Source organism: Martinezella dioscoreae (assembly GCF_009176305.1).
In the GTDB taxonomy this organism is placed as follows: domain Bacteria; phylum Pseudomonadota; class Alphaproteobacteria; order Rhizobiales; family Rhizobiaceae; genus Rhizobium; species Rhizobium dioscoreae.
Genome location: NZ_BLAJ01000003.1, coordinates 789,821 through 1,012,636 on the forward strand (window position 1 = coordinate 789,821; position 222,816 = coordinate 1,012,636).

The 222,816-nt window shown below is 60.6% G+C and carries 231 protein-coding genes, 3 tRNA genes and 1 riboswitch (2 of these 235 only partly in view); of the genes, 113 read left to right on the forward strand and 121 right to left on the reverse strand.

The features are described 5' to 3' along the window. Window positions 1–1,658, reverse strand: partial view of a ligase-associated DNA damage response DEXH box helicase gene (locus tag GDN47_RS15665; protein ID WP_145633400.1) — the 5' portion only. The gene continues 853 nt to the left of window position 1, outside the view; the window shows 1,658 of its 2,511 coding nt (coding positions 1–1,658); the start codon lies at window positions 1,656–1,658; the stop codon falls past the left edge of the window. Between the two features lie 227 nt (window positions 1,659–1,885). Here GDN47_RS15665 and GDN47_RS15670 point away from each other — a divergent pair, with 227 nt between their 5' ends. Continuing rightward, complete coding sequence (locus tag GDN47_RS15670; RefSeq protein ID WP_113332039.1) at window positions 1,886–2,389, forward strand: RrF2 family transcriptional regulator; 504 nt, start codon at window positions 1,886–1,888, stop codon at window positions 2,387–2,389. 29 nt (window positions 2,390–2,418) lie between these two features. Then, a complete protein-coding gene (locus GDN47_RS15675; RefSeq protein ID WP_145633403.1) occupies window positions 2,419–2,880 on the forward strand; it encodes a carboxymuconolactone decarboxylase family protein in 462 nt (153 codons plus the stop codon). 87 nt (window positions 2,881–2,967) lie between these two features. Here the strand turns inward: GDN47_RS15675 and GDN47_RS15680 are convergent, their stop codons facing one another. Further along, the gene (locus GDN47_RS15680) at window positions 2,968–4,008 is read right to left on the reverse strand and encodes a glutamine synthetase beta-grasp domain-containing protein (protein WP_145633407.1); all 1,041 of its coding nucleotides are present in this window, start codon (window positions 4,006–4,008) and stop codon (window positions 2,968–2,970) included. 445 nt (window positions 4,009–4,453) lie between these two features. Here GDN47_RS15680 and GDN47_RS15685 point away from each other — a divergent pair, with 445 nt between their 5' ends. Next, window positions 4,454–4,645: a DUF2735 domain-containing protein gene (locus GDN47_RS15685; RefSeq protein WP_015338743.1), complete on the forward strand. Its 192-nt coding sequence runs from the start codon at window positions 4,454–4,456 to the stop codon at window positions 4,643–4,645. Between the two features lie 9 nt (window positions 4,646–4,654). Here the strand turns inward: GDN47_RS15685 and GDN47_RS15690 are convergent, their stop codons facing one another. Beyond that, window positions 4,655–5,290 carry a YitT family protein gene (locus tag GDN47_RS15690; protein WP_113332037.1) on the reverse strand — a complete coding sequence of 212 codons (636 nt, stop codon included), beginning with the start codon at window positions 5,288–5,290 and terminating at the stop codon, window positions 4,655–4,657. Between the two features lie 107 nt (window positions 5,291–5,397). After that, a complete protein-coding gene (locus GDN47_RS15695) occupies window positions 5,398–6,342 on the reverse strand; it encodes a class I SAM-dependent methyltransferase (RefSeq protein WP_113332036.1) in 945 nt (314 codons plus the stop codon). 165 nt (window positions 6,343–6,507) lie between these two features. Between GDN47_RS15695 and GDN47_RS15700 the strand changes: the two genes are divergently transcribed. From GDN47_RS15700 to GDN47_RS15710, 3 genes are read left to right on the forward strand one after another with little or no spacing between them, the layout of a single operon-like run. Continuing rightward, window positions 6,508–6,774, forward strand: coding sequence for a DUF6460 domain-containing protein (locus GDN47_RS15700; protein ID WP_145633413.1), 267 nt, complete (start codon window positions 6,508–6,510; stop codon window positions 6,772–6,774). 1 nt (window position 6,775) lies between these two features. Further along, complete coding sequence (locus tag GDN47_RS15705; protein ID WP_113332034.1) at window positions 6,776–7,279, forward strand: CAP domain-containing protein; 504 nt, start codon at window positions 6,776–6,778, stop codon at window positions 7,277–7,279. Between the two features lie 16 nt (window positions 7,280–7,295). After that, the gene (locus GDN47_RS15710; RefSeq protein ID WP_145633416.1) at window positions 7,296–8,645 is read left to right on the forward strand and encodes an MATE family efflux transporter; all 1,350 of its coding nucleotides are present in this window, start codon (window positions 7,296–7,298) and stop codon (window positions 8,643–8,645) included. Here GDN47_RS15710 and GDN47_RS15715 read toward each other — a convergent pair. Both GDN47_RS15715 and GDN47_RS15720 read right to left on the reverse strand, forming a co-directional pair. After that, window positions 8,621–9,709, reverse strand: a complete 1,089-nt coding sequence (locus tag GDN47_RS15715) for a quinone-dependent dihydroorotate dehydrogenase (protein ID WP_145633419.1) — start codon at window positions 9,707–9,709, stop codon at window positions 8,621–8,623. The two genes, GDN47_RS15710 and GDN47_RS15715, sit on opposite strands and share 25 nt — an antisense overlap. Further along, window positions 9,706–10,062 carry a DUF952 domain-containing protein gene (locus GDN47_RS15720; protein ID WP_113332031.1) on the reverse strand — a complete coding sequence of 119 codons (357 nt, stop codon included), beginning with the start codon at window positions 10,060–10,062 and terminating at the stop codon, window positions 9,706–9,708. The genes GDN47_RS15715 and GDN47_RS15720 overlap by 4 nt, the downstream gene beginning before the upstream one ends. A gap of 104 nt (window positions 10,063–10,166) precedes the next feature. On the opposite strand from GDN47_RS15720, the gene GDN47_RS15725 reads away from it, so the two are divergent. The 4 genes from GDN47_RS15725 to GDN47_RS15740 all read left to right on the forward strand — a co-directional run bounded on the left by GDN47_RS15725 (window position 10,167) and on the right by GDN47_RS15740 (window position 13,286). After that, window positions 10,167–10,595 carry a hypothetical protein gene (locus tag GDN47_RS15725; protein ID WP_113332092.1) on the forward strand — a complete coding sequence of 143 codons (429 nt, stop codon included), beginning with the start codon at window positions 10,167–10,169 and terminating at the stop codon, window positions 10,593–10,595. Between the two features lie 137 nt (window positions 10,596–10,732). After that, window positions 10,733–11,401 (forward strand): S24 family peptidase, encoded by a 669-nt coding sequence (locus GDN47_RS15730; protein WP_113332030.1) that lies wholly within the window; start codon window positions 10,733–10,735, stop codon window positions 11,399–11,401. Window positions 11,402–11,416: 15 nt separating this feature from the next. Then, complete coding sequence (locus GDN47_RS15735) at window positions 11,417–12,694, forward strand: hypothetical protein (protein ID WP_113332029.1); 1,278 nt, start codon at window positions 11,417–11,419, stop codon at window positions 12,692–12,694. Window positions 12,695–12,872: 178 nt separating this feature from the next. Further along, window positions 12,873–13,286: a tellurite resistance TerB family protein gene (locus GDN47_RS15740; RefSeq protein WP_015338732.1), complete on the forward strand. Its 414-nt coding sequence runs from the start codon at window positions 12,873–12,875 to the stop codon at window positions 13,284–13,286. 24 nt (window positions 13,287–13,310) lie between these two features. Here GDN47_RS15740 and GDN47_RS15745 read toward each other — a convergent pair whose 3' ends face one another. From GDN47_RS15745 to GDN47_RS15755, 3 genes are all read right to left on the reverse strand, one after another. Then, entirely contained in the window at window positions 13,311–14,120 is an 810-nt protein-coding gene (locus GDN47_RS15745; RefSeq protein ID WP_233788613.1) for a transporter substrate-binding domain-containing protein, read from the reverse strand. Between the two features lie 202 nt (window positions 14,121–14,322). Further along, the gene (locus tag GDN47_RS15750) at window positions 14,323–14,898 is read right to left on the reverse strand and encodes an acyltransferase (RefSeq protein WP_113332027.1); all 576 of its coding nucleotides are present in this window, start codon (window positions 14,896–14,898) and stop codon (window positions 14,323–14,325) included. Window positions 14,899–15,010: 112 nt separating this feature from the next. After that, window positions 15,011–16,237, reverse strand: a complete 1,227-nt coding sequence (locus GDN47_RS15755) for an MFS transporter (protein ID WP_152093731.1) — start codon at window positions 16,235–16,237, stop codon at window positions 15,011–15,013. A 99-nt stretch (window positions 16,238–16,336) separates the two neighbouring features. Here GDN47_RS15755 and GDN47_RS15760 point away from each other — a divergent pair, with 99 nt between their 5' ends. After that, window positions 16,337–17,245, forward strand: a complete 909-nt coding sequence (locus GDN47_RS15760) for a LysR family transcriptional regulator (RefSeq protein ID WP_152093732.1) — start codon at window positions 16,337–16,339, stop codon at window positions 17,243–17,245. A gap of 6 nt (window positions 17,246–17,251) precedes the next feature. Here the strand turns inward: GDN47_RS15760 and GDN47_RS15765 are convergent. Together GDN47_RS15765 and GDN47_RS15770 are read right to left on the reverse strand one after the other, a co-directional pair. After that, a tRNA-Gly gene (locus GDN47_RS15765) sits at window positions 17,252–17,325 on the reverse strand. A 58-nt stretch (window positions 17,326–17,383) separates the two neighbouring features. Further along, complete coding sequence (locus tag GDN47_RS15770; RefSeq protein ID WP_069611245.1) at window positions 17,384–18,478, reverse strand: 2'-deoxycytidine 5'-triphosphate deaminase; 1,095 nt, start codon at window positions 18,476–18,478, stop codon at window positions 17,384–17,386. A gap of 72 nt (window positions 18,479–18,550) precedes the next feature. After that, window positions 18,551–18,629: riboswitch (SAM riboswitch) on the forward strand. A 43-nt stretch (window positions 18,630–18,672) separates the two neighbouring features. On the opposite strand from GDN47_RS15770, the gene GDN47_RS15775 reads away from it, so the two are divergent. Then, complete coding sequence (locus tag GDN47_RS15775; protein ID WP_152093733.1) at window positions 18,673–19,860, forward strand: O-succinylhomoserine sulfhydrylase; 1,188 nt, start codon at window positions 18,673–18,675, stop codon at window positions 19,858–19,860. 80 nt (window positions 19,861–19,940) lie between these two features. On the opposite strand, the gene GDN47_RS15780 is transcribed toward GDN47_RS15775, so the two are convergent. Then, window positions 19,941–20,654, reverse strand: coding sequence for a DNA helicase (locus GDN47_RS15780; protein WP_152093734.1), 714 nt, complete (start codon window positions 20,652–20,654; stop codon window positions 19,941–19,943). A 611-nt stretch (window positions 20,655–21,265) separates the two neighbouring features. On the opposite strand from GDN47_RS15780, the gene apaG reads away from it, so the two are divergent. Continuing rightward, window positions 21,266–21,658 (forward strand): Co2+/Mg2+ efflux facilitator ApaG/CorD, encoded by a 393-nt coding sequence (apaG, locus tag GDN47_RS15785; RefSeq protein ID WP_113332090.1) that lies wholly within the window; start codon window positions 21,266–21,268, stop codon window positions 21,656–21,658. Between the two features lie 19 nt (window positions 21,659–21,677). Here the strand turns inward: apaG and GDN47_RS15790 are convergent, their stop codons facing one another. The 3 genes from GDN47_RS15790 to GDN47_RS15800 form a co-directional block, all read right to left on the reverse strand. Beyond that, on the reverse strand, window positions 21,678–22,667 hold the full coding sequence (locus tag GDN47_RS15790) for an Hsp33 family molecular chaperone (RefSeq protein ID WP_113390039.1): 990 nt from the start codon (window positions 22,665–22,667) through the stop codon (window positions 21,678–21,680). Between the two features lie 48 nt (window positions 22,668–22,715). Beyond that, on the reverse strand, window positions 22,716–23,633 hold the full coding sequence (gene argF / locus GDN47_RS15795) for an ornithine carbamoyltransferase (protein WP_069611241.1): 918 nt from the start codon (window positions 23,631–23,633) through the stop codon (window positions 22,716–22,718). A gap of 73 nt (window positions 23,634–23,706) precedes the next feature. Further along, window positions 23,707–24,906 (reverse strand): aspartate aminotransferase family protein, encoded by a 1,200-nt coding sequence (locus tag GDN47_RS15800; protein WP_152093735.1) that lies wholly within the window; start codon window positions 24,904–24,906, stop codon window positions 23,707–23,709. A 424-nt stretch (window positions 24,907–25,330) separates the two neighbouring features. Here GDN47_RS15800 and GDN47_RS15810 point away from each other — a divergent pair, with 424 nt between their 5' ends. Then, window positions 25,331–25,858, forward strand: coding sequence for a GcrA family cell cycle regulator (locus GDN47_RS15810; RefSeq protein WP_113332019.1), 528 nt, complete (start codon window positions 25,331–25,333; stop codon window positions 25,856–25,858). A gap of 89 nt (window positions 25,859–25,947) precedes the next feature. Here the strand turns inward: GDN47_RS15810 and phoB are convergent, their stop codons facing one another. The 7 genes from phoB to phoR all read right to left on the reverse strand — a co-directional run bounded on the left by phoB (window position 25,948) and on the right by phoR (window position 33,608). After that, window positions 25,948–26,631 carry a phosphate regulon transcriptional regulator PhoB gene (phoB, locus tag GDN47_RS15815; protein ID WP_004128368.1) on the reverse strand — a complete coding sequence of 228 codons (684 nt, stop codon included), beginning with the start codon at window positions 26,629–26,631 and terminating at the stop codon, window positions 25,948–25,950. 31 nt (window positions 26,632–26,662) lie between these two features. Beyond that, window positions 26,663–27,376 carry a phosphate signaling complex protein PhoU gene (gene phoU / locus GDN47_RS15820; RefSeq protein WP_015338719.1) on the reverse strand — a complete coding sequence of 238 codons (714 nt, stop codon included), beginning with the start codon at window positions 27,374–27,376 and terminating at the stop codon, window positions 26,663–26,665. A gap of 50 nt (window positions 27,377–27,426) precedes the next feature. Then, a complete protein-coding gene (gene pstB / locus GDN47_RS15825) occupies window positions 27,427–28,242 on the reverse strand; it encodes a phosphate ABC transporter ATP-binding protein PstB (protein WP_113332018.1) in 816 nt (271 codons plus the stop codon). 15 nt (window positions 28,243–28,257) lie between these two features. Next, entirely contained in the window at window positions 28,258–29,592 is a 1,335-nt protein-coding gene (gene pstA, locus GDN47_RS15830) for a phosphate ABC transporter permease PstA (protein ID WP_371865507.1), read from the reverse strand. After that, window positions 29,589–31,070, reverse strand: coding sequence for a phosphate ABC transporter permease subunit PstC (gene pstC, locus GDN47_RS15835; protein ID WP_152093736.1), 1,482 nt, complete (start codon window positions 31,068–31,070; stop codon window positions 29,589–29,591). The genes pstA and pstC overlap by 4 nt, the downstream gene beginning before the upstream one ends. A gap of 62 nt (window positions 31,071–31,132) precedes the next feature. Next, window positions 31,133–32,167, reverse strand: a complete 1,035-nt coding sequence (locus GDN47_RS15840) for a substrate-binding domain-containing protein (protein ID WP_113390036.1) — start codon at window positions 32,165–32,167, stop codon at window positions 31,133–31,135. Between the two features lie 184 nt (window positions 32,168–32,351). After that, window positions 32,352–33,608, reverse strand: a complete 1,257-nt coding sequence (gene phoR, locus GDN47_RS15845) for a phosphate regulon sensor histidine kinase PhoR (protein WP_113351262.1) — start codon at window positions 33,606–33,608, stop codon at window positions 32,352–32,354. 242 nt (window positions 33,609–33,850) lie between these two features. Between phoR and ppk2 the strand changes: the two genes are divergently transcribed. Continuing rightward, the gene (gene ppk2, locus GDN47_RS15850; protein ID WP_152093737.1) at window positions 33,851–34,732 is read left to right on the forward strand and encodes a polyphosphate kinase 2; all 882 of its coding nucleotides are present in this window, start codon (window positions 33,851–33,853) and stop codon (window positions 34,730–34,732) included. A gap of 24 nt (window positions 34,733–34,756) precedes the next feature. On the opposite strand, the gene GDN47_RS15855 is transcribed toward ppk2, so the two are convergent. Next, window positions 34,757–36,004, reverse strand: coding sequence for a hypothetical protein (locus GDN47_RS15855; RefSeq protein ID WP_152093738.1), 1,248 nt, complete (start codon window positions 36,002–36,004; stop codon window positions 34,757–34,759). A gap of 352 nt (window positions 36,005–36,356) precedes the next feature. Between GDN47_RS15855 and GDN47_RS15860 the strand changes: the two genes are divergently transcribed. The 4 genes from GDN47_RS15860 to GDN47_RS15875 all read left to right on the forward strand — a co-directional run bounded on the left by GDN47_RS15860 (window position 36,357) and on the right by GDN47_RS15875 (window position 38,379). Further along, on the forward strand, window positions 36,357–37,316 hold the full coding sequence (locus GDN47_RS15860) for an NAD(P)H-dependent flavin oxidoreductase (protein WP_145633441.1): 960 nt from the start codon (window positions 36,357–36,359) through the stop codon (window positions 37,314–37,316). Between the two features lie 137 nt (window positions 37,317–37,453). Then, window positions 37,454–37,529 (forward strand) — tRNA-Thr (locus GDN47_RS15865). A 276-nt stretch (window positions 37,530–37,805) separates the two neighbouring features. Beyond that, window positions 37,806–38,054, forward strand: a complete 249-nt coding sequence (locus tag GDN47_RS15870; protein ID WP_113351266.1) for a DUF982 domain-containing protein — start codon at window positions 37,806–37,808, stop codon at window positions 38,052–38,054. A 73-nt stretch (window positions 38,055–38,127) separates the two neighbouring features. Continuing rightward, a complete protein-coding gene (locus GDN47_RS15875) occupies window positions 38,128–38,379 on the forward strand; it encodes a DUF982 domain-containing protein (protein WP_069611230.1) in 252 nt (83 codons plus the stop codon). A gap of 264 nt (window positions 38,380–38,643) precedes the next feature. Here the strand turns inward: GDN47_RS15875 and GDN47_RS15880 are convergent, their stop codons facing one another. Then, window positions 38,644–39,249 carry a class I SAM-dependent methyltransferase gene (locus GDN47_RS15880; protein WP_069611385.1) on the reverse strand — a complete coding sequence of 202 codons (606 nt, stop codon included), beginning with the start codon at window positions 39,247–39,249 and terminating at the stop codon, window positions 38,644–38,646. A 302-nt stretch (window positions 39,250–39,551) separates the two neighbouring features. Between GDN47_RS15880 and GDN47_RS15885 the strand changes: the two genes are divergently transcribed. Together GDN47_RS15885 and GDN47_RS15890 are read left to right on the forward strand one after the other, a co-directional pair. Then, window positions 39,552–40,430 (forward strand): glycosyltransferase family 2 protein, encoded by an 879-nt coding sequence (locus tag GDN47_RS15885; protein WP_152093739.1) that lies wholly within the window; start codon window positions 39,552–39,554, stop codon window positions 40,428–40,430. Between the two features lie 152 nt (window positions 40,431–40,582). Next, on the forward strand, window positions 40,583–40,882 hold the full coding sequence (locus tag GDN47_RS15890; RefSeq protein ID WP_113332009.1) for a putative quinol monooxygenase: 300 nt from the start codon (window positions 40,583–40,585) through the stop codon (window positions 40,880–40,882). Window positions 40,883–40,960: 78 nt separating this feature from the next. On the opposite strand, the gene GDN47_RS15895 is transcribed toward GDN47_RS15890, so the two are convergent. The 3 genes from GDN47_RS15895 to GDN47_RS15905 form a co-directional block, all read right to left on the reverse strand. After that, entirely contained in the window at window positions 40,961–41,359 is a 399-nt protein-coding gene (locus GDN47_RS15895) for a hypothetical protein (protein ID WP_210252932.1), read from the reverse strand. A gap of 256 nt (window positions 41,360–41,615) precedes the next feature. Then, window positions 41,616–41,777 carry a hypothetical protein gene (locus tag GDN47_RS15900; protein WP_162746364.1) on the reverse strand — a complete coding sequence of 54 codons (162 nt, stop codon included), beginning with the start codon at window positions 41,775–41,777 and terminating at the stop codon, window positions 41,616–41,618. Window positions 41,778–41,942: 165 nt separating this feature from the next. Continuing rightward, the gene (locus GDN47_RS15905; RefSeq protein ID WP_233789958.1) at window positions 41,943–43,139 is read right to left on the reverse strand and encodes a LysR family transcriptional regulator; all 1,197 of its coding nucleotides are present in this window, start codon (window positions 43,137–43,139) and stop codon (window positions 41,943–41,945) included. On the opposite strand from GDN47_RS15905, the gene GDN47_RS32335 reads away from it, so the two are divergent. The 5 genes from GDN47_RS32335 (at window position 43,036) to GDN47_RS15925 (ending at window position 47,612) form a co-directional block, all read left to right on the forward strand. After that, a complete protein-coding gene (locus GDN47_RS32335) occupies window positions 43,036–43,326 on the forward strand; it encodes a hypothetical protein (RefSeq protein ID WP_233789963.1) in 291 nt (96 codons plus the stop codon). The genes GDN47_RS15905 and GDN47_RS32335 overlap by 104 nt on opposite strands. A 287-nt stretch (window positions 43,327–43,613) precedes the next feature. Beyond that, the gene (gene osmF, locus GDN47_RS15910) at window positions 43,614–44,522 is read left to right on the forward strand and encodes a glycine betaine ABC transporter substrate-binding protein OsmF (RefSeq protein WP_145633451.1); all 909 of its coding nucleotides are present in this window, start codon (window positions 43,614–43,616) and stop codon (window positions 44,520–44,522) included. Window positions 44,523–44,755: 233 nt separating this feature from the next. Then, window positions 44,756–45,922 (forward strand): ABC transporter permease, encoded by a 1,167-nt coding sequence (locus GDN47_RS15915; RefSeq protein WP_113332006.1) that lies wholly within the window; start codon window positions 44,756–44,758, stop codon window positions 45,920–45,922. Further along, window positions 45,919–46,866: an ABC transporter ATP-binding protein gene (locus GDN47_RS15920; protein ID WP_152093741.1), complete on the forward strand. Its 948-nt coding sequence runs from the start codon at window positions 45,919–45,921 to the stop codon at window positions 46,864–46,866. The genes GDN47_RS15915 and GDN47_RS15920 overlap by 4 nt, the downstream gene beginning before the upstream one ends. Next, a complete protein-coding gene (locus GDN47_RS15925; protein ID WP_113332004.1) occupies window positions 46,863–47,612 on the forward strand; it encodes an ABC transporter permease in 750 nt (249 codons plus the stop codon). Before GDN47_RS15920 ends, GDN47_RS15925 begins: the two co-directional genes overlap by 4 nt. 12 nt (window positions 47,613–47,624) lie before the next feature. Here GDN47_RS15925 and GDN47_RS15930 read toward each other — a convergent pair whose 3' ends face one another. Beyond that, the gene (locus GDN47_RS15930) at window positions 47,625–48,020 is read right to left on the reverse strand and encodes a YciI family protein (RefSeq protein ID WP_145633454.1); all 396 of its coding nucleotides are present in this window, start codon (window positions 48,018–48,020) and stop codon (window positions 47,625–47,627) included. Window positions 48,021–48,198: 178 nt separating this feature from the next. Here GDN47_RS15930 and GDN47_RS15935 point away from each other — a divergent pair, with 178 nt between their 5' ends. Beyond that, window positions 48,199–48,594, forward strand: coding sequence for a VOC family protein (locus GDN47_RS15935; protein ID WP_145633456.1), 396 nt, complete (start codon window positions 48,199–48,201; stop codon window positions 48,592–48,594). A 57-nt stretch (window positions 48,595–48,651) separates the two neighbouring features. On the opposite strand, the gene GDN47_RS15940 is transcribed toward GDN47_RS15935, so the two are convergent. Next, complete coding sequence (locus tag GDN47_RS15940) at window positions 48,652–49,044, reverse strand: PRC-barrel domain-containing protein (protein ID WP_095433862.1); 393 nt, start codon at window positions 49,042–49,044, stop codon at window positions 48,652–48,654. 348 nt (window positions 49,045–49,392) lie between these two features. Here GDN47_RS15940 and GDN47_RS15945 point away from each other — a divergent pair, with 348 nt between their 5' ends. Together GDN47_RS15945 and pgi are read left to right on the forward strand one after the other, a co-directional pair. Then, window positions 49,393–51,090 carry a long-chain fatty acid--CoA ligase gene (locus GDN47_RS15945; RefSeq protein WP_113351277.1) on the forward strand — a complete coding sequence of 566 codons (1,698 nt, stop codon included), beginning with the start codon at window positions 49,393–49,395 and terminating at the stop codon, window positions 51,088–51,090. Window positions 51,091–51,264: 174 nt separating this feature from the next. Further along, the gene (gene pgi / locus GDN47_RS15950; protein WP_095433860.1) at window positions 51,265–52,890 is read left to right on the forward strand and encodes a glucose-6-phosphate isomerase; all 1,626 of its coding nucleotides are present in this window, start codon (window positions 51,265–51,267) and stop codon (window positions 52,888–52,890) included. 397 nt (window positions 52,891–53,287) lie between these two features. Here the strand turns inward: pgi and GDN47_RS15955 are convergent, their stop codons facing one another. The 3 genes from GDN47_RS15955 to GDN47_RS15965 all read right to left on the reverse strand — a co-directional run bounded on the left by GDN47_RS15955 (window position 53,288) and on the right by GDN47_RS15965 (window position 55,766). Beyond that, window positions 53,288–54,214, reverse strand: a complete 927-nt coding sequence (locus tag GDN47_RS15955; protein WP_113332000.1) for a carbohydrate kinase family protein — start codon at window positions 54,212–54,214, stop codon at window positions 53,288–53,290. A gap of 77 nt (window positions 54,215–54,291) precedes the next feature. After that, complete coding sequence (locus tag GDN47_RS15960) at window positions 54,292–54,990, reverse strand: orotate phosphoribosyltransferase (protein ID WP_113331999.1); 699 nt, start codon at window positions 54,988–54,990, stop codon at window positions 54,292–54,294. A 125-nt stretch (window positions 54,991–55,115) separates the two neighbouring features. Next, window positions 55,116–55,766 carry a TetR/AcrR family transcriptional regulator gene (locus GDN47_RS15965; protein WP_152093742.1) on the reverse strand — a complete coding sequence of 217 codons (651 nt, stop codon included), beginning with the start codon at window positions 55,764–55,766 and terminating at the stop codon, window positions 55,116–55,118. Window positions 55,767–55,865: 99 nt separating this feature from the next. On the opposite strand from GDN47_RS15965, the gene GDN47_RS15970 reads away from it, so the two are divergent. Next, window positions 55,866–56,696, forward strand: coding sequence for an NmrA family NAD(P)-binding protein (locus tag GDN47_RS15970; RefSeq protein WP_152093743.1), 831 nt, complete (start codon window positions 55,866–55,868; stop codon window positions 56,694–56,696). Then, window positions 56,693–57,172, forward strand: coding sequence for an anthrone oxygenase family protein (locus GDN47_RS15975; protein ID WP_371865508.1), 480 nt, complete (start codon window positions 56,693–56,695; stop codon window positions 57,170–57,172). Before GDN47_RS15970 ends, GDN47_RS15975 begins: the two co-directional genes overlap by 4 nt. A gap of 38 nt (window positions 57,173–57,210) precedes the next feature. On the opposite strand, the gene GDN47_RS15980 is transcribed toward GDN47_RS15975, so the two are convergent. The 6 genes from GDN47_RS15980 to GDN47_RS16005 form a co-directional block, all read right to left on the reverse strand. Continuing rightward, entirely contained in the window at window positions 57,211–58,362 is a 1,152-nt protein-coding gene (locus tag GDN47_RS15980; RefSeq protein WP_113332086.1) for a GGDEF domain-containing protein, read from the reverse strand. A 197-nt stretch (window positions 58,363–58,559) separates the two neighbouring features. Next, the gene (gene pyrC, locus GDN47_RS15985; RefSeq protein WP_152093744.1) at window positions 58,560–59,600 is read right to left on the reverse strand and encodes a dihydroorotase; all 1,041 of its coding nucleotides are present in this window, start codon (window positions 59,598–59,600) and stop codon (window positions 58,560–58,562) included. A gap of 142 nt (window positions 59,601–59,742) precedes the next feature. After that, window positions 59,743–60,375: a nucleoside triphosphate hydrolase gene (locus GDN47_RS15990; protein WP_152093745.1), complete on the reverse strand. Its 633-nt coding sequence runs from the start codon at window positions 60,373–60,375 to the stop codon at window positions 59,743–59,745. Further along, a complete protein-coding gene (locus GDN47_RS15995) occupies window positions 60,372–61,181 on the reverse strand; it encodes an ATP-binding cassette domain-containing protein (RefSeq protein WP_173002500.1) in 810 nt (269 codons plus the stop codon). The genes GDN47_RS15990 and GDN47_RS15995 overlap by 4 nt, the downstream gene beginning before the upstream one ends. Then, entirely contained in the window at window positions 61,157–62,221 is a 1,065-nt protein-coding gene (locus GDN47_RS16000; protein WP_113351281.1) for an ABC transporter permease, read from the reverse strand. Before GDN47_RS16000 ends, GDN47_RS15995 begins: the two co-directional genes overlap by 25 nt. Window positions 62,222–62,392: 171 nt before the next feature. Next, window positions 62,393–63,418, reverse strand: coding sequence for a sugar ABC transporter substrate-binding protein (locus tag GDN47_RS16005; RefSeq protein ID WP_113331992.1), 1,026 nt, complete (start codon window positions 63,416–63,418; stop codon window positions 62,393–62,395). 245 nt (window positions 63,419–63,663) lie between these two features. Between GDN47_RS16005 and GDN47_RS16010 the strand changes: the two genes are divergently transcribed. Together GDN47_RS16010 and GDN47_RS16015 are read left to right on the forward strand one after the other, a co-directional pair. After that, window positions 63,664–64,911, forward strand: a complete 1,248-nt coding sequence (locus GDN47_RS16010) for an ROK family transcriptional regulator (RefSeq protein WP_113390025.1) — start codon at window positions 63,664–63,666, stop codon at window positions 64,909–64,911. Beyond that, window positions 64,895–65,329 (forward strand): RbsD/FucU family protein, encoded by a 435-nt coding sequence (locus GDN47_RS16015; RefSeq protein ID WP_113331990.1) that lies wholly within the window; start codon window positions 64,895–64,897, stop codon window positions 65,327–65,329. Before GDN47_RS16010 ends, GDN47_RS16015 begins: the two co-directional genes overlap by 17 nt. Before the next feature lie 198 nt (window positions 65,330–65,527). Here the strand turns inward: GDN47_RS16015 and GDN47_RS16020 are convergent, their stop codons facing one another. From GDN47_RS16020 to GDN47_RS16040, 5 genes are all read right to left on the reverse strand, one after another. Beyond that, complete coding sequence (locus GDN47_RS16020) at window positions 65,528–66,565, reverse strand: 4-hydroxyproline epimerase (protein ID WP_145322336.1); 1,038 nt, start codon at window positions 66,563–66,565, stop codon at window positions 65,528–65,530. Between the two features lie 170 nt (window positions 66,566–66,735). After that, on the reverse strand, window positions 66,736–68,028 hold the full coding sequence (locus GDN47_RS16025) for an alpha/beta hydrolase (protein ID WP_371865516.1): 1,293 nt from the start codon (window positions 68,026–68,028) through the stop codon (window positions 66,736–66,738). 562 nt (window positions 68,029–68,590) lie between these two features. Next, complete coding sequence (locus GDN47_RS16030; protein WP_152093746.1) at window positions 68,591–69,472, reverse strand: aldo/keto reductase; 882 nt, start codon at window positions 69,470–69,472, stop codon at window positions 68,591–68,593. A 212-nt stretch (window positions 69,473–69,684) separates the two neighbouring features. Further along, window positions 69,685–70,329 (reverse strand): TetR family transcriptional regulator, encoded by a 645-nt coding sequence (locus tag GDN47_RS16035; RefSeq protein WP_152093747.1) that lies wholly within the window; start codon window positions 70,327–70,329, stop codon window positions 69,685–69,687. A 59-nt stretch (window positions 70,330–70,388) separates the two neighbouring features. Then, window positions 70,389–71,036, reverse strand: coding sequence for a class I SAM-dependent methyltransferase (locus GDN47_RS16040; RefSeq protein ID WP_152093748.1), 648 nt, complete (start codon window positions 71,034–71,036; stop codon window positions 70,389–70,391). A 217-nt stretch (window positions 71,037–71,253) separates the two neighbouring features. On the opposite strand from GDN47_RS16040, the gene GDN47_RS16045 reads away from it, so the two are divergent. After that, the gene (locus GDN47_RS16045) at window positions 71,254–72,174 is read left to right on the forward strand and encodes an oxidoreductase (protein WP_152093749.1); all 921 of its coding nucleotides are present in this window, start codon (window positions 71,254–71,256) and stop codon (window positions 72,172–72,174) included. 74 nt (window positions 72,175–72,248) lie between these two features. Here GDN47_RS16045 and GDN47_RS16050 read toward each other — a convergent pair whose 3' ends face one another. Then, complete coding sequence (locus tag GDN47_RS16050; RefSeq protein WP_113330028.1) at window positions 72,249–72,722, reverse strand: BA14K family protein; 474 nt, start codon at window positions 72,720–72,722, stop codon at window positions 72,249–72,251. 149 nt (window positions 72,723–72,871) lie between these two features. Between GDN47_RS16050 and GDN47_RS16055 the strand changes: the two genes are divergently transcribed. The 3 genes from GDN47_RS16055 (at window position 72,872) to GDN47_RS16065 (ending at window position 76,117) form a co-directional block, all read left to right on the forward strand. Beyond that, window positions 72,872–73,321 (forward strand): MarR family winged helix-turn-helix transcriptional regulator, encoded by a 450-nt coding sequence (locus tag GDN47_RS16055; protein WP_113330027.1) that lies wholly within the window; start codon window positions 72,872–72,874, stop codon window positions 73,319–73,321. After that, the gene (locus GDN47_RS16060; protein WP_152093750.1) at window positions 73,318–74,874 is read left to right on the forward strand and encodes an MDR family MFS transporter; all 1,557 of its coding nucleotides are present in this window, start codon (window positions 73,318–73,320) and stop codon (window positions 74,872–74,874) included. The genes GDN47_RS16055 and GDN47_RS16060 overlap by 4 nt, the downstream gene beginning before the upstream one ends. A gap of 340 nt (window positions 74,875–75,214) precedes the next feature. Continuing rightward, window positions 75,215–76,117, forward strand: a complete 903-nt coding sequence (locus GDN47_RS16065) for a GNAT family N-acetyltransferase (RefSeq protein ID WP_152093751.1) — start codon at window positions 75,215–75,217, stop codon at window positions 76,115–76,117. A gap of 56 nt (window positions 76,118–76,173) precedes the next feature. Here the strand turns inward: GDN47_RS16065 and GDN47_RS16070 are convergent. The 3 genes from GDN47_RS16070 to GDN47_RS16080 all read right to left on the reverse strand — a co-directional run bounded on the left by GDN47_RS16070 (window position 76,174) and on the right by GDN47_RS16080 (window position 80,076). Beyond that, a tRNA-Arg gene (locus GDN47_RS16070) sits at window positions 76,174–76,250 on the reverse strand. A gap of 125 nt (window positions 76,251–76,375) precedes the next feature. Continuing rightward, window positions 76,376–77,896: a sensor histidine kinase gene (locus tag GDN47_RS16075; protein ID WP_113351516.1), complete on the reverse strand. Its 1,521-nt coding sequence runs from the start codon at window positions 77,894–77,896 to the stop codon at window positions 76,376–76,378. Window positions 77,897–78,069: 173 nt separating this feature from the next. Further along, on the reverse strand, window positions 78,070–80,076 hold the full coding sequence (locus tag GDN47_RS16080; RefSeq protein ID WP_113330023.1) for a HAMP domain-containing methyl-accepting chemotaxis protein: 2,007 nt from the start codon (window positions 80,074–80,076) through the stop codon (window positions 78,070–78,072). Window positions 80,077–80,495: 419 nt separating this feature from the next. On the opposite strand from GDN47_RS16080, the gene rpmH reads away from it, so the two are divergent. The 3 genes from rpmH to yidC are packed head-to-tail and all read left to right on the forward strand — an operon-like array spanning window position 80,496 to window position 82,859. Continuing rightward, complete coding sequence (rpmH, locus tag GDN47_RS16085; RefSeq protein ID WP_041677194.1) at window positions 80,496–80,630, forward strand: 50S ribosomal protein L34; 135 nt, start codon at window positions 80,496–80,498, stop codon at window positions 80,628–80,630. Between the two features lie 25 nt (window positions 80,631–80,655). Then, window positions 80,656–81,057 (forward strand): ribonuclease P protein component, encoded by a 402-nt coding sequence (rnpA, locus tag GDN47_RS16090; protein WP_015338668.1) that lies wholly within the window; start codon window positions 80,656–80,658, stop codon window positions 81,055–81,057. Then, on the forward strand, window positions 81,057–82,859 hold the full coding sequence (gene yidC, locus GDN47_RS16095; RefSeq protein WP_152093752.1) for a membrane protein insertase YidC: 1,803 nt from the start codon (window positions 81,057–81,059) through the stop codon (window positions 82,857–82,859). The genes rnpA and yidC overlap by 1 nt, the downstream gene beginning before the upstream one ends. Window positions 82,860–82,950: 91 nt before the next feature. Here the strand turns inward: yidC and arsK are convergent, their stop codons facing one another. Genes arsK through GDN47_RS16115 form a run of 4 tightly spaced genes read right to left on the reverse strand, consistent with a single transcriptional unit; the run spans window position 82,951 to window position 85,624 of the window. After that, complete coding sequence (gene arsK / locus GDN47_RS16100; RefSeq protein WP_152093753.1) at window positions 82,951–84,144, reverse strand: arsenite efflux MFS transporter ArsK; 1,194 nt, start codon at window positions 84,142–84,144, stop codon at window positions 82,951–82,953. Next, the gene (gene arsC / locus GDN47_RS16105) at window positions 84,119–84,547 is read right to left on the reverse strand and encodes an arsenate reductase (glutaredoxin) (RefSeq protein ID WP_113330021.1); all 429 of its coding nucleotides are present in this window, start codon (window positions 84,545–84,547) and stop codon (window positions 84,119–84,121) included. Before arsC (GDN47_RS16105) ends, arsK begins: the two co-directional genes overlap by 26 nt. Further along, on the reverse strand, window positions 84,544–85,245 hold the full coding sequence (locus GDN47_RS16110; protein WP_152093754.1) for an aquaporin: 702 nt from the start codon (window positions 85,243–85,245) through the stop codon (window positions 84,544–84,546). Before GDN47_RS16110 ends, arsC (GDN47_RS16105) begins: the two co-directional genes overlap by 4 nt. A 25-nt stretch (window positions 85,246–85,270) precedes the next feature. Beyond that, a complete protein-coding gene (locus GDN47_RS16115) occupies window positions 85,271–85,624 on the reverse strand; it encodes an ArsR/SmtB family transcription factor (RefSeq protein WP_152093755.1) in 354 nt (117 codons plus the stop codon). 42 nt (window positions 85,625–85,666) lie between these two features. Here GDN47_RS16115 and GDN47_RS16120 point away from each other — a divergent pair, with 42 nt between their 5' ends. Continuing rightward, window positions 85,667–86,179 (forward strand): DUF6428 family protein, encoded by a 513-nt coding sequence (locus GDN47_RS16120; RefSeq protein ID WP_152093756.1) that lies wholly within the window; start codon window positions 85,667–85,669, stop codon window positions 86,177–86,179. Between the two features lie 124 nt (window positions 86,180–86,303). Further along, complete coding sequence (gene yihA / locus GDN47_RS16125) at window positions 86,304–86,963, forward strand: ribosome biogenesis GTP-binding protein YihA/YsxC (protein ID WP_113231905.1); 660 nt, start codon at window positions 86,304–86,306, stop codon at window positions 86,961–86,963. A 73-nt stretch (window positions 86,964–87,036) separates the two neighbouring features. Here the strand turns inward: yihA and GDN47_RS16130 are convergent, their stop codons facing one another. From GDN47_RS16130 to GDN47_RS16140, 3 genes are all read right to left on the reverse strand, one after another. Then, window positions 87,037–87,594, reverse strand: a complete 558-nt coding sequence (locus GDN47_RS16130; protein WP_113330017.1) for a fasciclin domain-containing protein — start codon at window positions 87,592–87,594, stop codon at window positions 87,037–87,039. 108 nt (window positions 87,595–87,702) lie between these two features. Further along, window positions 87,703–88,416 (reverse strand): anti-sigma factor, encoded by a 714-nt coding sequence (locus GDN47_RS16135; RefSeq protein WP_152093757.1) that lies wholly within the window; start codon window positions 88,414–88,416, stop codon window positions 87,703–87,705. Beyond that, window positions 88,413–88,952, reverse strand: a complete 540-nt coding sequence (locus GDN47_RS16140; protein WP_145322308.1) for a sigma-70 family RNA polymerase sigma factor — start codon at window positions 88,950–88,952, stop codon at window positions 88,413–88,415. Before GDN47_RS16140 ends, GDN47_RS16135 begins: the two co-directional genes overlap by 4 nt. 285 nt (window positions 88,953–89,237) lie before the next feature. Between GDN47_RS16140 and argB the strand changes: the two genes are divergently transcribed. Then, window positions 89,238–90,125, forward strand: a complete 888-nt coding sequence (gene argB / locus GDN47_RS16145; protein ID WP_015338657.1) for an acetylglutamate kinase — start codon at window positions 89,238–89,240, stop codon at window positions 90,123–90,125. A 66-nt stretch (window positions 90,126–90,191) separates the two neighbouring features. Here argB and GDN47_RS16150 read toward each other — a convergent pair whose 3' ends face one another. Continuing rightward, complete coding sequence (locus GDN47_RS16150; RefSeq protein WP_095433830.1) at window positions 90,192–90,962, reverse strand: isocitrate lyase/PEP mutase family protein; 771 nt, start codon at window positions 90,960–90,962, stop codon at window positions 90,192–90,194. Window positions 90,963–91,179: 217 nt separating this feature from the next. On the opposite strand from GDN47_RS16150, the gene GDN47_RS16155 reads away from it, so the two are divergent. Both GDN47_RS16155 and GDN47_RS16160 read left to right on the forward strand, forming a co-directional pair. Further along, window positions 91,180–91,884 carry a pyrimidine 5'-nucleotidase gene (locus GDN47_RS16155; RefSeq protein ID WP_152093758.1) on the forward strand — a complete coding sequence of 235 codons (705 nt, stop codon included), beginning with the start codon at window positions 91,180–91,182 and terminating at the stop codon, window positions 91,882–91,884. 113 nt (window positions 91,885–91,997) lie between these two features. Next, window positions 91,998–92,696, forward strand: coding sequence for an EF-hand domain-containing protein (locus GDN47_RS16160; protein WP_113330013.1), 699 nt, complete (start codon window positions 91,998–92,000; stop codon window positions 92,694–92,696). Between the two features lie 71 nt (window positions 92,697–92,767). On the opposite strand, the gene GDN47_RS16165 is transcribed toward GDN47_RS16160, so the two are convergent. Next, window positions 92,768–93,655, reverse strand: a complete 888-nt coding sequence (locus GDN47_RS16165) for an LOG family protein (RefSeq protein WP_152093759.1) — start codon at window positions 93,653–93,655, stop codon at window positions 92,768–92,770. Between the two features lie 215 nt (window positions 93,656–93,870). On the opposite strand from GDN47_RS16165, the gene dapD reads away from it, so the two are divergent. The 3 genes from dapD (at window position 93,871) to GDN47_RS16180 (ending at window position 96,667) form a co-directional block, all read left to right on the forward strand. After that, complete coding sequence (gene dapD / locus GDN47_RS16170) at window positions 93,871–94,728, forward strand: 2,3,4,5-tetrahydropyridine-2,6-dicarboxylate N-succinyltransferase (protein ID WP_069611177.1); 858 nt, start codon at window positions 93,871–93,873, stop codon at window positions 94,726–94,728. Window positions 94,729–94,887: 159 nt separating this feature from the next. Next, complete coding sequence (gene dapE / locus GDN47_RS16175) at window positions 94,888–96,081, forward strand: succinyl-diaminopimelate desuccinylase (protein ID WP_152093760.1); 1,194 nt, start codon at window positions 94,888–94,890, stop codon at window positions 96,079–96,081. Beyond that, window positions 96,068–96,667 (forward strand): hypothetical protein, encoded by a 600-nt coding sequence (locus GDN47_RS16180; RefSeq protein ID WP_069611175.1) that lies wholly within the window; start codon window positions 96,068–96,070, stop codon window positions 96,665–96,667. Before dapE ends, GDN47_RS16180 begins: the two co-directional genes overlap by 14 nt. 12 nt (window positions 96,668–96,679) lie before the next feature. Here the strand turns inward: GDN47_RS16180 and arsC (GDN47_RS16185) are convergent, their stop codons facing one another. From arsC (GDN47_RS16185) to def, 6 genes are all read right to left on the reverse strand, one after another. Continuing rightward, window positions 96,680–97,081 (reverse strand): arsenate reductase (glutaredoxin), encoded by a 402-nt coding sequence (arsC, locus tag GDN47_RS16185; protein WP_152093761.1) that lies wholly within the window; start codon window positions 97,079–97,081, stop codon window positions 96,680–96,682. Beyond that, on the reverse strand, window positions 97,059–97,865 hold the full coding sequence (gene truA, locus GDN47_RS16190; protein WP_152093762.1) for a tRNA pseudouridine(38-40) synthase TruA: 807 nt from the start codon (window positions 97,863–97,865) through the stop codon (window positions 97,059–97,061). The genes arsC (GDN47_RS16185) and truA overlap by 23 nt, the downstream gene beginning before the upstream one ends. Further along, window positions 97,865–98,812 (reverse strand): methionyl-tRNA formyltransferase, encoded by a 948-nt coding sequence (fmt, locus tag GDN47_RS16195; protein WP_152093763.1) that lies wholly within the window; start codon window positions 98,810–98,812, stop codon window positions 97,865–97,867. The genes truA and fmt overlap by 1 nt, the downstream gene beginning before the upstream one ends. A gap of 72 nt (window positions 98,813–98,884) precedes the next feature. Then, window positions 98,885–99,304: a type II toxin-antitoxin system VapC family toxin gene (locus tag GDN47_RS16200; RefSeq protein ID WP_113330006.1), complete on the reverse strand. Its 420-nt coding sequence runs from the start codon at window positions 99,302–99,304 to the stop codon at window positions 98,885–98,887. Between the two features lie 15 nt (window positions 99,305–99,319). Further along, on the reverse strand, window positions 99,320–99,580 hold the full coding sequence (locus GDN47_RS16205) for a FitA-like ribbon-helix-helix domain-containing protein (protein ID WP_113330005.1): 261 nt from the start codon (window positions 99,578–99,580) through the stop codon (window positions 99,320–99,322). Between the two features lie 65 nt (window positions 99,581–99,645). Beyond that, window positions 99,646–100,161, reverse strand: a complete 516-nt coding sequence (gene def, locus GDN47_RS16210; RefSeq protein WP_095433821.1) for a peptide deformylase — start codon at window positions 100,159–100,161, stop codon at window positions 99,646–99,648. A 186-nt stretch (window positions 100,162–100,347) separates the two neighbouring features. Between def and GDN47_RS16215 the strand changes: the two genes are divergently transcribed. The 3 genes from GDN47_RS16215 to GDN47_RS16225 all read left to right on the forward strand — a co-directional run bounded on the left by GDN47_RS16215 (window position 100,348) and on the right by GDN47_RS16225 (window position 105,067). Further along, window positions 100,348–101,526, forward strand: a complete 1,179-nt coding sequence (locus GDN47_RS16215) for a DNA recombination protein RmuC (RefSeq protein ID WP_152093764.1) — start codon at window positions 100,348–100,350, stop codon at window positions 101,524–101,526. A 101-nt stretch (window positions 101,527–101,627) separates the two neighbouring features. Continuing rightward, window positions 101,628–102,527, forward strand: a complete 900-nt coding sequence (locus GDN47_RS16220) for a ribokinase (RefSeq protein WP_152093765.1) — start codon at window positions 101,628–101,630, stop codon at window positions 102,525–102,527. 194 nt (window positions 102,528–102,721) lie between these two features. Then, window positions 102,722–105,067: a methyl-accepting chemotaxis protein gene (locus GDN47_RS16225; RefSeq protein WP_152093766.1), complete on the forward strand. Its 2,346-nt coding sequence runs from the start codon at window positions 102,722–102,724 to the stop codon at window positions 105,065–105,067. Between the two features lie 66 nt (window positions 105,068–105,133). Here the strand turns inward: GDN47_RS16225 and GDN47_RS16230 are convergent, their stop codons facing one another. Beyond that, window positions 105,134–106,078: a nucleoside hydrolase gene (locus tag GDN47_RS16230; protein ID WP_152093767.1), complete on the reverse strand. Its 945-nt coding sequence runs from the start codon at window positions 106,076–106,078 to the stop codon at window positions 105,134–105,136. Window positions 106,079–106,309: 231 nt separating this feature from the next. On the opposite strand from GDN47_RS16230, the gene GDN47_RS16235 reads away from it, so the two are divergent. Both GDN47_RS16235 and GDN47_RS16240 read left to right on the forward strand, forming a co-directional pair. Then, complete coding sequence (locus GDN47_RS16235; protein ID WP_113351307.1) at window positions 106,310–106,741, forward strand: Hsp20 family protein; 432 nt, start codon at window positions 106,310–106,312, stop codon at window positions 106,739–106,741. Window positions 106,742–106,898: 157 nt separating this feature from the next. Then, window positions 106,899–107,156, forward strand: coding sequence for a BQ00720 family protein (locus GDN47_RS16240; protein WP_069611167.1), 258 nt, complete (start codon window positions 106,899–106,901; stop codon window positions 107,154–107,156). Between the two features lie 160 nt (window positions 107,157–107,316). On the opposite strand, the gene trmB is transcribed toward GDN47_RS16240, so the two are convergent. The 20 genes from trmB to mutS form a co-directional block, all read right to left on the reverse strand. After that, window positions 107,317–108,018: a tRNA (guanine(46)-N(7))-methyltransferase TrmB gene (gene trmB / locus GDN47_RS16245; protein ID WP_113330001.1), complete on the reverse strand. Its 702-nt coding sequence runs from the start codon at window positions 108,016–108,018 to the stop codon at window positions 107,317–107,319. Beyond that, entirely contained in the window at window positions 108,015–109,268 is a 1,254-nt protein-coding gene (gene metK, locus GDN47_RS16250; RefSeq protein WP_095433815.1) for a methionine adenosyltransferase, read from the reverse strand. The genes trmB and metK overlap by 4 nt, the downstream gene beginning before the upstream one ends. Window positions 109,269–109,455: 187 nt before the next feature. After that, the gene (locus tag GDN47_RS16255; RefSeq protein ID WP_041677790.1) at window positions 109,456–109,875 is read right to left on the reverse strand and encodes a helix-turn-helix domain-containing protein; all 420 of its coding nucleotides are present in this window, start codon (window positions 109,873–109,875) and stop codon (window positions 109,456–109,458) included. A 151-nt stretch (window positions 109,876–110,026) separates the two neighbouring features. Beyond that, window positions 110,027–111,628, reverse strand: a complete 1,602-nt coding sequence (lnt, locus tag GDN47_RS16260) for an apolipoprotein N-acyltransferase (protein ID WP_113330000.1) — start codon at window positions 111,626–111,628, stop codon at window positions 110,027–110,029. 78 nt (window positions 111,629–111,706) lie between these two features. Beyond that, window positions 111,707–112,879, reverse strand: a complete 1,173-nt coding sequence (locus tag GDN47_RS16265; RefSeq protein ID WP_113329999.1) for a hemolysin family protein — start codon at window positions 112,877–112,879, stop codon at window positions 111,707–111,709. Window positions 112,880–112,904: 25 nt separating this feature from the next. Beyond that, window positions 112,905–113,411 carry an rRNA maturation RNase YbeY gene (gene ybeY, locus GDN47_RS16270; protein ID WP_113329998.1) on the reverse strand — a complete coding sequence of 169 codons (507 nt, stop codon included), beginning with the start codon at window positions 113,409–113,411 and terminating at the stop codon, window positions 112,905–112,907. Window positions 113,412–113,430: 19 nt separating this feature from the next. Further along, window positions 113,431–114,483, reverse strand: coding sequence for a PhoH family protein (locus tag GDN47_RS16275; protein WP_069611161.1), 1,053 nt, complete (start codon window positions 114,481–114,483; stop codon window positions 113,431–113,433). A gap of 30 nt (window positions 114,484–114,513) precedes the next feature. Next, window positions 114,514–115,926: a tRNA (N6-isopentenyl adenosine(37)-C2)-methylthiotransferase MiaB gene (gene miaB, locus GDN47_RS16280; RefSeq protein ID WP_113329997.1), complete on the reverse strand. Its 1,413-nt coding sequence runs from the start codon at window positions 115,924–115,926 to the stop codon at window positions 114,514–114,516. 61 nt (window positions 115,927–115,987) lie between these two features. Then, on the reverse strand, window positions 115,988–116,785 hold the full coding sequence (gene olsA, locus GDN47_RS16285) for a lyso-ornithine lipid O-acyltransferase (RefSeq protein ID WP_152093768.1): 798 nt from the start codon (window positions 116,783–116,785) through the stop codon (window positions 115,988–115,990). Between the two features lie 30 nt (window positions 116,786–116,815). Continuing rightward, window positions 116,816–117,244: a Fur family transcriptional regulator gene (locus GDN47_RS16290; protein ID WP_095433808.1), complete on the reverse strand. Its 429-nt coding sequence runs from the start codon at window positions 117,242–117,244 to the stop codon at window positions 116,816–116,818. Between the two features lie 39 nt (window positions 117,245–117,283). Continuing rightward, window positions 117,284–117,778 carry a GNAT family N-acetyltransferase gene (locus GDN47_RS16295; RefSeq protein WP_113329994.1) on the reverse strand — a complete coding sequence of 165 codons (495 nt, stop codon included), beginning with the start codon at window positions 117,776–117,778 and terminating at the stop codon, window positions 117,284–117,286. A gap of 2 nt (window positions 117,779–117,780) precedes the next feature. Further along, entirely contained in the window at window positions 117,781–118,437 is a 657-nt protein-coding gene (gene tsaB / locus GDN47_RS16300; RefSeq protein WP_145633512.1) for a tRNA (adenosine(37)-N6)-threonylcarbamoyltransferase complex dimerization subunit type 1 TsaB, read from the reverse strand. A gap of 24 nt (window positions 118,438–118,461) precedes the next feature. Further along, window positions 118,462–119,028, reverse strand: a complete 567-nt coding sequence (locus GDN47_RS16305; protein ID WP_113249832.1) for a NifU family protein — start codon at window positions 119,026–119,028, stop codon at window positions 118,462–118,464. Window positions 119,029–119,144: 116 nt separating this feature from the next. Further along, on the reverse strand, window positions 119,145–119,636 hold the full coding sequence (locus tag GDN47_RS16310) for a universal stress protein (RefSeq protein WP_095433804.1): 492 nt from the start codon (window positions 119,634–119,636) through the stop codon (window positions 119,145–119,147). Between the two features lie 75 nt (window positions 119,637–119,711). Beyond that, entirely contained in the window at window positions 119,712–120,776 is a 1,065-nt protein-coding gene (trpS, locus tag GDN47_RS16315) for a tryptophan--tRNA ligase (protein WP_112722011.1), read from the reverse strand. A gap of 110 nt (window positions 120,777–120,886) precedes the next feature. After that, window positions 120,887–121,279, reverse strand: coding sequence for a VOC family protein (locus tag GDN47_RS16320; RefSeq protein ID WP_113351315.1), 393 nt, complete (start codon window positions 121,277–121,279; stop codon window positions 120,887–120,889). 114 nt (window positions 121,280–121,393) lie between these two features. Beyond that, window positions 121,394–122,995, reverse strand: coding sequence for a murein biosynthesis integral membrane protein MurJ (gene murJ, locus GDN47_RS16325; RefSeq protein WP_113329991.1), 1,602 nt, complete (start codon window positions 122,993–122,995; stop codon window positions 121,394–121,396). After that, window positions 122,992–125,907 (reverse strand): [protein-PII] uridylyltransferase, encoded by a 2,916-nt coding sequence (locus GDN47_RS16330; protein WP_152093769.1) that lies wholly within the window; start codon window positions 125,905–125,907, stop codon window positions 122,992–122,994. Before GDN47_RS16330 ends, murJ begins: the two co-directional genes overlap by 4 nt. Before the next feature lie 158 nt (window positions 125,908–126,065). Next, entirely contained in the window at window positions 126,066–126,359 is a 294-nt protein-coding gene (locus tag GDN47_RS16335) for a hypothetical protein (RefSeq protein WP_152093770.1), read from the reverse strand. A 28-nt stretch (window positions 126,360–126,387) separates the two neighbouring features. After that, window positions 126,388–129,045, reverse strand: coding sequence for a DNA mismatch repair protein MutS (gene mutS / locus GDN47_RS16340; protein WP_371865517.1), 2,658 nt, complete (start codon window positions 129,043–129,045; stop codon window positions 126,388–126,390). A gap of 197 nt (window positions 129,046–129,242) precedes the next feature. Between mutS and GDN47_RS16345 the strand changes: the two genes are divergently transcribed. Then, window positions 129,243–131,531, forward strand: coding sequence for an NADP-dependent malic enzyme (locus tag GDN47_RS16345; protein WP_152093772.1), 2,289 nt, complete (start codon window positions 129,243–129,245; stop codon window positions 131,529–131,531). Between the two features lie 77 nt (window positions 131,532–131,608). Next, on the forward strand, window positions 131,609–133,018 hold the full coding sequence (locus tag GDN47_RS16350) for an adenylate/guanylate cyclase domain-containing protein (RefSeq protein WP_152093773.1): 1,410 nt from the start codon (window positions 131,609–131,611) through the stop codon (window positions 133,016–133,018). A 6-nt stretch (window positions 133,019–133,024) separates the two neighbouring features. Here the strand turns inward: GDN47_RS16350 and olsB are convergent, their stop codons facing one another. From olsB to GDN47_RS16375, 5 genes are all read right to left on the reverse strand, one after another. Then, window positions 133,025–133,903, reverse strand: a complete 879-nt coding sequence (gene olsB, locus GDN47_RS16355; RefSeq protein WP_113390004.1) for a l-ornithine N(alpha)-acyltransferase — start codon at window positions 133,901–133,903, stop codon at window positions 133,025–133,027. Between the two features lie 231 nt (window positions 133,904–134,134). Next, a complete protein-coding gene (locus tag GDN47_RS16360) occupies window positions 134,135–136,420 on the reverse strand; it encodes a hybrid sensor histidine kinase/response regulator (RefSeq protein WP_152093774.1) in 2,286 nt (761 codons plus the stop codon). A gap of 55 nt (window positions 136,421–136,475) precedes the next feature. After that, a complete protein-coding gene (lspA, locus tag GDN47_RS16365) occupies window positions 136,476–136,994 on the reverse strand; it encodes a signal peptidase II (protein ID WP_069611144.1) in 519 nt (172 codons plus the stop codon). Beyond that, complete coding sequence (locus tag GDN47_RS16370) at window positions 136,991–137,851, reverse strand: TrmH family RNA methyltransferase (protein ID WP_152093775.1); 861 nt, start codon at window positions 137,849–137,851, stop codon at window positions 136,991–136,993. The genes lspA and GDN47_RS16370 overlap by 4 nt, the downstream gene beginning before the upstream one ends. Then, a complete protein-coding gene (locus tag GDN47_RS16375) occupies window positions 137,848–138,993 on the reverse strand; it encodes a class I SAM-dependent methyltransferase (RefSeq protein WP_371865518.1) in 1,146 nt (381 codons plus the stop codon). The genes GDN47_RS16370 and GDN47_RS16375 overlap by 4 nt, the downstream gene beginning before the upstream one ends. 115 nt (window positions 138,994–139,108) lie before the next feature. Here GDN47_RS16375 and GDN47_RS16380 point away from each other — a divergent pair, with 115 nt between their 5' ends. Next, a complete protein-coding gene (locus GDN47_RS16380) occupies window positions 139,109–139,561 on the forward strand; it encodes an SRPBCC family protein (protein ID WP_113329981.1) in 453 nt (150 codons plus the stop codon). A 36-nt stretch (window positions 139,562–139,597) separates the two neighbouring features. Continuing rightward, a complete protein-coding gene (locus GDN47_RS16385) occupies window positions 139,598–140,056 on the forward strand; it encodes a GNAT family N-acetyltransferase (RefSeq protein ID WP_152093777.1) in 459 nt (152 codons plus the stop codon). Here the strand turns inward: GDN47_RS16385 and GDN47_RS16390 are convergent. The 3 genes from GDN47_RS16390 to sppA all read right to left on the reverse strand — a co-directional run bounded on the left by GDN47_RS16390 (window position 140,048) and on the right by sppA (window position 141,839). After that, entirely contained in the window at window positions 140,048–140,380 is a 333-nt protein-coding gene (locus GDN47_RS16390) for a LapA family protein (RefSeq protein ID WP_069611376.1), read from the reverse strand. The two genes, GDN47_RS16385 and GDN47_RS16390, sit on opposite strands and share 9 nt — an antisense overlap. Window positions 140,381–140,547: 167 nt before the next feature. Further along, entirely contained in the window at window positions 140,548–140,856 is a 309-nt protein-coding gene (locus GDN47_RS16395; RefSeq protein WP_015338608.1) for an integration host factor subunit beta, read from the reverse strand. A 26-nt stretch (window positions 140,857–140,882) separates the two neighbouring features. Continuing rightward, entirely contained in the window at window positions 140,883–141,839 is a 957-nt protein-coding gene (gene sppA, locus GDN47_RS16400) for a signal peptide peptidase SppA (protein WP_113351324.1), read from the reverse strand. 324 nt (window positions 141,840–142,163) lie between these two features. Here sppA and lptC point away from each other — a divergent pair, with 324 nt between their 5' ends. From lptC to ptsN, 6 genes are all read left to right on the forward strand, one after another. Further along, entirely contained in the window at window positions 142,164–142,850 is a 687-nt protein-coding gene (lptC, locus tag GDN47_RS16405) for an LPS export ABC transporter periplasmic protein LptC (RefSeq protein WP_113329978.1), read from the forward strand. Beyond that, the gene (locus GDN47_RS16410; RefSeq protein ID WP_152093778.1) at window positions 142,847–143,500 is read left to right on the forward strand and encodes an LptA/OstA family protein; all 654 of its coding nucleotides are present in this window, start codon (window positions 142,847–142,849) and stop codon (window positions 143,498–143,500) included. Before lptC ends, GDN47_RS16410 begins: the two co-directional genes overlap by 4 nt. Window positions 143,501–143,537: 37 nt before the next feature. After that, window positions 143,538–144,326, forward strand: a complete 789-nt coding sequence (lptB, locus tag GDN47_RS16415; RefSeq protein ID WP_208409503.1) for an LPS export ABC transporter ATP-binding protein — start codon at window positions 143,538–143,540, stop codon at window positions 144,324–144,326. A gap of 195 nt (window positions 144,327–144,521) precedes the next feature. Beyond that, window positions 144,522–146,081, forward strand: coding sequence for an RNA polymerase factor sigma-54 (gene rpoN, locus GDN47_RS16420; RefSeq protein ID WP_113351326.1), 1,560 nt, complete (start codon window positions 144,522–144,524; stop codon window positions 146,079–146,081). A gap of 250 nt (window positions 146,082–146,331) precedes the next feature. Further along, entirely contained in the window at window positions 146,332–146,907 is a 576-nt protein-coding gene (gene hpf, locus GDN47_RS16425) for a ribosome hibernation-promoting factor, HPF/YfiA family (protein WP_095433787.1), read from the forward strand. Window positions 146,908–146,995: 88 nt separating this feature from the next. Further along, entirely contained in the window at window positions 146,996–147,460 is a 465-nt protein-coding gene (gene ptsN / locus GDN47_RS16430) for a PTS IIA-like nitrogen regulatory protein PtsN (RefSeq protein WP_113329975.1), read from the forward strand. 92 nt (window positions 147,461–147,552) lie between these two features. Here ptsN and grpE read toward each other — a convergent pair whose 3' ends face one another. Further along, window positions 147,553–148,194, reverse strand: coding sequence for a nucleotide exchange factor GrpE (gene grpE / locus GDN47_RS16435; protein ID WP_112722001.1), 642 nt, complete (start codon window positions 148,192–148,194; stop codon window positions 147,553–147,555). Between the two features lie 214 nt (window positions 148,195–148,408). On the opposite strand from grpE, the gene GDN47_RS16440 reads away from it, so the two are divergent. Next, window positions 148,409–148,843, forward strand: a complete 435-nt coding sequence (locus tag GDN47_RS16440; RefSeq protein ID WP_152093779.1) for a GFA family protein — start codon at window positions 148,409–148,411, stop codon at window positions 148,841–148,843. Window positions 148,844–148,865: 22 nt separating this feature from the next. Here the strand turns inward: GDN47_RS16440 and hrcA are convergent, their stop codons facing one another. Continuing rightward, window positions 148,866–149,954: a heat-inducible transcriptional repressor HrcA gene (hrcA, locus tag GDN47_RS16445; RefSeq protein ID WP_152093780.1), complete on the reverse strand. Its 1,089-nt coding sequence runs from the start codon at window positions 149,952–149,954 to the stop codon at window positions 148,866–148,868. Window positions 149,955–150,126: 172 nt separating this feature from the next. Between hrcA and rph the strand changes: the two genes are divergently transcribed. The 4 genes from rph (at window position 150,127) to hemW (ending at window position 153,334) form a co-directional block, all read left to right on the forward strand. Next, window positions 150,127–150,843, forward strand: coding sequence for a ribonuclease PH (gene rph, locus GDN47_RS16450; RefSeq protein ID WP_015338597.1), 717 nt, complete (start codon window positions 150,127–150,129; stop codon window positions 150,841–150,843). A 206-nt stretch (window positions 150,844–151,049) separates the two neighbouring features. Beyond that, complete coding sequence (locus GDN47_RS16455; protein ID WP_113351328.1) at window positions 151,050–151,466, forward strand: VOC family protein; 417 nt, start codon at window positions 151,050–151,052, stop codon at window positions 151,464–151,466. 11 nt (window positions 151,467–151,477) lie between these two features. Next, window positions 151,478–152,122, forward strand: coding sequence for an RdgB/HAM1 family non-canonical purine NTP pyrophosphatase (gene rdgB / locus GDN47_RS16460; protein WP_152093781.1), 645 nt, complete (start codon window positions 151,478–151,480; stop codon window positions 152,120–152,122). Window positions 152,123–152,158: 36 nt separating this feature from the next. Continuing rightward, the gene (gene hemW, locus GDN47_RS16465; protein WP_152093883.1) at window positions 152,159–153,334 is read left to right on the forward strand and encodes a radical SAM family heme chaperone HemW; all 1,176 of its coding nucleotides are present in this window, start codon (window positions 152,159–152,161) and stop codon (window positions 153,332–153,334) included. Window positions 153,335–153,628: 294 nt separating this feature from the next. Here the strand turns inward: hemW and GDN47_RS16470 are convergent, their stop codons facing one another. Then, window positions 153,629–154,558, reverse strand: coding sequence for a DMT family transporter (locus GDN47_RS16470; RefSeq protein WP_152093782.1), 930 nt, complete (start codon window positions 154,556–154,558; stop codon window positions 153,629–153,631). Between the two features lie 151 nt (window positions 154,559–154,709). On the opposite strand from GDN47_RS16470, the gene gcvA reads away from it, so the two are divergent. Next, on the forward strand, window positions 154,710–155,606 hold the full coding sequence (gene gcvA / locus GDN47_RS16475) for a transcriptional regulator GcvA (RefSeq protein WP_173002501.1): 897 nt from the start codon (window positions 154,710–154,712) through the stop codon (window positions 155,604–155,606). Between the two features lie 78 nt (window positions 155,607–155,684). On the opposite strand, the gene dnaA is transcribed toward gcvA, so the two are convergent. The 4 genes from dnaA to mutM form a co-directional block, all read right to left on the reverse strand. Next, the gene (gene dnaA, locus GDN47_RS16480) at window positions 155,685–157,235 is read right to left on the reverse strand and encodes a chromosomal replication initiator protein DnaA (protein ID WP_069611125.1); all 1,551 of its coding nucleotides are present in this window, start codon (window positions 157,233–157,235) and stop codon (window positions 155,685–155,687) included. Between the two features lie 871 nt (window positions 157,236–158,106). After that, window positions 158,107–158,382, reverse strand: coding sequence for a 30S ribosomal protein S20 (gene rpsT, locus GDN47_RS16485; RefSeq protein WP_152093784.1), 276 nt, complete (start codon window positions 158,380–158,382; stop codon window positions 158,107–158,109). A gap of 193 nt (window positions 158,383–158,575) precedes the next feature. Further along, the gene (locus GDN47_RS16490; RefSeq protein ID WP_113329969.1) at window positions 158,576–159,349 is read right to left on the reverse strand and encodes an enoyl-CoA hydratase; all 774 of its coding nucleotides are present in this window, start codon (window positions 159,347–159,349) and stop codon (window positions 158,576–158,578) included. 34 nt (window positions 159,350–159,383) lie between these two features. Next, window positions 159,384–160,274, reverse strand: coding sequence for a bifunctional DNA-formamidopyrimidine glycosylase/DNA-(apurinic or apyrimidinic site) lyase (mutM, locus tag GDN47_RS16495; RefSeq protein WP_152093785.1), 891 nt, complete (start codon window positions 160,272–160,274; stop codon window positions 159,384–159,386). Between the two features lie 246 nt (window positions 160,275–160,520). Between mutM and ubiE the strand changes: the two genes are divergently transcribed. The 11 genes from ubiE (at window position 160,521) to GDN47_RS16550 (ending at window position 172,229) form a co-directional block, all read left to right on the forward strand. Next, window positions 160,521–161,297, forward strand: a complete 777-nt coding sequence (gene ubiE, locus GDN47_RS16500; RefSeq protein WP_152093786.1) for a bifunctional demethylmenaquinone methyltransferase/2-methoxy-6-polyprenyl-1,4-benzoquinol methylase UbiE — start codon at window positions 160,521–160,523, stop codon at window positions 161,295–161,297. A gap of 62 nt (window positions 161,298–161,359) precedes the next feature. Next, on the forward strand, window positions 161,360–162,934 hold the full coding sequence (ubiB, locus tag GDN47_RS16505; protein ID WP_113351336.1) for a 2-polyprenylphenol 6-hydroxylase: 1,575 nt from the start codon (window positions 161,360–161,362) through the stop codon (window positions 162,932–162,934). A 209-nt stretch (window positions 162,935–163,143) separates the two neighbouring features. Continuing rightward, window positions 163,144–164,727 carry an aromatic amino acid lyase gene (locus GDN47_RS16510; RefSeq protein ID WP_152093787.1) on the forward strand — a complete coding sequence of 528 codons (1,584 nt, stop codon included), beginning with the start codon at window positions 163,144–163,146 and terminating at the stop codon, window positions 164,725–164,727. A gap of 26 nt (window positions 164,728–164,753) precedes the next feature. Beyond that, the gene (ertD, locus tag GDN47_RS16515) at window positions 164,754–166,136 is read left to right on the forward strand and encodes a hydantoin-5-propionate amidohydrolase (RefSeq protein ID WP_152093788.1); all 1,383 of its coding nucleotides are present in this window, start codon (window positions 164,754–164,756) and stop codon (window positions 166,134–166,136) included. Then, window positions 166,136–167,410, forward strand: coding sequence for a Zn-dependent hydrolase (locus GDN47_RS16520; RefSeq protein ID WP_152093789.1), 1,275 nt, complete (start codon window positions 166,136–166,138; stop codon window positions 167,408–167,410). Before ertD ends, GDN47_RS16520 begins: the two co-directional genes overlap by 1 nt. Window positions 167,411–167,413: 3 nt before the next feature. After that, the gene (gene ertC, locus GDN47_RS16525; protein ID WP_152093790.1) at window positions 167,414–168,514 is read left to right on the forward strand and encodes a thiohydantoin desulfurase; all 1,101 of its coding nucleotides are present in this window, start codon (window positions 167,414–167,416) and stop codon (window positions 168,512–168,514) included. Window positions 168,515–168,544: 30 nt separating this feature from the next. Then, on the forward strand, window positions 168,545–168,874 hold the full coding sequence (locus GDN47_RS16530; protein ID WP_113330045.1) for a TfoX/Sxy family protein: 330 nt from the start codon (window positions 168,545–168,547) through the stop codon (window positions 168,872–168,874). 240 nt (window positions 168,875–169,114) lie between these two features. After that, window positions 169,115–170,776 carry a thiourocanate hydratase gene (gene ertB / locus GDN47_RS16535; RefSeq protein ID WP_152093791.1) on the forward strand — a complete coding sequence of 554 codons (1,662 nt, stop codon included), beginning with the start codon at window positions 169,115–169,117 and terminating at the stop codon, window positions 170,774–170,776. Window positions 170,777–170,845: 69 nt separating this feature from the next. Continuing rightward, window positions 170,846–171,520, forward strand: a complete 675-nt coding sequence (locus GDN47_RS16540; protein WP_113351341.1) for a spermidine synthase — start codon at window positions 170,846–170,848, stop codon at window positions 171,518–171,520. Window positions 171,521–171,585: 65 nt separating this feature from the next. Then, window positions 171,586–171,828, forward strand: coding sequence for a type II toxin-antitoxin system antitoxin VapB (gene vapB, locus GDN47_RS16545; RefSeq protein WP_113351342.1), 243 nt, complete (start codon window positions 171,586–171,588; stop codon window positions 171,826–171,828). Then, a complete protein-coding gene (locus GDN47_RS16550; protein ID WP_145322219.1) occupies window positions 171,825–172,229 on the forward strand; it encodes a type II toxin-antitoxin system VapC family toxin in 405 nt (134 codons plus the stop codon). The genes vapB and GDN47_RS16550 overlap by 4 nt, the downstream gene beginning before the upstream one ends. On the opposite strand, the gene GDN47_RS16555 is transcribed toward GDN47_RS16550, so the two are convergent. From GDN47_RS16555 to GDN47_RS16575, 5 genes are all read right to left on the reverse strand, one after another. Continuing rightward, window positions 172,226–172,630 carry a GFA family protein gene (locus GDN47_RS16555; protein ID WP_145322217.1) on the reverse strand — a complete coding sequence of 135 codons (405 nt, stop codon included), beginning with the start codon at window positions 172,628–172,630 and terminating at the stop codon, window positions 172,226–172,228. The two genes, GDN47_RS16550 and GDN47_RS16555, sit on opposite strands and share 4 nt — an antisense overlap. Before the next feature lie 5 nt (window positions 172,631–172,635). Continuing rightward, a complete protein-coding gene (locus GDN47_RS16560) occupies window positions 172,636–173,118 on the reverse strand; it encodes an SRPBCC family protein (RefSeq protein WP_152093792.1) in 483 nt (160 codons plus the stop codon). After that, window positions 173,102–173,443 carry an ArsR/SmtB family transcription factor gene (locus GDN47_RS16565; RefSeq protein ID WP_152093793.1) on the reverse strand — a complete coding sequence of 114 codons (342 nt, stop codon included), beginning with the start codon at window positions 173,441–173,443 and terminating at the stop codon, window positions 173,102–173,104. The genes GDN47_RS16560 and GDN47_RS16565 overlap by 17 nt, the downstream gene beginning before the upstream one ends. Window positions 173,444–173,534: 91 nt before the next feature. Next, window positions 173,535–173,921: a VOC family protein gene (locus tag GDN47_RS16570; RefSeq protein WP_152093794.1), complete on the reverse strand. Its 387-nt coding sequence runs from the start codon at window positions 173,919–173,921 to the stop codon at window positions 173,535–173,537. Window positions 173,922–173,935: 14 nt separating this feature from the next. Next, complete coding sequence (locus tag GDN47_RS16575) at window positions 173,936–175,219, reverse strand: MFS transporter (protein WP_152093795.1); 1,284 nt, start codon at window positions 175,217–175,219, stop codon at window positions 173,936–173,938. Window positions 175,220–175,315: 96 nt separating this feature from the next. On the opposite strand from GDN47_RS16575, the gene GDN47_RS16580 reads away from it, so the two are divergent. Then, entirely contained in the window at window positions 175,316–176,191 is an 876-nt protein-coding gene (locus tag GDN47_RS16580; RefSeq protein WP_152093796.1) for a LysR family transcriptional regulator, read from the forward strand. Here GDN47_RS16580 and GDN47_RS16585 read toward each other — a convergent pair whose 3' ends face one another. Continuing rightward, entirely contained in the window at window positions 176,192–177,097 is a 906-nt protein-coding gene (locus GDN47_RS16585) for a LysR family transcriptional regulator (RefSeq protein WP_152093797.1), read from the reverse strand. It lies immediately after the preceding gene. Window positions 177,098–177,215: 118 nt separating this feature from the next. Here GDN47_RS16585 and GDN47_RS16590 point away from each other — a divergent pair, with 118 nt between their 5' ends. Next, entirely contained in the window at window positions 177,216–177,980 is a 765-nt protein-coding gene (locus GDN47_RS16590; protein ID WP_152093798.1) for an SDR family oxidoreductase, read from the forward strand. A 141-nt stretch (window positions 177,981–178,121) separates the two neighbouring features. Here GDN47_RS16590 and GDN47_RS16595 read toward each other — a convergent pair whose 3' ends face one another. Next, window positions 178,122–178,568: a nuclear transport factor 2 family protein gene (locus GDN47_RS16595; protein ID WP_173002510.1), complete on the reverse strand. Its 447-nt coding sequence runs from the start codon at window positions 178,566–178,568 to the stop codon at window positions 178,122–178,124. A gap of 236 nt (window positions 178,569–178,804) precedes the next feature. On the opposite strand from GDN47_RS16595, the gene coaBC reads away from it, so the two are divergent. Then, the gene (gene coaBC, locus GDN47_RS16600) at window positions 178,805–180,016 is read left to right on the forward strand and encodes a bifunctional phosphopantothenoylcysteine decarboxylase/phosphopantothenate--cysteine ligase CoaBC (RefSeq protein WP_113329948.1); all 1,212 of its coding nucleotides are present in this window, start codon (window positions 178,805–178,807) and stop codon (window positions 180,014–180,016) included. On the opposite strand, the gene GDN47_RS16605 is transcribed toward coaBC, so the two are convergent. Further along, a complete protein-coding gene (locus tag GDN47_RS16605; protein ID WP_152093800.1) occupies window positions 180,003–180,818 on the reverse strand; it encodes a class II glutamine amidotransferase in 816 nt (271 codons plus the stop codon). The genes coaBC and GDN47_RS16605 overlap by 14 nt on opposite strands. A gap of 660 nt (window positions 180,819–181,478) precedes the next feature. On the opposite strand from GDN47_RS16605, the gene otsB reads away from it, so the two are divergent. Together otsB and otsA are read left to right on the forward strand one after the other, a co-directional pair. Continuing rightward, window positions 181,479–182,273 carry a trehalose-phosphatase gene (gene otsB / locus GDN47_RS16610; protein ID WP_113329946.1) on the forward strand — a complete coding sequence of 265 codons (795 nt, stop codon included), beginning with the start codon at window positions 181,479–181,481 and terminating at the stop codon, window positions 182,271–182,273. Window positions 182,274–182,324: 51 nt separating this feature from the next. Beyond that, window positions 182,325–183,701 carry an alpha,alpha-trehalose-phosphate synthase (UDP-forming) gene (otsA, locus tag GDN47_RS16615; RefSeq protein ID WP_113329945.1) on the forward strand — a complete coding sequence of 459 codons (1,377 nt, stop codon included), beginning with the start codon at window positions 182,325–182,327 and terminating at the stop codon, window positions 183,699–183,701. A 10-nt stretch (window positions 183,702–183,711) separates the two neighbouring features. Here otsA and GDN47_RS16620 read toward each other — a convergent pair whose 3' ends face one another. Continuing rightward, window positions 183,712–184,614, reverse strand: coding sequence for a choline sulfate utilization transcriptional regulator (locus GDN47_RS16620; RefSeq protein ID WP_113351355.1), 903 nt, complete (start codon window positions 184,612–184,614; stop codon window positions 183,712–183,714). Between the two features lie 99 nt (window positions 184,615–184,713). Here GDN47_RS16620 and choX point away from each other — a divergent pair, with 99 nt between their 5' ends. From choX to GDN47_RS16635, 3 genes are all read left to right on the forward strand, one after another. Further along, window positions 184,714–185,661 (forward strand): choline ABC transporter substrate-binding protein, encoded by a 948-nt coding sequence (choX, locus tag GDN47_RS16625; protein ID WP_233789945.1) that lies wholly within the window; start codon window positions 184,714–184,716, stop codon window positions 185,659–185,661. Window positions 185,662–185,681: 20 nt separating this feature from the next. Continuing rightward, window positions 185,682–187,196 (forward strand): choline-sulfatase, encoded by a 1,515-nt coding sequence (gene betC, locus GDN47_RS16630; protein WP_152093801.1) that lies wholly within the window; start codon window positions 185,682–185,684, stop codon window positions 187,194–187,196. A 64-nt stretch (window positions 187,197–187,260) separates the two neighbouring features. After that, on the forward strand, window positions 187,261–187,470 hold the full coding sequence (locus GDN47_RS16635; protein WP_152093802.1) for a TOBE domain-containing protein: 210 nt from the start codon (window positions 187,261–187,263) through the stop codon (window positions 187,468–187,470). Between the two features lie 54 nt (window positions 187,471–187,524). Here GDN47_RS16635 and tsaA read toward each other — a convergent pair whose 3' ends face one another. Both tsaA and GDN47_RS16645 read right to left on the reverse strand, forming a co-directional pair. After that, complete coding sequence (gene tsaA, locus GDN47_RS16640) at window positions 187,525–188,055, reverse strand: tRNA (N6-threonylcarbamoyladenosine(37)-N6)-methyltransferase TrmO (RefSeq protein WP_152093803.1); 531 nt, start codon at window positions 188,053–188,055, stop codon at window positions 187,525–187,527. 23 nt (window positions 188,056–188,078) lie between these two features. Beyond that, window positions 188,079–189,104 carry an iron ABC transporter substrate-binding protein gene (locus GDN47_RS16645; protein WP_152093804.1) on the reverse strand — a complete coding sequence of 342 codons (1,026 nt, stop codon included), beginning with the start codon at window positions 189,102–189,104 and terminating at the stop codon, window positions 188,079–188,081. 302 nt (window positions 189,105–189,406) lie between these two features. Between GDN47_RS16645 and GDN47_RS16650 the strand changes: the two genes are divergently transcribed. Further along, window positions 189,407–189,799 carry a nuclear transport factor 2 family protein gene (locus tag GDN47_RS16650; protein WP_152093805.1) on the forward strand — a complete coding sequence of 131 codons (393 nt, stop codon included), beginning with the start codon at window positions 189,407–189,409 and terminating at the stop codon, window positions 189,797–189,799. A 69-nt stretch (window positions 189,800–189,868) separates the two neighbouring features. Next, a complete protein-coding gene (locus GDN47_RS16655) occupies window positions 189,869–190,696 on the forward strand; it encodes a helix-turn-helix domain-containing protein (RefSeq protein ID WP_152093806.1) in 828 nt (275 codons plus the stop codon). 39 nt (window positions 190,697–190,735) lie between these two features. Here GDN47_RS16655 and GDN47_RS16660 read toward each other — a convergent pair whose 3' ends face one another. Beyond that, complete coding sequence (locus tag GDN47_RS16660) at window positions 190,736–192,319, reverse strand: peptide chain release factor 3 (protein ID WP_113329936.1); 1,584 nt, start codon at window positions 192,317–192,319, stop codon at window positions 190,736–190,738. A 91-nt stretch (window positions 192,320–192,410) separates the two neighbouring features. On the opposite strand from GDN47_RS16660, the gene dut reads away from it, so the two are divergent. Continuing rightward, entirely contained in the window at window positions 192,411–192,881 is a 471-nt protein-coding gene (dut, locus tag GDN47_RS16665) for a dUTP diphosphatase (protein WP_152093807.1), read from the forward strand. Next, window positions 192,881–193,774 carry a GNAT family N-acetyltransferase gene (locus GDN47_RS16670; RefSeq protein WP_152093808.1) on the forward strand — a complete coding sequence of 298 codons (894 nt, stop codon included), beginning with the start codon at window positions 192,881–192,883 and terminating at the stop codon, window positions 193,772–193,774. Before dut ends, GDN47_RS16670 begins: the two co-directional genes overlap by 1 nt. Before the next feature lie 77 nt (window positions 193,775–193,851). On the opposite strand, the gene GDN47_RS16675 is transcribed toward GDN47_RS16670, so the two are convergent. Continuing rightward, a complete protein-coding gene (locus tag GDN47_RS16675) occupies window positions 193,852–194,316 on the reverse strand; it encodes an Lrp/AsnC family transcriptional regulator (protein WP_152093885.1) in 465 nt (154 codons plus the stop codon). Between the two features lie 108 nt (window positions 194,317–194,424). On the opposite strand from GDN47_RS16675, the gene GDN47_RS16680 reads away from it, so the two are divergent. Next, window positions 194,425–195,339: a DMT family transporter gene (locus GDN47_RS16680; protein WP_152093809.1), complete on the forward strand. Its 915-nt coding sequence runs from the start codon at window positions 194,425–194,427 to the stop codon at window positions 195,337–195,339. Further along, window positions 195,336–195,638 carry an NIPSNAP family protein gene (locus GDN47_RS16685; RefSeq protein ID WP_113329931.1) on the forward strand — a complete coding sequence of 101 codons (303 nt, stop codon included), beginning with the start codon at window positions 195,336–195,338 and terminating at the stop codon, window positions 195,636–195,638. The genes GDN47_RS16680 and GDN47_RS16685 overlap by 4 nt, the downstream gene beginning before the upstream one ends. Window positions 195,639–195,640: 2 nt before the next feature. Here GDN47_RS16685 and GDN47_RS16690 read toward each other — a convergent pair whose 3' ends face one another. Genes GDN47_RS16690 through GDN47_RS16700 form a run of 3 tightly spaced genes read right to left on the reverse strand, consistent with a single transcriptional unit; the run spans window position 195,641 to window position 197,479 of the window. Then, entirely contained in the window at window positions 195,641–196,267 is a 627-nt protein-coding gene (locus GDN47_RS16690) for a hypothetical protein (protein WP_152093810.1), read from the reverse strand. Beyond that, entirely contained in the window at window positions 196,267–196,899 is a 633-nt protein-coding gene (locus GDN47_RS16695) for a LysE family translocator (protein WP_113329929.1), read from the reverse strand. Before GDN47_RS16695 ends, GDN47_RS16690 begins: the two co-directional genes overlap by 1 nt. A gap of 22 nt (window positions 196,900–196,921) precedes the next feature. Further along, window positions 196,922–197,479: a cysteine hydrolase family protein gene (locus tag GDN47_RS16700; RefSeq protein WP_145322182.1), complete on the reverse strand. Its 558-nt coding sequence runs from the start codon at window positions 197,477–197,479 to the stop codon at window positions 196,922–196,924. Window positions 197,480–197,608: 129 nt separating this feature from the next. Between GDN47_RS16700 and GDN47_RS16705 the strand changes: the two genes are divergently transcribed. Both GDN47_RS16705 and cysK read left to right on the forward strand, forming a co-directional pair. Next, entirely contained in the window at window positions 197,609–198,226 is a 618-nt protein-coding gene (locus GDN47_RS16705) for a LysE family translocator (protein WP_152093811.1), read from the forward strand. Between the two features lie 136 nt (window positions 198,227–198,362). Beyond that, on the forward strand, window positions 198,363–199,331 hold the full coding sequence (cysK, locus tag GDN47_RS16710; protein WP_145322177.1) for a cysteine synthase A: 969 nt from the start codon (window positions 198,363–198,365) through the stop codon (window positions 199,329–199,331). Between the two features lie 102 nt (window positions 199,332–199,433). Here the strand turns inward: cysK and GDN47_RS16715 are convergent, their stop codons facing one another. The 6 genes from GDN47_RS16715 to rsmI all read right to left on the reverse strand — a co-directional run bounded on the left by GDN47_RS16715 (window position 199,434) and on the right by rsmI (window position 205,175). Further along, entirely contained in the window at window positions 199,434–200,966 is a 1,533-nt protein-coding gene (locus GDN47_RS16715) for a YifB family Mg chelatase-like AAA ATPase (RefSeq protein WP_113329926.1), read from the reverse strand. Window positions 200,967–201,157: 191 nt separating this feature from the next. Further along, window positions 201,158–202,105, reverse strand: a complete 948-nt coding sequence (gshB, locus tag GDN47_RS16720) for a glutathione synthase (RefSeq protein WP_152093812.1) — start codon at window positions 202,103–202,105, stop codon at window positions 201,158–201,160. 90 nt (window positions 202,106–202,195) lie between these two features. After that, a complete protein-coding gene (locus GDN47_RS16725) occupies window positions 202,196–202,699 on the reverse strand; it encodes a cupin domain-containing protein (RefSeq protein ID WP_113329924.1) in 504 nt (167 codons plus the stop codon). Between the two features lie 98 nt (window positions 202,700–202,797). Then, on the reverse strand, window positions 202,798–203,793 hold the full coding sequence (locus GDN47_RS16730) for an exonuclease/endonuclease/phosphatase family protein (RefSeq protein WP_152093813.1): 996 nt from the start codon (window positions 203,791–203,793) through the stop codon (window positions 202,798–202,800). A gap of 100 nt (window positions 203,794–203,893) precedes the next feature. Further along, entirely contained in the window at window positions 203,894–204,274 is a 381-nt protein-coding gene (locus tag GDN47_RS16735) for a YraN family protein (protein ID WP_113329922.1), read from the reverse strand. Next, window positions 204,267–205,175: a 16S rRNA (cytidine(1402)-2'-O)-methyltransferase gene (gene rsmI / locus GDN47_RS16740; protein ID WP_152093814.1), complete on the reverse strand. Its 909-nt coding sequence runs from the start codon at window positions 205,173–205,175 to the stop codon at window positions 204,267–204,269. The genes GDN47_RS16735 and rsmI overlap by 8 nt, the downstream gene beginning before the upstream one ends. Window positions 205,176–205,427: 252 nt before the next feature. On the opposite strand from rsmI, the gene dnaN reads away from it, so the two are divergent. From dnaN to GDN47_RS32030, 7 genes are all read left to right on the forward strand, one after another. Next, entirely contained in the window at window positions 205,428–206,546 is a 1,119-nt protein-coding gene (gene dnaN, locus GDN47_RS16745) for a DNA polymerase III subunit beta (RefSeq protein ID WP_113329920.1), read from the forward strand. A 160-nt stretch (window positions 206,547–206,706) separates the two neighbouring features. Then, window positions 206,707–207,300 (forward strand): phospholipid N-methyltransferase PmtA, encoded by a 594-nt coding sequence (gene pmtA, locus GDN47_RS16750; RefSeq protein ID WP_152093815.1) that lies wholly within the window; start codon window positions 206,707–206,709, stop codon window positions 207,298–207,300. 19 nt (window positions 207,301–207,319) lie between these two features. Beyond that, the gene (locus tag GDN47_RS16755; protein ID WP_152093816.1) at window positions 207,320–207,907 is read left to right on the forward strand and encodes a histidine phosphatase family protein; all 588 of its coding nucleotides are present in this window, start codon (window positions 207,320–207,322) and stop codon (window positions 207,905–207,907) included. Window position 207,908: 1 nt separating this feature from the next. After that, window positions 207,909–208,601, forward strand: a complete 693-nt coding sequence (gene pyrF / locus GDN47_RS16760; protein ID WP_095433732.1) for an orotidine-5'-phosphate decarboxylase — start codon at window positions 207,909–207,911, stop codon at window positions 208,599–208,601. A gap of 27 nt (window positions 208,602–208,628) precedes the next feature. Continuing rightward, on the forward strand, window positions 208,629–208,916 hold the full coding sequence (locus GDN47_RS16765; RefSeq protein WP_015338538.1) for a DUF1330 domain-containing protein: 288 nt from the start codon (window positions 208,629–208,631) through the stop codon (window positions 208,914–208,916). Window positions 208,917–209,028: 112 nt separating this feature from the next. Further along, window positions 209,029–210,009: a complex I NDUFA9 subunit family protein gene (locus GDN47_RS16770; protein ID WP_152093817.1), complete on the forward strand. Its 981-nt coding sequence runs from the start codon at window positions 209,029–209,031 to the stop codon at window positions 210,007–210,009. A 287-nt stretch (window positions 210,010–210,296) separates the two neighbouring features. Continuing rightward, entirely contained in the window at window positions 210,297–210,461 is a 165-nt protein-coding gene (locus GDN47_RS32030) for a hypothetical protein (protein ID WP_047628464.1), read from the forward strand. A 69-nt stretch (window positions 210,462–210,530) separates the two neighbouring features. Here GDN47_RS32030 and GDN47_RS16775 read toward each other — a convergent pair whose 3' ends face one another. Continuing rightward, complete coding sequence (locus tag GDN47_RS16775; protein WP_145633623.1) at window positions 210,531–211,328, reverse strand: undecaprenyl-diphosphate phosphatase; 798 nt, start codon at window positions 211,326–211,328, stop codon at window positions 210,531–210,533. A 151-nt stretch (window positions 211,329–211,479) separates the two neighbouring features. On the opposite strand from GDN47_RS16775, the gene GDN47_RS16780 reads away from it, so the two are divergent. From GDN47_RS16780 to GDN47_RS16830, 10 genes are all read left to right on the forward strand, one after another. Next, the gene (locus GDN47_RS16780) at window positions 211,480–212,172 is read left to right on the forward strand and encodes a glutathione S-transferase family protein (RefSeq protein ID WP_015338534.1); all 693 of its coding nucleotides are present in this window, start codon (window positions 211,480–211,482) and stop codon (window positions 212,170–212,172) included. Between the two features lie 75 nt (window positions 212,173–212,247). Beyond that, window positions 212,248–213,405: a tRNA epoxyqueuosine(34) reductase QueG gene (queG, locus tag GDN47_RS16785; RefSeq protein WP_152093818.1), complete on the forward strand. Its 1,158-nt coding sequence runs from the start codon at window positions 212,248–212,250 to the stop codon at window positions 213,403–213,405. After that, complete coding sequence (locus tag GDN47_RS16790; protein ID WP_152093886.1) at window positions 213,405–214,277, forward strand: SDR family oxidoreductase; 873 nt, start codon at window positions 213,405–213,407, stop codon at window positions 214,275–214,277. The genes queG and GDN47_RS16790 overlap by 1 nt, the downstream gene beginning before the upstream one ends. A gap of 398 nt (window positions 214,278–214,675) precedes the next feature. Further along, on the forward strand, window positions 214,676–215,044 hold the full coding sequence (locus GDN47_RS16795) for a septal ring lytic transglycosylase RlpA family protein (protein WP_069611070.1): 369 nt from the start codon (window positions 214,676–214,678) through the stop codon (window positions 215,042–215,044). 207 nt (window positions 215,045–215,251) lie between these two features. Continuing rightward, window positions 215,252–216,541, forward strand: coding sequence for an RsmB/NOP family class I SAM-dependent RNA methyltransferase (locus GDN47_RS16800; RefSeq protein WP_152093819.1), 1,290 nt, complete (start codon window positions 215,252–215,254; stop codon window positions 216,539–216,541). A 220-nt stretch (window positions 216,542–216,761) separates the two neighbouring features. After that, window positions 216,762–218,051, forward strand: a complete 1,290-nt coding sequence (locus GDN47_RS16805; protein ID WP_152093820.1) for an imelysin family protein — start codon at window positions 216,762–216,764, stop codon at window positions 218,049–218,051. A gap of 45 nt (window positions 218,052–218,096) precedes the next feature. Beyond that, window positions 218,097–219,656 carry a di-heme oxidoreductase family protein gene (locus GDN47_RS16810; protein WP_152093887.1) on the forward strand — a complete coding sequence of 520 codons (1,560 nt, stop codon included), beginning with the start codon at window positions 218,097–218,099 and terminating at the stop codon, window positions 219,654–219,656. Further along, window positions 219,656–220,765, forward strand: coding sequence for an imelysin family protein (locus GDN47_RS16815; protein ID WP_152093821.1), 1,110 nt, complete (start codon window positions 219,656–219,658; stop codon window positions 220,763–220,765). Before GDN47_RS16810 ends, GDN47_RS16815 begins: the two co-directional genes overlap by 1 nt. A gap of 114 nt (window positions 220,766–220,879) precedes the next feature. After that, complete coding sequence (locus tag GDN47_RS16820; protein WP_152093822.1) at window positions 220,880–221,965, forward strand: DUF1513 domain-containing protein; 1,086 nt, start codon at window positions 220,880–220,882, stop codon at window positions 221,963–221,965. A 531-nt stretch (window positions 221,966–222,496) separates the two neighbouring features. Continuing rightward, a protein-coding gene (locus GDN47_RS16830; protein WP_152093823.1) for an alpha/beta fold hydrolase crosses the window boundary here: on the forward strand, window positions 222,497–222,816 show its 5' portion. The gene runs 484 nt beyond the window's last position; the window shows 320 of its 804 coding nt (coding positions 1–320); the start codon lies at window positions 222,497–222,499; its stop codon lies off the right edge, out of view.

Below are 222,816 nucleotides of genomic sequence, written 5' to 3' on the forward strand. Positions count from 1 at the left end.
CATTCGCTCTCGCGGATGCCTTCGAAGCGCAGAACCTTGCCGGAAAAGAGGAAGGTATCGCCGGGTGACAACTGCTCGACGAAATATTCCTCGACCTTGCCGAGCGGCGCGCCGCCTCTTCCGAGTGAGCCCAGCGCGTTGCGCTTTACCAGGCGGATGTTGAGCATCGCCTCTTCGACGATCGTGCCGAGGTTCAGCCGGTATTGCTGGGCGACCTGCGGATTGGAGACGCGCCAGCGCCCATCCGCCGTCTTGCGGATACGGGCATAGCGCTCGTAAGTTCGGAGCGCATAGCCGCCGGTGGCGACGAAATCGATGATGCGCTCGAAGGTCTCCCAGGAAAGCTCGGCATACGGTGCTGCACTCTGCACCTCGTCATAAAGTTCGAGCATGTCAAAGGGCTCGGCGCAGGCCATGCCGAGCACATGCTGGGCGAGAACGTCGAGCGCTCCGGCGCCAATGGGTGGTGTGTCCTGCGCGCCGGTATAGTTGGCATCAAGCGCTCCCTGGCATTCCATGACTTCGAAGCGGTTGGCCGGCACAAGAATTGCTTTCGAGGGTTCATCCATGCGGTGATTGGCACGGCCGATGCGCTGGGCAAGGCGGCTTGCGCCTTTCGGCGCGCCGACATGAATGACAAGATCGACGTCGCCCCAATCTATACCGAGATCGAGCGTGGAGGTGGCGACGACGGCGCGCAGCCGGTTCTCCGCCATAGCCGCCTCCACCTTTCGGCGCTGGCCGACATCGAGCGAGCCGTGGTGCAGGGCGATCGGCAGATTGTCGTCATTGGCCGACCATAGCTCCTGGAACAGCATTTCGGCCTGCGAGCGCGTGTTGACGAAGAGCAGCGTCGTGCGATGGGCCTTCAGCTCGCGATAGATATCGGGGATCGCATATTTGGCCGAGTGGCCGGACCAGGGGATGCGCTCTTCCGTCGCAAGGATCGAGATATCGGGCTTGGCGCCACCTTCGACGATGACGAGGCCCGCATGGCGCTCCTCCCCCGGCCGCTGCGCTACCAGCCATTTCTGCAGATCTATGGGGTCGGCAACCGTCGCTGAAAGACCGATGGTCTGCACGCGCGGCGCCAGCTTGCGGATGCGGGCAAGGCCAAGGGACAGCATATGACCGCGCTTGGAGGTGACGAGCGAATGCAGTTCATCGAAGACGATGTATTTCAAATCCTTGAAGAAGCGCTCGGCCTCACGATTGGCGAGCAGCAGCGCCACCTGCTCCGGCGTCGTCAGCAGGATATCGGGCGGGTTGAGCTTCTGCCGCTGCCGCTTGCCGCTCGGCGTATCGCCGGTGCGGTTTTCGACCGTGACAGGCAGGCCCATCTCCGAAACGGGCTTCATCAGGTTGCGCTCGATATCGACCGCCAGCGCCTTCAGCGGCGAGATGTAGAGCGTATGGATGCCGGTGAAGGCCGAACCTGGTGGGATCTTGCCGCGCCGAGTGAGATCCGTCAGCGACGGCAGGAAGCCGGCGAGCGTCTTGCCGGCGCCAGTGGGCGCAATCAGCAGCGTGCTTTCGCCGGCTTCGGCGCGGGCCAGCAGCTCCAGCTGATGCGCACGCGGCTGCCAGCCCTTTTCCGCAAACCAGCGGAGAAAAGGGGCAGGTAAGACAAAGGGGTACTGCGCGTCGATCTGGTCCACGGGCTTCAATGTAATGGATATGCGGCGGATGAGAAGCGGGGAGACTTCGTGTCCTTTCGTTTCAGCGTTTGCGGAGAACGCAATACCCCCCTCTGTCACTGTTGTGACAGAGGGGGGTGTCAGACGTCCGACATATTCAAATGCAGCTTACATGCCGCTCATTTCAAGGGCCTTGACTCCCACCATAATCGTGGATAAAAATTATCTACAATTAGAAAGGCACCAAGATGAAGCTCGGAGACGGCGTCGAACAATCCATCCATTGCGTTGCCATGCTGTCGGGTTTGTCCGATGGCGGCGTGCTCTCGGCTGCGGCGCTTGCGGAATTTCACGGCGTTTCGGTCAGTTATCTTCTGAAGCACCTGCAGGCGCTTTCTGGCGCCGGCATTCTCGATACCGTGCCGGGGCCGAAGGGCGGATATCGGCTGGCGCGCAAGCCGGAGGAGATCACGCTTCTCGATATCGTACTGGCGGCTGAAGGCCCAGCACCCGCCTTCCGCTGCGCGGAAATCCGCCAGCGCGGCCCGAACCCGCTGGAAGGGCGCTACTTCGCCAAGCCCTGCGGCATCAATGCCGCCATGCTGGCAGCAGAACGCGTCTATCGGGCCGAATTGGCAAAGACAACGATCGCCGACGTGCTGACCGACCTCCGGCAGACGGACACGGACGGTGGCATAGCCGCGAGAGGCTGCGCCTTTCTCGAGCTGCATGAACGCAAGACCAGAAACTGAACCTCAATTTAAAACCCAAGGAGAAGACCATGCATCCGCGTTTCAATTTCGCCAAAGCCTCCCCGGACTCCTACAAGGCCGTCGTCGCGCTGGAAAACTTCGTTCAGAGCAGCGGCCTTGAGCGCCGCTTCATTCACCTGATCAAGCTCCGCGCCTCGCAGATCAACGGCTGCGCCTATTGCGTCGACATGCATGTGAAGGAAGCCCGCCACGATGGCTTGAGCGAACAGTGGATCAACCTGATGTGCGTCTGGTGGGAATCGCCAGTTTATGACGACCGCGAGCGTGCCCTGCTTCGGTGGGTCGATTCCGTCACCAAGATCGCCCAGACCGGCATTCCGGATGCCGATTTCGAACCGCTGAAACAGCATTTCAGCGAAGAAGAGATCGTCAAGATCACGGTCGCAATCGGCACGATCAACATCTGGAACCGTCTTGCCGTCGGCTTCCGCTCGCAGCATCCGTTGGATGCGGCAAGCAAGGCTGCCTAGAACCGTTATCATCAAAGCAAAAAGCGCGGGACCGGAATCCCGCGCTTTTCGTTTATCTCCGCCTCGGAAAACCGAGATCGAAATACGTCAGGCAGCAACCGAGCCGAAGCCAGCGGTCGGAACTTCCGAGATGGTCTTCAGAACCTGGGAAGCGATCTGGTAGGGGTCGCCTTGCGAGTTCGGGCGACGATCTTCGAGGTAGCCCTTGTAGTCGTTCTTGATGAACGAGTGCGGAACGCGGATCGAGGCGCCGCGGTCGGCAACGCCGTAGCTGAACTTGTTCCACGGAGCCGTTTCATGCTTGCCGGTCAGGCGCATGTGGTTGTCCGGACCGTAAACAGCGATGTGGGCTTCGAGGTTCTTGTCGAACTGAGCCATGAGTGCTTCGAAATAGGCCTTGCCGCCGACTTCGCGCATGAACTTGGTCGAGAAGTTGCAGTGCATGCCCGAGCCGTTCCAGTCGGTGTCGCCAAGCGGCTTGCAGTGGAACTCGATGTCGATGCCGTACTTTTCGCACAGACGCAGCAGCAGGTAGCGTGCCATCCAGATCTGGTCGGCGGCTTTCTTGGAGCCTTTGCCGAAAATCTGGAATTCCCACTGACCCTTGGCCACTTCGGCGTTGATGCCTTCGTGGTTGATGCCGGCTTCGAGGCAGAGGTCGAGGTGCTCTTCAACGATTTCGCGAGCGACATCGCCGACGTTCTTGTAGCCGACGCCAGTGTAGTACGGGCCCTGCGGAGCCGGATAGCCGGATTCCGGGAAGCCGAGCGGACGGCCGTCCTTGTAGAAGAAGTATTCCTGCTCGAAACCGAACCATGCGTCTTCATCGTCAAGGATGGTCGCGCGGCTGTTGGATTCGTGCGGGGTAACGCCATCAGGCATCATGACTTCGCACATGACGAGAGCGCCGTTGGTGCGGGCCGGGTCCGGATAGATAGCGACGGGCTTCAGCACGCAGTCGGAGCTGCGGCCTTCGGCCTGCATCGTCGACGAACCGTCGAAGCCCCAAAGCGGAAGCTGCTCGAGCGTCGGAAATGCGTCGAATTCCTTGATCTGCGTTTTACCGCGCAGGTTCGGTACCGGGGTGTACCCGTCGAGCCAGATGTACTCGAGCTTAAACTTCGTCATTACGCACCTCATAACAGTTAATCAGGCGAAGTAGGAAAAACTTGGCCGGCGCGCCCGCCGGAAAATTCCTCACTACGAACGGCTGCCAAGAGAGATGCATGTGCCGTGCCAGATCGCATCGACACCTAGCCCGCCAGGCGAGATTTTTATGATTGAGGCGTGTTCGGGCAAGATTTCCCAGTGCCAAGCATCAGATTCTTTTCAAATCGCCGCCATGGCTCCAATCGAGCTGCCAAAGTGTCGCAGGCTCGACCGGGCCCTAAAACGGATTGGAAAATCGGCAGACCAAAGAAACGGCATCGGCGACACCATCGTCGATTTGCCTATAATTTCATCATTTAGCATTTTTTTTAAGCGAAATGGTGATATTCGCCTTCGGCTTTGCTATATATGAGTTGTCTCTTGAAGCGCGCCCGCTTGAACACCAAAAAGGGAGAGACAAAGAATGGCAATCGGTACTCGGCACGAAACCGCAAAGATCTATCAGTTTCCCGTTACGGCTCGCCCCACGGCGCTCAGCCAGCGTCCGAAGGTGAACCTCACCCCGGATATCGGCCCGTCCATTGCGACGGCCGCATTCGATAGCTGGTATCACGAAGCCGCGATCGTCGAATCTGACGAGACCCGCAAGCAGTAGGCTTTAGCTTTACAGCGCTATATAGCGATCCGAGCGATGATTGATCGCGACGAAGAGATTGAGTGCGATTGCACCGATCACCGAGCAGATGACCACAGCAGGCGTGGTCACCGCAAAAGCGACCGCGAGCACGCATAGGTCGATTGCAAGCTGCACCAACCCTGCCCTCATGCCGAAACGCTCCTGCAGGTAAATCCCCAGAATGCCGACGCCGCCGAGGCTTGCCCGATGGCGATAGAGCGCGAGCAGCCCGAAGCCGAGCAGAATGCCGCCGAGCACCGCCGACCAGAGCGCGTTGATATGCGCGACATCGAAGAGCAGCGGCTGCAGGTTGGTCAGCAGCGAGGTGAGCGCAATGGCGATGAAGGTCTTGATGGTGAAGACCGGGCCGAGCTGTTTCAGAGACAGATAGAAGAACGGCAGATTGACCACGAAAAAGGCGAGGCCGAAATTCACGCCGGTCGCGTAATGCAGCAGGAAGGCGATGCCGGCAGTGCTGCCGGTCAGAAGGCCGGCGCTTGAAAGGCAAAATAGCCCAAGCGAGGAAATCAGACTGCCGGAGACGATGCCCTGAATATCCTCGATCCACGAATGCCGGGTCGCGGACGTATTCCAGATACCAAATGCGCTCTTTGCGTTTGCCATGTGATTTCCCCTGGGTTTCAAGGCTTTTTGCTGAAAGCTCAGGCGATAATCAAGCGAAAATACGTAAGCAATGCTGACCTATTTCAAATTCGCAAGATTCGAAATCATCAAGCCGATTTCCGGGTAAGGAACAGAATGCCGTGGACCGGTTTTCCGCCATCCATGCGAATGGTGCTGCGGGTGACATTCAGCACCGCAAAACCATGAGCGGCCAAAATCCGCCTGACATAGGCTTCCGAATGGGCGAACCGCAGGGAATCGCGCAGCACATAGCCGTCCGGCTGCTCCGCATCTTCAACCGAAAAGGCAAAGACGGCGCCATCGGCCGAAAGTTTCTGCACGATCGCCGTCACGCCATGCAAATCGCCGAGATACATCAGCACGTCGGCCGCAGTGATCAGATCTGCGCGGCCGGCCTCAAGCTCACCACCGAAAATGCCTGACAATTCCGGCTCAAGCGCGAGATCGGCCTGGCCGAGGTGATCGTAGACATTCTTTTCGGCCGCCTTGGCGAGCATGCCCTTCGACAGGTCGTAGCCTTCCAGCCGATCGACCCGGGCGCGGATTTCCGGCCCGAGCAGGCCCGTGCCGCAGCCAAGATCGATCGCGAGGCGGAAATGTTTCGGGATACCAGCCGTTTCGACAATTAGGCCGGCAAGCTTGCCGGGCACGCTGTAGCCGAGCTTCTCGACCAGCGAGGTTTCGAAGCGGTCGGCATAGTCGTCGAACAACCGCTCGACATAGAGGCTCGGTGGCCGGTCCGGCACATCGGCACCGCCGAGAACGGCAAGCTTGAGGCGGGCGCCGAAGACATCGCCTTGATCGAGCATCAGCACTTCGTTCAGCGCCGCGATTGCGCCGGATGCATCGCCGGCCTTCTCGCGATAGGTCGCAAGCGTGAACCAGCCCGCCGCCCAGCGTGGTACCAGCTCCAGCGCCTGCTCCATCAGCTCGGCCGCACTCGCGGGTTCTCCGCTCTCGGCAAGCATCTTCGCATAATCGGCGCGGCGGTCGGCGATGACATCGCCGGAGGAAAGCTGGCTTGGCAGCATGTGTTTCATCCTGTTTGATGCTCGCCTTTGAACGCGGCCATAAAAAAACTCAAGTCCTATTTCAGGCAGGCGCTGGTTTAGGGTGTAAGCTGGGCGAAAGTGCTTGCGAGTCGCAGGTGCCGGCCCTATCTCAGCACCGACCGACTGCCATATGGAGACGTCAGCATGTCCGATCAGGTGAACAGATTCCTTGGCGACTCGCCAGGCAGAACGCTGGTGAAGCTCGTCATCGTGTCGCTCGTGGTCGGCTTCGTGATGAAGTTCTTCGGCTGGCGGCCGCTCGATTTCCTCTATGGCGTCCGTCGCTTCCTGCTCGATCTCTGGCACAGCGGCTTCGCTGCGCTTGGCGAGTTCGGCGATTATGTGCTGCTCGGCGCCTCCATCGTCATTCCCGTCTTCATCATACTTCGTTTGTTCCACTACCGCCGCTGACATGACCTCCCAGACACTGACCTGCACGCGCCGCGATGCGCTGCGCCTCGCCGCTCTTGCGCTCACCGCATCCGTCGCAAGCTGCGCCACGCCGCCTGCCCGGATTTCCAGCATCCCTGCCAGCGACCAGACCGCCTCTGCTCTGCCGCTCGTCAATGCACTGCGCGCCAAGAACGGCTTGCCACCATTGAAGATCGATACCGCTGCCAGCACCGCCGCCGTCTATCAGGCGAGGCGGATGGCGGATGCCGGCAAGATGGAGCACCTGATCGGCCTCGGCGACGATTTCGGCAAGCGGGTCAAGGCAAGCGGCGTCAAGCTGCCGGCAGCGGAGAACATTGCCGAGGGCCAGCGCGACGTGAATGCGGCGGTGACGGCCTGGATCAATTCGCCGAAGCATTTGCACAACATGCTCGGCAAATATGATGGCCTTGGCGTCGCTCTTGCCTATGCCCCCTCTTCCGGCGACAGGCCTTATTGGTCCATGGTGCTTTCCTCGAACTGAGGAGGCGTAACGTCAAATGGATGTCCAGCAAGGGAGCCGGCGGATTCTGCCCTTCGACGTGACGCATCGGCTCGTGCTGTCGATCGCGATTCCGATGACGCTCGGCTTCATGACGACACCGCTGCTCGGCCTTGTCGATACGGCCGTCGTCGGGCATCTCGGCCAGCCGGACGCGCTGGCGGGGCTTGCGATCGGCGCCGTGTTGTTTGATCTCCTTTTCTCAAGCTTCAACTTCCTGCGCGCCTCGACGACAGGGCTCACCGCGCAAGCCTACGGCCGTCATGACCGGCACGAACAGCAGGCCGTCTTCTGGCGCGCGCTGATATCGGCGCTCACATCAGGCATCCTGATCGTGCTCTTGTCGCCTCTTCTCCTTTGGCTCGGCCTCAAGCTCATGGGACCGCAAGGCGGCATCGCGGAGGCGACGCGCACCTATTTCTCCATCCGCATGCTGTCGGGACCGGCAGCGCTTGCCAATTACGCGCTGCTCGGCTTCGTGCTCGGCCGTGGTCAAGGCCGCATCGGGCTTTTGCTGCAGACCGTCATCAATGGCGTCAATATGGTGCTCGCCATCCTGCTCGGGCTCTATCTGGGCTGGGGTGTGGCGGGTGTTGCCTGGGGCACACTGATCGGCGAAGCGAGCGGCATGCTGCTCGGACTTTTGATCGTGCTGCGCAGTTTTGCCGGCGAGGAGCGCCCGGCGCGCGCGGAGCTGCTCTCGCGCACCAAGCTCACGCAGCTCTTCGCGCTCAACCGCGATATCCTCATCCGCACCTTCGTGCTGATTGCCGCCTTCACGCTGATGACGCGTATCGGCAACAGCTTCGGCGCCGTCATGCTCGCCGCCAATGCGGTGCTGATGAACTTCTTCCTGCTGTCGGGCTATTATCTCGACGGGCTCGCGAACGCAGCCGAGCAGATCACCGGCCGCTCGATCGGCGCCAATTACAGGCCGGCCTTCGAGCGCGGCTTGAAACTGACAGCGCTCTGGTCCTTCGGGTTGGCGCTTGCCGCCGCCATTTTTTTCTTTACGGTTGGGCCGGCGCTGATCCGCCTGCTGACAACTTCCGAAGAGGTGCGCCTCGCTGCGGAGACCTATCTGCCCTGGGCGGCAATCACCGGCCTGACTGGGGCGCTCGCCTTCCTGATGGATGGAGTCTTTATTGGCGCCACATGGTCGCGCGAGATGCGCAACAAGATGCTGCTATCCTTCGGCGGCTATCTCATAGCGCTCGCCGTCTTCGTGCCGACGCTTGGCAATCATGGCCTGTGGATGGCCATGAACGCCTTCCTGCTGTTTCGCGGCATCTTCCTGGCCATGGGCCTGAAGAAGCGGGCGGATCAGACGTTCCGATTCGCCCAGTAGTCCAGCTTGGTATCGCGCAGGTCGCGGATCGAGCCGGCGCGCTCGCGATCGAGCAACTTCGAGAGATCCGCCACGACGCGGCCCGGCAATCCCGGGCCTTCATAGACCATGCAGGAATAAAGTTGCACGAGATCCGCGCCGGCCTTGATCTTCTCCAGCGCCGTTTCCGCTGAGGAAACGCCGCCAACACCGATGATCGGCAGTGCGGCACCGACGCGGCGGCGCATCTTGGCAAGCACCACAGTCGATTTTTCGAAGACCGGCTTGCCGGAAAGGCCGCCTGCCTCTTTCGCCTGACGCTGGTCTTTCAAGCCATCACGCGAGAGCGTGGTGTTGGAGACAATCAGGCCATCGAGCGCATGCGACAATACTTCCGCGGCGATGTCATCCATGCCCTCCTCGGTAAGATCTGGCGCGATCTTGAGAAAGACGGGAATGCGCTTGCCGGCCTTGGCCGCTTCCTCGTCGCGCGCGGCAAGCACCGCCGACAAAAGGGCCGACAGGCTTTCGCGCGCCTGAAGATCGCGCAGGCCCGGCGTATTCGGCGAGGAGATATTGGCGGTGAAATAGCGCGCCACGGAATAGAAGCGGCGGATACCGGCGACATAATCGGCGATGCGGTCAGCGCTATCCTTGTTGGCGCCGATGTTGACGCCGATGATGCCGTTGCCGCGGATGGTTTTGAGGCGCTGAAATGCTGCCTCATGGCCCTCATTGTTGAAGCCCAGGCGGTTGATGACGCCTTCGTCTTCGACCAGCCGGAAGATGCGTGGGCGCGGATTGCCCGACTGCGCCTTCGGCGTGACCGTGCCGATCTCGGTGAAGCCGAAACCAAGCTTCAGCAGCGCCTCCGGCACTTCGGCATTCTTGTCGTAGCCGGCGGCCATGCCGATGGGGTTGACAAAGTCGAGCCCTGCCACGGTCTGGCGCAGGCGGGGATCGTTGCGTGTGCGGCAAGCGGGAACGAGGCCGGATTTCAGCGCCGCAATCGACATGCCGTGTGCCGTTTCCGGATCGAACAGGAACAGGCCGCGCCGGCCGAGGTCGCGAAAGGCGCCGATCATTCCGCCATCTCCGGAAAGAGGTGAGCTCCATCGTCGCCAATCGGCAGCGGCTTTTCCCAGAGCACGACCGAAAGTGGCAGCGGCGCATAGAGATGCGGGAAGAGATCGCCACCGCGCGAGGGTTCAAACACCAGCTTGTCGCCGAGCGCGTCGCCGTCCACCGCCACCAGCAGCAAGCCGGTCTGTCCGGCGAAATGGCGCGCCGCCGTCTCTCTCGCTTGCTTCGCAGTGGAGAAATGAATGTAGCCATCGGTCAGATCGATCGCCGCGCCATGAAAAACGCCGGTTTGTCTGGCTTGCTGCCAGAGCGTGTCCGGCACGATCTTGTAAACCACTGGCATGGCGGTCATCATCCCTCTGTAAAGCTGTGCTGATAGGCTTTGCACGAAAACATCAGCCGATGTCCACGGTTTCCGTGATGGATTTGGGTTTTAACGCAGAAAATCCGGAGGATGACATGACGAAGGAACTGAAAATCGGTCTTGCAGCCATGCTGGTGCCCACTGCTATTCTTCTCTCCACGCCGGCTCTTTCAGCCGAACCGGATGCCGAACGCTTCCAGCTGGAGCGCAGTGGCGATCATTTCATCCGCCTCGACAAGCAGACCGGGGCGATGTCCATCTGCCAGGATCAGGGCGGCAATCTCGTCTGCCGCATGGCCGCCGACGAGCGCAGCGCCTATGACGACGAGCTCGATCGACTGTCCGATCGCGTGACGAAGCTGGAAAAGACCGTTGCCGCAAACAAGGGATCGAGCCTGCCCGACGACGCCGAGATCGACCGTACGCTCGGGATCATGCAGAAATTCATGCGTGGCTTCATGGGCATGGCGAAGGAATTCCAGAACGAGCAGCCGGACGCGAAGCCGCAGCCGCAGAAGACTTGAGACCGCGAAAAACCGCGGGCGAAAGCACGGGGATAAAGGACCGTATTCCTATACCGGTCTTTACTCGCCAAAATGCCTCGGTTAACCTTTTCTGAAGAGCAAAGCGCCGGGCGAGCCGGCGCGGATACCGAGCGGCGATGCTGTCACACGAGCAGATATGGGGTGCGATCGACCGGCTTGCCGAGCGGCATGCCCTGACCCCTTCCGGTCTCGCCCGCCGCGCCGGCCTCGATGCCACCTCCTTCAACAAATCGAAGCGGCTGAGCCAAGACGGACGCCTGCGCTGGCCCTCGACGGAATCGATCGCCAAGATCCTCGATGCGACGGGTGCCAGCCTGGAGCAGTTCCTGAGCTTCATCCGGCCCGCCGAGACGCCGGGCGCTACGACTCCACCAAACGGGATTTTGCCGGCCGGCAACGCCATACCTCTGATCGGCTTTGCCCAAGCGGGCGCAGGCGGCTTCTTCGACGATGGCGGATTTCCAGCCGGTCAGGGCTGGGACATGGTGGAATTTCCCGTCGCTGCCGGGCACAGGACCGGCGCCTACGCGCTGGAGGTGCAGGGCGAAAGCATGTTGCCGCTCTATCGCGACGGGGATATTCTGATTGTCGAGCCAGGTGCTCAGATCAGGAAAAACGACCGTGTCGTCGTGAAGACCCGCGAGGGCGAAGTCATGGCCAAGGTTCTGCTGCGGCAGAGCGCCAAGTCGATTGAGCTTTTGTCGCTCAATCCCGAACACCCCAACCGCAGCTTCGATCTTGCGGATGTGGAATGGATTGCCCGGATCATTTGGGCCAGCCAATAGGAAAGTTTTCTCGTTATGCGTCGTAATATTTGGCTTGCAGGTGCGGCAGGCGCGATCGTCGGTTCTTGGTTGACCCTCGTCGCGATTCAGGTCAGCGAGCGTGGTTTCAGCCTGCCCCACCGAGACCACAGCGACACGACGGCTCAAAGCAAGCCGGCTGTGACTGGGCCGGGCGAGACCGCCAAGGCCGGCACCACACCACCAAAGGCTATAGAAGCACCCAAGCCAGCCGAGACCACGAAGCAGAACGACGCAAATTCAGGTCAGGCGCAATCGGAGGGCCAACCGGTAGCGCAAGCCGCCGGCTCGGCCACGCAAGCAGCGAAGGATAAGGCAACGATCCTCGCCACAGCGTCCCCATCGACAAGCAGTTCCGACGGCAGTCCCGAGCTGTCCGCCGCTGCCATGGCGGCGGCTGCGGCGGCGAGCGATGGCGACGAGACTAAGGCCGCGGAAAACAAGACGGCGGCAGCGCCGCCGGTGACGCAACAGGACGACAAGGTTCCGACCGACGCTGCCCGTTCGAACGACGTATCGACGAAGCCAGAGGAAATCCAAAAGCTGCCGCCTGCGACAGATATGGCGAGCGGCAAGGACGCCGCCACGTCCCAGGCCCAGCAGTCAAGCGAAAACACGCCGGGCAAGGCGGTAGCCGCTTCATCGGAGACTGGGTCTGACGACCAGGCCAAGACCGATCCCATCCCGGACAACCGGATACCGGCCGACCAGATCGACAGGGAGACGGCGGCGGCCGAACATCGAACCCTGCCGCCGGAATTGCCGCGGCAGCAGCCAGCGTCTCAGTCCGAACAGGCAGCACTTGATCCCGCATCCAAGCCGCAGGAGCAGACGACAACGATCGAACTCGTCCGCCCCTTCTCGGATCAGGCCGGCATATTGACCATCACCGGTAGGAGCGTACAGCTCACCGGGATCATTCCGACCGATGTCGATCGAATGTGCACCGGCCCGAGCGGGAAGGACTGGCCCTGCGGCCAAGCCGCGCGCACGGCATTCCGCATGTATCTGCGTGGCCGATCGATCGATTGCGATGTGCCCGATGCCAACTGGAAAGGCACCGTCAAGGGCGCCTGCCGCTATGTCCGCGTCGATCTCAGCGCCTGGCTGGTGCGCTTCGGCTGGGCCGATCCGGAGCCAGGTTCGCCGCTTGCATCGCTCGTCGACGAGGCCAAGCAGAAGAAGCGCGGCATGTATGGCGACGATCCGCGCAAGAATGGAAAATCGACGCTCGGGCCGGCCTTGCCCAAGGAAGATCCGCTCAATCCGATCTGACGTCTTGCTTCAGCCACCACAGCGCCGCGCGTCATATATCGCGCGCAAAGGCCGCTACGGCACTTCCAATCCGCCGCATAATTCCTTAAATCGATTCCGATTCAAGGAATTATGCAGTAACTTTTGCCATGGGACGCGCGACTTTTCAGCTTGCCAAATTCAAAGGACTTCGCCTGTCATGAACAAGCCGCTTTCTGCTCACGAGGCCCTGATCTACGTCATGGTACTGGCCTCGGCCGTCGATCGCACGATGAACGACCGGGAGCTCAGCCGCATCGGGGAGCTCATTCACGCCCTGCCGGTCTTCAAGGGGTTCGACGACGAGAAGCTGATTTCCGTCTCTCGCGATTGCGCCAAGCTTCTTTCGAACAATGAGGGATTGGACATCGTGCTCGAAACCGTGCGCGATACGCTTCCCGCCCGTCTTTATGACACAGCCTACGCCCTTGCCGTCGAAGTCGCTTCGGCCGACCTGTCGGTCAAGGCCGAGGAATTGCGCCTGCTCAGCCTGCTTCGCGACCGTCTCGGCCTCGACAAACTGACTTGTGCGGCCATCGAACGCAGCGCAATCGCCCGTTATCGCAAGGCCTAGAGGCTTTTTCCGAAATTGCGCTAATCAGTAAAGCCCATAGGGAAAATAGCGCAGATAAATTTCCTGCAGCCTGCCATCGCGAGACAGCGTGGCAAGCGCATGGTTGATCGCCGCCGTCAGATCGGCGTCCTGCTGGCGCAGCATGATGGTCATGCCTTCGCCGAGAAATTGCTGTGACAGGTAGGGACCGTCAAAAAGAGCGCAGCATTTTTCCGCCGCCGGCGACGAGACCCAGAAGGAAAGCTGCAGGCCATCGGCAAATGCGGCATCGACCTTGCCGTCCTTGACGGCGGCCAGAAGCCCATCCTTGTCATCGAAGGGCACCGGCTTGATCGCCGGGAAGAAGGCCGTCAGCATTGCCTCATGCACTGTGCCCTTGACGACGCCAACAGGATGTCCCGAGAGCGAGGCAGCTGTCGTGCCGCCGATCAATGCCTTGAGATTGCGCACGAAACGGGCAGGCAACATCAGGAACGGCCGTGAAAAGGCGAAGGTCTTGCGCAGTTCGGGTGTGACCGCAACGCCGGCGATGACGGCATCGCCTTGCGAAGCGGCAAGTGCGCCCTGCAATTCGCCAAAGGGCAAGGCCTGGATCTGGCACTTGTCCGCTATTGCCAGCTCGTCGCAGATCTTGCGCGCCAGCTCGACATGGAAGCCGGTGAGCTTGCCGTTCTGATCGAGGAAATTGAAGGGCGGAAAGTCGATCGACGTCAGGAAGCGCAGTCTGACCAGCGAAGACAGATCCGGCTTCGGCAGGCGCTCACGCGCATCGAACAGGATCGGCAGGCTCGGCGGCTTCGTCTCCTGAGCGGCAAGCGGCAGGGTGCAGGACATGGCGATCAAGGCCGTAAGCGCAAGATGCCGGGCGGCCGACATGATCGAGGAAAGGCAAACACGCATGGTCTGGATCCGGCCTCCGGTCGTGGATGCACATTTCTGGTTTCACGAATCCGATGTAGCAGAGTCATGCCGCAGGGGGAATATCGCGGCCTACTGATGGTCGAAGCGGCTCCGGGATGAGCGGCGTTCGAGCCTTTTACTTTTTCGGCAGAACGAGCCGTTCAATCTTTGCCGATCGGGTGCCGCCCGCCTCCCCGCGCCGCTTCAACAGCCTTGCCGGGGTACCGACATAGATGCCGTAAGGCTCGGTCCTACCCTTGACGACGGCATTCGCACCGATGACGCATCCTTTGGAAATATGGGAGCCACCGAGGATCTTGGCGCCCGCTCCGATCCAGACATCGTCTTCGATGACGATCGGCTTCTTCGTCACGCCCTGAAGACGAATTGGGCGGGAAATATCATCGAAATTGTGATCGAAGGAAACGATCATCGCATGCGCAGCGATGCGTACATCATTGCCTATGACGATCCCGCCGCGGCCCAGCAGAATGCTGTAATCGTTGAAGGAGACGTGATTACCGATCTCGATGCTGCCTTCCTGTGCATCGATGACGACTCCCTTGCGGAAATGCACTCTTTCCCCGATGCGAACGTCGCCGCGCCGCCAGATGATCCTGGTGCTGAGAGGTACTTTCGTGCTGCGGGCGATCTTCAGCGCACCACTCCGAAAGAGCGCCCTCAGCCTGTAAAACCATGCTATTCCACGCATTCCGACGCTCCTGACAAGGGGCGCCTGTTTTTGCATGCTTGTCTGGCGGCCACCTGAATGCGTCACAGATGGCGATGCGGCAGCGCAGTCACAAGTGTTGTCCTTGCATTGCTCAGGTGCGCGCAGCAAGGCCCGTGATCAATGCAATCACGCCAAAGCCCGCCGCCCCTGCGCATACCGCAGCCCAGCCGCCGAAATCCCATGCCGTGCCGGCGAGCGCCGATCCGAGAGCCCCGCCGAGGAAGAAGATGCCGACGAACAGACCATTGATCCGCCCGCGCGCCTCCGGCTTCAGGAGATTGACGGCACGGCGACCCAAGGTCTGATCGCCGGTGACGCCGACATCGAGCAAGACGGCGCTCATGCCCAGAAGGATCAACTGGGCCACGGAGCTGCCCGAGCGTATTCCACCCACCCAGGCGGCCAGCGCCATCGCGGCAAGCACGATCAGATGCGAGGCCAATGTCGCCGTCCGCGTCCATCCCCTGTCGCCCATACGGCCGAAGACGGAGGTCGCCGCGGCACCACCGGCGCCCACAAGGGCAAACAGCGCGATGCCGGATTGGCCGAGCGAGAACGGCGGCTGCGCCAGACGCAGTGCGACGGAAGTCCAGAACAGGCTGAAGCTCGCCATCATCAAGGCCGCCGTGAAGGCGCGCAGCCGCAGCACCGGTTCCTCCTGCAAAAGCTTGAAGAGCGAACCGATCAAGGCCCCGTAGTTCGTGCTGATCAGAGGGCGCCGCTCGGGCAGGCGCAGGGCAAGCACAGCGGCGAGGAGCGCAAGCGTTGCGGCGCTCAGGGCATAGAAACTTCTCCAGCCCCAAAAGTCGGCAATCAGGCTCGCCAAAGGGCGTGAGACAAGAATGCCGACCATGACGCCGCTCATGACATTGCCGATCACCCGGCCGCGATGTTCGGGCGGCGCCATCGCTGCCGCGATGGGCACGAGGATCTGGATGGCGGAGCAGGCCGCTCCCAGAAGGAAGAGGAAGATCAACAGGCTCCAGCCGGTCGGCGCGAAGGCGGCGGCAACGGCCATGACCAGAGCCGAAAGGAGCATGCGCAGCACCAGCTGCCGGTTCTCCATAAGGTCCGCCAGCGGCACCAGAAAGAACAGGCCGGCGGCGTAGCCAAGCAGCGAGGCCATGGCCACCAGGCCGGCACCGCTTTCGGAAAAGCCGAGCGACGGACCGATGATGCCGACCAGTGTCTGAGGCGCGAAAAGATTGATGATGATGACGCCGGTCGCGATGGCGAACAACAATGTCGAGGGAGCGGCCGTTGCTGCGGAAACCTCTTCCTCCGACTCGCTCGTGATGCATTCCGGGACCTGCGACATGATCTCTCCAAATTTCTGATAATAAAGATAGCCATCTTTATCGCTTCGTTGCATAATGCGGCAATTGAAATGAACTAATAATGATTATGCGAGCTCAGCATGAACATTCATGACCTGGAAGCTTTCGTCGCAGTGGTGGAAACAGGTTCGATCGTTGCCGCCTCCGCACGCATCAATCTGACCCAGCCAGGCATCACCCGGCGCATACAGAACCTGGAAGACAGTCTCGGCATCGCTCTCCTCGACCGGCAGTCCAAGCCCTTGCGGCCGACGGCGGCAGGACGCGAGGCCTATGAGCATGGCCGTCGGGTGCTGCGCTCGCTCGACGATCTCAAGGCCGGCGTTTCGCCCGGCGGCACGATCGGCGGCGAATTCCGCCTCGGGATCATGCCCTATCTCTCCGAAGCGGCCTTATCGGCCCCGCTCGACGAATTGCGCGGCCAGTTTCCGCAATTGACGCTGCGCATCGTTACCGGCTGGTCGCCGCAACTGATCGAACAGGTCGCTCACAGTCAGCTCGATGCGGCAACCGTCTGCCTGGCGGAAGGGCTGCAGCCGCCGGATAATGTCGTCGGCGAGATGCTCGGAGTCCATGCCGTCATTCTCGTCGCGGCACCGTCGCTGGGCGTCCCCAAGGAACCGAGATTGGAAGATCTCTCCCGCTTCCCCTGGATCATGAACCAGAGCGGCTGCGGCTTTCGCGCCTTCATTCAGCATCGCTTCGAAGCCGAACGCCTGCCCTTCGACGTCGGCGTCGAGGCCATGAGCGCCGATCTCAGAATGTCGCTGGTCGCGCGCGGTCTCGGCATCGGCGTCTTGACGCCGGCCGCACTAGCAGACAGCCGCTGGCGCGATTTGGTCGAAATCGTCGAAGCCCCGGATTTCAGCCCGAAAGTCGTCAACTGGCTGGTGCATCGGCCGCCGGCGGGGCGGCTTGCCCGTCCGATCGCAATTTTTGGGGAAGCGCTGAAGGAAACGCTGAAAACGAAGAGACCGCTTCTCGCGTGAAGATTATGGAGCGGGTGAAGGGAATCGAACCCTCGTATTCAGCTTGGGAAGCTGCTGCTCTACCATTGAGCTACACCCGCCTGACACCGTGAGATGTCCAACAGTTACCGGCCTCTGTCAAGGCCGGTCGGCAATCGATCAAAGCCGGAAGTGCTTGGAGAGCTTCAGACCCTGTGCCTGGTAGTTCGAGCCGAGGCCAGAGCCGTAGAGGCTGCTTGGCTGTTCCAGCATGTGTTCATAGATCAGGCGACCGACGATCTGGCCATCCTCGAGGATGAAGGGCACTTCGTGGCTGCGCACTTCAAGCACGGCGCGGCTGCCGCGGCCGCCGGCCGGGGCATGGCCGAAGCCGGGATCGAAGAAGCCGGCATAGTGGACGCGGAATTCGCCGACCAGCGGATCGAACGGCGTCATCTCGGCGGCGAAATGCGGCGGCACATGCACAGCCTCGCGCGAGACGAGGATGTAGAATTCATCGGGATCGAGGATCAGCTCGGTGCGGCCGCGGCTATAGAGCGGTTCCCAGAAATCGAAAATATCGTGCTGGGCCTTTTTGTCGACGTCGACGACGGCGGTATGGTGCTTGCCGCGATAGCCGATCAGGCCTTCCTTGTCGCCGGCAAGATCGATCGAGAGCGCGATGCCGCCGCCGGTGATATTCGGCTTCTTGCTGGCGACCAGCGTCTCGCTCTCGTGTAGCGCCAGCAGTTCCGGCTCGGTGAGCAGGGCCTGGCCGACGCGGAAGCGGATCTGCGACAGGCGCGAACCGCGGCGAACGACGATCGGGAAGGTGCGCGGGCTGATTTCGAGATAGAGCGGGCCGGAATAGCCGGCCGGGATCTTGTCGAACTCCTGCGCCCGGTCGGTGATGACGCGGGTGAAGATGTCGAGACGGCCGGTCGAGCTCTTCGGATTGGCGGAGGCCGACATATCCTCGGGTAGATCCAGCCGCTCCATCAGCGGCACAATATAGACGCAGCCCGTTTCCAGCACAGCGCCTTCGGAGAGATCGACCACATGCAGTTTCAGCCGGTCGAGCTTGTCGGCGACGAGATGTGATGGACCGGGCATGAAGCTGGCGCGGACGCGGAAGGCATGCGAGCCGAGCCGCAGGTCAAGGCTTGCCGGCTGGATCTGATCGACGTCCAGTTCTCTCTCGCTCGTCAGCCGCCCCGTTTCAAACAGCGCTGCGATGGCGCGATCGGCCAAAATTCCAGTATTGCGAGCCATCATGCTTCTCTCATAATTTGTCGCAGACAAAACCAAACTCGGGGAATTGACGCAAGCCGTCAACGGCAGTATTGCAACTTATCCCGTGGTGATTTGGCCGGTCGGCTTGCAGCCACGTTAAACAAATGGCTAAAAAGACCGGGGTTGAACCGGTCTGCTTTTGCGACCGGTTTTTTTGTTTTGAAAGTGGTGATGGCATGAGCAAGACTTGGCGCCCCGCAACCCAGCTCGTACACAACGGAACGCTCCGTTCGCAATTCGGCGAGACCTCCGAAGCAATCTATCTGACCCAGGGCTTCGTCTACGACACGTCGGAAGCGGCGGAAGCCCGTTTCAAGGGCGAGACGGACGGCTTTATCTACGCCCGCTACGGCAGCCCCACCAACGACATGTTCGAAAAGCGCATGTGCGCGCTGGAAGGCGCTGAAGACGCCCGCGCCACCGCGTCCGGCATGGCCGCTGTCTCCGCAGCCATCCTTTGCCAGCTGAAGGCCGGCGATCATATCGTCGCTGCCCGCGCCCTCTTCGGCTCCTGCCGCTGGGTGGTCGAGACGCTGGCTCCGAAATACGGCATCGAATGCACGCTGGTCGACGGCCGCTTTACCGAGAACTGGGAAAAAGCCATCCGCCCGAACACCAAGGTTTTCTTCCTCGAAAGCCCGACCAACCCGACGCTGGAAGTGGTCGATATTGCCGCCGTCGCCAAGCTCGCCAACCAGATCGGCGCAAAGGTCGTGGTCGACAACGTCTTCGCCACGCCGCTCTTCCAAAAGCCTTTGGAACTCGGCGCCCATATCGTCGTCTACTCCGCCACCAAACATATCGACGGCCAAGGTCGTTCGCTTGGTGGCGTCATCCTTTCCGACAAGCAGTGGATCGACGAGAACCTGCAGGACTATTTCCGCCACACCGGCCCGGCCATGTCTCCCTTTACCGCCTGGACGCTGCTGAAAGGCATTGAGACGCTGCCGCTGCGCGTTGCGCAGCAGACGGCGAACGCCTCCAAGGTTGCCGATTTCCTCGCCGAGCAGACCAACAAGGTCGCCCGCGTGATCTATCCCGGCCGCAGGGACCATCCGCAGGCCGATATCATCGCCAAGCAGATGAGCGGCGGCTCTACGCTGGTCGCCTTCGAGCTCAAGGGCGGCAAGGAAGCGGCCTTCAAGCTGCAGAATGCGCTGGAGATCGTGAAGATTTCCAACAATCTCGGCGACTCGAAGAGCCTGATCACCCATCCTGCCACCACGACGCACAAGAACCTCACCGACGAAGCCCGCGCCGAGCTCGGCATTTCGCCGGGCACCGTGCGCTTCTCCGCCGGCATCGAAGACAGCGCGGATCTGGTCGAGGACTTCGCCCGCGCGCTCGAGCAGGTTTCCGCCTGATATCGATCGAGCCGCCCGGATTTTTCCGGGCGGCTCCACCTGCCCTCATCGGGCAATCTCGCGAGAGATAGGGTAGCTCGTCAGCTAGCGGCCTTGAATTCAACCTGACCGTTGTTCAGGAAGACCGTCTTGTCGAACAATTTGAGATCCAGCGGATTCGGCAGGCGAACATCCGAGAGATCGGGCACTGGTTTCAGCGCCGGATCATAGGAACGGTCGATCTGCGAGACAAAGACGACGATCACGCCTCTGGCGCGCGCAAACGCCTTCAGCGCCCGGACCTGGATCATCAGCTCCGGTTTTTCCCGTTTCTGATCGAGCAGCTGCAGAAAATCGACCACCGCCAGCGTGCCGCGTGACGCACCGGCCAGCCTCTCGACGATATAATCGGCGCTGATGGCATCTGAATTGTCGAATTCGAACAGATCGGCAAATTCCGCATAATCGGCACCGATGACAGGAAAACGGTCCAGGACGACCTTTTCCGTGTCCTCCAGCGTGAAGAAAACACCGCGATTGCCAGCCTTCATGGCTTCGACGGCGAGCCGCAAGCTCATTAGGGTCTTGCCGTGACCGCGCCGCGCGCCGATCAGCACCAGATCGCCCGGGCTCAGACGCGAATATAGCTCACCGATGGGCACAGCTGAGCTCGTTTTGCTTGCGAGCAAGCTCCAGCCCGCAAAGCCTTCGCCAGCCGCGACGCGATCCAGCGCGGCGTGCAAGGGGATTTTCTGCTGGCGAGACAGGAGCCTAGCCTTGCGCTTTAAATGATAAACAGGGGCAGAAAGCCTCATCTAAACCTCCTATTGCGAGCAATGACCGCAACCCCTCCTTATGCCAGGCGCTCAAACAGTCGGTTTTGATATCGACGGCCCCGCATGAAATATACTTTCCCGAATGGAGGGGGGAGGCACGGGCCATGCCAGAATCAGATGATAGCCGAAATGCCTTCCGATGAAAATTGCGGTCACGCCCCCCAGGGAACATAAGATGAAATGAGGAATTATATGAGCTGGAGATTTTGATCGGCGGGCTGCAGATATGACGAGCAACCTACAAGTGCACCTTTGGCTGCGGCAAGCGTTTCTTCTCACCAAAAGTGGAGAGAGAGGCTTCATGTCAGAGAATACCAAATGACAGACGATTTGAGATACTTCTTTCGACGTCTCGTTAACCTTCGTTATTAGCTGTAATAGCTAAATGCCGGGAAGGCTCTACCCGTTCACGCAAGTTTTCATCACGCCGTTCCTTGACGGAACGGGCTGGTTATAGGATACCGCTAGATATCCCGCTCTTGGCGGGGGTGGTGGAATGCGGATAATATGCTGCGGATGTGGAAATGCTGAAGCGGCAGTGAGGCTTGGAGAAGCGCTCGGCGCTTCAGGGCAGTGGCAAGGTATCAGGCATGTATCGCGCCCTAACACGCGACATCGAGGTTGTCGTCGAACCTTTTTATCTGGAGGAGCAATCCGATCCGGACGACGATCGCTATGTCTGGGGATACCGCATCGTCATATCCAACCATTCGAAGAAGGCCGTGAAGCTGGTGACGCGCTACTGGCACATCACCGACATGAATGGCATGGTGGATGAGGTGACGGGGCCGGGCGTCGTCGGCGAGCAGCCGCATCTGAAACCCGGCGATACCTATGAATATTCATCGGGCTGCCCGCTGGATACGCCGTCAGGCATGATGTTCGGCCATTACCAGATGGAAACGGACGACGGAGAGCAATTCCATGTCAAGATCCCCGCCTTTTCTCTGGACACGCCCAACCTGTTGCGCACGCTGAACTGAGCCGACAAAATCGGCACCGTCAGGCCGCCTCTATCTCCGACACTTCGAAGCGATACGTCGTAGAGCAGAATTCACAAGTGACGGCGATCTCGCCATTCTCCTGGCTGGCCTCGATCTCCTCGGCCGTGAAGCCCTTCAAGACGCCCTTCAGCTTGTCGCGCGAGCACGAACAACGGTCATAGACGGCCTTCGGCTCGTAGACGCGTACGCCACGCTCGTGGAACAGGCGATAGAGAAGGCGCTCGGTGCCAACCTGCGGATCCGTCAGCTCATCGGCATCGATGGTTTCCACCAGGCTGCGTGCCTCCGCCCAGGCATCGTCTTCGACATGATCGCGCACGCCGGTATCGCCATCGCCGCCATGCAGGTCCGGCTGACGCATACGCTCGGGCGCTTCGGGCAGGAACTGCGCGATCAGGCCACCGGCCCGCCAGCGGTGACGCGGCTTGCCGTTCTCATCACGGTCGAAAAGTTCTGCCGCCCCCAGACGCACGCGCGTCGGGATCTGCTCCGACTGACGGAAATAGGTGCCGGCAATCTCTTCGAGCGAGGCGCCATCAAGCGCGACAATGCCCTGATAGGGCTGGCTGAAACGGCCCTGATCGATGGTGAAGGCGAGGACGCCCTTGCCGAGCAGCTGTTCCGGCTCGGTCCGGCCTTCGGCGACTGCCTTTTCCAGTGCTTCTTCGTCGAAACGGGCATAGGCGCGAACGTTTTCCGGCGTCGTGAAATCGGCAACCAGAAGGTCGACGGGACCGTCGCCCTTGGTCTGTACGGTAAACTTGCCTTCGAATTTCAGCGACGTGCCAAGCAGGACGGTCAGGACGATGGCCTCCGCCAGAAGGCGTGCAACCGGCGTCGGATAGTCATGCCGGGCAAGGATCGCGTCCAGCAGCGGACCGAGCTGTACGGCACGGCCGCGCACGTCCAGACCTTCCACCTGGAAGGGAACGACATGATCGTCACCGGCGAAATCAAACTGACCCAGCGTTGCGGCATTTTCGGCCATTGCTTTACTCCTACTGCGCCCGCGCCCTTGAGACGCGGTTTAATATCTTCAGATCGCGCCCAGGCACCAAGCAAGAATCGACTTTTGCGCATGAAGGCGGTTTTCCGCCTCATCGAAGACAACGGATTGTGGGCCATCGATCACCTCGTCCGTCACTTCCTCTCCGCGATGGGCGGGCAGGCAATGCATGAACAAAGCGTCTTTGCCGGCCTGTGCCATCAAAGCCTTATTGACCTGATAGGGCTGGAAGACGTTGTGACCGCGTGCCCGGTGCTCCTGATTCATGGAAACCCAGGTATCGGTTACCACGCAATCGGCGCCGGCGACCGCACGGTCTGCATCATGCGAGAGCATGATTTCGGCGCCCTCGTTGCGGGCCCAGTTCAGATAGTGATCCTTCGGCTCAGAACCAAGGGGTACCGCCATATTCATGCGATAGCCGAAGCGTGCCGCACCTTCGATCAGCGAATGCAGCACGTTGTTGCCGTCGCCCGTCCAGGCGAGCGTCTTGCCTTTGATCGGGCCGCGATGCTCCTCGAACGTCATGATATCCGCCATGATCTGGCAGGGATGCGTATCGTCGGTCAGCGCGTTGATGACCGGAACGGTCGCATGTTCCGCCAGCTCCAGCAGGCGCGAATGATCGGTCGTGCGGATCATGATCGCATCGACATAGCGCGACAGCACCTTGGCCGTATCGCCGATCGTTTCGGCGCGGCCAAGCTGCATTTCGGTGCCGGAGAGGAACAGCGTCTCGCCGCCCAGCTGTCGCATGCCGACATCGAAGGAAACGCGGGTTCGGGTGGACGGCTTCTCGAAGATCATCGCCAGCATCTTGCCGGCGAGCGGCTTGTCGGCAGTGCCAGCCTTCTGCGCGCTCTTTCGCACGATCGCGTCATCGATGATGTTGCGCAGATCGGCCGCCGGAACGGCAGAGAGGTCGAGAAAGTGTTTCGGAGAAGCCATGTCCTTACCTGTGCTCCAGAAAAAACAATAACGCCCGCGTGGGGCAGGAACGCCCCATCTACGGGCGTTGAACTCAAGCCGATTTCTTGGTGCGAGCTGCGCGCGCACGCTCGGCGGCACGCTCCAGGCGGGCAAGACCTTCGCGTGCTTCTTCGGCGGTGACGACCAGCGGCGGCAGAAGGCGGATGACGTTATCGCCGGCCGGCACGCCAAGCAAATGCTCGGCGCGGACCGCCTGCAGCAGCTCTGCCTGCGGAATGGCCGCCTTGATGCCGAGCATCAGACCTTCGCCGCGAACGTCCTCGATAATGTCAGGAAAACGATCCTTGAGCGAGGCGAGCCCCTGGCGGAAGACCAGCGAGACATCGCGCACATGCTGCAGGAAGCCTTCGGCAAGCACGATATCGAGAACCGCATTTCCGACCGCCATGGCAAGCGGATTGCCGCCATAGGTCGAGCCGTGCGTGCCCGCCTTCATGCCTGAGGCGGCTTCTGCCGTCGCAAGGCATGCACCGAGCGGGAAACCGCCGCCGATACCCTTGGCGACAGCCATAATATCAGGCTTGATGCCGGCCCATTCATAGGCGAAAAGCTTGCCAGTGCGACCGACGCCACATTGTACTTCGTCGAGGATCAGCAGCAGGCCATGTTCGTCGCAGATCTCACGCAGCCCGCGCAGGAATTCGTTGGTGGCCGGACGGATGCCGCCCTCGCCCTGGACCGGCTCGATCAGGATTCCGGCCGTCGCATCCGTGATGGCGGCGCGCACGGCATCGAGATCGCCGAATTGTACCTGATCGAAACCCGGTGCCTTGGGGCCGAAGCCCTCAATATACTTCTCCTGGCCACCTGCGGCGATGGTCGCGATGGTGCGGCCGTGGAAGGCGCCCTCGAAGGTGATGATGTGGAACTTTTCAGGATGTCCCTTGGAGAACTGATAGCGCCGCGCCGTCTTGATGGCGCATTCCAGCGCCTCGGCGCCCGAATTGGTGAAGAATACCTTGTCGGCGAAGGTCGCTTCCGTCAGCCGCTTCGACAGCTTCTCCTGACCGGGCACCTCGTAGAGGTTCGACAGGTGCCAGACCTTGTCGGCCTGTGCCTTCAGCTCGGCGACAAGATGAGGATGGGCATGGCCAAGCGAGTTGACCGCGACGCCGGCTGCGAAATCGAGGTAGCGCTCGCCATTTTCGGTGACCAGCCAGACGCCCTCGCCTCGCTCGAACCGTAACGGAGCGCGCATATAGGTGTCATAAAGCGGCGTGGTCTCGGCCATGGCCATATCTCCTGATCACAACTTTAAGGACCGATCGCTTCGATTTGATGAAACGGGTCCGAAAAAATCAAAAATGCCGCCTTGCGGCGGCCCGGGCACTATTGATGTTTTGCATCGCGATGTCAACAAAACTGGCGTTTTAGCAGGTGCGAGATAGCGCTTGCGGGCAAAAGAGATAGGTTCGGCGGCGCCTATTGCAGAAATGCCACGCCTAGGCAGCAAGTTGGGGAAAACCTCGAAATCGATTCCTCAAGATTCTCGCGACTCTTGTCACGGAGTCAGCCTCACACTAGGTTAAAAAGCAATTGCTAGACTGCATGCGGCGGAACTAGTCACCACAATTTTAGAGCGTTTCGCGCCTCGTTCCCATGCGAGGCAATGGTGAGGGATTCTGCCATCGGAAACGCGACAGCGGAGACAGGGCATGAATTGGACAGACGAACGCGTCGAGAAGCTGAAAAAGCTATGGTCCGAAGGGTTGAGCGCCAGCCAGATCGCTGCGCAGCTCGGTGGCGTGAGCCGTAATGCCGTTATCGGCAAGGTGCACCGCCTGAACCTTCCTGGCCGAGCGAAGGCGGGCGGCACGGCAACCGCGACGCGCACGCCAAAGCGCAGTGCCGCGGCTCCTCGCGCAACGACCTACGGCTCGCGCGTCGCTACCCGCACCGTGGTCGCCCGCCAGCAGGGTGCAACCATGCTGAAGGAAGAGATCGAGATCGATTCCGTCAATGAAATTCAGTATCGCCCGGCATCGAACGTCGTCGTTCCGATCTCCCGCCGCCTCGGCCTGACGGAGCTGACGGAACGCACCTGCAAATGGCCGGTCGGGGACCCGCTGAAGGACGACTTCCACTTCTGCGGCAATGACAGCCCGGATTCGTCGCCCTACTGCACCTATCATCAGCGCATGGCCTACCAGCCGGTGCATGACCGCCGTCGCAACAACGGCTGAAAGTTACCGCAAGACAAAGAGAAACGGGCCCCTCGAGGCCCGTTTTTCTATTTCCGCCGCTATTTAGTAACACCCGAGCGGCAAGCCGCTCAGGCTTCCATGGAATAGCCCGCGCCGCGAACGGTACGGATGACATCCTGCATATTGGAGAAATTGAGCGCCTTGCGCAGACGGCCGACATGGACGTCGACCGTGCGTTCATCGACGTAGATATCGTGCCCCCATACGCCATCGAGTAGCTGCGAACGCGAGAAGACGCGGCCTGGCGAGGACATCAGGAACTCCAGCAGGCGGAATTCTGTCGGCCCCAGCCGGACTTCGCGGCTCTTGCGGTGGACGCGATGGGTTTCGCGGTCCAGCTCGATATCGCCGCAACGCAGCACCGTGGAGAGAACCTCCGGGCGGGCGCGCCGCAGCATCGCCTTGACGCGGGCCATCAGCTCCGGCGTCGAGAACGGCTTGACGACGTAATCGTCCGCGCCGGTCGAAAGTCCGCGCACGCGCTCGCTTTCCTCGCCGCGAGCCGTCAGCATGATGATCGGCAAGCGCTCCGTCTCCGGCCGCATACGCAGCCGGCGGCAGAGCTCGATGCCGGACACGCCGGGGAGCATCCAGTCGAGGATCAGGAGATCGGGGATGCGCTCCTGGAGACGCAGCTCGGCCTCATCACCTCTGAGGATCGTGTCGACCTCGAAGCCTTCGGCCTCAAGATTGTAGCGCAGCAGAACGCTAAGCGCTTCCTCGTCTTCTACAACAGCAACTCTCGGAACCATGCGCCTATGGTCTCCTTTCTTCGCTTCCAGATTATTCCGTCACTGCGCCGACGGTGTTGGCGGTATCGTCCTTCGGGCGCTCGCCTTCCGGCTGAGCACCGGTCGCCATGTAATAGATCGTCTCGGCGATGTTGGTGGCATGGTCGCCGATGCGCTCGATGTTCTTGGCGCAGAAGAGAAGATGCGTGCAGGTGGTGATGTTGCGCGGATCTTCCATCATGTAGGTCAGCATCTCGCGGAAGAGCGAGGTGTACATGGCGTCGATTTCCTCGTCGCGTTCGCGGATCGACACGGCTTTGTCCGGCGAGCGGGTGGCGTAGACATCAAGAACTTCCTTGAGCTGGCTCAGTGCCAGTTCGGAGAGGTGTTCGATGCCACGAGCGAGACGACGCGGCACGCCCGTGCCCTGAACGGCGATGACGCGCTTTGCGGTATTCTTGCCGAGATCACCGACGCGCTCCAGATCGGAGGCGATGCGGATCGAGCCCATGATTTCGCGCAGGTCCGCTGCCATCGGCTGACGACGAGCGATGGTGACGATCGCCTTGTCACCAACTTCGCGCTCGGCATGGTCGAGAACGACGTCGTCGGAGATGACCTTCTGGGCCAGGGCCGCGTCGCTGTTGACGAGAGCGCGTACGCTGTCGCTAACCATCTGCTCGGCCAGGCCGCCCATTTCGGCAATGCGGCGCGTCAGAAACTTCAGGTCTTCGTCATAGGCAGAGAGAATGTGAGTGGAGACCATTTTTCTATCCTCAAGTGAACTGTGTGAAAGGAGCCGCGCGCCTGCCATCATCAACCAAAACGGCCCATGATGTAATCCTGCGTGCGGAAATCGTCGGGATTGGTGAACATCTTATCGGTGTCGTTCTCCTCGACCAGGTGGCCGAGATGGAACATTGCGGTACGCTGCGAGACACGAGCGGCCTGCTGCATGGAATGCGTCACGATGACGATGGTGAAATTCTCCCGAAGCTCGTGGATGAGATCCTCGACCTTGGCGGTTGCGATCGGATCGAGCGCAGAGCACGGCTCGTCCATCAGGATCACCTCCGGGCTGACCGCAACGGCGCGCGCGATGCAGAGGCGCTGCTGCTGGCCGCCCGACAGGCTCGTGCCGGCGTCATGGAGCCGATCCTTCACCTCACCCCAGAGACCGGCCTTCTGCAGACTGGTTTCGACGATATGCTCGAGATCGGCCTTCGAGCGATGCAGGCCATGGATGCGCGGGCCGTAGGCGACATTCTCGTAGATCGACTTCGGAAACGGGTTGGGCTTCTGGAAGACCATGCCGACGCGGGCGCGCAATTCCACGACGTCGATGCTGTCGTCGTAGACATCCTGATCGTCGAGCGTGATCTTGCCGGTGACGCGGCAGGTCTCGATCGTATCGTTCATGCGGTTGAGGCAGCGCAGGAAGGTGGACTTGCCACAGCCGGAAGGGCCGATCAGAGCCGTGACCGTATTGGCGCGGATCTTCAGATTGACGTCGAAGAGCGCCCGCTTGTCGCCGTAGAACACAGAAACGTCCTGGCCGATCATCTTGTAAGGGATCGTCGTCATCTTCTTGGCCAAGGCTCTTTCGCTGGCAGCTTCCGTCATCATGTTCATTTCGTGCGCCCTCCCTTACCAGCGCCGCTCGAAGCGGCGGCGCAGCAGGATGGCGCCGATGTTCATCGCGACGAGGAAGAAGAGGAGCACGATGATGGCGCCGGACGTCCTTTCGACGAAGGCCCGCTCGGCTTCGCTCGCCCACATGTAGATCTGCACCGGCAGCGCCGTCGAGGGATCGAGCGGCGATGCCGGATAATTGGCAACGAAGGCGACCATGCCGATCAGAAGCAGTGGCGCGGTCTCTCCGAGCGCATGGGCAAGCCCTAGGATCGTGCCCGTCAGAATGCCAGGCATCGCGAGCGGCAGAACATGATGGAAGACCATCTGCATGCGCGATGCGCCAAGACCGAGCGCTGCGCTGCGGATCGACGGCGGCACTGCACGCAAGGCGGAGCGCGTGGCGATGATGATCATCGGCAGCGTCATCAGGCTCAGTACAAGGCCGCCGACCAGCGACGCCGAGCGCGGCAGCCCCATCATGTTGATGAAGACCGAGAGACCCAGCAGGCCATAGACGATCGAGGGGACAGCAGCGAGATTGTTGATGTTGACCTCGATCAGATCCGTCAGCCGGTTCTTCGGTGCGAACTCTTCCAGATAGATCGAGGCGGCAACGCCGACCGGCAAGGCAAGTACGAGAACGGTCAGCATCAGGTAGAGCGAGCCGATCAGCGCGACACCAAGCCCGGCGGCTTCCGGCCGGCTCGAATTGCCCGACAGAAAGAGACCGCTGTTGAAGGCCTTATGAAGCGCGCCGCTTTCGCTGAGTTGCTTCATCCATGCGACCTGGCGGTTGGAAATCTTGCGATCCTTCTCGCTGACGGTCAGATCGATCTGCCCCTTGTTGGCGGAATCGATGTTGGCGCTGGCCCGGAATGTGACGCTCTGTGTCGTCCCTATGATAGAGGGGTTGGCAACGACTCTGTCGCGCAACACGATCCTGGCGCTGTCCGACACCATCGCCATCGCCTCGCGTACAAGCGTGCGATTGGCCGGATCGATGCCAAGCGCTTTCACCAACGCATCGCGCACCAGTACGGGGTAATTGGCAGCGATCAGCACCTTCGGATCGTTCATGCGCTTACCCGTCGGGTCGATTACCTTCTCGGTAAATTCGATCGACAGGGTGATCGAAGTCTGGACAAAGGCGGTATAGCCTGTGCGGACCACGGTCGAGACCAGGATGATAAGGAAGACGAGACCGAAGATGACGGCGGTCATCCCATAGGCGCGAAAGCGACGCTCGGCGGCATAGCGCCGCTTGATGCCGATATCTCGGTGCACAGACGCACCCGGCGTCAGACCGCGCGGCATGTTGAGCTGAGAGGAAGATACGACGCCGCTCATTCGTATTGCTCCCTGTATCGACGGACAATGTAGAGCGCATAGACGTTGAGGCACAGCGTCAGGCAGAACAGCGTGATGCCGAGGGCGAAGGCGACGAGCGTCTGCGGCGAGGTGAATTCCAGATCGCCGGTCAGCTGATTGACGATCTTCACCGTGACCGTCGTCATCGGCTCGAAGGGATCGAGCTGCATGCGCGCGGCAACGCCTGCGGCCAGTACCACGATCATGGTTTCGCCGATCGCCCGCGACGCGGTCATCAGCAGCGCGCCGACGATGCCCGGAAGAGCCGCCGGCAGGAGCACGCGCTTGACCGTTTCCGACCGCGTGGCACCAAGCCCGAGCGAGCCGTCGCGCAGCGAGCGCGGCACAGCCATGATGATATCATCCGACAGCGACGAAACATAAGGGATGAGCATCACGCCCATGACAAAGCCAGCCGTCAAAACGCTCTGCGCCTCGATGAAGCTTCTGTAGTTTCCGGTCATCAGCCCGTCTATCTCGGCGGAGATATCGCGCAGGAAGGGGCCGACTGTGACAAGGGCGAAGAAGCCGTAGACGATCGTTGGAATGCCGGCCAGAACCTCCAGCATCGGCTTGGCGATGGAACGGACGCGAGCCGAGGCATATTCGGCCATGTAGATCGCGGCAAACAGGCCAATAGGCACGGCAAAGAGCATGGCCACGAGCCCGATATAAATCGTACCTGCCAGGAGCGGGATCAGACCGAAGGTGCCCGAGGTCTGCGCGCCGGCGCCGGTGAAGCGCGGGTCCCAGACGGTGCCGAAGAAGAACTCGCTGGCCGGCACTACGCTGAAGAAACGCGCCGCCTCCGAAAGCATGGAAACGACGATGCCGACCGTTGTCAGCACCGCAATGGAGGAGGCAACGATCAGAGCTCCGAGAATGACCTGCTCGACCCGGTTGCGGGCGCGAAAACGCGGCGCAATCGCGCGAAGACCATGGACTGCGCAAAGCAACGACAGGACGATCGCCGCTACCGACATGATCATGCGGCTCAATTCACGCATGCCATTATATCTATTCGCGGCCTCGATCATGTAGCCCGTGGGGCGTACGGCGAGTGGAACGCCCTTCTGCGCCAACAGCAACTGAAGATCGGCCTTGCCGCCATCAACGTCGGCAAGCTCCTGGCTATCGAGCATGCGCATGCCACGGGCGATGCTGCGCACCATGCCGTAGCTGAGATTGAGCTCAGCCGGCGGCAGAGACTGAACCTCCTCGGGAAAGGATTTGGTCACCAGGCGGTCGATGACGATGGGACTGACGATCAGCCAGGCGCAGATGAGTGCCAGGGGCGGAAGTACCGCCCATATGGCGGCATAGGCACCGTGATAGCCGAGCCGGGAATGCATGGACGAAGACCTGCCGCCCGACAGCGCAGCCGCCCTCACTCGCCCCAGCACGAAAGCGGAGGCGCCGAAGACCGACAAGCAGAGCAGCAGCAGCGATACACTCATTCCCATTCCCCGGCGAACCCCGGGGCAGCGGAAAGCCGCACCGGTGCCCGACCCTTCAGCAGTCACATGATCTTCCCGCCCGCGAAGTCCTTGCGGATCTGGTCGCGCTCAGCATCCGGCGCCGGCACGAGGCCATATTCCGCCAGCGGGCCGTCCGGTCCGATCATCTGATCGCTCGTGAAGAAATCGACATATTCCTTGAGCCCCGGGACGACACCCAGATGGGCTTTCTTGACGTAGAAGAACAGCGGTCGCGATACCGGATAGGTGCCATCGGCGATCGTCTGGCCCGAGGGTACGATGCCGCTGACGGTGGCGACCTTCAGCTTGTCGGCGTTGTTCTGGAAGAAATACAGGCCGAACACACCGATGCCATGCTTGTTGGCATTAATGCGGGCCAAGGTCTCGGGATAGTCGCCATCGATATCGACTGCGGCGCCATCCTTGCGCACGGCAATGCATTTCTTCGCCTGCTGAGCGGCATCCGAGAATGCTGCCTTGATGACATCGGCCGCGCCGGAAGCCTTGCAGCCGGCAGCAAGCACCTTCTCTTCAAAAACTTCGCGCGTGCCATGCTTCTCGCCCGGAATATAGGCGGCGATTTCAAAATCCGGCAGCGATGGATTGATCTCAGACCACTTCTTATAAGGATTGGCGACGAGCTTGCCATCGACGACGACCTCGGCAGCAAGCGCCTTGTAGAGATCGACCGGTTCGAACCTGATATCCGGATTGCTTTTGTCGAAAGCAAAGACGATGCCGTCATAGCCGATCTTGACCTGCTGGATGTCAGCGACACCGGCAGCCTTGCAGGCTGCGACTTCGCTGTCCTTGATGGGACGCGACGAATTGGCGATGTCGATCGAATCCGTTCCCACACCCTTGCAGAATTCCTTCAGGCCGGCTCCGGAGCCGCCGGACTCGACCACCGGGGTCTTAAAGTTGGTGAAGGTCTCGCCGAAAGTTTCGGCCACGATCTTGGCATATGGGAATACGGTCGATGAACCGGCGATCTGAATTTGATCGCGAGCGGTTGCAGTGCCGGCAAGGGCAACCGATGCAACCAGCGCAAGAATGGATATTTTCAAAGCATTCACAACGAATCCCCCTGATGAGCTTTGAAGAGCGCCGAGGTGGAGGCCACATCCACTTTTTCAGCAGTCCATTCTTACTGGCGAAAACACCGCCCTTTTATGTCAGGCGAGTGAAACAATTATGACAGGCTATATGCCTGATATAATTTGGATAAATCGCCACCTAAACCGGGGCAGGTAGAGCTTGTCAGAAGCGAACCGTAAAGTCGGTTCCCTTTCCGACTTCCGACTTGACGATCAGTCTGGCGCGATGGCGGGTCAGAATGTGCTTGACGATGGCAAGCCCGAGACCGGTTCCCTTCTTGGACCGGCTATCCTCAACGTTAACGCGATAGAAGCGCTCGGTCAGGCGCGGCACATGTTCTGCGGGTATCCCCGGCCCCTTGTCCGAGACGACGACCTCGACGGCCTGGCCGGCACCGTTCAGCAGCGAAACCTCGACCGACTTGCCTTCCTGGCCGTATTTGCAGGCATTCTCGATCAGGTTTTCGAAGACCTGCACCAGCTCGTCGCGATCGCCCAATACTTCCACCTTGCCCGCCGGCAAATGCAGATTGATGCTGACATCGAGATCACCGGCCAGCGGCAACAGGGAGTCTCGCACGTGGCCGAGCAGGGGCACGAGATCCACCTTCTGATCCGGCGCGATATGCGACTTCAGCTCCAGACGCGACAGCGACAGGAGGTCGTCGACCAGCCTGCTCATGCGCGTCGTCTGATCGAGCATGATGCCGAGGAAACGCTGCTGCGCCTTCGGATCGGCTTTGGCAGGTCCCTGGATCGTCTCGATGAAGCCTCGCAGCGACGCCAGCGGCGTGCGCAATTCGTGGCTGGCATTGGCGACGAAATCGGATCGCATGCGGTCGATGTGGCGCAGCTCCGATATGTCACGGAAGGAGAGCAGGAAGAGCGCATCTTCCTGCCTGTCGATCTCCGGCAGATCAATCGGCGCGATGCGGACGACATAGACCCGTTCCGAAGGCAGGCGCTCGGAGTGCTCGATCTGGTTCGGCGTATTGGTCGCGATGGTCTCGCGCACCATGTCGAGCAGACCCGGCGAGCGCAGCTTGGAGGAAATATGTGCGCCGATCGGAAAGGCACCGAAGGCTTTTTCGACGGCCATGTTCTGCACCAGCACCGATGCCTCTCGGTCGATGATCAGCACTGGCATATCGAGTGCTGCCAGTCCTGCAAAGGCGGTGCGGAGCAGGGCTTGCGCATCAACGGACGGAGTCTCGGCCTGCGACGGAACCTCGACCCGCTCGACGAGCGGCGGGCGAAGCAGTGTGACGATCATGACAATCGCCCAGATCCAGAATACGGCGCCGGTATTGATGCCTTCAAACAGGGCGAGTGCGGCAATCAGCGTCGCCAGAACCAGGATGGCGCTCTCCTGCCGCAGCCGAACTGCCAACTTCCTGACAAATGACCATTCGTCTTCCAACTGCGCCGTCCTTCGCCTGCCATCATGGAACGCTGGATTCCGCGTCTTATCTGCGATTCATGACAGAAGTATTCGGCTCTATCCACAGAAGCCAGTAACTGACAAAAATAAATGTAGCCGGCAAAGGAGGGTAGCCGTAAAGGGCTTGAAACTATTGAACAAAAGCTCCAGTTTCCTGGCCAAGCTTTTTGCCGCTGCCAGCGGTAGGGTTAACGCCGTGTAAACAGCCGAGGAGCCGACATATGGGGGAGAAGACAGAAAGCCGGGCAGTAGAGTTGGATATCCATGGCATCAAGCGCATATTCGATGTCGATGACCCCGTGCTCCCAAACTGGATCGAAGACGAGGCGCTGACCTCGGGCGGCTATCCCTACAAGAAGAAGCTGAAGGAAGACGAATATCTCGACGAGCTGAAAGCGCTGCAGATCGAACTCATCAAGGTGCAGTTCTGGCTGCAGGCGACCGGCAAGCGAGTGATGGCGCTCTTCGAGGGACGCGACGCGGCCGGCAAGGGAGGCTCGATCGCCGCGACGTCAGCCCATATGAACCCCCGTCTGGCGCGCGTGGTGGCGCTGACGAAGCCGACCGATCGCGAGGCCGGGCAATGGTATTTCCAGCGCTATGTCGCCCAGTTCCCGACGGCGGGCGAATTCGTGCTCTTCGACCGCTCCTGGTACAACCGCGCCGGCGTCGAACCGGTCATGGGCTTCTGCACGCCGCAGCAATACGAGCAGTTCCTAAAGCAGGCCCCAAGGATGGAAAAGCTCATCGTCCAGGACGGCATCTACTTCTTCAAATTCTATCTCGATATCGGCCGGGAGATGCAGCTGAAGCGCTTCCACGATCGGCGCCACGATCCGCGCGCCGTCTGGAAACTTTCCTCGATGGATATCGCCGCCCTGCCGAAATGGAAGGACTATAGCGAGAAGCGCGACCGCATGCTGAAGGATACGCATACGGACCACGCACCCTGGACTGTCCTCCGCGCCAACGACAAGCGGCGCGCACGCCTGAATCTTATCCGTCACATTCTGCTGACGCTCGACTATGACGGCAAGGACAAGGAAGCCATCGGCAAGGTCGACGACAAGATTCTCGGCATGGGATCGGCTATCCTTGCCTGACGAGGTCGAGGCATCGCCCCGGGGTTATTGCCCGGGCAGGACGCGGATGGCGTAGATATTGATGCCGCGTGCCTTGCCGTCGACATCGCTATTGATGATGAGGCGTCCCGAACCGGTCGGCGCCATGGCGCGATCGAACTTGACCTGGAACAGCGAGTCCGTTTTTTGCCGGCTGACGGTGAAACGGTGCCGGCCGCAACGACCGAGAGAACCGAAATCGCATTCCACGGTGATCTGCGTCGGCGCATCCGAGGTGGACTGCAATGTCAGCGCGACCGTCGAAGCCTTGCCGGCCATCTGCTGCAACACATTGACGGGCACCTCGACCGAGCCACTGCCGTCTGGACCGCTGCTGAGCGAGGTCAGCCTCACGGCCGGCCCTTCGTTTTCCGATACATTCTCGGCCTTCGATTGCGCGCTGGCGGTAACCTTCGGCGCGTCGGTGGGCTTCAATACCTCCAACCATTCCGCGGAGAAGCTGTTCTGCGGATCGATGGTCGCAAGGCCCGGATTGACCGGACCGCTATTGTCGTCCTGGTCCGAGGTATCGTCATCGTTGCTGTTGCCGCTGAAATCCTGCGAATCGACATGCGCCGGCGGATTGGGCACGCTCGTATCCCTCTGGGATGCAGACATTAGCAAGCCCGAGGTCTTAATCCACCAGGCACCGACGCCGAGGAAGGCCAGCAGAATGCAGAAGACGAGCAGGCGCGAGAAGAACTTGCGCGGCTTGCGGCGCACGGCCGCCCGCTCCGGCTTGAAATTCATCGACCGCGGCGTCGGCGCATCAGCCGTCGGCCGCACATCACTGTCCGCCCCGAGATGATCGGCGGGGCCGGCGCGCATATCGCCGAAATCGTCTTCACGTGCCGCCAGCTCGGTCGAGGTCGGCTCGGGCGGAACGGCCGGGCCTGCCGACGTTGGCGGATCACGTGTTTCTCCGCGCACGCTCATGACAGGCTCCTGCGGTCGTGCCGCTGCCTGCCTTGCATCGGACCTGGGTACGGAAGAAGAAACATGCGGAGCATCCAGCTCCGGTGAAACCGGCATCGCCTGCATGGGGCGGGCGCGTTCGTCAGCCTCAATCTCGCGGATCGTCGCCTCCAGACGCTGGCGCTGGGCGGCGATGAGGTTGATATCGGTAATGTCCTGCTTGCGAAGGCCGGCTTCCAGAGCCTGCCGCGCCGATTGATAGATGCGAGCCCGAATTTCCGGATTGGCGCGATCAGACCGATCCAACGCACTTCTGATAGCCGTTTCTAATCCGCTCACATCCGATCCTTTACGCTCACTCGCAACATACGCGCATACTCTACCGATAAGGCAGCCATATTTTCATCATCCGTTAACCGGATTCGGTAACGCCCCGTTCTGCAATACGCAAGCCTCCGCCTTGGGTTAAGGGCACTCGGGCGGGGATAAACGGCAAAGACGACGCAAATGGGGTGGAGGTGAGGCAGTGGGCAGTGGGCGAAGGTATCGGACCGGGGCGGTCAAGCGCTATTCCTGTTGCCTATTGCCTATTGCCTACTGCCTTTCCCTGCCTCTTCCACCATCTTCCCCTCTCGATAGACATCTGCTATCCCTTTTGACGTTTTCGTAAACGTCAAAAGGGATGATGTTCATGGCCCTCCCCTCCATCCTGACCGAGCGTCTGCGCCTGCCGGTTGTGGCTTCGCCGCTTTTCATTATCTCGCACCCCGCTTTGACGCTCGCGCAATGCAAGGCCGGCGTTGTCGGCTCCTTTCCGGCGCTGAACGCACGTCCGGAAAGCCAGCTCGACGAATGGCTTGCCATGATCACAGAGGATCTTGCCGCACACAATGCCGCAAATCCGGACCGTCCGGCAGCTCCATTTGCGGTCAATCAGATCGTCCATACGTCGAACAAACGCCTCGAGCACGATCTGATGCTTTGCGTGAAATACAAGGTGCCGATCGTCATTTCCTCGCTCGGCGCCGTATCCGAGGTGAACGCCGCCGTGCATTCCTATGGCGGCATCGTGCTGCATGACATCATCAACAACCGGCATGCCAATTCGGCGATCCGCAAGGGTGCGGACGGGCTGATTGCCGTCGCTGCCGGCGCCGGCGGCCATGCCGGCCAGCTTTCGCCCTTCGCGCTGGTGCAGGAAATCCGCGAATGGTTCGATGGGCCGCTGCTCCTGGCCGGCGCCATCGCCACCGGCGGCGCCGTCCTGGCCGCCCAAGCGGCCGGCGCCGATCTTGCCTATATCGGCTCGCCCTTCATCGCCACGGAGGAGGCGCGCGCCGTGGACGCCTACAAGCAGGCGATCGTCGAGGGAACCGCCGCCGATATCGTCTACTCCAACTATTTCACCGGCGTTCTTGGGAATTATCTGAAGCCCTCCATTCGCGCCGCCGGCCTCGATCCGGACAATTTGCCAGAGGCCGATCCTTCCAAGATGGATTTCGAGGCCGCCACGACCGGCGTGAAGGCCTGGAAGGATATCTGGGGGTCCGGCCAGGGTATCGGCGCCGTCAAATCCATCCAGCCCGTATCCGCCCTCGTCGACAGGCTTGAGAGAGAATACCGACTGGCACGCGCCCGACTGGCACTTTGATCGGACGCGAAAGGCGGTATTTTTTCACAAGCATCTCGCTTTTTTGCCAATTGGCAATTTGAGCGCTTGAAATCTCGCCACATAGACTGTATCAGCGCCATGCAAATCGCGGGGCCGAACCGAATGCTCCGCAGAATGCCGCTTTAGCTCAGTCGGTAGAGCACATCATTCGTAATGATGGGGTCACGTGTTCGAGTCACGTAAGCGGCACCATTTATCCCGTCTACTGCCCGAATATCCTCAGCTCCATTCCAGGCATCGCCAATCCTCAGCAAGTTCGCCCGCGCTGTCGACCAATTTGCCGCGAGAATTATCGATCCTGGCGTGATTGGTCAGCGCCCCACTCAGGCGCGATTTTGCTGATATCGCAGGCGTGCGGGCGAAGATTGATCACATATGCCTCAAAGCGGCCGGCGGATTAAGAAAGTTAAATGCGCGCCCAGTGGCAAAAGGGCCAAAACAGCCTCTGCCTTGACGGAGTCTGCTATCATGAACATCGTGCCGCACTTCTCTCCCATCCGCGTCATTCGCAACGGTTCCGGTGAAGCGAAGTCCGTAGGCACCGCCGAGGAAGTCTGGAAGACGCTTCTCGATGACTGGCCTTCGGAGGAAGGCGACTGCTTTCTGTCGGCATTGCTCATCTGCATCGACGTCCAGCGCGGCTGGCGAGCGCCTGAGGAAGCGCGCGTCGCCTTCATTGCCGCAGCGGCCGAAGCGGGAGTTCCCTTGCTGTCGTGACGGCGCGGATCCGGCCGACGGGGCTGCGGAACATTCCAGCCAACGGCACGTTGACCGCGGAAGGAGAAACCTCATGGCCCAATGGTGGAGCAAACCCGTAATCGTCGAGACCCGCAAAACGGGCGACCGGCTGGTGATATCGAATGCGGAACGCGCCATGGAATACATGGCGAAGGAGTGGCCGACGCTCGAGGACGGGCAAGCCTACAGGACCGCCAGAAAAGCGCTGCTGGACGCGCATGAGGGTAAGCTTGACGCGGAGAAAGCCAGGGAGGCCTTCATCGCGGCTTTGCAGGAAGGCGACATCTTTATTTTCGAGGATTGAGCCTGCATCGGTCCATGATCGGCCGGTGTTCAAATGCAGGCGGGAAGCTCCTCGCCAATAGGCCGGCCGCTGCAATCATCTCACGTCAGGCGCCGAACGGCAGCGGCCTTATTGAGCCCGCATCGGCGACGGGGTGCCTGCCGGCCATAGGCCATGACACCCAAAGCGCGGCGCGATCTTTCAGATTCGCTTTTCGCGCTTCAGATCTTTGATTTTGTGCATGTCATTGTCGCAAAACCGCTGCGCATTTTTACGCGACATGCTTCAAAGCCGCTTCAGCGAGAACGAAAAATGCCCATGGGATTCCAAGGTCATGTATTCGAACTGCCAATGGAAATCCTTACAGAACTTGGTGCAGGCTTCGACCACGCCATATGGAATGGCATCGACGACATTGCCGGTGCAGAAGTCGTGGCCGGCAATGCGGCCGTCCTGCTTGACCTTGAAGTGGCTGATCTGCAGCTCCTCCAGAGTCGTCTCGTAGCTGTGATTGGTGTCGACATAGACCCAATCGAAAAAGCTGTTGGGAAATTCCGAAAGCCGCACGGTGGAGTAGCCCTGGACGATGCGCAGGCGGCCTTGATCCAAGGCGCCCCGGAATTTTGACCTGATCTGCTCCAGGCCCTCCTGATAGCGGGGCGTATCCCACGCGTCGATCAGGTAAAGCTCTCGCGGCGCGTTCTTTTCAAAAATCTCGGCGGTGAAATCGCCGAAAGCCGCGCCGATCTCGGCGCAGACGCCGCCATGCGGCAGGCGGTGCAGCAGCTCGCCGCGATCGGGCAGCAGTCGGGCATTTTCCATGTGATGCAGGCCGAGCTGCGTATGCGGCATGCCGCTCTTGTACTGAAATCTCGAGTCGCGCGTTTGCATTTGGCAGCGGATACCTTCGATATTGGCTGAAGGGCAGATCGCATGGACGACCTGCTTCTGGACCGTGGGTGCTGTAAGTCTTGGCATTCATGGCTTGCGTCAGGCATTCGAGCCGATCGCAAATGCCGGCCCGCGAGACGGCCCCCTCTTTCGAAACGCTCCATCGACGGCTGTAAATGGGTCGGCCGCCGGCAACGAAACAGCTTTCGCGCGCAATCCGTTGAATGCATGCGATTAGCACAACCAAAGATTCAGCTTTTGGTGGTTCCGTGCGCCTTGGGATCATATTCTGGGGATGCATCATGAAAATTGCCGTTGGCGTGGCGACATGCGGTCGCAAGGCGATTCTGGGGGCGATGATCGACAGGCTTGCCGGACAGGCGCGCAAGCCGGATCATCTCTTCCTGTGCCCGGTCAAGAGTGACGACATCGACACGGAACGCTTACGTTCTGCGCCTTTTCCGGTGACGATCGTCTCCTCACCGCAGGGAAGCTGCCCGCAGCGCAATGCCATCATCGATGCGGCCGTCGGCATGGATGTGGTCGTCTTCTTCGATGACGATTTCTTCCCGGCAACCAACTATCTCGCCGAAACGGAAGCCCTGTTCGAGGCGGATGAGGAGATCGTCGTGGCGACCGGCGAAGTCGTCCTCGACGGTATCCTTGGACCGGGCCTGACGGCGGACGAGGCGGACGCGGCGCTCGCAGCCGATGCCACTCCCTTTCCGGCGCCAACGATCGAGGACACGCACAACGCCTATGGCTGCAACATGATTTTCCGCCGGAAGCAGATGCTCGCAAACGGCATCTATTTCGACGAGGATCTGCCGCTCTATGCCTGGCAGGAGGATGTGGATCTGTGCCGGCGGCTGCGTCCTTTCGGCAAGATCGTCAAGTTCAATCGCCTGCGCGGCGTCCATCTCGGGGTCAAGGCCGGGCGCACATCGGGCCTGCGCCTCGGATACTCCCAGGTCGCCAATCCGCTCTATCTCGTCAAGAAGCGCTCGGTCTCGCTGAAATGGGCGCTGAAGCTGATGGGCGGCAATATCGCCTCGAATGTTGTCGGCTCCGTCAACCCACCGCCCTATGTCGACCGGCGCGGCCGCCTGCAGGGCAATCTCCTCGCGGTCGGCCATCTGCTGAGCGGATCGCTCGATCCCAAATACATCAATCGGATGTGAACGCCGCGATCCAGCAAGAATCTCATGCGCGATAAAAATTGAAGTTCGGCGTTCGGATGAACCTGTTCCGTGGTAATGGTTGAAACCGGCCGCACATCCGGTGGCGTCCGTTATTCTCCATCCGTATTGAACATCGCTTCAAGGACATCTCCATGATTCACGTACTCGCCATCCTCACCGCCCATCCCGGCAAGCGCGCCGAAGTGCTCGAAGCGTTCCAAGCGAATGTTCCGGCCGTCCACGCCGAAGACGGCTGCATCGAATATACCGCCGTCGTGGATGTCGAAGGGGCCGATCCGGCCTTTGGGCCTGACACCTTCGTCGTGGTCGAGAAATGGGAAAGCCTGGCGGCGCTGAGGGCGCATGCCGCTTCCGCGCATATGGCCGCCTACGGCGAGAAGGTGAAGCATCTGATGGCCGATCGCGCCGTTCACGTCCTGAACCCGGCGTGAACCTGTCGCTGCCGGACAGCTTCTGATGTCATCATGAAACGGCGCCCCGGAGGCGCCGTTTTGCCAGCGGCCAGGCCGTCAATTGTGCGAGAAGTGCGGCTGGCTGTAATAGCGCCAGTGGCCACCGCCGCCGTGCCATCCGCGATGGCCGCCGGCATACCAGCCGTGATGGTATCCGCGCCCGCCATACCAACCGTGGTGGTGGCGATAGCCGCCATAGCCGCCGAAAACACCGAATACCCCTAAGGGGTAGTAGGGCTGGTAATAACCGTAATAGGGTCGATCATAGCCATAATACGGCGCGTAATAGCCGTAATATGGGCGATAGTAGTGATGGCGGTAATAGTAGTGGTGATGATAATACCGATGGACGACCATCCGATGGTGGTGCCCATGGTGATGGGGACGCGCCTCGGCATAGGTTGCCGGCAACACGACCATACCTAGCGCAACCAGCGCTGTTGCCAGAATTTTCATTTCCAGCCTCCTTCAATGCCGGACGTAAACGCTACTCGTATTACTCGCGTCCTCCGGACGATATAGTAAACGCAACAGCGCCTTCGAAAGTTCCGTTATCCCTTGGAGAGCAGGCGTTTTCGCGACATCGCCATAGGTCCGCCGAAGCACGATCACGCGCTTGCCGGCCGATGGTTTCAACCGGCATCGTCAAGACGGAATGAGGAGGACGCAAGGGATGGGACAGTCGCAAAAACGGCGCCCCAAGGCGCCGTTTTCATACCTGTCCGCAGCCATCAGGCATGCGAGAAATGCGGCTTGCTGTGCCAGCGATGATGGCGATGTCCATGCCGCCATCCTTCGTGGCGATGCCAGCCATGATGATGAGGGCGATAGTCGCGATGGTGATGTTGATGCCAGCGGTGGTGGTGATGATCACGCGCCTCGGCATAGGTAACGGGTAGAACAATAATGCCTAATGCGACGAGCGCAGTTGCAAGAATTTTCATCTATGGTCTCTCCTTGGGTGCCGAACGAGCCCCCCGGCTGCGTACGCCCGGACTAACCTAACCCACCTAAACGCGAATATGCTACGTTTGTTCCGCTACCCGCGAGACGACAGCCGCTTTCGTGCCGTTCCCATCTCTCCAACCAGTTCACGAACCGCCTGCTGGATCAACCGGCAGGCTTCCACCGAGGCTTTGCGGCCGTTATGGGCGAGATGATAGGACAGCGGCAATATCTCATCCGGATCGACGATGCGGACCTTGTCGGCAATCGGAATGGCGCTGACGCGGCCGAGAAACGAGACGTAGCCGTGATTGGCAACGAGGTCGACGATGACGGGCAGCGAGTCGGCCGAGGTAATGTCGCGGCCGCGAAACCGGCGGCGGTCGCGACTGTCATAGCCGAAGGCCGTCGCGGCATTGCCGATACCGGTCCGGGGGCTCGGCACGCAGAGCGGATGATTTTCGACGAGCGCGGCGAATGTCTGCTCCGTGCTGTCGGGCGGGGCGATCGCCACCATGTCCGTGGCGATCAGTTCCACATGTTCGAAGGCATCGAGGCCGAAGACGGAATCGACGATGGCGACATCGATACGGCCTGATCGAAGCGCCTCGCGCAGATCATCGGCCGTCATCAGCATTAGCGACAGCATGTTGCGGTTGCCGCCGATGTTCCAGCGCGACACCAGGCTTGCAAGCGAGCGGGCGACCCAGCTTTCCGAACCGGTTGGAATGATCGAGCCGATGCGGACCGCGCGTGCAGTGCGCTGAAAGCGCTCGTCCGCCGCCGCTTTCATCTCGTCCCAGGCCTGCGCAATGGCGGAGAGAATGGCGTGAACCTGCTGTCCGGCCTCCGTCAGCATGGAGCCTTGCGCCTGCCGCGCGAACAGGCGGCAGCCGAACAATTCCTCCAGATTGGCGATCTGCAAGGAGAGCTGCGGCTGGCCAAGACGCAGGCGGCGGGCCGCACGATTGATGCTGCCCTGATCGGCAACCTCCAGAAAGCGTTCTATGGTGGCGATCTTCAGCGGCAGGCGCGCGGCCCATTGGTCATAGTCCCCGGGCGCCGGCGGCTCCTTCACCAGGGCGGAAAGCTGACGCATGCTCGCGAGAATAGGTTGCAGGCCCTTTTGAACCTTCGAACTCGCCAGAAGGGTTGCAAGCTCGCCGGAGGCGCGCTCGACAAGCTTCATGGCCAGCTCGGTCTCGAGCCGACGCAACGCGCTTGAGACGGTCGAAGCGGAAAAAGACAGCCGCCGCGCGGTCTCCCTCACCGAGCCGATGGAGAACACCATATCGGCTATGAACAATGCGCCGAGATACAAATCAGATCTCCTCAGCCGCAGCGCGCATCCTGGCTCGACCGCAGCAATATCAACAATATCCCGACGATATGCCGTGTTCTCGAAAAAAGATATCCCTAAGCCGAAAAGCGACGGCTATCGTTTCCTTGCCGCCTTACCGATCCAGCCGCAAAAATGAGATCGGAACAGCGCCAAACGGGTAAGGGGAACAAAAACAAACGCACTTGCCCCCGAAAAAAGAAATCCAATTTCGCGCGAATGTCGAGTACGCTCGTCATAATCGCGCGACTGCAACGGGTATCCGAAGCACATCGACTTTTCCGCGATGAGCGCTACCTGCCTGAAGCAGCCACGAATTCGCCTGTGGGCTGACGCCCGCTCCAAGCCTGCCTGTCCGGACTGCGGCCTTTCAAGGCGGCTCGGGCAAGCAGAAGAACGATTTAACGGGGTACAAAGGGAAACATCATGTTCAAGAAGCTTGCACTTGCCGCCACGCTGACGGCTCTCCTTGCCAGTGGCGCGAGCGCCGCCGACGTCGTCGTCTCCTCGAAGATCGACACCGAAGGCACGCTGCTCGGCAACATTATCCTCGCGGCGCTCAATGCCAACGGCATCAAGGCGCAGGACCGCATCGCGCTCGGCACGACGCCGGTCGTGCGCAAGGCGATTACCGCGGGCGAAATCGACATCTATGCCGAATATACCGGCAATGCCGGCTTCTTCTTCAACAAGGCCGACGATGCGGCCTGGAAAAACCCGCAGCAGGGCTACGATCTGGCGAAGACGCTGGACTATGACGCCAACAAGATCGTCTGGCTGACGCCCTCGCCCGCCAACAACACCTGGGCGATCGCTGTGCGCAGTGACGTCGCCGGCCCGGCCAAGCTGAAAACCATGTCGGACTTCGGCAAGTGGGTTGCCGGCGGCGGCTCTGTGAAGATCGCGGCCTCTTCCGAATTCGTCAACTCGCCGGCGGCTCTGCCGGCCTTCGAGACCACCTATAGCTTCAAGCTGAAGCCGGATCAGGAAGTGGTGCTTTCGGGAGGCGATACTGCGGCGACGATCAAGGCTGCGGCCGACCAAACCAACGGCGTCAACACGGCCATGGTCTACGGCACCGACGGCGCCATCGAAGCGGCGGAACTGACCGTGCTCGAGGACGACAAGAGCGTGCAGCCGGTCTATGCGCCAACGCCGATCATCCGCGAGGCCGTGCTGAAGGCCAATCCGAAGATCGAAGAGGTTCTGGCTCCGATCTTCAAGGGTCTGACCGCCGACGTGCTGCGCAAGCTCAACGGCCGCATCCAGGTCGATGGCGAGCCGGCCAAGGCTGTTGCCGAATCCTACCTCAAGGACAATGGCTTCCTGAAGTAAGGCATTGACGCTGCTCTCGAGCATGATGCCGAAAAGTGTCAACGGTTTTCGGACGACATCATGCTCTACTCCTCTGGTTCCGGAGCGGATTCAGATTTTAGGTCTAGCAGACCTAAAATCATCCTTTCCGGCGGCTCCATTTTGATAAGGTGGAGCCGCGGACATTCGAATGAGCATGATCTTGTCCGAACCCGCCTCGAATTCTGGGCTCATGCGCTGACGGAGCTTGCCTGATGGAAGATGCGCTAGCGGTCCGCAGAGTGGACCGTCTCGGAGTGGTATTGGTGGCCGGCGGCGTGCTGGCAACGGCCTGGATGCCGTTCATCATCGTCAAGGCAAACCGTATCGCCGCCGGCAAGCCGCAACTGCTGACGCAGCTCATTGCCCAGCCGTCCGCGCTATGCCTGCTCGTCCTTCTGGCCGCAGCCGCGCTCGCCGCGCTTTTCCTGCGCAACCAGGTCATTCGCCTCGGGATCGCAACACTCGCGATCGCCATGCTGATCGTGACCCTCGGACTGGTCTCGACGGCCGCGACGCCTGCGGGCAGCACCGTGGCACGTATTACGCCCGGCGGCTGCTTCTGGGTGCTGCTCGCAGTCGTGGGATTGATGATTTCGGATGCGCTGGTCAAGCTGCGGCTGACACCCTGGTTGCGGGTCGCGGCGCTGGCTGTTTATGCCGCCCTGCTTGCCGTCGTTCTGCGCTCCGGCCTGCTCAACAATCTCTCGATCATGAAGGAATACGCCAACAATGCCGACAAATTCTGGCATGAGGCGCTCAACCATGTGTTCCTGTCTCTGGGCTCGGTCGCCATCGCCATCGTGCTGGCGCTGCCGCTCGGCATCTTCTGCTATTGGCAACCTGGCATCCGCGCCGTGGTGCTGCGGGCGCTGAGCCTGGTGCAGACCATCCCCAGCCTTGCCCTATTCGGCATTCTCATGCTGCCGCTCGGCTATATCGCCGCGACCGTGCCTTTCGCCGCCGAGATCGGCGTCAAAGGCATTGGCGTGGCACCGGCGCTGGTAGCGCTCGTCATCTATTCCCTGCTGCCGATCGTCGCCAATACGGTCGTCGGCCTTGCCGGCGTCGACCCTTCCGTGCGAGATTCCGCCGCCGGCATGGGCCTGACGCGCCGGCAGATCCTCACCGGCATCGACCTGCCGCTCGCCTTCCCCGTCATCCTCACGGGCATCCGCATCGTGCTGGTACAGGCAATCGGCCTCGTCACCGTGGCGGCGCTGATCGGCGGCGGCGGCTTCGGTCTTTTCATCTTCCAGGGCATCGGCCAGACGGCCAATGACCTCGTGCTGCTCGGCGCCGTGCCGACGGTCTTTCTCGCCTTCTCATCGGCCGTCATCCTCGATGCGGTCATCGACAGCATCCGGGGACAACGCGTATGACCAGCATGATCGAGCTCAAGGGCGTCACCAAGCGGTATGGCAACGCAACGGTCGTCGACAATGTCAGCATGAGCATGGAGAAGGGCACAATCACCGTCATCGTCGGCACCTCCGGCTCCGGCAAATCGACGCTGATGCGCATGATCAACCGGCTGGTGCCGATATCGGGGGGCCACATCTCCGTTGCCGGCGAGGACATCATGAATGTGCCGGTGACCGAGCTTCGCCGCCGTATCGGCTATGCCATTCAGGGGCACGGGCTCTTTCCGCATCGCACCGTTGCGCAGAATATTGCTACCGTCCCCGAGCTGCTCGGCTGGGAAAAGACGCGCATCGACGGCCGTGTCGAAGAGCTCCTCAATCTTTTCCATCTCGACCCCGGCACCTTTGCCGGCAAATATCCAAGCCAGCTTTCCGGTGGCCAGCAACAGCGCGTCGGCGTCGCACGCGCGCTTGCAGCGGAACCGGAATTGCTGCTGATGGACGAGCCCTTCGGCGCACTCGACCCGGTCATCCGCGGCAAGGCGCAGGACGACCTGCTCGCCATCCAGAAGCAGTTCGGCACGACCATCGTCCTCGTCACCCACGATATGGACGAGGCCTTTCATCTCGGCGACCAGATCGCCGTCATGAGCGGCGGCAAGCTGCTGCAATGTTCCGAGCCCGAGAAGATCCTGACCGAGCCGGCCGATCCCTTCGTGCAGCAGCTGACCGGCACATCCGATCGTGCCTTGAAGCTGATGTCCCTGCTGCCGCTGAAGGAAAGCATGCAGCCGCCGCGGCCGGGCCTAGGCTACAGCCTGCCGCAAACCCTCAATCTTCGCGACGCTTTGGCCGAACTGATCTGGCAGGGCAAGGACGAGGCGACGGTCGAGGACGAGCGCAAAGTGCCCGTCGGCTCGATCTCGATCCAGCACCTGATCGAGCTGGGCCGCAAAGCATGAGATTTCTCGCCGCCAATCTCTTTCGCCTCCTGGCTCTGGCGCTGCTGCTGGTGATGCTCTTCCGTCCGGAATGGCTGATACCTGTTCTGGCACCGCTGACCAAATTCGGGGCGTCTCCGATCTATACGCAGAACAGCCTGCCGAGCCTGGCGCTCAGCCATCTCGAGCTGATCCTTGTCTCGATCGCCGCAAGCGGGATCCTGGCCGTGCTTGGCGGCATCTTCGTCACGCGGCCGATCGGCGCCGACTTCCTGCCGCTGTCGCGAGCGATCGCCAATGCCGGCCAGACCTTCCCGCCGGTTGCCGTGCTGGCGCTTGCGATCTCAACCACCGGCTTCGGCGCCGTCCCGACATTCATCGCGCTGTTTCTCTACGCGCTGCTGCCGATCTTCGAGAACACGGTCGCAGGCTTGCAGCAGGTACCCGCCTCGGTGCTCGAGGCCGCCGACGGCATGGGCATGAGCGGCTGGCAGCGGCTCTTCCGCGTCGAGCTGCCGCTCGCCCTGCCGCTCATCATCGAAGGGCTGAAAATCGCGACCGTGATCAATATCGGTACGGCGACAATCGGCTCCACCGTCGCCGCCAAGGGGCTGGGTGAAGTCATCATCGCCGGGCTCATCAACGACAACACCGCCTTCATCTTGCAGGGCGGCCTGATCGTCGGCCTCATGGCGGTGCTGATCTATGACGGCATGGAGATGATCGAGCGGTCGGTCACCAGCAAGATCGGCCTTCAACCTCATTGAGGTCGACGCCGATCACAGCTCCCCATCCTTGCCCTCGCCTGACGGCAAGGATGCGCCCGGCAGATAAAGCAGGACCGGCCTGATTTCGTAGATGGCTGTCGGATTGGCGCGGCGCAACTCGCGCGCGGCCTCCACCGCGCCCTCAATCGTCGGAAAATCGACGACGTAGAAGCCCAGCAGTTGCTCCTTGGTTTCTGCAAACGGTCCATCGATCACCATTCCCGCACCTGGCCCCCGCAAAGTGACGGCGTTTTGGGTCGATCCGAGACGCGCAGCCGGCCCCAGCGATTTCTGCGCGACCATGCGGTCATTGATCTCCAAAAGCTCCTTCATGAGCGCGGTATCCTCCTCCTTGCTCCAGGATTCGACGATACTTTCCTCGTGATAGGCCAGAATGGCGTAGTACATGGTTTCTCCCCCTTGAGCCCTATACGTGAGCGCCGGGGAGTTAAGCAGACCGATCGCAATCCGGGAACCCCGGATCTATGCTCGGCTGAAGATATGGCGAATTTCCCCATGCTTGCCTTCACTGGCTGCCGATGGCATTGGCTGCAATGATATGTTCCGACGATTTATGGAGGCATCGATGGCCAAGATGATTCACTCGATGATCCGCGTGCTGGACGAGGCGCGCTCGATCGAATTCTACGACAAGGCTTTCGGCCTGAAGGTTGCCGACCGTATTGCCTTCGAGACCTTTACCCTGGTCTATCTCAGCAATGCTGAGACCGGCTTCGAGCTGGAATTGACCATCAATCAGGGCCGCATCGAGCCTTATGCGCAAGGGGATGCCTACGGCCATCTCGCGGTTTCAGTTTCGGAACTGAAGGACGAGCATGCGCGTATGACCAAACTCGGGCTCAACCCCGGCAAGATCATCGAACTCAATCGTGATGGGAAGCTTTTTGCATTGCTGTTCTTCGTCACCGACCCCGATGGTTACAAGATCGAGGTGGTGCAAAGGCTTGGGCGGTTCAACTAGCCCAAACAGGGAGCAAGCCCCGCATCGGCGGGGCATCCGGCAGTTCCGCCAGCGCGCTCACATCCAATAGGGCGGCACGCCAAAATAATCGTGGCTCTTGTGGCCATGATTCTTATGGTCGTGGTCGTCCTTGGCAGCGAAGCGGCACGCCTTTTCGATGTCATTCTTGGTCATGCTGACGCGATAGCCATCAATGTGGGCATCGTAGCGCAACTTCTCCCACGGCAGCCGGTAGTGCTCCTGGCCGATGCCGAAGAAACCGCCGAAGCTCAGAATGACGAAAGCGATGCGTCCATCACTTTTTTCCAGCATCAGCCGCTCGATATGACCAATCTGTTTGCCGTCCGAGCCGTACACTCTCGACCCTTCGACGCGATCGCAGGCGACCAGCATCGACATGTCCTTGATGTAAAGGTCACGACCCGAAAAATCGGCACTCTCTTTATGCATATGCGCACCTCCTTTTGGATACGCGTCACATAAACTATGGAGCGTCCGATCTGCTCTTTGGGGCAGCACGATGCTCCGATGGGTTTAAACCCATGGCGCTATTAACGCTCCGTTGTCATAAAAGTTCCAGTACTTTTTTCAAGATTGTAAAAAAACGTGAGCGCAAGACGATTATTGACGTTTACGTCAAGGTTATTGTAGCGTCGGTTTCGCTCCAATGATTTAGTTGAGAGCAAAGACTGCGGCGATGTGAAAAGCGGGAGACTTTTTGATCGTCCAATGACACTCTGCATAGCCGCCGCATATGACGGCGGGGCGTGGTGATGGTGCGTAGAGGAGGAAATGCGCATGAATTCAGTCTCCGCTCCTTCGGATAGACCGCAGGTCAAGAAAATATGGCTCGCCTCCTATCCGGATATCGTACCGGCGGAGCTGCCGCCGCTGGAACATGCATCGCTCGCCGAACTGCTGGAGGAAAGCTGCGCGCGTTATGCCGACAGACCCGCCTTCACCAGCATGGGCAAATCCATCACCTATCGCGATCTCGATCTGCAGACGCGCAAGATTGCCGCCTGGTTGCAGAGCCTCGGCCTGCAGAAGGGTGATCGCGTTGCCGTCATGATGCCGAACGTGCTGCAAAATCCGATCGCAGTTTATGGCATTCTTCGCGCCGGGCTCGTCGTCGTCAACGTCAACCCGCTCTACACGCCACGCGAACTCGAACATCAGCTGCGCGATTGCGGCGCCAAGGCGATCTTCGTTCTGGAAAACTTCGCCCATACGGTCGAGCAGGTTCTGGCCCATACGGATGTACGCCATGTCGTCGTCACCGCCCTTGGCGACATGCTCGGCGCCAAGGGCCACATTGTCAACTTCATCGTCCGTAAAGTGAAGAAGCTGGTTCCAGCCTGGTCCATTCCCGGCCATCGCAGTTTCAAGAGCGTGATCGCCGAGGGCTCGCGTCTGCCCTTGAAGCTATCGGAACTGACCGGCAGCGACATCGCATTTCTGCAATATACCGGCGGTACGACCGGCGTCGCCAAGGGCGCGATCCTTACCCATGCCAATCTGCTCGCCAACCAGCTGCAATTGCTGCTCTGGCTCCAATCCGCCTATATCAACAAGCCGCGCCCGGAGCAGCTGACCTTTGTCTGCGCCTTGCCGCTCTATCATATCTTTGCGCTGACGGTGAATTCGCTGATGGGCATGTCGCTCGGCGGCCATAATGTGCTGATCGCCAATCCACGCGACATACCGGCCTTCATCAAGGAGCTCGGCAAATACAAGTTCGACATGTTCCCCGGCCTGAACACGCTATTCAACGCGCTGATGAACAATCCGGAGTTTAGCAAACTCGACCTGTCCAATACCGCAACGCTTGCCGGCGGCATGGCGGTGCAGCGGCCAGTCGCCGAACGGTGGCAGAAGATGACGGGCGCCTGGATCACGGAGGGCTACGGCCTTTCCGAGACGTCGCCGGTTGCCAGCGCCAATCGTTTCGACAGCCCGGAATTCACCGGCACGATCGGCCTGCCGATCACGGGTACGGATTTCGATATTCGCGACGAGAACGGCAATTCCCTGCCGCTTGGCGAAGTCGGCGAAATCTGCATTCGCGGGCCGCAGGTCATGGCAGGCTACTGGAAGCAGCCGGCAGAGACCGCGCGCGTGATGACGCCGGACGGCTTCTTCCGCAGCGGCGACATGGGCTTCATGGACGAGCGCGGTTATACTAAGATCGTCGATCGCAAGAAGGATATGATCCTGGTCTCGGGCTTCAATGTCTATCCGAACGAGATCGAGGAAGTCGCCGTCATGCATCCGGGCGTTCTTGAGGCCGCGGCAATCGGCGTACCCGACCCGCATTCCGGTGAAGCGGTGAAGCTCTTCATCGTCAAGAAGGATCCGGCTTTGACGGAGGCCGATGTCAAGGCTCATTGCGCGGAAAACCTTACCAACTACAAGCGTCCGCGCTTCATTGAATTCCGCACCGAACTGCCGAAATCGAATGTCGGCAAGATCCTGCGCAAGGAGTTGCGCGGCTAACATAATTCGATGTCATTCAGGAAGCCGCTCGTGCTTTTTCACGAGCGGCTTTTTTCGTTTTGGGCGATAGGTGAACTTGATTTACGCCCTACATAGGGAATAGTTTTCGCGACCAATCTCAAAGCGCTTGGCCCGGTTTTGAAGGCCAGCAGCGCGAACCGCAAGGAGCCTCCCATGAACGCCCTCGTCGACCAACTGAAGAGCACCGCATCGGCAACGAAGGCCACGGATATTCGCGCCGCCTTCGCCGCCGATCCGAAACGCTTTTCCCGCTTCAGCGCCTCGTTCGACGATCTGTTGATGGATTACTCCAAGACGGCTGTTAACGACGATATCCTCGCCCTGCTCGAGAAGCTCGCAGCCGAGGGCGGCGTTGCCGCCAAGCGCGAGGAAATGTTTTCCGGCGTCGCGATCAACTTCACCGAAAATCGCGCCGTTCTGCACACTGCGCTGCGCAACCGCTCGAACAAGCCGGTGCTCGTCGACGGCAAGGATGTCATGCCCGACGTCAATGCTGTTCTGGCCGCCATGGGCAAGTTTGCCGACGGCATCCGCTCTGGCGCACTCAAGGGCTCCACGGGCAAGGCGATCACCGATGTCATCAATATCGGCATCGGCGGCTCCGATCTCGGGCCGGTCATGGCAACGCTGGCGCTCGCCCCCTACCACGACGGCCCGCGTTCGCACTTCATCTCGAATATCGATGGCGCCCATATCGCCGATATCCTGAAGCTCGTTAAGCCGGAAACGACGCTCTTCATCGTTGCTTCGAAGACCTTCACGACCATCGAGACGATGACGAACGCCCAGACGGCGCGCAAGTTCATCGCCGACGCGCTCGGCGAAGCTGCCGTGCAGCATCACTTCGCCGCCGTTTCGACGGCGCTCGATAAGGTCGCCGCCTTCGGTATCGACAGTGAACGCGTCTTTGGCTTCTGGGATTGGGTTGGCGGCCGCTATTCGATCTGGTCGGCGATCGGCCTGCCGCTGATGATCGCGATCGGCCCGGAAAACTTCGGCAAATTCCTCGATGGCGCGCATGCGATGGACAACCATTTCCGCCAGGCGCCATTCAAGGAAAACCTGCCGATGCTGCTCGGCCTTATCGGCTTCTATCACCGCAACGTGCTCGGCTATCCGACGCGTGCGATCCTGCCCTATGACCAGCGTCTCTCGCGCTTCCCGGCCTATCTGCAGCAGCTGGATATGGAATCGAACGGCAAGGGTGTCACCATCGACGGCACGCCGGTCGAAGGCAATTCCGGTCCGGTCGTCTGGGGCGAGCCCGGCACCAACGGCCAGCACGCCTTCTATCAGCTCATCCATCAGGGTACGAGCATCATCCCGGCCGAATTCATGATCGCCGCCAACGGCTTCGAGCCGGAGCTGCGCCACCAGCACGACCTGCTGATGGCCAACTGCCTGGCACAGTCGGAAGCGCTGATGAAGGGCCGCACCTTCGAGGAAGCCAAGGCTCAGCTCACCTCCAAGGGCATGGACGACAAGAAGGCTGATTTCATCGCGCCGCACCGCGTCTTCACCGGCAACCGCCCGTCGATCACCTTCGTCTATGACAAGCTGACGCCCTTTGCGCTCGGCCGCCTGATCGCGCTTTACGAACATCGCGTCTTCGTCGAGGGCGTGCTCTTCCGCATCAACTCCTTCGACCAATGGGGCGTCGAGCTCGGCAAGGAACTGGCAACAGGCCTGCTTCCGGTCATCGAAGGCAAGGAAAGCGCCGCCGGCCACGATTCCTCGACGCAAGGGCTGGTGGCAGCGCTCGCAAGCCGCGCGAAGTAAGCTGATTATCCACCTCCTCCTTGACGGGGGAGGTCGCCGCAAGGCGACGGGTGGGGGTGATTGAGCTCTCCGCATCAGAACGACCAAAGGACCACCCCACCTCGGCACGACGTGCCGACCCTCCCCTCAAGGGGAGGGTTTTGCTGGCTGAACGCTCTATCCGAATATGTCGTGAAAGTACCCCCCTCTGTCAGCTTCGCTGACATCTCCCCCACAAGGGGGGAGATCATTGGGAGTTTGCCGCGCGCTCCGCAAACAAAGCAAGCGCAGTCGGTTCGATATCAGCTTGAGGTGATGAAGCGCCGCGAATTACCGATCTCCCCCCTTGTGGGGGAGATGTCACGACAGTGACAGAGGGGGTGCAGCACTCTCCCCGCTTCCGAAAGCCGATAAACGATTACAGCCCGATCTCATGTGCCCAGGGCGGATTTGCACCCGCGCGCGACACAGTCACCGCCGCAGCCTTGGCGCCCAGAGCAAGCGCATCCTGCAACGCCTTCTCGTTCAGCGATGCCACCTGCGCCTTGGTCAGCAGATTGTTCATCTTCAGCGATGCCAGGATGCCGGCATCGAAGGTATCACCAGCCCCGACCGTATCGACGACCGTGACGCGCTCGCTCGGCACCGAGACCTTCAGCGACTTCGTATAGCCGGTTGCGCCTTCGGCACCCTTGGTGATGACGACGAGCTTGGCGCCCTGGTTCAGCCAATGGGCGGCGAGTTCGTCGTGATTGCCAGCAATACCGAACCATTCCAGATCCTCATCGGAGAATTTGAGAATGTCGGACATGGCAGCCATCCGGCTGATGCGACCCATATGAGCCGCCTTGTCCTTGATGAAGCCCGGACGAATGTTCGGATCTAGCGAGATGACGCGGCTCTGGTGCTCGCGCTTCATCAGCGCCTCGTAGGTCGCGCCGCAGGGATCGGGGATGAGGCTGATCGCACCGAAATGCAGAGCTTCGCAATCAGTACCGAGCGTCGGGAGATCCGCCTCGGTGATCATGCGGCCAGCCGTGCCTTCATCGTAGAAGGCATAGGTCGCCTGACCATTGACGAGCTTGACGAAAGCAATCGTGCTTGGACGCGGCGTGATGGCGCAATAGCTGAAATCCACCTTGGCGGCCGACAACGTGTCGCGCAGGATTTCGCCCATCATGTCATCGGCAATGCCGGTGAAGAAGCCCGTGGGAATGCCGAGACGACCAAGCGCGATCGCAGTGTTGAAGATCGCGCCGCCGGCGTAAGGGGCGAAGCCCTTCTCACCTAGCGTCGTATCCCGCGGCAGCATATCGATCAAAGCTTCGCCACAGCACAATATCATTCCGGCCTCCCAAAGAGCGCGTCTGTCTTATCCAGTTACATAAATCGATTAGATAGATTCAATGCAAAAGCAAAGTGTCAGTTTGTCGGCAGCTCCGAAATGCCGCCATTCCAGCCGGACCAGGCGAGCGGCGCATTGAGAAAGGCCTCGACTTCTTCCAGCGTCTTGTCGTCGAACAGCTTCTGCTCCTTGGCGACGGCGAGCACTTCGCGCCAGGTCGTGATGTATTGCAGGCTGACTTTCCGGTTGGCAAAGCGTTCGACCGCCTCGGGAAAGATGCCGTAATAGAACAGCGCCATGCCGTGATCGACGATGCCGCCAGCCGCACGAATGGCGTCGATGAAGGTGAACATGCTGCCGCCAGCCGTCGTCAGATCCTCGATGACGAGCACGCGGGCGCCCTCCTTCATGTCGCCTTCGATCTGGGCATTGCGGCCATGGCCCTTCGGCTGCTTGCGCACATAGATCATCGGCAGGTTCAGGCGCTCGGCGAGGAAGGCGGCAAAGGGGATGCCCGCCGTCTCGCCGCCGGCGACGCAATCGAACTGCTCGAAGCCGACATTGCGAACGATGAGGCTTGCGGCGAAGTCCATGACTGTCGAGCGGATGCGCGGATAGGAAATCAGCTTGCGGCAATCGATATAGACCGGGCTCGCCATGCCGGACGCGAATTTGTAGGGCTTGTCGGCATTGAAGTGGACCGCCTTGATCTCCCAAAGCATCCTGGCCATCAGCTCGGCCATGACAGTGCGATCGGTGAATATCATCTGGGTCATACGAGGCCTCCTTCGCGAGCGCTAATGTTCCAGCGGCAATAGCAGCAAGCGGCCCGAGTTTCCAGACGTATGAAAGCTTTTGCCAATATCCTCTCGGCTGGCGCCCGCAGGGCGAGCCGAAGCAATCAGCGCAGTATACCAAGATCGGCAGGAAGCATGGCCTTGAACAGCTCGATGACCTTATCGCCTTCTTCTCTTTCGATCGAAATCGCATAGCGCACCGCGGCCGCGACGAGCTGCATGGTCAATCGGGCCGTTCTTGCAAGTTCGGAATCGTCGCGCTCCGGCCATAGGCGTTTTAGGACGGTCAGAAACGCCTGCGAATGCCATTCCATGTCTTCAGCATCGACCTGCTGCAGCAGCTTGTCGGCCTGAGTGGCATGCCAGATGTCGCGCATGACCGGCTCATTGAGAAACATGGCGTAGTAGCCATCGATAATGCGGCCAAGAGCGGATTGGAGCTGATCGCGGCTCTTGATCGTCGCCAACTCATCCTCGACGCATTGCCTGCCCTGCTCGTTGAAACGCTCAGCCAGCACGCGGATGATCGCCGTCTTGTCGGGGAAATATTGGTAGAGCGAACCGAAGGAGACGCCTGCCTTTTCGACGATCTCGCCCATGCGCAGCGCATCGCTGCCGTTTTTCGCAATCAGCTCGGATGCCACCGAAAGGATGAGGTCGACGCGCTCGCGGCCGCGCTGCTGGCTGGGTATGCGCCGTGGTGTGCCCGCCTCATCCTTGTTGCGCCTGCGTCTCGCGATCAGTTCCTGCGCCATACCATTCCCTGCCTGTGCCTGTTGACAGGCAATATAAGAGAGTTTATCACATTTCGCAAATGAGAGAATTTATCACATTTTGCACCGGAGGAGCTTGAAATGCAGATCTCGACAATTGCCATCATCGGTGGATTGGGAAAAACCGGCGGCCGGGTCGCCGAGCGGCTGAAAGAGCGCGGCATCGCGGCTCGCGCAGCCTCCCGCTCAACGACACCACGCTGCGATTGGCAGGACCGCAGCACATGGCGGCAGGCACTGGAAGGCGCTTCTGCCGCTTACGTCACGTTCCAGCCGGACCTTTCGGTCGATTGGGCGGCAGAAACCATCGGCGCTCTGGCAAAAGCCGCTATCGAGGCTGGTGTGGAACACATCGTGCTGCTTTCCGGGCGTGGTGAAGACGGAGCCGTTCGCAGCGAGGAAAAACTCAAGGTCACCGGCATCGGCTACACGGTGCTGCGCGCCAGCTGGTTCAACCAGAATTTCAGTGAGGGCGCCTTCGTGGACGGCCTTTTGCAGGGCAAGCTCGCTCTACCGGCCGGCGATGTCCCTGAGCCTTTCATCGACGCAGACGACATCGCGGATGCGGCCGTCGAATGTCTTATCGATCCGCGTCATCGCAACCAAACCTACGAACTGACGGGACCCCGCGCTTTAACCTTCCGTCAGGCGGTTTCCGAAATCGCGACGGCTTCGAACAGGCCCATAGAATACGAAACGGTTCCGATCGACGCCTTTATCGCCGAGATGACCGCCTACGGCCTGCCGCGAGCGACGACGGACCTTCTGCATGAGCTTTTCACGCAGGTTCTTGATGGCCGCAATTCACCTGTCATGCACGGCATAAGGCAGATTCTCGGCAGGCAGCCTAAAGATTTTTCCGATTACGCCCGTGAAACCGCCGCAACCGGCATCTGGAGTATCCAGTCATGACCTTTCCGATCATGAATATCGCTCTCATCATCGCCGCGCTCAGCAGCGGTCTTCTCGCCGGCGTCTATTTCGCCTTCTCGACGTTCGTTATGCAGTCCCTCGCCCGCCTTCCGGTCGATCAAGGGATTGCTGCCATGCAATCAATCAACGTTACGATCGTGCGTTCGCCCTTCATCGTGCTGTTCCTGCTGACGGCCGCGCTGTCGGTCTTCATCGCCGTTATGGCGATCATCCATTGGCGGGGCAGCGTGAGCATGATTATGCTGACGGGCGCCGCGCTCTATATCGTCGCGAGCTTTCTTTCGACCATAGTATTCAACGTGCCGCTGAACGACGCGCTCGACAAGATCGACGGCCATTCAGCCGAGGCGGTACAATTTTGGTCGACCTATCTCAGCGACTGGATGCGATGGAACCATGTGCGCACGGTCGCCTCGCTGCTCGCCGCATGCGCCTTCGTGAAGGCCATGTTCTGAAAGCCTGGAAATGATGGGGCACCAGCCAAAACGGCCGGCTAGACAGCTCGCAGATAGGCCGCGACCTCCACACGGTTGCGGCCGTTTCGCTTTGCCTCATAAAGCGCCTTGTCGGCGGCACGTAACACATCGTCGAAGCCGAGCCCTTTGGCAGTGCCGGTCGCGATACCGGCACTGACGGTGCAGGCGAGAGATTTGTCTTCGATGCTGATCGCCCGCGCGGCAAAGGCATCGCGCACCCGCTCGGCGACCTGCTCGGCCCGGCCCGGCAGCATATTGTCAAGCACGAGCGCGAACTCCTCGCCGCCGAGGCGGGCCACAGTGTCGGACGACCGCAGGCCGAAGGAGAGCTCCTCCGCGAAAAGCTTAAGCACAAGATCGCCGGCAGCATGGCCATGTTGATCGTTGATCGTCTTGAAGCGGTCTATATCGAAAATGATGACAGCCATCGAGGGACCGAAGGACCGGCGGCCGTAGAGATCGAACAGCGCGCGGCGATTGAGCAGCCCGGTCAGGGCATCGGTGATCGCCTCCTGACGATGAAATGCTGCTTGGCGCCACTGGTGCAAAGCGAGGGATAGAGCCCCGATCCCGGTCATTCCGGCGATGCAGACGGCGAGGCTGACATCCTCCGCCCAGTTATCCGGCGCATGACCGAGCACGAGCTTACCATCGGCAATCAGCACGGCCGCGCATAAGGCAAAGGAAATCGCCGTCAGCGTGTAAAGCGCCGTAATGCCGTAAAGCGGCGTCGGCGCCTCGCGCCGGCTGAGCCAATATTCGCGCGCCGTCAGAAGTAGCAGCACGCAGATGACAAGATTATCAGCGATGAAAGCCAGACCGTCGTAACCGACAAGCATCGGTCCGATCGATACTGTCATGCCAGACAAGCAACCAAGGGCAAAGCGGATCTTGGAAAGGCGACCCTTGCGAAACTGATAACCCGCCACCCATATCGTCGCGAAGCCGAGGAAGAATAAGACGAACGTCAAAATGGCGAAAATCGGCCTGGGATGGTCAACATAGGCGCCATAGGTGAAGATGCCACCGACGATAGGCACAAGACCGGCGGAACACGTCAGGAGGAAGGTATCGGGCCGACGCGAAAACCAGCTTCCGACCAACGTGACCGCCAGGCATGAGGCGGAAACGCCGAGGGCCAGAAGAAGCGAGTTGTAATCGACCAGCATCATGCTCTTTCAACGGTTTGGTTTCTACCGCAGGGGATTGCTGCCACGCTAGGCCGTCAGGGGTATCAAATTAGTTACGGCAAATAATAAAGAAAATGTATTTCAACAAAATATACGTTTCAAATCCCGGCATACACCAATGGAGTGTCGCAATACGTCATATATATTTATATTTACTTATGTAGATTAGTCTGAAATTAAATCTCGACGTCCCAGTGCAAAGGGAACATCGGGTCGAAGACGGTGACCGGACCGGCGCCAGTTTCGATCTTTGCCGGGAAGGTTACAGCCTCGGGCCGGCGCACGAGGGTAATACTGTCCTCGTTGACCGGCAGGCCGTACCAGGCTGGGCCGTTCAGCGAAGCAAAGGCTTCGAGCCTGTCCAGCGCGCCTTCCTGCTCGAAGACATGGGCAAGACAGCTCATGGTGTTGATCGATGTATAAATGCCGGCGCAGCCACAGGCGCATTCCTTCAGCGGATCGACATGCGGAGCCGAATCCGTGCCGAGGAAGAACCTGGTATCGCCGCTGGTTGCGGCCGCACGCAGCGCCAGACGATGGCTTTCGCGCTTGGCGACCGGCAGGCAATAATAATGCGGACGGATGCCGCCGACGAGGATGGCGTTGCGGTTGATGATCAGGTGATGCGTCGTGATCGAGCCGGCGAGGTTGGCCTTTGCCGATTTGATGTAGCTGATGCCATCTGACGTGGTCACATGCTCCATCGTGACCTTCAGTTCCGGCAAGCGCTGGCGCAAGGGATCGAGCACGGTTTCGATGAACACGGCCTCGCGATCGAAAATATCCACTTCGGGCGTCGTGACCTCTCCATGAACGCAGAGCGGCAGACCGACCTTTGCCATGCGCTCCAGCACCGGCATTGCCTTATTCAGATCGCGCACGCCGCCATGCGAGTTGGTCGTCGCGCCGGCCGGATAGAGTTTGACGGCGGTGATAAGGCCGCTCTTCTTGCCCTCTTCGACATCGTCCGGGCTGGTCTGCTCGGTAAGATAAAGTGTCATAAGCGGTTCGAACCGATCGCCCGCAGGCAATGCCTTTAGGATGCGCTCGCGATAGGCCGTCGCATCCGCCGTGGTCACGACCGGCGGCACGAGATTGGGCATGATGATGGCGCGGGCGAAATGTCTGGAGGTATCAGCAATCACACCCTCCAGCATGGCTCCGTCACGCAAATGCAGATGCCAGTCGTCAGGACGGCGGATGGTGAGCTTTTGCATGGGCGCGACCTCTGGAAATGTGAGCGCAATCTCGTCAGGAAACCGTCTCGGCTTCTTCGGGATCGTGCTCTTTGATATCGCGCTTCGATAGCACCATACGCCCCCGCAAAACAATCCGCGACGGCGCTTAAATAATAGATGGTCAATCCTGCACGATGTCGATGGTGACGTCGGCCGGGCGGCGGTTTTCGAGAATCAGCCGGCCATTCGGCAGGTCGTTGCCATAGACCTTGGCATGAGCAGCCTCCTCATCGAGCTTGTAGCCTCGCCAGCGTGCCCATAGCCGCTCTTCCAGCACTTCCATCGGCGGGGCGAGCATGATCGAATAATCGAACATGCCTTCCAGCTCAGCCCATTTTCCCTGGCTGAACAGCAGATAATTCCCCTCGATGACGATGAAGCGATGATCGGCCGAGACGATGCGGGCAGAGGCGATCGCAATCTCCCGCGAACGGTCGAAGACCGGCACGAGGACCTCCTGATCGGCGGCACGCACGGCCTTGACGATATCGAGGAAGGCGCGCACATCGAAACTGTCAGGCACGCCCTTCCGCTTCAAAAGTCCCTTCTCGATCAGGACGGCATTGTCCATATGAAAGCCGTCCATCGGCAGGACTTCGGCGCTCTCGCCCCTCGCCTTCAAGGCCTTTACGACATTGTCGGCCAGGGTGGACTTGCCGGCACCGGGAGGACCGGCGATCGCAACCAGGAAACGTTTCGCGTTGCCGGCGCGCGCGATGATCTCGCCGGCAACATCGTCAAGAGAGACGCTCATGCAGCAACATTCTCGACCGGCGGAGCCTTGGCGCCGGTCATGAAAGCAACAGCATCGGACATGGAATAATCCTTGGGATTGATGACGGTCAGGCGTCGTCCCAGGCGATGGATGTGAATACGATCCGCAACCTCGAAGACATGCGGCATATTGTGCGAGATCAGGACGATCGGCAAGCCGCGGGCGCGTACGTCGAGGATGAGTTCGAGAACCTTGCGGCTTTCCTTGACGCCAAGGGCGGCCGTCGGTTCGTCCATGATGACGACCTTGGAGCCGAAGGCGGCGGCACGCGCCACGGCGACACCCTGGCGCTGGCCGCCGGATAGCGTTTCCACCGCCTGGTTGATGTTCTGGATCGTCATCAGGCCGAGCTCAGAGAGCTTGTCGCGGGCGCGCTTTTCCATCGCCGGGCGGTCGAGCATCCGGAACACGGAGCCGAGAATGCCCGGCCTGCGCACTTCGCGGCCGAGGAACATGTTGTCGGCGATCGAGAGCGCCGGCGACAGAGCCAGGTTCTGGTAGACCGTTTCGATGCCGGCCTCCCGCGCCTCCATGGGCGAGCGGAAGTGAACGGGCTTGCCTTCCAGCTTGATCTCGCCCTCGTCGGGGGTGACTGCGCCGGAGATCGCCTTGATCAGCGAGGACTTGCCAGCGCCGTTATCGCCGATCACGGCAAGGATCTCGCCGGGATAGAGGTCGAAATCGGCATTGTCGAGGGCGGTCACGCGGCCATAGCGCTTCACGAGACCGCGGGCAGTGAGGATGGGTTCGACGGTCGTGGTCATGCCGATACCTTTCTGATCCATTGATCGATCGCGACGGCGCCGATGATGAGCACGCCCGTCAGGAGCACCTTCCACTGCGGATCGGCGCCGAGCATGTTGAGGCCCATGGAAACGACACCGACGATCATGGCGCCGAAGAGCGTGCCGAGGATCGAGCCGCGTCCGCCGAAGAGCGAGATGCCGCCGATCACGGTTGCAGTAATTGCCTGAAGATTGAAATCGGTCACCGCAGAAGACGGAGAGACCGAGCCATTGCGGCCGATGGAGACCCAGGCGGCAAGCGCTGCGATCAATCCCGAGACGCCATAGACGGCAAGAAGCACTTTCTTGGTCTGGATACCGGCGAGTTTCGCCGCTTCCGGATCGTCGCCGACGGCATAGACATGCCTGCCCCAGGCGGTGTGATTGAGGACATACCAAAGGCCGATGACAAGGAGCACCATGGCGATAACGCCGAGGGTGAGCACGGCACCGCCGACGCGGAAGCTCGCGGCGAAAAGATGCAGCAGCGGCGCCTTTTCATCGACATCGGTGTCGCGGATGGTTTCATTGGCCGAATAGATGAAGTTCGTCGCCATGACGATATTCCACGTGCCGAGCGTCACGATAAACGGCGGCAGCTTCATATTGGCGACAAGGAAGCCGTTGAGCAGCCCGCAGATGCCGCCCACGGCCAGGCCGGCGACGATTGCTACAGGTGTCGGCAAGCCGTATGTCACGGCGACATTGCCCATGACGACCGAGGAGATGACCATGATGACGCCGATCGAGAGATCGATGCCGGCGGTCAGGATGACCAGCGTCTGGGCCGCGCCGAGAATGCCGACGATGGCGATCTGCTGCAGGATGAGCGTCAGCGTATAGGCGGAAAAGAACCTCCCGCCAATCGCGATACCAAAGATCACGATCGCCAGCACCAGGACGATTAGCGGCACCGCCGCCGGCGTCGAATGCAGAAAGTGCTGCACGCGCTTCAAAAGAGAGACATCGTTGTGCTCGAACGAAGCGACGTTCTTGTCGCTGCCGTCGAGAACACGTTCGAATTCCTGTGCTCCGGACATAATTATTCCTCCGCCACCGCGCACATGCGCGGAAACCGCCGGCTGTTGGGGGCCAGCCAGGATCTGAGCCCGACCGACGTGACTGTTGCGATTGTCTTCTCCCTGTCAAAGAGCCGCGCCATGAGGCGCATGACGCGGCTCCGAAGGGACTATATCACATTCGTGAGGGGCTTAGCCCCAGCACTTGTTGAGACCTTCCTTGGTGTCGATGGACTTCAGACCGGAGACCGGCTTGTCCGTCACCAGGGAAACACCGGTGTCGAAGAAGGTCTTGCCTTCGGTCGGCTTCGGCTTCTCACCCGAGTCGGCGAACTTCTTGATCGCCTCGACGCCGAGGGCCGCCATCATCAGCGGATACTGTTGGGCGGTTGCGCCGATCACGCCATCCTTGACCGACTTGACGCCGGGGCAGCCGCCGTCGATCGACACGATCAGCACCTGCTTTTCGAGGCCGACGGCCTTCAGGGCCTGATAGGCGCCGGTTGCAGCCGGCTCGTTGATCGTGTGGATGACGTTGATGCTGGAATCCTTCTGCAAAAGGTTTTCCATGGCCTTGCGGCCGCCCTCTTCGTTACCGTTGGTGACGTCATGGCCGACGATGCGCGCATCGGTTTCGTCACCGATCTTGTTCGGATCCTTCGGGTCGATGCCGAAGCCGATCATGAAGCCCTGGTCGCGCAGAACGTCGACCGACGGCTGCGACGGCGTCAGATCGAGGAAGCCGATCTTGGCGTCTTTGGCCTTGTCGCCCAGCGTTTCCTTGGCCCACTGGCCAACGAGTTTGCCGGCGAGCAGATTGTCCGTGGCAAAGGTGGCGTCGGCCGCATCGGCCGGCTCAAGCGGCGTGTCGAGCGCGATGACCAGCAGGCCGGCATCGCGTGCCTTCTTGACCGAGGGAACGATTCCCTTGGTGTCGGAGGCGGTGATCAGGATGCCCTTCGCGCCATCTGCGATGCAGCTCTCGATCGCAGCAACCTGGCTTTCGCTGTCGCCATCGATCTTGCCGGCATAGGACTTCAGCGTCACGCCGAGTTCCTTGGCCTTGGCGGTCGCGCCCTCTTTCATCTTCACGAAGAAGGGATTGGTATCTGTCTTGGTGATGAGGCAGGCGGATACGCCGGCCGCCTTGGCCGGAGCGGCAAATGCAACGCCGAGCGCCAGGGCGGCGACGGCGGCGGAAATAACAGATTTCTTCATTCAATCCTCCCGATGTTTAAAAGCCGGACCTTCCGGCAGCCCCGGGCCTCAACCCGGCTTGAAGACGCGCCATGCCTGTCGGATTATTTCCAGTGGACCTCCTCCACGGCCATATGCGCATCTCCTACCCCCATATCTGAACCTAAAGATTTCCAGCTGTCAATAAATAAATCGGATTGAATTATTAATTCGATGTGGCATTCTTGAAAAAAATCAGGCATGGCCATGATGGAAGGAGCAGGCCCATGTCTCTCGTGCAGGACCCGGAGGACACACCCACAACACCGGCGATTCTCGACCCCTCCGGGGGCGCGAACCAGCTTGGCGTGCGCGCCCATAACGAGCGGCTCGTGCTTTCGCTCGTTCGCCGTCACGGCGCGCTGTCGAAGGCCGATATCGCGCGGCGCAGCGGGCTTTCGGCGCAGACAGTCTCCGTCATCATGCGCGCGCTGGAGAAGGACGGGCTGCTATCCCGCGATGCTCCGGTGCGCGGCCGTGTCGGCCAGCCATCCATTCCCATGCGGCTCAACCCGGATGCGGTGCTCTCCTTCGGCGTCAAGATCGGCCGGCGCAGCGCCGACCTTGTGCTGATGGATTTTGTCGGCGGTATCAGGATGCAGCTGCATCAGACCTACCCATATCCGCTGCCGCAAGACATCATCGCCTTCGTCACGGCCGGCATCAGGGAATTGGAGGGACGCCTCCATGATGACCAGCGCCGCAAGATTGCCGGAATGGGCGTCGCGGCACCTTTCGAGCTCTGGAATTGGGCCGAGCAGGTAGGTGCCCCGCCCGGTGCGATGGATGCCTGGCGCGGCTTCGATCTGAGAACCGAAATCGCTTCGCGCGTCGCTTACCCTGTCTTCCTGCAGAACGACGCCACCAGCGCCTGCGGTGCCGAGCTGGTCTTCGGCGTCGGCCCGCATTATCCTGATTTCGTCTATTTCTTCATCGGTTCCTTCATCGGCGGCGGCATCGTCCTCAATTCATCCGTCTTTGTTGGCCGGACCGGGACGGCCGGCGCGCTCGGCCCTCTGCCCGTGCGCGGCCGCAACGGCGAGAACCGGCAGCTTCTGGAAATCGCCTCGATCTTCGTGCTGGAAAACCTATTGCGGGATCACGGTTTCGATCCACGCCCTCTCTGGTATTCGGCGGATAATTGGATCGATTTCGGCGAGCCGCTGGAGATCTGGATCCAGGATACGGCCAAGGCACTGGCACAGGCGATCGTCGCCTCTGCCTCCGTTCTTGATTTCAGCGCTGCCGTCATCGATGGCGGCTTCCCCGGCTGGGTGCGGGAACGCGTGGTGCGCGCAACCATCAAGGCAGCGGCGGAGCTGGATCTTCAAGGTGTCGTCATGCCCGAGATCATCGAGGGCGCCGTGGGGCCGCAGGCCCGCGCCATCGGCGGCGCCAGCTTGCCGATCTTCGCGCGCTACCTCATCGACCAAAACGTTCTTTTCAAGGAGATTGAGCATGCTGAAGGGCATTGACCCGCTGTTGAGCCCGGAACTTCTGGCGACGCTACGCGCCATGGGCCACGGCGACGAGATCGCCCTTGTCGACGGCAATTATCCCGGTCTCGAACATGGACGCCGCCTCATCCGCCTCGACGGCCATGGCGTCATTCCCGTGCTCGATGCAGTGCTAAGCGTGCTGCCGATCGACGATTTCGTGCCGCAGGCGATTTTCCGGGCAACCGTCAAGCAGGACCGCGATGCCGTCGACCCCGTTCATGCGGAGATGATCGAGTGCTGTGCCCGTCATGTGCCAGATATGAATGTCGTGCCGTTACTGCCGGCGGAATTCTACGAGCGGGTGAAGCAGGCACATGCGCTGATCCAGACCAGCGAGCCCCGGCTCTATGGGAATATCATTCTGCGCAAGGGTGTGATTTATCCAGCAAAATAGCAGGCCCGCCGCTCATCCGGCCTTCGGCCACCTCTCCCCGCATGCGGGGAGAAGGAGATGGGCGCAACCGCAGCCTTCCTTCCCATACTTTACTCAGACGAGGATACAGGACTAGTCCCCTCTCCCCGCCTGCGGGGAGAGGGTTAGGGTGAGGGGCGAAACTCTCATAGATGGCAGAAGCTAATCATCCGCCTACCCTCAAATATCTCCAGCTGAAGGCCCCCAGACATCCGTCATGGCAAAACCTTCCGCCATCGGGTCGAAGGGATCGAGCGCCACCTGGCTCAAGCCAAAGGTGAAGCCGCGGCCGGTGATGGTCGGGATGACGGCCGGCTTGCCGGCAACTTCGGTCTCCGCCAGCAGGCCTACCTCGAACTCCGAACCGATGATCGAGCGGGATTTAAAGACATCGCCGACCTTGGCCTTGCCGCGGGCATGCAGCGTCGCCAGATTGGCGGAATTGCCGGTGCCGCAGGGCGAACGGTCGGCGCGGCCGGGCCACATGGTCGTGCAGGTGCGGATCGCGCCATCGGCGTCGATATCGCGGAACATGACATAGGCGACGCCGGAAATTGCGGGAATTTCCGGGTGGACCACGGTCATCGCCCGGTTGATCGCTTCCTTGAGGATCATGCCGGCCTGCACGAGGGCGGCTGCATTGGCCTTTTCGATCTTCAATCCGATCTGGCCGACATCAACAAGCGCATAGAAAATCCCGCCATAGCAGAGATCGAGCTTGATCCTGCCCCATTGCGGCGTCTCAAGCTCGACATCCAGCTCATGCACAAAGGACGGCACCATAGTCAGACGCACCTTTTCGCAGCGGCCGTCGCGGCAGGTCGCAGTCGCGCGCACGAGACCGGCGGCCGTATCGAGCGTGACGACGGTTTCAGGCTCCTTCATCTCGACAATGCCGGATTCGAGCAAAGCGGTGGTCACGCAGATGGAGTTCGAGCCGGAGCTTGCATGTGCCTGATCCGGCTGCAGGATGATGAAACCGGCATCGGCTTCAGGATGCTTAGCCGGCAACAGCAGGTTGACGGAGCCGATCGGCGCACCGCGCGGCTCCAGCACAAGGAAGCGCCGCAGTTCCTGACCCTTCGGATCCGTGTTCAGCCAATGCAGCTGCTCGGCAATGCTGTTACCGGGGATTTTCGGGACGCCGCCGATGGCAACCTTGCCGATTTCACCTTCGCAGTGGACATCCAGCAGCTGGATCGTGCGCTTCCATCTCATTTCACAGGCTCCCATCGGACGTGTTGCGTCATGTCACCGCCAACGCGGGCATTCTGGCGAGTAAACCGAGCGCCATGCACAGTTCTCTGATATATCAGATCGAGCGGCGTGGCTATGGCATTTTGTGGCGGCGCTGAAACGCCTCCGCTGAGGGAGATGCCGCGAGAGCGCTATTGCTTCAATGCGTCGCCGACATTGTTGCCGGTCGCCTCGACGCTATCGCCGAGCGAGCCGACGGTATTGTTCGCCGATGCGCCGACGCGACGCCATTGCTCGCCGTAATTCGCCCGGGTCCGAGGATCGAAAATGGCAATCGGCGCGCTGACGGCAGCACCCGCGACACTGCCGACCGTCTGGGCAGCACCCATGGCGACCGCGCCGACGGCATCGCCGATGCCGACATCGGAATCGGTGATCGTCTGGCCAGCAATCAGCCGCGCGCCGATCAGCTTCACCACTTCCGGGCTTTCGGCGAACTTGCCGTGATTGAGGCCATCGCCGGTCTTGAGCTTGGTGAGATCGAGCACCGTGATCCCCTGTTTTTCCAGTTCGCTGCGATAGGGTTCAGCCGTCGGATCGATCTGGCCGAGGCGATCGATATTGCCGGAGATCCGCCGCGACAGCGAAAGCGCGCGGTCATCCCGCGAGACGAATAGCGTGAAATGCGGTTTGTCCTTGCCGAGTGCGGCGAACTGCCGCCCGAAGACATCGACGTCGAGGTCGGGCGAAGCGAGGATGACGTTCTTGATCTTCGGCGCGACGCGGCCATTGCGGATCGCCATCTGCCGCAGCGATTCGACCGCGAGCCAGCTGCCCATCGAATGCGCCATGACGGTGATATCGCCGACGGCCGGATCGGCCGCAACGCGACGCAACAATTCCTCAAGCGAGTCGCGGGAATAGTTGGTGCTCTCCTTGTCATAAGCGTAGTCGAAAATGCTGGCGCGCGACGGCCAGGTGAACACGATCGGCGCGACGTCGGCGTGCGAATCGTGAACGATCTGCGCGAAGCGGTAGACGGCATCCTCGTAGCGGTTGTTGAAGCCATGCACGAAAATCAGCACACGCTTGTTTTTCGGCAGTTCCGCATGCACCCAGGCTCGCCCGTCCGCCTCCGTCGCCAAAGGCTTGACGGCCGTCGTGACGAAATTCTTCAACGGATCGCCTGGCAGACGGCTCGGCCACTGCACCTGACCGACCTTGCGATTGGCCTCCGGCGGAATGGAAACACTGACGGCATCCACCTTGAGCCCCGGCCCGCGCTCGCCGGAAAACAGAATGGCCGGGTCCTTGTCCGGCAGGCGTGTCGTCGCGACGAGGAGATCGACCTTGGATGTGCCAGGCACGTTTTCACTGATGGGCTGCATAACCCCGATGGGACGGCCGCATCCGGCCAGCGACAATGTGGCAACGACAGCTACAGTTCGGAAAAACAGCTTTCCCCATCGGTCCGAACCCGCCATGCGCTGCATCATGCAACCCTTCCTTACCGCCATAACGTCGCGCCACTCTACGCATGCATGTCCACGGCGCAAGCGACTCCAGCGGTTCTTTGGCTCATGACGCAATGCTAATTCGCGACAGCATTGCAAAGGCGCAACGCAATCATCCAACACCGCTAACTGATGATCCGACTGGAAATAAAAAAAGAGCCCGATGCGGGAGGAGGATGCATCGGGCTCTTGATCCGGATTGGCAACTGGGAGGAGGAGGAGTGTTGCCAATCATTGAAGGAGCGCTGGGAGGAGGAGTGCGCTGCCTTCGAGGGAGTAGATATAATGCTCGCGACAGCATGAACAGATCATCTTTCGCATTGCAGCAATGCAATGAGCGCATTGCTTTCTCCGCAGATGCCAAAAATATCGCATAGCACCGGCATTTCCGAGGTTCCAACGCCTATTTTGCAGTCGTTATCGACCTAAATCCTGAGATTCACATGATTGTGATCGGCGTTTCTGCATGGGAAAGCACCCTCGCCGACGCTTGTCCGGTCAGCAACCGCCGACCGGACGAACGAATTTCGGCTTATGCGGCCTTGAAGGCTTTCTTGCCCTCGGCATCGAGCGCAGCAAACTCCTCGTCGGACAGAACGATATCGACCGCTGCGGTATTTTCCTCAAGATGCTTGACCTTGCCGGTTCCGGGGATCGGCAGCATCACTGGGCTGCGCTTCAGCACCCATGCAAGAGCGATCTGGCTCGGAGCGGCATTGTGCTTCTTCGCGATGGTATCGAGCAGCGAACCTTCCTTGGCAAGATCGCCGGCGGCCAGCGGGAACCACGGGATGAAGCCGATGCCGTGCTTTTCGCAATAGTCGAGCACGTCTTCGCTGGTGCGATCAACCAGGTTGTAGCGGTTCTGCACCGTGACGACCTTGAAATGCTTCGATGCGGCTTCAATGTCGGCAACGGTCACTTCGCTCAAGCCCGCATGACGGATGATGCCGTCACTTAGCAGCGATTTTACGGCATCGAATTGCTCCGCCGCCGGCACCTTGGAATCGATGCGATGCAGTTGCCAGAGATCGATGCGATCGACGCCAAGGTTGCGCAGGCTCTTGTGCGCCTGCTGGATCAGATATTCAGGGCGACCCACAGGCACCCAGACATTCGGGCCGGTTCGGGTCAAACCGCCTTTGGTCGCGACCACGAGGCCATGACCGTAGGGATGGAGAGCCTCCTTGATCAGACGTTCGGAAACATCCGGACCATAGGAATCGGCCGTATCGATGAAATTGATGCCGAGTTCCGGCAGGCGCCTCAGCGTAAGGACGGCTTCGTCATGATCCTCTGGCTCACCCCAGATACCGGCGCCGGTAATGCGCATGGCGCCGAAACCGAGACGATGAACGGGAAGGTCACCGCCGATCTTGAACTGACCGGACTTGGCTGCGTCGAATTCTGACATGGTTATAGTCCCTTTTGCTGATCTGAAATGTAGCTGGCGTTTCCGGCATCCGAGGGGAGCCGAGATTCGAGGGGCAAATCGAGGGTTTCGCGAGGGAGAGATACAGTCGCGATCCGATACTAGATGGGTCTGCATCGCGGCATATGCAATGTATCGATACGCGATGCGTCGCGACCGATCAGGACGGTTTCCCTTAGTCTAGCCAGGTGCCATCATGTACGCCGTTGCACCTGTTTGCCGAGATCGGCAAGCGTGGCCCAAAGCTCATCGAAGAGGTTACGAGCGAACTGCTCTACGGAAACATCCTGCGGAGATTGCATCCAGCGCTCGCTGCCGATGCGCAGCATCGTCACGACCGCGGCCGCAAGCATGCCAAGACGAAGACGCTCCTCCTCGCTGCCGCTGCCACGGGCAAACAGTGCATCCGCAAGCTTCTTCTCCAGCTTGGCATATTTGAGTTGGTCGCGTGCTTGAAGCGTCGGCGTATTGTGAATCAGGGCAGCCAGAGCAAGGCTCTGCGGATCGGCGATGGCAGCACGAAGGGCAGAATTGACAGCCCTCTCGATGACGTCGACGATCGAAGCATCTTCGGGCTGGGCCGCGACCGCGCCGATCAGCTCGCGGGCAAAACCATCCTGCCAGGCGGTGACTACATCTTCTTTGCTGGGGAAATAATCGAAGAAGCTGCGCTTGGAAACATCGGCAGCTTCCGTGATGTCCTCGATGGTGGTGGCCTCGAAGCCACGATCGAGGAACAGCCGCAAGGCGGCGGATTCGATGCGCTCGCGGGTTTGACGACGCTTGCGTTCGCGCCGGCCTTCCTTCACCGCGCTATCGACATCCGGCTTTTTCGCCATCCGCTACCCCCGGAACTCACTTCGGGCCGCCCCAAATCGGCCTTGCCGGCTTCCGGCGCCTAAGCGCTGATTCCGGCATTCTCTCCGGTGCTACGATATTTGGAGCCAGCAATCGAGAGCTCCAGAGGATTTTGCCGCGATATCCTGTAAACGCCGGCCGGCGGAATGTTGCGCACCGTACCGCCGATGCGCTTTGCCGTAAGCCCCAGGCTTTCAAGGATCGGTTTCTGCACCGGACAGCGCGGGCCGTAGGTGAACTGATAGAAAGCTCCTCCCGGCTTCATCGTTTCAAAGGCACCACCGACAATGGCCACGACCTTGGAGGGCGGCATGGACAGCAGCGGCAGGCCGCTGATGACGGCGCCGAAAGGCGCGTCATCGAAAAGTCCGCATCGGCTGAGCTGCGCCGCATCCATATGCACCACCCGCGCCGCCGGAAAACGCTCCCGCAGGCGGACAGCGAACTCCTCGCCGAATTCGACGAGTGTCAGCGCACTTTCGGGAATGCCACGCGCCAGCAGCGCCCGCGTGAATACGCCGGTGCCCGGACCGAGTTCGAGGATCGGACCATCGAACGGCTCGATCTCCTGGGTCATCAGCCTTGCCAGCCTCTCACCGGAGGGCGCCACAGCCGCAACACGCAGGGGATCGCTGACCCAGGAGCGGAAGAACTGCACAAAATCAGCGCATGAGGTCTTTGTCGTCATTCCGCAAATCCAATCTTCGGTCACATAATTTTATGAGGGCCGAACAGCGTGGCAATTCGAAGGCATGCCACGCCATTAGACCGTCGAAAGTCATTGATATGCAAGCATCATCGCATATTTTGCACTTACATATTTTCATTTATTGCAAACTTGCATTTAGTGTAGAAATTACCAGATACAATGGGCAATGCCAAAATCTCTTCACAGGAGCTCCGCAATGCCAGACTGGACAATAAAAGATATTCCGCCGCAGACGGGCCGCATCGCAGTCATTACCGGCGCCAACAGCGGCATCGGCTACGAGGCAGCAAAGGCTCTGGCAGGCGCCGGCGCAAAGGTCATCATCGCCTCACGAAACGAGGCCAGGGCCAATGAGGCACTCGCCAGGATCCGTGCGGCGACACCGGGCGCAGACGTGACATTCGAAGCGCTCGATCTTGCCAGCCTCGATTCCGTCGCGCGCACGGCAACCCGCATCGGCGATAGACTGCCGCATATCGATCTGCTCATCAACAATGCCGGTGTCATGGCCATCCCGGACCGGCATGAGACCGAAGATGGTTTCGAAATGCAGATGGGCGCCAATTATATAGGCCATTTCGCCTGGACGATGCGGCTGTTGCCAAAGGTTTCTGCGGCGGAAAATCCGCGAGTGGTCACGGTGAGCAGCCTGGCGCATCGCAACGGCAGGATCAATTTCGACGATCTGCAGTGGCGCAAGCGCTATCGTCCCTGGCCCGCCTATTGCCAATCGAAGCTGGCAACGCTGCTGTTCAGTCTGGAACTCGATCGCATCGCCCGCGCCGAAGGCTGGAAGCTGAAAAGCGTTGCCGCTCATCCCGGCTATGCCGCGACCGGCCTGCAGACCACGGGTCCGCGCATGGGCCGTGATCGGGCCGGCAGCCTCGAAATCGCGACAAAATTGCTAGGCCCGTTTCTATCGCATACGGCAGCAGCCGGCGCCCTCCCGACCCTCTTTGCAGCCACCTCGCCTGCGGCGGAGGGCGGCGCCATGTATGGCCCGAACGGTTTCTATGAGCTCAAGGGCCCGCCGGTGCGTGCCAAGATTGCCGCTCATGCCCGTGATCAGGCGGTCTGGCGTCGGTTGTGGGACATCTCCGAACAGTTGACCGGTTGAAGACACGCCTTCCCGCGACGGTCTGAAAAAAATCCCCCTCCGCGAAACGGAGAGGGATTTCGATCTATTTCGTATTACGGGCTGACGCACTGGCGGCGCGGCCCCTTGCTGGGCTGATAGGTATTGTCCGACGCACGATAGGTCTTGTAGCGGCTTGCACACCAGCGGACATGCGCACTGCCGCGCGGCGGCTGCGAAACGGCTCCGCCAATGATCGCGCCGGCGGTGAAGGCGGCCATGGGATACCACCAGCCATCATGACGCCGATAGCCCGGACGGTGATAGCGATAGCCGCGATGGCCATGCCAATAACCCGGGCGATGATGCGGACGGTGGTGAGGACGATAATGCGGACGGTGACGCCCGCGATAGTGCCTGTTGTGGTGGCGATATTGAACTTCGGTCAGGCCAGCGGGCTGATTGTCGGTTTGCTGGATTGCCGGCTGGATCAGCGGCTGAATCGGTGCAGCGGCCGCGGGGTCGAAAGACGTTACCGCAAGCAGGGCGCTCAGGGCAGTCACGGTTACGGTTGTCAGGAATCGTTTCACAGCTCTTCTCCTCCTATCGAGTCGTAATACTGATGAACAACGCGCAATGATTGAAAATCTTTCACAATATTATTGCTTGCGCAAGTACATGCCGCACGATAGGTATATAGATAGGAAGCCTATCTATCTAGATGTGAACGAGTCTATCGATGAGCAAAGCCGACCGTCATCACGGAATCGAGGAAGCCTACGCGCTGGCCGAGGTGCTGCGTCCCGCCCTCCATCGCCTGCATCGACAATTGCGGCGCGAGAGCGACGAGGCCGGACTGTCGCCGCTGCATGCCTTGTTGCTCGTCGCCATCATGCGCCAGCCGGGCATCGGCGTTGCCGAATTGGCGCGGATGGAGAAGCTGCGCGGACCGACGATTTCAGGGCATGTGAAAGCCATGGAGCGGGATGGCCTCATCGCCCGTTCGGAACCGGACCCGAGCGACCGGCGCCGCAATGGTCTGGTGGCGACGGAGAAAGGTGAGGACATCATCCGCAGCCTGAAACGGCGGAGAACCGACTGGCTCGCCTCCGAACTCGCCAAACTGTCGCCGCAGCAGCGTGACGCCATTCGTGCCGCAATCGAACCGCTCATGGAGATCGGACAATGAATACCGCTCGCCCGAATGTTGTCCCACCATCCGCTCCGGCGGCAGGCGACCCGCCCGATCGTCGCGAGATCCGCGCCGTCATCCTCGGACTGATGATCGTTCTCGGCCTCGGCGCCATAGACCAGAGCATCGTCGCGACGGCGCTGCCGCGTATCGTCAGCGATCTCGGCGGGCTGACGCACCTCTCCTGGGTGGTCAGCGCCTATGTGCTCGCCTCAACCAGCACCATGCCGCTCTATGGCAAGCTCAGCGACCAATATGGCCGCAAGCCGATGATCTATGCGGCGATCCTCATCTTCCTTCTCGGCTCGGTGCTGAGCGGCATGGCGCAGACGCTGCCGCAGCTCATCATCTTCCGGGCGATCCAGGGTATCGGCGCCGGGGGATTGCTGCCGCTGGCCCAGATCATCATCGGCGATATCGTGCCGCCAGCCAGACGCGGCCGCAATCAAGGTTCGATCGCAGCCGTCTTCGCCATCTGCAGCGTCATCGGCCCGATCGCCGGTGGCGTCATCACCGATCTCCTGTCATGGCACTGGATCTTCTACGTCAACCTGCCGATCGGCGCCGTCGCGCTCGTTATGATCGGCCGGGCGCTGAAGCGGCCACATCAGGCGCGCAGCCGCCGCATCGACTATCTCGGCGCGGCGCTGCTGACCAGCTGCACGACCAGCTTCCTGCTGGTTCTGGCCCTCGGCGGTAACGAATGGGCCTGGAATTCGCCTGAGATTTTCGGGCTTTCCGCCCTTGCACTCGTTCTCTTCGTCTTTTTTATCCTGCACATCCGGCGCGAACCAGAGCCGGTGCTGCCGCCCGATCTCTTCCGCAACCGGCTCTTCGTCGTCGCCTGCACCGTGCTCGCCCTGACCTTCATGGGAATGCTGGGCGCAAGCCTCTTCTTTCCGCTGTTCTTTCAGATGGTCATGGGGGTCAGCCCATCGCATTCCGGCCTGCTTACCGGCCCGCTGATGATCGGCGTCGTCATCTCCTCCATGGTCAACGGTCGGGTGCTGCTGCATCGCTTCGGGCGCTACAAGCCGGCGCAGCTCTGCGGTCTCAGCCTCGCAACCGCTGCCTTCGCCGTACTCGCCTGGGCGGCCGCCACCAGTCAGGGCTTCTGGATCATCGAGCCGACGGTCTTTGCACTCGGCCTCGGTCTTGGCCTCGTCATGCCCACAATGACGATCGCGGTGCAGAATGCCCTGCCCCTAGCCCATCGCGGCGTGGGAACGGCGACGCTCGCCTTCTTCCGCTCGCTCGGCGGCCTTATCGGCGTTACCGGCTCCGGCGCCATTCTTGCCTATCGCGTTCAGAATGCCAGCGGCGCGCTGGATGGGATGCATGTATCGTCCTTGACCGAGGCTGGCATGAAACAGCTCGCTACGGCCTCTCCCGAGGCTCATGCCGCCGCGATAGCACTCTATCGTCACGCGATCGCCATGACCTTCGCAACGGGAACAGCCATCGTGGCGCTGGCGCTGATCGTGCTGCTGTTCTTGCCGGAATTGCCGCTGAAGACGGATCATGGGCAGGAAACGAAGCGGCAGGGGTGAGCGGCGTGCGAAGCAATTGCAGTCACCTAGGAATAAGCCCGGCTTAAGCCAGCCCAGCCCCCGAAAAGGCGCAGATTCGTAACGCGAGAGGGCCATGTTCCCTGTCTAGATGAGTGCGCAAACAGCGCGCCGTGCAGGATGAAATTGGGAACACGTGTGTTATAATCACGGCCTTGTGATCAAAGAATGTACCCGGAGAGAGAAGTATTAAGCCTCCGGTTTCTCTTGTTGGGACGAAGGGGTGCCGAAAGTGCAGCCGAGACAACTGAGACGGCGGTCTTAAGCGGTCGGTACGACGCGTTCTGACGCTCCTTCGCGGGAACATTTGCGGGGTTATCCAATGCCGCTTGTTTACAGACCTGCCCGTGCGGACGACTTTGCCGCAACCGATGCTCTGGTGGTTGCCAGTATCAACGATCTTACCGTTCGCCATGGTTTCGGCCCCATGGCGACGGCGAGCCCTCCCCACTTTCAGCTGTTTTCGCTCAAGGATGATCCGGATGGACTATGGGTTGCCGACGATGGCGGAAAAATTCTCGGCTTCGCCTGGAGCTGGGTTTGCGGCAATGTCTGGTTCCTCGCCCAGCTGTTCGTCGATCCCGCCCGGCAGGGCCAGGGCATCGGGAATGAGCTCTTGGAGAGAACCGTGGAGCATGCCCGCAAATCAGGAGCGGTTCACAAGGCACTCATTACGTTCACGTTCAATCGTGTCTCGCAGGGCCTTTACATGCGGCATGGCCTCTTTCCCAAGATGCCCATTTACCTTTTCAGCGTCGAGCGCGAACGGCTGAAGCAAACATTGCCGGAACCGTCATTGCGCGCCATCGCACTCGATATCAGCGCGGCGGCGATAGAAAATCTGGCCAAGATCGATTCCCATGCCATAGGCGTCTCGCGGGAGAAGCATCATCGCTATCTGCTCGACGACCCATCGACCACGGGCTTTTTGCTCTGTGCTGGCGATGATATTGTCGGCTATGGCTATATCAGCCCCAGCGGACACATCGGCCCCCTCGCGGTCACGCGGCCCGATTTTCTTCATGATGCCTTTGTGGCCGCATTGAAGCTGGCGGCAGATGGCTCTGCCGAGAAGATATCAGCATTCCTGCCGGGCACATGCGACAGCGCCTTGAGCCTTGCGGTCAATCAAGGCATGCGGATCACCTTTCCGATGCTATTGATGGCATCACCCGGCTATGGCGACTGGACTCAATATCTGCCGCGGAATCCAGGCTTTATGTGACCAGGCTAAGGCATGAAAGCCTAACTTATTTTCTATTGGCATGAAGGCGGAGAAAATGGCGCACCCGAAGAGATTCGAACTCCTGACCCCCAGATTCGTAGTCTGGTGCTCTATCCAGCTGAGCTACGGGTGCGTGGCCGAAACGGAAGAAACCGTTGGCGTGGGCGGTTCTCTAAAGCCTCCCTTGAGGGAATGCAAGTGGATTTCTGAAAAAGATCGCGATTTTCGTGCATATTGACGCCAAGCAGCTGAAAACAATCAGTTTTCTTGGAGGCTTCTGCTGCGATAGTCATCGAGGGATACCGGGCGGTCGGGAATTTCGATGCGAAACTGCGTGCCGGCCGCCGGTTTTTCGACGAGCGCAATGGTGCCGCCATGGGCAAGGACGAGTTCACGGGCGATTGCCAGGCCAAGGCCGGTGCCGCCCGAGCGGGCTGAACCACGGAAAGCCGTGAACAGGTTCTCTCGCGCCTTTTGCGGCATGCCCGGCCCCGTATCGTCGACGGTAATGCTGACGACACTGCCGATTCGATGCGCCGAAACCGTGATCCGCCTGACGCTGTCGGGCTCCGCCTCGCCGAAAGCGATCAGCGCCTGATGGGCGTTGCGGCAAAGATTATGAATGACGCGGAACAGCTGCTCGCTGTCGGCATCGACCTCCAGGTCGGGGCTGAGCTGTTCGATGAACTCGATGCCGCTATCCGGATCGATCGCCAGAATATCGCGGACCTCCTCGACAAGCTCGAATATGCGAATCTTGCGCCGGCGCGGCGCCGATTCGGAGGTCTGGCCAAAGGAAAGAACTTCGGTCGTATAGCCGACGGCACGATCGATGGTGCGCAGCAGCTTCGGGGCGAAGCGCTTGACCATCGGGTCATCGACATCGACCAGGCGGTCCGACATCAGCTGCGCGGCCGAGAGAATATTGCGCATGTCATGGTTGATCTTCGACACGGCAAGGCCGAGGGCGGCAAGATTTTTCTGTTGCTTCAGCGTCTTCTGCAGCTGCGATTGCATCGAGGCCAAATGGCGTCCGGCAACAGCAAGCTCATCGCCGCCCTTGTCGGGAACGAGAACGCGGCCGGGATCCTCCGGATCATCGGAATAGGCCTGCATGCTGTCCGTCAGCCGGCGGATGGGACGAATCATCATGCGGTTGATCGCAAAGAAGATCAGTGTTGCGGTGAACAGCGAGATGAGGATGGACACGAAGAAGACGCTGGTCGAATAGGCAAGCATCGCATTGCGGAGACGTGTATCCTTCAGCACAACCTCGATACCGGTGTTGGCATCGCCGCCGACGGGGCCGAACACGCGGATGATGCGATTGCCGCCGAACAGCAGCGTATCGAGCGCATCCTTGATGGCGGTGAGCTGCGACACGTCGCTGAGATCGTATTTCTCATCGACAGAGGCTGGCATCTCGGCCGTCGCCAGCAGGCGCGACGTGCCGTCCTTGCGCAGGACGATGGCCCGCGTGCCAGTCGCCATCAGCGTCTCCTTTTGCAGAGCACGCGGCAACTCGGCCGGCTGCAGGCCGTCGATGACGATGGCGGCGGCGGCGGCGGTGTTCAGCCGATCCTCCAGCCATCGCAGCCGCATGTTGGCGACCGACGGCACGAAGATCAGCACTTCCGCCAACGAAATGAAAACGACGGTGAGAATGAGAAGCTTGCCGGAGAGGCCGCCGAAAATGCCTGTGGGACGGCAAAGCTGGGACAGGCGGCGTTTTTCAACCTTGCCGTCCTTTACGGCACCCTTATCCTGCCCACTGTCCATTTCAATTGTCCCGCTTCGCCGCAAAGCGATCTGATGCGACCTGATCGAAACTAGATAATAGGCGATTGTCGGCTTTTTTCCAATCGGCTCCGGATTTTGACGCAAGACCAAGGCCGGCAACGACGCCCAAGCGCCGCAGCCAGCCTCATATCGGTGAGATCAGATCGGCAGGATCAGAACTCTTCCCAGCCCTGCGCAGCGGCAGCCGGAGCAAGCGCTCCTCCGCCAAATGCAGTCGCGACTCTGTCGATCATGCGGCGTGCCGGTGAGGCGGCCGGGCGATGCGTCTCGGGGCGCGCTGGAACGGGAGCGGAAACATTGGCTGCGTCGACCTTGAAGCGCGAAACGAGGTGGACAAGCCCATCCGCCTCGGCTGCCAATCGATGGGTCGCGGCGGAAGTCTCCTCGACCATGGCGGCGTTGCGCTGTGTGACTTCGTCCATCTGGTTGACGGCGTTGTTGACCTCGGACAGGCCAGTAGCCTGCTCGCGCGCCGCCGTTGCGATCGAGTGTATGTGGTCGTTGATCTTGAGGACACGCGCTTCGATGGACGACAGCGCCTCGCCGGTCGCCTGCACAAGCTTGACGCCGATCTGCACCTCGCCACCGGACTTACCGATCAAGGCCTTGATATCCTTGGCAGCTGTTGCGGAGCGCTGCGCAAGCTCGCGTACTTCCTGGGCAACTACCGCGAAGCCCTTGCCTGCTTCGCCGGCACGTGCGGCCTCGACGCCCGCATTCAATGCCAGAAGATTGGTCTGGAAGGCGATATCGTCGATCACGCCGATGATCTGGCTGATCTCGCCCGATGCCTGCTCGATGCGTCCCATGGCGTCGATGGCATTGCGAACGACCGTGCCGGAACGGGCCGCATCGTCCTTGGCCTCGCTCACCATGACACTGGCTTCGCGCGCCCGCTCCGTGGAATTCTGCACGACGGAGGTGATCTGATCGAGCGCCGCCGAGGTCTCCTCCAGGGCGGCCGCCTGCTGTTCGGTGCGCTTGGAGAGGTCGTCGCTGGCGTGGCGGAGCTCGTTGGTGTTGGAGTTGATCGAACCAGTGGTCGCGCGTACCTCGCTCATGGTGCTCTTCAGCGTCGCAAGCGTCGTATTGACGTTCTGCTGCAGCTCGGCAAAGGCGCCCTGGAATTCGCCCTTCATCGCCTGGGTCAGATCTCCGTCAGCCAGGCTTGCAATGACGCGGCGGACCTCGCCGATTCCCGTGTCGACGCTGATCAGGAGCTCGTTGACGTTGCGCGCGAAGCGGTTGAGATTGACGTCACCGTAGTCCTTCTCGATGCGCTGGCTGAAATCGCCGGCTGCCGCGGCAGAAACTGCGAGAGACATGCTCGATTGAAGCTCGTCGCTCTTGGCGCGCATGGCTGTTTCTTCGGCATTCATGCGGCGCACGGCATTGCCGTTTTCCTTGAAGACGTCGACGGCCGCGGCCATCTCGCCGATTTCGTCCCGGCGGCCGGCAAACGGCACCTCGATATCGAACTGGCCGTTGGCGACATTCTTTATCGCATCCGTCACCTTGCGGATCGGGCGGCTCAGGTGGACGGTTCCGATATAGGCTCCGAGGCCGACGCCCGCCACGATACCGGCGATCATGATGCCGAGGACGACCCACAAGACGTTGCTATGAAAAGCTGCAATCTCGGCTTCGGCTTTCGCCAGCTCCGCCTTGTCGGTCTGGACGATCGCATCGATCTCGGCCTGGAAAGCCTTGCGGTTGGCGCGGTTCGCCTCGTTGTTGCCCTGCTTGCCGGCGGCGTCCGGGCCATCGGTCACGCCGAGCCTGGCCGTTTCCGTGCGAAAGACGCGGAACTCCTGGGCGCGGGCCTGCAGCTTGGTGAATTCGGGCTTCTGCGTCTCCGGCACCAGAGGCGCCCAGCTCGTCAGCACCTTGTCGATTTCGTCGAGATCGGCCATCAGCCCATCGGCAAAGGGTTTGGAATCCTTTGCCGCGGCAGCGGCATAGATGCCGCGCGCCTCCATGACCACTGCGGTCACGTAGCGATTCAGGCGCTCGCCCATGTAAGCGCGGCTCGCCGTCTGCTCATAGCTCTGTAATTTCTGGTCATATTGATGCAATGCATAGAGGGCAGTGGCGCCAATCAGAAGCGCCGCCCCGGCCATGACAGATACAAGCAGATTTATTTTGCCGCGAATTTTCACAATACCCCTCCGGCGCAGATCCCATCCCCCATAAATCGATGGGTTTTACGACATAGAGCTAGATATCGGCTAAAATCATTAACGTTATATTGAAGTATTTTAAATCTAAACGTACGGCATTCCTAACTATACTTTCCATATATTTTAGAATATCCTCAATCTATATTTAAAGTTGCGCACACATTCCGGCGAGCATTGCCGCCCAAGCACGTTGCCGCGGCCGATTGGCGCGAATTTGCCTGATTTCGAGGAATCTGCGCTCCTATAATTGACTTCCGGGGCCTTGATCCGTATAAGCCCGCGCACGTCCGGTCATGGAGCCTGCTTTTGCGGGCCAAGTCCGTTCGCCATAATCAACAACGCTCCTTGCTATTCAAAGCAAAGCTCAAGAAGGGCCGCACTCCGCGGTGTTTAAATAAATGAAGCGTACCTACCAACCATCCAAGCTTGTCCGCAAGCGTCGTCACGGCTTCCGTGCGCGTATGGCCACCAAGGGCGGCCGTGCGGTTCTTTCCGCTCGCCGTAACCGCGGCCGCAAGCGTCTTTCGGCCTAAGGGCCGAAGTGCCCGATAATCCAGGATGGCGGGCAAATTGACGAATGAACGACCCAAAAAGACTGTCGGGCGGCTGAAAAGCCGGCCGCAGTTTCTTGCAGTCCGCGAAGGCGAGAAGCGCAGAGGCAGCTTCTTTCTCATCGAAATGCTGGATCGCAAGACCGCCGACGCCGAACCCCGCGTCGGTTTTACCGTCACCAAAAAACATGGCAACGCGGTGGAGCGCAACCGCATGCGGCGCAGGCTGAAAGAAGCCGTGCGGCTTCACGCCGGATTTGCAATGCAGCCCGGACACGACTATGTGGTTGTCGCGCGACGCGAGGTGCTGACCGCGCCTTTCGAAAAACTGGCGAGCGAACTCGTAAGCCGCATCGAAACCAGGCCGAAACACCGGCGGTCGGAAAAGGACCGCTCCAGGAAAGTATGATGGAAAACAACCGCAATTACTTCATTGCAATTGCACTGTCTGTGCTGATTGTTCTCGGCTGGCAGTTTTTCTACATGAACCCGCGCCTTGAAGCGCAGCGTCAGGCCGAGCAAGCCGCCAAGCAGCACCAGCAGGCGCAGCAGGCCCAGACGACGCAGCCAGCTCCCGCGGGCACTGCGGTCAACGGTTCGCTGCCGGCGAATGGCCAGACGACCTCGGCGGTCCTCACCCGTGACCAGTCCGTCGAAAAGACCGCATCCGCGCGCGTTGTCATCGATACGCCGGCCCTTGCCGGCTCCATCAACCTGGAAGGCGCTCGCCTCGACGATCTCCGTCTGAAGGCCTATCACGAGACGGTCGACAAGAGCAGCCCGATCATCACCCTGTTCAGCCCGGCCGACACCAAGGACGGCTATTTCACCGAACTCGGCTATGTTGGCAGCGATGCGACCGGCGCAGTCCCAGGCCCTTCGACCCTGTGGAAGCTCACGAGCGGCGACAAGCTGACCGACAAGACGCCGGTGACACTGTCCTACACCAATGACAAGGGCATCACCTTCAGCCGCACGATCTCCGTCGACGATCGCTATATGTTCACGATCACCGACAAGATCGCCAACGCCAGCCAGGCGCCGATTGCACTGTCGAGCTATGGCCGCGTCACCCGCTACAACAAGCCCGAGACGCCTTCCGCCTACGTCCTGCATGAAGGCTTCATCGGCGTTATCGGCGATGACGGCCTGATCGAGACCAAGTACGCGTCTACCGAAAAGGAAGCCACAACGCCTGCCAAGGCGACCGGCGGCTGGCTCGGCATGACAGACAAGTATTGGGCTGCAACCATCGTGCCGCCGCAGTCGACCGCTTATGATGCCCGCTTCTCGCACTTCGCGGATGGCACGCCGCGTTACCAGGCAGACTACAAGCAGGATGCGATCACGGTTGCCCCCGGTCAGTCGATCGACCTGAAGAACCTCGTCTTCGCCGGCGCCAAGGAAGTTCCTGTCATCGACCGCTATGAGACCAGCTATTCGATCCCGCGCTTCGACCGCCTGATCGACTGGGGCTGGTTCTATTTCATCACCAAGCCGATGTTCAAGCTGATGGATTTCTTCTTCCGCTACTTCGGCAATTTCGGCGTCGCCATCCTCTGCACCACCATCGTCGTCAAGGCGCTCTTCTTCCCGCTTGCCAGCCGGCAATATGCCTCCATGGCGAACATGAAGCGCGTGCAGCCGAAGATGGAGGAACTGAAGGCCAAATTCGGCGACGACCGCATGGCCCTGCAGCAGGCGACCATGCAGCTCTACAAGGAAGAGAAGATCAATCCGATCGCGGGTTGCTGGCCGGTGCTCTTGCAGATCCCGATCTTCTTCTCGCTCTACAAGGTGATCTACATCACCATCGAAATGCGCCATGCGCCGTTCTTCGGCTGGATCCAGGATCTTTCGGCTCCGGACCCGACCTCGATCGTCAATCTGTTCGGCCTGCTGCCGTTCGCGGCTCCGACCTTCCTGCATCTCGGCGTCTGGCCGCTGATCATGGGCATCACCATGTTCCTGCAGATGCGCATGAATCCGACGCCTCCCGATCCGACCCAGGCGATGATCTTCAACTGGATGCCGCTGGTATTCATGTTCATGCTGGCAAGCTTCCCGGCCGGACTCGTGATCTACTGGGCCTGGAACAACACGCTCTCGGTCATCCAGCAGTCGATCATCATGAAGCGCCATGGCGTGAAGGTGGAGCTCTTCGACAATCTGAAGGGCCTCTTCAAACGAAAACCGGCACCATCGAAATGACGACAAAAGCCCTGCTTCGGTGGGGCTTTTTCTTTATCCGGCGGAGGTGCGATCGACGCGACCTCCAGCACCGATACGCCGCCCATAATGGTCATCGCAATGCTGCGATGGAAGATAGCGCAACGATGGAAAGCCCGCCGAGAGCGGCCGTGACGGCGAGTGACGGCGTAATGCCGATATTCTCCATCGCGAAGGCCAGAGCGAACGGGGCAAGAGCTGAAAGGATCAGCCGCGCCGCCATCATCTTCCCCTGAAGCTTCCCGTAGTCATCACTGCCGAAAAGATGCAGAGGCAGCGTGCCAGTGACGATGCTGAGGAGGCCGTTGCCCATGCCGAAGATTATCGCGAAGGCCATGGCACCGGGCACGGAGGGAGCCGAAAGCAGAAGCACCAGCAGCCCGCCCGGAATCAGCGTCGAAGCAATCACGGCCAGATGGAGTGCTGGCAGGTTCTTGCCGAACACCATATTGGTGAGGCGGCTGCCGACCTGCGATGGGCCGAAGAGCGTCCCTACGAGAACCGCGGTCGCACTAAGACCAAGGCCGGACAGCAGCGGCACCAGATGCACCAGAACAGCCGAACTGACCAGCGACATCAGCGAAAAACCCGTAACCATGATTGCAAAGCCAAGGCGACGGCGAGCAGGTGGCAACACACCCTCTACGCGCCGAGCTACGGTCGATGCCTTCACCCCGCGCGAGACTCCCTGATGCGACAACCAGGCGTGGATTGGCAGGCAGATACAGAGGTTGAGCACGGCGAAAGCCAAATAGACGTTCTGCCATGTGAGATGCGCATGAAGTGCCGTGGTCATCGGCCAGAAGATTGTCGAGGCGAATCCGCCGATCAGCGTCAGATAGGTAATACTGCGGGAGGCGACCTGCGGTCGGATTTGCACGAGCAGCGCAAAGGCCGCGCCATACTGGACCAGGTTGGCGGAAGCTTCGATCGCAACAAGTGCAGCGACATAGGCTGCCTTGTTGGGTGCAAAGGCACAGGCGGCCAGGGCGACAGCCGCCATGAGGGAGCCGATCGTCATCACCCGGGCGGCGCCGAGCCTGTCGAACAGCACGCCGCGCCATGGTGCGGTAAGGCCGCCGATCAGAAGCGCAGCCGACAGCGCGCCGAAAACCCATTCGCTCGACCATGCATACTGCGCGACCATATCGGGCGCGAGGATGCTGAAGCTGTAGTAGAGAGTGCCGTACCCGATGATCTGCGTGATGCCGAGCGCGAGCACGGCAAGAAGAGGCACCCGTTCAGACAAGGCGCTTGCCGTCAGCATCGAGAACCTGCTCGCCATCTTCCTTGGCGAACGGGCCTTTATGCGTATCGGGCAGGATATCCAGGACGACTTCCGAAGGCCGAGCCAGACGCGTGCCCATGGGCGTGACGACGAACGGGCGGTTAATCAGGATCGGATCCTTCAACATGGCATCGAGCAACTGGGCATCGGTCAGGTCCGGATTGTCGAGGCCGAGTTCGGCATAGGGCGTGCCATTTTGGCGGATCGCCTGCCGGACAGTCAAACCCGCATCGGCTATCATCTTGATGAGATCATCGCGACTTGGGGGATTGCTCAGATATTCGATGACGGTGGGCTCGATGCCGGCATTACGGATCATCGCCAGCGTGTTGCGCGAGGTGCCGCAGTCTGGATTGTGGTAGATCGTGACATCCATGGTCATGGGGCAAGTTCCGTTTCAGCGAGAGTTTGAGGATTGCGGGCTTCCATCAGCAGCCAGCTCGCGAGCAACACCGCCAGCAATGCGCCGAGGATTTCCGCGACGATGAAACCCGGCAGATCGACAGGACGGATGCCGGCGAAGGTGTTCGTCAGCGAGCGGGCGATTGCGACAGCCGGATTGGCGAAAGAGGTGGAAGCGGTGAACCAATAGGCAGCCGTGATGTAGAGGCCGACCAGCCACGCCACGGCGTCGGCGCGAAACCGCAGGCCGGCGAGGATGACGAAGACAAGGCCGAAGGTGGCCGTCACCTCGGCCAGCCATTGCGCGCCGCCGCTGCGAATGGTGGTCGAGGCCTGCAGCAACGGCAGTTCGAACATGGCATGCGCAAGGATCGTTCCGAAAATCCCGCCAAGGATCTGGGCGACCACATAGCCCAAAGCCGACATCGCGGTGAGCTCGCGCCGTATCGCAAAGACCAGCGATACGACCGGGTTGAAGTGAGCGCCGGATATCGGCCCCAGGACGGTGATCAGCACGACGAGGATCGCACCCGTAGGCAGCGTATTCGCGAGCAGCGCAAGCGCCGTATCGGTCGTCAGCCTGTCCGCCATGATGCCCGAACCGACCACCGTCGTGACCAGAAGACCCGTGCCCAAGGCCTCCGAGACAAGACGGCGCGAAAGCGGAAAAAATGTCATGGTTTCAGGCCCGAGATCAGCATATTCATGGAACGTTTCTCGCAGCTGGTACGCAGCAGGCAGCGACTTGCGTCGCCGGCGCGCAGACCTCCGGGTGCCCCGCGCAGCAGTCTTCCATCAGGAAGCGGACGAGACCTCCGAGCACATGGTAGTTGGCGGTGTAGACGATAGAGCGGGATTCCCGTTGCTGGCCAATGAGGCCGGCCCGATCCAGTTCCTTCAGATGGAACGAGACATTCGAGGGCGATACGCCGAGCTTCTCCGCAATCGCGCCCGCAGCCATGCCGTTAGGACCGGCAACGACGAGCATGCGGACGATCTGCAGGCGGGTCTCCTGAGAGAGAGCGCCGAACGAAGCGAGGGCTTGACCTTCATCCATATTTCAATAATCCTTGAAACGTTGAAATATGGAGTACCTCAAATGAGTGCGATCGACAAGACCCCAGCTTCGGATATCAGCATCGGCCTTCTGCTTGAGACCTTGGCCGCTTCCCGCGATCTGCCCCTTGTATTCCGCTATAACGGACGGCCGGTGAGGCCAGGCTATCATGTCACAGAAGTCAAAGCCGGGCAGTTTTCGGCACTGGACTGCGGGGCCAATCCGGAAACATGGGCGGAGATTTTCGTGCAGCTTTGGGATATCGACGAAGGCAACCGCACGCATATGCCAGCGGGCAAATTCGCCGCTATCATCCGCAAAGTTTCCGAGCACGTGCAGCTCGACGGTTCCGCAAGGCTGACCTTTGAGGTAAGCGACGGGGTGCAGCCGATGCAGCTCTACTGCGCATCGACTCCCGCTATCGGCAACGGCGCGGTGCATGTCAACCTCATTCCCCGCGCAGCTAGCTGCAAGCCGCGTGACCGGTGGCTGGTCGCGCAAGCTCAAGCGGCGGCTTGCTGTGGCCCAGCAAATGCCGTCACGTGTTGCGGTTAGCCATTACCGACTCTTTGAGGCGGCATCGAAGCTCGGCGGCACGAAGCCAAATGCCGATCCAAACTTGACTTTCGCGGATAAAACCTCGAAGCCAATCCACTCATTCAAGCAAAAGACTGAGTAAATGGCAGATCAGACGACAAAAGACGACAAGCCGCTTTTCGGGCGTCCGTGGATTTTCATCCGTGGCGTGCCGTCGATGAAATTTCTGCCGCCGGAAGGGCCGCCGGAAATTGCTTTTGCCGGCCGCTCCAATGTCGGCAAGTCGTCGCTGATCAATGCCCTGGTCGGGCATAAGGGCCTGGCGCGTACCTCGAATACGCCGGGGCGCACGCAGGAGCTCAACTATTTCGTTCCCGACGGCTTTTCCGGCGAGGGCGGCGATCTGCCGCCGATGGCTCTGGTCGATATGCCGGGCTACGGCTATGCCGAAGCGCCGAAGGATCAGGTCGACGCCTGGACGAAGCTAGTCTTCGACTATCTGCGCGGGCGCACGACGCTGAAGCGCGTCTATGTGCTGATCGACAGCCGCCACGGTATCAAGAAGAACGATGCGGAGGTCCTGGACCTTCTCGACAAAGCTGCCGTTTCCTATCAGATCGTGCTGACCAAGACCGACAAGATCAAGGAAGCAGGCATACCGAAGCTGCTAGCCGATACCGCTGAAAAAATCCGCAAGCGCCCCGCCGCTTATCCCGGCATCCTCGCCACCTCATCGGAAAAAGGCGCTGGCCTTCAGGAATTGCGCGAGGCCATTGGCCTGACGGTCGGCATCCAGGTCTGAAGACCGACCGGTCAAGTGAGGCCGCCGCCCCCAACCCCGCATAAGGCGACGGCGGCCGTGTTGCCGCTAAGGATTACATCTTCGGCAACAACACCTTGTCGACGACATGAATCACACCGTTCGACTGCTTGACGTCGGCGATGCTGATATGGGCAATGCTGCCGGCTTCGTCGGTCAACGTCAGCTTGCCGCCCTTGTCCACGGCCTTGATCGTGCAGCCGCCGACCGTCTTCAGATCGTATTCGCCGCCCTTGCTCATTGCCCATTTCTTGATGGCGGCGGCCATGTCATCACCGGCGACGACGTGGCAGGTCAGCACCTTGACCAGCTTCTCCTTGTTCTCGGGCTTCAGCAGGGTTTCGACCGTGCCTGCTGGCAGCTGCTTGAAGGCTTCATTGGTCGGAGCAAAGACGGTGAATGGGCCTTTGCCTTCGAGGGTATCGACGAGGCCGGCCGCCTTGACGGCTGCGACCAGGGTCGTGTGATCCTTGGAATTGACGGCATTCTGGATGATGTTCTTGCTGGCATACATCGCAGCACCGCCCACCATCGGGTCCTTGGCATAGGCTAGGCTGCTTGCGGCCGACAGGATTGCGGCAGCGGCGGCAATGCGAAACACAGTCTTGATCATAACGTACCTCTTCCTCTCTGTTGCCCCGATCAGGCCGGGTCGAAAGAAGATACGGAGCATGCTGTCAGGGAGTTTCAGCCGCGATCGTTTTTCGGGAGGCGAAATTCCTCAGGGCAAATGGATCGTGCCGGAAGCAACCACATCGCCCGTTGGTTTGCCGGTCGGCGAGCCGCCAAAGGGCTCGACACTGACGGCGATGATGGCGCCTTCAGTCAATTTGGCGTGAAGTTCCGGCGACAAGACGATTTCCCCATCGCCGGTCGGTGGCAGTATGCCCAGCGCCTCGGCGGGATCGCTGCCGCGAATCAGCCAGAGCTCCAGCGATTTCTCCTCGGGTTTGCCGGCGGCGACCGGCGTAATTTTCAGGCGCCCATTGGCGACGTCGTAATTGGCGAGGAGATTGAAGGGACTGTTCTGGCCGGAAAGGGATGCGGTGAGCTGCTTGCCCGGGCTCGTGCGCAAGCCGCCTTCATTCGTGATGGCGAAGACGAGTACGCCGGCCGCCAAGAACAGCGAGCCCAAGGCGACCGAGCGCCACAGCATCAGCGAATTCCAGAGATGGGCGCCGAACGCCGCTTCGCCGAAAATCCGCTTTTCGATCTTCGGAAATACGGCGGCCGCAGGCGTCACCGCCTCATATTCCTCGTTGAATTCCGAGAGATTCTGCTCCCAGCGGCTGACGATTGCGGCGAACTGCCGGTCGCTGCGCATGCGGCGCTCGACCTTCTGCCGGTCTTCCAGGGAAAGCACGCCAAGCACATATTCTCCGGCCAGGACTTCATCGCGGGAGCGGCCTCCCTTGCTTTGATCGGGCGTACTCATCGGTCCATGCACTCTCTCAGTCTGATTAGGCTTCGGCGCAGCCAGGTGCGCATAGTATTCAATGGCACAGCGTGTTGGTCGGCGAGCTCCTGGTAGCTCAAGCCCTCGACATAGGCGCTGCGAACAGCCCGCGCACGATCAGCTTCCAACTCTTCCATGCACCTGTCAATCCGCCTTCCCTCTCCCTTCACGATTGCTTGCTCTTCGGGGCCGGGTTCCAGGTCGGCGAGATCGTAAGCGCTGTCTATTTCGTCAGCTACGGGCTTGCGGGCACGGACGAAATCGATGGCGCGATTGCGCGCGATCGTCATCAGCCAGGCCATTGCCGGCCCTTCCGCAACAGCAAATTGCTCGGCCCGCTGCCAGACCTTGATATAGACCTCCTGCAAAACCTCTTCAGCATCCGCCTTGTTGCCAACGATGCGCAGGCAAACACCGAGAAGTTTCGGGCTGGTACGCTTGTAGAGTACGGCAAAGGCTTTCTGGTCGCGCATGGCAATGCGGCCGATCAGCGCTTCCGTCTCCTCGCTCGCCATCCAAATCCCCGGGGTACAACGCCTGCACCATCTTTAGAAGAAAACTCCGCCTCGGCAAACGCATCCGCACCATCAATTTCGGCGACGCTAATGTGACATAGCGTCAACGAAAGTGCAGCGCGATCTTTCAGATGCACTTTTCGCGCTTTAGGTCTTTGGTTTTTCGCATATCGTTGTCGCAAAACCGCTGAACACCTTTGCGCGACATGCTTTAATCCCGAGATCATTATTCCCTCTGTCAAAAACTTGAGATAAAAGGCCGCGATCAATTTCGAAGGGTGCACCATGTCCGAAGCCCAAAGCGAACTCCAAGCCAACCTGCTCGCACAGGCGCTGCCCTATATGCAGCGTTACGAAAACAAGACCATCGTCGTGAAATATGGTGGTCATGCCATGGGCAATGTCGAACTTGGCAAGGCCTTTGCGGCCGATATCGCGCTCCTGAAGCAGTCCGGCGTCAATCCGATCGTCGTCCATGGCGGCGGCCCGCAGATCGGCGCCATGCTGACGAAGATGGGCATCGAATCGAAGTTCGAAGGCGGCTTGCGGGTCACCGACCAGAAGACGGTCGAGATCGTCGAAATGGTGCTCGCCGGCTCGATCAACAAGGAAATCGTCGCGCTGATCAACCAAACCGGTGAATGGGCGATCGGCCTTTGCGGCAAGGACGGCAACATGGTCTTCGCCGAAAAGGCGCGCAAGACCATCAAGGACCCCGATTCCAACATTGAACGCGTACTCGATCTCGGTTTCGTCGGCGAAGTGGTCGAAGTCGATCGCACGCTGCTCGATCTGCTTGCCAAGTCCGAGATGATTCCGGTCATTGCCCCGGTCGCCCCCGGCCGCGACGGCGCGACCTATAACATCAACGCCGATACCTTTGCCGGCGCGATCGCAGGTGCGCTCAGTGCCACGCGCCTGCTTTTCCTCACGGATGTTCCCGGCGTCCTCGACAAGCAGGGCCAGCTCATCAAGGAATTGTCCGTAGCCCAGGCCCATGCGCTGATTGCCGACGGCACTATTTCCGGCGGCATGATTCCGAAGGTCGAAACCTGCATCGACGCCATCAAGGCCGGTGTTCAGGGCGTCGTTATCCTCAACGGCAAGACGGCCCATTCCGTGCTGCTCGAGATCTTCACCGAGCGCGGTGCGGGCACGTTGATCGTTCCCTGATAGGGCACACTCATTGAGAAAATTCAGGCGCTCCGCAAACGAGATTGCGAGGCACCGAGGGGCTCGTCAGGACGGCCGATAGATCGCTTCGGCCTCGCTTTTCAGCATTCCCATGACCGAACGATAGGGAGCCGGCCCATAGCTGATGCGGCTGACACCCAGCCTTGCCATGGTCTCATTGTCCGGCGTGGTCGGCCGCACCATGATGTTAACAGGCAAAGGCGAGCGTTCGCAGAGGGCGCCGATCAGATCCGGTTCGACCAGGCCCGGCGCGAAGAAACCGCTGGCACCGGCCTCGGCAAAAGCATCGGCGCGCTGAAAGGCATCGTCCAGCAGCAGCTGATGATGCGCCGTATCGCTTTCCTGCAGGAAAAGATCGGTACGAGCGTTGATGAACAAGGGCATTTCCCGGCGATCGGCCATCTCGCGAATGGCGCGGATGCGTGCTGCCTGCGTTTCGATAGGATGAACGCCCTGGCCGCCGATCACCTGATCTTCGAAATTGATGCCGATGGCGCCGTGATCCATGATCTTTTCGACATTGGCGGCGACTTCCTCAGGCTCGACGGCATAACCGCCCTCGAAATCGACCGACAGGGGCAACGGGCTCGTCACCGAAATCAGCCTGGCGGTCACCGCCAGCAGCGATAGCGGGATTGCTTGGCCGTCTCCGAAACCATTGGCAGCGGCGACCGACCAACTCCCCGTTGCCAGCGCCTTGGCGCCCGCCTCCGTGACCGCCTTGGCAGAACCCGCATCCCAAATATTGAAAAGGATCAGCGGCTCACCTTTCTTGTGCAGCCGCGCGAATTCTTGCGCCTTTTCCACCTGACTCATCGCATCCCCTCCGAAAAGTCCGGCCGGGTGATTTCTCCTCCGCGACCCAAAAGAGCGTAAGCTCTCCCTCACATGGCAAATAGAGTAAAACCCCGGAAATCAATGGTAAAATCATAGCCGGCATTAGATCGCACGGCAATCTCCCCAAAATGGTTGAGATGCGGCAGCATGAATATTTCCCTTCCCTCGTCCGGAGCGGGCGTGCCATAAGACAGGCATGAGCCAGACAAAAACACTATCCGAGCCAGCCGATTTCTCCCACATCCGTGATTGGGTATTCGATCTCGACAACACGCTCTATCCGCATCATGTCGATCTCTTCGCGCAGATCGATAAGAACATGACGGCTTACGTCTCCACCCTTCTGAACATGGAGCGCGAAGAGGCCCGCAAGCTGCAGAAGCAATATTATCTCGATCACGGCACGACACTGCAGGGTTTGATGATCCATCACGGCATCGACCCCAACGACTTCCTGGAGAAAGCGCACGCGATCGACTATTCGGCGCTGACGCCGCAGCCGGAGCTCGCCGCCGCCATCAAGGCACTGCCGGGACGCAAGTTCATCTTCACCAATGGCAGCGTCAAACACGCCCAGGCGACGGCCGGTGCACTCGGCATCCTCGATGGCTTCGACGATATTTTCGATATCGTCGCGGCTGACTATGTGCCGAAGCCTGCCGGCAGCACTTACGACAAATTCATGAGCCTTCATCGTGTCGATACGAACAGAGCGGCCATGTTCGAGGACCTGCCGCGCAATCTCACGGTACCCAAAGCGCTCGGCATGAAGACGGTACTTCTTGTACCGCAAAATCTCGAGACGACGGTCGTCGAATGGTGGGAACGGACCACCGGCGAAGACGACCACATCGACTACGTGACCGACGACCTCACTACCTTTCTGAAAGCGCTGGTTTAACTGTTCATTAGGACGTGGTTACCAAAGTTTCATGCGCCTTACAGAGGTTTAATTGGTCGTTTTCGACCGCCAGCCGTATCGTTTGACCATTCCTCGACACGAAAGGAAAAACGATGAACGGGAAAAAACTTCTTCTGGCCGGACTTTCCGTAACCCTGCTTCTCGGCGGTGCCGCACAGGTGGCGCTCGCTGCTTCGCGTGACGGCGATGGTGGGGGCAGGCATCATCATCACGGCCGCTGGCACAGACCGCATATTTCGCCAGAAGTCCTTTACGTGCGCATGCTGAAGGAATTCGGCAATCCCGGTGACACGAAGCTCACCAAGGATGAGGTCAAGGCTGGCGTCGACAAGATCTTCGACCAGATCGACGTCAACCACGACGGTGAGATCACCCCCGGCGAATATCGCGCCTACCGCCAGGAGCAGATGAAGCAGTGGCGAGCCGAGCATGCCAAAGCCGATGATAATCAGGCTCAAAATGGCCAGGCTTCGGGCGGCGATCAGTCCCCGGGTAATCAGACCCAAGACAATCAGGCGCAGAGCAATCAGGCTCCGGCCGACCAGTCCAAGAGCGATCAGGCTCAAAACGACAATGACAACGACAAGGGTGGCGAAGCCCATCGCCATCACAGACCGCATGGCCGCTTCATGCACGAAGCTATGGTCTTCCGCTTTGCCGATACCGATCAAAGCGGCCAGATCAGCAAGAAGGAGGCCGAAGACGCCATGAACAAGCTCTTCGACCGGCTGGATCGCAATCATGATGGTGTCGTCAACCTTGACGACATGCCGGGCCGCCCGCTGCTCTAAGCCGATCGCTCCGGCAACAAACCCATGAACAAAGGCCCGCCCTCGCCCAAGCGACGGCGGGCTTTTCGTTATCAGTGCCCGTTGTCGTGGTGGCCGTTGTCGTGCTCGTAGAAATCGGCGACGATCTTCCAGGCCTCGTCGGCGGTATCGACGAAGCTGATGAGGTTCACATCGTCCGGCGCGATGGTGCCGAACTCCGCCAGCGCATCGAAATTGATGATGCTGCGCCAGAACTTTTCACCAAAGAGAATGAGCGGCAGGCGCTCCATGCGGCCGGTCTGGATGAGCGTCAGGCATTCGAACAGTTCGTCGAGCGTGCCGAAGCCGCCCGGGAACACCGCGATCGCCTTAGCTCGCACCATGAAGTGCATCTTGCGGATCGCGAAATAATGGAAGTTGAAGCTGAGTTCCGGCGTCACATAGGCGTTCGGCGCCTGCTCGTGCGGCAACACAATGTTGAGGCCGATCGAGGGCGCGCCTTCTTCTGCCGCACCGCGATTGCCCGCTTCCATCACGCCAGGGCCGCCGCCGGTGACGACGACGTACTCATGGAAGTCGAAGCCGGCGGAATAGCGCGAGCAGAGTCGGGCGAACTTGCGCGCCTCCTCGTAATAGACCGATGCGGCTTCGAGATTGGCGCGCTGCACGTCATTGCGAGCAGCCCAGGCATTGGTGCCGGGGGCGGGAATACGTGCGCCGCCGAACATCACGACAGTCGACTTGATGCCGCGCTCGGTCAGCGACATTTCGGTCTTCAGCAATTCCAGCTGCAGGCGGATGGGCCGCAATTCCTCACGGCAGAGGAAATCCTCATCTGCATAGGCAAGCCGGTAGGATGGCGACATCGACTGCGGCGTGCGCGGCACCGACTCGGCCCGCTGCTTGTCCGCCGAGCTCGTCTTCAACGGGTCCCAAACCCCGTCCTTGCGCCTCAGCCTGCCGTTCTTCGCCTTGCTCATCTATTCATGCCTTTCAAATCGATCATGACGGGCAGTTTCCGTCCGCGAACGGAAATAGCCAAGCTCTTGCATATGCCCCTACAACGCCTTGAATCCAAGCTCAATCGGCGCGGAAAAGACATTCCATTTTCGGCATGCATGCTATAGGACCAATCGACCGCATCCGGAGCTTTATCCGGAAAACACGATAGGCCCTGACGTTGTAAGGAATTCCCATGAGCGCTACCGATCTCGCCTCCCTCGAAAAGTCCATCGAGGCTGCCTTCGACAATCGCGACAATGTGAACACGTCGACGCGCGGCGAAGTCCGCGATGCCGTCGAAACGGCGCTCAATCTCCTCGATAGCGGCAAGGTTCGCGTGGCCGAACGTGGTGCCGATGGCAACTGGACCGTCAACCAGTGGCTCAAGAAAGCGGTTCTGCTCTCCTTCCGCCTCAACGACATGAAGATCGTCGAAGGTGGCTCCGGCGGCGCCACCTGGTGGGACAAGGTTCCCTCGAAGTTCGAAGGCTGGGGTGAGAACCGCTTCCGCGAAGCGGGTTTCCGCGCCGTGCCGAACGCAGTCGTACGTCATTCCGCCTATATCGCCCCCAACGCCATCCTGATGCCGTCCTTCGTCAATCTCGGCGCTTATGTCGGCGAAGGCACCATGGTCGACACCTGGGCGACGGTCGGCTCCTGCGCTCAGATCGGCAAACATGTGCATCTTTCCGGCGGCGTCGGCATCGGCGGCGTGCTGGAGCCGATGCAGGCCGGCCCGACCATCATCGAAGACAATTGCTTCATCGGCGCCCGCTCCGAAGTCGTCGAAGGCTGCATTATCCGCGAAGGCTCCGTGCTTGGCATGGGCGTGTTCATCGGCAAGTCCACCAAGATCGTCGATCGCGCCACCGGCGAGATCACCTATGGCGAAGTTCCGCCATATTCGGTCGTCGTCGCCGGCGCGCTGCCGAGCGGCAACACCATGGCAAACGGCCAACCGGCCCCGAGCCTCTATTGCGCCGTCATCGTCAAGCGCGTCGATGAAAAGACCCGCTCGAAGACCGGCATCAACGAGCTGCTGCGCGACTAATCTCGCAAAATTTCGGAAGCGCGGTTGCTATATCGCGCTTCCCTCATGCTTGCCGGGTGAGCATGCCTGTGCGATTGCTGGAATCGCGGCAAAGATTTTCGAGTCGTCCCCGATCCTTTGCCATCGCTTTGCCATTTCCCGCCGGATAAGTTGCCTCCGATGACCGTTACCAATCCCATTACGAACCTGCAGACCCTGATCCGCTGCGCCTCCGTCACCCCGGCCGAAGGCGGCGCGCTGACCGCGCTTGCCGATATGCTGCAGCCACTCGGCTTCAAGATCGATCGCATGACGGCGAGCGAGGCGGGAACGCCCGATATCGAAAATCTCTATGCGCGGCTCGGCACGGACGGACCGCATCTGATGTTTGCCGGGCATACGGATGTGGTGCCGGTCGGCGATGCCGCTTCGTGGAGCCACCCGCCCTTTGCCGCTGAAATCGCCGATGGCGAGCTTTTCGGCCGTGGCGCCGTCGACATGAAGGGCGGCATTGCCTGCTTCGTGGCGGCGGTTGCGCGTCATATCGAGAAGCATGGCAAACCCGCCGGCTCTATCTCCTTCTTGATCACCGGCGACGAAGAAGGACCCGCGATCAACGGCACGGTCAAGCTGCTGCAATGGGCGGCCGAGCGCGGCGAGACATGGGATGCCTCGCTCGTCGGCGAACCGACCAATCCTGACCGGCTCGGCGACATGATCAAGATCGGCCGCCGCGGCTCGATTTCCGGCACTATCACCGTCCAAGGCGTTCAGGGCCATGCCGCCTATCCGCACCTTGCCGACAACCCGGTGCGCAGCATCATCAAGCTGACGGAAGCGCTGCTCGATCCACCCTTCGATGCCGGCACGGACAATTTCCAGCCGTCGAACCTCGAAGTGACGACGATCGACGTCGGCAATACCGCCACCAATATCATTCCCGCCAAGGCGACTGCTGCCTTCAACATCCGATTCAACGACACCTGGACCGCCGATACGCTGAAGGCGGAAATCCTGGCACGCCTGGATGCGGCCGCCGCCGACGAGACGCTGCGGCCCGGGCGTCCGCCGGCGAAATACGACATCGTCTGGTCGGAGCGCCCGAGCCAAGTCTTCCTGACGCGAAACAATGCGCTGATTGCCTCGCTCTCCTCTGCCATCGAAAACATCACCGGTCAAAGGCCGGCGCTGTCGACCACCGGCGGTACGTCCGATGCCCGCTTCATCAAAGACTACTGCCCCGTCGTAGAATTCGGGCTTGTCGGCCAGACCATGCATATGATTGACGAGCGTGTGGCGCTCTCGGATCTCGAAACGCTGACCGGGATCTACCAGACCTTCATCCAGCGCTGGTTCGAGAATGCCGAGCTTTAAGGAAGTCCAATACTACCTGTCCGGCCTGTGGCTGCTGATCCGGATGGATGCACGCGGCTTCCAGTATCTGGACATATCGGACCGCGGCATGATGCGTTCCTTCTGGGCAATTCTCTGGTGCTTGCCGTCGATCGGCATTTCATGGCTGTGGTGGCAGAAGGCCTATTTAACTGCCATGCCGCCGGAGACATCGACGGGCCTTGCTTTCTTTCTGCGCCTGGCCTTGGTCGAATTTGCGAACTGGTTGATCCCGCTCGTGCTTGCTGGCGTGTTGCTGCTGATTTTTCGCTTCGGCGACAAGTTCACGCCGATCGTTGTCGTCGTGAACTGGCTTGGCGTGCCGACATCCTACCTCAATGCGCTGCTCATCGCCTTGATCGCCTTCGTTCCCGGGTCCAGCGGGTTGGCGGCGCTGCTGTGGCTGGCACTGATGATGGCGATCATCTTTTCGCTGGCGCGCATGCTCAGAATGATCTGCGGTACGCATCCGCTCTTCATCGGCACGCTGACGCTGGTGCTGCTCATTCCGACCATGCTGCTGACGGACTTCCTGCAGCGCTTCCTCGGCGTCTATCCGCCGGGCTGAGGCAGTCGCGTTCTAGCGGTTGACGACCTCACCATCTTCCTTGGTCAAAGGGCCGATGTCCGGGTTCGGCAGGATATCGAGCAGGAGTTCGGAGGGGCGGCAGAGACGCACGCCTTTCTCCGTCACCATGATCGGGCGGTTGATCAGGATCGGGTGCTCGATCATCCCGTCAAGCAGCTGATCGTCGGTGAGATCGGGATTGCCAAGACCGAGTTCGTCATAGGGCGTTCCCTTTTGGCGGAGAAGATCACGAACCGTCAGGCCCATGGCGGCAATGAGCTCCACCAGCCGTTCGCCGCTGGGCGGCGTTTTCAGATATTCGATAACGACGGGTTCTTCGCCGGACTGGCGGATCATCGCCAGCGTGTTGCGCAATGTGCCGCGGGCTGGATTATGATAGATCGTCACCGTCATCGATATCCTGCACTTCGCTGCCGTCCGAGCCGGCACCGTCACGATAATCCACCTGCATGAAATAGAGCCCATCCGGCGGGGCGACAGGGCCGCAGGCCTTGCGATCCCTGGCTTCCAGTGCCGCGCGCACATCCTCCGGTGTCCATTTGCCCTCGCCCGCAAGCTTCAGCGTACCGGCGAATGAGCGGATCTGATTGTGCAGGAAGCTTTGCGCGGTGGCGCGGATCTCGATCAGTTCGCCGCTGCGCGTCACGTCCAGCCGGTCGAGCGTGCGCACCGGGCTGTTTGCCTGGCAATGCGCGGAGCGAAAGGTGGTGAAATCATGCCGTCCCACAAGGGTCTGCGCCGCGGCATGCATGATCTCATGATCCATATCCTTCGGCACCCACCATGCACGGCCGGCTTCCAGTGCAAGCGGCGCACGGCGGGCGATGATACGATAGAGATAGTGGCGGCGGATGGCCGAGAAGCGTGCATCGAAGCTTTGGTCGACCTCGACGATATCGAGAATGGCAATGCGGTCACCGGCCATCCTCAGATGGGCATTGAGCGCATTGCGCAGCGTATAGACCTTCCACTCCTTGGAAAGATCGGCATGCATGACCTGCCCCATGGCATGGACGCCTGAATCGGTGCGCCCTGCGCCGCGGATCGAAACGGTTTCGCCAGTCAAGGACAGGATGGCGCCTTCGATCGCGCCCTGCACAGAGGGACCGTTTTCCTGCCGCTGCCAGCCGACATAGGGAATGCCGTCATATTCGACGGTCATTTTGTAACGCGGCATCAGGCTTGCTCCGAGGCGAGCACGGTGCCCAGCGAGATCGGCGTGCCGCGCAGGAAATCCGCCGCCGCCAAAGGCTTGCCGCCGGCCTTCTGCAACTTCGTGAGCCTGATGGCGCCGGAGGCGCAGGCAATGACGAGATCCTCTGTCAGCACCTGGCCAGGCGCTCCATTACCATCGGCCAATTCCGAACCCAGCACCTTGATGCGTTCGGGGCGGCCGGCGATTTCGGCTTCGAACCAGGCGCCGGGAAAAGGCGACAGGCCGCGAATGTGATTATGGACATCGGCTGCCGGCCTGCCGAAATCGATGCGCGTTTCGCCTTTGTTGATCTTTGCAGCATAAAGAACGCCTTCGGACGGCTGCGCGGTCAGTGGCAGTTCATCGTGCTCCAGCTTATTCATGGCCTCGGCCATGGCTTTTGCGCCGACGAGCATCAGCTTGTCATGCAGTTCACCCGCGGTCATGGCGTCCCCGATCTCGACTTCGCGTGTCAGCGCGACCGGGCCGGTATCCAGCCCCTTGTCCATCTTCATGACCATCATGCCGGTTTTTTTGTCGCCGGCCATGATCGCCCGTTGGATAGGGGCTGCCCCGCGCCAGCGCGGCAGTAGGGAGGCATGGCCGTTGTAGCAGCCGAGACGCGTGCCCGACAGAATTGCCTCCGGCAGCAACAGGCCATAGGCGACGACGACGGCGACATCCGCGTTCAGATCGCGAAAGCGCTGGCGCTCGTCCGGATCCTTGAAGTTGACGGGCGTGAAGACCGGCAGGCCCAACAGCTCAGCCGCTTGATGCACCGGCGATTTCTGCAGATCCAACCCTCGCCGGCCGCCGGGACGCGGCGGCTGTGTATAAACAGCACGAATCTTGTGACCGGCATCGATCAGGGACCGCAATGTCGGCACGGAGAATTCGGGCGTTCCCATAAAGATGATGTTGAGCGACATGCGATCCATCCGGCTAAGATATCAAGTTTCGAATGACCCGGCAGTGACGGCACGCGCCATTGGGGTCAGACGCTAGCCGCCTTCAAACGGGTTTATGAGCTTGAGATCAAGCCCCTCGAAGTCTTTTGTGTTGCGCGTGGCCAATGTCGCGCCGTTCGCAAGGCAGATGGCGGCGATCATGGCGTCCTTCGTTTCCATCCTTCGCCCAATCTTGTGGCGCTGAGCGGAGATTACTCCGTATTGATGGGCAGCATTGCTCGAAAATCCCAGAACGCGGCCCGAAAACTCTGCCTCTATCGCGTCCAGCTCCGCAATCAACGCCGCCTTGCGCTTCCCGTCAGCCAGGAGCTCCAGTCCGAACCTGATCTCGCCGATGGTGATGGTTGTCAGAAAAACGGCCTCGATGGCGACGCTATCAAGCCAGGACAATATGCGTTCACTATGCAGCCGCCCTTGCAGCTCCGATACGACATTCGTGTCCAGAACGATCATGCGCACGCCACGGGGCTAGTCGAAATGGGGCGGTTCGCGATCCGGCGCATTTCGAAACGTGTTGATCGCCTCAATTTCTTCTTCGCTCAGCTTTTCTACGCCGAGAACAGCTCTCAATCGCTGCCCCGCCGACTCGCTTCCATCCCGCTCGCGCCCGAGCGACTGACGCAGCAGTTCGATCGCCTCATCCGAGAGGCTGCGGCCATGCCTGCTGGCATTGGCCTGCAACTGCTTCTTCAAGCTGTCCTCGATGCCGCGCAACAACAGATCGCCCATTCGCGCCTCCATTTGATATCAATGATATCATAGGCATCTCAGGCCGATCTTTCAATGGCCGGGGACTATAGAGCCTTCGACTTGGCGGCCTTGGTGAACTTCTTGATGACCATGTCGCGCTTCAAGCGCGAGATATAGTCGATGAAAAGCACGCCGTTCAGGTGGTCGATCTCATGCTGCACGCAGGTCGCCAGCAGACCATCGGCCTCGGTGAGCTGCTCCTTGCCGTCGCGGTCCAGATGCTTGACGGTGACGCGTGCCGGGCGCTCCACCTCGGCGTAGTAATCCGGAATCGAGAGGCAGCCTTCCTCGTAAACTGAACGTTCGTCCGAAGACGCGACGATCTCCGGATTGATGAACACCAGCGGCTTCTTCTCTTCGCCCTCGCGCGCGACATCGATGACGAGCATGCGGCGGGGGACGCCGATCTGGATCGCCGCAAGGCCGATGCCCGGCGCGTCATACATGGTTTCCAGCATGTCGTCGGCGAGGCGCTGAATTTCGGTATCGATCTGCTCGATAGGCTTCGAAGCCTGGCGGAGCAGCGGGTCGGGCAAAATGATAAGTGGCTTGATCGTCATGACGTTTCCCATAACGCATCTTGTTGTGCGATGGAATCGCCAAGATGGCGGTGAGGCAGTGTTTTTTCAACGGCAGCGATCCAAACGGCCACGGATGGCCTCGAAATTTTGTTCACGGTTTGATCTGGATATTCACAACGATTTTGCTATGCTTGCGCGAAGAACTTCATCAGCGCGCCAGGTTTCATGTCTTTCATCATCTTCGGCCAAGCCATTTCCACGGTCCAGCTTCTGACCGGCCTCGTTTTCCTGCTTGCGATCGCAGTCATCGTCCTTTTCGTCCGCGGCAGGGCGCAGGCGGAGGACGATGAGCTCGATGCCGAGCATACGATGGCGGCGCTGCTGCGGTCGCAGGCGGAGATGCAGGGACGGCTTGCCACCATGGCGGAAGTCTTCGGCTCCAGACAGGCCGAGCTCAATCAGGCCATCGGCCAGCGTCTCGACGGGATGTCGCAGCGGATGACGGCGACCATCGGCGAGCAGACGCGCGCGACCCATGAGAATCTGCGCCGCCTGCAGGAAAGGCTCGCCGTCATCGATGCCGCGCAGACCAATATCCAGACATTGGCAAAGGATGTCGTCGGCCTGCAGGCCATCCTTTCCAACAAGCAGACGCGTGGCGCCTTCGGCCAGGCACGCATGGAAACCATCATCGCCGATGGACTGCCGATGGGCGCCTATGCATTCCAGGCGACGCTATCGAACGGCTCGCGGCCGGACTGCACTGTTCGCATGCCCAATGGCTCGCCGCCGCTCGTCATCGATGCCAAGTTCCCGCTGGAGGCCTGGAACGCCATTCGTGCCGCCGCCAATCCCGATCAAGGCCGGATCGCGGCCCAGCAATTCCGTAGGGATTTGGAGCTGCATATTCGCGACATTGCCGAGAAATACCTCATTCCCGGCGAGACGCAGGATACGGCCTTTCTCTTCGTGCCGTCCGAGTCGATCTTCGCCGAGATCCACGAGAATTTCGAGGCGATCGTGCAGAAGGCCCAGCGCGCCCGCATCGTCATCGTCTCGCCCTCGCTGCTGATGCTGTCGATCCAGGTCATTCAAGCCGTGCTGAAGGATCAGCGCATGCGCGAGCAGGCTCATGTCATCCAGAGCGAAGTGGCGCATCTGATGGACGACCTCTCGCGCCTGGACGAACGCGTGCGCAAGCTACAGGGTCATTTCGCCATGGCGCAGAAGGATGTCGACATGATCGTCACCTCGGCCGACAAGCTGGCGAGACGCGGTGAGCGGATAGAAGCGCTGGAATTCGAGGCCGTGAAAGAGCCCGCCAAGACACGCGCGGAAGAACGGCCCAAGCCGGCCGACAACCGCGCGAGCCAACTCAAGCTCAGGGTGGTTGACGAAGACTGATCGCTTCGGCAGTGTCGCGCCCAATCGATGCATGATCCGAAAAGACAAAGGCAGCCTTCGGGCAGGATCATGCAGACGCAACACCCAGGGCAGGATATCGCATGATCACTATTTTCGGCTCCATCAACATGGACCTCATCGCCACCACGGATCGTTTGCCGAAGCCGGGCGAAACGGTTGCCGGCAACGGCTTTTCCACGGCCGCCGGCGGCAAGGGCGCCAATCAGGCGCTGGCTGCCCGGCGGGCCGGCGCGACAGTGCGCATGAGCGGTGCCGTCGGCAATGACGGCTTTGCGGAACCCGCGCTGGACCTGCTTCAGACGGCAGGCACGGATCTTTCCACTGTCCGGCGGGTGTCCGAGCCGACCGGTACCGCTCTCATTCTCGTCGGCGGCGACGGCGAGAACATGATCGCAGTCGTTCCCGGTGCCAACGGCACGAACACGGCCGAAGACGCAACAGCCGCCGTGGCGGCCCTGAACCCCGGCGATACGTTGATGCTGCAGTTTGAGATCCCGGTCGCAGCCGTCGAAACCGCGCTCAACGCCGCGAAGGCAAAGGGCGTGCGCACAGTGCTCAATCTTGCTCCTCTGATCCCGGAGGCTGCCCGCCTCGGCCGCCTTGCCGATATCGTCATCGCCAACGAGACCGAATTCGAGAGACTGGCCGGCCAGGACAACATGTCGGCATCCGAGCGCGAGGCTGCCCTCGTTCGCCTGCACGGCGAAACCGGCCAGACGCTAATCGTCACGCTCGGCGGCGACGGCGTCATCGCCATCCGCGACGGCGAGCTTTCTCGCGCCAAGGGTCTCGTGATCGAGCCGGTGGACACCGTCGGTGCCGGCGACACCTTTTGCGGCTATTTTGCCGCAAGCCTCGATCAGGGCCTGGATTTCCACGCCAGCCTGCGCCGTGCCGCCGTTGCCGGTTCGCTGGCCTGCCTGAAGTCGGGCGCACAGCCTTCCATACCGGTTGCCAGCGAAGTCGCCGAAAAGCTTTAAAGCTAAAATTCCATAAGCATTGCGAAGCGCAATTAATTAAATTTTTGCGCTTCCGCATCATTCTCCTCTGGCCTGGCGCGCATGACCTTCCACACGCGGCAGGAATTCTCACGGCGGCTCCATGACAGGGCCATCCTGCGCCGACCTTGCATTCGGATAATGTGTATCCGACGCATCGCTTTTTCGAGGAAATGATGTTCATCTTTCGTATGAAGTCGCTTGCGGCCAAACTCATCTTGGTCACTGGACTGGCGATCGCACTCGTTCTGCTGATTTCCAATTTTCTGCTGATTTCTCAAACCCGCGATCGCGTCGAGACGCTGACGATGGATCAGGCGAATACCGAGGCCAAGTCCATTTCCAATGAGATTGCGGCAAATGTCGGCGAACTGGCGAGCGCCGCCCGCTCCATGGCTGGTATCCTCGGCCGCGGTCACGAAGGTCACACCTTCGATCGCAAAGGCATCATCAATATCCTCAAGGCGAATGTCGAACAGAATGCTTTTGCCTTCGGCAGCTGGTTCTGCGAACAGCTCGGCACCTTCGACGGTAAAACGACGGAGCTTGCCAACAACAAGGATCAGGGTGTCAACGACAAAGGCGCCTTTACACCCTATTGGTCAAAGACCAAGGATGGCGGCATCCAATTCTCCACGTTCGATAACGATTATACCGCTGCCTGGTGGAAGCTCGCCGCCACGAGCGGCAAGGGCGCAATCACCCCGCCCTATATGGCCGAAGGCACAGACGTTCCGACGACCATGAGCTCGATCGCCTACCCCGTCATGTCGGGCGGCAAGCTGATCGGCGTCGCAGGTGTCGACATCTCCCTTGCTTCGCTTTCCACTAAGCTTCAGAAGCTGCAGCCGTTCGGCACCGGCCGCGTGCTGCTCGTTTCGCAGGATAACAAGTGGTTGGTCGCGCCGAACGCGAACCTGCTGATGAAGGACTATAATGGTTCCGGCGCCGACACCATCAAGGCCGCGCTGACCTCCTCGTCCGCAAGCATCCTCAGAAACCTCTCCGAAGACGGTAGCGAAGAATTCGACCGTGTCGTCTATCCCTTCGCCGTTCCCGGCCTGAACGCCACCTGGGTCGTTCTGATCGACGTTCCGCACAGCGCAATTGCAGCGCCGGTCCGGGATCAGACCTATATGATGATCGTCTCCGGCTTCATCGTGCTGGCTGCAGTCATGTTGGCGCTCTATGCCGCCGTGCGCGGCTTCGTTCAGAAGCCACTTGCCGGTCTTGTCGCAAGCGTCAATCGCCTCAGCACCGGCAATTATGCCGAACCGGTCGCCGGCCAGGCCGGCGCAGACGAAGTTGGCTCGGTCGCCAAGGCTCTGGAAGGTTTCCGCTTTGCGCTTGCCGACACCAAGCGTCTCGAAAGTGAAGCCAACGACCAGCGCCTGGCTGCCGAGGGCGAACGCCGCCGCTCGGAGAGCGAACGCAACGAGAGCGTCGCCCTGCAGCGCCATATCGTCAGCATTCTCGGCCAAAGCCTCGCTGAGCTCTCCAAGGGCAACCTCACTCAACGGATCACGGACGATTTCCCCGGCGAATATGCCCAGCTCAAGCAGGACTTCAATGCCGCGCTGGCGAGCCTCGAGGAGACGGTTCATACCGTCAATGTCAGCGTCGGCAATATCGGCAGTGGCACGGGCGAAATCAGCAACAGTGCCTCGGACCTCGCCCGCCGCACCGAACAGCAGGCGGCAAGCCTGGAAGAGACTGCGGCAGCCCTCAACGAGCTGACCGCGCAGGTCAATTCCAGCGCCGAAAATGCACGCACGGCGGCCAGCAGCGTCAATGCCGCATCAGAGGATGCCGAGCATTCCGGCGAGATCGTGCAAAAGGCTATCGCCTCCATGCACGGCATCGAGCAATCGTCGCAGGAGGTGTCGCGCATTATCGGCGTTATCGACGAAATCGCCTTCCAGACCAACCTTCTGGCACTCAATGCCGGCGTGGAAGCGGCCCGTGCCGGAGAGGCCGGCAAAGGCTTTGCCGTTGTCGCGCAGGAAGTGCGCGAGCTGGCCCAGCGCTCGGCCAATGCCGCCAAGGAGATCAAGACTTTGATCAACGCCTCGGCGGGACAGGTCAAGGAAGGCGTCGATCTTGTCGGCCGCACGGGCGATGCCCTTCACAAGATTGCCCAGCAGGTCATGGAGATCAACGGCTTGATCCGTCAGATCTCCGCTTCCGCGAGCGAGCAGGCGATCGGCCTGAAGGAAATCAACTCGGCCATGAACCAGATGGATCAGGTCACTCAGCAGAATGCCGCAATGGTCGAGGAAACCACCGCTTCGAGCGTCGCGCTTGCCGAGGAAGCCCAATCGCTCAGAGCGCTCGTTGCACGCTTCCGCACCGGCCGTGCTGCCCAGGACAACGCCAGCGCATTGCGGGCGACTGCTCAGCAGATGCGGGCTCCGGTTACACCGCGCAGACCGGCAGCGGCCGTTAGTGCACCGGCACGTAAAGCAATTCCGCAGACCCAGGGCGCCAATGCACTCGCCCAGGACGAATGGGAAGAGTTTTGAACTATCGACTAAATGAGATGCAAAAGGCCGCCGGATCGCTCCGGCGGCCTTTTGCATAGATCTTGATCAGATGCGAGCGAAGCGCTCCGTCAGAAGCGCGAAGAAGCCATCGGCATCGACATCGCGCATGACCTTGGCGTTGCGCTTGCGGTCGGTAACGTGCCACCAGTCGACGACGGTCATGCCGACGGTCAGTTCCGATGTCACCTCGATCTCGACATTGCATTCGCGACCCTTGAAGAGCTCAGGCTTCAGAAGGTAGGCGATGACGGTCGGGTCATGCAGCGGACCGCCGTCCGAACCGTATTTCTCGATATCGAAGCGCTCGAAGAATTGCAGCATTTCGACCATGGCGTTGGCAGGCGGCGTGCCGACGGCGGCGATGCGCTCGACGCGATCTTTTCGCGTCAGCAGCTTATGGGTGACATCGAGTGGCATCATGACGATGGGAACGCCCGAACGGAACACGACATCTGCCGCCTCCGGATCGACATAGATGTTGAACTCGGCGGCCGGCGTGATGTTGCCGCCCTCGAAGAAGCCGCCGCCCATCATCACGAGCTCGCGCACGCGGCCGACGATGTCAGGCGCTTTTTGGAAAGCCATTGCGATATTGGTCAGCGGCCCGAGCGTGCAAAGGGTCACGGCGCCTTCCGGTTCCTTGCGCAGCGTGTCGATGATGAAATCGACGGCGTGGCCCGGCTGCAGTTCCATTGTCGGCTCGGACAGTTCGGGGCCATCGAGGCCGGTCTTGCCATGCACATGTTCGGCCGTGACCAGTTTGCGCTTCAGCGGCGCATCAGCGCCGGCAAACACCTTGACGTCGCGGCGATTGCAGAGCTCGCAGACGATGCGGGCGTTGCGGCTGGTCAGCGGCAGCGGCACGTTGCCGGCAACCGTCGTGATGCCGAGCACCTCGATCTCCTCGCGGCTGCCGAAGGCGAGAAAGATCGCCGCAGCGTCATCCTGACCGGGGTCGGTATCGATGATGATTTTTCTAGGTTCGGTCATGTCTTCAACTTTCCTCCGGTGCAGATCGACAGGCTTTGTCGCGGGTCCGGTCCGGCTTTGTCAAGCGCTCGCTCGTCATGTCACAAAACGATTTTTCACCACGGAATTCGATCTCGCAAATGCGAAGACCTCATGGCTTGCACTCGCAGGCGCGTACTCCCATATTAGGGACAACCGGGTGCTGAAGATCAGGTCCGGAACGGTCGCTTGACACCCAGGGACTTTGAGACGATGAGCCGGACGACTCCCTTTGCCAGCCCGCTGCTTCTGGGCTTCGACACTATGGAAAAGACGCTTGAGCGGATTGCCAAGGTCAGCGACGGTTACCCTCCCTATAATATCGAAAGAATGCGCGCGGACCGCCTGTCGGGCGAGCCGGAACGTCTGCGCATCACGCTGGCGGTCGCCGGCTTTTCCGAGGATGAGCTTGATGTCACCACGGAAGAGAACCAGCTGCTGATCCGCGGACGTCAGATGGAGCAGGGCGAGCGCGACTATCTCTACCGGGGCATCGCTGCCCGGCAATTCCAACGTGTTTTCGTCCTTGCCGATGGCATGCAGGTGCTCGGCGCCACGCTGAAGAACGGTCTGCTCTCCGTCGATCTCATTCGGCCGGAACCGGACCGCGTGGTAAAGAAAATTAACATTTCGGTCTCACAGTAGAACAACGGCCTAGAGCCGCATGATTCAGGCCGAATCGGTCTGAAGTCTGAATCGGCTCTAGAATCAAAGAACTAGAGCACGACGTCACCTAAAAGCCGCTCACACTTTTGGTCATCATGCTCTGGAGCCGTTGGTCCCTCATACTGGAGGTACGAGCATGTTGTTAAAAGAAGCCACCGCCCGCCTGACCCAATCCGAACTTGCCAATATCGGCACCGGCGAGGTCGCCTACATCAGAAAAATGGATTGGTCCGAAGTATCCCGCTGCTTCCCGGAAGCGCCCGATATCGATCCGGATGTGGATCTCTGGGCGCTTTTTGGCGCCGACGGCACCCCGATCCTCTTGACGGACAATCGCTCCAGCACCTTCTATCGTGCTGCCGAGGACGAATTGAAGACGGTCAGCTTGCACTGACCATGAGCGTCGCCCGACGGTGAACGTCACCGTCCGCAAGGACCGCATCGAACCGGCCCCAACTGGCAACGCGCGCGCATGATCCAGACCGCCCAACGGCGGTCGTCACGCAGGATAGTGTGAATATTTCAATCTGAAATTCTCGCCCGTCATTGGGCGATCAGACCCTCTTGAAGGTCAGATAGGCCGATGAGCGCCCCTCGCGCCTGGCCTTCGCTTCGTAGCGCGTGCTCGGCCAGCCCTCATAGGGCGTCAGCCAGTCGGCGGCGTTCTGCGCGGTCCACTCGAAGCCGCCATGCGCCTGGCAATGCTGCAGCGTCCAATTGACGTAGGTGTCGATATCGGAGGCGAAGCAGAAGAGCGCGCCGGGCTTCAGGACGCGATGGAAGCGGGCAAGATTCACCCGAGAGACGAAACGGCGCTTCCAGTGCTTCTTCTTCGGCCAGGGATCAGGATAGAGCAGATCGATCTGATCTAGGCAGCCGTCAGGCAGCCAATCCAGTACCTGCGTCGCGTCGTCATTGTAGACGCGAATATTGCGTGCACCCGCGTCGTCGACGCTAGCAAGCAACTTCTGCATCGAGTTGACGAAAGGTTCCACGCCGATGAAGCCGGTCTTTGGCTGCTCCAGCGCCCGGTGAATCAGATGCTCTCCACCGCCGAAACCGATTTCAAGGCGCAGACGCTCGGTCGGCACCGGGAAAAGGTCGTTCAGCGGCTGCGGCGCCGGGGCGGAAAGGTCGACGATGAACTGCGGCAGCAATGCTTCCAGCTTTTCAGCCTGCTGGCCGCGCAAGGCTTTACCCTTGCGCCGGCCGAAGAATGCTTCCGTCGCCCGCGACCGGCGCTCGGTATCGATCATGCGGCTTCCCGGAGCTTTACGGCTTCCTTGAGGGCCTTCACCAGGTCCGTACGCTCCCAGGAGAAGGAGCCGTCACGGCCGGCCTTGCGGCCGAAGTGACCGTAAGCCGAAGTCTTGGCGTAGATCGGCTTGTTGAGGTCGAGGTGGCGGCGGATGCCGGTCGGCGAAAGGTCCATGTTCTTGCGGATGGCCGCTTCGACCTGATCCTCGGTGACGCCCTTGCCCGTGCCGTGCAGGTCGACATAGATCGACAGCGGCTGAGCAACGCCGATGGCGTAGGAGAGCTGGATCGTGCAGCGATCGGAAAGACCGGCGGCAACGACGTTCTTCGCCAGATAGCGGGCCGCATAGGCTGCGGAACGGTCGACCTTGGTCGTGTCCTTGCCGGAGAATGCACCGCCGCCATGCGGGGCTGCGCCGCCATAGGTGTCGACGATGATCTTGCGGCCGGTGAGGCCGGCGTCGCCGTCCGGACCGCCGATGACGAACTTGCCCGTGGGATTGATGTACCACTTGCAATCGGAAGCGATCTTCAGGTCGCCGAGCGCTTCGACGATATAGGGCTCGACAACGGCACGAACCTTCTTCGAATCCCAGCTCTCGTCGAGATGCTGGGTGGAAAGCACGATCGAGGTCACTTCGGACGGCTTGCCGTCGACGTAACGGACCGTCACCTGGCTCTTGGCGTCCGGGCCGAGCTTGGCAACTTCACCATCGCCCTTCTTGCGGGCGGTAGCGAGCAGCTGCAGAATCTTGTGCGAATAGTAGATCGGCGCCGGCATGAGATCAGGCGTTTCCTTGCAGGCGTAGCCGAACATGATGCCCTGGTCGCCAGCACCTTCGTCGCCCTGCTGGTCGGCGGCATTGTCGACGCCCTGGGCGATATCGGCAGATTGCGAATGCAGGAGCACGTCGATGCGGGCCTTCTTCCAGTGGAAGCCGTCCTGCTCGTAGCCGATATCCTTAATGGCGCGGCGTGCGGCAGCCTTGAACTTCGAAGGATTGATGACGTCGTTGCCATCCTTGTCCTTCTTCATCAGGCTCGGCGGCAAACGCACTTCACCGGCGATGACGACGCGATTGGTGGTGGCAAGGGTCTCGCATGCAATGCGCACGGTCCATGGGTTTACGCCGGTCTTTGCAGCCTCGCGGTAAACCAGATCGACGATTTCATCGGAAATGCGGTCACAAACTTTATCCGGGTGACCTTCGGCAACAGACTCACTCGTAAACAGATAATTCGCGCGCATGCGGGATTCCCCTCAAAGAACAAATCTCTGCTTTTGATATTCGTCTCCGCCTCGAAAAACAAGCCGCACAAGGACATAAATATATCTTTATATCCCCGCTCAAGTGATAAAATTTTGCCGTAAATAGCGAAAAGGCGGCCAAAATGACCGCCTCTCGACTTTGTCGGTTTAACCCCGCTTCGAAGGGTTATTCGGCATCCGCCTCGGCCGCGAGCGCCTTGACCAGCTCGACAACCTTGCGTCGGACCTTACCATCGGAAATTTTCACGAAGGCGCGGTTGAGCTGCAATCCTTCGGAAGACGACAGAAAGTCGACGACGTAGTTGGAGCTGGATGCCTCTGCCATGCCGCCCGCACCGGCCGCGTGCTCACCCGGCGCATCCTCGAAAAAGAAGGAAACCGGGACATTGAGGATGCTGGAGATATTCTGGAGGCGGCTGGCGCCAACGCGGTTGGTGCCTTTTTCGTATTTCTGGATTTGTTGAAACGTGATTCCGAGGCTTTCGCCGAGCTTCTCCTGGCTCATGCCAAGCATCGTGCGGCGGAGGCGTATGCGGCTACCGACATGAATGTCGATGGGGTTCGGCTTCTTTTTATTCTCAATCATCATTTTACCCTAACATAGGTTGAATTCAGGACCTGCCACCCGGTACCCTTCACCACCCCTATAACGCCACGTTGCAGCCGACGCCCCCAAGGCCTCCAGTCTACGTTCGAAAGGCGGACATCTAGCACTATGCAATTTTAGGGTTTTTTGGTCAATTCACCCTGAAAATAAAACCCATGCGCGAAATCACGGCAATCATGCCGACTGCTCCGATGATCAACCAAAAGTATGTTTTTCTGGCTTTATCGTCGATGCGCGATACGGTTGCGCCACCCAAAGTGGTATCTATAAAGCCTTGCTGATTATAATCGATACCGGAAAGCACCCGTCCGTGTGCATCAACAAATGCTGAAATGCCGGTATTGGCGCTTCGAATCAACGGCAGCCCCTGCTCCACCGCCCTCACCCTTGCCTGCTGGAAATGCTGGTATGGGCCAGGCGTATCGCCGAACCAGCCGTCGTTCGTGACGTTCAAGATGGCGTCGGCCTGCCAGATCTCCGGAGTCATCTCGTTCGGAAAAATGATCTCGTAACAGATCAGCGGATAGAATTTCAGGCCATCCGGCATGCTCAGCAATTCCCGTTTGGCGGCCGCTGAAAACCCTCCCGGCAGTTCCACGACGTTCTCGATGCCGAGATAGCTCAGAATGTGCTCGAAGGGCACGTATTCGCCGAAGGGGACGAGATGGGTCTTGTCGGACGCACCGATGATCTGTCCGCGACCGTCGATGACATAGATCGAATTGTAATAGCGCGGCTCGACTCCCGGCCCCATGTCTTCGACGCGGACGGCGCCGGTGATCAGGATCTGATCGTCTTCGAGCTGATCGGCAATCCGCGCCAGCGCATCGCGGTTATCGGTAAGGATGAAGGGCACGGCCGTTTCCGGCCAGACAATGATGTCGGGCCGTTTGCCGCCATTGGCAGGCGGCTGGACCGAGAGCGCCAAATGCTTGTCGAAGATGGCGGCACGGTCGGCGGCCGTATCCATCTTGGTTTCCTGGTCGATGGACGGCTGAACGATACGTACCACAGGTGCCGTCTTGGCATCGGCCAACGGCGCTTCCGGCTGGCCCAATGCGTAATAACCATAACCGAAATGAGCGGCGGCGATGAGGACAGCAAGGCCGATCGCCGGCACCCGCCCCTGGCGCGTGCCGAGCAGCGCAGGTGTTGCAAAGACGAAGACGGCAAGCACGGTCACTCCGAGCACGCCGACGACATGCGCCGACTGCATCATCAGCGGAATGGGCATGGCGCCATAGCCGATTGCATTCCAGGGAAAGCCGGTGAAAAGAAAGCTGCGCAGCCATTCCAGGATACCGAAACTGAAGGCAAGCGCGGCGATGCGCCCCATGCCGTCGGACCATAGGATCCGTGCAAGCACGGTCGCGACGCCGTAGAAAACGGCCAGAAAGGCCGGCAGGCCGAGGATTGCCAGCGGCAGCGCCCAGGCGAACTCATCGGCATCGATCAGCAGCGCATGGCCGAGCCACCAGAGGCCAGCGACAAAATAGCCGAAGCCGAACAGCCAGCCGGTGAAGAAGGCGGGCCAGAGACGCCCGAGCAGACCGCTATCCGGGCCGGCAGCAACGCCATCCAGCAGCCAGACGAGCAGCGTGAACGAGACGAACATTGCCGCGAAGAAGCCGAAGGGCGGCAGCGCAAGCACGCCGATGGCACCGGCCAAGACCGTAAGCAACGCACGTTTGAAACCCCAGACGAGGATCACCCTGCCCGAAAGCCATTCCATGCGTCAGCTCCGTCCAATCGCGAATCAATTGGGCGCAGTCTTTCAAAAATGCAGCGATTTGTCCCGCTCTCACGCCATTTATTGGCGGGCGGCGTCACGCTCGGCCCGCGTTTCTTCGGCGATCGTTTCCGGTGCCGGCAAATCGCGCTCCGGCGTACCGGCATCGCCTTCCAGCTTGACGGTCGGGCGGCGACGGGCGGCGTGACGCTTACGCGTGATGCGCACCCGCTTGATGCGGCGCGGATCGGCATCGAGAATATGGAATTCGAAACCGGGAAGCGCCTGCACCACCTCGCCACGCACCGGAATGCGGCCCAGCGCGGAGAAGATCAGGCCGCCGAGCGTGTCCACCTCGTCCACCTGCTCGGCGATGTCGAAATCCGGACCGATCGCGGCTGCGATCTCCTCCAGCTCGACACGGGCGTCGGCTACGAAGACATCCTCGGAGACGCGCTTGAACATGACTTCTTCGTCGTCGTGCTCGTCATCAATATCGCCGACGACCATTTCGACGATGTCCTCATGCGACGCCAGGCCGTCCGTGCCACCGTATTCATCGATCACGAGGGCCATCTGCGTTCGGTTGACCTGCATGCGGCGCAGGAGATCGGAGGCAAGCATCGAAGGCGGCACGAACAGGATCTTGCGGATGATACCAGCCTCGACCAGCGTCTTCTGCAGATCGACCCGCGACAGATCGAAGTTTGGCTTGGCCGAGCGTGCCGGCTTTTCGGCTGCAGGTGCAGCCGTTGCAGCAGCCGCCGTCTTAGCACTGCCGCTGCGGCGCTTGTTGCGGGCCTGTTTGGCGACATAGGACAGCAGGTCGCGGATATGCACCATGCCGCGCGGATCATCGAGCGTGTCGGCATAGACGGGCATGCGCGAGCGGCCGCTTTCCTCGAAGAGGATCATCAGCTCGCCGATGGTGATATTCTGATCCACGGCCTCGATATCAGCACGCGGGACCATGACATCCTCGACGCGCACCTCGCGGAAGCGCAGGATGTTGTGCAGCATTGCACGTTCATCGGGCGAAAAGGCATCATCACCGGCGGCGTTGGTCATCAGCGCGTCGGCAAGGTCCTCGCGCAAGCGGGCGGCGTCCTGCGCCGGGCGCAGAATCCGCGCGGCACGTGCCCAGAATGAAGAGTGGGATCGCTTGCCGTTGCTACTACTGCCTACCTCGTCGGAGGAGGCTGCGTCGGCTCCGTCTTTGGCCTCGGGGGCCGATCTTGTCGTAAAGTCGCTCATTGTTCCTGGTCAGACAGGGTTCAGATCAAATGGGGTCTTGTCCCGCATAGGGATCAGATAGGCCAAGACTAGCCAAAATGCGAGTCTCCAGCCCCTCCATTCTTTCGGCTTCGCTATTATTCATATGGTCGTAGCCGAAGAGATGCAAGAAACCATGCACCATCAAATGCGTCAGATGGTCGTCAAAACTCTTTTCGAGATCCACCGCCTCACGCTCCACCGTCTCCCTAGCGATGATGATATCGCCCAGCATCGGGCCGGGCTTGCCGCCCGGTTCGAGCGGAAAAGCCGGAAAGGACAGAACGTTCGTCGCCTTGTCCTGAGAGCGCCATTCCGCATTGATCTCGCGGATCGAAGCGTCGTCGGTAAAGACCAGCGACAATTCAGGGGCCATTTTTGGAAATGGCTGCTTCTCGTGCTTCTTGAGATAATTTGCAGCTTCGCCCAGCACCCGCTCGGCAAGCGACTGCAATATCTCTTCGGAGGGCCAATCGCCCTCCTCCACGCTGATCTGTATATCGAGCTCGGCCATGATCTTTCGTAACCGCAGATCAGATCTGCGGATCGCTTTCCTCTGCCTTTGCGGCATAGGTGGAATCGTAGGCCCGGACGATGCGCGCCACCAGCGGATGGCGGACGACGTCCGTATCCTTGAAGCGGACGATGGTGATGCCCTCGACGCCATCCAGCAGCTGCAGCGCTTCCACCAGGCCGGACTTGACGCCGCGCGGCAGGTCGATCTGGCTCGGATCGCCGGTCACGATCATCCGCGAGTTCTCGCCGAGGCGCGTCAGAAACATCTTCATCTGCATGGATGTCGTGTTCTGCGCCTCATCGAGGATAACGGCGGCATTGGAGAGCGTGCGGCCACGCATGAAGGCGAGCGGCGCGATCTCAATGACGCCTGCCGTGATAGCACGCTCGACCTTGTCGCCGGGCATCATGTCGTAAAGCGCGTCATAGAGCGGGCGGAGGTATGGATCGACCTTTTCCTTCATGTCGCCAGGCAGGAAGCCGAGCCGCTCGCCGGCTTCGACGGCCGGGCGCGACAGGATGATCTTTTCAACCGCACCGCGCTCCAGAAGCTGGGCGGCGTGCGCGACGGCGAGATAGGTCTTGCCCGTACCGGCAGGTCCGACACCGAGGACGAGCTCGGACCGCTCCAGCGCCCGCATATAGGCATCCTGGGTCGGCGTCCGCGCGATGATCGTCTTCTTGCGCGTTGAAATCTGCGCCATCGTCAACTTGGCTTTTCTCTCCATGGTCGGCAGCGTCAATTGATCGTCGGCGGCAACCGCCATGCGGATTGCCCCTTCCACATCGGAACGCTCTACATTGCCGCCTTTTTGCAGCTTGTCATAGAGATAATCGAGCGTGCGGCGTGCCTGATTGGTGGCCAGCACATCGCCTGTGATGACGACGGAATTGCCGCGAGCACGCGCATCGATGCCGAGGCGCTCCTCAAGCAGCTTCAAATTCTGGTCGAACTGCCCGAAAAGCTCACTGGCGAACCGATTATTCTCGAACGTCAGGGTGAAGTGATTGGCGTCGCTCGCGGTGCGGGGCTGGCGCGATGAAGAAGAAACCAATTCCTGTCCGTTCAAGCGGTGCGGCTCCTTGTGCCCGTCCGGAACCTAGAGCAATTCAGCAAAAAGGCTGTTGGTGCTGGTTCCGGTGATTCGTACGTTAATAATGTCACCGATTTGCGATGCTTTTGCATCAACATTCACAGACTGCAGCCAGGGAGAGCGTCCGATCAACTGGCCCGGCATCCGGCCCGGCTTTTCCAGAAGGATATCCACTGTTTTGCCCACACAGGCCTCGGCAAACGCATGCTGCTGCTTCAGCAACAATGCCTGCAAACGCTCCAGCCGCTCGGTCTTGACCTCTTCGGGCACCTGATCCTTCAATTCCGCGCCGGGTGTGCCCGGCCGCGTGGAATATTTGAACGAGAAGGCCTGTGCATAATTCACCTCCTCGATAAGCTTCAGTGTATCCTCAAAATCCTGGTCTGTCTCCCCCGGGAAGCCGACGATGAAATCGCCCGAAAGAGCGATATCCGGGCGTGCAGTGCGGATCTTCTCGATGAGCGTCAGATATTCCGCGGCCGTATGCCGCCTGTTCATCGCCTTCAGGATGCGGTCGGAGCCCGCCTGAACGGGCAGATGCAGATAGGGCATCAGCGTCCGCAGGTCGCGATGGGCGCCGATGAGGCGGTCGTCCATGTCGCGCGGGTGGCTGGTGGTGTAACGCAGGCGCGCGAGGCCGGGGATCTCGGCGAGACGATAAAGGAGATCGCCGAGGCTCCAAGCCTCGCCCTTCGGGCCAGCGCCATGCCAGGCATTGACGTTCTGGCCGAGCAGCGTGATTTCGCGCACGCCGCCATCGACCAGTTTCTCGGCCTCTTCGACGATCTGCGCGACCGGGCGGGAGACCTCGGAGCCGCGCGTATATGGCACGACACAGAAGGTGCAGAACTTGTCACAGCCTTCCTGCACCGTCAGAAAGGCAGTGACGCCGCGGGCGCGGATCTTCGTCTTTTCGGCGATCGGCAGATGCTCGAACTTGTCCTCGATCGCATATTCCGTGTCGACGACGCGCTGGCCCTCCTTGGCGCGGCGAAGCGCATCCGGCAGGCGATGATACGTTTGCGGGCCGATGACGACATCGACGGCCGGTGCGCGGCGCAGGATTTCTTCGCCTTCGGCCTGGGCAACGCAGCCGGTGACGCCGATCATCATCTCGCGGCCGTCGGCAGCCTTGCGCTTCTTCATTTCGCGCAGGCGGCCAAGCGCGGAATAGACCTTTTCGGCCGCCTTCTCGCGGATGTGGCAGGTGTTCAAAAGGACAAGGTCGGCCTCCTCCATGTCCTCGGTCGGCTCATAGCCGTCGCGGGAAAGCGCATCGCTCATCCGCGTGGAATCATAGACGTTCATCTGGCAACCGTAGGTCTTGATGAAAACCTTGCGGCTGTTGGAGCCATCGCGGGGACCGAGCTGCAAAGCGTCGGCCGCCGGGGCGTCGAGGGTTAGGCTGTCCTTGGTCATGGGCCGCTATGTAGTGGCTTTTGCTTTCGGAGAAAATGAAAAAGTTGGAATCACCTGGAAATCAGGCGATCTCGCGCCCGAGTAGGCGGCCGGCAAGCATATTGCGGATGCGCCTGGCGATGGTGGCGCTGACTTCCTTGCGATTGGTGCCGGCGCGATAATCCACCGCCTCACCGAAGCAGACATCGACATCGATGGCACCGCACTGGATGATACCCTTCAGATGCGGTACGAGCTCGATATCGCCAGGCCATGCCGTCAGCGGGCGATAATAGCGGCCCATGGGCGTTCCATGGACGCGGGTATAGGCGACCGCGACCGGCTGGACATGCACGACGGCATCCGGCGCCTTCGGCAGGGCGGCAGCGGCCGCGCCGAACAGCGAGGACTTGACTTCGAGCAACCGATTGCCGTCCGAGGTAGTTCCTTCAGGGAACAGCACCATGATTTCGCCGTCTGCCATACGGTCGGCGATTTCGTTCACCTGCTCGCCGGTCTTGCGCTTCTGCTCGCGCTCGACGAAGACGCTCTTCTGCCACTGCGCAAAAAGCCCGAAGATCGGCCAGTCCCGTACTTCGGATTTGGCGATGAAGGAGACATCGGCCACTGCTGAAAGCACGAGAATATCGAGCCAGGACGAATGGTTGGAGGCCAGCATGAGAGGCCGGCTCGTCTCCATCTTGCCGATCACATGGATGCGGACACCAAGCCAATAGCAGACGATGCGATGCCAGTAGCGCGGCAGATAGCGCCGGAGCTTCCAGTCAAAGCGCAGGCAGAGGATCTGCAGCGGCAGCATCACCGCGCTGACGACACAAATAACCACGGCGGCACAGCCGATGCGCAGCCAGGTCATCAAATCGCTCGCTCCTGCATGAAAGCCTTCACGTCAACCTTCGTCCTTCTTCAGCGGGATGCCGTAAAGCTCCAGCCGGTGGTCGACGAGTTTGAAGCCGTGTTCGCGGGCGATACGCTCCTGCAGCGCCTCGATCTCCGGCGAGTGGAATTCGATCACTTGACCGCTCTTCAGATCGATCAGATGGTCGTGGTGCTCTTCCGGCACGGTCTCGTAGCGGGAGCGCCCATCGCGGAAATCATGGCGGGCAAGAAGGCCGGCGTCCTCGAACAGCTTGACGGTGCGGTACACCGTGGAGATCGAGATTTTCGCATCCACTTCCACCGAGCGGCGATAGAGCTCCTCGACATCCGGGTGATCGCCGGAGCTCTCGATGATGCGCGCAATGACCCGGCGCTGCTCCGTCATGCGCATGCCGCGCTCGGCGCAAAGCTCCTCTAGGGATTTTACGGCGTCTTCCATCAATCGCTGTCTTCGGTCCAAATGAACTGTGACAAGGGACTAGCGAAGAACGCGGCGCATGACAAGCGCCGTCGATTTTTGTCCGTTTTCGCCGGCATAATAGGCCTTGCGCTCGCCGACCGTCTCGAAACCGAGCTTGCGATAGAGGCCGAGGGCCGGCTGATTGCTGCCGTCGACTTCGAGAAACATAGTTTCGCCGCCGCGATTGCGAGTTTCACGCAACGCCGCCTGCATGAGGCGCCAGCCAAGGCCGGAGCGTCCGAGTTTGGCATTGACGGCGATTGTCAGGATTTCGCCCTCGCCCGCCACATGCCGGGCCAGCACGAAGCCGGGAAGCGCCTTTTTGAGGATGGCATTGGTCTGGCGGGCAACGAAGCCGAAGGTGGTCTCCTGCGAAAGGAGACCCTGAAATTCAGTTTCGTCCCATACCCGCGGGAAGCGTTCGCCATGCAGGAGCGCCACTTCGGCGCAATCCTTCAGTTCCATCGGGACGATTTCGTATTCGGCTTTCAAGGTCAGATAGGATTCGAGCATGTCTATTGCCTGGCAACTGCGTATCCGGCCTGCGGTCTGGCATCGGGTCCGCGAAGATAAAGCGGCTTCGGCTTTTCGCCGGCAGGCTTGCCAGCGCCCAGCCGGGCGACGATGGCAATCGGAAATGCGTCTGGCCGCTCCGCAGGCGGCGCGTCGCTCAACCGGGCGACGGCCGTTCCGGTGACGACGCCATCGAATGCGCCGGCGATTGCCCGCGCTTCGTCGATCGTCACGGCCCGAGCCTCGTCCAGCGGGTTGCCATCGGCATCGAAGCTCTGGAGATAGATCTCCTCGCGCTTGGCATCGATGGCAGCCAGAACCGACTTGCCCGGATTCTGCGCTCTGGCGGTCGCGGCCATGGCCTCGAGGGTCGTGACACCAACCGCTGGAACATTGAGGGAAAGTGCAAAACCGCGCGCGGCTGCAACGCCAATGCGGATGCCGGTGAAGGAACCGGGGCCGACAGTCACGACAACACGCTCAATGGCCGAAAGCGCCACACCGGCTTTAGCCAGCGCCTCGTCGACAACGTGCATCAGATGCTCGGCATGCCCCCGTCCGATCGTTTCCGTGACCTCCCCCATCACAGAATCACTGCCGCTATCATACACAGCGGCAGCGCAATCCACACCTGCCGTGTCGAGCGCCAGTACGATCATGTCAATTTTTCCGCTAGGCCGGGATTAGACGGCTTCGACTTCCTGCACTTCCGGGACGAAATGGCGCAGCAGGTTCTGCACGCCATGCTTCAGAGTTGCCGTGGAGGACGGGCAGCCCGAGCACGATCCCTTCATGTTGAGGTAGACCTTGCCGTCACGGAAGCCGCGGAAGGTGATGTCGCCGCCATCCTGGGCAACGGCGGGACGAACGCGGGTATCGAGCAGCTCCTTGATGGTCAGCACGATGGCCTCGTCACCTTCATCGAAGAATTCGCCGCCGGCATCCTGCACTTCGGACAGAACGGATGCCGAGCCCATGACCGGCTTGCCGGACATGAAGTGCTCCATGATCGAACCGAGGATGGCGGGCTTCAGATGCTGCCATTCCTGATTTTCCTTGGAGACGGAAATGAAGTCATAGCCGAAGTAAACGCCGATCACGCCCGGGATTTCGAAGAGGCGAGCAGCGAGCGGCGAAGCTTCGGCTTCTTCGGCGCTGCGAAATTCGGCCGTGCCACTTTCCATCACCACTTTGCCCGGCAGAAACTTGAGGGTCGCGGGGTTCGGCGTCGCTTCGGTCTGAATGAACATCTTGATCTCCATGCGGCGGGCAGACGCCCGATCCCGACTTTAGAATATTTCAAAAGAAAATAGGCCTTTTGGCCATTCTATTCAAGAGAGTGTTTCTCAAGAAATGGCACACGCGATCAACTCAGCGCGTCGATTTCCTCATTGCTCAGCGTATCCGGGAGCACCGTCACCGGGATCGGGAAAGCAGCGGCACGACCGGCGATCGACGAGACGAGCGGGCCTGGGCCTTCCTTGGCGGAACCGGCGGCAAGCACGAGAAGAGCGATATCTCGATCCTCTTCAATCACGGCATTGATCTGCTCGGCGGCAGCACCCTCGCGGATGACGATTTCAGCGTCGATACCGATGTTTTCGCGCACGGTTTGCGCAGCCTTTGCGGTTGCGGCCTCGGCCTCCTCGCGCGCTTCCGCCCGCATGATCTCCTCGACCCCAAGCCATTGCTGGAAGTCGCCCTCGGGGATCACATAGAGCAGCACGAGGCCGCCATTGGAATTCTTGGCGCGCCGGCCGGCATAATGGACGGCGCGCTGGCATTCAGGCGTGCCGTCGATGACCGCCATGAACTTGCGGCGATGACCTTCGAGCCGTGAGAGACGTTTTGAAACCATGCGGCGACTCTGACACCCGAAGGCGGCGTTTTGCAAGCCCCCGTTTGGGACCGAGAGGCTTGCATGACGATATCATCAATAGAGAAAGCCGATAATGTCGCGAATCTGCTTCATGGTCACGTCGGCGCGGGCGCGGGCACGGGCGCTGCCATCGCGCAGAACGGCGTCGATATGGCCAGGGTCGGCCATCAGGCGGCGCATTTCCATCGTGATCGGCGAGAGCACATGCACGGCGAGATCGACTAGCGCCGGCTTGAAGACCGAGAATTGCTGACCGCCGAATTCCGAGAGAACGTCAGCCTTCGACTTGTCGGCAAGCGCCGCATAGATGCCGACCAGATTGTCGGCTTCAGGCCGGCCGGCAAGACCGGCGATTTCGCTCGGCAAGCCATCCGGATCGGTCTTGGCCTTGCGGATCTTCTTCGAGATGTTTTCCTCGTCGTCGAGCAGGTTGATGCGCGAGAGGTCCGATGCGTCGGATTTCGACATCTTCTTCGTGCCGTCACGCAGCGACATGACGCGCGGCGCCGGGCCATCGATCAGCGGCTCGACCATCGGGAAATAGGCATGCACCGGCTCGTCGCCGACGGTGATGTCGATGCCGTAGCCCGTGCGGCGAATATGCTCCATGTAGTCCAGATTGAATTTCATGGCGATGTCGCGGGTCAGCTCCAGATGCTGCTTCTGGTCGTCGCCGACCGGGACATGGGTGGCGCGATAGAGCAGAATGTCCGCGGCCATCAGGCTCGGATAGGCGTAAAGGCCAAGCGATGCCTGTTCGCGGTCCTTGCCCGCCTTGTCCTTGAACTGCGTCATGCGGTTCATCCAGCCGATGCGCGCGACGCAGTTAAAGATCCAGGCAAGCTCAGCATGGCCGGGCACGGCCGACTGATTGAAGACGATGTGCTTTTCCGGATCGATGCCGGCGGCAAGGAAGGCCGCGGTGATCGAACGCGTCTGGTTCGGCATGTCCTCATGGACCAGCTGCGCCGTCAGCGCATGCATGTCGACGACGCAGTAGATGCAGTCGTTATTGGCCTGCAGGGCCACGAACTTGCGGATTGCGCCGAGATAGTTGCCGAGGTGGAGGTTGCCGGTGGGCTGAACGCCGGAGAATACGAGCGGCTTGAATTCGGTCATGTCGTCCTCAAAAGGCTTGTGGAGGGCCTGGGCGAGTGGCTCTCGACCCCTGGTTTCGAGCGGCTTATGCACGGCGGATAGGTTGGGATCAAGAGGTTATATGGGCAGTCTCAGGAAGAATGCTGGATCAGGTCCCAGGTGTTGCCGTAGGGATCGGCAAAGACCGCGACCGTACCATAGACTTCATGGCGCGGTTCCTCCAGAAAATGCACGCCCTTTGCCTTCATAGCTGCATGATCGCGGGCGAAATCATCGGTCTTGAGGAAGAAGCCGACGCGGCCACCGGTCTGGTTGCCGATCGCCGCGCGCTGGCTGTCGCTGGCGGCCTGGGCGAGCAATAGCGCGGCGCCCTCGGTGCCTTTCGGTCTGACCACGACCCAGCGCTTGCCCTCCGGCTGCACCTCGTCGGCCAAGCACTCGAAGCCGAGGGCATCGCAATAGAAGGCTTTCGCGCGATCATAGTCATCGACGACGAGGGCGACGAGGAAGAGAGATTGGGGCATGGGGACTCCGTGTTATTTCCTGGCGCGCAGCATTAACTACGATTCTCGGCTCGAAATAAAAACCTATAAAACGGATTCAATCTCGCACCGTTCGATCAGGCGAAGGAGCCTTTGTTATTCCCCGTTCGCCACCTCGGCATCTGGAGCGGTCGCGGCCCGCTTGCGCTTCAAATTGCGGCGTACCATGCCCAAATCCACGCCGCCGATCAGGAAGGCGACAATGAAATACACCGCCATCGCAATCAATATGAGCAAGCCCAGGATGCCGGTTTTGATGAGCAGCGACGAGCTCCCCCCCAGAAGCGGCTCCCAGCGATCAGACAAATATACGATAACGCCGCCCATGACGGCGGAGGATACGAGCAGCATCACAGTGCGGCGCGCCAGCGACCATTCCCAGGCGAGATGTCCGCGGCGATAGAGTGTGACGAAGAGCTGCACGGCGTTCAGCCATCCGGCAACCGCCTCAGCGAGCGCAATGCCGCGTTCGGCCAGCACCGGGAAAAGCAAGATGGACAGCGCCGAATTGACGGCGACGGCGACCGCCGTGTAGCGCATCGGCGATTTCGTATCTTCGCGGGCATAAAAGCCGGGCTGCAGTGCTTTAATCAGCACGAAAGCCGGCAGGCCAAGGCCGAAGATTGCGAGGATGGAGCCGACCAGCTTTGTATTTTCCGAGTTAAAGGCGCCGCGCTCGTAAAGCACGCGGATGATATCGTCAGAGAGCAGCCAGAGGGCAATAGCGGCCGGCAGGGTCAGGAACAGCACAAATTCGATCGAGCGGTTCTGGATATTGGCAGCTTCCTTGATATGGCCTGATTTCAGCGAGCGGGCTAGTTCCGGCAGAAGCACGATTCCGACCGCGACGCCGACGACGCCGAGCGGCAACTGGTAGATGCGGTCTGCATATTGCAGGGCGGCGATCGCGCCTTCCTTGCCCGAGGCAATTGCCTGGCCGATCACCAGATTGATCTGAGTGACGCCGCCGGTGATGGCCGCCGGGATCGCAAGAAGCAGGAGCCGTTTGACATTGGGCGTGAAGCGCGGAAAGCGCAGACCGATACTGATGCCGGCATGACGCACGCCGATATAGACGACCGCCAGCTGCAGCACGCCTGCCACCAGTACCGACCAGGACAAGTACCAGGCTGTGCTCAGCGGATCGGCGCCGTAGTAGATCGCATAGAACAGCGCACTGATCATCACTAGGTTTAGGAAGATCGGAGCCACGGCGGCAGCGAAGAAATGATGCAGCGAGTTCAGCATGCCGCTCATCATCGCCGTCAGCGACATCGACATGAGATAAGGGAACATCACGGCGGCCAACCGGACCGTCAGATCGAATTTCTCGGCATCGTCGGCGAAACCAGGTGCGATGACCCAACGCACCAGGAGCGGCATGGCTAGTTCCATGACGATAGTGATCAACAGCAGGACCGAGAAGAGAACGCCGAATACTTCCTCGGAAAACCGCTTGGCGCCGTCGATGCCATTCGCCTCGATCTCTTTTGCAAAAAGCGGCACGAAGGCGGCGTTGAAGGCGCCTTCGGCAAACAATCGGCGGAAGAGATTCGGAAAGCGGAAGGCGGCGTAGAAGACGTCGGCCATCGGCCCGGTGCCGAGGGCAGCGGCCATCAGCGTTTCGCGGGCGAAGCCGAAGATGCGGCTGCCGAGCGTCGCGCCACCGACCGTGATGAATTTCTTGACTAGGCTCATGCGGCTGAACCGGCTTTCTTCTCAGTGTCTGACTTTTCGACGGCGACGCCGCGCGTGGCGGCGGGCGCGATGATGCCGGAGGGCATGCGCTCGCGCATTTCATCCTCTTCGCCGGCCATGACGGCTTTCAGGCGGGCGGTGATATAGGCTCGCCTGTTCTCGTTGGAAATCTTCTGGCCTACCAGGTCGGCGACATAGAAGGTATCGATGACCTTTTCGCCGAAGGTGGTGATCCGCGCAGACTGGATATCGAGAGACAGGTCCGAAAGAACGGCCGTGATTTCCGACAGCAGGCCTGGGCGGTCGAGGCATTCGACCTCGATGACCGTGAACTTGTTGGAGAGGCTGTTGGTGATGATGACCGACGGCGGGATGACGAAAGCCTTATTCTTGCGGCGGTTCTTCGTGCGCGTCGCGATGACCTCCGGTAGCCGCTTGCGGCCGGCCAGCACGTCCTCGATCATCTTGCCGATGGTGCCGGCGCGGCGCAGTTCGTCGGCATCATCAGGAAATTCGCGGCTGACATGGATGGTGTCGAGCGCGCGGCCATCCGATGTCGTGAAGATCTGCGCATCGGCGATATTAGCGCCCGCAGCAGCGCAGGCGCCGGCAATCACGGTCAAAAGACGCGGATGGTCAGGCGAGAGCACGGTGATCTCGGTGATGGCGTGGAAGCTGTCGGTGCGCACCATGGTGGCGAGGACTTTGCCCGCCTTGTCGGATTCACGCATGAACTGCGTATGGCGGACCTGATCTTCCAGCGGCACGGACAGCAGATAGGGCTGATAGTGCAGCTTGACGTAGGCCTTGCACTCCTTCTGGCTCCAATCCGCGAGTGCGTGTTCCAGCGCTTCGGCAGCAGCTTCGGCGCGTTCCTTGCGCGAAACTTCGGAGAAACCTCCTGACAGCAGCAGCTCCGTTTCATAATAGAGCGTGCGCAACAGCTGGCCCTTCCAGCCGTTCCAGACGCCGGGGCCTACGGCGCGGATATCACAGACGGTCAGGATCAGCAGCATCTTCAACCGGTCAAGCGACTGCACCCGGTCGGCGAAATCGATAATGGTCTTGCGGTCGGTCAGGTCGCGCGTCTGAGCGACCATCGACATGGTCAGATGTTCCGCGATCAGCCAGACCACCAGCTCCGTCTGCTTCGGCGAAAGGCCGAAGCGTGGGCAAAGCTTGCGTGCAACCGCGGCGCCGGCTTCCGAATGGTCCTCCTCGCGGCCCTTGGCAATGTCGTGCAGGAGGACGGCGACATAGAGAGCGTCGCGATCCTCGATGCCGGGCATCAGCTTGTTGGTCAGCGGATGAATATCCTCGGCCTTGCCCTTGTCGATCTCCGATAGCACCTCAACGGCGCGGATCAGATGCTCGTCCACCGTATAGTGATGATACATGTTGAACTGCATCATCGAGACGATCTTGCCAAATTCCGGAATGAAGCGGCCGAGCACGCCGGCCTCGTTCATGCGGCGCAGGATCAGCGCGGGATCGCGCTTCGAGGTGAGGATGGAGAGGAAGAGCCGGTTCGCCTCCTCGTTCTCGCGCAGATCGTTGTCGATGAGGTTCAGCGAGCGGGTGACGCGCTTCAACGCATCCGGATGGAATTCCAGCCCATTGATATCGGCAACGAAGAACAGCCGGATAAGGCTGACCGGATCGCGCTTGAAGACATCGGGATTGGCAAGCGCGATGCGGCCGCGGTCTTCGACGAATTCGACGGTGCCGGGGATCTTGCGCGAGCGGTTGGCAAAACGGCTGATGACGCCGGTGAGCCCCGGCGTGGCTTTCGCCTGCTGGTCCTCCAGTGCGGCGCAGAGGATGCGGGTGAGATCGCCGACATCCTTGGCGACAAGGAAATAATGCTTCATGAAGCGCTCGACGGCCGAAAGGCCCGGGCGGGCGTTATAGTCGAGGGCTGCGGCGATATCGCGCTGGATATCGAAGGAAAGCCGCTCTTCCGCCTTGCCGGTCAGGAAATGCATATGGCAGCGCACGGCCCAGAGGAAATCCTCGGCCTTCTCAAAGAGACGATATTCCTGTTTCGAGAGCACGCCGAGCTTTACCAGCTCGGCTGGATCGCGGACGTGATAGTAATATTTCGAGATCCAGAACAGCGTGTGCAGGTCGCGCAGGCCACCCTTGCCTTCCTTGACGTTGGGCTCGACGAGATAGCGGGTGTCGCCCGCCTTGCGGTGGCGCTCGTCACGCTCGGCGAGCTTGGCGGCGATGAATTCCGGGCCGGTATTGGTGACGATCTCCTTGTCGAAACGGGCTTGCAGCTCGCGCTCCAGCGCGATGTTGCCGCAGATATAGCGGGTTTCGAGAATGGCGGTGCGCACCGTCATGTCGGACTTGGCCTCTCGGATGCACTCCTCGACCGTGCGCGTGGCGTGGCCGACTTTGAAGCCCATGTCCCACAGCATATAGAGAATGAATTCGACCGCCTTGTGCGTCTCGCTCTCCGGCTTCGGCCGGAAGAGGAAGAGAAGGTCGATATCGGAGCCCGGCGCCAGCGTATCGCGGCCATAGCCGCCGACGGCGGTGACGGAGAAGGCGCCGGCCTGCTTCGGATAGACGTGATGGACGGTGAAATCGTAGAGGACGGTGATGATCTGGTCCTGCAGCCAGGAAATCCGGTGCGCGCAATTAAGCCCGCTGCCGTCGGCGATCAGCAACCGCCGCGCTTCTTCCCGTCCATCCTGGCTTGCCTTTTTCAACAGCGCCAGCAGTGCGGAGCGCTCTTCATTCTTATCCAGGCCGCGTTTGGCGAGGGTCTCGCACTCCGCCTTCAGCGCGGATACATCGAGAATGGTCGAAAAATCGATATGATGCGTTTCCATGCTCTGCCGATCGGCTTTCTCTTCGCTGACCGCGGTCCGTTGCCGGCGCGCCCGTCTTTTCGTCTGCATGCGCTATAGCCTCTTTGCCCAGCGATTGACACAGGCATTCTACGCCCGCATCCCCAAAGCCAGCTGGAGCCGATCATCTCGAATCGATGATCCGTCAAGATTTCTATCGGGCCAAGGTTGACGAAGCGTGACGGCCATCGACGCAGAAATCGGCAGTTTTAGGGCCTTGCCGGCCCAAGTGCCCGTCTGAGCTCGTTCAAACTATATAGTATGTTTCGCGATTGAGCGCCGATCTGCGTCACCATTTCGCGCTCGCATTCCCAATAACCGGCCTTGGCGATCTTGGAGCAGATATCGGAAATGCGGCTGCAGGACAGCGTGATATCGAGCAGGCCCCGATCGGATTCACAGTCCGGGGCTTCGCCCTCGCCGCAGATCTTGCCGCGCGCGGCGATCGGAGAGAAGCGCTCACCCAGAGTGCGGACTTCGGCGAGAAGAACTTCGAGATACATCATATTGCCTTTGGAATATCGCCTGCGGTCAACTGGTCTTGGTAAGCGTTTTCTTCAGTTCATAGAGCACATCCAGGGCGGCTCGCGGCGTCAGATCGTCAAGATCGAGCGTTTTCAGCCGTTCCTCAACCTTGGACGGCTCGCGCCGGCCAACGGCTTCCTCCCGGCGGACGGCCACCTGGAAGAGGGGGAGATCATCAATGAGCTGGCTTGCCGGATTCTTGCGGTCGGCATCTTCGAGCCGCGTCAGGACATCGCGGGCGCGCGCCACCACGGAAGCCGGCAGGCCGGCGAGACGTGCCACCTGGATACCGTAGGAGCGATCGGCAGCCCCCGGCCCAACCTCGTGCAGGAAGATGACATCGCCATCCCATTCCTTGACGCGCATGGTGGCATTGGAAAGTCGGCCGAGCTTCTCCGAGAGCACGGTCAGCTCGTGGAAATGCGTGGCGAACAGACCACGGCAACGGTTGGCTTCATGCAGATGCTCGACGGCTGCCCATGCGATCGAAAGACCGTCGAAGGTCGCGGTACCGCGACCGATCTCGTCGAGGATGACGAGGGAGCGTTCCGTTGCCTGGTTGAGGATCGCCGCCGTCTCGACCATCTCGACCATGAAGGTCGAGCGGCCACGGGCAAGATCATCGGAAGCGCCGACGCGCGAGAAGAGCCGGTCGACGATACCGATATGGGCCGAAGCGGCGGGCACGAAGGAACCCATCTGCGCGAGAATGGCGATCAAAGCATTCTGGCGCAGGAAGGTGGATTTACCGCCCATGTTCGGGCCGGTCAGGAGCCAGATGGCGCCATCCTTGCCGTCGGCTTTCGGCGAAAGATCGCAATTGTTGGCGACGAACGGACCGCCGGCCTGACGGCGCAGCGCCTGTTCGACGACTGGATGACGGCCGCCTTCGATGGCAAACATCCGGCTGCCATCGACGGCGGGCCGGCAATAGGCCTGCTCCTCGGCAAGCAGTGCAAGTCCCGCCGCGACATCGATCACCGACAACGCGCGGGCGCCGGTCTTGATGGCCTCGGCGGCAGCCACCACGGCTGCGACCATGTGGTCGAAGGCCTCGAGCTCGATCGCCAGCGCCTTGTCGGCGGCGTTGGCAATGCGGCTTTCAAGATCGGCAAGTTCTGTGGTGGTGAAGCGCATGGCATTCGCCATGGTCTGGCGATGGATGAAGCGCGCCTTGGCTTCGCTGGTGTCCGTCATCGGACCGGCATTGCCGGCGGTGACCTCGATAAAGTAGCCGAGCACATTATTGTGCTTGATCTTCAGCGACTTGATGCCGGTTTCCTCGGCATATTGCAGCTGCAGGCCGGCGATGACGCGGCGCGACTGGTCGCGCAGTGCCCGCACTTCATCCAGCTCGGCATTCGCCCCTTCCCGCAGGAAACCTCCGTCGCGCTTCAGCAGGGGCAGCTCGTCGGCAAGATTCGCCGCAAGCATGGCTTCGAGATCAGCCGGTAAAGCTTTCAGTCCGTCCAGTGCGGCGGCAAGCTCTTCCGGCAGCAAGGCGCCATCGAGAAGCCGGGCAAGATCGGCCGCCGCCGCCAGCCCCTGACGGATCGCCCAGAGATCGCGCGGGCCGCCACGATCGAGCGCAAGGCGCGACAGGGCGCGCGGCATGTCGGGCACATGCTTCAATGCCGAACGCAGATCGCTGCAGAGCGATGGCTCCTCGGTCAGAAAGCCGATCGAATCCAACCTTTCGTTGATACGGGCAGGGTCGGTCAGTGGCGACATCAGCCGCTCGGCAAGAAGGCGGGCACCGCCGCCGGTCACGGTACGGTCGATCGCCTTCAGCAGCGAACCGTTGCGATCGCCGGAGAGCGTGCGCACCAGTTCGAGATTGGCACGCGTGGCGGGATCGATGAAAAGTGTCGAGGCGCCGCTTTCGCGCTCGGGCAGCCCCAGCGGCGGCCGCTCGGCGAGTTGGGTTTTTTCGACATAGGCAATTGCAGCCGCAGCCGCAGCCAATTCGGCGCGGCTGAACGTGCCAAAACCATCGAGTGTCGAGACGCCGAAGTAACGCGTGATCCGTCCCTCGGCGCTGGCGCTGTCGAAGAGTACCGCCGGCTGCGGAACGGCAGTCCGGCCGAGGATATCGAAAACCGGCTTCAGCTCCGGATCATGAAACATCGTATCCGGCAGGATCAGTTCTCTCGGATCGATGCGCAGGATATCGGCGAGCAGCCGCGACGTCTCCGTTTCTGCAAGACGGAAGACGCCTGTCGAAATATCGATCCAGGCAAGCGCCAGCTGCGGCTCGGCGCCACCGCGAATACGGGTGAGCGCCATCAGATAATTGGATTCCGAGGGCGAAAGCAGCTTTTCTTCGGTGATCGTACCCGGCGTCACCAGGCGCACGACATCGCGCCGCACCACCGATTTGCCGCCGCGCTTTTTCGCTTCGGCAGGATCCTCCACCTGCTCGCATACAGCAACGCGAAAGCCGAGACCGATCAGTTTCTGCAGATAATCATCGGCAGCGTGAACCGGAACGCCGCACATCGGGATGTCCTGCCCCATGTGCTGGCCGCGCTTCGTCAGCGTGATGCCGAGCGCACGCGACGCATCGATGGCGTCTTCGAAGAACAGTTCGTAGAAGTCGCCCATGCGATAGAACAGCAGCGAACCGGGATTGTTCGCCTTGATCTCGATATATTGCTCCATCATCGGAGTGGCCGAGGCACGGCTTTCCTCCGAGGCAAGCTCGGCGGCCGAGAAAGCATCGATGCTGGCGTTAATACGTTCGTTCACGGAGGTGCAGTTTTTCCAAAAAAATGAGGTGCCACCCTATCCGCGCGCCGCTATAGAAGACAACAGCTATCGGACAAGAGGGACCGGTCGCCCACAGGAGGTTTGGAGGAACAATGGCTGACAGCAAGAGCAAGTCGCGTCCGGGAACGGGGATCACCGATCAGGAAGCACTGGACTTCCACAAGAACGGACGCCCCGGCAAGCTTGAGATCAATCCGACCAAGCCGATGGCGACACAACGCGATCTTTCCCTTGCCTATTCGCCCGGTGTCGCCGTTCCCGTAAAGGCGATCGCGGCTGATCCTGCGACGGCCTACGACTATACCTCGCGTGGCAACATGGTCGCCGTCATCTCGAACGGCACGGCCATTCTCGGCCTCGGCAATCTCGGCGCACTCGCCTCCAAGCCGGTCATGGAAGGCAAATCGGTACTGTTCAAGCGCTTCGCCGACGTCGATTCGATCGATCTCGAGATCGACACCGAGAATGTCGACGAATTCATCAATTGCGTGCGCTATCTCGGCCCCTCCTTCGGCGGCATCAATCTGGAAGATATCAAGGCACCCGACTGCTTCATCATCGAGCAGCGCCTGCGCGAGCTCATGGATATCCCCGTGTTCCATGACGACCAGCACGGCACCGCCATCATCGCCGCTGCCGGCCTCATCAACGCGCTGGAGCTGACCGGCCGCGACTTGAAGACCACCAAGCTCGTCTGCAACGGCGCCGGCGCGGCCGCCATCGCCTGCATCGAGCTGATCAAGTCGATGGGCTTCGCCCCGGACAACATGGTCCTTTGCGACACGAAGGGCGTGATCTACCAGGGTCGCAGCGAAGGCATGAACCAGTGGAAGTCGGCACACGCCGTCAAGACCGACAAGCGCACGCTAGCGGAAGCAATGAAGGGCGCCGACGTCGTGTTCGGCCTCTCGCAGAAGGGCGCCTTTTCCGAGGATATGATCCGTTCTATGGCCGACCGGCCGATCATTTTCGCCATGGCCAATCCGGATCCGGAAATCACGCCGGAAGAAGTCGCCCGCATCCGCGACGACGCCATCATGGCGACGGGGCGCTCGGACTATCCGAACCAGGTCAACAACGTCCTCGGTTTTCCCTATATCTTCCGCGGCGCCCTCGACGTGCGCGCCACCACCATCAACGACGAGATGAAGATCGCTGCCGTCAACGCGCTGGCGAGCCTTGCGCGCGAAGACGTGCCTGACGATGTCGTGGCAGCCTATCAGGGCGCGCGGCCGCGCTTCGGCGCGCAGTACATCATCCCTGTGCCCTTCGACCCGCGCCTGATCTCGGCCATTCCGGTGGCTGTCGCAAAAGCCGCGATCGAGAGCGGCGTCGCACGCCGCGAAATTGCCGACATGGCCGCTTATGCGCGCGAACTCTCTGCCCGGCGCGATCCGATCGCCTCAACACTGGCGCAGCTCTACGAGCGTGTCCGCCGGCACCAGAAGCGCATCGTCTTTGCCGAGGCGGAAGAGGAACAGGTCATGCGCGCCGCCCTCTCCTACGCCAATCAGGGGCTTGGCACGGCAATCCTGCTCGGCCGCGAGGATCTGATCCAGGCAACCGCCGAGCGCGCCGGCATCGATCTCAACCGCCCAGGCCTCGAGATCGTCAATGCCCGCATCTCGAAGCGCGGTGATGCCTATATCGATTATCTCTATGCCCGGCTGCAGCGCCAGGGCTACCTGCATCGCGACGTGACGCGCCTGATCCACAACGACCGCAATCATTTTGCCGCGTGCATGGTCGCACTGGGCGATGCCGACGGCATGGTGACGGGCGTGACGCGCAATTATTCGACTGCGCTTGGCGATGTGCGCCGCTGCATCGACGCCAAGCCGGGACACCGGGTCATCGGCATATCGATCGTGCTTGCCCGCGGCCGAACCGTCTTCGTTGCCGATACCGCCGTGCATGACATGCCGACCTCCGAAGAACTGGCCGATATCGCCGAGGAAGCTGCCGGCTTCGCCCGGCGCATGGGCTATGAGCCGCGCGTCGCCATGCTCGCTTATTCCACCTTCGGCCATCCCCCAGGCGAACGTTCCGAGCGGGTGCGTGAAGCGGTTAATATTCTCGACAAGCGATACGTCAATTTTGAATTCGACGGCGAAATGGCGGCGGATGTGGCGCTGGACCGCAAGCTCATGGAAAACCTCTATCCCTTCTCGCGACTTTCCGGACCGGCAAACGTGCTTGTCATGCCCGCCTTCCACTCTGCGGCGATCTCCACCAAGATGCTGCAGGAGCTCGGCGGCTCGACGGTCATCGGGCCGCTGCTCGTAGGTCTCGACAAGCCGGTGCAGATCACATCGATGGGCGCTAAGGATTCCGATATCGTCAACATGGCCGCCATCGCCGCCTATGGCGCGGGCTCGTAACCACTACCCCATAAGACTGAGCCGGCGACCCAACAAAGGTGATGGGCTGCCGTATCAATTCGGTGTAAAATAGGGGGATGAGTGAAGCTCAGGTCCTGTTTGGAGTGCTGCGCCATTCAGCGCAGCCTGACATTGTCGATGCTATCGAGCGGCTCGTTCTTGAGGCACCCGACCGCAAGCTCAACCGTGTGAATGCGCTCGCCTTTGCGGCAGGCCACGGCTTCGATGAAGAACAGGCCGTCAATGCCTTTCTGCACGCCTCGCGCCTCGGCCTGTTCGAGATGTCGTGGAATGTTCTTTGCCCCGGCTGCGGCGGAGTGTTGGATGCCAATACTTCACTCAAAACCGTGCAGAGCGATACCTATAACTGCACGCTTTGCGCAGCCGGATACGAGCCGACGCTCGACGAGATGGTCGAAGTCACCTTCACGGTCAGTCCACGCGTGCGCCACATAGAAGCGCACAATCCGCACGATCTGTCGCCGCTCGAATATTTCCGCCAGATTTATTGGGGCTCAGGCATCGACCTTCCCGACGAGGGTTACGAAGAAAAAGTCGATCAGTTCGTTTTGGAATCCCTGGAACTGCCGCCGGGCGAGAAAGCGGTCATATCGCTTCAATTGCCGGCGGAATTCACCATCATCTTCGAGCCGGTCACGCATGCGGCGCAATTCCTCGACGTGAAGGGAGAACCATCGAAGGAGCGGCAGGCTCTCTCGCTCGTTTTCGATCGCATGCATCGCCATAGCGAGGCCATAGAATTGCGGCCCGGCCCGCTACGCGTCCAGATGGAGAACCACACGGACCTTCGCGTGCTGCCATCGATCTGCGTGGCCAACGATGCCCTTCATACGCTGCTTGGACAACGCCGGCCATTTCTGACCGCCAAGCGCCTGCTTTCCAACCAGACCTTCCGTGACATCTATCGGACGGACACGATTGACATCGATCAGCGGCTGAAGATCACCAGCCTGACCTTTCTGTTCACCGACCTGCGCGGTTCGACGGAATTATACGAAAGGGTTGGCGATCTTGCGGCCTTCGATCTGGTCAAAACGCATTTCGGCATCCTGCATGAGATCGTGGCGGCAGAGGCGGGCGCGGTCGTCAAGACGATCGGCGATGCGGTCATGGCGACCTTCCCGACGCCGGACCGGGCGCTCACTGCGGCGATGCGGATGCGAGAGGCCATGCTCAGCCTCAACGAAGAGCGCGGCAATGATGATCTTCTTCTGAAAATCGGCATCCATGAGGGGCCGTGCATCGCCGTGAGCCTGAACGAACGACAGGATTATTTCGGGCAGACGGTCAATATCGCATCCCGCGTCCAGCACCTCGCCACGTCACGCGAGATCTTCGCCACCAGCTCGGTGCTCGATCATCCTCGCGCTGCCGAACTGATGACAAGGCGCGGCCTCACGCCGCAATCGCATCATGTCGCGCTGCGCGGCATCACGGATGCGATCGATATTTTCGCGATCCCTTGATAGTCCTCAGCTGGCGAAGCGACCGGCATCCGCGCCGTAATAATTCACGTAGCGGTTGGAAATGCTGGCGATCGGCAGGACGATCAGAACGTCTGTCGTGTTGAAAGCCTGATCGACCACGGCGGTCGAGCCGACCATGGCGCCGAGACGCAGATAGCCCTTGATCAAGGGCGGCAGCGACATCAGCGCCTTCTTCGGATTGACGGCCTCGACCGGCATCAGATCCATGTTGCGTGCCAGCGATGGCAGCGCACCGACGGCCCATTCGTCCTTGGCGAGAACATTGTGATAGAGGAAGGAAAGCGCCAGCGCATGCTGCTCCGGCAGAATGCCCGGGAAGGATGCGCAACCGAACATGGCGCCCATGCCATGCTTCAGCGCATAGGCCCAATTGCCCTGCCAGAGCAGTTCCACCGTACGCTTGTTGCGGTAATCCGGCAGCACGCAGGAACGGCCGAGCTCCATGAAGCGCTTATCGGGATGACGGGCGAGCAGCGCATCGATGTCGAATTCCGATGAGGAATAGAAGCCGCCATTGGCCATGGCCACTTCCTGGCGCAGCAGGCGATAGGTGCCGACGATCTGGTCTTCCGGATCGCCCTCAAGCGAGCGGTCCAGCACCAGAAGATGGTCGCAAATGTCGTCCCAGCTGTCGACATCACGCTGACGACGCATGGCCTCAGCCGGCAGTTGCGCGTTCATCTCCTCGACGAAAACGCGGTAGCGGACGGCCTGAGCGGCATCGATTTCGCGCGCCGTGCGGGCAAGGCGCGTTTCGAGATTTCCGATGCGTCCGAGCACATCGCTGGCAACTGGCTCAACCGTTGCCTTTGAAGACTGAACCATTTCGCCCTGAGCTTCGCGATTCAAAATTTCGATGGACATGGCGATTCTCCCCCTGCGGGCCGATATAGCGCCATAAACCAAATTCGTGCGACAGGAAAGTGACACGCAGCTTGGCTAAAAGCAAGAACCGTGCCCGTTGCAATTTTTCGAATGGACGCGCCATCCCCAACTTAGCGAGGACGATTGCCATAAGTTGAGCGATGTCAACCGCCGCTATCAAGCATTGATGAGCCGGCTTTGCAATTTTCATCCGCAGATAGCCGATGATTTCTAGGCGCGTTCGAAGACCGATCTGGACAAGCCGCGTAGCGCGGCCGTCAGCTTTTCGGGATCGACCGGCTTGACGATGACGGCATCGGCTCCGGCCAACAGTGCCTGACGACGTATCGAATCGCGGCTGTCCGCGGTCAGCACTATGATCGGAAGCGGCGGCAGGCCATGCCTGCGCTCATGAGCGCGCAATTGCGCAAGCACAGCCGCACCCGTACCGCCCGGCATGTTGAAATCCGTCACCAGCACCTCCGGCCGCGCTTCGCCGTCTTCGGTGCGGGCTCGAAGACCGTCGAAATCCTCGACGAGGCGAACCCTGTGGCCAGCCCTGGAGAGCATGGCCCGAACCAGCATCGCATTGACCGGGTCATCCTCACCCAGCAGAATATCGAGCGCGCGATCCTCCGTCTCGGGCGTGGTTATGCCGATCTCCGAGACAGCCTCGATCAAGGCTTCGCGCTTTTCCATACCGCGCATGCGGCCTCTCAGCACATCGATCAGCGACTGTTCGCGCAGCGGCCGGATGAGCCAGGCGTCGAAAAGGTCGAGCGGATGGGTGTTGCGCTCCTCGGGATTGACCAGGAAGATCTTGCGCAGCCTTGGCACCGCAAGCGCATTTCCCTCGCTGAAGTACCAGGGCGCCATGCGATGGTCGACGATGAGATCCGTCCAGACCCCGCCCTCGCCCATCGGAAACGAAGGCAGCAGGTCATCCATGTCGCCCGGGCCGATCAGCCGGCAATGGCCGCCAAGGGTCTGGATGGTTCGCATGATGGCCGTGCTTGCCGCCCCTTGGGGAGCCAGCAGCAGGATACGAGATCCCCTAAGCATGGTATTGCGCCGATCGTATCCGTCTTCGCCGGCAATCAGGCCGACCGGGAAGGAGATGACGAATTCGCTGCCCTCGCCGCGCTCGCTGGCAACGCTGAGCCCGCCGCCGAATTCGCGCAGGATGCGAGCGGAGATTGCAAGGCCAAGGCCGGTGCCGGCGCTTCTTTCCACCGTGGTGCCGGCCTGCTCGAATTCGCCGAAGACGCGAGCCTGTTCTTCTTCGGTCATGCCGGGACCGCTGTCGCGCACCGATATCGTCAAATCCCGGCCGTTGAGGTCGACACTGACAAGAACACCGCCGGTCTGGGTGAACTTCACCGCATTGCCGATGACGTTGAACAGGATCTGGCGCAGCCGGGCTGGATCGAATTCCATGCTCTCGGGAACATTGGCCGCAACGCTCGCGGCAATTTCGATGCCCTTCTCATGGGCTCGATGCGCAAGCATCTCGATGACGCCTTCCAGCAGCGGCCGCAAAGCCTCCTGGCGTGGATGCAACTGAAAGCGGCCGACTTCGATCGTGGAAAAATCGAGGAGATCTTCGACCAGCTGCACCAGCGCGTGACCCGACTGACGAATGCCAGTGAGATAATTTGCCTGTTCCAGGGTCAGCGGCGTCTGGGCAAGGAGATGGTTCATGCCCAGAATGCCCGACAGCGGCGTGCGGATCTCATGGCTGACGGTAGCGAGCAGCCGGGATTTGGCAGCGCTGTTATATTCGGCCTTCAATCTCGCGTCTTCGCGCAGGCGGGCTGCCTGCCGCTCCTCCGTCACGTCGCGCGCGATGCTCTGTATGCATAATTGCCCGGTCGTCGCATCGCGGAACATGACATCGTGCCAGGCGAAGATGCGCCGGCCCTCGGGTGTCGCGATTTCCGCATCCTGATGCTTCGCATCGGTGACGGCACGGAATACGAGGCCAGCTTCTTCCAGCGTCAGGCCTTCGGGGTGCGACCTTCCGGTCAATCTGCTGAAGGTGGCGTTGGCGTGCAGAATCCGGCGGTCGATGCTGCGCGTGACCGCGATGTCGCCAAGCGCATCGTGGACGGTAGCAAGGAGGCTGGTGCTTTCCTTGTACTCCCATAGGCGATCGTGATCGCTCTCGCTGAAATCGGCAGCGACAATCTCGGGCTCGCGCGCCGCGCCTTGCGTTTTGATGATGCCGACGGCTGCCAGCGCAACGGCTGCGAGGCCAAGAAAGCCTAAAAGCACCAGAGGACCTCCGGCGAAGCCGATCGCAAGAAAGGCGGCCCCGGCCACAAGACCGCCACCATTCAGCCAATGGCTTTGCAGCCACCAGGTTTGCGCAGGCGGCGCCGAGTGCCGGCCTGCCTCACGTGGCACGGTCGATTTTGCAAGCGACGACTCGTCGGCGGCCGACCCTTCGATCGGTCCCGTTTGGTCGTGAACTGCCGCCGCGGCAAGCTTTTCCTGCAAATCTGCCAGAGTGCTCATGCAGTCTGGCTAACATGGGCATTCTTCCCGATGCCTTCAGGGATTCGCTAGAATTTTAAACTTTTGCCTTTTTGGGCATCAGAAGCTCGTCGAGAATGACGCAGCCTGCCCCGACGGTGATGAAACTGTCGGCAAGATTGAAAACGGCGAAAGACCATGTCTGCGTATGAAACAGGATATAATCGATCACGTGACCGTAGAGAAAGCGATCAAGCAGATTGCCGAGAGCGCCGGCAATGATCAGGGCAAAGCCCATATGCGCGAGCCAGCGATGATCGGGCGTGCGCCGCCAGAGCCACAGCACGAAGGCGACGATGACGAGCCGCATCCCGACGATGAACCAGCCGTCCATGCCCGAAAGCATGGAGAAGGCCACGCCTAGATTATAGGTGCGATAGAGCGCCAGCATCGGAATGACCGGCACCATCTCCTGCAGCGGCAGCCAATGATCCACCATGATCTTGATGGCCTGGTCGAGAATGACCGCAACCACGATGAAGATCAGGATCGGCAGGGGCCGTGAAAACAGGGCTGGCTTTGCAGTCGGCTGCTCATGGGTCTCGCTATCGGTCATCGGGTCTCGCTCAGGGTCAGGATATGGCGGCGTGCTTCGAACAGCATGACTGCCGTCGCGACCGCCAGATTGAGGCTATCCGCGCGGCCGGCCTGCGGGATACGGGCGAGCGCATCGGCCTCTTTCGCCAGGGCATCCGGCAAGCCGGACTGCTCGTTACCCATCAGGATGACGACGGGCTTCTTCTTGTAATCGATGGTGCGATAATCGACGGCGCCCGCCAGATGGGTCGCGACGACAGCGACACCGGCCGTCTTCTTCCAGATCAGAAACTCCTCCGGCGTCGCTTTGACGACAGGAACTGCAAAGACCGAGCCCATGGTGGCACGCACGGTTTCCAGCGAAAACGGATCGGTCGTTTCTCCGACGAGGATGACACCGGAAGCGCCGGCCGCATCGGCAGTGCGGATGATGGTGCCGAGATTGCCGGGATCGCGCACGCGATCGAGCGCCACCCAGGTCTCGCCTGCCTTCGGCTTGACGTCGCGAAGCGGCCGCCAGCGCTGCTCGAAGACGCCGACCACCATCTGCGGATTGTCGCGGCGTGTAATGGAGCCGATGACCTTTTCGCTGACCTCCAGCACCAGCCCGCCGGCCGCGACCGTCTTGGCGGCGACCTGTTCGACAAGCGGCTTGCCCTTGGCGGCCTTGGCGTAAACAAGCGTGCGGATCGTCCAGCCGAGCTCGAGCGCATCGATGATGAGCTTCAGTCCTTCGGCCAGGAAGGCGCCGCTTTCCTCGCGAGACTTCTTGACCGTCAGCGCCTTGATATCCTTGACGATCGGATTGGCAAGCGAGGTAACCTCTTTGACCTGTCCGACCTTGCGCGGGCCGTCACTACGAAAATCCTGGTTCATTTCGGCACCCAGCGGCTGAAGAGAGAGGTGGAAAGCGCCCTGCCCGGCGTGCGGCCATCGAGGCCGGCTTCACGGATGACCAGTTCGCCGGATTCGACTGCGCCGCCGGCGCCGCGCATGGTTTCGCGCATCAGCTCATGGATCGAATAGAAGCTGGCGCGGATCGAATAGGCCGTCAGCACCAGGCCGAGCGCCTTCGGCGACAGGATCTCGCGGCAGATATCGAGCATCAGCGGCAGATGTTCGAACAGATGCCAGACCTCGCCATTCGGGCCGCGGCCGAACTTCGGCGGGTCGGTGAGAATGATGTCGTATTTGTTGCCACGCCGCTCCTCGCGCAGGATGAACTTCATCGCATCCTCGCAGATCCAGCGGATCGGCATTTTTTCCATGCGGCCTAAAGCCTGGTTTTCGCGCGCCCAGCCGATCGCCTTCTTCGAAGCGTCGACATGCGTCACTTCAGCCCCGGCAGCCGCCGCCACCAGGGAGGCGACGCCGGTGTAGCCGAATAGATTGAGGACCTTCAGTGGCCGTTGCGCCGCCTCGACCTGCTCCTTCATCCAAGCCCAGTGCACGATCTGCTCCGGGAAGACGCCGACATGGCGAAATGCGGTGAAGCGACCGAGAAAATCGACACCGAGCAATTGCAGCGGCCATGTCTCGCCGAGCGCCTCGCGCGGAAAACGCCAGCGGCCCATGCCGTCCTCATCGGTATCGCCGGTGAAGATCGCATCGGCATTGTCCCAGATATGTGCGGCAAGCGACGGCGGCCACAGCGCCTGTGCCTCAGGCCGGACGATGCGGTAGGGACCGTATTGCTCGAGCTTGAGGCCATTGCCGCTGTCGATCAGGTGGAAATCACCAGCACCGAGCGATTCCAGGATAACTGGCACACGCTCCGGCGGACGCTCACCGGTTCGGGCGATCAGCGGGCGTTCCGGCGCGGCGGCGGCAGGTGATGCAGAACGCGACTCTGCAACACGCTCGCCATGATCGCGCGGAGGCTTGGCATCACGCAAAGGCTTGGCTGGCCTTGAAGCATGCGCGGGCTTTGCCGGCGGCTTGCCGGGCATGTCACGCCGGGGTTTCGCCCCAAGGCCGCCCGTATTTTTCTGGCCGGGCCGGCTTTCCCTATGTTTCACCATGCTTATCTCAAAATTGATATGTGCGTGCAAATAGCATCTGGCCGCCACTTGGCAAAGCGCTTTCCGATCTGCGATGATCCATGCACAAAATGTCACATTGGGAGGATTGTGCATGGACATGACCGGTGAGGAACGGATCGCAGCACCCAGAGATGCCGTTTGGGCTGCGCTGAACAATTCCGAAATCCTCAAACAATGCATCCCCGGCTGTCAAAGCCTCGACTGGGTCTCCCCGACGGAGCTGACGGCAACCGTCAAGCTGAAGATCGGCCCCGTTTCGGCTTCCTTCAACGGCGAGGTCAAGCTTTCCAACATCAATGCGCCGGAAAGCTATACGATCTCGGGAGAAGGAAAGGGCGGCATTGCCGGCTTTGCCAAGGGCGGCGCGGACGTCATACTCAAGGAAGACGGCAACGAGACCATCCTGCAATATGAGGCGAAGGCGCAGGTCGGCGGCAAGATCGCGCAGCTTGGCTCCCGCCTGGTCGATTCCAGCGCCAAGAAGCTGGCGCAGCAGTTTTTTGCCGATTTCACCGCTGCCATCAACGGCCAGGCGAGCGCCTGATTGCCAGCGGAATATTTCGGCCCCATATAGTCGATCATGACATCGAAATTCGAGACCTGGGCCGTCCGGCCTGCACGCGAACGGGACATGCAGCAGCTTGCGGAGATCTATCTCCGTGTCCGTCGCGAAACGTTCCTATGGGTCGATCCCGGGCATTTCGCCCTTGAAGATTTTGCCATTCATACCAATGGCGAACGCCTGTTCGTCTGCGAGGACGGGCATGGTGTAATTGCCGGCTTTGCCGCGGTGTGGGAGCCGGATGACTTCATCCATATGCTTTATGTTCTGCCGGCCTTCCAGGGCCGCGGCGTCGGCAAGGCGCTGCTTGCCGGCCTGCCCGATTGGCCTCGGCGACGCTACCGGCTGAAATGCCTGGTCAAAAACATCCGCGCCATGGCTTTTTATAGGAGGCTCGGCTTCGAGATCATCGGCGACGGCGCCTCGCCGGAGGGCGACTATAAAGAGATGCGGCTCGCCGACTTCACGTCACTTTGACGGCAGCTGCCCGGCGATTTCTTCGGCGCGCGTGCGATGCTTATCGGCTTCGGCCTGCCAGCGCACCGCTTCCCGCGATTGATTGCGGGCACGTTTGCGATGCTTTCCCTGATTGAACCAGGTGACTGCGGCCCCGACGATCATGCCGAGGATCAGCGCCACAAACAGCAAAACGAACAGGGGCGCATTCAAGGAAAGCACCTGATCCTCCGGCCGGAAGGGATTGAGGGCCAATGTCACGGATTGCCTGTTGGCGACGCAGAATATGATGAGGATGATGCCGAGCGGCAGCAATATCAGCAGATTGACGATCTTCTTGGCCATTGCGCAGCTCCTTTGTCCGCGGCCATGGATGTCCCGCACCCAAGCCGCCTTCAGCCGCAGAATAGAAAAGAGGCGGCTGAATTCAAGTGCCACCGCGTCGCGGCACAATCATGTCCGACAACTATTTCCGTCGGCGCATTTGGGGAAACTCGGCCGGAATGGCCCGATCAGTTGTCGTCTTCCTCGTCGTCGCCGGCGCCCGGATTCAGGCGCTCGCGCAATTCCTTGCCGGTCTTGAAGAAGGGAACCCATTTTTCTTCGACGAAGACCGTATCGCCGGTGCGCGGGTTGCGACCGGAGCGTGAAGGCCGGTTTTTGACGGAAAAAGCACCGAAGCCGCGAAGCTCAACCCGGTTTCCCGCTGCGAGCGCATCGGTGATCTCATCCAAGACAGCATTGACGATATTTTCGACGTCGCGGTGATAGAGATGCGGGTTGCGGGCGGCAACAATCTGCACCAGTTCCGACTTGATCACAGCTATCCCCTTAAATCATTGATTTATCAATTGGCTGCACCCTGCCAAACAGAAAGCAGGCCGTCAAGAAACAACTTATCGGTCATGATTTTCTGGAGACTCTCTCCTTTAATAAAATCATCATAACCGAGACGATTTAGCAACCAGGAAGCGGCACCTGGCCAAAAGAAGGACGAAGTTTTGTCTTCCGGCTTCCAATCGACGATCGGCAGATCCTTCTTGACCTTGCGCGTTTCGAGATAGGCGAGGATTTCGTCCTCGCCGCCGAGTGTGTCGATCAGCTTGTTCTGAAGCGCCTGGCGGCCGGTGAAGATGCTGCCGTCGGCAAGCTTCAGCACTTCGTCGCGCGACAGCTTGCGGCGATCCGCCACAAGATCGACGAACCAGCCATAGCTATCCATGACCATGTTGCGGATCATGTTCTTGGCGTCTTCGCTGGCAGGATGGAAGGGCGACGGTTCGGCCTTTAGCGGAGCCGACTTGATCTCATCGAGCGAAACGCCGACCTTGTCGAGCAGGTCCTTGACCTGCGGATACTGGAAGATGACGCCGATCGACCCGGTGATGGAGGTATCGCCCGCAACGATATCATCGCCGGCTGTCGCTATCATGTAGCCGGCAGAAGCTGCGACGGTGCGGATGTCCGATACGACCGGCTTCTTGGCGGCGACGGCGCGGATCGCCTTGAAGATGCGTTCGCCGCCATAGGTCGTTCCGCCGGTCGAAGAGATCGACACGATCAGCGCCTTGACCTGATCATTGTCGCGGATCTTCTTCAGCCGCTCCAGCAGCTCCGGATCATCCTGAATGAGCCCGGAAATCTTGACGCGGGCGATTTGCGGGCCTCGCGCATCCGGCAGGTCGGCCGAAACAAAGCGATAAAGCGCAAAACCCAATGCCACAAGGAGCAAAACGGCAACAATGCGCCAGAAACCAACCTTGCGGCGCAATTGTCGCCGATCCGCGATTGCAGAACTGTCCATCACGCCTTATTTCTCCCTGCAACAAATTGAAAGCGCCACAAACCGGATGTATGACACCTTGAAACGGGCACAATCCTTAGAGAAAAGCGTTTCCCGTTTTCGATGTCGTCGACGGACGCCGCTCTGCTGGTTCATGAGATAGGACATCGCCCGACCTGATGAAACCGGCTTATGGTATATTTTTCTGCTAAAATTCGCCCACAGCAGGAAAAAATCCATATTGGCAAGCCAGTGCAATAATGCGAAACGATCCGATAGGCTTTTTGGCACAGCCTCGCATAGCGTGAATGCGGTTCTCCGGATCATAAAAGACGGACCTGTTGCATGCTCAATACGATCGAGCCCCCCGGCGAGGCAATACGCTCGGTGCCGGAACGGAACGCGTATAAAGACGCGATTTTCCATTCTAACCGCGTAAAGCGGCTCAGGGTGCTGCTGCCGCTTGCCGCCATCATCATCTCGCTCCTTTTTATTGCCGTCTCCGTCATCCGCGCCTATCTGCCGGCAAACATCCAGATCGAGGGCGCCAAGATCGAGGATGGCAAGGTCGTCATGGAACGCCCCGCCATTGCCGGGCGCAACAAGGACGGTATCAACTACTCGCTGCTTGCCGAAAAAGCGCTTCAGGATATCAAGAATCCCAACATGATCACGCTCAAGACCATCAAGGCATCAATGCCGGTCAATACCGACGTGATCGCCCACGTTACGGCCGCGAGCGCGGATTTCGACCGCCAGGCCGATACACTGAAGCTGACCGAGCCCTTTACCATCCTGATGGACAACGGGCTGCACGCCGAATTCAAGACCGCCTTCCTGGATGTGAAGAAGGGGGACCTTTCCAGCCAGGACGAGGTTGCTATTACCCGCGGTGGTATGTCGGTTGTTGCGCGTTCGCTCAAGATGACGGATAAGGGGAGCGTAATCGAATTCGACGGGCAGGTTCGGATGAACATCGAACCTGCCGCTCTCCATAATTCAGATAGCCAACAGAAGCCGGGCGGTTCATGATAAAGTATTGGCCTAATTCAATTTTCAATTTCGGCTTGCGCAAGGCCGGCCTTCTCTGTGCTTTTGGCGCAGCCGCTTTCTTTGCGGCCGCAAACGCCGGCGCGCAGTCGACGACCAGCTCGATGCCGGGTCTTGCCCTCTCCAAGGATCAACCGATCCAGATCGAAAGCGACAAGCTCGAGATCCATGACCAGGAGAGCCAGGCGGTCTTCACCGGCAATGTCAAGGTGGTCCAGGGCACCACGACCATGCAGGCCGGCAAGATGACGGTCTTCTACAAGAAGAAGCAGGCAGGAGATGCCAAGCAGCCTGACAATCCCGTCGCCAAGGCTGCCAAGGAGCAGAACCAGTCGCTCGTGTCGGGCGATGCCAACATCGACCACATTCTGGTCACCGACAAGGTCTACCTCGTTTCCGGAACGCAGACGGCGACGGCGGAGGACGGCTCCTTCGACATGGCCAACCAGCTTGCGATCCTCAAAGGCAAGAAGGTGGTTCTGACCGACGGACCGAATGTTTTCACAGGCTGCCAGCTCACCGTGCATATGGCGACGGGTGAAGCACAGCTGGATTCCTGTGGCGGTCGCGTCCAGATTCAGCTCGATCCGAAGTCGCAGCAAGTGCAGCAACAACAACAAAAGAAAAACTGATACCGGCCCCCTCGTGACGACATCGACCACTTCCACCTTGCCCGGCGTGCCCGGGCCGTCTTCTGCGGCATCGAGCGCACCGGCCGCGGACAAGGCGCGCTATAAGGGCACGCTGATCGCCCGTGGCCTCACCAAGACCTACCGGACGCGACGTGTCGTCAACGGTGTTTCGCTGGTGGTGCGCCGCGGCGAGGCAGTCGGACTGCTGGGGCCGAACGGCGCCGGCAAGACGACGTGCTTCTACATGATCACCGGACTGGTGCCGGTCGATGAAGGCACGATCGAGATCGACGGCAACAATGTTACCTCGATGCCGATGTATCGCCGGGCGCGGCTCGGTGTCGGCTACCTGCCGCAGGAAGCCTCGATCTTCCGTGGACTGACCGTGGAAGAAAACATCCGCGCCGTGCTCGAAGTCCACGAAAGGGACAAGACGAAGCGGGAACGCAAGATCGACGAATTGCTGGAGGAATTCCACATTCGCAATCTGCGCAGCGTGCCGGCGATCGCGCTTTCAGGCGGCGAGCGGCGGCGCCTGGAAATCGCCCGCGCGCTGGCCACCGATCCGACCTTCATGCTGCTCGACGAACCTTTTGCCGGCGTCGACCCGATCTCGGTCGCCGACATTCAGAACCTCGTGCATCACCTGACGGCGCGCGGCATCGGCGTGTTGATCACGGACCACAATGTGCGCGAGACGCTCGGCCTGATCGACCGCGCCTATATCATCCATGCGGGTGAAGTCCTGACCCATGGCAGGGCGAACGACATCGTCAGCAATCCTGAAGTACGCAAGCTGTATCTGGGTGACAATTTCAGCCTCTGATAGGCTGAAATTCCGTCCTCCCATCCGCCAATATTAGCGAATGCTGCCGCGCGCCGGAAATTTACTTCGGCTTCACAGTTCCGCTTGACCAAATCCAATAAAAAAGCAATTTTTGGGCCAGTTGGAATTTCGCGAGAATTTTAGTGAAAAGAGGCGCGGATTCCCGAGGAGTTCAAGGGGAGTCCCGCGTCCGCCATGGCACTATCGGCCAATCTTTTCCTGCGCCAAAGCCAGAGCCTGGTGATGACACCGCAACTGATGCAATCCATCCAGTTGCTGCAGATGACGCATTTCGAGCTCACGCAGTTCATCGCACAGGAAGTCGAAAAGAATCCGCTGCTGGAATTTGCGTCAAATGACGAGGATATAGGCAGCGGCGGCGATCGCGAGGCCAGGGACGAACGCTTCGAGACCATGGAAGAAGCCCATGGCGAGGATGGCTCCGAACGCAATGCCGGCGATCTTGCGAGCGACTGGTACGAGAGCGACAATACCGGCAACGCCAACCGGCTGAGCGACGAGCTCGACACCAATTTCAGCGACGTCTTTCCCGATGACGGCAACCCGCAGCGCGCCGATGCGCCGGAGCTGCTCAGCCAGTGGAAGTCCATGCCCGGCGGCGATGCCGGTGAAGGCTACGACCTGGACGATTTCGTCGCGGGCCAGGTGTCGCTGCGCGATCATCTCAACGAACAGATTCCCTTCTCTCTTCCCGCCATGGGCGACCGGCTGATCGCCCAGCATCTCGTCGACCAGCTCGACGACTGTGGCTATCTGCGCGGCGAACTCGGTGAGACGGCCGAACGCCTCGGTGCAACGCCTGCCGACGTCGAGCGCGTACTGGAGGCCCTACAGCAACTCGATCCGCCCGGCGTGTTTGCCCGCTCCCTCAGCGAATGCCTGGCAATCCAGCTCCGGCAGAAGGATCGCTTCGATCCCGCCATGGAGCGGTTGATCGAGAATCTCGAGCTGCTTGCCCGGCGCGATTTCGCCACGCTGAAGCGGCTCTGCGGCGTCGATGAGGAAGACCTGCTCGACATGATGGCGGAAATCCGCCAGCTCAACCCGAAGCCCGGCAGCGGTTTCGAAACAGACATATCGGAGGCGATCATGCCCGATATCGTCGTGCGTCCCTCTGCGGACGGTAGCTGGCTGGTAGAACTCAATCCCGATGCGCTGCCGCGGGTATTGGTGAGCCAGTCCTATTTCGCCTCCGTCTCCAAGACCAGCCAGGACCATGCCTTTCTTTCGGAATGCCTGCAGAATGCCAACTGGTTGACCCGCAGCCTGGACCAGCGCGCCAAGACGATCATGAAGGTGGCAAGCGAGATCGTGCGGCAACAGGACGCGTTCCTGCTGCATGGCGTCGACCATCTGCGGCCGCTCAACCTGAAAACCGTAGCGGATGCTATCAAGATGCATGAATCGACGGTCAGCCGCGTGACCTCGAACAAGTACATGCTGACGCCACGCGGGCTGTTCGAGCTCAAATATTTCTTCACGGTTTCGATCGGCGCCGTCGAGGGCGGAGACAGCCATTCTGCAGAGGCCGTGCGCCACAAGATCCGTCTGCTGATCTCGAACGAGAGCCCGGATGCGGTCCTCTCCGACGACGATATCGTCGATACGCTGAAGAAGGGCGGGATAGAGCTTGCTCGCCGCACGGTTGCAAAGTACCGCGAAGCCATGAACATCCCCTCCTCCGTGCAACGGCGCCGAGAGAAGCGGGCTCTAGCCAAAGTTTCTGGTTTCTGACGGCCGGCAACCTTCAACCACCGGATGTCAAACTCCTAACGGTCCGTTAAGATGCAGTTGACTTTCGTATGAGGCAGGGCTAGAAGCCCGCCGCAATCGCTGCAGGACAGCACGACCATGAAACTTATCCCCACCATCCAAAAGGCGGTCGATATACGCAATTTGCCTTTGACTGCGTGAAGTGCTTGGATGAGCTTGAGGCTTGGCGTAAACTGATACGCGCAATAACCACTACAAGAAGGGAAACTCCATGAGTGTGCGTGTCTCCGGTAAACATATGGAAATTGGCGACTCCTTCCGTCAGCGGATCGAGGACCAGATCGGTATGGCCGTGACCAAATACTTCGACGGGGGGTATTCGGGTCAGGTAACTGTGCAGAAGTCCAGTTCGCGTTTTGCGGCCGATTGCAAGCTTCACCTCGATAGCGGTGTCGTATTGCATGCTGCCGGCGAAGCCATGGACCCGCAGCTTGCTTTCGACGCTGCGTCCGAGCGTATCGAAAAGCGCCTGCGTCGTTACAAGCGCAAACTCAAGGACCATCAAGCAGGCAATCACGTGAACGGTCAGGCGGAAGTCGCCTACACCGTCATGGACGGCGTTCCCGATGACGACGAGGAGATCCCTGCCGACTTCGCGCCGGCAATCGTCGCAGAGAGCACGAAACAACTGAAAACCATGTCGGTGGCGACCGCCGTGATGGCGCTCGACATGACCGACGAGCCGCTGCTGCTCTTCCGCAGCCCCGGCAACGAACACTTGAACATCGTCTATCGCCGTCAGGACGGCAACATTGGCTGGATCGACGCAGCCAATATCAAAGGCTGAGAATAGAAGATAAGCGGCGGCTGCGCATCATCGCAGCTGGCCGCCGCTTGCCCGTCATCGGTTCTCGGCGACACGAAGGATAAAGAGAATGGCATTGGCAGATTTGCTACAGCAAGATGCGATCATCCCCGCCTTGAAGGCAAATTCCAAAAAACAACTGCTTCAGGAGCTGGCCGCCAAAGCCTCCAAGCTCACCGGACTGCCCGAGCGCGAAATCTTCGACGTCGTGCTGCAGCGCGAGCGCCTCGGCTCCACCGGCGTCGGCAACGGTATCGCCATTCCCCACGGCAAGCTTGCCAGCATCAAGTCCATCGCCGGCATTTTCGCGCGCCTTGAAGCGCCCGTCGATTTCGAGGCGCTGGACGACCAGCCTGTCGATCTCGTCTTCCTGCTGCTCGCACCTGAAGGTGCCGGCGCGGACCACCTGAAGGCGCTCTCGCGCATCGCCCGCGTTCTGCGGGACCAGGATCTCGTCGCGAAGCTCCGCGCCACCGATTCCGCCACCGCCATCTACGCCTTCCTCAACGAAGAGCAGGCATCCAACGCCGCCTAACCGCTTGGATTACACTGGACCAAGGCAAAAATAAGAGCCGGATGATCCGAGATCGTCCGGCTCTCTTCTTTTATTGGCGTTGCCAAAAAAGATCAGGCGTCTTTCTCGTCCAGCGGGCTGTTGGCGCCCTGCTCGGCATTTTCGACGATCTTCGGGCCACCCTTGGCGACGCCGACCATGGCCGGGCGCAGAACGCGGTCGCCGATGACGAAACCGGCCTGCACCACCTGGACGACAGTGTTGTTCGGCACTTCCGGGTTCGGCACTTCGAACATGGCCTGATGGAAATTGGGATCGAACTTCTGCCCGATCGGCTCGAGCTGACGCACACCGTGACGCTCAAGGGCCGAGAGCATTGAACGCTCGGTCATCTCGACACCTTCGATCAGCGTCTTCAGGCCGGCATCGGCGCCATCACGGGCGTCGGCCGGAATGGCATCCAGCGTGCGGCGCAGGTTGTCGGCCACCGAGAGCATGTCGCGGGCAAAGCTTGCCACGGAATAGGACTTTGCATCCTTCACGTCGCGCTCGGTGCGGCGACGGAGGTTGTCCATCTCGGCAGCAAGGCGAAGGTAGCGATCACGCAGTTCGCCGTTCTCGGCCTTCAGCAGCTCAACCGGATCTGGCTGAGACGGCTCGGCTGCATCAACGGTTTCCGCTGCATCCTGCGCGAAATCCGCTGACGTGTCAGCCGCCGTGGCGTCAGGTCCGGTTTTTGTTGTTTCGTCGGTCATGACGGTCTCCGAATTGCTTGGTCTTTGGATGTGCCCGATATCGAGGTTTGGCCGGAAAAAATCAAGGCTTTGTCGAGAAGAACAGCCAAATCCTGGCTTTGCGGCGGCGGCAATACGGCTCGCCCTCCCGGACGCTGTTCAAGACGTCGACTGTTCGGCCCTCCTTCCTGGTGGTATGCTGAACTGCATCTCAGCACAGCGTGAGGTGACATCAATGTCTAACGGCAAATCCCTTTCAGGCAAGTGTTTCTGTGGCGCGGTGGAAATCGCAGTCGATGGCGAGCCAATGGCGATGGGTTACTGTCATTGCGACTCCTGTCGGGAATGGTCGGCAGGGCCGGTCAATGCCTTCTCGCTCTGGCCGCCGGAAGCCGTTCACATCACCAAGGGCGCGGACAAAATCGGCAGTTATCAGAAAACCGAAAAGAGCGTGCGCAAGTGGTGCACGCTCTGCGGCGGCCATCTTTTGACCGAGCATCCGCCGTGGGGCGTCACGGACGTCTATGCAGCGGTCCTTCCCGACCTCGATTTTCAGCCTGGCATGCATGTCAACTACGAGACGACAGTGCTGCATCTGAGAGACGGGCTGCCAAAGCAGAAGGACTTTCCAGCCGAGATGGGCGGATCTGGAACTTTGCTTCCCGATTGACCGCAGCAGCTAAATCCGCTCCTCAGATTCCAGGCCGGGACAGCCGCGAAATCAGCTGAGCGGTATAATCGACCATGGGCACGATGCGCGCATAATTCAGCCGCGTCGGGCCGATAACGCCGACCGCGCCGACGATGCGATCGTCCTCGTCGCGATAGGGTGCGACGATGAGCGAGGAGCCGGACAGTGAGAAGAGCTTGTTTTCCGAGCCGATGAAGATGCGCACGCCCGGTCCGCTTTCGGCAAGATTGAGGATCTCGATGAGGCTGTCCTTCTTTTCGAGATCATCGAAGAGGAGGCGCAGGCGATCCAGATCCTCCGCGCCGCCGATTTCGGCCAGCAGGTTGGAGTGGCCACGCACGATGAGCTGTGTCGGCTTGCCGTCGTCATCGCCACCGGACCATACGGCAATACCGCGCTCAACCAGCTGATGTGACAGGCTGTCCAGCTCCTGGCGCACGCTTTCCTTGAGGCTCTGCAATTGCCGCCGCAATTCCGGCATCGTCTGGCCGGTCATATGGGCGTTGAGGAAGTTGGCGGCTTCCGTCAGCTGCGACGAGGTCGTGCCGGCCGGTAGCTCGATGATGCGGTTTTCGACCTGATCGTGCTCGCCGACGAGCACGGCGAGCGCCTTGGTCGGCTCCAGCCGGATGAATTCCACATGCTTGAGAACGGGATCGCTCTTGGAGGTGATGACGAGACCGGCGCCGCGCGAAATGCCCGACAGTACCCGGCTTGCCTCCGACATCATCGATTCCACCGGCTGATCGCGATTGCTGCCGCGCACCTGCCGATCGATATTGGCCCGATCCTCGGCGGAGAGATCGCCGACCTGCATGAAGGCATCGACGAAGAAGCGCAGGCCGACCTGGGTCGGCAATCGCCCGGCGCTGACATGCGGCGAGTAGATGAGCCCGAGTTCTTCCAGATCGCTCATGACATTGCGCACTGAAGCCGGCGACAGCGACATGGGCAGCAGGCGCGAGAGATTGCGCGAACCCAGCGGCTCGCCGTTTTCGAGATAGCCTTCGACGATGCGGCGGAAGATTTCCTTGGAGCGTTCGTCCAGTGCAGCAATGACATCCGAGACCGACGATGTCGTGAATACCATTTCGCTGTCAGATCCATTCCGTTGAGCCTTAGGCAAAATATAATCATTCAGTTAGCAATGGCAAAAGGGAAAAATGTCGCCGTCGCCGCTGAGCGTCTTTGCGGCCTGCTTTTCCTTTGCAAAAGCGGCCTGCGGGTCGTAGAAGCGGTCAACGAACATTCAGGAGAGTGGAATGCGGCCTTCAGGCAGAAAAACCGACCAGATGCGCAAGGTGTCGTTCGAGCGCAATTTTTCCAAGCATGCGGAAGGCTCCTGCCTGGTGAAATTCGGCGATACGCATGTGCTCTGCACGGCAAGCCTGGAAGACAAGACGCCGCCATGGCTGCGCAACAGCGGCAAAGGCTGGGTCACGGCGGAATACGGCATGCTGCCGCGCGCGACAGGCGAGCGCATGAAGCGCGAAGCAGCCGCCGGCAAGCAGGGCGGCCGCACGCAGGAAATCCAGCGCCTCATCGGCCGTTCGCTGCGCGCTGTCGTCGACCTCAAGGAATTGGGCGAGCGCCAGATCACCGTCGACTGCGACGTCATCCAGGCCGATGGCGGCACGCGCACGGCCTCGATCACCGGCGGCTGGATCGCGCTCTATGACTGCCTGAAGTGGATGGAAAGCCGCAACATGGTCAAGGTCGAGCGCGTGCTGAAAGATCACATCGCCGCTATCTCCTGCGGTATCTTTGCCGATCAGCCCGTCATCGATCTCGACTATCTTGAGGATTCGTCGGCGGAGACCGATGCCAATTTCGTCATGACCGGCAAGGGCGGCATCGTCGAGATTCAGGGAACGGCTGAAGGCGCCCCCTTCAGCGAAGAAGAATTCGCCACGCTGATGCATCTGGCCAAAAACGGCATTGCCGAACTGGTGGAGCTGCAGAAGCAGGCCATCGCCTGAGGATATCAACGAATGCGGAGCGTGCAGCCTGCCCCTCATCCGGTCCCTGAGTTTATCGAAGGGCGGCCACCTTCTCCCCGTCGAGACGGGGAGAAGGGGCAAGGCGCACCTGCCGTCATCTCTCAGCTTCGCGGGAATCGGGAGGCGCCCATATATGAGGTCGTTCCCTCGCCCCGCCAGCGGGGAGAGGGTGAGGGGCTAATCCGTTGAGCAATGCGACACTCACAGGCGTTCTTGAAACTGCCCTCTATGCAGACGATCTCGATGCCGCCGAAGCCTTTTATAGCGGCGTACTCGGGTTGAAGAAGATATCGCGAGGCGGCAACCGCCACGTCTTCTATCGCTGCGGGCCGGGTGTGCTCCTGATCTTCAACAGTGAAGAAACGGTCAAGCCGCACGAGCCGGGCGCCCTGCCCGTGCCGCCGCATGGGACTAAGGGTCATGGTCACGTTTGCTTCCGTGTCGATGGCAACGATATCGAGGCCATGGCCGAGAGGCTGAAGGCTGCCGGTGTCGATATCGAAGCCGATTTTCACTGGCCGAATGGCGGCCGTTCGATCTATTTCCGCGATCCGGCCGGCAACAGTCTGGAATGCGCCGAACCCCGCATCTGGGGCCTATGACAGGACAGCACATGCGCAAGCTCGATACTAAGACTATCGTCGTCGCCAGCCACAATGCCGGCAAGATCCAGGAAATCCGCGATCTGATCGGGCCGCTCGGCTTTACCGCCAAGTCCGCCGCCGATCTCAACTTCATCGAACCGGACGAAACGGGCACGACCTTCGAAGAAAATGCGACGATCAAGGCGCTGGCCTCCGCCAATGCCTCCGGCCTGCCGGCACTCTCGGACGATTCCGGTCTGGTTATCGATGCACTCGGCGGCGATCCCGGCGTCTACACAGCCAACTGGGCGGAGACGGCTGACGGGACACGTGACTTCGTCATGGCCATGCGGAAGGTCGAAACCGCCCTGGAGAAGGCCGGCGCCTCCACGCCGGAGAGCCGCACGGCCCGCTTCGTCAGCGTGCTCTGCCTTGCTTGGCCGGATGGACATACCGAGCTTTTCCGCGGCGAAGTGGAAGGCACGGTCGTCTGGCCGCCGCGCGGCAGCCAGGGCTTCGGCTACGACCCGGTCTTCCAGCCGGAGGGATACCAGACCACATTCGGCGAAATGAGCGCCGAGCAAAAGCACGGCTGGAAGCCCGGCGACGAGCAGGCGCTGTCGCACCGCGCCCGCGCCTTCAAGATCTTTGTCGAAACCTGCCTGGAGGCGTAAGCTAATCCGGTGGAAATCGTGGACACACAAGATCTGATGCACGGGGCGCAATTGCTGCCCGATACCGGCGAACCCGGTTTCGGCGTTTATGTGCATTGGCCCTTTTGCGCGGCCAAGTGTCCCTACTGCGATTTCAACAGCCATGTCCGCCATCAGCCTGTCGATCAGGAGCGCTTTGCCGCCGCCTTTCTGAAGGAAATGGCGACGATGCGCATGATCAGCGGCCCGAAGACAGTGACAAGCGTCTTCCTCGGCGGCGGCACGCCGTCGCTGATGAAGCCCGAAACGGTGGGCGCGGTGCTCGATGGCATTGCTAGGACATGGCATGTGCCTGACGGCATCGAGATCACCATGGAGGCCAATCCATCGAGCGTCGAGGCCGAGCGCTTTCGCGGCTATCGCGCTGCCGGCGTCAATCGCGTATCGATGGGCGTACAGGCGCTGAACGACCGCGACCTGAAATTCCTCGGACGTCTGCACAATGTCGAGGATGCGCTGAAGGCGATCAGGCTGGCGCGCGAGATCTTTCCGCGTATGTCCTTCGACCTCATCTATGCTCGCCCGAACCAGACCGTCGAGGAATGGGAGCGCGAGCTAAAAGAGGCAATCTCCTATGCGGTCGATCACCTCTCGCTCTATCAGCTGACGATCGAGGAAGGCACGCCCTTCTACGGCCTTCACAAGGCCGGAAAGCTGATCGTGCCCGATGGCGATCAGTCGGCGCTGCTTTATGAAGCGACGCAGGAAATCACCGAGCGCGAGGGCATGCCGGCCTATGAGGTCTCCAATCACGCGCGCCCCGGCGCCGAGAGCCGGCACAATCTCACCTATTGGCGCTACGGAGACTATGCAGGCATCGGCCCCGGCGCCCACGGCCGCCTTACCAGAGGCCCGCAGAAGCTGGCGACCGCGACCGAGCGCAAGCCTGAGAGCTGGCTCGAGATGGTGGAGCGGGACGGGCACGGCATGGTCGACCAGGAAATGCTTGGGTTTGATGAACAGGCCGACGAATTGCTGCTGATGGGCCTGCGGCTGCGGGAGGGCGTCGATCTCGCCCGCTGGCAGCAGCTTTCCGGCCGCGATCCCGACCCGCAACGCGAGGCGTTTTTACTGGAACACGGTTTCATAGAGCGGATCGGCAATTCCCGCCTGCGCTGCACGCCGGCGGGAATGCTGGTGCTCGACTCGGTCGTCGCCGATCTCGCCTGCTGACCACTTTCTCCTGGAGAGGGGCGCCACGAAGCGGCGGATGGGGGTGATCCCGCATGTGAGATGATGACTCGGCTGTTGACGAGATCGCCCCACCCCCGGCACTACGTGCCGACCCTCCCCCTCAAGGGAAGGGTAATCGCATATGGACAGATTAGCCCCTCATCCGTCCTCTCACAGTTCGCTTCGCTCAACTGTTCGAGTCCACCTTCTCCCCGCACGCGGGGCGAAGGGAGTTGATGAGATCGCCCCCTCTCCCCGTCAAAACGGGGAGAGGGCTGGGGTGAGGGGCACCTTCTATTTCATATGCAATGGCCCTACCCTCGAGGGAAGGGTGAAGAGGCGGCCATCGATTGCCGCCAGACCCACCGCGATCAGTGCCATGCCGATGAAATGCTTCGGCTGCAGGCTTTCGCCGAGAATGAGCGCGCCGAGCAGTATGGCGCTGACAGGGATCAGGAAAGTCACCAGCATCAGATTGGTGGCGCCGGCCGTCGCCAGGATGCGGAAGAACAGCACATAGGCGATGGCGGTCGACAGGATGGCCAGGCCGGCCAGCGCCGCCCAAGTCTCGGTGGACGGCATTGCCAGCGTCCACGGGCGATCGACCAAGAGCGCGATTGGCAGCAGCATTATCGCCGAGCCCGTAACCTGACCGGCGGCCGGAATGATCGGTGCCAGCCCCATGCGGCGGAAGCGCCGCCCGAAAATACCGGCGAGTGAGTAGCTGAAAGCAGCGCCCAACACAGCCAGCTGCGCCAACACGTTGGAACCGAGGCTCGTCAGCACCGAGGGGCCGATCATCAGGGCCACGCCGACAAAGCCGACGATGACGCCGAGCAGGCGGTTGCCGGTCATCTTCTCATCCTCCGTCAGGAAATGGGCGACGACCACGGCAAAGAGCGGCGTGGTGGCATTGAGGATGGATGCAAGCCCGCTGGCGATATGGGTTTGCCCCCAGACGATCAGCAGGAAGGGAATGACATTGTTAAGGAAGCCCATGCCAAAGAAGGCGAGCCAGGTCTGACGGTCTTTCGGCATCGCATGTCCGGTGGCACGCACGATGACATGCAGAGCAATGGCGGCGAGTGCGACGCGCGCCGTGACGATGGTGAAGGGCGGCAGCTCACGCACCAGAATGCCGTTGAACAGGAAGGAGCCGCCCCATAGGATGGATAGCCCCACCAGCATGCTCCATTCGACCGCGCCCATGGATTTCTGTGCCATCTGATCATCTCCAGCGCTGATTGAGTTTTACTTATTTGTTGCCAATCGCGACATGATTGCCAACCACCGTAATTGCTGGAATAATCGCGCTATATGGAGGCTCTGGCAAACGAGTCTTTTTCGAATTATGGTTTAGCTGAGCTCAATCATCATGGATCAACTGCCATCCCTTTCGGCGCTGCGCGCCTTCGAGGCCTCCGCCCGGCATCTCAGCATGACGCTGGCTGCAAGCGAGCTGCATGTGACGCCAGGCGCCATCAGCCTGCAGATCCGCGACCTCGAAAGCAGCCTCGGGGTACGACTTTTCGAGCGGCGAGCCCGCAGCCTGGCGCTAACGAGTGAAGGCGCCGAGTATTTCGCGACAATGCGAACGGCCTTCCGCCTCATCCGCGAGGCGACAGCGGCCTTGGCGATGCGCGCCAAGGATACGGTGCTGACCCTTACCTGCACTGCCGGCTTTGCCACGCACTGGCTGGTGCCGCGGCTGCGGCGCTTCGAGGAGGCCCATCCCGATATCGACCTGCGCATCAGCGCTTCCTATCGCATGATGGATTTCCAGCGGGATGGGATCGACATTGCCATTCGCCACGGCCTCGGCGGTTACGAGGGCCTGGCAAGCGAGAGATTTCTCGATGACGAATATGTTCCGGTCTGCACGCCGGAAATGGCAGCGGCGCTTGGCCCCTCTCCCGCTGTCGATGACTTGGCCGGCCTGACGCTGATCCACGATGTCTATCGGCGCGACTGGGAGCTCTGGCTGAAGGCGGTCGGCGCCACGCGGGTGGATGCCATGCACGGACCGGTCTTCACCGATGGCATGGGCGCTTATCACGCCATGAAGGCAGGCCTCGGCATCGCGCTGATGCGCCGGTCCTTCGTGGAGCAGGAGCTGGCTGAGGGCACGCTCGTTGCGCCTTTCCCGACCGGATTTGCGAGCGCGCTTGCCTATCATCTCGTCTATCAGCCGGGTGCGCTGGAAAGGCCGGCCGTCGCGGCCCTGCGCGCCTGGTTATTTTCAGAGGTATCGCGCACGACGCCGCCGACCTAAAGTGCGCTTGGAGCGCAAAAAGAAACGGCCGGCGATCAAGCCGGCCGTAGACTATGTGGTGAATGCCGATCGCTCGGCTTACTCGTTGATGAGGCGCTTCAGCAGCTCGATCTCGTGCGACAGCTTGCTGTCGCCGGCGATCAGTTCCTCGATCTTGCGCACCGCATGCAGAACGGTGGTGTGATCGCGGCCACCGAAGCGACGGCCGATTTCCGGAAAGGAACGCGGCGTCAGCGTCTTCGACAGGTACATGGCGATCTGGCGTGGCTTTACAATGACGCGCGTGCGGCGGTTCGAAACCAGTTCCTGGCGCGACACATTGTAGTGGCGGGCGACGATGCGCTGGATGTCCTCGATGCGGACGCGGCGCGGCTCGCCGGAGCCGACCAGATGCGCCAGCAGCTCGTCGACGCGCTCGACCGTCAGGTTCGGCTCAAAGGAGCGGCGGAAGATAAGCTGGTTGAAGGCTCCTTCCAGCTCGCGGCCGCTGGCGGTGACATTGCGGGCGACATGCGAGAGGATTTCGGCCGGGATTTCCAGCGACGGATCATCCTGACGGGCAGCATCGAGACGGCGCTTGAGGATCTCAAGGCGCATTTCATAGTCCGGCGCCTCGACTTCGATCGCTACACCGCCCTGCAGGCGCGAACGAACGCGGGGATCGAGCGATTCCAGCTCCCAGGGAGCGCGATCGGCAGCAACGACGACCTGCTTGGCGCTGTCGAGCAGCATGTTCAACAGATGGCAGAACTCGTGCTGGATCATCTTGCCCTGCAGGAACTGCATGTCGTCGATGATGAGCAGGTCGATATTGCGCAGCGAGTCCTTCAGCGTCAGCGCGTCATTATCGCGGATAGCGGTTGCGAAGCGCCACATGAAGTATTCCGCCGTCAGATAGACGACACGCAGGCCGCGCGGGTTCTGCACCGCTGCATTGGCGATCGCCTGCAGCAGATGCGTCTTGCCGAGACCAACGGTCGCATGGACGAAGAGCGGATTGAAACGCACGGCGCCGGAGCCGGCTTCGGCGATGGTCTTTGCCGCGGCAAGGCTGACGCGGTTCGAGCTGCCTTCGACGAACGTATCGAAGGTAAAGCGGGAATCGAGCGGAGACCCGAAAAGCGGCGCACCGGCCGTTGCAGGCCGCGCAGCCGCAGCCGCGCTCACGGCCTGGGCGACGACCTGGCCCGCCGGCTGAGCGACGGCGCGACGGATCGGCGCGACAGCCGTTTGATCCGGCACCGCCGGCTGCTCATCGGCGCATGGCTTCGCGCCCTGCCGGGTCGCGGTGCGCACCAGAATTTCGACTTTGAGGATCTCGGCATCCTCAGCCTGGAACAGGCTGGTGATGAGATCGAGATAGCGATTGTTGATCCAGGACTTCAGAAATGTCGTCGGGACCGTGAGGCGAACGACGCTCTTCGATACCGAATGAAGCTTGAGCCGCGCAAACCAGCTGGCATAGACATCGGGTCCGACCTGAGCCTTCAAGCGCGCGCTGACGCGCTCGAACAAGTTACTTTGCGCCACGTCACCCTTTTCCCCCGCCGCTTCTAAGCAAACCGCACCGAACGCCTGCGCATTGTCCCCATTTTCCAACGCACCCGTCGCCCTCGTATGTATCTGCATATAGTGCCGCCTTCCACAGTCTCTTTATAGGGCGGGAGCACATCACTGCCGCCCTTGGTTCTTCGCCATGGCATGACGGTCACGCTCGTTGTCCAAGCTGCGCCGCATACCGGTTCATCAGCCACGCCCGGCCTGCGGGCTTTACAGGAACACTGTGGCAAAAACCGCTCTTTAAAGCAGCCTTCGTCTCGGCGTCTGTAACCGGAGCATCAATCGGCCCTCGTATTCCGACTGACCGCTCCAATGGCTGTCAATTTTTCTCCCCTCCCCGCAGCCACGCCAATGATTTGGGCCGCAAAGGACAGACAAGCTTCCTCGTTCCGCAAGCGTCGCCGCTTCCGGTTCTTACTCGTCAACTGTTTGAAAAAACGGAACTGAACTGCTCCGTCACAAGAGACAAAACCACCTCCACCGCCATACGTGACGGTGTTTGCCGAAGCCGTTTAAGGTGAGATCCGCGCCCCTTGTTGAAATCCATTTAGGCAGGATCGAAGGCAGATATCAACGATGAATTTTACACAAAATTAAGAGGCGGCCATTGACTCCGGAGGCCATTTTTGACTGTCACAAGCCCTTCAAAAAAGAATCGCTGTTGAATCAAAGAGATTCCTGTCGAACGCGATTCCCACAGCTTTCAAAAGAAAAAAAATAAAAAATCCCTTGACTCAGTTGTGAGCCGGCAATGCGTCATGCAGATCACCCAGCGCTGGGATATCCTGCCGCAACCCTTTGTTTCCAAAGGTATATTTCTGTCACGTCAATGACATGATCGACCGGCCATTTTTGGCAATGCGGCATTTTTTTGGCCGAATCCAAAAAGCCCGGCGCGAGGGCCGGGCTTAACTCTAACGATTAAATCGTTAACGAAAGATTATACAGTCGGGGCCGAAAGGGCCTTCACACGCTTGGCAAGACGCGAAACCTTGCGGGAAGCGGTGTTGGCGTGAAGCACGCCCTTGGTGGCTGCGCGAGCCAGTTCCGGCTGAGCAGCAACGAAAGCTGCCTTTGCGCGATCTGCATCACCCGATGCGATGGCTTCTTCGACCTGGCGAACGAACGTGCGAACGCGCGAGCGACGAGCCTTGTTGACATCGGTGCGGCGGGCGATCTTGCGGGTCGCTTTTTTCGCCGAGGTAGTATTGGCCATGTATGCCTCTCTTAGAATTCGAACAAAACTCCATCCTTGCGGCGCGGGCCCCATGGCCACTTCATCCAGCAATGCGGGAGCAATTGCGGAAAACCAGAGCGGCTTTCCAAACTGTGGCGGGCATATAACCGGAATGAGCCGCGGCGTCAACGCGGATTCTCGCCAAACCCGCGTAATTCCTGAATCCCGACCCTTAGCGGTTCTTGAAGGACGGCTTGCGCTTCTCAACGAAGGCCGCCATGCCCTCCTTCTGATCCTCTGTGGCAAACAGGCTATGGAACAGGCGGCGCTCGAAACGCAACCCTTCCTCAAGCGTGGTTTCGAAAGCGCGGTTGACCGCTTCCTTGGCCATCAGCACCGAGGGCCGCGATAGCGATGCGATCTTGGCGGCGGCGGCCAGCGCTTCGTCCAAGAGCTTGTCCGCCGGCACGACGCGCGCCACGAGGCCGGAACGTTCCGCCTCTGCCGCATCCATCATGCGACCGGTCAATACCAGGTCCATCGCCTTCGCCTTGCCGACCGCGCGCGTGAGTCGCTGTGAGCCGCCCATGCCAGGGATGACGCCGAGCGTGATTTCCGGCTGGCCGAATTTGGCGGTCTCCGAGGCGATGATGAAATCGCACATCATCGCCACCTCGCAGCCGCCGCCGAGCGCGAAGCCGCTGACCGCCGCGATAACGGGCTTGCGGGCATTGGCGATCTCGGCCCAGCCGCTGAAGAAGTCATTCTTGTAAGCGTCGACGAAATCGAGCGACTGCATTTCCTTGATGTCGGCGCCGGCGGCAAAGGCCTTTTCCGAGCCGGTGAGCACGATCGCGCCGATGGCATCATCGAGATGAAAAGCGGCATAGGCCTGCTTTAATTCGGAGAGGACCGTTGAATTCAGCGCATTCAGCGCCTGCGGCCGATTGATCCTGATGAGACCGACGGCCCCATGTGTTTCGACGATGAGGGTTTCGTAAGCCACGTCTCTCTCCCTTTTACCAGCTTTGGACCTTCAATCAGCCTTGGCAGGAAGCGCAGTAGAAAGAAGAGCGCCCCGCCTGGACGATGCGACTGACCGTACCGCCGCAACCGGGCGTACTGCAAGGCTGGCTTTCACGATCATAGACGGAAAAGGAATGCTGGAAATAGCCGAGCGAACCGTCCGTCTGGATATGATCGCGCAACGACGAACCGCCTGCGGCTATCGCATCGGCAATGACCTCGCGGATCGCCTCGACCAGCGCCAGCAGCGCTTCGGTCGGTTTGCCGGTATCCATAACCAGTGTGCCGGCGGCACGCAACGGCGACAGGTGAGAGCGCCACAGCGCCTCGCACACATATATATTGCCGAGACCGGCGATGTTCTTCTGGTCCAGCAGCGCGCTCTTCAGCGGCTGCGCCTTGCCGGCGAAACGCTTAGCCAGATAATCGGCATCGAGTTCATTACCCGTGGGTTCCGGCCCGAGATCGCGGAAGAAGGGATGGCTGGCCATCTCGGTCCGCCTGACCATGTCCATGAAGCCAAAGCGACGTGGGTCGTTATAGATGACGCGTGCATCACCGCCAGCGCTCGCCAGATGGAAGACCACATGATCGTGCTTCTCGTCCTTGGAACGGGGATGATGGAATTCGCCCGGCGTTCGCGCCTCTCGACCGGCTTCGACCCGAAACGAACCGGACATGCCGAGATGCGCGACGATCGTCTTGCCATCATCGAGATCGATCAGCAGGTATTTGGCACGGCGCGACAGCGACGCGATGCCGCGGCCCGAAGCGGCCTCAGCGAAATCGACAGGGAAAGGAAAGCGCAGATCGTTGCGGCGCAGCTCCAATTCCTTGAGAACCGCACCTTCCATGGAAGGTGCCAGCCCGCGTCTGACGGTTTCGACCTCTGGTAATTCCGGCATGGCTATCCATCTTTATGTTTCAACCGCTTATGATCTGAGCTATAGGCCAAAGCATTGCGGCTGTTGATCTGGCTGATGAGATAGCGTGGCAAACGCGATTTCGCTATGGTCCGCCGCTGAATACTGCATAATTCCTTAGACCGGAATCGATTTAAGGAGAGAATTGTGCAGCAAGTTTAAAGTGTTACAGCGACCCTTGCGCGCCATAAATGACGCGCGGCGCTGTAATGTAACGGAGTTGAGCCGATGGCAGACAGCCGCACCTCCGCCGATGGCGGCATGGAAACATCCTATGGCTTCCGCGAAGTAGCCGATGGTGAAAAGCAGGGCCTCGTCAACGAGGTGTTCCACAAGGTCGCCAAGCGCTACGACGTCATGAACGACGTCATGTCCATGGGCATGCATCGCGCCTGGAAGGATGCGATGGTCGCGGCGCTCAACCCGCGCAAGGATCCCGCCTACAAGGTGCTCGATGTTGCCGGCGGCACGGGCGATATCGCCTTCCGTATTGTCGAGGCCTCGAACCGGATGGCGCACGCGACGGTGCTCGACATTAACGGCTCGATGCTCGGCGTCGGTGCCGAACGCGCTGAAAAGAAGAAGCTCTCCGACAATCTCACTTTCGTCGAGGCGAATGCCGAGGAACTGCCTTTCGAGCCGAATTCCTTCGACGCCTATACGATCGCCTTCGGCATCCGCAACGTTCCGCATATCGATGTGGCATTGAAGGAAGCCTATCGCGTGCTGAAACGCGGCGGCCGGCTGCTCGTGCTCGAATTCTCCGAAGTCGATCTGCCGCTGCTCGACCGCGTCTACGACGCTTGGTCCTTCAACGCCATTCCGAAGTTCGGCAAGGCGATCACCGGCGATGCCGAGCCCTATCAATATCTAGTGGAATCGATCCGCAAGTTCCCGAACCAGCAGGACTTCGCGACGATGATCCGCGAGGCCGGCTTCTCGCGCGTGAGCTTCACCAATTACACCGGCGGCATTGCCGCGCTGCACTCCGGCTGGAAGCTCTGAAGCATGATATCCAGTCACCCGATCCGGCTTTTGGCCTCCATGTTCCGAGACCTTGAGACGATATGAGTGCTTTCAGCGCATATTTCGGCCTTGTTCGGGTCGGCTGGGTGCTCGTGCGCGAAGGCGTGGTCATGGCGCTGCCATCGGAAGGGCTGCCGCCCTCCGTCAGCCTTGCCAAATCCTTCGTCAGCATCTTTGCCCGCCGGAAGGCGAAGAGCCAGGCCCGCAGCGACCGGCTTGCCCAGGCAGTCGAGCGGCTCGGGCCTTCCTATGTGAAGATCGGCCAGTTCCTGGCGACTCGACCCGATGTCGTCGGCGTCGACATGGCAAACGACCTGTCGAAGCTTCAGGACAGGATGGCTTTTTTTCCGCACACTATGGCGACGGCAGCGATCGAGGCGTCGCTCGGGCGGCGGATCGACGATCTCTATGCCAGCTTCGGCGAGCCGATTGCCGCCGCGTCGATAGCGCAGGTGCATCCGGCAGAGGTCCACACGGCCGAAGGGCGCAAGCGCGTTGCCGTCAAGGTGGTCCGGCCTGGCGTGCGCCAGCGTTTTTCTAACGATATCAAGGCAATGTATCTCGTGGCGGGTATGCAGGAGCGGTTCATGCCCTCCAGCCGGCGCCTCCGACCCGTGGAAGTGACCAAAACGCTCGAGCAGACCACGAAGGTCGAGATGGATCTGCGGCTGGAAGCGGCTGCACTCTCCGAGATCGCCGAAAACACCGAGAAGGATCCCGGCTTCCGCGTTCCGAAGGTCGACTGGGAGCGTACCGGCCGCGACGTCATCACCATGGAGTGGATCGACGGCGTGAAGATGTCCGACGTCGAGGGACTGAAGGCCGCCGGACACGATCTCAACGCACTCGCCGATACGCTGATCCAGTCCTTCCTGCGCCATACGCTGCGCGACGGCTTCTTCCATGCCGACATGCACCCCGGCAATCTCTTCGTCGATCCCACCGGCATGATCGTCGCAGTCGACATGGGCATCGTCGGCCGCCTGGGAAAGAAGGAACGCCGCTTCCTCGCCGAAATCCTGTACGGCTTCATCACCCGCGATTATGTCCGGGTGGCCGAAGTGCATTTCGAAGCCGGCTACGTACCTGCCCATCACAATACCGAGAGTTTTGCGCAGGCCATCCGTGCCATCGGCGAGCCGATCCATGGCCAGCCGGCCGAAACCATCTCCATGGGCAAGCTTCTGACCCTGCTCTTCGAAGTGACCGAACTCTTCGACATGGAAACGCGGCCCGAGCTGGTGATGCTGCAGAAAACCATGGTCGTGGTCGAGGGCGTATCGCGCATGCTCAATCCGCGCTTCAACATGTGGAAAGCATCCGAACCGGTGGTCGGCGACTGGATCCGCACCAATCTCGGCCCGAAGCGGATCATGACCGATCTGAAGGATGGTTTGAAGGCAGCTGTGAAGCTCGCCGAAGCCGCACCTGAGATTGCGGCCAAGACCGAAAAATTCCACCACGAACTGCTGCATATGAGCGAAAACGGCCTGCGCTTCGATCCGCAGACCGCCGAAGCGATCGGCAAGGCCGAGGCCAAGCACAGCCGCTCCGGCCGCTTCGCGCTTTGGGTGATTGCGCTGACGCTGCTTTACATCGCCTGGCATCTTGGCTGATCGCCAAGCTTTCTGATGCTTCTTTCTCGCCCCGGCCAAAATAGCTTGGCCGGTGCGGGAAGCCGCATGCGCGCGCAAACATAGAGTTGCGCGATGTGCGCACTCGTCCCAAAATCAGTCTGTCCGGCACGGATCAAGGTGTTCGCCATTTGGGATATCCCATTGACGATAAGGCTCGCATAGCCTTGCAAAAAAGGAGAACAGCAGAGATGGAGCGTCAGAGAGCCGGCATCGAACTCACCGGGCAACCCCTTGGGTTCAGCGATCTGGTGCGGATCGGCGCGGGGGCGGTGCTGCCGTCGGCATCGGAAAGCGGCATGGCGCGGGTGCGACTGGCGCGCAACGTTCTCGAAAGCACCATTCAATCCGGCATGCCGGTCTACGGCTCGACAACGGGTGTCGGAGCCATGAAAGATGTCGAATGGTCCCCCGAGGATCTCGATGCCTTCAATCTCGGTCTCGTGCGCGCCCATCATTTCGGCACAGGCGCCCCCTTCTCCATGTCGATCGTCCGCAATGCCATGGCGATCCGCGTCAATACGGCTCTCACCGGTCAGGTCGGTTGTTCGCAAGAATTGATCGAAGCCTATCTGCAGCTCTTGAGCTCGGATGTCATTCCCGTCGTCAGGCGCACGGGCTCGATCGGCTGCGCGGATATCGGTCTGATGGGCCAGATCGGCGCGGTTCTGACCGGCGTTGGCGAAGCCGTCTATCGCGGCCGACGCATGCAGGCTGCCGATGCCTTCGATGCCGCCGGCATCGCTCCGGTCAGGATGATGCCGCGCGACAGCTTGGCCTCGCTCAGCGTCAATGCAGTCAGCTTCGCAGCCGCTGCAGAGACGACCCGCAACGCCGCCGCCTCGATCCGTGTGCTGCTGGCAACCGGCATGATGGCGGCCGGCGCGCTCGGCGCTTCGCGCGATCCGTGGATTTCCGTGCGCCATGTCGGCACCGCGCGCGAAGCCCTGATCGGTGCCTGGCTCTGTAACGCCTCGGAAGAATGGCCCTGGCCGGTCGCCACCCATGTGCAGGACCCGTTGAGCCTGCGCATGATCGCCCAGGTCTTTGGCGCCGTCATCGAAAACCTCCTGACCGCCGGCCACAAGATTCTGGCCGCGACCGGCCGTTCGGACGACAATCCGGTCATCGTCGATGGCCGTGTGATGACCTCGGGCGGCTCTCTTCCGCTCGATGTCACCGTGCTTCTAGAAGCGGCCGTCATCTGCATGGCCCATGCCGCCCGCAACGCCTTTAATCGCTGCGTCCTGCTCGGCAACGGCCAGCGGCGCGGCCTGCCCGTCAATCTGGTGCCCGAAGGCAGGATCGCGACCGGCTTCGGCCCCATCATCAAGCTCGCCGGCGAGATCTTCTCGCGCGTTCTCTCCATGTCCAATCCGGTCTCGGCGCAGTCGCTGGTGGTTGCGGCGGGAATGGAAGACGAGGCCGCCTTCCTGCCGCTGGTCATCGAACGTTTCGAGCGGCAGATGCGGGCACTGAAGCGTCTGGCCGCCCTTGAGGCCCTACTTTCGGCACAGGCAATGGACATTCTCGGCGACAAGCCGGAAGGCGTGGCGCGCATGCTCTACGACGTCGTGCGCAAGCATGCCGACTTCTATGTCGTCGACCGTCCCCTTTCGGCCGAAGTCGAGGCGATCGAGGAGGAGCTCGGCTCGGAGTCCTTCGTCTCTGACTTGATCGCCCACAAGCCGATCATCGCCTATGATGACTTCTTCGCGCTCGGCTCGCTGGAGCGGGTCGAAGAGCGGCTTTATCACGACACCATTGCCATCTGAACCAACCGACGAGCGAGGGAATGCACATGGCCGATTTCGATCTTGTTCTGCAAGGCACTGTGGTTCTGCCTGGACGCATCGTGGAAGCCGGCTATGTCGGCGTGCGCGCCGGCAAGATCGCCGAGATCGGCATCGGCGTGCCCCCGGCCGCGCGCGAGCGGCATTTGCTCGGCAAGGCACTGATCCTGCCCGGCGCAATCGACGCGCAAGTGCATTCGCTCTCTCAGAAGGATCAGGAGGATTTCGTCTGGTCGACGCGCTCGGCAGCTGCCGGCGGCGTCACCACCATCGTCGACATGCCCTATGACGAAGGCAATCTCGTCTGCTCGGCAGCGGCGGTGAAGAAGAAGATCGACCATGCCGCGCCGCAATCGCGCGTCGACTTTGCTCTTTATGGCACGGTCGATCCGGAAGAAGGCCCGGCGCGCATCGCCGAGATGGTCGAGGCCGGTGTTTCCGCCTTCAAATTCTCCACCTTCGGCACCGACCCCAAGCGTTTCCCGCGCATTCCGCCCGCCCTGCTCGATGCGTGCTTTGCCGCCATCGCGCCCACGGGCCTGACAGCCGGCGTACACAACGAGGATGACGAAGCTGTCCGCACCTACATTGAGCAGGTGAAGGCGAGCGGCATCACCGACTATCGCGCCCACGGCCTGTCCCGCCCGCCAATCACCGAACTGCTTGCCATGCACACGATCTTCGAGACGGGCGCAGATACCGGCTGCCCGGCGCATGTCGTCCATTGCTCGCTCGGCCGCGGCTACGACATAGCCCGCGCCTATCGCCGCGACGGTTTCGAAGCGACGGTCGAGTGCTGCATCCATTACCTGACGCTCGATGAGGAAAACGATGTGAGGCGCCTCGGCGGCAAGGCGAAAATTAATCCGCCGATCCGCCCCCGCGCCGAAGTGGAAACCTTGTGGCGCAAGGTGGCGGAGGGCAATGTCTGGCTCGTCTCGACCGATCATGTCAGCTGGTCGGAAAACCGCAAAACCAATCCGGATATGCTGGCGAATGCTTCCGGCGTGCCGGGACTGGAGGTCATGGTGCCGCTCTTCGTAAAGGGTGCTCTGGAGCGCGGCGTGCCGCTGACCTGGGCGGCGAAGCTGATGGCGGAAAATCCAGCTAAGCATTTCCGCCTCGACCATATCAAAGGCGCGCTGACGCCGGGCAAGGACGCCGATATCGTCGTTCTGGAACCGCGCGAAACGATCTATGACGCGGCGGCCAGCGGCAATAACGTCGTCGGCTGGAGCCCCTATAACGGCATCCGCCTGCCCTGGACTGTGTCCGCCGCCTATCTTAGAGGCAAGCAGATCACCGAGGGACAGAAGGTGCTGGCCGAACCCGGCTCCGGCAGCTTTGTCCGTCCCTTGCCTCGCCAAGTCATTGCCGGAGATGCAGCCTGATGACCGAAACCAAGCGCCACAACCTGCCCGTAAACGCCGACCGTATCGCCGAGGATATCGATGCGCTGGCCGGCATCACTGATCCGGGCCACCCGTGGACGCGCCGCGCCTTCTCGCCGCTCTTCCTCGAAGGGCGCGCCTATATCGAAGCACGGATGAAGGCGGCAGGGCTTGAGACCCGCATCGACGCCGCCGGCAATCTGATCGGCCGGCGTACCGGCGCCAAGCCTGGCCTCGGAACGATCCTTGTCGGCTCGCATTCCGACACCGTGCCCGACGGGGGCCGTTTCGATGGCATTGCCGGCACGATCGCAGCGCTCGAAGTTGCGCGCTCCTTGAAGGATCGCGGCATCGAGCTCGACCATGATCTGGAAATCGTCGATTTCCTCGCCGAAGAAGTCAGCATCTTCGGCGTCTCCTGCATCGGCAGCCGCGGCATGACCGGGCAGATCCCCGAGGCGTGGCTCTCCCGCGTGAGCGGCGACCGCACGCTTTCTGAAGGAATTGCCGAAGTCGGCGGTGATCCCTCCGTGCTGCTCTCCCAGAAGCGGCCGGATCTCGCCGGCTTCCTGGAGCTGCATATCGAGCAGGGCCTGGTGCTGGAAGCCGAGAACAAGGATATCGGCATCGTCACCGCGATCGCCGGCATCACCCGCATCGAAATCACCGTGGAAGGCCGCGCCGATCATGCCGGCACGACGCCGATGGACCGCCGTGCAGATGCGCTGGTGGCGGCCTCGCAGCTCGTCCTCGATATTCGTCAACGCGCGGCGGAGCAGGCGAAAACGCCGGGCCATTTCGCCGCGACCGTCGGCGAATTCCGCATCGAGCCGAATGCCGCCAATGTCGTGCCATCCAAGGTCGTGCTCTTGATCGACGGCCGCGCCGAAATTCGCAGCGACATGGAGGATTTCCTGGCCTGGATCGACGGTGAGGTGAAGACCATCGCCGCCGATTATGGCGTGACGATCAACCCGCCGGTGCGTGTCTCCGACAACATGCCGACGCCGGGCGCTCCGGTACTGCTCGAAACGCTCGAACGCGCCTGCAAGACTGTCGGCGCCAAACATCGCCGTATGGCCTCCGGCGCCGGTCACGACACAGCCTGGATCGCCAAGGTCGCGCCGGCCGCCATGATCTTCGTGCCGTGCAAGGAAGGCCGCAGCCATTGCGCCGAGGAATGGGCCGAGAATGACGACATCGCCATGGGCGCCGCCGTGCTTTTCGAAGCGGTGCGCGACATGGACAAGAACCTCAAACAGAACCGGGAGTAGCCGATGGGACGCATACTCGTTGCCAAGGATGTGGAAGCGGCCGTCAAGGGCGGCTCCGTTTACGCCGCAGGCGGTGGCGGCTGGGCCGATCATGGCCGCATGCTGGGCTATGCAGCCGTCAATGTCGGCAAGCCGGAGCTGGTGTCAATCGACGAATTGAACGACAATGACTGGATCGCCACGGCCGCCGCCATCGGCGCGCCGGCCTCCACCACCCCGTGGGAAATGCAAGGCATCGATTACGTGAAAGCCGTGCAGCTGCTGCAGGACGAGCTTGGCGAAAAGCTTTCCGGCCTGATCATCGGCCAGAACGGCCGGTCTTCGACACTGAACGGCTGGCTGCCGTCGGCGATCCTCGGAACGAAGGTGGTGGATGCCGTGGGTGACATCCGCGCTCATCCGACTGGTGATATGGGATCGATCGGCATGGCGGGTTCGCCCGAGCAGATGATCCAGACCGCCGTCGGCGGCAACCGCGCCGAGAACCGCTATATCGAACTGGTCGTGAAGGGTGCGACGGCAAAGATTTCGCCGATCCTGCGTGCGGCATCCGACCAATCAGGCGGCTTCATCGCCTCCTGCCGCAACCCCTTGCGCGCGTCTTACGTCCGCACGCATGCGGCGCTCGGCGGCATCTCCATGGCGCTTTCGCTCGGCGAGGCAATCATCGAGGCGGAAAAGAAAGGCGGCAACGCCGTCATCGACGCCATCTGCAAGACAACAGGCGGCCATATCCTGGCCGAAGGTACGATCACAAAAAAGGACGTCGTCTACACGAAGGAAGCCTTCGACATCGGCACCATTACGGTCGGCAGCGGCGACAAGGCCGTCACCATGCATGTGATGAACGAGTACATGGCGGTCGAGGATGCCGGCAGCAAGCGCCTGGCAACCTTCCCCTCCGTTATCACCACGCTGTCGCCGGAAGGCGAACCCTTGAGCGTCGGCCAGCTGCACGAGGGTATGACAGTCTTCATCCTGCATGTACCGATGAATATCATTCCGCTGTCTGCCAGCGTGCTCGACCCCACGGTCTATCCCTCTGTCGAAAAAGCCATGGGTATCGAGATCGCGAAATACGCTCTCGCCGCCAAGAAGAACTGACGGGAAAGCTTGGAAGCGCGGGAGGCGCAGATGGCTCGTGACGCAGGTCTTGAAGAATTGCTGAGAGAAGAGCTCGGGCGACGGCCCGGGCTCAGGGAGAAAGGAATGTTCGGCGGCTGGGCCTTTCTGCTCAATGGCCATCTCATGTGCGGCGCCCGTGATGATGGGATGCTGATCCGCCTTGGCAAAGGCAACGATGCCTGGGCGCTGGAGCAGCGTGACGTCAAACCCATGCAGTTGGGCGGCCGAAAAATGCTTGGATGGGTGCGCGCCGGGCCGGACGCCTATGGCAATGACATGCTGCGCAAGCGGCTGCTTCTGGCTGCGCTGGACTTCGTCGAAGGCCTGCCGCCGAAGTGAACGCGTATTGAAGAACACTCCTCTTCTCCCCAGCGGGGAGAAGATGTCCGTCAGGACAGATGAGGGGGTGAGCGACTAAGGAGCGAACGTCTGAGCGGTACGCGAAGACGATATGTGCCGCATCGCCCCCCTCATCCGACCCTTCGGGCCACCAACCGGGGTCGAGCCACGGGTCTCGACCCGTCCTTCGAACCCCCGCTGGGGAGAAGAAGAGACTATCAAACAAGAGGAAAAGCAATCATGCCGAAAGCCAATCCACGTCATCCGAAATTCCCCATTCCGGGCGGTCCGGAGCTGCGTGCCAAGTGCTGGCGGCAGGAGGCTTTGCTGCGCCTGCTCGAAAACGTGCTCTCCGTCGGGGAGGATCCGGACAATCTTGTCGTCTACGCCGCCCTCGGCAAGGCGGCGCGCAACTGGGCGGCGCATAAGGGCATCGTCAAGGCGCTGACCGAAATGGATGAGAACCAGACCCTGCTCATCCAATCCGGCAAGCCGATTGGCCTCATCCGCACGCATGACAAAGCGCCGCTCGTTATCATGGCGAACTGCAACATTGTCGGGCAATGGGCGAAGGCGGAAGTCTTCTACGAATTGCAACGCAAGGGCTTGATCTGCTGGGGCGGCCTGACGGCAGGCGCCTGGCAATATATCGGCAGCCAGGGCGTCATCCAGGGGACTTACGAAATCTTCATGCGCATCGCCGAGCGCCGCTTCGGCGGCGACCTCTTCGGTCGTTTCGTGCTGACAGCCGGCCTCGGCGGCATGGGCGGCGCGCAGCCGCTCGCCGGACGCATGGCGGGGGCTGCGATCCTCTGCATCGATATCGATGCCGATCGCGCCAAGAAGCGCCAGGACATCGGCTATCTGCAGGAAATCGCACCCGATCTCGATTCCGCGCTGGCGATGATCGACGCCGCCGTCAAGGAAAAGCGGGCGCTTTCCGTCGGCCTCGTCGGCAATGCGGCCGAGATCTATCCAGAGATCGCGCGACGCGGCATCGTGCCCGATATTGTCACCGACCAGACCTCGGCGCACGATCTCGTCTATGGTTACGTGCCGAAGGGCATGAGCCTGCAGCAAGTTCGGGATCTCCGCGATGACGGCCAGGGCCAGCTCATGGCGGCCAGCCGCGCCTCGATCGTCGAACACGTGAAGGCCATGCTGGACTTCCAGAAAAAAGGCTCCGAAGTCTTCGACAACGGCAACCTGATCCGCACACAGGCGAAGGAAGGCGGCGTTGCGAACGCCTTCGATATACCGATCTTCACCGAGGCCTATCTCAGGCCGCTCTTCTGCCGCGCCATCGGCCCGTTCCGCTGGATGGCGCTTTCGGGCGAGGAAAGCGATATCGCCCGCATCGACGATCTGCTGCTGGAAATGTTCCCGGACAACAAGATCATTACCAACTGGATCAAGCTCGCCCGTCAGCACGTGCCCTTCGAAGGGCTGCCGGCGCGTATCGCGTGGCTCGGCCACGGAGAGCGCACCGCCCTTGCCCGCCGTGTCAATGAGCTTGTGGCAGGCGGAGAGCTGAAGGGGCCGATCGCCTTTTCGCGCGACCATCTCGATGCCGGCGCCATGGCGCATCCGAACATCATGACCGAGCGCATGAAGGACGGCTCCGACGCGATTGCCGACTGGCCGCTGATCGACGCGATGATGCTCTGCTCGTCCATGGCCGATCTCGTCGTCGTCCATTCCGGCGGCGGCGGCTATGCCGGCTACATGACGAGCTGCGGCGTCACCGTGGTCGCCGACGGCACGCAAGCCGCCGACGAACGGCTCGACCACGCGCTGACCAACGACACCGCCCTTGGCGTCATGCGCTATGCCGATGCCGGTTACGAGGAAGCGCTTGATGAAGTTGCGAAAAAGGATGTGCCCTATATCCGTTTGGGATAAGCGCATCTGTTCTTAGCGGCACCGAAAGACTATGGTCCGGGCAATTCAAAATTGAGTTGAGAGTTGCCCGTGATCCCCTGGACCTTGCTTGATACTGCGAAAATCCCCGGCGGCGGCGAGCTGCGCCTGAAGCAGCGTGGCCAGGAATTTTCCATCATGCTCGGCACCAACGAGCTGATGAACAGCCGGCTGAGCGGCTCCGAACGGGCGCTTGCGACGCTTTCCTGCGAGAAGATCAAGGGCCGGAAGGCGCCACACATATTGATCGGCGGCCTTGGCATGGGCTTTACCTTGCGCGCGGCGCTCGGCGAACTCGGAGCGGACGCCAAAGTTACGGTCGCGGAACTGGTGCCGGCTGTCGTGTCATGGGCACGCGGGCCGATGGCAACGGTCTTCGACGGCTGCCTCGACGATCCGCGCGTCGCCATTCATGAAGGCGATGTGCGTCCACTCATCCGCGCTCGCAAGGCGGCCTACGACGCCATCCTGCTCGATGTCGACAACGGGCCGGATGGCATCACATCCGAAGCCAATGACGGCCTTTACGATTATCAGGGCCTGAAAGCGGCGCGCGATGCGCTGCGTTCCGGCGGTGTCCTCGCCGTCTGGTCTTCGGGACCCGACGACCGCTTCACACGGCGGCTGCGCGACAGCGGTTTTGCCGCCGAGGTGGTCAATACGCGCGCCAATGGCAAGACAGGCGCGCGCCACGTCATTTGGCTCGCGACAAGATCGGGATCGTAACGCCTCGAATTGAAATCAGACCTGAGATGCTATATATCAATGTCATATCTCAAGGGAGTTATGGCATGGACACCGCAAAGATCTTCTGGTCCGGCCGCTCGCAGGCCGTGCGCTTGCCGAAGGAATTCCGCCTCGACGGCGAGGAAGTGCGCATCCGCCGGCAGGGAAAGGCAATCATTCTGGAGCCGATCCCCGAAGATTGGGACTGGCTGGAAGCCGTAACAGGCCCGATCGATGATGACTTTGTAGAAGCAGCGACCGAGCAACCGGCTGAGCAGCAACGCCCCGAGTTGGATATCTTCAAGTGAAATATCTGCTCGACAGCAATGCCGTCATCGCGCTGATGAAAGGACACCCGGGCTTCGTCAACGAGCTTCGCAGGCACAAGCCGCAGGATTTCGCCATTCCGGCCATCGTCGCACACGAGCTGTTTTATGGTGCCTATAAGGGGCAGCGCGTTTCCGACAATCTGGCACGTGTCGATGCCTTGCAATTCGAGACGCTGGATTTCGATAAGCAAGATGCCCGTGTAGCCGGCGAAATTCGAGCGGCCCTTGCTTCCCTCGGCACACCGATCGGTGCCTATGACGTTTTGATCGCGGGACAAGCGGTCGCCCGCGATCTGATCCTGATAACGCACAATGTCAGAGAATTTGGACGGGTTCAAAAGCTGCGTTTCGAAGACTGGGAGTCCTTGCCGAGCGGCTAAAGATAACGCGTTTCTTCCGGTGCACGATCGAAGCGGTCGTCGCGGCCATCGAAGTAGCCGACGGGAAGCGAGGCGAGTTCCTCATCGGTGGCATCGTCCAGGCAGCTGATGCTGATCGCATAGAACTTGCCGCCGAGGGCCGGATTTTCACCCCAGTTGAAGGAGCTGATGCCGCAAGTCTTGCAGAAGAGATGATGAAGAATGCGCGGGCCGAATTGATATTCGCCGATGCTGTCCTCACCCGAGGTCAGGCGGAAATCGGCCGGCGTGGCGACAGCCAGCCAATTGCGCTTCTTCTTGCAGATCGAGCAATTGCACTTGAAGGTGCCACCCTGCAGATCGAGATCGGCTTCGTAGCTTACCGCGCCGCAATGGCAGCTTCCATGATAGGTCTTCTTCATCACTCTCATCCTTCCCTTGAGGTGGCTTCTGCGTAAGCGACATATTTGTCCAAGGCCTGTTCCCAGCCGCCGGTCTGCAGCTTCAGTTCGGTCTCGTCAGGCAATTCGGCCTTTCGGAAGACGAGGCGCGTCTTCTCGCCAAGCTCATGGAATTCCACGGTCACCTGCATCGGATGTTCGGCCCTACCCTCCTGATTTTCCCAGGCGAAGGTGAAGACGAGGCGCTCGGGCGGGACGATCTCCAGATAGCGGCCATGGCTCCAATATTCCTTGCCCTCCGGTGTCAGAATGCAGTGCCGCCAGGCGCCCCCTTCCCGCAGGTCGACAAAGACGGATGGCGTCGTCATGTTCTGGGGCGCCCACCAACGCACCATATGCTCCGGCTCCGTCCAGAGACGGAACAGCAAGTCGCGCGGCGCGGCTATTTCGCGGGTCAGCACGATCTCGCGTAGCGGCCGCATGCTGCCGCCCTCAATTGCTGGGGTCATCCATTCCTCCCTTTTGCAATAGCGCCGCATAGGCTTCCAGGCGATCGAGATTGTCGTTCCAGAACTGCCTGTAGCTTTCCAACCAGTCATCGACCTGCCGCAGCGGCTTGGGCTCCAGCCGGCAGGGTCGCCATTGCGCTTCCCTTCCCTTCGAAATCAGGCCGGCTTTCTCCAGCACCTTCAAATGCTTGGAGACGGCGACCAGCGACATGTCGAAGGGTTCGGCCAGTTCCGAGACGGATGCCTCACCGGTCGCCAGCCGCGCCAGGATCGCCCGGCGGGTAGGATCGGCAAGAGCCGAGAGGGTTGTGCTCAATGTGTCCATACGACTCGATAAACCATGAAGTTAATTAACTTATTGGTTTAATATATGGCGCAAGCAAACGATGTCAAGAAGGGCTTTCTGACGCCCGATCTCAGGGAATGACGTTGGATACTTCGATCAGGTTTTGATCCGGGTCGCGGAAATAGACCGAGAGAATGGGGCCGGTCGCACCGGTTCGGCGCACCGGGCCTTCCTCAATCGCAACGCCTTCAGCCTGCAAGTGAGCAATGACCTCATCCAGAGGCGTTGTGCTGATGAAGCAAAGATCGGCCGAGCCTGGTGTCGGCCGTTCAGCCTTAGGCTCCAGCTCATGTCCGGCGCGATGCAGATTGATCTTCTGATTACTGAAGGTCAGGGCCTTGCGGCCTTCCCCGAAAGTTTCGACGCCCATTCCGAGGACACGGGCATAGAAATCGCAGCTCTCCTCGATGCTCGCGACCGTGAACACCAGATGATCGAGATGGTCGATGCGGATCATGGCGGCCTCCTGAGTCAACGACGCGCCAGCCTGGCGACGGCAAGAGCGCTGACGAGACAGAGTGCCAGCATGACGAGGATGAAGGCAACCACGGCATTCCAGCCATCGGCAAGCCAGAAATAGCCTCCGACCGAGCCCGCAATGCTGGAGCCGAGATAATAGGCCAGCAGGTAGAGCGAGGAGGCATGGCCCTTGAAGCCATGGGCCAGCCGCCCCACAAGCGCGCTGGCAACGGAATGGGTCATGAAGAAACCGATCGTCACCAGGATGATGCCGAGAATGATCAGCGGCAAGGAGCTGGAAAGCGTCACCGCCGCCCCGAGTGCGGCGATCAGCACGCCCACCGGCAGCACGACGAAATGGCCGATGCGATCACCGAGCAGGCCGGCCGCCCAGGATGCGACGATCCCGAAGAGATAGGCGGTGAAGATCAGGCCCAATTCGGTCTGGCTGAGATCATAGGGGTCAGCGACCAAACGGAAGCCGGCATAGTTATAGACGGTGACGAAGGAGCCCATGACGAGAAAGCCGATGGCAAAGAGCAGCGGCAACGCCGCATTGCTGAAGTGACCGCTCCAGGCCTTCAGGTGGAAGGCAACATCAAAACCCTTGCGTGGGGTGAAATTGCGCGACGGCGGCAGGAGATAAAGGAAGCCGACGGCGGCGACAAGGCCGAGAATGCCGACCGCTGCCAATGCCGGCCGCCAGCTCAGATATTCGGCGATCGTACCGGTCACCACGCGCCCGGCCATGCCGCCAAAGGCGTTGCCGGCGATATAGAGGCCCATGGCGCCGCCGAGGCCGCGCGGTTCGATTTCCTCGGCCAGATAGGTCATGGCGACAGCTGGCACGCCGCCCAAGAGAAAGCCCTCAAGAGCGCGGACGGCGAGAAGCATATGCCAGCTCGGCGACACCGCGCAGACGATCGTGCAGATGGCCGCGCCGAGCAGCGAAATGAACATCAGGCTGCGGCGGCCGAGGCTTTCGGAAACGGCGGCTGCGCCGAAGATCGCGAAGGCCAGGAAGCCAGTCGAAAGCGATAGCGACAGCGAGCTTGCAGCCGGCGTGACACCGAAATCCTCAGAGAAGATCGGCATCAGCGGCTGGACACAATAGAGCAGCGAGAAAGTGGCGAAACCGGAGAGAAACAGCCCAATGGTCGCGCGGCGGAAGGCAGGCGTGCCGCGCGTCAGAAACTGGCGGGTGTCGGTCGGCGGCTCGTTCCTGACGAGTGTCAATTCGGGACCAGACGAAACTTCGGAGGCAACGATTTCCTGCTTGCCAGCGGCGCGAGACATGGGGGACCCAACCTTTCTTGCCATGGAATCTAGCCAGCTCGGCTCCATTAGTCCAATATATGGAGCAGGCGATCTCAATAGCTTTTGGAGATAGCGATGGAGCTACGTCATATCCGCTATTTTCTGGCACTTGCGGAGGCGGGAAATTTCACCCGCGCCGCCGCCAATCTCGGCATCGGTCAGCCGCCGCTCAGCCAACAGATTCGAGACCTGGAAAACGAGGTGGGGGCGCAACTGTTCCATCGCGTGCCCCATGGCGCGGAGCTGACGGCAGCCGGCGAGGCCTTTCTAGCGGAAGCGAAAGCGGCGGTCGATGCGGCGGAAAAGGCAAAGCTCGCCGCTCAGCGTGCCAATCGCGGCGAGATCGGCCGCCTGTCGCTTGGCTTCACCGCCTCTTCCGCCTTCAATACCATCGTCACGGCGACCATCCGCGAGTTTCGGGGGCATTGGCCGGACGTGCGGCTGTCGCTGACTGAGATGAATACCAATGCGCTGATGGAGCGGCTGATGCGCGGCGAGATCGACGCGGCCTTCATTCGTCCGGGTCTGGAGGATCCGCGGGATGTTCGCCTGAAGCGCTTTGCCGACGAGCCGATGCTGATCGCGCTACCGGCCCATCATCCGCTGGCGAAAAAGGAACGCGTGTCGATTGCGGCGCTCGCAGGCGAGCCCTTCATTCTCTTCCCGCGCATGGTGGGACTCAGCCTCTATGACGATATCGTTGGTGCTTGCCGCGAAGCGGGCTTCGACCTCGTGGTGACGCAGGAAGCCCCGCAGATCCCATCCGTCGTCAATCTCGTCGCCGCAAACTTGGGCGTTTCCATCGTTCCGGCTTCGATCGCACAGATCAAGCTCGACGGCGTCGCCTATCGGCAAATCGATGGGCCGCCCGTCGTAGCGCGGCTCGGCCTCGCCAGCCTCAAGGCGCAGCGATCACCTGTTATCGCCAACCTCATGAGCCTGATTGCGTAATTATTTGTTCCGCTCCCAATAGGGCGGATCGCCGAACGCTTTTTTCAGATGATCGGCGATGGCGCGCAGCTTGGCCGAGGGATTGCGTCCCTCCGGATGGGCCATGAAGATGAATTCCGGCTCCGGCCGGTAGCCGACATCGATCTCGACAAGCCGCCCGTCCCTCACCGAAGGCCCGGCAATGAAGGCCGGCAGCAAGGCGATACCGAGGCCGGCAATCGCGGCATCGTGGAGGACATCGCCATTGTTGACACCCAGTGCCAGCTTCGCACGAATGACGACGGCGCCCTCTGGTCGCTCGAAACGCCAGTCCGCGACGCCGCGATTCGTGTAGAAAATCCCGCGGTGATCCTCAAGATCGGAGAGCGACGTGGGTTTGCCGTGACGACTGAGATAATCCGGCGAGGCCACGAGAAGGCGGCGGCTGCGGGCGAGCTTCCAGGCGATGAGGCGCGAGTCGGCGATCAGGCCGTGGCGAATGATCGCATCATAGCCATCCGAGGCGGCATCGACGCGACGGTCGTCGAGATCGAGCGTCAGCTCGATCTCTGGATGATCGGCGAGAAACGGATAGAGGGCCGGCCCCAGATGCAGGCGGCCGAAGGTGACGGGTGCGGCAATGCGCAGAGGCCCCATCAGCGTGCCGCGCCGCTCGGCAAGATCGGCCGCCGCCTCGCGCACCTCCTGCGCGATGCGTGTGGCGCGCTGCAGGAAAGCGGTGCCATCTTCCGTCAGGGTCAGCTTGCGGGTCGTGCGATGAAGCAGGGTTGCCCCCAATGCTTTCTCCATTTCCGACAGGCGCTCGCTGACCACGGATTTCGACAGGCGCAGGCGTCGCGCCGCCTCGCTGATCGAGCCGGCCTCGGCTACAGTCACGAACGTCACGATCCCGTCGATCTTCAGCATTGTTCGGAAACTCCGAATTCGAATTCCTCTTTTTGAAGACTAATCCGAACGATCGGAAAAGGCCATCTTCCTCGTATCGGACAAACCGAAAGACACATCCTCACACAGGAGATGGACAATGAACCGCTTGAATGGAAAAGTCGCAATCGTCACCGGCGCCAGCTCCGGCATCGGCCGCGTCACGGCAAAGCTCTTTGCCGCCGAAGGCGCAAAGGTTGTCGTCGGCGCTCGTCGCGCAGCAGAGCTGGAAAGCCTTGCCGCTGAGATCAAGGCGGCCGGCGGAGAAGCAACCGTCTTGGCCGGCGATGTGCGCTCGGAAGACTACCACAAGGCGCTGGTCGCCCTTGCAGTCGAGCGTTACGGCAAGCTTGATATTGCCTTCAACAATGCCGGCACGCTCGGCGAGGCCGGTCCCAGCACCGAGGTTTCGGAGGCAGGCTTTTCCGAAGCGCTGGCGATCAACCTCACCGCGTCCTTCCTAGCCGCCAAGCACCAAATCGGCGAAATGATCAAGCACGGCGGTGGTTCCGTGATTTTCACGTCGACCTTTGTTGGCCATACCGTGAGCTTCCCGGGCGTTGCCGCCTATGCCGCCAGCAAATCCGGCCTGATCGGCCTGACGCAAACGCTCGCCGCCGAATTCGGCCCGCAGAATGTCCGCGTCAATGCCGTCCTGCCAGGCGCGGTCGATACCGATATGTATCGCGATATGAACGACACGGCCGAAAAGCAGGCTTTCATCACCAACCTGCATGCGCTGAAGCGCGTCGCCGGCCCGGAAGAGATCGCTCGCTCGGTCCTTTATCTCGCCTCCGATGACGCAAGCTTCGTGAGCGGCACGGCATCGCTCGTCGACGGCGGCCTGTCGATCACGCGTACCTGACCGAGTGTTTTGCCGACACAATGATCGCGCCGGCAGCTTCGGAACGCGGACGTAATCCCGCAACATAGGAAATGGTTGCGGGATCAGGTCGCTCGAATGCTTTGAACGAGCCGCGGATTCTATTTCCCACGGCCTTTCCGCTCAGAACATCGTATTGCTGTTCTTCGAGGTCTCGGGGATCGGCTGCACCGAGTCCCAATGTTCCTGGATCTTGTTGTCCTCGAGGCGGAAGATATCGACGATGGCGCTACCGCGGTCGCCCGGCTGGCGAATGGCGTGGACGCGCAGGATCACATAATCGCCATCGACCATCACGCGCTTGATCTCGCTCTTCGACTGCGGATAGTTTTTCTTTAGGTAATCCAGGAAACCGCGCAGGCCTTCAGGCCCATCGGCGGCAAGAGGATTATGCTGGATGTACTTGCCGAGATATTTGGAAGCCGCGTCGAAATCCTTGTCGTTCAGCGCCTTCTGGTAGAAATCCAGAACGATTTCCTTGTTCTTCTGCTCTTGCGGCGAATAGGCGCGCTCGGCAAAGGCCGGCATGGCGGCAGCCAAGATTGGCAGGGCGATGACCGCGACTTTCATCAGTTTCAAGACGTTACTCCTTTGGTCGTTAACACGTTCACTTTCGTCGAGGGCGAAGATGCCCGCAAATGACAAGTCGGTGATGCCAACGTGATCATTGGCTGCAAATAGCCAAAAATCCGATCGCCCGCATCGCAATCACCGACACGCCGAGCTCGATGGAAGCACGCGGCGATTGCCTATGACACACCAAAGGCTTAGGCTTGTCGGCAAAAGAACAGGCGACGGGTTCAGGCATGGTTCTCGCAGGAAAGCGCATCCTTCTCATTATCTCCGGCGGTATCGCGGCCTATAAAAGCCTCGATCTCATCCGCCGGCTGCGCGAGCGCGGCGCAAGCGTCCGGCCGGTCATGACGGCCGGTGCGCAGCAGTTCATCACGCCGCTTGCCGTCGGCGCGCTGGCCGCCGACCATGTCTTCACCGATCTGTTTTCGCGAGAGGACGAGCAAGATGTCGGCCATATCAGGCTGGCGCGCGACTGTGATCTCGTGCTGATCGCGCCAGCGACTGCCGATCTGCTCGCCAAGATGGCGAACGGGCTGGCCGACGATCTCGCCTCGACCATATTGCTCGCCACCGACCGGGCAGTCCTCGCAGCCCCCGCGATGAACCCGAAGATGTGGGCCCATCCCGCCACCAGGCGCAACGTCGAAACTCTACGCAGCGACGGCATCGCCTTCGTCGGTCCTATGACCGGCGAAATGGCCGAGAGCGGCGAGAGCGGCGCTGGCCGGATGGCGGAGCCGCTCGATATCGCCGCCGCCGTCGAGCGTCGGCTGGATGACGGCACCAAGCCGCTTGCCGGCAGGAAGGCGGTCGTCACCTCCGGGCCGACGCATGAACCGATCGATCCCGTGCGCTACATCGCCAACCGCTCGTCAGGACGGCAGGGCCATGCCATCGCAGCGGCGCTTGCTGCGCTCGGCGCCGATGTCACGCTCGTCTCCGGCCCGGTCACCATACCCGATCCGGTCGGTCTCAACGTGATCCACGTCGAACGGGCAGACGAGATGCGCGATGCCGTTCTGGCTGCTCTGCCGGCCGATATCGCCGTCATGGTGGCCGCGGTCGCGGACTGGCGCGTCGCTTCCGCTTCCGATCAGAAGATCAAGAAGCATCCAGGCGAATCGATCCCAACGCTGGCGCTCACCGAAAATCCGGACATATTGAAAACCGTCGGCCATCATACACAGCGGCCGAAACTCGTCATCGGCTTTGCGGCCGAAACCCAGGATGTCGAGAGCAATGCCCGTGCGAAGCTGGAGCGCAAGGGCGCCGACTTCATCGTCGCCAACGACGTCTCGCCCGCAACCGGCATCATGGGCGGCACGCGCAACCGCGTGAAGATTATCAGCCATCACGGCGTGGAGCAGTGGCCGGATCTCGACAAGGATGAGGTGGCGGTGCGGCTGGCGGCGCTGATATCGGAACAGCTCAAGCAGGAATAGCAGCCGGCGTCCGGATCTCTCCGGCGGCATGCTCTTCCGGCTGGAAGGGCGTGACATGGACGCCCGTATCGTCGATCAGAACGGCGCTGCCATCGGGGATCTCGCGCCAGGCATCGACATCGTCGTTCAGCGGCTCCGACACGAGGCAATAGCCTGACCCGACCGGAGAGGCATACAGCGTCGGCGCCTTGCGATCGGTCGCATAGCGGATGGCGTAGAGCGACTTACCGTCGGAGAAGGCCGCCGTGAAGCGCACCAGTACCGAACCCGTCAGATGCAGCGACAGGCCTTCGACGAAGCCGATGGTCTGAGCGATCGCCGCCGTCGGATTTGTCATGAGACCGAATTGCATCGCCAGCAGGAACAGGAGCTCGGAATCGGTGGTGCCGCTGCGGGCATGGAACAGCCGGTCGTCGAGCATGGCTTCCATCGGCCGGCGCAGGCGGTCGAAATTGGAAATCTGGCCGTTGTGCTGGAATGACCAGTTCTCGAAAACAAAGGGATGGCAATTGTCGCGGCGTGTGCCGCCGCCTGTGGCAGCACGGACATGGGCGAGGAAGAGCGGCGAACGGATCTGCCGCGCCAGGCTCTTCAGATTGCAATCGGACCAGGCCGGCAGGATATCGCGGTAACGGCCAGGTTCCGGCCGATCGCCATACCAGGCGATGCCGAAGCCGTCACCATTGGTCGCCGTCTTGGCGCGCGTGGCGCAATGGGATTGTTCGATCAGGGAGTGGGCGGGCGAAGACACCAGCTCCTCCAGATAGAGGGGGTCTCCACGATAGGCTGCCCAGCGACACATGCGTCTTCTACTCCGATTCCCGCTGTCTTTCTGTCCCGCGGGAGAATGGCAAATCCAGAGCGTGATGCCGAAAAGTGTAGGCGGTTTTCGGACGACATCACGCTCTACTTCTTCGATTCCAGAGCGGCTCAGATTTTAGGTCGAGCCGACCTAAAATCATCCGGCTCTAAGACGATTGTTTATGCGGAATGGGTAATAAAGTCTTAATTTTCCATCCCGTGCAGCGCAAGATGACAGATATTTGACGCTTCGTCCGTTCACGTTTCGCATCGCAACATTTTCTTCGTGAAGGCCGCTACGGCAGGGCTCTTGCTCGAGATGCGGCGGGCAACACATTTCACTGCGACAATAAGTGTGAAGCTCCCCGAGGCCGTGCCTCTTGCATCAAGTCAAATTTGAGCTACGTTAAGCTTGTCTGAAACGTAACGAAAGGAAGGTGATCCAATGTCTAGTGAGATTTCGGTCTTTGTATACGGCATGGAAATGGTTGTGAGCGTTGCGAGGCAGCCCTCGCTCTGATCAACACCTTCCCGAAGCGTTCGCCGCTTCAGGCCAGTTACGGGCCAAAGCTCATGGGGGGTCGCTTAAGGCGGCCCCTTTTGATTTTGAGCTGTTATTTTTTGCCTTGCCAAACGAGAAGAGCGCCTTAGCTAACCCAGCATGTCTTCTCAGGAACAGCCCGAACAGGGTGAAGCCAAACCGAGGCCGCTGAACGAGCCGGCCCTTACCGCACTCTCATTGTATCCGCAGGACTGGGCCTTGTTCCTCGATATTGACGGAACCCTGCTCGATCTCGCCGAAAGGCCGGAAGCGATCGTCGTGCCCGACTATCTGCCCGGCACGCTGCATGCGCTCTCCCGTCAGCTTGGAGGCGCGCTCGCCTTGGTGACGGGCCGCGCCATCGAATTCGTCGATCCCCTTTTTGCCCCATTCCGCTTTCCCGTCGCCGGCTTGCATGGCGCGGAACGCCGCGATGCGGCGGGACGGCTGCGGCGCGCGCATATTCCGCCTGCCTTCCAGGAGATGAAGCAGGTCATTCGGCACGAAGCGCTCGCCTGGCCCGGCGCCATTGTCGAGGACAAGGGGGCTGCGGTCGCGGTTCACTTTCGGCACGCACCCGCATACGAGGCCGAAATCGGCGAAGTCATGCAACGCCATCTGGAGGAAGCCGGTCCCGACTGGAATCTGCAGCGCGGCAAGATGGTCCTCGAAATCTGCCCTTCCCACGCCAGCAAGGGACATGCCGTCGAGGCGTTTCTTGCCGAAACGCCCTTCGAAGGGCGCCGCCCGGTCGCGATCGGCGACGACGTGACCGACGAGACGATGTTTGCCGCCGCCAACCGTCTCGGCGGCCAATCCGTGCGCATCGGCGATGCCAACGGAAAAACGCTTGCGCGTGCATCCATTGGCTCGCCTGCGCGTTTAAGAGACGTGCTGGGAACACTCGTCAAGTAATCCGTCGATCACATCGACACCGATCCCAGCCTTCTCGAAAGGAAGTTACCGTTGAGTCGTCTCATCATCGTTTCCAACCGCGTTTCCGTGCCCGATCACAAGGGCGCAGCAGCTGCGGGCGGCCTTGCCGTGGCGTTGCAGGCAGCCCTTGCCGAGCGCGGCGGCATCTGGATGGGCTGGTCCGGCAAATCGAGCGGCGACGTCGAGCCTGAGCCGCTGCAGATGACGCAGGACGGCAACATCACCTATGCGCTGACCGATCTTACCCAGACCGATGTCGAGGAATATTATCAGGGCTTTGCCAACCGCGTGCTCTGGCCGATCTGTCATTACCGGCTCGATCTCGCCGAATATGCCCGCAAGGAAATGACCGGCTATTTCCGCGTCAACCGCTTCTTTGCCCACCGGCTCGCACCGCTGATCGAGCCTGACGACATTATTTGGGTGCACGACTATCATCTCATTCCACTGGCGGCAGAGCTGCGGCAGATGGGCTTGAAGAACCGTATCGGCTTCTTCCTGCACATTCCCTGGCCGCCGGCGGATGTCGTGCTTGCCATGCCGGTGCATGAGGAGATCATGCGTGGCCTTTCTTCCTACGACCTGCTCGGTTTTCAGACGGACCATGATCTTGAGAACTTTGCAGGCTGCCTGAAGCGCGAGGGAATGGGCATCGAGAAAAGCCCCGGCCATTTCAGCGCGCACGGTCATGACTTTCGCGGCGGCGCCTATTCGATCGGCATCGAGACGGCGGGCTTTGCCGAATTCGCCCGCAGGGCCGCGTCGCATAGCATGGTGCAGAAGGTGCGGCAAAGCATTGAAGGCCGCGACCTGATCCTCGGCGTCGACCGGCTCGATTATTCCAAGGGCATCACGCAGCGCATCGATGCCTTCGAGCGCTTCATTACCAACAATCCCGCGCATCGGCGCAGCGTCACCTATCTGCAGATCACGCCGAAATCTCGCTCGGAAGTGCCGGAATATGAGGCGATGCAGCACGCGGTCGCCGAACAGGCCGGCCGGGTCAACGGTGCGATCGGTACGGTCGATTGGGTGCCGATCCGCTACATCAACCGCTCGATCAGCCGCCCGATCCTGGCCGGCCTCTACCGGCTTGCGAAGGTCGGGCTGGTGACTCCCTTGCGCGACGGCATGAATCTGGTCGCCAAGGAATATGTCGCGGCGCAAGACCCGGACAATCCCGGCGTGCTGGTTCTATCCCGCTTTGCCGGGGCGGCGCGTAAGCTAAAAGGTGCTCTGCTGGTCAACCCCTATGATGTCGACGGCACCGCCAACGCGCTGGCGCGGGCCATCAACATGCCGCTGCAGGAGCGGCAGGAACGCTGGCGCGGCATGATGGATTATCTGCTTGAAAATGACGTATCGCGCTGGTGCGAGACGTTTCTTGCCGATCTTACGGCGGAATAGAGCATGATGATCATCCGGTGGCGGCTTCGGTGAGCAGCCATTGCGCCAGCCGCTCCGCCTGCGGGTTTGCGGCGGCCGGCGGCAGCAGCCAATAACCGCGCTCCGGCGCCTCCAGCATCGGGCCGGCCGTCACTAGCGTCCGGGCGGCAAGCAGAGAATCGACAAGGCCCATCCAGCCAATGGCAACGCCCTGCTCGCTGAGCGCTGCCTGCACAACCAGCGAATAGGTGTTGAAGCGCAGATCGCCGCGGCCGGCATAGGCGTCGCGGGCAATGCCGAAGGCAGAAAGATAGCTTTCCCAGTCGAACCAGGGCGATGGCATCTCCGAATCGAGATGGACGAGCGTGGTGCCTGCGAGCTGCGAGGGATCGGTGAACGGGCCGTGACGCTCCGCGAAACCCCTGGTACAGATCGGCACGACCTTTTCCGGCAAAAGCAAGGTGGCGGCGGGACCGAATTCGCTGCGCGTGCCGAAGAAGACGGCGATATCGCCACTTTCCGGCGCGCCACGATCCAGCCGCTGTGTGGCGACGATCTGGATATCCACTTCTGGGTGAAGCAACCGGAACGCATGCATGCGCGGAATGAGCCACAGCGCGGAAAAAGCATAATCCGTGCGCAGGCGAACGGATGGCCGTTCCGCCTCGGCGCGGAAACTGCGCACCAGATGGTCGACGCTGCCGACGGATTTTTCGACGATCTCGAACAGGCGCTGCCCTTCCGGCGAGAGCACAACGCCGCGATGCTGGCGGCGAAACAGGGGCACACCCATCTGCTCCTCGATGCGGCGGATCTGATAGCTGACGGCCGGTTGCGTCAGGCCAAGCGCTGCAGCGGCGCCGGAGAGGCTGCCGGAGCGGCCCACTTCCAGGAATATCCGCAGCCAACCGAGATCGACAAAACGTTCAGCCATAAAATTTCCTTTTGGCATCTATCGAAAAATGCCTGCTTCACAGCGGCGACTCTAGTGATGTTCAATAAAATAATCCAATAACAAGAGGGAACTTTCGTCATGCGCATGTCTGCAATGGGCCGGCTCGCCGCCGGCGCTCTTCTTTCCGTCCTTTCCCTTGCCGGCATCGCCCGGGCTGATGGCGACAGCTGCAAGACGATCCACCTTTCGGACCCCGGCTGGACCGATATCACCTCGACCAACGGCGTGACCGGCGTGCTCTTAACCGCGCTCGGCTACGAGCCCGACATCAAGACGCTCTCCGTGCCCATCGGCTACCAGGCGATGAAGACAGGCGAGATCGACGTTTTCCTCGGCAACTGGATGCCGGCGCAGAAGGCCTTCGTCGACGATCTCAACAAGGTGAAGGCAGCCGAAGTGCTAAACCGTAACCTTCAGGGCGCGAAGTTCACGCTCGCCGTTCCTACCTACGTCGCCGACATGGGCATCAAGGATTTTTCCGACCTGCAGAAGTATGGCGACGATTTCGGCCGCAAGATCTACGGCATCGAGCCGGGCGCGCCCGCGAATGCCAATATCCAGAAGATGATCGACGCTAACGACTTCGGCCTGAAGGGTTGGGAACTGGTGGAATCGAGCGAGCAGGCCATGCTGTCGCAAGTGGAGCGCGCATCGAAGGACAAGCAGGCGATCGTCTTCCTCGCCTGGGCGCCGCATCCGATGAACGAGCGCTTCAAGATTGCCTATCTTTCCGGTGGCGATGCCTATTTCGGCGCGAATTACGGCGGCGCCGAGGTCTACACGCTGGCGCGCACCGGCTGGTCGGCGCAATGCCCGAACGCCGCCAAGCTCTTCCATAACCTAACCTTCGACATCGGCATGGAGAATTCGCTGATGGGATCGATCCTCGGCGGCGAGAGCGCCAAGGACGCGGGCACTGCCTGGCTGAAGGCGCATCCGGACGCCTTGACGCCCTGGCTTTCCGGCGTCACCACTATCGACGGCAAGCCTGGCCTCGAGGCCGTCAAAGCCGCCATCGGCCTCTGACCCGCAAGAAAGACATCTGCATGTCCCGCCCAAACATCCTTATCCTCATGGTCGATCAGTTCAACGGGACGTTCTTCCCCGACGGCCCGGCCGAGTTCCTGCATGCGCCGGTCCTGAAGGCCCTGGCGAAGCGCTCCGTTCGCTTTGCCAATAGCTATACGGCAAGCCCGCTCTGCGCGCCGGCACGCGCCTCCTTCATGTCCGGTCAACTGCCGAGCCGTACGCGCGTCTATGACAATGCCGCCGAATTCTGCTCGGACATTCCGACGTTCGCCCACCATCTGCGCGCCGCCGGCTACCAGACAGCACTCTCTGGCAAGATGCATTTCGTCGGTCCGGATCAGATGCACGGTTTCGAGGAGCGGCTGACGACAGACATCTACCCCGCCGATTTCGGCTGGACGCCTGACTATACGAAGCCCGGCGAGCGCATTGACTGGTGGTATCACAATCTCGGCTCGGTCACCGGGGCAGGTGTCGCCGAGATCACCAACCAGATGGAATATGACGACGAGGTTGCTTATCACGCGACCCGCAAGCTCTACGACCTCTCTCGCCGCCAAGACGAAAGACCCTGGTGCCTGACGGTCAGCTTCACGCATCCGCACGACCCCTATGTCGCGCGCCGCCGCTTCTGGGATCTCTATGAAGATTGCCCGGCGCTCGATCCCGAAGTCGGCGAAATTCCATTCGAGCAACAGGACCCGCATTCGCAGCGGCTGATGAAGGCCTGCGATCACACCGCCTTCGACATCACGCCGGAGCAGATCCGCCGGGCACGCCGCGGCTATTTCGCCAATATCTCCTATGTCGATGAGAAGATCGGCGAGATCCTGGACACGCTCGAGCGCGGCCGTATGGCCGACAACACGATTATTCTCTTCGTCTCCGACCATGGCGACATGCTCGGCGAGCGCGGCCTGTGGTTCAAGATGAACTTCTTCGAAGGTTCCGCCCGCGTGCCGCTGATGATCGCAGCCCGCGGCTGGCAGCCGAAGAGGATCGACCAGCCGGCGTCGACGCTGGACGTGACGCCGACGCTCGCCGCCCTTGCCGGCATCGACATCGCATCGTTGCGTCGCTGGACCGATGGTGAGGATCTGACCTCGCTGGCTCTTGGAACCGGAGGCCGCAGTCCCGTGCCGATGGAATATGCCGCGGAAGGCTCGGAAGCACCGCTGGTGGCCTTACGCGACGGCAATTACAAGCTGACCCTTTGCGAGAAGGATCCTCCGATGCTCTTCGACATCGACGCCGACCCGAAGGAGCTGACCAATCTGGCAGGCGACCCGGCCTATACGGAAACGCTGGAGAGACTGACGGCGCAGGCCATGGCGCGCTGGGATCTTTCAAGCTTCGACGCTGCCGTGCGCGAGAGCCAAGCGCGACGATGGGTGGTCTACACGGCGCTTCGCAACGGCGCCTACTACCCCTGGGATTATCAGCCGCTGCAAAAGGCTTCGGAGCGCTACATGCGCAACCATATGGACCTCAACGTGCTGGAGGAAAACCAGCGCTATCCGCGCGGCGAATAGGATTTCGATGGCCCGTCGCCGGAGACGACGATATTGTCGCGCCGGTCACAAGGGAGAAACATCCATGAAAATCAGTGCTAGAAACCGCCTCAAGGGCAAGGTCGTCGAAATCACCAAGGGCGCGACGACGGCGCATGTCAGCATCGATATCGGCAACGGCTCGATCGTCACCTCCTCGATCACCAACGAGGCTGTCGACGAGTTGAGCCTGACGGTAGGCTCCTCAGCCTATGCCGTGATCAAGGCGTCTGACGTGATGGTTGCAGTCGACTAAAGCAATTGCAGGATAAGTGCGCAGCGGTTTTCCGTCAGGAATTGCGTGAAACAATTAAGCATCGCGCTTCTGGCAGTAATGCACCGTCTCGCCGTCGCCGGTCTGGAAATCTCCGGGCTGTGGCGGCGCGATCGGTTTGAACAGAGTGCGATCCGGCTTCAGATCGAGTAGCGGCGTACCATCCAGGCAATCGAGGCCACGCACCAGCAGCACGGCACCTTCGACCGCTTCCAATTTGACGATAGAGGTGCCGATGGGGTTCGGCCGTACTGGCGAGCGCAGCGAAAAAGTGCCGTGTACCTTGCCGTTGCTGGCCGGGCTCTGCAGCACGAGATCCCGGCGAGACCGATCCAGCCAATAGAGAACCTCCAGCCGCTCGAAAACATCCACGCCCTTCAGCGCTGCCACCCAGGGCTCGAAGATCTCGATCCGGCAGATCGGGCCGTCGTGCCGACCCTGACGCGGCGTTTCCATGCGCGATGTCCAGGGTGTCGAAATGCGCCCGATGAAGATAAGGCCGGCATCCGAGGCTGCGGGCGGCTCGACAGCCACCTCGTTTTCGCGAATTTCGTTCTCCCGGACCATGAACGCCTTCCTTATCAGAGTGGTTACTTCATGCCCTTCAGCAATGCCGTCAGCTGATCGTCGGTCAGATCGACCTGGTAGAACAGCTTGTAGAATTCCTTCACATCGTCGGAAAAATCGCTGCGGAAGAGCTTCGGATAGAGTAACTTCTCCATCCAGCGCACGCCGAGCAGCCGATTGACGCCGGGCGGGGAATCGAACCAGCCGAAAGGCAGAGACGGCGGTACGAAGATCTTGCCGTCCTTGACGGCCTTGATGCCGGCCCATTGCGGGTCGCTTTTCACCGAAGCGGCAAAGGCAGAGCTCTCGGCGATGATGATATCCGGGTTCCAGCCGGCGACCTGCTGCGGCGTTACCTTGGCGAGGCCACCCTTGCCGGCAGCGGCGGCGACATTCATCGTGCCAACGGCATCGAGGATCTCGAGATTGATCGAGCCGGAAAGCCCGGTTTCGAGGCCATCGGCACCACGGCCATAATAGACGCGTGGTCGTGGATCGTTCGGCAGCGTCGCGAGCTTGTCGTTCAGATCCTTGATTGCTGAATCGGCATAGTCGGCAAGCTTGTTCGCACGGTCCTCGACACCGATCAGTGCGCCGACGTCGCGAAGCGTATCGGCCGTGCGGGCGAAGCTGCCATCCACAAGGATATACGGAATGTGCGTTTCCGATTGCACCTTGTCGGCGAGCGCCTTGTAGGTCGGGTCGACCGTGCCGGCATCGAGAATGATGTCCGGCTTGGCATCGATGACTGCCTGTGCGCTGACCGTGCCGTCCTTGCCCGTCAGGCGCCCGATTGTCGGCAGCGACCGCACCGACGGCATCAGATAGGCCTTGGCGGCATCATCAGGGGCATGAACCCAACCTACCAGTTTTTCGGGCGCCAGCACATAGACCAGCGCGGTTGCCGGCGGGCCGGCCACCAGAATGCGGTTGATCTTATCCGGCACAGACACCGTGCGTCCGGCCGCATCGGTGATGATTCGCGCCTCGGCTGCGACCGGCATCAGGCCGACAACGGCCAGAGCAAGAACCGCAAGAAATTTCATCATGAAAGCTGCTCGTTCTGATCGAGGGGACCTCGGGGCGGCACTATGGCATAGCGCTATATCGGATGGAACATCGCGATGGCACTATTCCAAAATGAAACGCATCCGAACCAATTACCTCGACCTAAGAGCTCATGGACCATGCTTTCATTACATCGCATGTAATTGAGAGCGGCATCCGTCTCGGGGTATCTAACGACCATCTTCTTGCAGGAAGAGCTTTTCAGCCCTTCAACGAAAGAAAGCCTTCCGGGATGACGTCAATGGCCACGACATCATTCCAAAGGCAGGCTTAGGAGAATTCCATGACGACCATGTCATTCACCAAGACGGAAGCCCCGCAATGGCTGCTCGCCTTCTGGCGCGAAATCGACGACAAGACCTTCGGCGAAGGCTTTGATTGTCTCGCGGAAGACGCCACATGCAATCTCGGCATTGCCGACTGGAAGGGACGCGAAACCATTCGCCGGAACTTGCGCGCCTTCATCGACACCGGTTTCGCGGCATTGCATGATGTCACCGAATATTGGGATGCCGGATCGCTCAAGGTGTTCCGAGGAACCGTCACAATGAGCCCGAATGATCGCACGCAGGCGGTGGTCAAGCCGGTCATGACGCACTTCTTTTACATGGATGAGGCAGATCCGACGAAAGTGCGCCACTGGTACGGTTCGGTCGGACCTGTTGCCTTCTCATAAGAACTGAGGCTGGCGGGGATGTCGAATACAGCCCCGCCATACCAAACGGACGAAGCGAGGCTTTGCAGGATGAGTTCTTTCCCCGCAGAACTGAGATTGCCAAACGAGTTGGGACCGCAGCTACGTGCATGGCGCGACACGCGTGGCAAGAGCCAGCTCGACCTTTCGCTCGACACCGGCATTTCCCAGCGCCAGATCAGCTTCATCGAAAGCGGCAGGAGCACGCCCGGCCGCCAGAATGTGTTGCGACTCGCCGATGCCTTGGACGTGCCCTTCCGCGAGCGCAACACGCTGCTGCTCGCCGCCGGATATGCGCCGATCTATTCCGAAGGAAGCTTCGATGATCAGGAGATGCAGGGCATTACCAATGCGCTGAAACGCATGCTTCGCCAGCACGAGTCTTTTCCGGCTGTTGTCATGGACCGCTACTGGAATGTGCTGATGACTAATGATGCAACGCTTCGCTTCTTCGGCCAGTTCACCGATATGGCTGCACGTCCAAAGCCGCGCAATCTCCTGCATCTCATGTTCGACCCCTTGGGCATGCGGCCCTTTATTGCGGATTGGGAGAAGACGGCAGAAAGCCTTTTGGGGCGCGTCTTCCGCGAGTCCGTTGGCCGTGTCATCGACGGACGGACAAAGGAGCTGATCGATAATCTGCTCGCCTACCCCGATGTGAATTCCGAATGGCAGACATCGCCGGCGCTCGAGAATGCGCCGCTGATCCCTTTGTCCTTCGTGAAGGACAGGCATGTCCTGAGATTTTTCTCTTTGGTGACGACGGTCGGCACCGCGCAGATGATCACGACGCAGGAGCTGCGGGTCGAATGCATGTTTCCGCTGGATGAGGCCACCGAGGCGCGCTACGCGGAGCTGATGAGTACAATAGCGCCGTGAGCCACAGGCTCGTCGCCTGCGGCTGCAACGTCTTCGATATCAAGCCGCCTTAACGGCGTGATATTCCTTGATGGCGGCCATCTTGATGGCCGGATAACGTTCCGCTTCATAGCGCAGCGAGAAGCCGTCCTGGGCGAGGAAGACCGGATCGCCATCGAGATCGCGGGCGATGTCGCCGCGACGGGCGGTGACGAACTTTTCGAGATCGGCGGACTGGTCGGCCGAGATCCAGCGGCAGACCGAAAAGCGCGACATTTCGAACGACACCGGCAGGCCGTATTCGGCCATCAGGCGCTCCTTCAGCACATCGAGCTGCAAGGCGCCGACGACGCCGACGATGGCGGGTGAGCCATCTTCGGGCGAGAAGAGCTGCACGACGCCTTCTTCGGCCATCTGCTGCAAGGCTTCCTTGAGCTTCTTTGCCTTCATCGCATCTTCAAGACGAACACGGCGCAGGATTTCCGGCGAGAAGTTCGGCACGCCCTGGAAGACGAGCGATTCGCCTTCCGTCAGCGTATCGCCGATGCGCAGCGTTCCGTGGTTCGGAATGCCGACGACATCGCCGGCATAAGCGGTATCGGCGAGCTGGCGCTGCGAGGCGAAGAAGAATTGCGGCGCGGTGAGACCGAGCTGCTTGCCGGTGCGCGACAGCCGCGCCTTCATGCCGCGTTCCAGCTTGCCGGAGCAGATGCGGGCAAAGGCGATACGGTCACGATGGTTCGGGTCCATGTTGGCCTGGATCTTGAAGACAAAGGCCGTCATCTTGTCGTCGGTGGCGTGCACCGTCCTGATATCGGCGACCTGATCGCGCGGCGGCGGTGCGAATGCACCGAGCGCATTGATGAGATCGCGCACGCCGAAATTGCGCAGCGCCGAGCCGAAGAAGACGGGTGTCATGTGGCCTTCGAGGAAGGAGACCCGATCGAAGGGACGGCAGGCTTCGATCGCGAGTTCCGTCTCGTCGATAAAGGCCTGGCGCTCGTTTTCCGGCAGCCGGTCGGCGACCGCCTGTGGGCCGTTCACCTTCGTCGCCTCGACCTCGGTATCGGAACCGCGCACCGTATTGTCAGCCAGATGGTAGGAGCCGCAGAAAGTCTTGGAGCGACCGATCGGCCACGTGACCGGAGCCGTATCCAGCGCCAGCTTCTCTTCGACTTCATCGAGAATTTCGAAGGGATCGCGGCTTTCGCGGTCCATCTTGTTGATGAAGGTGATGATCGGGATGTCGCGCATGCGGCAGACTTCGAACAGCTTCAGCGTTCGCGGCTCGATACCCTTGGCGGCGTCGATGACCATGACCGCGGCGTCGACGGCCGTCAGCGTACGATAGGTGTCGTCGGCGAAGTCTTCGTGACCGGGCGTATCGAGAATGTTGAAGACGTTGCCTTCATATTCGAAGGTCATGACTGATGTCACGACCGAGATACCGCGCTCGCGCTCGATCTTCATCCAGTCGGAGCGCGTCTGCATGCGATCCTTCTTCGCCTTGACTTCGCCGGCGAGCTGAATGGCACCGCCGAACAGCAGCAGTTTTTCGGTGAGTGTCGTCTTGCCCGCGTCCGGGTGAGCGATAATAGCGAATGTGCGGCGGCGGGAAACCGCCTCGGCGAGACTTTCAGCCATGCGTGTGAATCCTGTGAATTGCGGCCGTATCTAGCGACTCAAAGCCCCAAATGCAATTGACCTCCGGCTTTCGAACGCAAACTATTGCCGTATGACCATTCACACCGACATCACTCCGACCCTGAACCTCGTCCGCCTGCCGCATGGGGAGGGCCTGGAACTACCCGCCTACGAAACCAAGGGCGCGGCCGGTATGGACCTGCGCGCTGCCATCGACGATGGTGCGACGCTGACGATCGCACCGTGGAATCGGGTTCTCGTTCCAACGGGTTTTGTCTTCGAAGTTCCTGAAGGCTTCGAGGCGCAGATCCGCCCGCGTTCAGGGCTTGCCTTCAAGCATGGGATTACCTGCCTGAACTCGCCCGGCACGGTTGACAGCGACTATCGCGGCGAAGTGAAGGTGCTACTGGCCAACCTTAGCGAGGAGCCGTTCGAGATCACCCGCGGCATGCGCATCGCGCAGATGGTTATAGCGCCAGTCATGCAGGTGCGTATCGCCGAGATTGCGGAGATCAGCGAAACCACGCGCGGCGCAGGCGGTTTCGGCTCGACCGGCGTGTGATGTCGGAGATTGCCCAGACGCATGGCCTGACCTTACGAAAGGACTATTTCGGCGATCCAGCTGCGTGGAAGGGTCTTGTCGACCTGCTTGAAGATACGTTCTCCATCGACGTCAGCATTCAGGATCAATTGGGCGGCCCCGATCCCACAAGCATGCCGTTTGGCTATTTCGATGCCGATGGCCGTTGCATCGCCAATTTCACCGCCTTCTCCATGCCGCTGATCGTCAACGGCCGTGCCGTCAGGGCAGCGGGATATCAGTCCGGCGCGGTGCGGCCGGAATGGCGTGGGCGCGGGCTCTATCGCGATCTCATGCAGCGTGCCTTTGCTCGCACCCAGGCGGAGGGCTACGAGCTCGATCTCCTGCTCACTGACAAGCCTGCGCTTTATGAGCGTTACGGCTTTCGCTCTCTACCGCAACATGTCTTCGTCGCGGAGATGCCGAAGCTTGGAAAAGCCGACTCGGCTGCCCGGCAACTGTCGCTCGAAGCGCCCGATGATCTGCGCCTGATCAAGACGCTGCTGCAAAACCGGCAGCCGGTCTCTGCCCAATTTGCCATTGTCAGACAGACGGAGATGTTTCTGCTGAATGCCTCCTTCAACGCCGCGATCCGCCTGACGGCACTCGGGGATGAAGTACTCATCGCATGGACGTTCGACGGCGCGACTCTCTGGCTTTTTGATGTCGTGGCAACGGCCATCCCCTCGCTGGCGGCCATCCTGTCCGCACTTGATATCGAACCCGATCGCATCGAGATCTGCTTTTCACCGGATCGGCTGGATTGCCAGGTATCGCTGCAGCCCTACGAGGGTTACACGACGCTAATGGCACGCGGTAAAGCGGCCCATGATATTGCCGGGCCGCTCATGCTTTCGCCCATGGCGGAATTCTAGAGCCGTTAAGCGGCTCCAGCTTGTTGGATTCCGCAATTCCCAACGGAAAACTGCTGCCCACTTTCCCAAGGATTGCTCTAGCGCGAAAGCGGCGGCAGCCGGCGCTTGACCGGAGTCGCCTTTATCATCGATGTGTTCGTCTCGGCCCGCTCGGTGATCTTGTCCAATATCCCATCGAGCTCGCTCATCGACCGCACCACCAGGCGCCCGATGAAGCAATCATCGCCGGTGACCTTGTCGCATTCGATGAATTCGGGCGTCTCCTGAATGATCCGCTCGACGACATGCAGCTGGCCAGGCAGAGGCCGAATGCGGACGATCGCCTGCAGGGGATAGCCGATCGCCTCCGGCGCGATATCGACGGTGAAGGCCGAGATGATGCCGCGCTCCTCCAAGCGCCGCAGACGTTCCCCCGCACTCGGCGACGACAGGCCGGCCGCTTCCGCCAGTTCCTTCAGCGATATGCGGGCATTGCGCGCCAGCGACTCCAGCATCCGCTGATCGATCTCATCCAGACCCAGGCTTTCATTAGGAACACCCATCATTCACCCTCATTTATTTAGGCATATGAGCTCTATTGCCTTACTAAACCTATATCACCGGCTCCGATACCGCAATATGATTGGCGTAGATAGACGGGAGCAAAGGCAATGAGCGAGATTAAGCGCGGCACGGTGGAAATGACGGCGGCGATGCTGATTTCAGGCACCATCGGCTGGTTCGTGCTGATGTCCGGGCAAGCCGTGACTGGCGTCGTCTTCTGGCGCTGCTTCTTCGGGGCGCTGACACTGCTCGTTATCTGCGGGACCATGGGCCTGCTGCGTCCCGGCATCCTCAATCTGAAGACATTCTCCATCGCCGTCGGTGGCGGGATCGCCATCGTGCTCAACTGGCTGCTGCTTTTCGCGGCCTATTCCCACGCCTCCATTTCCATCGCCACGACAGTCTACAACACACAGCCCTTCATGCTGTTGGGGCTCGGCGCTCTGTTCCTCGGCGAGCGGATCACTTTCACCAAGCTCTTCTGGTTAGGCCTCGCCTTTGCCGGCATGGCCGTGATCGTCGAAGGCAAGCCGGCGGGGGCAGCGAGTGGTGGAAGCTATGCGATCGGCATCCTGCTTTCGCTGGGTGCGGCCTTCTTCTATGCGCTGGCGGCGATCGCCGCCAAATGGCTGAAAGGCACGCCGCCACACCTGATCGCGCTCATTCAGGTCTCTACTGGCATCCTCATGTTGGCGCCCTTTACCGATTTCTCGGCCGCACCCCAGGATGCCGGGGGATGGTCGATCCTCGTCACCATGGGCGTGGTCCATACCGGGTTGATGTATGTGCTGCTCTATGGCGCCATTCAGAAGCTGCCGACGCATCTGACGGGGGCGCTCTCCTTCGTCTATCCAATCGCCGCCATCGTGGTCGACCGTTTCGCCTTCGGCCATGTGCTTGGCATCGCTCAAATCCTTGGCGCGGTCATCATTCTCGCGGCTGCTGCCGGCATGAATCTGGGATGGACGATCCCCCTGCGCTGGAATAGAAACCACCATGTTTCCAAGGGAGCCGCCGAATGATCACCTGCTATCTGCGCTACGTCATCGACCCTTACAAGCTTGCCCAGTTCGAGCATTACGCCAAGCTCTGGATTCCGCTGGTCAACCGTATGGGCGGCACGCATCACGGCTATTTCATGCCGCATGAAGGCGCCAGCAACATCGCCTTGGCGCTCTTCAGCTTCCCGAGCCTTGCCGCCTATGAGGAATATCGGCTGAAAATACCCGAGGATGCGGAGTGCCAGGCAGCTCTTGCCTATGGCGAGGAAACGCGCTGCATCCTCAGCTACGAACGCAGCTTCATGCGGCCGGTGTTCTAGGTTTACTTAGCCGGATTCGGACAGACTTCGGAGAGACCGTCGAGGTCTTCCGCCATCTTTTCGAATGTTGCCGCCGATCCCGCCTTGCCTCCGCCGATCCGCAGCACATAGAGGCTGTCGAAATCCTTGCCATGCCATTTCGGCACCGCTTTTTCATCGCCACCATTCTCGCTCATCAGCTGGCGGGCGAGATCGACGATCTGCTTATGCTCCCAGGCGACGAAGATCAGCTTGCCGGCATAGGCAGGCTTCTTCAGCTCGGCTTTCAGATCATCGATATCCTTATAGCCGAAGCTGGTATCGACAGGCATTCCAAAGGCAATTGCCGTCGGTTCGATAGTCGCGAGCGGCCGGATGTAATCGTAGGAAGTGCCAGAATCGTCCTTTCGCTTCGACGGATCCGGCGCAAAGATCGCAGCAGGCTTGCCGAAGAGCTTGCTTAGCACCGAGGGCAGAGCCAAAGACCGGTTGAGACCTTGGCAGCTCAGTTGGCCGAGACCTGCTTCCGGCTTTTCGCCATGGCGCATGAAGACGATCGTCTGCACGTCCTTCTCCGCTGCCGAGGTAGGCGGCGCGAAGGTTGCTAACATCAGAAGACCGGCGGTGACTGCTGTTGTCACAACTCGCATTAGCGCTGAGCCTCAAAAGCCATGCGCACAGCGAGCCCGGCAAGCACAGTGCCCATGAGCCAGCGCTGCACCAGCGCGAAGGACGGACGGCGGGTGAGGAACATCGCGATCCAGCCGGCACTCAGCGCGAAGATAGCATTGAATGTCACGCTGATGATGATCTGTGCAAAGCCGAGAATGATCGACTGGGTGAAGACGCTGCCGGCGCTAGGATCGACGAACTGCGGCAGCAGCGACAAATAAAGGATCGCCACTTTCGGATTGAGCAGGCTGGTCACCAGCCCCATCGTGAAGAGCCGGCGCGCGCTATCCTTCGGCAGCTCGCGCACCTGAAAGGCCGAACGGCCACCGGGTTTCAGCGCATTCCAGGCGAGCCATCCAAGATAGGCGGCACCCGCCAGCCTCAGCGCATCATAGGCAAAAGGCACGGCAAAGACGAAAGCGGTAATGCCGAGTGCGGCCGAGAGCATGTAAAAGAGGAAGCCGCAGGCGACACCGCCAAGGGAGATCAGGCCTGCCGCAGGTCCCTGCGAGATCGAGCGCGACACCAGATAGATCATGTTCGGCCCGGGTGTCAGCACCATGCCGAGAGCGATCAGGGCAAAGGTGATCATGCTGGTCAGATGCGGCATGGAGGCTCCGGCAGGAAGGGCTTCAGAAGGAGATTTCGGTGGATGCAACCAGCTTGATTTCATGCGGGCCGGCATCGAAACCGTCAAGCAGCATATTGTGATGGGTGACAATCTCTTCGAAGCTCAGTTTGCCCATATCCGCCGTGGTGTGTCCGTCGGAGATCAGCGAGACATCGAAACCGAGTGAGACGGCGCGCCGCACGGTCGTATCGACGCAGAACTGCGTCATGCAACCACCGACGATGAGATGAGTGACGCCACGCGCTCGCAGCTTTGCCTCCAGATCCGTCTCGAAGAAGGAATCACAGCTCGTCTTGTGCACGACGGCATCGCCGGCTTCCGGCGCGATCTCCCGGCGCAACTGCCAGCCTTCGCTGCGTTTGGCCAAACGATGGGTGGGGCCGCCGTCATGCTGGACGATGAAGGTGGGAATGCCGGCGGCACGCGCCTTGTGCTTCAGCGCCGCCAGCCTAGTGACAACCCCCTCCAGTGCGGCATCTATCACGGGCTGACGATCCGGCGTGCCGAGGCCCGTCAGGATGGAGTTCTGAAGATCGATCAGGAGCAATGCGGAAGACATGATATCCTTGTGCAAAGCAGTTGCGACGCGCCATTAATGCCTTGGTAATATGTTCGCTGCACCGGCGCAATCGCTTGAAAACGCAAAGGTGGTGAGATAGAGCGAATACCATCTCAGGAGGAGAATTCCATGACGCTCGCGGCCTTGTTTGCCTATTGCGGCGCCCTCTTCATCGCCGCTGCAATCCCGGGTCCTGGTATCACGGCAATCGTGGCGCGCGCCCTCGGCTCCGGCTTTCGCGAGACCTTCTTCATGGGCCTCGGCCTCGTGCTCGGCGACACCATCTACCTGACGGCCGTCATCCTCGGGCTTGCCTTTGTCGCGCAGACTTTCACCGAGGTCTTCATCGTCATCAAGATCGCCGGTGCGCTTTATCTCGGCTATATCGCCTGGAAGCTCTGGACGGCGGGCCTGCTTGCGGCCGATATCGCCGCGAAGAAATCGAACAGCGCCGGCATGTCCTTCCTCTCCGGCCTGCTTGTCACGCTCGGCAACCCCAAGACCATGCTTTTCTATGTTGCGCTGGTGCCGACCCTGATCGATATCGGCAGCATCGGGCTGCGTGAATATGCGACGCTGGTGGCGGCGACCTTCATCGTCCTTCTGATCGTTCTGGTGCCCTATATGCTGCTGGCGTCGCGAGCGCGCACCTTTCTCAAGAAGCCGAGGGCGCTGCAGATCCTGAACCGGGTCGCCGCCAGCATCCTCGCCGCGACCGCTGCCTTCATCGCCATGCGCACCGCCTGAAAAAAACATCCTCAAGTAAGGCCGTTATGAGATTCTTTTCTCACGTGCTTCCCGCGAGGAACGGCTGCGCACTCTGGTTTCCGCGGGCGTTTGATCCTATTGTCATTGTATAATTCCAATATAGGGAGAGCTACCCATGTCCGACACCCGCAAACCCGGCCGCGGCCGCGTCTATGCCTCGATCACCGAGACCATCGGCGACACGCCGATCGTGCGCCTCGACAAGCTGGCGAAGGAGAAGGGCGTCAAGGCCAACATCCTGGCAAAGCTCGAATTCTTCAATCCAATCGCTTCGGTGAAGGACCGTATCGGCGTCGCTATGATCGAGAGCCTGGAAGCCCAGGGCAAGATCGCTCCCGGCCGGTCCGTGCTGATCGAGCCGACCTCGGGCAACACGGGCATTGCGCTCGCCTTTGCCGCTGCCGCCAAGGGCTATAGGCTGATCCTCACCATGCCGGAAACCATGTCGATCGAGCGCCGCAAGATGCTGGCGCTGCTTGGCGCCGAGCTGGTGCTAACCGAGGGACCGAAGGGCATGAAGGGCGCTATCGCCAAAGCCGAAGAGCTGGCCGCGTCGCTGCCGGATGCAATCATCCCGCAGCAGTTCGAAAATCCGGCCAATCCGGAAATCCATCGCAAGACGACGGCCGAAGAAATCTGGAACGACACCGAAGGCAAGGTCGATATCTTCGTTTCCGGTATCGGCACCGGCGGCACGATCACCGGCGTCGGCCAGGTGCTGAAAGCACGCAAGCCCGACATCAAGGTCATCGCCGTCGAGCCGGCGGATTCGCCAGTTCTGTCCGGCGGCAATCCCGGACCCCACAAGATCCAGGGCATCGGCGCCGGTTTCGCACCAAAAGTTCTCGATACGCATGTCTATGACGAGGTGGTGACCGTCAGCAATGACGAGGCATTCCAGCAGGCGCGGCTCGTCGCCAAGCTCGAAGGCGTGCCGGTCGGCATTTCCTCCGGCGCGGCGCTCACGGCCGCCATCAAGATCGGCCAGCGTCCTGAAAACGAAGGCAAGACTATCGTCGTCGTCATCCCGTCCTTCGCCGAGCGCTATCTCTCGACGGCACTGTTCGAGGGTCTCGGTGGCTGACAAAGCCATTCGCCATCTTGATTTGGAAAAAGGGGTGTTTCGGCACCCCTTTTTTCATTTAGGCCGGCTGGAGACGATCAGATGCTGTAGAGTCCCGTATTGTCAGGCATGCGCGGTCAGCCGCTCTCCGGCGATGCGATAGGAGATGGCTTCGGCGAGATGGATGCGCCCGACGGTCGGCTTGTCGTCGAGATCGGCGAGAGTGCGCGCCACCTTGAGAATGCGATGATAGCCGCGGGCCGAGAATTTCATCTTCTCGGCCGCATCGCGCAGCAATTGCAGGCCGGCGGCATCCGGCTCGGCGATGGTTTCGATCATCGCCGTCGAGCAGCGGGCATTGGTGCTGACATCCTTCATGCCAGCCCTTTCGAAGCGTTCCCGCTGCCGCTCGCGGGCGCGTGCAACGCGGAGTGCGACATCGGCGCTGCTTTCCGCTGATGTCGGCCGGATGAGGTCGGCGGCGGAGACCGCCGGCACGTCGATGCGGATGTCGATACGATCGAGCAAGGGGCCGGAAATGCGGCCCTGATAATCGGAAGCGCAACGCGGTCCTCGGGCGCAAGTGTGCCCCGGCTCGCCGGCCATGCCACAGCGGCAGGGGTTCATCGCCGCGACAAGCTGGATGCCGGCCGGATAGGAGACACGGTGGTTTGCTCTGGCAATGACGCACTCGCCGGTTTCCAGTGGCTGGCGCAGCGCATCGAGTGCCTGCGGCGAAAACTCCGGCAGCTCATCGAGGAACAGAATGCCGTGATGGGCGAGTGAGACTTCGCCCGGCCTGGCGCGCAGGCCGCCACCGACGAGCGCCGCCATGGTGGCGGAATGATGCGGTGCGCGATAGGGCCGCCGGTCCGAGAGCTTGCCGCCGGAAAGCTGGCCGGCGATCGAATGGATCATCGACACTTCCAGCAGTTCATTCGTCGACAAGGGCGGCAGGATCGACGGCAGGCGCGAGGCGAGCATGGATTTGCCGGAGCCGGGCGGTCCGACGAACAACAAATTATGGCCACCGGCGGCCGCAACTTCCAGAGCGCGCTTGGCGCTTTCCTGCCCCTTGATATCGGCAAGATCGGGTAGGTTGGCGGCATTGGCGCGGACTGACGGTTCCGGCCGTGACAGGACCTGCGTGCCGCGAAAGTGGTTGGCGAGCGCAATCAGGCTGCGCGGCGCCAGAATATCGATCTCCTTGCCGGCCCAGGCCGCTTCCGGGCCGCTTTCGGCCGGGCAGATCAGCCCCTTGCCCATGGCATTGGCGGCGATCGCGGCGGGAAGAGCGCCGGCAACGGGCGCGATCGTGCCGTCGAGATTGAGTTCGCCGATGACGGTGTAGGAGGACAGGGCATCGGCTGGGATCGCGCCGAGCGCCGCCATCAGACCAAGCGCGATGGCAAGATCGAAATGACTGCCCTCTTTGGGCAGGTCCGCCGGTGCAAGATTGACAGTGACTTTCTTCGGCGGCAAGGCAAGGCCAGAGGCGTGTAGTGCTGCCTGAACCCTCTCACGGCTCTCCGCGACAGCCTTGTCCGGCAGACCGACGATATGCATCAGCACCTTGCCCGGCGCGATCATCACTTGCACTTCGACGGGTACGCCCTCAATGCCCTGAAATGCCACCGTACTGACGCGCGCTACCATTCCCTATCCCCTGTCGCCGAACCCGTTTGCCGTTACGTGCCCCGATCAGCAAACTTCGGGTTGCAATCTGGCATAAGACAAAGAATGAAACAAGAACAATAAACGAACAAAAATTTCACCCCGCATATCGAAATCAACGACATGCGGGGTGACTAGATCGTTCAGCCGAAAGCGTGGCGGGGAACTGCCGATCAGGCTCGCTTGGCCTCGATCGCGTCCCAGAGCAGGCTGGCGATATCGGCGCCACCGAAGCGCTTGACTTCGCGGATGCCGGTCGGCGACGTCACGTTGATCTCGGTCATGTAGTCGCCAATGACGTCGATGCCGACGAGCAGGAAGCCGCGTTCCTTAAGTGCCGGTCCAATGCGCTTGCAGATTTCCTGTTCGCGCGCTGTTAGCTCGGTGGCTTCGGCGCGGCCGCCGACATGCATGTTGGAGCGGGCGTCATGCTCTGCCGGCACGCGGTTGATCGCGCCCACAGCCTCGCCATCGACGAGGATGATGCGCTTGTCGCCCTTGCGCACGTCAGGCAGGTATTGCTGGGCAATGAAGGGCTCGCGGAAGAGCTGGCCGAACATTTCCAGCAGCGACGAGAGATTGCGGTCGTCACGCGTCGAGTGGAAGACGCCGGCGCCGCCATTGCCGTAGAGCGGCTTCAGGATGATATCGCCCATTTCATCGCGGAAACGGCGGATTTCAGCCGGATCGCGGGTGATGAGCGTCTTCGGCATGAGATCGGCAAATTCGGTGACGAAGATTTTTTCCGGCGAGTTGCGCACCCAGGCCGGATCGTTGACCACGAGCGTTTTCGGATGGATGCGCTCGAGCAGATGCGTCGAGGTGATATAAGCCATGTCGAATGGCGGATCCTGGCGCAGCAGCACCACGTCCATGGTGGAAAGATCGACGCGCTCCGGCTCGCCGAGCTCGAAATGATCGCCCTTGACGTCGCGCAGGATCATCGGCTCGACCGAGGCATAGATCTTGCCGTCGCGCATGCTCAGCCGCTCCGGCGTATAGTGGAAGAGCTTGTAGCCCCGGTTCTGCGCCTCGAGGCTCATGGCGAAGGTGGAGTCACCCGCAATGTTGATGCTCTTCACATGGTCCATCTGGACCGCAACATTCTTGATACCAGCCATAGTCAGCCCTCGTTCGGATTTGCGGACAGATGTAGGTCGGCCTGCATGCAAACGCAACGGCTATTCAATGGCTTCCCTCAAGTGGCCCGCTTAGGCAGCAAGGCCTTGTGCGCCGCCCTGGCGGACGAAGTTGCGCAGGCGATAAGCCATGGTCAGAGGCTTCGGGAACGGCTTGCGCAGAAAGGCAACCTTGCGCAGGTAGCGATCGATGCGCCATGTCGCCCAGGTGCCGCCGGCAAAATAAGCGACATCGCCGGCGCTGAGCGTCCGCTCGACGCCATCTTCCGTGGTGATATGCACCTCGCCCTCAAGGATCATCACCGTTTCGTCCCAGCCGAAATACCAGCGGAACTCGCCCGCGGTGCAATCCCACAGCGCCGTCATTGCGGCATCGTCCTGCCCCCGCGAGTGCTCGGCGATACGGGCGACCGGATTACCCGACAAAACCCAGGAGGGTTCGATCGGCGACGGCTTCATTTCCATTTCGTTGCTGGCGCCCGCCACGAAGCTCTTCGACTGCGGCATCGCGAGCACGACCGGCGCGGCGCGGGTGGCAAAGGCCGCCATGCTCGCCAACATCAGTTTCAAGACCATGCAATCCCCCAAAATTCCATGTGCGTCTGCGATCTCATCGCATGGAACGGGTAAGGGGAAAGTTCATGAAACCGAGCGCATTTTAACGATTGCAGCGATCAGGTGGAAAAACCCTCGATTGTACAGACGACCATGTCGTGGTCGGAGAGCGGCTTGCCTTCTCCGTTCAGGGAGGAAACAAGGTGGCTTTCGCGGACCTTCAAGCCGCGGGTGATGAACCAGTCGAGTTTCATGGCGCGATCGGGAAAGCGCGTGATCAGGCTCGGGCGCGTGCTCGTTTGATCGAGCGGGCCGCCATGGCACTCGAAGCCTCGGCCCTCGGACATGGTGAACAGCGTATCGGTGGAGAAATCGCCCCCGGTGTGGTTGCCGGTGTTGAGATCGCCGCCGATCAGGATCGGCAGACCGGGTGCGAAGGCCTCGACTTCATCGATCAAGGCCGCCAACTGCCGCTCGCGATAGGCAGCGGTTGCGACACTTTCGAGATGAACGGAAACGGCGATCATGGGACCAGCTTCTGTCTCAACAATGGCGCCGACAGCGCAACGATCGCCAATGCGCGGCTGCTCGTTGCTGTCATTGAACCAGACGGCCTCGCCGGGCAGACGGATCATGAAGGCATCCTTTAGGGCGATGGAGGCCATCAGGGCGTTGCCGTGAAAGCCCTTCTCATTGAAATCGTCCTTGCAGTAGGAGCGTTCGATTTCCGAACCGAGACTGAGTTCGAGGAACTCGACACCGTAGGCGTAATTCATGCCGAGTTCGCCAGCTATAATGACCGTCGGGTCGCGCTGCTCGGTGCGGGCCATGCCATAATCCATCTCCGACAATAGGACGAGCGGCGCGCTGGTTTCCCGCAGCTTGGCCGCGCTTTCCTCGGGAAAGAGGCAGCGCTCGAGATTCCAGGCTGCGACGGTAAAGGGGAAGGAGAGAACCTCGATCTTGGCATCCGCTCCTCCGATGCGCACCGTATTCAGGCAGGCGAGCGATGCAAGCTTCTCGGCGTGAACGACCGCGGCTTTTTCGAGTGAAATAAAGCTCTTGCGCTCTTCCTGCGAGGGAACGGTGAATGCGGAAACGGTGTTGCGGATCATATTGAAGCCTGTCGAAATAGCATTGTGAGCGCGGCGGAAGTCGCGAACGCTTATCGGTCCGGCAATAGGCTGATTTTATGACGGTCCTGTAACGCCGTGTTCAAAACGCATCCGGAAAATGCTGCGGCCAGCGGCCGGGCAGCATGGCGACGATGTCATAGCGTTGCGACAGGCGGGCAAAATCCGGCTGTCGGGCAAGCCAGAGATCGCTCGCGGCACGGATGCGATTTTGCGACGAGAAGGAAACGGCGTCGATCGCCTCCTGCGCCCCTCGCCTCGATTTGACCTCCACGAAGACTGCGAGATCGCCCTTGCGGGCGACGATATCGATTTCGCCGAGCTTGGTGCGGTGGCGGACGGCCAGGATGCGATAGCCCTTGAGCATCAGGAAGGCGGCCGCGAGATATTCGGCCACATGGCCGCGACGCCAGGCCTTTTGCCGCTTCAGCTTCTCGCCGGACCCGGGCTTCGTATCAGCCATGGCGCTCCTTCATGTCGAGCAGGCGCTGGTACAGCTCCTTTCGCGGCAGGCCAGTAAGGCGCGCAGCCTCGGTCGCGGCCTTGGCTGTCGGCATCGTCCCGGAGAGATCGGCGAGGATGGCATCGACATCGGCCTCCGCGGCAACGCTTTCCGCTGGCGGTCCCACAAGCCAGACGATCTCGCCCTTCACATTGTCGACCGCGTCATAGAATGACGCGAGTTCGGACAATGTGCCGCGCCGGAATTCCTCGAAGGTTTTCGTCAGCTCGCGGCAGACGGCGCCCGCGCGCTCACCGCCAAGCACATCGGCGGCGGCGGCAAGCGTGGCGGCAATGCGATGCGGCGATTCAAAGAAGATGAGGGTCGCCGGCACCGCTGCCAGTTCGGCCAGACGGTCGCGGCGGCCCTTTTCCTTGGCAGGCAGGAAACCGGCGAAGAAGAAGGCATCGTTCGGCAGGCCGGAGCCGACCAGAGCCGCCAGCGGTGCGGAGGCGCCGGGAATGGGCACGACCTTGTATCCCGCTTCGATCGCCTGCACCGCAAGCCGATAGCCGGGATCGGAGACAAGCGGCGTGCCGGCATCGGAGACCAGCGCAACAGATCGGCCGGCCTCCAAAGCCTGCAGAAGCCGCGGCCCGGCCTCGTCGGCATTGTGCTCGTGGTAGGCGTAGGGCTTGTTCTGGATGCCGTAGCGATCGAGCAGGACGCGCGTCACGCGCGTATCCTCGCAAGCCAGCACGTCGGCACCGGCCAGCGTCTCCAGCGCCCGCAGCGTGATGTCGCCGAGATTGCCAATCGGCGTGGCGACCAGATAGAGCGCCGGTTCGAGAGGGCGGGCCGGGATCTGATTGTTGTGCAGGCGGAAACTGCGCGCTCCGCTGCCTGATTGATCTTCGCTCATGCCGGTCCTGAATTCACTTGGGATAAGCAGCCTTTATGGGCGAGGTACGCACAGACGGCAAGAGCGGTGCAATTCCTGTGGAGCATTGTCGTCGAAATGGCGAATTGGCGCTAGGCAAAACGTCTATGCCTCTTGCATTCAGATGGAGAAGTCTGCCAAGTTGCCTGTCCAATCTTTCGGGCCTTGTCCGAAAACATGTCGCTCGGGCGCCTCGGGCCGCCCGGCTAGTCACGGTCGAAAGCGGTAGCATCCATGCGTATTACAATTGAGCGGTCGAACCTCCTGAAGTCGCTGAACCACGTGCATCGCGTGGTCGAGCGTCGCAACACGATCCCGATCCTGTCCAATGTGCTGCTCAAGGCCGACGGCACGAACCTCGACATGAAGGCGACAGACCTCGATCTCGAAATCACTGAGGCAACGCCCGCGAATGTCGAACAGGCCGGCGCCACAACGGTTCCCGCGCATCTGCTCTACGATATCGTGCGCAAGCTTCCCGACGGCTCGGAAGTGCTTCTCGCCACCAACACCGACGGCAGCTCGATGACGGTTGCCTCCGGGCGCTCGAAGTTCTCGCTGCAATGCCTGCCGGAATCCGATTTCCCGGATCTCACTGCCGGCAGCTTCAGCCATTCCTTCAAGCTGAAGGCTTCGGATCTGAAGATGCTGATCGACCGCACGCAGTTTGCGATCTCCACGGAGGAGACGCGCTACTATCTCAACGGCATCTTCTTCCACACGATCGAAAGCGGCGGCGACCTGAAGCTCAGGGCTGTCGCCACGGACGGCCATCGCTTGGCACGCGCCGATGTCAGTGCTCCCTCTGGCTCCGAAGGCATGCCCGGGATCATCATCCCGCGCAAGACGGTGGGTGAACTGCAGAAGCTCGTGGACACGCCGGATGCGATCGTGACCGTCGAAGTCTCCGACGCGAAGATCCGCCTGACCATCGGCTCCATCGTCATGACCTCGAAGCTGATCGACGGCACCTTCCCGGACTATCAGCGCGTTATTCCGGCCAACAATGACAAGGAAATGCGGGTCGATTGCCAGACCTTCGCCCAGGCCGTCGACCGCGTGTCGACGATCTCTTCGGAGCGCGGGCGGGCCGTGAAGCTAGCCCTGTCTGATGGCCAGCTGCTGCTGACCGTCAACAATCCGGATTCGGGAAGCGCGACGGAAGAAGTCGCCGTCGGTTACGAGATGGACCCGATGGAAATCGGTTTCAACGCCAAATACCTGCTCGACATTACCGCGCAGCTTTCCGGCGATGCAGCCATATTCCTGCTGGCCGACGCCGGCTCGCCGACGCTCATCCGCGACACGGCCGGCGACGACGCGCTTTATGTGCTGATGCCGATGCGGGTGTAGCGAAACTAAAGCGCCCTTCATGCGTTTAATCTACGCGAGGGCGCTTTTATTTGGTCCTTTGTCGATTGCGACATTTTCTCTTGTTATTGCGTCATTCCGTTGCAAGATCCTAGAGAAGCAATATGTAAGTCGCGACGGTAACATCTGATGGGGGGAGAGCATGGCGCTGCGTCTCAAGGAACGGCTAGGCAAGAAGTTCGACGAGGAGATCCGTTTCTTCAAGGGTATGATGCAAGGGCCGAAGACGGTTGGTTCGATCGTTCCGACATCGTCGATTACGGCCCGCAAGATGGCTAGTGTCATCAACCCACAATCGGGCCTGCCCGTGCTGGAGCTTGGGCCGGGAACCGGGGCGATCACCAAGGCGATCCTCGAACGCGGCGTAGAGCCCCAAAATCTCGTCGCCATCGAATATTCCACGGACTTCTACAATCATCTTGTCCGCCGTTATCCCGGCGTCAATTTCATCAATGGCGACGCCTTCGATCTCGATAGGACGCTCGGCGTACTGCGCGGCCAGACCTTTGATTCCGTCGTCTCGGGCATTCCCCTCCTCAATTTCCCAATGAAGGCGCGCGTTGCGTTGCTGGAAAGCCTGCTGGACCGCATGCCGGCCGGCCGGCCGGTGGTGCAGATCTCCTACGGCCCGGTCTCGCCGATCATCGCCAAGCCGGATCGCTATCATATCCGCCACTACGACTTCATCGTCCGCAATATTCCGCCGGCCCAGCTATGGGTCTATAGCCGCGGCTGAGGCAATCGCTGAGAGATCCATGTACGCTCTTTATATTACGCATCCGCAGGTGCGCATCGACCTGAATGTGCCGGTGCCGCAATGGGGCTTATCCGACATTGGCGCCGAGCGGGCGCGGCTGGCGGCGAGCCGGCCTTGGGCGGGTAAGCTGAGCCTCATCGTCTCCAGCGGCGAACGCAAGGCGATCGAGACGGCCGAGGCACTGGCGACGGCAAGTGGTGCGCCGATCGAGGTCATCGAGGCCATGCATGAAAATGACCGCAGTGCCACAGGTTTTCTAGCGCCGCCGGAGTTCGAGAAAGCAGCGGACTGGTTCTTCGCCAACCCGCATGAGAGCTTCAAGGGCTGGGAGCGCGCCATCGATGCGCAGGTGAGAATCGTCTCCAATGTCGAGGCCGTTCTTGCGCGGCACGATCCGAACGCGCCGATCGCCTTCGTCGGCCATGGCGGCGTCGGCACGCTGCTGAAATGTCATCTGGAGAGAAAGCCGATCGCGCGGCAGGGGGATCAACCGCCAGGGGGCGGCAATCTTTTCTGTTTCGATCTTGCGAAGCGCGCCGTCTCATGCGACTGGACACCCATGGAAGATTGGATGGGATGGGCTTGATATGACCGCACGCGACCGCTTGATCGTTGGACTGGATGTTCCAAACCTTCAGGAGGCCGAAAAAGTGGTCGGCGCCCTCGGCGACGATATTCTCTATTACAAGATCGGCTATCAGCTCGCCTTTGCCGGCGGCCTGGAATTCGCGCGCGACCTTGCCGCTAGCGGCAAGAAGATCTTCCTCGATATGAAGCTGCTCGACATCGACAATACGGTCGCCTCCGGCGTGGAGAACATCGTCAAGATGGGCATGTCGATGCTGACGCTGCACGCCTACCCGAAAGCCATGAAGGCGGCAGTCGAAGCCGCCAAGGGTTCCGATCTCTGCCTGCTTGGCGTCACCGTGCTGACCTCGATGGACGAAGGCGATCTCATCGCCGCCGGTTATGAATATGACCCGCATACGCTGGTGCTGCGCCGGGCCGAACAGGCGCATCTGGCCGGCATGGGCGGCATCGTCTGCTCGGCCGAAGAGTCCGCCGCCGTCCGCAAGATCATCGGGCCTGATATGGCGCTGGTGACCCCCGGCATCCGCCCGGCAGGCAGCGACAAGGGCGACCAGAAGCGCGTGATGACGCCGGCCGCTGCCATCAAGGCCGGCTCGAGCCATCTCGTCGTCGCAAGGCCGATCGTCAAGGCGGCCGATCCGAAAGAGGCCGCCCGCGCCATTCTCGCCGAAATGGACGCTGCACTTTAAACCACCACAACAATCAGGGAGGTCGATATGGCAAAGGGATATTGGATCGCGCGCGTGGATGTCCGCGACCCCGAGCGCTACAAGGACTACGTCGCCGCCGCGAAGCCCGCCTTCGAGAAATACGGCGCGAATTTCCTGGCCCGTGGCGGAGCGTTTACCCCACTTGAGGGACAAGCGCGCGGCCGCAACGTTGTGATCGAGTTTCCGTCGCTGCAGCACGCCGTCGATTGCTATAATTCGCCGGAATACCAGATCGCGGCCAAAATCCGGCAGCAGGTGGCAGACGCGGAAATGGTGGTCGTCGAAGGGGTTTAAATCGCTTGAAAAGCGGCCGCTGCAATGCAGCGCGATAGCACTTCACCTCGGCGCGCGGATCGGCTAAGACGAAACCAGATAAGCCCAATCAAAGCCTTTCGAGGAGCCTGCCATGACCCTGTCCAACCTCCCGCCGCTCGTCACCGTGTTCGGAGGATCAGGTTTCATCGGGCGACACACCGTGCGTGCGCTTGCCAAGCGCGGCTATCGCATCCGTGTCGCTGTTCGCCGCCCCGATCTTGCCGGTTTCCTGCAGCCGCTCGGCAATCTCGGCCAGATTTCGATCGTCCAGGCCAATGTGCGCTACCGCAATTCCATCGACCGTGCCGTTGAAGGCGCTCAGCATGTCGTCAACTGCGTCGGCATTCTCGCCGAAAGCGGCCGCAACACGTTCGACGCTGTACAGGAATTCGGTGCCAAGGCGATTGCGGAAGCCGCCCGCAATGCCGGCGCTTCGCTGACGCATATTTCCTCCCTCAGCGCCGATGCCAATTCGCCCTCGGCCTATGCCCGGACCAAGGCACGCGCCGAAGCCGCCATCCTGTCGATCAAGCCGGATGCAATCATCCTGCGTCCTTCGATCGTGTTCGGTCCGGAAGATGAATTCTTCAACAAGTTCGCTGACATGTCGCGCACCGCGCCCTTCCTGCCGCTGATCGGCGGCGGCAAGACCAAGTTCCAGCCGGTCTATGTGCAGGACATCGCGGAAACCGTCGCCCGCGGCGTCGACGGAAAACTGAAGGCCGGCACGACCTATGAGCTCGGCGGTCCGGAAGTGTTGTCCTTCCGCGAATGTCTCGAGACCACGCTTGCCGTCATCAACCGGAAGAAGTCGCTCGTCTCCATTCCGTTCGGCCTGGCTTCGCTGATCGGCTCGATCGCCTCGCTGGTGCCGCTGATCAAGCCGCCAATCACCGCCGATCAGGTAACGCTGCTGAAGAGCGACAACGTCGTTTCCCAGCAGGCGGAAGCGGAAGGACGCACTCTGAAGGGCATCGGCCTGCTGCCGACATTGCTCGTCTCCGTGCTGCCGTCCTATCTGGTGCGCTACCGTCCGCAGGGCCAGTTCACCGGCTCTGGCAAAGCCGCCTGACGATTCGGCTGTTCCACGAATTCATGCGCCGCCCGGCTTTGCTGGGCGGCGTTTTTTATTGCTCCTCAACGGCAGAAACCTGCTCCAGCAAGCTGGCGGGCCGCCGCCATTCACAGCTCAGCGTTGCTTAAAAGACGCAGTGCGGAAATAGTAGTATTAACGTCAAATTTAATATGAACATTTATTGCTATTGCTCATCTCACTGACTAACACAGCCGCGCGTCTCAGACTCGAACAACAGACCGGTCCGTGGCGCGCTTCACACTTCTGCGGAAAGGCATTCTTCGATGGGCAAGTCTATCGCGCTTCTGTTTGCGTGCGCGGCACTGGTGATTCTCGCAGGCTCCTTCGTGGCTCGCGGCAGCATCGCCTCGATCAAGGGCGAATGTGCGCCGACCTACGGCGTCGACCCCTGCACGACGGGTTCCATCGACGCATCCTCCCCGAACTGATCGGGTATGAAAAAGGCCGGTTTTGACCGGCCTTCACTTTTTCCAGGATATCAGCCTCGACGGTCGGTCTCAGCCGAAATAGAGACCGATGAGACCGATTGCGCCGACTGCAATGCGCCACCATGCGAAGGGGGCGTAACCACGGCGGGATACGAAGTCGAGCAGCGCGCGCACGACAAAGAGCGCCGAGATGAAGGCCATGAAGAAGCCGATGACGATCAGCTGACCATCGGCGAAGCTGAGATCGTGGCGGCTCTTCCACAAATCCAGCGTGAAGGCGCCGACCATTGTCGGCATGGCGAGGAAGAAGGAAAACTCGGCGGCCGAACGCTTATCGGCACCGAGCAGCAGGGCACCGACGATGGTGGAACCGGAGCGCGACGTTCCCGGGATCATGGCCAGGCACTGGAAGAAGCCGATCTTGACCGCCATGGGCCAGGAAAATTCGTAGGCGCTGGTGTATTTCGGCTTGAACTCGATCTTGTCGATGACGAGCAGAACGATGCCGCCGAGGATCAGCGAGATACAGATGACCTTCGGCGAATCGAACAGCACGGTCTTGATGAAATCATGCGCCAGCGCGCCGATGACGGCAGCAGGCAGAAAGCCGAACAGGACGGCGAGCACGAAGTGACGGGCCTTGGCGCTGACGGGGAGCGCCTTGGCGATCTGGACGAGGCGATTGAAATAGACAAGCAGAATGGCGAGAATCGCGCCGAGCTGGATCAAAACTTCAAAAGTACCGGCCGATTTGAAGCCGAGAAAATGTCCAAGCAGTATCAGATGGCCTGTCGAGGAAACCGGAATGAACTCCGTAAGCCCCTCCACAAGGCCTAAAACCAACGCGATAACAATTTGTTCAGCCATATCGTGTCCTTTGTCTAACGGCAGGGCGGCCCGATTCGCTTGTGCAAACTAGGCCAAGATCCTATAGCTTCAACCGATGACAAATGACTAGGGCCGCAGGATCGCGACCGAAAAGACTTCCGTAGCATCAATCAGAAACACCCGAGTACCAATGCCGACGCTGTATCATCACCCAATGTCATCTTCCTCCCGGTTCGTTCGTCTGATCCTGACGGAATATGGCTATCAGACGGAGCTGATCGAGGAACAGACCTGGGAAAAGCGCCGCGATTTCCTGGCGCTGAACCCGGCTGGCACCCTGCCTGTCTACGTCGATGACAGCATGCGGGCGCTCTGCGGTGCCTCGGTCATTTCCGAATATCTTGACGAGACGCATGGTGTCCTGAAGCGCGACCGCCGGCTTCTGGCCGAAGATCCGTTCCAGCGCGCCGAAATCCGCCGGCTGACGGAATGGTTCATGCAGAAGATGGAGCAGGATGTGACGCGGCCGCTGACGCGCGAGCGCGTCTTCAAGCTTCAGATGACCGCCGAACAGGGCGGCGGCGCGCCGGATTCCAAAGTCATGCGCATGGCGCGCGGCAATATCCGCCAGCATATGAAGTATCTTTCCTGGCTCGCAGGTTCGCGGCAGTGGCTGGCCGGCGAACGGCTGAGCTATGCCGATCTCGCCGCCGCGGCCTCGGTTTCCGTGCTAGATTATCTGGGCGAGATCGACTGGACGGAATCGCCTGTTGCCAAGGAATGGTATCAGCGGCTGAAGTCGCGCCCTTCCTTCCGGCCGATCCTGGCAGAGCGTGTGCGCGGTGTCACCCCGGTCTCACATTACGCCGATCTGGATTTCTAGGGCGTTTTTCACGCAATTCCGAACGGAAAACCGCTAACGCACCTTATCCTGGAATTGCTATGACGAGGGCTCGATATGCCCGATGATCGCGAAACGGAAAAAGTGGACAAGCGCAGAAGCACGCTGACGGCTTTCGTGCGAGAGGAAGCGCGTGCTCAGGGTTTCGATCTCTGTCGCATCACCAGGCCGGATGCCATTCCGGAAGCGGCCGTCCGGCTCAGCCAGTTTCTCGACAAGGGCTATCACGGCACCATGGGCTGGATGGAGGAGACCCGCGACCGCCGAGGCGATCCGCGCGTACTCTGGAGCGAGACGCGGTCCATCGTCGTCTTCGGCCTCAATTACGGCCCCGAGGAAGACCCGCGCGGCATCCTGGAGAAGAGGGATAAGGCGGCAATATCGGTCTACGCCCGGAACCGTGACTACCACGATGTCATAAAAGGACGGCTGAAGGAGATCGCCACCCGCTTCGCGGCGCGCTCGAAAGAGGACGTCAAGGTCTTCGTCGATACCGCACCGGTCATGGAGAAGCCTCTGGCAGCGGCTGCCGGCCTCGGCTGGCAGGGCAAGCATACCAATCTCGTCAGCCGTGGCTTTGGCTCCTGGCTCTTTCTCGGCTCGATGTTCACCACGGCCAATCTCGAGCCCGATGAGCCGGAGATTGACCATTGCGGCTCCTGCCGGGCTTGCCTCGACGTCTGCCCGACCGCTGCCTTCCCGGCCCCCTATCAGCTCGATGCGCGTCGCTGCATTTCCTATCTGACCATTGAGCACAAGGGTCCGATCGATCCTGAGCTTCGGCCGTTGATCGGCAACCGCATCTACGGCTGCGACGACTGTCTTGCCGCCTGCCCCTGGAACAAGTTCGCCAGTGCCGCCTCGGAGATGAAGCTGGTGGCTCGAGACGATCTCAAGGAACCGTCCATCGCCTTCCTGCTCGATCTGGATGATGCAAGCTTCCGCACATTCTTCAGCGGTTCGCCGGTCAAGCGTATCGGTCGCGACCGCTTCATCCGCAATGTGCTGATCGCTGCCGGCAATTCGGGCGATCGCTCCCTTATAGAGAGATGTCGCCAACTGGCTGGAGATCCCTCGCCAGTCGTGCGCGGCATGGCGGTCTGGGCGCTGTCCCGGCTGATGACGGCTGGCGAATTCCGCGCGTTTGCGGCAGAAAGAAATGACGAGGCGGACGAAGAAGTCCGCGGCGAATGGAAACTGGCAGGGGTATCGTGATGCATGTGATGATTTTCGGCTGCGGCTATTCCGGAACGGCCATCGCCAAGGCCTTCGCCGGCTCCGGCATTCGCATCACCGGTACCACCCGCTCCGCCGACAAGGCCGAGCAGCTGACGAAAGATGGCATCGAGGCCTTCGTCTTCGATGGCGAGACCCTCGACCCGGCTCTTGCCGAGGCGATGCAAAGCGCCACGCATCTGGTGCAATCGATCGCACCGGGCAAATCAGGCGATCCACTGTTGCGGCTGGCACAGCTCAATCTCAAGGCGTTGATGCCGAAGCTGGAATGGATCTGCTATCTCTCGACCGTCGGGGTCTATGGCGACCATAAGGGCGCTTGGGTCAGCGAGCAGACATCACTGCATCCAATCGCCGATCGCTCCGTCGAGCGGGTAGAGGCAGAAGACGGCTGGCTGCGCGTCGGCATCCGGCTCGGCCTCCCCGTTGCCGTGCTGCGGCTTTCCGGCATTTACGGCCCGGGCCGCAATGCCTTCTGCAATCTGGAAAAGGGAACCGCGCGGCGGCTCATCAAGGCGAACCAGGTGTTCAATCGCATCCGCGTCGAGGATATCGGCGCATGTGCCCGCTTCCTGTCCGATCGCAAGCTCGGCGGCATATATAATGTCACCGATGACGAACCTGCACCGCCGCAGGATGTCGTTGCCGAGGCCGCCCGCCTGATGGGCGTCGAACCGCCACCGGAACAGCCTTTCGAAACAGCTGAGCTGACGCCGATGGCACGCTCCTTCTATGGCGAGAACAAGCGCGTTTCGAACGCGAAACTGCGCGCGCTCGGCTTCCAGTTCCGCTACCCAGAGTATCGCATGTCGCTTGCCGAACTCTGGTCCTCTGGAGCATGGCGCGGCTGAGAAATTGCTCCCGGTATCCCCGCTATATCGCATGAAAATTCCTACTTAGCCGGCTGCCTTAGTTCAATTTGCTCCGCATTTATGGTTAATGACCTCTAAAATTGCACAAATGCGGCAGCGATTATGGCAAAGCCGGAAAATTATTTTTCCGATTTTTGTGATGCCTGGCATCGGTCGATGCTTACGAGAAAATTCGTTCCATTTTTAACTGATTTTATTGGGTTTTTTCCACAATCAAGCAAATCCGCTGAATAGCCCTAGTATTCCCTTAATATCACAAATGTTACAGATTGTAACATTCCGTGATCGATGGTGGCACTTTTTCGCCATTTTTGGCCTGATTTAAGCCCCGCCGCCTACCCAGGGCGCAAGTTCAATAGCTTGAGGGAAAAATCGGTTTGAAGAAAATCGCACGTTCTTTGGCAATCGCCGCAACTATATCCGCCTCCATTGCTGTCGTTTCGACTCCGGCATTTGCATCCGCTGGCTGCGGAGGCGCTTCATGGTACGGGGGAAGCTCCCGAACTGCTTCCGGGGAACGTATGAGTTCCAGAAATCTTACTGCAGCCCACCGCTCGCTCGCCTTCGGCACGCGTCTCAGGGTCACCAACAAGCACAATGGCCGCAGCGTCGTCGTTCGCATCAACGACCGTGGGCCTTTCATTCGCGGACGTGTTCTCGATCTCTCCCGCGCTGCCGCACAGAACATCGGCATGGTCGCTTCGGGTACCGCCAAAGTCTGTTACGAGGTCGTCGCCTCGAAGTAATCGTCGCAAGCCGGAACCATCCGGCAATCGGCATGACGCTTGCTCTCTCGGCCAATCGCGGCTACCACGCGATTGAGACGTCTCAAAATCCGCCGCCTTGGGCACTATTTACGCGGATTGGCGAGCCGTCAGCGATTTTTGGTAGGGCGCAGAGTCCCAAGATGAGCTCCAACGGGTTCCGGGTCACGCGCGAGCAGGAGAGTGTGAATGCGTCTGGGCGGCCGATTGCAGGGGGCCATCGAAGTTCTTGCCGATATCGAAGCGCGCAAGCGACCGGTGGCCGATGCCCTGAAAGATTGGGGCCTGGCCCATCGCTTCGCCGGCTCCGGCGACAGGGCCGCGATCGGCAACATCGTCTATGACGCCCTGCGCATGCGGCTTTCGCATGCCTGGCTGATGGGAGACGACAGCGCGTCCGCGCTTGCCCATGCCGTACTCTTCCGCCAATGGGGCCTGACGCCGGAGGCGCTGGCTGCCGAGCTGGACGGCGATAAATTCGCACCCGAGGCGCCGAGCGCCGAAACATTGGCCGCCTTTGCGGCCCGCAAGCTCGAAGATGCGCCTCGTCACGTCCAGGGTGATATTCCCGAATGGGTCGAGCCCTCCTTCAGCCAAGCCTTCGGCGATGGCTGGCTTGCCGAAGCCAAGGCCCTTGCCGAGCGCCCGACGCTCGACCTTCGCGCCAATGCGCTGAAGGCCGACCGCTCCAAAGTCGTGAAGGCCCTGGAGCGCGCCGGTGGGCAGCCATCGAACATCGCCCGTTTCGGCATCCGTATTCCCGCCGGAGAAGGCGCATCCCGCCTGCCGAACGTCACGGCCGAACTTTCGTTCCAGAAGGGCTGGTTCGAGGTGCAGGATGAAGGCTCGCAGATCGTCGCCGATCTGGTCCTGCCTGATGAAGGCGACCAGGTGCTTGATTATTGCGCCGGCGGTGGCGGCAAGACGCTCGCCATGTCGGCCGCGATGCACAACAAGGGCCAGGTCCATGCCTATGACAGCGACCGGCGGCGGCTGGCACCGATCATCGAGCGGCTGAAGCGGGCCGGCACCCGCAACGTTCAAGTCCACGATGACCGCAACGGCCTGCTCCAACTGCGCGGCAAGTTCGACAAGGTGTTGGTCGATGCTCCCTGCACCGGCACTGGCACCTGGCGGCGGCGTCCCGATACCAAATGGCGGCTGACACAGAAAAACCTCGACGAACGCACCAGCCAGCAACAGGAAGCCTTGGCGCAAGCCGGAGAGTTCGTCCGTCCCGGCGGGGCGCTATTTTACGTCACCTGCTCGGTGCTACCGGAGGAGAATGAGGCGCAGGTAAACCGCTTCGCAGCCCAGAATCCGGATTTCGAAGTGGTGGAAACCCTGAGCTCCTGGGAGAGGCTGTTCGGCAAGGATGTCGCAAAGCCGCGCTCCTCCGACGGCAAGACCATTACCCTGACACCGGCCTCTACCGATACCGACGGCTTCTTCTTCAGCCGCCTTCAACGGAAAATGTAAGCTGGCGGCGAGCGAGCCTCGCTTCCACTGCCCGCTGACTCAATATCAAGCGCCTCATATCTGCGCATTCGCAAGCGAATCCATTTCGCTTGCGGCGTTAAACCCTTGGTCTCTCGCCTTAAAATCGTTCTAAACTAGAGCGTTTGACACAAGTTTGTTTTTCATACATGACACAAATTGCCAAGTTTTGACGGTGCCCCCGCTGTCACAGGAGAGGAACATGAAACTGAAAAACAGAATTGGCGCCGCGTTCGCGGTGGCCGTTGTCACGACCGCCGCATTCAGCCTGCCGGCTCTTGCAGCCGCTCCCGAGCCGGCCGCCGTTCTCAAGCATTATGCGGACCTGGCACATGCCAAATATGAGGATGCGCTGACGACGGCGAAGGCACTCGACAAGGCGATCGATGCTCTGCTCGCCAACCCCAGCGACAAGACGCTGAAGGCGGCACGTGCGGCCTGGATCAAGGCCCGTGTTCCCTATGCGCAGACGGAAGTCTACCGCTTCGGCAACCCGATCGTCGACGATTGGGAAGGCAAGGTCAATTCCTGGCCGCTGGACGAAGGACTGATCGATTATGTCGACGCCTCCTACGGCACGGAAAGCGATGAGAACGCGCTCTATGTCGCGAATGTCATCGCCAACAAGACGATCAAGATCAACGGCAAGGATGTCGACGCTTCGCATCTGACACCGGAATTCCTCTCGGGCACGCTGCATCAGGCCGGCGGCGTCGAGGCCAATGTCGCGACGGGTTATCACGCCATCGAATTCCTGCTCTGGGGCCAGGATCTGCACGGCACCAACGCCGGTGCCGGCGAACGTCCCGCCACCGATTACGATCTGAAGAATTGCACGCACGGCAATTGCCACCGCCGCGCCGAATATCTGAAATCGGCCTCGACGCTGCTGGTTTCGGATTTGCAGGAGATGACCGACAAGTGGGCGCCGGACGGCGAAGCCACCAAGCATGTGGAAGCCGATCCGAAGGCCGGCCTGACCACCATCCTGACCGGCATGGGCTCGCTTTCCTACGGTGAACTTGCCGGCGAGCGCATGAAGCTCGGCTTGCTGCTGCACGATCCGGAAGAAGAGCAGGATTGCTTCTCCGACAATACCTATAACGAGCACAATGGCGACGCCATCGGCATCGCGTCTGCCTATACCGGCAATTACACTCGCGTCGACGGCACCAAGCTGAAGGGCCCGTCGCTGCACGATCTGGTCAAGGCCAAGGATCCGGCGCTCGACAAGGAAATGGAAGGCAAGCTCGACGCGACGCTTGCCGCCATGAAGGCGATGGTGCATCGCGGCGAGACGGTCGAGAAATACGATCAGATGATCGGCGAGGGCAACAAGGAAGGCAACGCCACCGTGCAGAAGGCCATCGACGGCCTGCTCGACCAGACGAAGAGCATCCAGCGGGTCATCGCCGCTCTCGATCTCGGCACGATCAAGCTCGAAGGTTCGGACAGCCTGGACAACCCGAACGCCGTCTTCACCAAGAAGTAATAAGGGATGGCGGCAGCGCGACAAGGCGTTGCCGCCCCGACACCCATGACACGCATCCCGGCCAATCGCGCCCTTTTACCCGCCCTCGCTGCGGGTTTTTTGGTTTTTTCCATCACGCTGGCAGCCGCCGATATTCTCGATTTTCCGAGCACGCGTAGCGATCTCTCTACGGAAGAGCTGAAGCGCGTGCGCGACGTGACCCGCGCAACCAGCAACTTCCTCAAGGCCGAACCCTATGAGACGATGCAGGGCGGCGGCCTGACCTCGATCGACAAGGTCACGCGCGATATTTTCTCCCAGCCTTCGGCCAAGCTAGACCCACAACAGGGTCAGGATTTTCATCTCGGAAACGCACTCTTTCGCAAGCTCTGGGTCTCCGCCCCCTCCTCCACCCAGGCTTCCGACGGGCTGGGGCCGCTGTTCAATGCCCGCTCCTGCCAGAGCTGCCATATTCGCGACGGGCGCGGCCATCCGCCCGAGGAAGCGGGCGCTGCCGCGACCTCGATGGTCTTGCGCCTTGCGCGGCCCGCCGTGACGCCGGAGGAAGAGCAGGCCGTCAAGGATTTTCACGCACTCAATTTTCCGGATTCGACGTACGGGGCACAGCTGCAGGATCTAGCCGTCCCCGGCCTTGCGGCCGAAGGCAAGGTGACCGTCAGCTATAGCGAGGAGACGGTGACGCTTGCCGGCGGGGAAACCGTGACCTTGCGCAAGCCGCATTACGGCGTCAGCGATCTCGCCTATGGTCCGCTGGATGCAAGCACCACCCTTTCGCCACGCATCGCGCCACCGATGATTGGGCTCGGACTGATCGAAGCCATTCCGAATGCCGATATTATCGCCAATGCCGACCCGGACGACAAAAAAGGCACCGGCATACGCGGCCGCCCCGCCATCGTCCGCGATCATCGCACTGGTAAGATCGCGCTCGGCCGATTCGGCTGGAAAGCACAGAACGCGACCGTGCGCGACCAGGTGGCCGACGCCTTTTCCGCCGATATCGGCATTTCGACGCCCGACCGGCCAAACCCCTATGGCGACTGCACGCCCAAGGAAGCCCACTGCCTGACAATGCCGACTGGCGTGCAGAAGCGGCTGGGCGACACGGAAGCGCCGGACCCCGTGCTGCCCCTCGTCACCTTTTATTCCGAAAATCTCGCCGTGCCGGCCCGACGCGCGACGAGCCAGTCCGCCGTCTTGCACGGCAAGGAGATGTTTTACCGCTCCGGCTGCGCTGCCTGCCACATACCGAAATTCGTGACGCGGGACGGCTTGAAGGGCAGCGACGGCAAGGATTCGCCGCAGGCTTTCCAGCTGATCTGGCCCTATTCCGATTTCCTGCTGCACGACATGGGCGAAGGCCTTTCGGATGGACAGCAGGTGGGCGTGGCATCCGGTCGCGATTGGCGCACGCCGCCGCTCTGGGGTATAGGCCTGGCACAGACGGTGAGCGGCCGGCAGGCCTATCTGCATGACGGCCGCGCCCGTACGCTGACCGAAGCCATCCTCTGGCATGGAGGAGAGGCGGAAAAAGCCCGCAACGCATTCGCCGGTCTTTCGAAGGACGACCGGCAAGCCCTCATCAACTTTCTGGAGTCCCTCTGATGCGCCAATGGAAATGCCTTGCATTCGGCCTGCTGCTTACCGTTGCGGCCCTGCCTGCTCATGCCGAGGATGCGACGACCACTGGTACGGGGTTGAATGAGGCAGCGGTGCCGGCAACCTTGCAGAAGGCGGTGGATGACGTGATTCGTCCCGGCTACCGCGCCATGCACGACTCCGCCTCGAAACTGACTGCCGCGATGAAGACGCTTTGCGCCGATCCTACGGACGCCACCCTTTCCGGCGCCAAATCGGCTTTCGGCGACACCGTGAAGAGCTGGTCGCGCATCGAGATCGTCGATACCGGCCCGATCATCGAACAGAACCGCTTCGAGCATATCCTCTTCTATCCCGACCGCAAGGGCGTCGGCCTCAAGCAGGTGCAGGCGCTGATCGCTAAGGCCGACGAGCAGGATACGACCGTCGAAGCCGTCGCCGGCAAGAGCGTGGCGCTGATGAGCATGACGGCGCTGGAATATGTGCTCTTCGGCAACGGCTCCGATGTCCTCGGCAAGGAGAAGCAGAGCTTCCGCTGCCGCTATGGCGCGGCGGTTGCCGGCAACATCGAAAACACCGCCAAGGAAATCGCCGACGAATGGGACGCGCCCGACGGCGTGCAGAAATCCTGGAAATTCCCGGGCAAGACCAGCGACGATTTCATGGACAACAAGGAGGCCGTCACCGCACTGCTCGGCATCCTCGTGCACAGCGCCGCCAATATGCGCGACCAGCGGCTGGAAACCTTCTACAAGGGCGATCCGGCGGCGGCGCGGCCGAAGATGGCGATCTACTGGCGCTCGGCCAATACATGGACCTCGTTTACGGGCAATATCGAAGGCCTGAAGACGCTCTGGGAAAAGGCCGAGATGGCAAGCCTGCTGCCGACAGACAAGCGCGCTGTCGCCACCAAGATCGACGACCTCCTAAACGAGCTTGCAACGACAGCGTCATCGATCGATCCGGATGTTGAGGCGGCCATTGCCAACGATGCGGAGCGCGCCAAGATCGACAAACTGCTCTCCGTCAGCCGCGATCTCGCCACCAGCTTCAGCGACGAGTACGGCGGCGCCATCGGCCTTTCGGCCGGCTTCTCCTTCGCGGACGGAGACTAGAACATGATGCCGAAAAGTGTCTGCGGTTTTCGGGCGACATCATGTTCTACTTCTTCGATTTTAGAGCGGATGATTTTAGGTCGAACAGACCTAAAATCATCCCGCTCGGGGCGCATGCGCAGCGGACTGATCGATCGGAGAGCCTTCGTCAAGGCGGCAGGACTGACCTTCCTGGCAGCGTTGAAGCCTGATGCCTTGATGGCGCTGGAGCGGGCGGATGCGGTCTATGCCTCCGGCATCCGCGCCGCCGACGGCTCCTTCGCCGTTGCGACGGTGACCGAACAGGGCCGCATCATCGATCAGGTGGCGCTGCCTGCCCGCGCCCACGGCATGGCTTTTTCCAAGGCGACCGGCAAGACCGTCGCCTTCGCGCGCCGGCCCGGCACCTATGCAATGATCTTCGATCCCTGGAACAAGGCCGAGCCGATCGTCATTTCCGCCAGAGAAGGTCGGCATTTCTACGGGCACGGCACGTTTTCGCCGGATGGCAGGCTGCTCTATGCCAGCGAGAACGATTTCGACAATAATCGCGGCATCATCGGGCTCTACGACAGCAGCAACCGTTTTGCCCGCATCGGCGAATACGAGACCTATGGCGTCGGCCCGCACGACATGACGGTTTCAGATGACGGCCGGTTCCTGATCGTCGCCAATGGCGGCATCGAGACCCATCCGGATTTCGGCCGCACCAAGCTCAATCTCGATCATATGGAACCGTCGCTGACGCTGATCGACGCCGCGAGCGGCCAGCTGATCGAAAAACATACGCTGCCGGCGCAATATGCCCAGGTCTCGACCCGGCATGTCGATATCGACGCCAGTGGCCGGGTCTGGTTCGCTTGCCAATATGAAGGGCATCGCAACGACCTGCCGCCGCTTGTCGGCCATTTCGCGAGAGGCGAGGACCTGAGCTTCGTCACCCTGCCCGACGAGACGACGCGGGCGCTTGGCAATTACGTCGGTGCCATCGCCGTCAATCGCGCCGAAAATCTGGTCGGTGTGACATCACCGATCGAAGGAACTTCGGTTACGCTGGATGCGACGACGGGCAAGGTGCTGAAGGTGGAGAGCATCGCCGATGCGGCTGGCATCGCGCCGGCACGGCATGGTTTTGCCGTCTCATCCTACGACGGCAATTTCCTCGGTGCGCACAGCGATGTCGCCTGGGATCAGCATATCGTGCGGATCGCCCGCGGCTGAGCCGGACTTTGGCTGCAATGCTCAGGTAAGCTTGCTGCCTCGATAAAGCGCCGCAATGCCGTCGCGGCATTCAGCATATGTCTCCACATGGGCCGCGACGCCATTTCCCCATCCTCTTCTGCTATAGCCTGCACGATGGTTTCGGGCTGTGAATACGCTCCGACAGCAACTCGCGATCTTCAACAGCGTCGCCCACCATCGCTCCTACCTCGGCAAGGTCAACCAAGGCTGTATGCAAAAGCATATCACCTCATTGTGTCCGCATACATATAACCCATCACGCAACCGTTACGCATCCAATTATTGACCAAATCCGCCACTTCGAATACACAAACAATCAACAGCCTCCGCTTTGCATACACAAGGCAAGCTCGACGCTGAACAGGAATACAGGATCGGCCATATTTGATCCGCGCGTTTGATCATATGCCGCTCCGAGACATACAGAATTTCAGAAGCTTTGCCGCTCCGACATTCGGCGCGGACGGCTTTCTGGCGCCTATTAATCCTCCAACCATAAGGATCACGATCATGATGTTGACCAGACGGAGTTTCTCGACCGCCGTTATCGCCGGCGCCGCTGCCTCCCTCATTTCCGCGCGCGGCGTGGCCGCCAGCAATGCGGCACCCGCATCCGGAGCGGTTAAGTCTGCGCCATTGAAGGCACGCAATGTCGTCCTGGCCCACGGACTTTTCGCAGACGGCTCCTGCTGGACGGAGGTTATCACCCGGCTGCAGTCCAGGGGGCTGAACTGCACGGCGGTACAAAATCCGTTGACGACACTTCCGGAAGCGGTGGGGGCCGCGCAGCGGGTTCTCGATCGTCAGGACGGCCCGACTGTCCTCGTCGG

Bases quoted from the DNA above. Each gene is read 5' to 3' on its own strand.
- GDN47_RS15760 (WP_152093732.1), top strand. From the start codon at position 16,337: ATGAACATTCATGACCTGGAAGCTTTCGTCGCAGTGGTGGAAACAGGT.
- pmtA (WP_152093815.1), top strand. From the start codon at position 206,707: ATGGCGCTGCGTCTCAAGGAACGGCTAGGCAAGAAGTTCGACGAGGAG.
- GDN47_RS15735 (WP_113332029.1), top strand. From the start codon at position 11,417: ATGCGTCGTAATATTTGGCTTGCAGGTGCGGCAGGCGCGATCGTCGGT.
- GDN47_RS16230 (WP_152093767.1), bottom strand. From the start codon at position 106,078: ATGACCGAACCTAGAAAAATCATCATCGATACCGACCCCGGTCAGGAT.
- GDN47_RS15755 (WP_152093731.1), bottom strand. From the start codon at position 16,237: ATGTCGCAGGTCCCGGAATGCATCACGAGCGAGTCGGAGGAAGAGGTT.
- GDN47_RS15930 (WP_145633454.1), bottom strand. From the start codon at position 48,020: ATGTACTACGCCATTCTGGCCTATCACGAGGAAAGTATCGTCGAATCC.
- GDN47_RS16380 (WP_113329981.1), top strand. From the start codon at position 139,109: ATGGACATGACCGGTGAGGAACGGATCGCAGCACCCAGAGATGCCGTT.
- GDN47_RS15885 (WP_152093739.1), top strand. From the start codon at position 39,552: ATGAAAATTGCCGTTGGCGTGGCGACATGCGGTCGCAAGGCGATTCTG.
- GDN47_RS15710 (WP_145633416.1), top strand. From the start codon at position 7,296: ATGGATGTCCAGCAAGGGAGCCGGCGGATTCTGCCCTTCGACGTGACG.
- GDN47_RS16040 (WP_152093748.1), bottom strand. From the start codon at position 71,036: ATGACGACAAAGACCTCATGCGCTGATTTTGTGCAGTTCTTCCGCTCC.
- GDN47_RS16520 (WP_152093789.1), top strand. From the start codon at position 166,136: ATGACCGAAACCAAGCGCCACAACCTGCCCGTAAACGCCGACCGTATC.
- GDN47_RS16780 (WP_015338534.1), top strand. From the start codon at position 211,480: ATGCCGACGCTGTATCATCACCCAATGTCATCTTCCTCCCGGTTCGTT.
- GDN47_RS16335 (WP_152093770.1), bottom strand. From the start codon at position 126,359: ATGTATCTCGAAGTTCTTCTCGCCGAAGTCCGCACTCTGGGTGAGCGC.
- GDN47_RS15975 (WP_371865508.1), top strand. From the start codon at position 56,693: ATGACCTTTCCGATCATGAATATCGCTCTCATCATCGCCGCGCTCAGC.
- queG (WP_152093818.1), top strand. From the start codon at position 212,248: ATGCCCGATGATCGCGAAACGGAAAAAGTGGACAAGCGCAGAAGCACG.
- GDN47_RS15750 (WP_113332027.1), bottom strand. From the start codon at position 14,898: ATGCGTGGAATAGCATGGTTTTACAGGCTGAGGGCGCTCTTTCGGAGT.
- GDN47_RS16035 (WP_152093747.1), bottom strand. From the start codon at position 70,329: ATGGCGAAAAAGCCGGATGTCGATAGCGCGGTGAAGGAAGGCCGGCGC.
- dut (WP_152093807.1), top strand. From the start codon at position 192,411: ATGACCATTCACACCGACATCACTCCGACCCTGAACCTCGTCCGCCTG.
- GDN47_RS15780 (WP_152093734.1), bottom strand. From the start codon at position 20,654: ATGAGGCTTTCTGCCCCTGTTTATCATTTAAAGCGCAAGGCTAGGCTC.
- GDN47_RS15990 (WP_152093745.1), bottom strand. From the start codon at position 60,375: ATGAGCGTCTCTCTTGACGATGTTGCCGGCGAGATCATCGCGCGCGCC.
- arsC (WP_113330021.1), bottom strand. From the start codon at position 84,547: ATGACCATGGATGTCACGATCTACCACAATCCAGACTGCGGCACCTCG.
- dapD (WP_069611177.1), top strand. From the start codon at position 93,871: ATGAGCGCTACCGATCTCGCCTCCCTCGAAAAGTCCATCGAGGCTGCC.
- GDN47_RS16020 (WP_145322336.1), bottom strand. From the start codon at position 66,565: ATGAGATGGAAGCGCACGATCCAGCTGCTGGATGTCCACTGCGAAGGT.
- GDN47_RS16240 (WP_069611167.1), top strand. From the start codon at position 106,899: ATGTTGTTAAAAGAAGCCACCGCCCGCCTGACCCAATCCGAACTTGCC.
- GDN47_RS16820 (WP_152093822.1), top strand. From the start codon at position 220,880: ATGCGCAGCGGACTGATCGATCGGAGAGCCTTCGTCAAGGCGGCAGGA.
- GDN47_RS16000 (WP_113351281.1), bottom strand. From the start codon at position 62,221: ATGTCCGGAGCACAGGAATTCGAACGTGTTCTCGACGGCAGCGACAAG.
- GDN47_RS15920 (WP_152093741.1), top strand. From the start codon at position 45,919: ATGACCAGCATGATCGAGCTCAAGGGCGTCACCAAGCGGTATGGCAAC.
- GDN47_RS15670 (WP_113332039.1), top strand. From the start codon at position 1,886: ATGAAGCTCGGAGACGGCGTCGAACAATCCATCCATTGCGTTGCCATG.
- GDN47_RS16150 (WP_095433830.1), bottom strand. From the start codon at position 90,962: ATGAGTCAGGTGGAAAAGGCGCAAGAATTCGCGCGGCTGCACAAGAAA.
- lptC (WP_113329978.1), top strand. From the start codon at position 142,164: ATGCTCAATACGATCGAGCCCCCCGGCGAGGCAATACGCTCGGTGCCG.
- GDN47_RS16110 (WP_152093754.1), bottom strand. From the start codon at position 85,245: ATGACATTTTTTCCGCTTTCGCGCCGTCTTGTCTCGGAGGCCTTGGGC.
- lspA (WP_069611144.1), bottom strand. From the start codon at position 136,994: ATGACCGATAGCGAGACCCATGAGCAGCCGACTGCAAAGCCAGCCCTG.
- GDN47_RS15860 (WP_145633441.1), top strand. From the start codon at position 36,357: ATGGCCCTCCCCTCCATCCTGACCGAGCGTCTGCGCCTGCCGGTTGTG.
- GDN47_RS16140 (WP_145322308.1), bottom strand. From the start codon at position 88,952: ATGGCGAGCGAGGAGACGGAAGCGCTGATCGGCCGCATTGCCATGCGC.
- GDN47_RS16440 (WP_152093779.1), top strand. From the start codon at position 148,409: ATGTCTAACGGCAAATCCCTTTCAGGCAAGTGTTTCTGTGGCGCGGTG.
- GDN47_RS16390 (WP_069611376.1), bottom strand. From the start codon at position 140,380: ATGGCCAAGAAGATCGTCAATCTGCTGATATTGCTGCCGCTCGGCATC.
- GDN47_RS16320 (WP_113351315.1), bottom strand. From the start codon at position 121,279: ATGCCCCAATCTCTCTTCCTCGTCGCCCTCGTCGTCGATGACTATGAT.
- GDN47_RS15705 (WP_113332034.1), top strand. From the start codon at position 6,776: ATGACCTCCCAGACACTGACCTGCACGCGCCGCGATGCGCTGCGCCTC.
- GDN47_RS16635 (WP_152093802.1), top strand. From the start codon at position 187,261: ATGAAAATCAGTGCTAGAAACCGCCTCAAGGGCAAGGTCGTCGAAATC.
- miaB (WP_113329997.1), bottom strand. From the start codon at position 115,926: ATGACCAAGGACAGCCTAACCCTCGACGCCCCGGCGGCCGACGCTTTG.
- GDN47_RS16235 (WP_113351307.1), top strand. From the start codon at position 106,310: ATGAGCCGGACGACTCCCTTTGCCAGCCCGCTGCTTCTGGGCTTCGAC.
- GDN47_RS15870 (WP_113351266.1), top strand. From the start codon at position 37,806: ATGAACATCGTGCCGCACTTCTCTCCCATCCGCGTCATTCGCAACGGT.
- GDN47_RS16305 (WP_113249832.1), bottom strand. From the start codon at position 119,028: ATGTTCATTCAGACCGAAGCGACGCCGAACCCCGCGACCCTCAAGTTT.
- ubiB (WP_113351336.1), top strand. From the start codon at position 161,360: ATGAGTGCTTTCAGCGCATATTTCGGCCTTGTTCGGGTCGGCTGGGTG.
- fmt (WP_152093763.1), bottom strand. From the start codon at position 98,812: ATGTCGCTCAACATCATCTTTATGGGAACGCCCGAATTCTCCGTGCCG.
- GDN47_RS16015 (WP_113331990.1), top strand. From the start codon at position 64,895: ATGCTGAAGGGCATTGACCCGCTGTTGAGCCCGGAACTTCTGGCGACG.
- GDN47_RS16715 (WP_113329926.1), bottom strand. From the start codon at position 200,966: ATGGTAGCGCGCGTCAGTACGGTGGCATTTCAGGGCATTGAGGGCGTA.
- GDN47_RS16290 (WP_095433808.1), bottom strand. From the start codon at position 117,244: ATGGAAGACGCCGTAAAATCCCTAGAGGAGCTTTGCGCCGAGCGCGGC.
- pyrC (WP_152093744.1), bottom strand. From the start codon at position 59,600: ATGCAAAAGCTCACCATCCGCCGTCCTGACGACTGGCATCTGCATTTG.
- GDN47_RS16700 (WP_145322182.1), bottom strand. From the start codon at position 197,479: ATGTCTTCCGCATTGCTCCTGATCGATCTTCAGAACTCCATCCTGACG.
- ubiE (WP_152093786.1), top strand. From the start codon at position 160,521: ATGGCAGACAGCCGCACCTCCGCCGATGGCGGCATGGAAACATCCTAT.
- GDN47_RS16565 (WP_152093793.1), bottom strand. From the start codon at position 173,443: ATGGACACATTGAGCACAACCCTCTCGGCTCTTGCCGATCCTACCCGC.
- GDN47_RS16755 (WP_152093816.1), top strand. From the start codon at position 207,320: ATGTACGCTCTTTATATTACGCATCCGCAGGTGCGCATCGACCTGAAT.
- lnt (WP_113330000.1), bottom strand. From the start codon at position 111,628: ATGGAATGGCTTTCGGGCAGGGTGATCCTCGTCTGGGGTTTCAAACGT.
- GDN47_RS15980 (WP_113332086.1), bottom strand. From the start codon at position 58,362: ATGCTGGTCGATTACAACTCGCTTCTTCTGGCCCTCGGCGTTTCCGCC.
- GDN47_RS16155 (WP_152093758.1), top strand. From the start codon at position 91,180: ATGAGCCAGACAAAAACACTATCCGAGCCAGCCGATTTCTCCCACATC.
- GDN47_RS16215 (WP_152093764.1), top strand. From the start codon at position 100,348: ATGTCTTTCATCATCTTCGGCCAAGCCATTTCCACGGTCCAGCTTCTG.
- GDN47_RS16685 (WP_113329931.1), top strand. From the start codon at position 195,336: ATGATCACCTGCTATCTGCGCTACGTCATCGACCCTTACAAGCTTGCC.
- GDN47_RS16310 (WP_095433804.1), bottom strand. From the start codon at position 119,636: ATGGTTTCAAAACGTCTCTCACGGCTCGAAGGTCATCGCCGCAAGTTC.
- GDN47_RS16800 (WP_152093819.1), top strand. From the start codon at position 215,252: ATGCGTCTGGGCGGCCGATTGCAGGGGGCCATCGAAGTTCTTGCCGAT.
- GDN47_RS15695 (WP_113332036.1), bottom strand. From the start codon at position 6,342: ATGCTGCCAAGCCAGCTTTCCTCCGGCGATGTCATCGCCGACCGCCGC.
- GDN47_RS16360 (WP_152093774.1), bottom strand. From the start codon at position 136,420: ATGAGCACTCTGGCAGATTTGCAGGAAAAGCTTGCCGCGGCGGCAGTT.
- GDN47_RS16075 (WP_113351516.1), bottom strand. From the start codon at position 77,896: ATGGACAGTGGGCAGGATAAGGGTGCCGTAAAGGACGGCAAGGTTGAA.
- GDN47_RS16295 (WP_113329994.1), bottom strand. From the start codon at position 117,778: ATGCTCGAATCCTATCTGACCTTGAAAGCCGAATACGAAATCGTCCCG.
- hrcA (WP_152093780.1), bottom strand. From the start codon at position 149,954: ATGGTATTCACGACATCGTCGGTCTCGGATGTCATTGCTGCACTGGAC.
- GDN47_RS15945 (WP_113351277.1), top strand. From the start codon at position 49,393: ATGAATTCAGTCTCCGCTCCTTCGGATAGACCGCAGGTCAAGAAAATA.
- GDN47_RS15965 (WP_152093742.1), bottom strand. From the start codon at position 55,766: ATGGCGCAGGAACTGATCGCGAGACGCAGGCGCAACAAGGATGAGGCG.
- GDN47_RS16580 (WP_152093796.1), top strand. From the start codon at position 175,316: ATGGAGCTACGTCATATCCGCTATTTTCTGGCACTTGCGGAGGCGGGA.
- GDN47_RS15875 (WP_069611230.1), top strand. From the start codon at position 38,128: ATGGCCCAATGGTGGAGCAAACCCGTAATCGTCGAGACCCGCAAAACG.
- def (WP_095433821.1), bottom strand. From the start codon at position 100,161: ATGACGATCAAGCCACTTATCATTTTGCCCGACCCGCTGCTCCGCCAG.
- GDN47_RS15680 (WP_145633407.1), bottom strand. From the start codon at position 4,008: ATGACGAAGTTTAAGCTCGAGTACATCTGGCTCGACGGGTACACCCCG.
- GDN47_RS15810 (WP_113332019.1), top strand. From the start codon at position 25,331: ATGAATTGGACAGACGAACGCGTCGAGAAGCTGAAAAAGCTATGGTCC.
- GDN47_RS15880 (WP_069611385.1), bottom strand. From the start codon at position 39,249: ATGCAAACGCGCGACTCGAGATTTCAGTACAAGAGCGGCATGCCGCAT.
- GDN47_RS16655 (WP_152093806.1), top strand. From the start codon at position 189,869: ATGAGTTCTTTCCCCGCAGAACTGAGATTGCCAAACGAGTTGGGACCG.
- rpoN (WP_113351326.1), top strand. From the start codon at position 144,522: ATGGCACTATCGGCCAATCTTTTCCTGCGCCAAAGCCAGAGCCTGGTG.
- GDN47_RS16765 (WP_015338538.1), top strand. From the start codon at position 208,629: ATGGCAAAGGGATATTGGATCGCGCGCGTGGATGTCCGCGACCCCGAG.
- GDN47_RS16130 (WP_113330017.1), bottom strand. From the start codon at position 87,594: ATGATCAAGACTGTGTTTCGCATTGCCGCCGCTGCCGCAATCCTGTCG.
- gcvA (WP_173002501.1), top strand. From the start codon at position 154,710: ATGGATCAACTGCCATCCCTTTCGGCGCTGCGCGCCTTCGAGGCCTCC.
- GDN47_RS16675 (WP_152093885.1), bottom strand. From the start codon at position 194,316: ATGGGTGTTCCTAATGAAAGCCTGGGTCTGGATGAGATCGATCAGCGG.
- otsB (WP_113329946.1), top strand. From the start codon at position 181,479: ATGTCTTCTCAGGAACAGCCCGAACAGGGTGAAGCCAAACCGAGGCCG.
- pgi (WP_095433860.1), top strand. From the start codon at position 51,265: ATGAACGCCCTCGTCGACCAACTGAAGAGCACCGCATCGGCAACGAAG.
- GDN47_RS16510 (WP_152093787.1), top strand. From the start codon at position 163,144: ATGGAGCGTCAGAGAGCCGGCATCGAACTCACCGGGCAACCCCTTGGG.
- ertD (WP_152093788.1), top strand. From the start codon at position 164,754: ATGGCCGATTTCGATCTTGTTCTGCAAGGCACTGTGGTTCTGCCTGGA.
- GDN47_RS15960 (WP_113331999.1), bottom strand. From the start codon at position 54,990: ATGACCCAGATGATATTCACCGATCGCACTGTCATGGCCGAGCTGATG.
- mutM (WP_152093785.1), bottom strand. From the start codon at position 160,274: ATGCCGGAATTACCAGAGGTCGAAACCGTCAGACGCGGGCTGGCACCT.
- GDN47_RS15955 (WP_113332000.1), bottom strand. From the start codon at position 54,214: ATGATATTGTGCTGTGGCGAAGCTTTGATCGATATGCTGCCGCGGGAT.
- cysK (WP_145322177.1), top strand. From the start codon at position 198,363: ATGTCCGACACCCGCAAACCCGGCCGCGGCCGCGTCTATGCCTCGATC.
- GDN47_RS16385 (WP_152093777.1), top strand. From the start codon at position 139,598: ATGACATCGAAATTCGAGACCTGGGCCGTCCGGCCTGCACGCGAACGG.
- GDN47_RS16220 (WP_152093765.1), top strand. From the start codon at position 101,628: ATGATCACTATTTTCGGCTCCATCAACATGGACCTCATCGCCACCACG.
- GDN47_RS16705 (WP_152093811.1), top strand. From the start codon at position 197,609: ATGACGCTCGCGGCCTTGTTTGCCTATTGCGGCGCCCTCTTCATCGCC.
- dnaN (WP_113329920.1), top strand. From the start codon at position 205,428: ATGCGTATTACAATTGAGCGGTCGAACCTCCTGAAGTCGCTGAACCAC.
- mutS (WP_371865517.1), bottom strand. From the start codon at position 129,045: ATGATGGAGCAATATATCGAGATCAAGGCGAACAATCCCGGTTCGCTG.
- GDN47_RS16135 (WP_152093757.1), bottom strand. From the start codon at position 88,416: ATGAGTACGCCCGATCAAAGCAAGGGAGGCCGCTCCCGCGATGAAGTC.
- ertC (WP_152093790.1), top strand. From the start codon at position 167,414: ATGGGACGCATACTCGTTGCCAAGGATGTGGAAGCGGCCGTCAAGGGC.
- GDN47_RS16225 (WP_152093766.1), top strand. From the start codon at position 102,722: ATGTTCATCTTTCGTATGAAGTCGCTTGCGGCCAAACTCATCTTGGTC.
- truA (WP_152093762.1), bottom strand. From the start codon at position 97,865: ATGCCGCGTTACAAAATGACCGTCGAATATGACGGCATTCCCTATGTC.
- arsC (WP_152093761.1), bottom strand. From the start codon at position 97,081: ATGACGGTGACGATCTATCATAATCCAGCCCGCGGCACATTGCGCAAC.
- GDN47_RS15740 (WP_015338732.1), top strand. From the start codon at position 12,873: ATGAACAAGCCGCTTTCTGCTCACGAGGCCCTGATCTACGTCATGGTA.
- GDN47_RS16735 (WP_113329922.1), bottom strand. From the start codon at position 204,274: ATGGCTGATACGAAGCCCGGGTCCGGCGAGAAGCTGAAGCGGCAAAAG.
- GDN47_RS16680 (WP_152093809.1), top strand. From the start codon at position 194,425: ATGAGCGAGATTAAGCGCGGCACGGTGGAAATGACGGCGGCGATGCTG.
- rpsT (WP_152093784.1), bottom strand. From the start codon at position 158,382: ATGGCCAATACTACCTCGGCGAAAAAAGCGACCCGCAAGATCGCCCGC.
- GDN47_RS15995 (WP_173002500.1), bottom strand. From the start codon at position 61,181: ATGGATCAGAAAGGTATCGGCATGACCACGACCGTCGAACCCATCCTC.
- GDN47_RS16370 (WP_152093775.1), bottom strand. From the start codon at position 137,851: ATGAACCAGGATTTTCGTAGTGACGGCCCGCGCAAGGTCGGACAGGTC.
- GDN47_RS16470 (WP_152093782.1), bottom strand. From the start codon at position 154,558: ATGGCACAGAAATCCATGGGCGCGGTCGAATGGAGCATGCTGGTGGGG.
- dnaA (WP_069611125.1), bottom strand. From the start codon at position 157,235: ATGCAGATACATACGAGGGCGACGGGTGCGTTGGAAAATGGGGACAAT.
- trpS (WP_112722011.1), bottom strand. From the start codon at position 120,776: ATGACCGAATTCAAGCCGCTCGTATTCTCCGGCGTTCAGCCCACCGGC.
- GDN47_RS32335 (WP_233789963.1), top strand. From the start codon at position 43,036: ATGGCCAGCTCGGTCTCGAGCCGACGCAACGCGCTTGAGACGGTCGAA.
- GDN47_RS16350 (WP_152093773.1), top strand. From the start codon at position 131,609: ATGAGTGAAGCTCAGGTCCTGTTTGGAGTGCTGCGCCATTCAGCGCAG.
- sppA (WP_113351324.1), bottom strand. From the start codon at position 141,839: ATGGACAGTTCTGCAATCGCGGATCGGCGACAATTGCGCCGCAAGGTT.
- GDN47_RS16695 (WP_113329929.1), bottom strand. From the start codon at position 196,899: ATGCCGCATCTGACCAGCATGATCACCTTTGCCCTGATCGCTCTCGGC.
- GDN47_RS16030 (WP_152093746.1), bottom strand. From the start codon at position 69,472: ATGTCAGAATTCGACGCAGCCAAGTCCGGTCAGTTCAAGATCGGCGGT.
- GDN47_RS16265 (WP_113329999.1), bottom strand. From the start codon at position 112,879: ATGAGCGACTTTACGACAAGATCGGCCCCCGAGGCCAAAGACGGAGCC.
- GDN47_RS16530 (WP_113330045.1), top strand. From the start codon at position 168,545: ATGGCTCGTGACGCAGGTCTTGAAGAATTGCTGAGAGAAGAGCTCGGG.
- GDN47_RS32030 (WP_047628464.1), top strand. From the start codon at position 210,297: ATGGGCAAGTCTATCGCGCTTCTGTTTGCGTGCGCGGCACTGGTGATT.
- dapE (WP_152093760.1), top strand. From the start codon at position 94,888: ATGACCGTTACCAATCCCATTACGAACCTGCAGACCCTGATCCGCTGC.
- GDN47_RS16570 (WP_152093794.1), bottom strand. From the start codon at position 173,921: ATGATCCGCATCGACCATCTCGATCATCTGGTGTTCACGGTCGCGAGC.
- rph (WP_015338597.1), top strand. From the start codon at position 150,127: ATGCGGCCTTCAGGCAGAAAAACCGACCAGATGCGCAAGGTGTCGTTC.
- pstB (WP_113332018.1), bottom strand. From the start codon at position 28,242: ATGAACATGATGACGGAAGCTGCCAGCGAAAGAGCCTTGGCCAAGAAG.
- GDN47_RS16805 (WP_152093820.1), top strand. From the start codon at position 216,762: ATGAAACTGAAAAACAGAATTGGCGCCGCGTTCGCGGTGGCCGTTGTC.
- GDN47_RS15895 (WP_210252932.1), bottom strand. From the start codon at position 41,359: ATGAAAATTCTGGCAACAGCGCTGGTTGCGCTAGGTATGGTCGTGTTG.
- murJ (WP_113329991.1), bottom strand. From the start codon at position 122,995: ATGAGCCTAGTCAAGAAATTCATCACGGTCGGTGGCGCGACGCTCGGC.
- argB (WP_015338657.1), top strand. From the start codon at position 89,238: ATGTCCGAAGCCCAAAGCGAACTCCAAGCCAACCTGCTCGCACAGGCG.
- GDN47_RS16690 (WP_152093810.1), bottom strand. From the start codon at position 196,267: ATGCGAGTTGTGACAACAGCAGTCACCGCCGGTCTTCTGATGTTAGCA.
- GDN47_RS16650 (WP_152093805.1), top strand. From the start codon at position 189,407: ATGACGACCATGTCATTCACCAAGACGGAAGCCCCGCAATGGCTGCTC.
- trmB (WP_113330001.1), bottom strand. From the start codon at position 108,018: ATGATCGATACCGAGCGCCGGTCGCGGGCGACGGAAGCATTCTTCGGC.
- GDN47_RS16590 (WP_152093798.1), top strand. From the start codon at position 177,216: ATGAACCGCTTGAATGGAAAAGTCGCAATCGTCACCGGCGCCAGCTCC.
- GDN47_RS16165 (WP_152093759.1), bottom strand. From the start codon at position 93,655: ATGAGCAAGGCGAAGAACGGCAGGCTGAGGCGCAAGGACGGGGTTTGG.
- yihA (WP_113231905.1), top strand. From the start codon at position 86,304: ATGGCAGATCAGACGACAAAAGACGACAAGCCGCTTTTCGGGCGTCCG.
- GDN47_RS16180 (WP_069611175.1), top strand. From the start codon at position 96,068: ATGCCGAGCTTTAAGGAAGTCCAATACTACCTGTCCGGCCTGTGGCTG.
- hemW (WP_152093883.1), top strand. From the start codon at position 152,159: ATGCACGGGGCGCAATTGCTGCCCGATACCGGCGAACCCGGTTTCGGC.
- rdgB (WP_152093781.1), top strand. From the start codon at position 151,478: ATGCGCAAGCTCGATACTAAGACTATCGTCGTCGCCAGCCACAATGCC.
- GDN47_RS15935 (WP_145633456.1), top strand. From the start codon at position 48,199: ATGGCCAAGATGATTCACTCGATGATCCGCGTGCTGGACGAGGCGCGC.
- GDN47_RS16560 (WP_152093792.1), bottom strand. From the start codon at position 173,118: ATGACCCCAGCAATTGAGGGCGGCAGCATGCGGCCGCTACGCGAGATC.
- GDN47_RS16330 (WP_152093769.1), bottom strand. From the start codon at position 125,907: ATGCAGACGAAAAGACGGGCGCGCCGGCAACGGACCGCGGTCAGCGAA.
- GDN47_RS15725 (WP_113332092.1), top strand. From the start codon at position 10,167: ATGACGAAGGAACTGAAAATCGGTCTTGCAGCCATGCTGGTGCCCACT.
- GDN47_RS15770 (WP_069611245.1), bottom strand. From the start codon at position 18,478: ATGATGGCTCGCAATACTGGAATTTTGGCCGATCGCGCCATCGCAGCG.
- GDN47_RS16025 (WP_371865516.1), bottom strand. From the start codon at position 68,028: ATGGCGGGTTCGGACCGATGGGGAAAGCTGTTTTTCCGAACTGTAGCT.
- GDN47_RS16345 (WP_152093772.1), top strand. From the start codon at position 129,243: ATGGCTGACAGCAAGAGCAAGTCGCGTCCGGGAACGGGGATCACCGAT.
- GDN47_RS15675 (WP_145633403.1), top strand. From the start codon at position 2,419: ATGCATCCGCGTTTCAATTTCGCCAAAGCCTCCCCGGACTCCTACAAG.
- GDN47_RS15890 (WP_113332009.1), top strand. From the start codon at position 40,583: ATGATTCACGTACTCGCCATCCTCACCGCCCATCCCGGCAAGCGCGCC.
- GDN47_RS16645 (WP_152093804.1), bottom strand. From the start codon at position 189,104: ATGATGAAATTTCTTGCGGTTCTTGCTCTGGCCGTTGTCGGCCTGATG.
- metK (WP_095433815.1), bottom strand. From the start codon at position 109,268: ATGCGCGCGAATTATCTGTTTACGAGTGAGTCTGTTGCCGAAGGTCAC.
- GDN47_RS15790 (WP_113390039.1), bottom strand. From the start codon at position 22,667: ATGGCCGAAAATGCCGCAACGCTGGGTCAGTTTGATTTCGCCGGTGAC.
- gshB (WP_152093812.1), bottom strand. From the start codon at position 202,105: ATGGCTGGTATCAAGAATGTTGCGGTCCAGATGGACCATGTGAAGAGC.
- yidC (WP_152093752.1), top strand. From the start codon at position 81,057: ATGGAAAACAACCGCAATTACTTCATTGCAATTGCACTGTCTGTGCTG.
- choX (WP_233789945.1), top strand. From the start codon at position 184,714: ATGCGCATGTCTGCAATGGGCCGGCTCGCCGCCGGCGCTCTTCTTTCC.
- pyrF (WP_095433732.1), top strand. From the start codon at position 207,909: ATGACCGCACGCGACCGCTTGATCGTTGGACTGGATGTTCCAAACCTT.
- GDN47_RS16115 (WP_152093755.1), bottom strand. From the start codon at position 85,624: ATGGATGAAGGTCAAGCCCTCGCTTCGTTCGGCGCTCTCTCTCAGGAG.
- GDN47_RS16255 (WP_041677790.1), bottom strand. From the start codon at position 109,875: ATGATTGAGAATAAAAAGAAGCCGAACCCCATCGACATTCATGTCGGT.
- GDN47_RS16605 (WP_152093800.1), bottom strand. From the start codon at position 180,818: ATGTGTCGCTGGGCAGCCTATCGTGGAGACCCCCTCTATCTGGAGGAG.
- phoB (WP_004128368.1), bottom strand. From the start codon at position 26,631: ATGGTTCCGAGAGTTGCTGTTGTAGAAGACGAGGAAGCGCTTAGCGTT.
- GDN47_RS16005 (WP_113331992.1), bottom strand. From the start codon at position 63,418: ATGAAGAAATCTGTTATTTCCGCCGCCGTCGCCGCCCTGGCGCTCGGC.
- GDN47_RS15685 (WP_015338743.1), top strand. From the start codon at position 4,454: ATGGCAATCGGTACTCGGCACGAAACCGCAAAGATCTATCAGTTTCCC.
- GDN47_RS15730 (WP_113332030.1), top strand. From the start codon at position 10,733: ATGCTGTCACACGAGCAGATATGGGGTGCGATCGACCGGCTTGCCGAG.
- GDN47_RS15915 (WP_113332006.1), top strand. From the start codon at position 44,756: ATGGAAGATGCGCTAGCGGTCCGCAGAGTGGACCGTCTCGGAGTGGTA.
- argF (WP_069611241.1), bottom strand. From the start codon at position 23,633: ATGGCTTCTCCGAAACACTTTCTCGACCTCTCTGCCGTTCCGGCGGCC.
- GDN47_RS16660 (WP_113329936.1), bottom strand. From the start codon at position 192,319: ATGGCTGAAAGTCTCGCCGAGGCGGTTTCCCGCCGCCGCACATTCGCT.
- GDN47_RS15775 (WP_152093733.1), top strand. From the start codon at position 18,673: ATGAGCAAGACTTGGCGCCCCGCAACCCAGCTCGTACACAACGGAACG.
- hpf (WP_095433787.1), top strand. From the start codon at position 146,332: ATGAGTGTGCGTGTCTCCGGTAAACATATGGAAATTGGCGACTCCTTC.
- ybeY (WP_113329998.1), bottom strand. From the start codon at position 113,411: ATGGCCGAGCTCGATATACAGATCAGCGTGGAGGAGGGCGATTGGCCC.
- GDN47_RS15800 (WP_152093735.1), bottom strand. From the start codon at position 24,906: ATGGCCGAGACCACGCCGCTTTATGACACCTATATGCGCGCTCCGTTA.
- rnpA (WP_015338668.1), top strand. From the start codon at position 80,656: ATGGCGGGCAAATTGACGAATGAACGACCCAAAAAGACTGTCGGGCGG.
- olsB (WP_113390004.1), bottom strand. From the start codon at position 133,903: ATGTCCATCGAAATTTTGAATCGCGAAGCTCAGGGCGAAATGGTTCAG.
- grpE (WP_112722001.1), bottom strand. From the start codon at position 148,194: ATGACCGACGAAACAACAAAAACCGGACCTGACGCCACGGCGGCTGAC.
- GDN47_RS16815 (WP_152093821.1), top strand. From the start codon at position 219,656: ATGCGCCAATGGAAATGCCTTGCATTCGGCCTGCTGCTTACCGTTGCG.
- GDN47_RS16060 (WP_152093750.1), top strand. From the start codon at position 73,318: ATGAATACCGCTCGCCCGAATGTTGTCCCACCATCCGCTCCGGCGGCA.
- GDN47_RS16810 (WP_152093887.1), top strand. From the start codon at position 218,097: ATGACACGCATCCCGGCCAATCGCGCCCTTTTACCCGCCCTCGCTGCG.
- GDN47_RS16120 (WP_152093756.1), top strand. From the start codon at position 85,667: ATGAGTGCGATCGACAAGACCCCAGCTTCGGATATCAGCATCGGCCTT.
- GDN47_RS16725 (WP_113329924.1), bottom strand. From the start codon at position 202,699: ATGGTCTTGAAACTGATGTTGGCGAGCATGGCGGCCTTTGCCACCCGC.
- GDN47_RS15715 (WP_145633419.1), bottom strand. From the start codon at position 9,709: ATGATCGGCGCCTTTCGCGACCTCGGCCGGCGCGGCCTGTTCCTGTTC.
- GDN47_RS15940 (WP_095433862.1), bottom strand. From the start codon at position 49,044: ATGCATAAAGAGAGTGCCGATTTTTCGGGTCGTGACCTTTACATCAAG.
- GDN47_RS16770 (WP_152093817.1), top strand. From the start codon at position 209,029: ATGACCCTGTCCAACCTCCCGCCGCTCGTCACCGTGTTCGGAGGATCA.
- GDN47_RS16595 (WP_173002510.1), bottom strand. From the start codon at position 178,568: ATGAAAGTCGCGGTCATCGCCCTGCCAATCTTGGCTGCCGCCATGCCG.
- tsaA (WP_152093803.1), bottom strand. From the start codon at position 188,055: ATGGTCCGGGAGAACGAAATTCGCGAAAACGAGGTGGCTGTCGAGCCG.
- apaG (WP_113332090.1), top strand. From the start codon at position 21,266: ATGTATCGCGCCCTAACACGCGACATCGAGGTTGTCGTCGAACCTTTT.
- rpmH (WP_041677194.1), top strand. From the start codon at position 80,496: ATGAAGCGTACCTACCAACCATCCAAGCTTGTCCGCAAGCGTCGTCAC.
- GDN47_RS15690 (WP_113332037.1), bottom strand. From the start codon at position 5,290: ATGGCAAACGCAAAGAGCGCATTTGGTATCTGGAATACGTCCGCGACC.
- GDN47_RS16775 (WP_145633623.1), bottom strand. From the start codon at position 211,328: ATGGCTGAACAAATTGTTATCGCGTTGGTTTTAGGCCTTGTGGAGGGG.
- GDN47_RS16585 (WP_152093797.1), bottom strand. From the start codon at position 177,097: ATGCTGAAGATCGACGGGATCGTGACGTTCGTGACTGTAGCCGAGGCC.
- GDN47_RS16790 (WP_152093886.1), top strand. From the start codon at position 213,405: ATGCATGTGATGATTTTCGGCTGCGGCTATTCCGGAACGGCCATCGCC.
- GDN47_RS16160 (WP_113330013.1), top strand. From the start codon at position 91,998: ATGAACGGGAAAAAACTTCTTCTGGCCGGACTTTCCGTAACCCTGCTT.
- ptsN (WP_113329975.1), top strand. From the start codon at position 146,996: ATGGCATTGGCAGATTTGCTACAGCAAGATGCGATCATCCCCGCCTTG.
- GDN47_RS15745 (WP_233788613.1), bottom strand. From the start codon at position 14,120: ATGTCCTGCACCCTGCCGCTTGCCGCTCAGGAGACGAAGCCGCCGAGC.
- GDN47_RS16670 (WP_152093808.1), top strand. From the start codon at position 192,881: ATGTCGGAGATTGCCCAGACGCATGGCCTGACCTTACGAAAGGACTAT.
- GDN47_RS15925 (WP_113332004.1), top strand. From the start codon at position 46,863: ATGAGATTTCTCGCCGCCAATCTCTTTCGCCTCCTGGCTCTGGCGCTG.
- arsK (WP_152093753.1), bottom strand. From the start codon at position 84,144: ATGCTGACGGCAAGCGCCTTGTCTGAACGGGTGCCTCTTCTTGCCGTG.
- GDN47_RS15720 (WP_113332031.1), bottom strand. From the start codon at position 10,062: ATGATGACCGCCATGCCAGTGGTTTACAAGATCGTGCCGGACACGCTC.
- GDN47_RS15905 (WP_233789958.1), bottom strand. From the start codon at position 43,139: ATGGTGTTCTCCATCGGCTCGGTGAGGGAGACCGCGCGGCGGCTGTCT.
- GDN47_RS16200 (WP_113330006.1), bottom strand. From the start codon at position 99,304: ATGATCGTTCTGGACACGAATGTCGTATCGGAGCTGCAAGGGCGGCTG.
- phoU (WP_015338719.1), bottom strand. From the start codon at position 27,376: ATGGTCTCCACTCACATTCTCTCTGCCTATGACGAAGACCTGAAGTTT.
- GDN47_RS16620 (WP_113351355.1), bottom strand. From the start codon at position 184,614: ATGGCTGAACGTTTTGTCGATCTCGGTTGGCTGCGGATATTCCTGGAA.
- GDN47_RS15700 (WP_145633413.1), top strand. From the start codon at position 6,508: ATGTCCGATCAGGTGAACAGATTCCTTGGCGACTCGCCAGGCAGAACG.
- vapB (WP_113351342.1), top strand. From the start codon at position 171,586: ATGGACACCGCAAAGATCTTCTGGTCCGGCCGCTCGCAGGCCGTGCGC.
- pstC (WP_152093736.1), bottom strand. From the start codon at position 31,070: ATGAGTGTATCGCTGCTGCTGCTCTGCTTGTCGGTCTTCGGCGCCTCC.
- GDN47_RS16205 (WP_113330005.1), bottom strand. From the start codon at position 99,580: ATGGGCGATCTGTTGTTGCGCGGCATCGAGGACAGCTTGAAGAAGCAG.
- ppk2 (WP_152093737.1), top strand. From the start codon at position 33,851: ATGGGGGAGAAGACAGAAAGCCGGGCAGTAGAGTTGGATATCCATGGC.
- pstA (WP_371865507.1), bottom strand. From the start codon at position 29,592: ATGAGCGGCGTCGTATCTTCCTCTCAGCTCAACATGCCGCGCGGTCTG.
- betC (WP_152093801.1), top strand. From the start codon at position 185,682: ATGTCCCGCCCAAACATCCTTATCCTCATGGTCGATCAGTTCAACGGG.
- GDN47_RS15970 (WP_152093743.1), top strand. From the start codon at position 55,866: ATGCAGATCTCGACAATTGCCATCATCGGTGGATTGGGAAAAACCGGC.
- GDN47_RS16575 (WP_152093795.1), bottom strand. From the start codon at position 175,219: ATGTCTCGCGCCGCTGGCAAGCAGGAAATCGTTGCCTCCGAAGTTTCG.
- GDN47_RS16010 (WP_113390025.1), top strand. From the start codon at position 63,664: ATGTCTCTCGTGCAGGACCCGGAGGACACACCCACAACACCGGCGATT.
- coaBC (WP_113329948.1), top strand. From the start codon at position 178,805: ATGGTTCTCGCAGGAAAGCGCATCCTTCTCATTATCTCCGGCGGTATC.
- osmF (WP_145633451.1), top strand. From the start codon at position 43,614: ATGTTCAAGAAGCTTGCACTTGCCGCCACGCTGACGGCTCTCCTTGCC.
- GDN47_RS16410 (WP_152093778.1), top strand. From the start codon at position 142,847: ATGATAAAGTATTGGCCTAATTCAATTTTCAATTTCGGCTTGCGCAAG.
- GDN47_RS16065 (WP_152093751.1), top strand. From the start codon at position 75,215: ATGCCGCTTGTTTACAGACCTGCCCGTGCGGACGACTTTGCCGCAACC.
- rsmI (WP_152093814.1), bottom strand. From the start codon at position 205,175: ATGAGCGAAGATCAATCAGGCAGCGGAGCGCGCAGTTTCCGCCTGCAC.
- GDN47_RS16730 (WP_152093813.1), bottom strand. From the start codon at position 203,793: ATGATCCGCAACACCGTTTCCGCATTCACCGTTCCCTCGCAGGAAGAG.
- GDN47_RS16055 (WP_113330027.1), top strand. From the start codon at position 72,872: ATGAGCAAAGCCGACCGTCATCACGGAATCGAGGAAGCCTACGCGCTG.
- ertB (WP_152093791.1), top strand. From the start codon at position 169,115: ATGCCGAAAGCCAATCCACGTCATCCGAAATTCCCCATTCCGGGCGGT.
- GDN47_RS16555 (WP_145322217.1), bottom strand. From the start codon at position 172,630: ATGAAGAAGACCTATCATGGAAGCTGCCATTGCGGCGCGGTAAGCTAC.
- GDN47_RS16045 (WP_152093749.1), top strand. From the start codon at position 71,254: ATGCCAGACTGGACAATAAAAGATATTCCGCCGCAGACGGGCCGCATC.
- tsaB (WP_145633512.1), bottom strand. From the start codon at position 118,437: ATGATCGTACTGGCGCTCGACACGGCAGGTGTGGATTGCGCTGCCGCT.